Source organism: Pseudovibrio sp. Ad5 (assembly GCF_001623095.1).
In the GTDB taxonomy this organism is placed as follows: Bacteria; Pseudomonadota; Alphaproteobacteria; order Rhizobiales; family Stappiaceae; genus Pseudovibrio.
Genome location: NZ_LMCH01000025.1, coordinates 171,252 through 345,653, shown reverse-complemented (window position 1 = coordinate 345,653; position 174,402 = coordinate 171,252). Strand labels below are relative to the sequence as shown.

The 174,402-nt window shown below is 50.5% G+C and carries 140 protein-coding genes, 7 tRNA genes and 3 pseudogenes (1 of these 150 cut by a window edge); 50 read left to right on the top strand and 100 right to left on the bottom strand.

Features of this window, described 5'->3' with window-relative positions; genetic code table 11:
- Positions 1 to 620: 620 nt before the first annotated feature.
- Positions 621 to 1,391, top strand: coding sequence for a hypothetical protein (locus PsAD5_RS13800; RefSeq protein ID WP_063292515.1), 771 nt, complete (start codon positions 621 to 623; stop codon positions 1,389 to 1,391).
- Between the two features lie 395 nt (positions 1,392 to 1,786).
- Here the strand turns inward: PsAD5_RS13800 and PsAD5_RS28515 are convergent.
- Positions 1,787 to 3,211, bottom strand: a pseudogene (locus PsAD5_RS28515) (sodium:solute symporter family protein).
- A 280-nt stretch (positions 3,212 to 3,491) separates the two neighbouring features.
- On the bottom strand, positions 3,492 to 4,721 hold the full coding sequence (locus PsAD5_RS13790; RefSeq protein ID WP_063289877.1) for an aminopeptidase P family protein: 1,230 nt from the start codon (positions 4,719 to 4,721) through the stop codon (positions 3,492 to 3,494).
- Positions 4,722 to 4,850: 129 nt separating this feature from the next.
- Here PsAD5_RS13790 and PsAD5_RS13785 point away from each other — a divergent pair, with 129 nt between their 5' ends.
- From PsAD5_RS13785 to PsAD5_RS13765, 5 genes are all read left to right on the top strand, one after another.
- Positions 4,851 to 5,756 (top strand): LysR family transcriptional regulator, encoded by a 906-nt coding sequence (locus PsAD5_RS13785; RefSeq protein WP_063289878.1) that lies wholly within the window; start codon positions 4,851 to 4,853, stop codon positions 5,754 to 5,756.
- Positions 5,757 to 5,992: 236 nt separating this feature from the next.
- Positions 5,993 to 6,685, top strand: coding sequence for a DUF1989 domain-containing protein (locus PsAD5_RS13780; RefSeq protein WP_084404443.1), 693 nt, complete (start codon positions 5,993 to 5,995; stop codon positions 6,683 to 6,685).
- Complete coding sequence (locus tag PsAD5_RS13775) at positions 6,682 to 7,578, top strand: polysaccharide deacetylase family protein (protein ID WP_063289880.1); 897 nt, start codon at positions 6,682 to 6,684, stop codon at positions 7,576 to 7,578. The genes PsAD5_RS13780 and PsAD5_RS13775 overlap by 4 nt, the downstream gene beginning before the upstream one ends.
- Position 7,579: 1 nt before the next feature.
- On the top strand, positions 7,580 to 8,851 hold the full coding sequence (locus PsAD5_RS13770; RefSeq protein WP_063289881.1) for an amidase family protein: 1,272 nt from the start codon (positions 7,580 to 7,582) through the stop codon (positions 8,849 to 8,851).
- A gap of 181 nt (positions 8,852 to 9,032) precedes the next feature.
- A complete protein-coding gene (locus PsAD5_RS13765; RefSeq protein ID WP_153040768.1) occupies positions 9,033 to 9,707 on the top strand; it encodes an FMN-dependent NADH-azoreductase in 675 nt (224 codons plus the stop codon).
- A gap of 91 nt (positions 9,708 to 9,798) precedes the next feature.
- Here PsAD5_RS13765 and PsAD5_RS13760 read toward each other — a convergent pair whose 3' ends face one another.
- The 9 genes from PsAD5_RS13760 to PsAD5_RS28290 form a co-directional block, all read right to left on the bottom strand.
- Positions 9,799 to 10,695, bottom strand: coding sequence for a LysR family transcriptional regulator (locus tag PsAD5_RS13760; RefSeq protein WP_063289883.1), 897 nt, complete (start codon positions 10,693 to 10,695; stop codon positions 9,799 to 9,801).
- A gap of 136 nt (positions 10,696 to 10,831) precedes the next feature.
- Entirely contained in the window at positions 10,832 to 11,248 is a 417-nt protein-coding gene (locus tag PsAD5_RS13755; protein ID WP_153040769.1) for a hypothetical protein, read from the bottom strand.
- 73 nt (positions 11,249 to 11,321) lie between these two features.
- The gene (locus PsAD5_RS13750; protein WP_063292513.1) at positions 11,322 to 12,008 is read right to left on the bottom strand and encodes a GDSL-type esterase/lipase family protein; all 687 of its coding nucleotides are present in this window, start codon (positions 12,006 to 12,008) and stop codon (positions 11,322 to 11,324) included.
- A gap of 14 nt (positions 12,009 to 12,022) precedes the next feature.
- On the bottom strand, positions 12,023 to 13,156 hold the full coding sequence (locus tag PsAD5_RS13745; RefSeq protein ID WP_244272085.1) for an ABC transporter ATP-binding protein: 1,134 nt from the start codon (positions 13,154 to 13,156) through the stop codon (positions 12,023 to 12,025).
- Positions 13,156 to 13,953 (bottom strand): ABC transporter permease, encoded by a 798-nt coding sequence (locus tag PsAD5_RS13740; RefSeq protein ID WP_063289886.1) that lies wholly within the window; start codon positions 13,951 to 13,953, stop codon positions 13,156 to 13,158. Before PsAD5_RS13740 ends, PsAD5_RS13745 begins: the two co-directional genes overlap by 1 nt.
- On the bottom strand, positions 13,953 to 14,666 hold the full coding sequence (locus PsAD5_RS13735; RefSeq protein WP_244272084.1) for an ABC transporter permease: 714 nt from the start codon (positions 14,664 to 14,666) through the stop codon (positions 13,953 to 13,955). The genes PsAD5_RS13740 and PsAD5_RS13735 overlap by 1 nt, the downstream gene beginning before the upstream one ends.
- 170 nt (positions 14,667 to 14,836) lie before the next feature.
- Positions 14,837 to 15,952, bottom strand: coding sequence for a polyamine ABC transporter substrate-binding protein (locus PsAD5_RS13730; RefSeq protein ID WP_063292511.1), 1,116 nt, complete (start codon positions 15,950 to 15,952; stop codon positions 14,837 to 14,839).
- Positions 15,953 to 16,236: 284 nt separating this feature from the next.
- Positions 16,237 to 16,620 (bottom strand): LysR substrate-binding domain-containing protein, encoded by a 384-nt coding sequence (locus PsAD5_RS28295; RefSeq protein WP_244271781.1) that lies wholly within the window; start codon positions 16,618 to 16,620, stop codon positions 16,237 to 16,239.
- A gap of 9 nt (positions 16,621 to 16,629) precedes the next feature.
- Entirely contained in the window at positions 16,630 to 17,112 is a 483-nt protein-coding gene (locus PsAD5_RS28290) for a LysR family transcriptional regulator (protein ID WP_275078121.1), read from the bottom strand.
- Between the two features lie 896 nt (positions 17,113 to 18,008).
- Between PsAD5_RS28290 and PsAD5_RS13720 the strand changes: the two genes are divergently transcribed.
- On the top strand, positions 18,009 to 19,229 hold the full coding sequence (locus PsAD5_RS13720) for a choice-of-anchor tandem repeat GloVer-containing protein (protein ID WP_063292510.1): 1,221 nt from the start codon (positions 18,009 to 18,011) through the stop codon (positions 19,227 to 19,229).
- 109 nt (positions 19,230 to 19,338) lie between these two features.
- Here the strand turns inward: PsAD5_RS13720 and PsAD5_RS28510 are convergent.
- From PsAD5_RS28510 to PsAD5_RS13700, 5 genes and pseudogenes are all read right to left on the bottom strand, one after another.
- Positions 19,339 to 19,482: pseudogene (locus PsAD5_RS28510) on the bottom strand (IS481 family transposase); the annotation flags it as partial.
- Between the two features lie 535 nt (positions 19,483 to 20,017).
- Positions 20,018 to 20,296: a hypothetical protein gene (locus tag PsAD5_RS13715; protein ID WP_208981889.1), complete on the bottom strand. Its 279-nt coding sequence runs from the start codon at positions 20,294 to 20,296 to the stop codon at positions 20,018 to 20,020.
- Positions 20,297 to 20,606: 310 nt separating this feature from the next.
- Positions 20,607 to 20,987 carry a DUF3592 domain-containing protein gene (locus tag PsAD5_RS28825; protein ID WP_446737485.1) on the bottom strand — a complete coding sequence of 127 codons (381 nt, stop codon included), beginning with the start codon at positions 20,985 to 20,987 and terminating at the stop codon, positions 20,607 to 20,609.
- 544 nt (positions 20,988 to 21,531) lie between these two features.
- Positions 21,532 to 22,077 (bottom strand): thioredoxin family protein, encoded by a 546-nt coding sequence (locus tag PsAD5_RS13705; protein ID WP_063292507.1) that lies wholly within the window; start codon positions 22,075 to 22,077, stop codon positions 21,532 to 21,534.
- A gap of 87 nt (positions 22,078 to 22,164) precedes the next feature.
- Positions 22,165 to 23,259 carry an L-dopachrome tautomerase-related protein gene (locus PsAD5_RS13700; protein ID WP_084404441.1) on the bottom strand — a complete coding sequence of 365 codons (1,095 nt, stop codon included), beginning with the start codon at positions 23,257 to 23,259 and terminating at the stop codon, positions 22,165 to 22,167.
- A gap of 90 nt (positions 23,260 to 23,349) precedes the next feature.
- On the opposite strand from PsAD5_RS13700, the gene PsAD5_RS13695 reads away from it, so the two are divergent.
- A complete protein-coding gene (locus PsAD5_RS13695) occupies positions 23,350 to 24,228 on the top strand; it encodes a LysR family transcriptional regulator (protein ID WP_063292506.1) in 879 nt (292 codons plus the stop codon).
- 514 nt (positions 24,229 to 24,742) lie between these two features.
- On the opposite strand, the gene PsAD5_RS28285 is transcribed toward PsAD5_RS13695, so the two are convergent.
- Both PsAD5_RS28285 and PsAD5_RS28280 read right to left on the bottom strand, forming a co-directional pair.
- A complete protein-coding gene (locus PsAD5_RS28285) occupies positions 24,743 to 25,534 on the bottom strand; it encodes a site-specific integrase (RefSeq protein ID WP_208988603.1) in 792 nt (263 codons plus the stop codon).
- Positions 25,453 to 25,992 (bottom strand): Arm DNA-binding domain-containing protein, encoded by a 540-nt coding sequence (locus PsAD5_RS28280; protein ID WP_208988601.1) that lies wholly within the window; start codon positions 25,990 to 25,992, stop codon positions 25,453 to 25,455. The genes PsAD5_RS28285 and PsAD5_RS28280 overlap by 82 nt, the downstream gene beginning before the upstream one ends.
- 875 nt (positions 25,993 to 26,867) lie before the next feature.
- On the opposite strand from PsAD5_RS28280, the gene PsAD5_RS13685 reads away from it, so the two are divergent.
- The 4 genes from PsAD5_RS13685 to PsAD5_RS13670 all read left to right on the top strand — a co-directional run bounded on the left by PsAD5_RS13685 (position 26,868) and on the right by PsAD5_RS13670 (position 32,120).
- Positions 26,868 to 28,181, top strand: coding sequence for a phosphatidylserine decarboxylase family protein (locus PsAD5_RS13685; RefSeq protein WP_153041384.1), 1,314 nt, complete (start codon positions 26,868 to 26,870; stop codon positions 28,179 to 28,181).
- Positions 28,182 to 28,265: 84 nt separating this feature from the next.
- On the top strand, positions 28,266 to 30,311 hold the full coding sequence (locus tag PsAD5_RS13680) for a ferritin-like domain-containing protein (RefSeq protein ID WP_208981916.1): 2,046 nt from the start codon (positions 28,266 to 28,268) through the stop codon (positions 30,309 to 30,311).
- A gap of 64 nt (positions 30,312 to 30,375) precedes the next feature.
- Positions 30,376 to 31,269: an MNIO family bufferin maturase gene (bufB, locus tag PsAD5_RS13675; protein WP_084404483.1), complete on the top strand. Its 894-nt coding sequence runs from the start codon at positions 30,376 to 30,378 to the stop codon at positions 31,267 to 31,269.
- On the top strand, positions 31,269 to 32,120 hold the full coding sequence (locus PsAD5_RS13670) for an HvfC/BufC N-terminal domain-containing protein (RefSeq protein ID WP_063292503.1): 852 nt from the start codon (positions 31,269 to 31,271) through the stop codon (positions 32,118 to 32,120). Before bufB ends, PsAD5_RS13670 begins: the two co-directional genes overlap by 1 nt.
- Positions 32,121 to 32,131: 11 nt before the next feature.
- Here the strand turns inward: PsAD5_RS13670 and PsAD5_RS13665 are convergent, their stop codons facing one another.
- The 7 genes from PsAD5_RS13665 to PsAD5_RS13640 are packed head-to-tail and all read right to left on the bottom strand — an operon-like array spanning position 32,132 to position 40,119.
- Positions 32,132 to 33,052: a hypothetical protein gene (locus tag PsAD5_RS13665; protein ID WP_063292502.1), complete on the bottom strand. Its 921-nt coding sequence runs from the start codon at positions 33,050 to 33,052 to the stop codon at positions 32,132 to 32,134.
- 12 nt (positions 33,053 to 33,064) lie between these two features.
- Positions 33,065 to 34,573, bottom strand: a complete 1,509-nt coding sequence (locus PsAD5_RS13660) for a metallophosphoesterase (RefSeq protein WP_193776971.1) — start codon at positions 34,571 to 34,573, stop codon at positions 33,065 to 33,067.
- On the bottom strand, positions 34,573 to 35,322 hold the full coding sequence (locus PsAD5_RS13655) for a hypothetical protein (RefSeq protein ID WP_063292500.1): 750 nt from the start codon (positions 35,320 to 35,322) through the stop codon (positions 34,573 to 34,575). Before PsAD5_RS13655 ends, PsAD5_RS13660 begins: the two co-directional genes overlap by 1 nt.
- Positions 35,315 to 36,055, bottom strand: a complete 741-nt coding sequence (locus PsAD5_RS13650) for a hypothetical protein (RefSeq protein ID WP_063292499.1) — start codon at positions 36,053 to 36,055, stop codon at positions 35,315 to 35,317. Before PsAD5_RS13650 ends, PsAD5_RS13655 begins: the two co-directional genes overlap by 8 nt.
- A 3-nt stretch (positions 36,056 to 36,058) precedes the next feature.
- Entirely contained in the window at positions 36,059 to 37,780 is a 1,722-nt protein-coding gene (locus PsAD5_RS27635) for a hypothetical protein (RefSeq protein ID WP_084405967.1), read from the bottom strand.
- Positions 37,780 to 38,943, bottom strand: coding sequence for a hypothetical protein (locus PsAD5_RS27630; RefSeq protein WP_084404474.1), 1,164 nt, complete (start codon positions 38,941 to 38,943; stop codon positions 37,780 to 37,782). Before PsAD5_RS27630 ends, PsAD5_RS27635 begins: the two co-directional genes overlap by 1 nt.
- A gap of 12 nt (positions 38,944 to 38,955) precedes the next feature.
- The gene (locus PsAD5_RS13640) at positions 38,956 to 40,119 is read right to left on the bottom strand and encodes a ferritin-like domain-containing protein (protein ID WP_206599635.1); all 1,164 of its coding nucleotides are present in this window, start codon (positions 40,117 to 40,119) and stop codon (positions 38,956 to 38,958) included.
- 774 nt (positions 40,120 to 40,893) lie between these two features.
- On the opposite strand from PsAD5_RS13640, the gene PsAD5_RS13635 reads away from it, so the two are divergent.
- Complete coding sequence (locus tag PsAD5_RS13635) at positions 40,894 to 41,208, top strand: hypothetical protein (protein ID WP_063292498.1); 315 nt, start codon at positions 40,894 to 40,896, stop codon at positions 41,206 to 41,208.
- A 531-nt stretch (positions 41,209 to 41,739) separates the two neighbouring features.
- Here the strand turns inward: PsAD5_RS13635 and PsAD5_RS13630 are convergent.
- Positions 41,740 to 44,400, bottom strand: coding sequence for a molybdopterin-dependent oxidoreductase (locus PsAD5_RS13630; protein WP_063292497.1), 2,661 nt, complete (start codon positions 44,398 to 44,400; stop codon positions 41,740 to 41,742).
- A gap of 152 nt (positions 44,401 to 44,552) precedes the next feature.
- Between PsAD5_RS13630 and PsAD5_RS13625 the strand changes: the two genes are divergently transcribed.
- Positions 44,553 to 45,266 carry a response regulator gene (locus tag PsAD5_RS13625; RefSeq protein ID WP_063292496.1) on the top strand — a complete coding sequence of 238 codons (714 nt, stop codon included), beginning with the start codon at positions 44,553 to 44,555 and terminating at the stop codon, positions 45,264 to 45,266.
- Positions 45,267 to 45,278: 12 nt separating this feature from the next.
- Here PsAD5_RS13625 and PsAD5_RS13620 read toward each other — a convergent pair whose 3' ends face one another.
- Positions 45,279 to 48,125: an ATP-binding protein gene (locus tag PsAD5_RS13620; RefSeq protein WP_063292495.1), complete on the bottom strand. Its 2,847-nt coding sequence runs from the start codon at positions 48,123 to 48,125 to the stop codon at positions 45,279 to 45,281.
- 19 nt (positions 48,126 to 48,144) lie between these two features.
- On the opposite strand from PsAD5_RS13620, the gene torT reads away from it, so the two are divergent.
- The gene (gene torT / locus PsAD5_RS13615; RefSeq protein WP_084404475.1) at positions 48,145 to 49,218 is read left to right on the top strand and encodes a TMAO reductase system periplasmic protein TorT; all 1,074 of its coding nucleotides are present in this window, start codon (positions 48,145 to 48,147) and stop codon (positions 49,216 to 49,218) included.
- A gap of 425 nt (positions 49,219 to 49,643) precedes the next feature.
- Here torT and PsAD5_RS28275 read toward each other — a convergent pair.
- The 7 genes and pseudogenes from PsAD5_RS28275 to PsAD5_RS13575 form a co-directional block, all read right to left on the bottom strand.
- Positions 49,644 to 49,898: pseudogene (locus PsAD5_RS28275) on the bottom strand (transposase); the annotation flags it as partial.
- Positions 49,899 to 51,666: 1,768 nt separating this feature from the next.
- Complete coding sequence (locus PsAD5_RS13600; protein ID WP_153040785.1) at positions 51,667 to 52,995, bottom strand: hypothetical protein; 1,329 nt, start codon at positions 52,993 to 52,995, stop codon at positions 51,667 to 51,669.
- 1 nt (position 52,996) lies between these two features.
- A complete protein-coding gene (locus PsAD5_RS13595; RefSeq protein WP_063292492.1) occupies positions 52,997 to 53,554 on the bottom strand; it encodes a hypothetical protein in 558 nt (185 codons plus the stop codon).
- 10 nt (positions 53,555 to 53,564) lie between these two features.
- On the bottom strand, positions 53,565 to 54,956 hold the full coding sequence (locus tag PsAD5_RS13590) for an FAD-dependent oxidoreductase (RefSeq protein WP_063292491.1): 1,392 nt from the start codon (positions 54,954 to 54,956) through the stop codon (positions 53,565 to 53,567).
- A complete protein-coding gene (locus PsAD5_RS13585) occupies positions 54,940 to 55,758 on the bottom strand; it encodes an FTR1 family iron permease (protein ID WP_063292490.1) in 819 nt (272 codons plus the stop codon). Before PsAD5_RS13585 ends, PsAD5_RS13590 begins: the two co-directional genes overlap by 17 nt.
- Complete coding sequence (locus tag PsAD5_RS13580) at positions 55,758 to 59,168, bottom strand: multiheme c-type cytochrome (RefSeq protein ID WP_084405966.1); 3,411 nt, start codon at positions 59,166 to 59,168, stop codon at positions 55,758 to 55,760. The genes PsAD5_RS13585 and PsAD5_RS13580 overlap by 1 nt, the downstream gene beginning before the upstream one ends.
- A 142-nt stretch (positions 59,169 to 59,310) precedes the next feature.
- On the bottom strand, positions 59,311 to 61,344 hold the full coding sequence (locus PsAD5_RS13575; protein WP_063292489.1) for a hypothetical protein: 2,034 nt from the start codon (positions 61,342 to 61,344) through the stop codon (positions 59,311 to 59,313).
- A 507-nt stretch (positions 61,345 to 61,851) separates the two neighbouring features.
- Between PsAD5_RS13575 and PsAD5_RS13570 the strand changes: the two genes are divergently transcribed.
- Positions 61,852 to 63,000 carry an iron-containing alcohol dehydrogenase gene (locus PsAD5_RS13570; protein WP_063292488.1) on the top strand — a complete coding sequence of 383 codons (1,149 nt, stop codon included), beginning with the start codon at positions 61,852 to 61,854 and terminating at the stop codon, positions 62,998 to 63,000.
- A gap of 149 nt (positions 63,001 to 63,149) precedes the next feature.
- Positions 63,150 to 64,106, top strand: a complete 957-nt coding sequence (locus PsAD5_RS13565; protein WP_063292487.1) for an ornithine cyclodeaminase family protein — start codon at positions 63,150 to 63,152, stop codon at positions 64,104 to 64,106.
- A gap of 21 nt (positions 64,107 to 64,127) precedes the next feature.
- On the opposite strand, the gene PsAD5_RS13560 is transcribed toward PsAD5_RS13565, so the two are convergent.
- The gene (locus PsAD5_RS13560) at positions 64,128 to 64,853 is read right to left on the bottom strand and encodes a transglutaminase-like cysteine peptidase (protein ID WP_208988599.1); all 726 of its coding nucleotides are present in this window, start codon (positions 64,851 to 64,853) and stop codon (positions 64,128 to 64,130) included.
- A 117-nt stretch (positions 64,854 to 64,970) separates the two neighbouring features.
- A complete protein-coding gene (locus tag PsAD5_RS13555) occupies positions 64,971 to 66,314 on the bottom strand; it encodes an HlyD family type I secretion periplasmic adaptor subunit (protein WP_208981918.1) in 1,344 nt (447 codons plus the stop codon).
- A 171-nt stretch (positions 66,315 to 66,485) separates the two neighbouring features.
- Between PsAD5_RS13555 and PsAD5_RS13550 the strand changes: the two genes are divergently transcribed.
- Positions 66,486 to 68,825, top strand: coding sequence for a type I secretion system permease/ATPase (locus PsAD5_RS13550; protein ID WP_063292485.1), 2,340 nt, complete (start codon positions 66,486 to 66,488; stop codon positions 68,823 to 68,825).
- 9 nt (positions 68,826 to 68,834) lie between these two features.
- On the opposite strand, the gene PsAD5_RS13545 is transcribed toward PsAD5_RS13550, so the two are convergent.
- Positions 68,835 to 69,233: a hypothetical protein gene (locus PsAD5_RS13545; protein WP_208988597.1), complete on the bottom strand. Its 399-nt coding sequence runs from the start codon at positions 69,231 to 69,233 to the stop codon at positions 68,835 to 68,837.
- 11 nt (positions 69,234 to 69,244) lie between these two features.
- Entirely contained in the window at positions 69,245 to 70,672 is a 1,428-nt protein-coding gene (locus PsAD5_RS13540; RefSeq protein ID WP_063292484.1) for a TolC family outer membrane protein, read from the bottom strand.
- Positions 70,673 to 70,977: 305 nt separating this feature from the next.
- Between PsAD5_RS13540 and PsAD5_RS13535 the strand changes: the two genes are divergently transcribed.
- Positions 70,978 to 75,393 carry a hypothetical protein gene (locus tag PsAD5_RS13535; protein ID WP_063292483.1) on the top strand — a complete coding sequence of 1,472 codons (4,416 nt, stop codon included), beginning with the start codon at positions 70,978 to 70,980 and terminating at the stop codon, positions 75,391 to 75,393.
- A gap of 59 nt (positions 75,394 to 75,452) precedes the next feature.
- Here PsAD5_RS13535 and PsAD5_RS13530 read toward each other — a convergent pair whose 3' ends face one another.
- The 4 genes from PsAD5_RS13530 to tpiA all read right to left on the bottom strand — a co-directional run bounded on the left by PsAD5_RS13530 (position 75,453) and on the right by tpiA (position 79,376).
- On the bottom strand, positions 75,453 to 76,307 hold the full coding sequence (locus PsAD5_RS13530) for a VOC family protein (RefSeq protein ID WP_208981920.1): 855 nt from the start codon (positions 76,305 to 76,307) through the stop codon (positions 75,453 to 75,455).
- 23 nt (positions 76,308 to 76,330) lie between these two features.
- Positions 76,331 to 77,959 carry a CTP synthase gene (locus PsAD5_RS13525; RefSeq protein WP_057465503.1) on the bottom strand — a complete coding sequence of 543 codons (1,629 nt, stop codon included), beginning with the start codon at positions 77,957 to 77,959 and terminating at the stop codon, positions 76,331 to 76,333.
- Positions 77,960 to 78,138: 179 nt separating this feature from the next.
- Entirely contained in the window at positions 78,139 to 78,504 is a 366-nt protein-coding gene (gene secG, locus PsAD5_RS13520; protein WP_063288990.1) for a preprotein translocase subunit SecG, read from the bottom strand.
- Positions 78,505 to 78,626: 122 nt separating this feature from the next.
- On the bottom strand, positions 78,627 to 79,376 hold the full coding sequence (gene tpiA, locus PsAD5_RS13515) for a triose-phosphate isomerase (protein WP_063292482.1): 750 nt from the start codon (positions 79,374 to 79,376) through the stop codon (positions 78,627 to 78,629).
- 245 nt (positions 79,377 to 79,621) lie between these two features.
- Between tpiA and PsAD5_RS13510 the strand changes: the two genes are divergently transcribed.
- The 6 genes from PsAD5_RS13510 to lexA all read left to right on the top strand — a co-directional run bounded on the left by PsAD5_RS13510 (position 79,622) and on the right by lexA (position 86,240).
- Positions 79,622 to 81,508: a SurA N-terminal domain-containing protein gene (locus PsAD5_RS13510; protein WP_063292481.1), complete on the top strand. Its 1,887-nt coding sequence runs from the start codon at positions 79,622 to 79,624 to the stop codon at positions 81,506 to 81,508.
- Between the two features lie 145 nt (positions 81,509 to 81,653).
- Positions 81,654 to 82,691: an anthranilate phosphoribosyltransferase gene (trpD, locus tag PsAD5_RS13505; RefSeq protein WP_057465507.1), complete on the top strand. Its 1,038-nt coding sequence runs from the start codon at positions 81,654 to 81,656 to the stop codon at positions 82,689 to 82,691.
- 13 nt (positions 82,692 to 82,704) lie between these two features.
- A complete protein-coding gene (trpC, locus tag PsAD5_RS13500) occupies positions 82,705 to 83,496 on the top strand; it encodes an indole-3-glycerol phosphate synthase TrpC (protein ID WP_063292480.1) in 792 nt (263 codons plus the stop codon).
- 57 nt (positions 83,497 to 83,553) lie between these two features.
- Complete coding sequence (moaC, locus tag PsAD5_RS13495) at positions 83,554 to 84,057, top strand: cyclic pyranopterin monophosphate synthase MoaC (RefSeq protein ID WP_063292479.1); 504 nt, start codon at positions 83,554 to 83,556, stop codon at positions 84,055 to 84,057.
- The gene (locus PsAD5_RS13490) at positions 84,054 to 85,268 is read left to right on the top strand and encodes a molybdopterin molybdotransferase MoeA (RefSeq protein ID WP_063292478.1); all 1,215 of its coding nucleotides are present in this window, start codon (positions 84,054 to 84,056) and stop codon (positions 85,266 to 85,268) included. The genes moaC and PsAD5_RS13490 overlap by 4 nt, the downstream gene beginning before the upstream one ends.
- Before the next feature lie 249 nt (positions 85,269 to 85,517).
- Positions 85,518 to 86,240, top strand: a complete 723-nt coding sequence (gene lexA / locus PsAD5_RS27625) for a transcriptional repressor LexA (protein ID WP_057465511.1) — start codon at positions 85,518 to 85,520, stop codon at positions 86,238 to 86,240.
- Here the strand turns inward: lexA and PsAD5_RS13475 are convergent.
- Positions 86,136 to 88,688, bottom strand: coding sequence for a ComEC/Rec2 family competence protein (locus PsAD5_RS13475; protein ID WP_063292475.1), 2,553 nt, complete (start codon positions 88,686 to 88,688; stop codon positions 86,136 to 86,138). The two genes, lexA and PsAD5_RS13475, sit on opposite strands and share 105 nt — an antisense overlap.
- 125 nt (positions 88,689 to 88,813) lie before the next feature.
- Between PsAD5_RS13475 and gltX the strand changes: the two genes are divergently transcribed.
- The 5 genes from gltX (at position 88,814) to PsAD5_RS13450 (ending at position 93,878) form a co-directional block, all read left to right on the top strand.
- On the top strand, positions 88,814 to 90,238 hold the full coding sequence (gene gltX / locus PsAD5_RS13470) for a glutamate--tRNA ligase (RefSeq protein ID WP_063292474.1): 1,425 nt from the start codon (positions 88,814 to 88,816) through the stop codon (positions 90,236 to 90,238).
- Between the two features lie 231 nt (positions 90,239 to 90,469).
- Positions 90,470 to 91,762 (top strand): citrate synthase, encoded by a 1,293-nt coding sequence (gene gltA, locus PsAD5_RS13465; protein ID WP_063292473.1) that lies wholly within the window; start codon positions 90,470 to 90,472, stop codon positions 91,760 to 91,762.
- Between the two features lie 240 nt (positions 91,763 to 92,002).
- On the top strand, positions 92,003 to 92,455 hold the full coding sequence (locus tag PsAD5_RS13460) for a hypothetical protein (RefSeq protein ID WP_063305280.1): 453 nt from the start codon (positions 92,003 to 92,005) through the stop codon (positions 92,453 to 92,455).
- A gap of 189 nt (positions 92,456 to 92,644) precedes the next feature.
- A complete protein-coding gene (locus PsAD5_RS13455; protein ID WP_063292527.1) occupies positions 92,645 to 93,130 on the top strand; it encodes a hypothetical protein in 486 nt (161 codons plus the stop codon).
- Between the two features lie 262 nt (positions 93,131 to 93,392).
- Positions 93,393 to 93,878 carry a hypothetical protein gene (locus tag PsAD5_RS13450; protein WP_057465516.1) on the top strand — a complete coding sequence of 162 codons (486 nt, stop codon included), beginning with the start codon at positions 93,393 to 93,395 and terminating at the stop codon, positions 93,876 to 93,878.
- Here the strand turns inward: PsAD5_RS13450 and PsAD5_RS13445 are convergent, their stop codons facing one another.
- Positions 93,879 to 94,364, bottom strand: coding sequence for a GNAT family N-acetyltransferase (locus tag PsAD5_RS13445; protein WP_063292472.1), 486 nt, complete (start codon positions 94,362 to 94,364; stop codon positions 93,879 to 93,881). It abuts the gene before it with no gap.
- 318 nt (positions 94,365 to 94,682) lie between these two features.
- Here PsAD5_RS13445 and PsAD5_RS13440 point away from each other — a divergent pair, with 318 nt between their 5' ends.
- From PsAD5_RS13440 to PsAD5_RS13425, 4 genes are read left to right on the top strand one after another with little or no spacing between them, the layout of a single operon-like run.
- A complete protein-coding gene (locus PsAD5_RS13440) occupies positions 94,683 to 95,138 on the top strand; it encodes a hypothetical protein (RefSeq protein WP_063288999.1) in 456 nt (151 codons plus the stop codon).
- Positions 95,139 to 95,150: 12 nt separating this feature from the next.
- Positions 95,151 to 95,618, top strand: a complete 468-nt coding sequence (locus tag PsAD5_RS13435) for a hypothetical protein (protein ID WP_063292471.1) — start codon at positions 95,151 to 95,153, stop codon at positions 95,616 to 95,618.
- Positions 95,619 to 95,664: 46 nt separating this feature from the next.
- Complete coding sequence (locus tag PsAD5_RS13430) at positions 95,665 to 96,120, top strand: hypothetical protein (protein ID WP_063292470.1); 456 nt, start codon at positions 95,665 to 95,667, stop codon at positions 96,118 to 96,120.
- A 54-nt stretch (positions 96,121 to 96,174) separates the two neighbouring features.
- Positions 96,175 to 96,624: a hypothetical protein gene (locus PsAD5_RS13425; RefSeq protein WP_208981922.1), complete on the top strand. Its 450-nt coding sequence runs from the start codon at positions 96,175 to 96,177 to the stop codon at positions 96,622 to 96,624.
- Between the two features lie 176 nt (positions 96,625 to 96,800).
- On the opposite strand, the gene lpxB is transcribed toward PsAD5_RS13425, so the two are convergent.
- The 14 genes from lpxB to rpsB form a co-directional block, all read right to left on the bottom strand.
- The gene (lpxB, locus tag PsAD5_RS13420) at positions 96,801 to 97,997 is read right to left on the bottom strand and encodes a lipid-A-disaccharide synthase (protein ID WP_063292469.1); all 1,197 of its coding nucleotides are present in this window, start codon (positions 97,995 to 97,997) and stop codon (positions 96,801 to 96,803) included.
- Positions 97,998 to 98,000: 3 nt separating this feature from the next.
- Entirely contained in the window at positions 98,001 to 98,870 is an 870-nt protein-coding gene (locus PsAD5_RS13415) for an LpxI family protein (RefSeq protein WP_063292468.1), read from the bottom strand.
- Between the two features lie 17 nt (positions 98,871 to 98,887).
- Positions 98,888 to 99,688 (bottom strand): acyl-ACP--UDP-N-acetylglucosamine O-acyltransferase, encoded by an 801-nt coding sequence (gene lpxA, locus PsAD5_RS13410; protein WP_063292467.1) that lies wholly within the window; start codon positions 99,686 to 99,688, stop codon positions 98,888 to 98,890.
- An 8-nt stretch (positions 99,689 to 99,696) separates the two neighbouring features.
- On the bottom strand, positions 99,697 to 100,173 hold the full coding sequence (gene fabZ, locus PsAD5_RS13405) for a 3-hydroxyacyl-ACP dehydratase FabZ (protein WP_063289006.1): 477 nt from the start codon (positions 100,171 to 100,173) through the stop codon (positions 99,697 to 99,699).
- Positions 100,174 to 100,296: 123 nt separating this feature from the next.
- Positions 100,297 to 101,361, bottom strand: coding sequence for a UDP-3-O-(3-hydroxymyristoyl)glucosamine N-acyltransferase (gene lpxD, locus PsAD5_RS13400; RefSeq protein WP_063292466.1), 1,065 nt, complete (start codon positions 101,359 to 101,361; stop codon positions 100,297 to 100,299).
- Between the two features lie 65 nt (positions 101,362 to 101,426).
- Positions 101,427 to 103,784 (bottom strand): outer membrane protein assembly factor BamA, encoded by a 2,358-nt coding sequence (bamA, locus tag PsAD5_RS13395; RefSeq protein WP_063292465.1) that lies wholly within the window; start codon positions 103,782 to 103,784, stop codon positions 101,427 to 101,429.
- 201 nt (positions 103,785 to 103,985) lie between these two features.
- Complete coding sequence (gene rseP, locus PsAD5_RS13390) at positions 103,986 to 105,122, bottom strand: RIP metalloprotease RseP (RefSeq protein WP_063292464.1); 1,137 nt, start codon at positions 105,120 to 105,122, stop codon at positions 103,986 to 103,988.
- 37 nt (positions 105,123 to 105,159) lie between these two features.
- Positions 105,160 to 106,332, bottom strand: coding sequence for a 1-deoxy-D-xylulose-5-phosphate reductoisomerase (gene dxr, locus PsAD5_RS13385; protein ID WP_063292463.1), 1,173 nt, complete (start codon positions 106,330 to 106,332; stop codon positions 105,160 to 105,162).
- Between the two features lie 56 nt (positions 106,333 to 106,388).
- Positions 106,389 to 107,279: a phosphatidate cytidylyltransferase gene (locus PsAD5_RS13380; RefSeq protein WP_063292462.1), complete on the bottom strand. Its 891-nt coding sequence runs from the start codon at positions 107,277 to 107,279 to the stop codon at positions 106,389 to 106,391.
- Complete coding sequence (locus PsAD5_RS13375) at positions 107,279 to 108,052, bottom strand: isoprenyl transferase (protein ID WP_063289012.1); 774 nt, start codon at positions 108,050 to 108,052, stop codon at positions 107,279 to 107,281. The genes PsAD5_RS13380 and PsAD5_RS13375 overlap by 1 nt, the downstream gene beginning before the upstream one ends.
- A 23-nt stretch (positions 108,053 to 108,075) precedes the next feature.
- Positions 108,076 to 108,633: a ribosome recycling factor gene (gene frr / locus PsAD5_RS13370; protein WP_057465533.1), complete on the bottom strand. Its 558-nt coding sequence runs from the start codon at positions 108,631 to 108,633 to the stop codon at positions 108,076 to 108,078.
- Positions 108,634 to 108,731: 98 nt separating this feature from the next.
- Entirely contained in the window at positions 108,732 to 109,451 is a 720-nt protein-coding gene (gene pyrH, locus PsAD5_RS13365; protein ID WP_057465535.1) for a UMP kinase, read from the bottom strand.
- A gap of 65 nt (positions 109,452 to 109,516) precedes the next feature.
- Positions 109,517 to 110,440: a translation elongation factor Ts gene (gene tsf / locus PsAD5_RS13360; RefSeq protein WP_063289013.1), complete on the bottom strand. Its 924-nt coding sequence runs from the start codon at positions 110,438 to 110,440 to the stop codon at positions 109,517 to 109,519.
- 170 nt (positions 110,441 to 110,610) lie between these two features.
- Entirely contained in the window at positions 110,611 to 111,408 is a 798-nt protein-coding gene (gene rpsB, locus PsAD5_RS13355; RefSeq protein WP_057465538.1) for a 30S ribosomal protein S2, read from the bottom strand.
- Positions 111,409 to 111,765: 357 nt separating this feature from the next.
- Here rpsB and PsAD5_RS13350 point away from each other — a divergent pair, with 357 nt between their 5' ends.
- Positions 111,766 to 112,452 carry a hypothetical protein gene (locus tag PsAD5_RS13350; protein ID WP_063292461.1) on the top strand — a complete coding sequence of 229 codons (687 nt, stop codon included), beginning with the start codon at positions 111,766 to 111,768 and terminating at the stop codon, positions 112,450 to 112,452.
- Positions 112,453 to 112,557: 105 nt separating this feature from the next.
- Here PsAD5_RS13350 and dnaE read toward each other — a convergent pair whose 3' ends face one another.
- From dnaE to PsAD5_RS13210, 28 genes are all read right to left on the bottom strand, one after another.
- Complete coding sequence (dnaE, locus tag PsAD5_RS13345; protein ID WP_063292460.1) at positions 112,558 to 115,992, bottom strand: DNA polymerase III subunit alpha; 3,435 nt, start codon at positions 115,990 to 115,992, stop codon at positions 112,558 to 112,560.
- 588 nt (positions 115,993 to 116,580) lie between these two features.
- Positions 116,581 to 117,312, bottom strand: coding sequence for an ABC transporter ATP-binding protein (locus tag PsAD5_RS13340; RefSeq protein ID WP_063289363.1), 732 nt, complete (start codon positions 117,310 to 117,312; stop codon positions 116,581 to 116,583).
- Entirely contained in the window at positions 117,312 to 118,535 is a 1,224-nt protein-coding gene (locus PsAD5_RS13335; RefSeq protein WP_082597131.1) for a lipoprotein-releasing ABC transporter permease subunit, read from the bottom strand. Before PsAD5_RS13335 ends, PsAD5_RS13340 begins: the two co-directional genes overlap by 1 nt.
- A 224-nt stretch (positions 118,536 to 118,759) precedes the next feature.
- Positions 118,760 to 120,085: a proline--tRNA ligase gene (gene proS, locus PsAD5_RS13330; protein ID WP_063292459.1), complete on the bottom strand. Its 1,326-nt coding sequence runs from the start codon at positions 120,083 to 120,085 to the stop codon at positions 118,760 to 118,762.
- 682 nt (positions 120,086 to 120,767) lie between these two features.
- Complete coding sequence (locus PsAD5_RS13325; RefSeq protein ID WP_057465597.1) at positions 120,768 to 121,046, bottom strand: DUF1467 family protein; 279 nt, start codon at positions 121,044 to 121,046, stop codon at positions 120,768 to 120,770.
- A 155-nt stretch (positions 121,047 to 121,201) separates the two neighbouring features.
- Positions 121,202 to 121,606, bottom strand: coding sequence for a methylmalonyl-CoA epimerase (mce, locus tag PsAD5_RS13320; RefSeq protein ID WP_057465598.1), 405 nt, complete (start codon positions 121,604 to 121,606; stop codon positions 121,202 to 121,204).
- Between the two features lie 234 nt (positions 121,607 to 121,840).
- Complete coding sequence (locus PsAD5_RS13315) at positions 121,841 to 123,508, bottom strand: ribonuclease J (RefSeq protein WP_063292458.1); 1,668 nt, start codon at positions 123,506 to 123,508, stop codon at positions 121,841 to 121,843.
- 227 nt (positions 123,509 to 123,735) lie between these two features.
- Positions 123,736 to 124,476 carry a biotin--[acetyl-CoA-carboxylase] ligase gene (locus PsAD5_RS13310; protein ID WP_208988595.1) on the bottom strand — a complete coding sequence of 247 codons (741 nt, stop codon included), beginning with the start codon at positions 124,474 to 124,476 and terminating at the stop codon, positions 123,736 to 123,738.
- A gap of 42 nt (positions 124,477 to 124,518) precedes the next feature.
- Entirely contained in the window at positions 124,519 to 125,961 is a 1,443-nt protein-coding gene (nuoN, locus tag PsAD5_RS13305) for an NADH-quinone oxidoreductase subunit NuoN (protein WP_057465600.1), read from the bottom strand.
- Between the two features lie 17 nt (positions 125,962 to 125,978).
- A complete protein-coding gene (locus PsAD5_RS13300) occupies positions 125,979 to 127,505 on the bottom strand; it encodes an NADH-quinone oxidoreductase subunit M (RefSeq protein WP_057465601.1) in 1,527 nt (508 codons plus the stop codon).
- A complete protein-coding gene (gene nuoL / locus PsAD5_RS13295; RefSeq protein WP_063292456.1) occupies positions 127,505 to 129,484 on the bottom strand; it encodes an NADH-quinone oxidoreductase subunit L in 1,980 nt (659 codons plus the stop codon). The genes PsAD5_RS13300 and nuoL overlap by 1 nt, the downstream gene beginning before the upstream one ends.
- A gap of 7 nt (positions 129,485 to 129,491) precedes the next feature.
- Entirely contained in the window at positions 129,492 to 129,800 is a 309-nt protein-coding gene (nuoK, locus tag PsAD5_RS13290; protein ID WP_057465603.1) for an NADH-quinone oxidoreductase subunit NuoK, read from the bottom strand.
- Positions 129,801 to 129,912: 112 nt separating this feature from the next.
- Positions 129,913 to 130,527 (bottom strand): NADH-quinone oxidoreductase subunit J, encoded by a 615-nt coding sequence (locus PsAD5_RS13285; protein WP_057465604.1) that lies wholly within the window; start codon positions 130,525 to 130,527, stop codon positions 129,913 to 129,915.
- Between the two features lie 76 nt (positions 130,528 to 130,603).
- Entirely contained in the window at positions 130,604 to 131,092 is a 489-nt protein-coding gene (gene nuoI, locus PsAD5_RS13280; RefSeq protein ID WP_057465605.1) for an NADH-quinone oxidoreductase subunit NuoI, read from the bottom strand.
- Between the two features lie 122 nt (positions 131,093 to 131,214).
- Positions 131,215 to 131,451, bottom strand: coding sequence for a hypothetical protein (locus PsAD5_RS13275; RefSeq protein WP_057465606.1), 237 nt, complete (start codon positions 131,449 to 131,451; stop codon positions 131,215 to 131,217).
- A complete protein-coding gene (nuoH, locus tag PsAD5_RS13270) occupies positions 131,448 to 132,521 on the bottom strand; it encodes an NADH-quinone oxidoreductase subunit NuoH (RefSeq protein WP_063292455.1) in 1,074 nt (357 codons plus the stop codon). The genes PsAD5_RS13275 and nuoH overlap by 4 nt, the downstream gene beginning before the upstream one ends.
- Before the next feature lie 13 nt (positions 132,522 to 132,534).
- Positions 132,535 to 134,631, bottom strand: a complete 2,097-nt coding sequence (gene nuoG, locus PsAD5_RS13265) for an NADH-quinone oxidoreductase subunit NuoG (protein ID WP_063292454.1) — start codon at positions 134,629 to 134,631, stop codon at positions 132,535 to 132,537.
- The gene (locus PsAD5_RS13260) at positions 134,628 to 134,978 is read right to left on the bottom strand and encodes a pentapeptide repeat-containing protein (protein WP_063292453.1); all 351 of its coding nucleotides are present in this window, start codon (positions 134,976 to 134,978) and stop codon (positions 134,628 to 134,630) included. The genes nuoG and PsAD5_RS13260 overlap by 4 nt, the downstream gene beginning before the upstream one ends.
- A gap of 5 nt (positions 134,979 to 134,983) precedes the next feature.
- A complete protein-coding gene (gene nuoF / locus PsAD5_RS13255) occupies positions 134,984 to 136,285 on the bottom strand; it encodes an NADH-quinone oxidoreductase subunit NuoF (protein ID WP_063289021.1) in 1,302 nt (433 codons plus the stop codon).
- Between the two features lie 3 nt (positions 136,286 to 136,288).
- Entirely contained in the window at positions 136,289 to 137,089 is an 801-nt protein-coding gene (nuoE, locus tag PsAD5_RS13250) for an NADH-quinone oxidoreductase subunit NuoE (RefSeq protein ID WP_057465611.1), read from the bottom strand.
- Positions 137,089 to 138,273 (bottom strand): NADH-quinone oxidoreductase subunit D, encoded by a 1,185-nt coding sequence (locus PsAD5_RS13245; RefSeq protein ID WP_063292452.1) that lies wholly within the window; start codon positions 138,271 to 138,273, stop codon positions 137,089 to 137,091. Before PsAD5_RS13245 ends, nuoE begins: the two co-directional genes overlap by 1 nt.
- 14 nt (positions 138,274 to 138,287) lie before the next feature.
- On the bottom strand, positions 138,288 to 138,890 hold the full coding sequence (locus tag PsAD5_RS13240; RefSeq protein WP_057465613.1) for an NADH-quinone oxidoreductase subunit C: 603 nt from the start codon (positions 138,888 to 138,890) through the stop codon (positions 138,288 to 138,290).
- Between the two features lie 100 nt (positions 138,891 to 138,990).
- Positions 138,991 to 139,575: a NuoB/complex I 20 kDa subunit family protein gene (locus PsAD5_RS13235; protein WP_057465614.1), complete on the bottom strand. Its 585-nt coding sequence runs from the start codon at positions 139,573 to 139,575 to the stop codon at positions 138,991 to 138,993.
- On the bottom strand, positions 139,566 to 139,931 hold the full coding sequence (locus PsAD5_RS13230) for an NADH-quinone oxidoreductase subunit A (RefSeq protein ID WP_057465615.1): 366 nt from the start codon (positions 139,929 to 139,931) through the stop codon (positions 139,566 to 139,568). The genes PsAD5_RS13235 and PsAD5_RS13230 overlap by 10 nt, the downstream gene beginning before the upstream one ends.
- A 664-nt stretch (positions 139,932 to 140,595) precedes the next feature.
- Positions 140,596 to 140,672: transfer RNA gene (locus PsAD5_RS13225), tRNA-Asp, on the bottom strand.
- A gap of 47 nt (positions 140,673 to 140,719) precedes the next feature.
- Positions 140,720 to 140,796 (bottom strand) — tRNA-Asp (locus PsAD5_RS13220).
- 45 nt (positions 140,797 to 140,841) lie between these two features.
- Positions 140,842 to 140,918: transfer RNA gene (locus tag PsAD5_RS13215), tRNA-Asp, on the bottom strand.
- 60 nt (positions 140,919 to 140,978) lie between these two features.
- Positions 140,979 to 141,055, bottom strand: a tRNA-Asp gene (locus tag PsAD5_RS13210).
- Positions 141,056 to 141,435: 380 nt separating this feature from the next.
- On the opposite strand from PsAD5_RS13210, the gene PsAD5_RS13205 reads away from it, so the two are divergent.
- From PsAD5_RS13205 to PsAD5_RS13190, 4 genes are all read left to right on the top strand, one after another.
- Positions 141,436 to 142,554: a peptidoglycan-binding domain-containing protein gene (locus PsAD5_RS13205; protein WP_063292451.1), complete on the top strand. Its 1,119-nt coding sequence runs from the start codon at positions 141,436 to 141,438 to the stop codon at positions 142,552 to 142,554.
- A gap of 181 nt (positions 142,555 to 142,735) precedes the next feature.
- Positions 142,736 to 143,998 carry a hypothetical protein gene (locus PsAD5_RS13200; protein ID WP_063292450.1) on the top strand — a complete coding sequence of 421 codons (1,263 nt, stop codon included), beginning with the start codon at positions 142,736 to 142,738 and terminating at the stop codon, positions 143,996 to 143,998.
- A gap of 382 nt (positions 143,999 to 144,380) precedes the next feature.
- On the top strand, positions 144,381 to 145,580 hold the full coding sequence (locus tag PsAD5_RS13195; RefSeq protein WP_193778152.1) for a peptidoglycan-binding domain-containing protein: 1,200 nt from the start codon (positions 144,381 to 144,383) through the stop codon (positions 145,578 to 145,580).
- Positions 145,581 to 146,085: 505 nt separating this feature from the next.
- Positions 146,086 to 147,303, top strand: coding sequence for a peptidoglycan-binding domain-containing protein (locus tag PsAD5_RS13190; RefSeq protein WP_063292448.1), 1,218 nt, complete (start codon positions 146,086 to 146,088; stop codon positions 147,301 to 147,303).
- A gap of 92 nt (positions 147,304 to 147,395) precedes the next feature.
- Here PsAD5_RS13190 and PsAD5_RS13185 read toward each other — a convergent pair whose 3' ends face one another.
- From PsAD5_RS13185 to PsAD5_RS13125, 11 genes are all read right to left on the bottom strand, one after another.
- The gene (locus PsAD5_RS13185; RefSeq protein ID WP_057461782.1) at positions 147,396 to 147,878 is read right to left on the bottom strand and encodes a hypothetical protein; all 483 of its coding nucleotides are present in this window, start codon (positions 147,876 to 147,878) and stop codon (positions 147,396 to 147,398) included.
- Between the two features lie 430 nt (positions 147,879 to 148,308).
- Positions 148,309 to 148,384, bottom strand: a tRNA-Val gene (locus tag PsAD5_RS13180).
- Between the two features lie 33 nt (positions 148,385 to 148,417).
- Positions 148,418 to 148,493: transfer RNA gene (locus tag PsAD5_RS13175), tRNA-Val, on the bottom strand.
- A gap of 256 nt (positions 148,494 to 148,749) precedes the next feature.
- Positions 148,750 to 149,025 carry an HU family DNA-binding protein gene (locus tag PsAD5_RS13165; protein ID WP_008546789.1) on the bottom strand — a complete coding sequence of 92 codons (276 nt, stop codon included), beginning with the start codon at positions 149,023 to 149,025 and terminating at the stop codon, positions 148,750 to 148,752.
- A gap of 191 nt (positions 149,026 to 149,216) precedes the next feature.
- Positions 149,217 to 151,646 carry an endopeptidase La gene (lon, locus tag PsAD5_RS13160; RefSeq protein ID WP_063289030.1) on the bottom strand — a complete coding sequence of 810 codons (2,430 nt, stop codon included), beginning with the start codon at positions 151,644 to 151,646 and terminating at the stop codon, positions 149,217 to 149,219.
- Positions 151,647 to 152,106: 460 nt separating this feature from the next.
- Positions 152,107 to 153,372, bottom strand: coding sequence for an ATP-dependent Clp protease ATP-binding subunit ClpX (gene clpX / locus PsAD5_RS13150; RefSeq protein ID WP_057461785.1), 1,266 nt, complete (start codon positions 153,370 to 153,372; stop codon positions 152,107 to 152,109).
- A 257-nt stretch (positions 153,373 to 153,629) separates the two neighbouring features.
- Positions 153,630 to 154,265, bottom strand: a complete 636-nt coding sequence (gene clpP / locus PsAD5_RS13145) for an ATP-dependent Clp endopeptidase proteolytic subunit ClpP (RefSeq protein WP_063289033.1) — start codon at positions 154,263 to 154,265, stop codon at positions 153,630 to 153,632.
- A gap of 348 nt (positions 154,266 to 154,613) precedes the next feature.
- Positions 154,614 to 155,960 (bottom strand): trigger factor, encoded by a 1,347-nt coding sequence (gene tig, locus PsAD5_RS13140; protein WP_063292446.1) that lies wholly within the window; start codon positions 155,958 to 155,960, stop codon positions 154,614 to 154,616.
- Positions 155,961 to 156,193: 233 nt separating this feature from the next.
- Positions 156,194 to 156,276 (bottom strand) — tRNA-Leu (locus tag PsAD5_RS13135).
- 201 nt (positions 156,277 to 156,477) lie between these two features.
- On the bottom strand, positions 156,478 to 156,837 hold the full coding sequence (locus PsAD5_RS13130; RefSeq protein WP_063289035.1) for a hypothetical protein: 360 nt from the start codon (positions 156,835 to 156,837) through the stop codon (positions 156,478 to 156,480).
- Positions 156,838 to 157,036: 199 nt separating this feature from the next.
- Positions 157,037 to 158,557: an NAD(P)H-hydrate dehydratase gene (locus tag PsAD5_RS13125; RefSeq protein WP_244272082.1), complete on the bottom strand. Its 1,521-nt coding sequence runs from the start codon at positions 158,555 to 158,557 to the stop codon at positions 157,037 to 157,039.
- Positions 158,558 to 158,767: 210 nt separating this feature from the next.
- On the opposite strand from PsAD5_RS13125, the gene PsAD5_RS13120 reads away from it, so the two are divergent.
- From PsAD5_RS13120 to PsAD5_RS13110, 3 genes are all read left to right on the top strand, one after another.
- A complete protein-coding gene (locus PsAD5_RS13120) occupies positions 158,768 to 159,217 on the top strand; it encodes a type III secretion system chaperone (protein WP_208988593.1) in 450 nt (149 codons plus the stop codon).
- 130 nt (positions 159,218 to 159,347) lie between these two features.
- Positions 159,348 to 160,520, top strand: coding sequence for a protein kinase domain-containing protein (locus PsAD5_RS13115; protein WP_208988591.1), 1,173 nt, complete (start codon positions 159,348 to 159,350; stop codon positions 160,518 to 160,520).
- A gap of 171 nt (positions 160,521 to 160,691) precedes the next feature.
- Positions 160,692 to 162,395, top strand: coding sequence for a protein kinase domain-containing protein (locus PsAD5_RS13110; RefSeq protein WP_063292443.1), 1,704 nt, complete (start codon positions 160,692 to 160,694; stop codon positions 162,393 to 162,395).
- A gap of 41 nt (positions 162,396 to 162,436) precedes the next feature.
- On the opposite strand, the gene PsAD5_RS13105 is transcribed toward PsAD5_RS13110, so the two are convergent.
- Complete coding sequence (locus PsAD5_RS13105) at positions 162,437 to 162,886, bottom strand: VOC family protein (RefSeq protein ID WP_063292442.1); 450 nt, start codon at positions 162,884 to 162,886, stop codon at positions 162,437 to 162,439.
- A 404-nt stretch (positions 162,887 to 163,290) separates the two neighbouring features.
- Between PsAD5_RS13105 and PsAD5_RS13100 the strand changes: the two genes are divergently transcribed.
- Together PsAD5_RS13100 and glnA are read left to right on the top strand one after the other, a co-directional pair.
- Complete coding sequence (locus PsAD5_RS13100) at positions 163,291 to 163,629, top strand: P-II family nitrogen regulator (protein ID WP_057461792.1); 339 nt, start codon at positions 163,291 to 163,293, stop codon at positions 163,627 to 163,629.
- Between the two features lie 121 nt (positions 163,630 to 163,750).
- Positions 163,751 to 165,160 (top strand): type I glutamate--ammonia ligase, encoded by a 1,410-nt coding sequence (gene glnA, locus PsAD5_RS13095; RefSeq protein ID WP_057461793.1) that lies wholly within the window; start codon positions 163,751 to 163,753, stop codon positions 165,158 to 165,160.
- Between the two features lie 201 nt (positions 165,161 to 165,361).
- Here glnA and PsAD5_RS13090 read toward each other — a convergent pair whose 3' ends face one another.
- Complete coding sequence (locus PsAD5_RS13090) at positions 165,362 to 165,958, bottom strand: YceI family protein (RefSeq protein WP_063292441.1); 597 nt, start codon at positions 165,956 to 165,958, stop codon at positions 165,362 to 165,364.
- Positions 165,959 to 166,125: 167 nt separating this feature from the next.
- Between PsAD5_RS13090 and PsAD5_RS13085 the strand changes: the two genes are divergently transcribed.
- From PsAD5_RS13085 to PsAD5_RS13070, 4 genes are all read left to right on the top strand, one after another.
- Positions 166,126 to 166,551 (top strand): MarR family winged helix-turn-helix transcriptional regulator, encoded by a 426-nt coding sequence (locus PsAD5_RS13085; protein ID WP_063292440.1) that lies wholly within the window; start codon positions 166,126 to 166,128, stop codon positions 166,549 to 166,551.
- 705 nt (positions 166,552 to 167,256) lie between these two features.
- Positions 167,257 to 167,640 carry a bleomycin resistance protein gene (locus tag PsAD5_RS13080; RefSeq protein ID WP_063289042.1) on the top strand — a complete coding sequence of 128 codons (384 nt, stop codon included), beginning with the start codon at positions 167,257 to 167,259 and terminating at the stop codon, positions 167,638 to 167,640.
- Between the two features lie 193 nt (positions 167,641 to 167,833).
- The gene (gene tyrS / locus PsAD5_RS13075) at positions 167,834 to 169,087 is read left to right on the top strand and encodes a tyrosine--tRNA ligase (RefSeq protein WP_063292439.1); all 1,254 of its coding nucleotides are present in this window, start codon (positions 167,834 to 167,836) and stop codon (positions 169,085 to 169,087) included.
- A gap of 162 nt (positions 169,088 to 169,249) precedes the next feature.
- Positions 169,250 to 170,011, top strand: a complete 762-nt coding sequence (locus PsAD5_RS13070) for a class I SAM-dependent methyltransferase (protein ID WP_063292438.1) — start codon at positions 169,250 to 169,252, stop codon at positions 170,009 to 170,011.
- On the opposite strand, the gene PsAD5_RS13065 is transcribed toward PsAD5_RS13070, so the two are convergent.
- Positions 170,004 to 173,174 (bottom strand): YhdP family protein, encoded by a 3,171-nt coding sequence (locus PsAD5_RS13065; RefSeq protein WP_063292437.1) that lies wholly within the window; start codon positions 173,172 to 173,174, stop codon positions 170,004 to 170,006. The two genes, PsAD5_RS13070 and PsAD5_RS13065, sit on opposite strands and share 8 nt — an antisense overlap.
- A gap of 296 nt (positions 173,175 to 173,470) precedes the next feature.
- Here PsAD5_RS13065 and bcp point away from each other — a divergent pair, with 296 nt between their 5' ends.
- Both bcp and PsAD5_RS13055 read left to right on the top strand, forming a co-directional pair.
- A complete protein-coding gene (gene bcp, locus PsAD5_RS13060; RefSeq protein WP_063289046.1) occupies positions 173,471 to 173,968 on the top strand; it encodes a thioredoxin-dependent thiol peroxidase in 498 nt (165 codons plus the stop codon).
- A 3-nt stretch (positions 173,969 to 173,971) separates the two neighbouring features.
- Positions 173,972 to 174,402, top strand: partial view of a ferritin-like domain-containing protein gene (locus PsAD5_RS13055; RefSeq protein ID WP_063292436.1) — the 5' end (the start) only. 457 nt of this gene lie beyond the right edge of the window; 431 of the gene's 888 nt are visible here — the first part of the coding sequence; it begins with the start codon at positions 173,972 to 173,974; its stop codon lies off the right edge, out of view.

Sequence of the window (174,402 nt, the reverse complement as noted above, 5' to 3'; positions counted from 1 at the left end):
TTCTCAGCTGCAGCGCTGGCGGTCCGTGTGTTGTGCCCCATTGTTCACTCCTAATCTCATGATCATGAGCCAAAACACTCCCTTATTCAAATTAACCGATCTGTCCATAAGGCTTCGATGGGGAACAGTCTATAACGGCGCACCAATTGAGTTACTCAAAACAGATAAGCGGCAGCGAGGAACTGATCGAGTGATGGATAAACTCTGGTCCGCGATCTCAGTCTTCGGGCTTGCAGGTTGAACTTATCAAACTAATCGTACGAATCTGTACTCATAACTCATTGTTTTGAGATTGAATTATGTACTTCAAGGGCCAGAAGCCGCCATTAGAGCGTTTCCATCAAGAGTTGAGACACGCTAACCCGAAGTCCTTCCACTTTTCTCGAACCAGTCCAAGCTCACCGAAGTTGAAGGGGCAACCTCAAATTAGGCAGCCGGCATACGGCACAACTTTTCATCCCCAAACCCTTTAACCATACGATCACGTTTGGACGAGGTGTTCCATACGATACACTTCCCCGCATCCAGCCCTCTTAAATAACAGTCAACAGTAAATGGTGGGGCATGCTCAGCAATGCGGCGCAGTTCGCTCCACCTGGGTGATCTAGAGGAGAGATGAGATGCCAATAGATGGAGCTTCAGGTTTTAGCCCTTCGCACTTTATCGGAGGCGGTTTTGACGGAGATGCCTTCGAACCAACTTACGATAGCCTGCCAAGTTCAGTAAACGGGGACGGCGTAACTGCTGAAGGCCCTGAAAAGGTTGCACAAGTGTTTCGTCAAGAGCGCGCACCAGTATTCCGCCTCGCAAACTCAACGCCAAACTACAACGACATCAAATCGCAAAACTTCGGTGATCACGAAAGCTTCAGCTACTACAATCTACCGGGCGTCAACTCGTTCATTAACTTTGGTCGCGAAGAAGGGCAGTTTAAAGGCGAGAACCACGGCGATAAGGTTCATATTTCTGTAAAGAAAGAGCACCTCGAACAAGCATTTGATGCAATCTCCGGCCTGCTTTTGTCTCCAGACTCTCCAATCGACAAGTGGAAAGTGACCAATCTAGACTCTACTAAGGGTAGCGTAGATACTAGTAATCTGGCGCGACGTGTTTCTGATGGTGCCCAATTCACTCTCTACATCCGTGCTGAAGAAGAAGGCGAGCCTTACACCACTGAGCAGCTGGTAAAAACACGCCAGTTCTTTGAAGAGATAGAAGGAGCTTTGTTGACCAACTGGGTAGATGAAGGCGTAAAGCCAGATTCAGACGTCTCCGCTCACCACTGGGGCTACATTAGCTACCGCAACGAGCTAAACAGCGACCGTGCTGGCGGCGAGCAACAAGCAGCATTCCTAAAACAGGAACCCGTCTTCCGAGCTCTCACCGAATAAGACGCGAAGATCTTTTTTAAACCTAACCACAAGGCCGCCCTTGCGGCAACTGAAAAGGCGATCAAGAATATCCGACAACTTTGGCCCGCTCTAAGAGTGGGCTAGAAGACGATATTCATGAGTTTCTGGTAGAGGTTGAGGTAACATCAAGGTGACGATGTCGTAGATCTTTGTGGGGTGAACTTTTCTCAACTCAATAAATGTACAGTTACCGAACGAAGAGCACATATAAACCTTCATTACTCTTTCACATCTATTGAACAAAGGACTTGTAGAATGGCGGCATAGCAACTTTAATCAAATTGTCGGGTAACTGTGACGAACTCCACGCTCTCAAACTTCAACAGCAAGGGCAGTTCCAAAGTCCTACCCTTGCTGTTGGCGATGCGTTATGATCAAGCGGTTGCAGCCCGCCTATCCAGACTGAATGTCAGAATGCTCACGCCGACATACAAGACCGACGAAACTACGCATCCAACCAAAGGCCCTACCACCCATCCAGTAGCACCCCAGATCAACAGGTAGCCCGAAATGCAGAAGCCTCCAACCATAGCAGCCAGTGCGCCGTATGCGTTTCCGCGCCAGAACGCTGAAATGAAGACCGGACCAACCAAAGCAGCAAGCAGAGTGCCTGTACCAAGAATACCTAACCAGGACAGGAAGAACGGTGGCGCGTAGATCATCATCAACAAGCCGACCAATCCAAACACCACAACTGCCGCTCGGTTGATGAACAAAACTGTCTTGGGGTTTTCATGACCCGGGAACAGCGCTCGACGTAGATCGTGAGATGCAGCAGAGGCGACCGTGTGCAGCAACGAGTTTGCCGTGGACTGCATGGCAAACAGGATGCAGAGCGTAATGAAGCCGCCTAGAACTGGGTGCAGGAACGTCTCCAAATAGACCGGCATGGCCTGATCGGCCTCGGCGAGATCCGGCATCTTAAGCCGCATGTAGAGACCGACGATGGGGATAAGCGACAGGATTCACGCAAAAGGCGCCACATAGAGCGCAACAGTCGAGAACTTCACGTCGGCTCGAAACGCCAGAAAGCGCACTGCCATGTAGGGCAGGACAGCGGAAAACATGAACGCATAGGGCAAAACCAGATAGACTGCACCTTTGGCCTGGCCGTAAGGGTCAGAAGACACAGGGTTCACGAGATTAGGGTCGATCTTATTCAGCTGAGTGACCATCTGCATCAGGGGAATGTCGCTGAACATCTGAACACACACGATAACCGCGGCAATCAACATGCCTATCAGCATCAGCGTGTCAGTCCAAGCGACCGCCGTCAGACCACCTAGAACAGTATACAGGATGATGATTGAGATCATCACCGTAGCGCCCCAGACCTGCGGTAGATCAAGCCACCCTGACGCGAGTATGCCAACCGCTTTGATTTGACTAGTCAGGAATACGAGTAACAAGACAATTGTGACGATTGCCGCAACGCCTTGAACCAGACGAGCTAGTCCACCGGTGCTATGCAGGTTGGCTGCATATTCCGGGATCGTATTACTGCCCATGGACGCTGCGCGCTGCGACAGGAACTTAGCAAAGAAAAGTACAGCGATCACCATTGCAGGTGCAAACATAAAGTTGCCTAGAATTTCGATGGCACCGAACTCGTAAGCTACACCGGGTGAGCCCATGAAGCCCCAACCGGAGTAGCCCGTCGCCACGATCGTCGCGGCACCCACAAAAGGGCCAAGCGACCGGCCAGCGACTAGAAAACCGCTTTCGTCATCGTTATTGAAATGCACAACTTTGCTCGATTTCCAACCCAGCCAGATTAATGCGATAAAAGACGTCGCCATGATCAGCCAGTTGATCCACGGAATACTTTCCATGATCTCCTCCTCCAGATTTGGTAAGTGATGCACCGCCTTCTGTTGCGGAACGGGTCTTTGGGGTCAGTCGTTTTTGCGAACGCGATCTAACAGCCAGGCAACAAGCGCGGCGGCGATGGTGGCCATACTCAGGATGACAAACCAATCAAGTACCCATGAATTCAGAAACATATGCTCCTCCCAGATTAAAATGTCTCTAGATGCGGAAACGCCCCGACCATGCACAGGTCGGGGCGTTTCATATAGATCAAGCCGCTTTGAGAACTGATTTGACGATCAAATGCTCGGGTCCGTAAGGGAAGTTGGTGATGTTGCGATTGCCTTCGTCCTCGATCACGATGATGTCATGTTCGCGGTAGCCACCCGCGCCGGGCATGTTCTCGGGAATAGTGATCATCGGTTCCATAGACACTACCATGCCTTTTTCTAGAATCTTCTCGCAATCTTCGCGCAGCTCCAGACCTGCCTCGCGACCATAGTAGTGACTAAGCACCCCGAAGGAATGGCCGTAACCGAAGCTACGGTATTGTAGTAGATCGGCCTCGGCGTAGATCTCGTTCAGTTCTTTGGCAATGTCGGAGCACTTCGCACCTGGCACCAGCAGCTCCTTGCCGCGATCATGGACCTTGCAGTTCAGTTCCCACATCTTGATGTGCTCATCGCTCGCATGCTCGGCAAACAGCGTACGCTCAAGCGCTACGTAGTAGCCTGCGACCATCGGGAAGCAGTTGAGGGATAGGATATCACCACGCTGGATCTTGCGGCTGGTGACTGGGTTGTGCGCCCCATCGGTGTTCACGCCGGACTGGAACCAGGTCCAGGTATCTAAAAGTTCGCCATGAGGCCAGACCTTGGCAATCTCGCGAACCATAGTTGCCGTTGAGTGCAGCGCTACTTCATGCTCAGGCACACCAACTGCAATTGCTTCCACACAGGCCACACCGCCGATGTCTGCAATGCGTGTCATCTTTTCAGTATGCGCAATTTCTTCGACAGACTTGATCATGCGCAGGCGCATGGACGCTGCTGAGATATCGACAAGTTCGATGTTCTGAAACTCGGCCTTAAGCAGGTTTAGCGTGTCGATGGTGATGTGATCGAACTCAATTCCCAGACGCTTAACACCACCTATCAGGGGGCGAATGGCATGAAAATAATTGTCTTTCTGCCAGTCGGTATAAGTGATGTTTTTGCCGCCAAAGGTGCGGCGCCAGGGCTGACCGCCATCGATACCTGCACTGATGGACGTTGCGATGTTGTGGTCAACGAGAAACCCGTAACGGCGCCCAAACTGGCAATAGATGAAATCGGAGTAGTAATTCACACAATGATAACTGGTGAAGAGAGCCGCATCGATGTTTTCCTTCGCCATATGTGCACGGATGGCGTCTAGGCGACGCTGCATTTCGACGTCTGAGAAAGTGCCGGGAGCCTTGTCGCCGTTACCGACGTAGTTCTGTAGACGTTCGCGTTCCATGAGGGGACTCCTGAATTTAATGTCGCCAAAAGCGGCTAAAAACTAAACACATGAACCGGAAGTTGCACGATTTCGTCAAACGATGTTATTTCAGGATAGGTTTAGTTTTTCTAATGAAGAAGGAATATCATGACCTTGCCTCCGTTGAACGCCCTTCGTGCCTTTGAAGCAGTTGCACGACTAGGCTCTTTCAAAGCCGCAGCCGACGCCCTTTTTGTCACGCAATCTGCGATTAGCCATCAAGTGAAGAACTTTGAAACCTGGTTGGAGGCACCGCTGTTTCATCGTGAGGGTAACCGTGCAATCTTGTTGCAGCGTGGCGTTGAACTGGCAAATTCTCTGTCTCTGTCACTGACTGAGATCGATGCCGCATGTCACCGCGCCCGTTCGGACAATGGCCGCAACGAACTGGTCATTGCCGCAATCCCATCCGTTGCCATGTGCTGGCTCATACCCCGGCTTGCCAAATTCAAAGAAGCCCATCCGAGCATTGAGACGCGTATTATCTATGCAATCCATGGTTACGAGATCGACTATTCAGACGTACATATCGCTTTCTCCTTTTTGTCGAACGAACCGCAGGGTGCGGATGTTGACGCGTCATTCTTCCTGAGTGGTGACAGCCTTCCGGTGTGCTGCCCAGCCCTATTGGAACAACACGGAAAGTCTTTGGATCACATCTCGGATTTGTGCAGTCTTGGTTTATTGCATGACGGTGATACATGGGGGTGGCAACGCTGGTTTGATCTCAACGGGAACGAAGACCTCGGCCCTTTACAGGGGACAACTTACGAAGATTTCAACCTACTCAGGGCTGCCGTATTATCGGCACAAGGCGTCGCTCTTTGCCCGCTTGCGATGGTACAGCCGGATCTGGAGATAGGAGCTCTAGTTCAGCTCTCAGACCGCCGAATGACCTACGGGTCAGATTACTATCTCATCAGATCCAAACGTGTCCCGTCATCAATGCAAGCACATATCGACATTTTCTCTGACTGGGCATTATCCGAACGGAAAGTTGGTTTGAGACATTAGCGCAGGCTGAATAAGTGGCGCTGTTGCAAAAATCAGCGGGCTCTACAAAGAGATAGCTTTCAACATTGCTTTTGTGACTTCAAGCATCCAAGTAAAAACTCTCTCGCGAAACGCAGGCGGTCCATACATTGTGACCCATCTAAACGAGATTTCATCATTCCTAACTGAGAGTAATTCGTTTTGATGTGATCCTGAGATGTGATGTTAAAATTAGGGCACATCAAAGGAGGTGACGGATGCCCAATTTTTACCTAGATATGCCCACAGGTCTGAACGACAGCATAACAGGGGCTATTTCCAGTGATGGTAGCCCAGAGCTCAACAAGCATTATACATTACCTGCTAGAACAGGGGTTGCTGTAAGGCTTGAGGCTGGACAATCTCTCATCGTGGTGAATCCAACAGGCACGCAAGTTTGTGATTTTTGGGCGTTTAATCCGAGCAACTTGTATGAGTACCTTTCCATGAGCCATTGTCGGACCGCTTTGGCAAGTTTAGTGCCAACCGTCGGCGATATCCTCGTATCCAATGCAAGGCGATCCATGCTTACGTTGGTACGTGACACGTCCTCAGGTGTGCATGACACAGTCATTGCCGCGTGTGATCATGCTCGTTACCAACAGCTTGGGTGCAAAGAATATCACGATAACTGTACAGATAATCTGCGCCAGGCATTGAAGTCCATCGGCCTAGAAGCAAAGGTAATTCCAGACCCGTTTAACCTCTGGATGAACGTTCCTATCACCTCAGCCCGCAGAACAGAATGGGCAGCACCGGTTTCAAGACCGGACGATGAAATCGAGTTTCGTGCTGAGGTCGACGTACTGGTTGTAATGTCTGCTTGTCCGCAAGATGTCACTCCAGTAAACGGTGAGAACTGTGCTCCATCCGACCTTGCTTACCGCGTTACCCTTTGGGGGAACGCATGATTCAAAACCCAATTGTCTGGCCAAATGGAGCCAGATGTGCCTGCGCAATAACATTCGACGTTGACGCAGATAGCTTGATCCACATTTCTCGCCCAAAAGACGGGTTTGATCGTCTGTATCCAATTTCTATGGGACGATATGGTCCCACTGTTGCTTTACCTCGTATTTTGGACACTTATCGCAGATTAGGTCTGAAACAGTCGTTTTTTGTGCCAGGTTGGGTGGTTGAGCAATATCCAGAGGCTATGGATCTAATCCAGGAAGATGGGCACGAAATAGGCCACCATGGTTATCTCCATGAAGATCCGACTAACCTTTCGGATGCGGAACACCGTTATTGGTTTGAGCGAGCTCTTGAAGCCCATAAAAAAACTGTTGGCAACACACCCAAAGGGTATCGCGCTCCAGTCTACAACGCATCACAAGGGGTGATTGATTTCCTGGTCGATAATGACTTTCTGTACGATAGTTCACTGATGGCAGATGATATTCCTTATAGAATTCATACAGCTAAAGGATCCCTTGTTGAACTGCCGGTGCATTGGGGGACAGATGATTGGCCACCCTTCGCACACTACTCAGAGATTGATTACATGATGCCCGTCGCAGGGCCTTCGAGGGGACTGGAAGGGTTTTGGGAAGAGTTTGAAGCTCAATATGAGCATGGTGGTTTTTGGATGGCAATTTGGCATCCATTTCTGACAGGGCGCCTTGCTCGCTGGACACTGGTTGAAAGATGGCTTGAAACGATTCTGGAGCGAGGTGATATCTGGTTTGCACCACTTCATGAGATTGCAGAGCATGTGAATAATCAGTTTGTGCGTGATAATCAGTCTATTCGCGTGGAAGAATTGCCTTATTACAACCAACCTGTTCATCTGGGTGCAAAGTAAAATGGGAGCATTCATGGGTTGTGAGGAGTTTGAAGCACAGCTTGCAACAACCTCCTTTACTTCAATTTTTATTTCTGACAACAAGGCACAGCGCCATGAACTCAGTCGGGCGGCAATACCAAGAAAGATAACCAGCAGCGGTCATGGACAGCTTGACGGAGCCGTTGTCGCGATCAAGGCAAACATCGCGCTAAAAGGCCTTGCAACCTCCGCTGGGTCGAAACTGCTTTCTGAGAGACCGGCAGGTGAGAATGCAACAGTGATAGAAGCTATCATTAATGCCGGGGCCATGCCTGTTGGCCATGCCAACATGACTGAGCTTGCTTTCTCTGGTCTTGGGCTAAATCCGCATTTCGGAACAGCTGAGAACGCCTTAGATACTTCACTTGTACCGGGTGGCTCATCTTCAGGCTGCGCAAGCGCCATAGCATCAGGCTTATGCGATCTTGCGATCGGGTCTGATACATCAGGCTCCACCCGTATCCCTGCCGCATTTCAAGGTATTTGCGGGTATCGTCCTACTATGGGCCGTTATGCAATGGAAGGTGTCGTACCACTAGCTCCCTCTCTTGATGTATTAGGCCCGATGGCGCGCAACGTAGAGGGCATCATAGCCCTTGACTGTGCGATGAGGGGGACATTGCCAGAACGGGTGAATGCAACACCCTTCACTCAAAAATTCATTTTACCTGTCTTTTCTCACCCTGTTCTTGATGAAGATATTTCCAATGCATTTGAGGATACTGTGAATCTGTTAGAACAGCACGGGATAGATATCGAACGCAGACCATTCCCCGCCTTTGATAAGACACTTGCCCTTTTTGCAGAATTTGGGCCACTTGTAGGCCATGAAGCTTATGAGCAGATCACACAGCTTGTAGCACTCGAGGATAAGCTGATTGATCCGCAAATCAAAAAACGCTTGCGGGACTTTACCCCAGTTTCAGCTGATACTCTGCAACATATAATGACAACTCGTGCCAAGCTCTGCCAACTTGTGCAAGAAACTTTATCAGGTAATCTGATGTTGATGCCGACGGTAGCTTGTCGTCCCCCTAATCTTGCAGAAGTCCAAGAGAGCAGTGCGACGTTTCAGCGAAAGAATGCAGATGTACTTAAACTGACTATGCTCACAGCCTTCCTTAACGTTCCATCCCTGGCCATACCGATGAAACCTGCTGATCCTGGCTTGAGTTACTCTGTTTGCGGCGCATACGGGACAGACGATGAAGTCTTACAAGCTGGTCTGCATCTTGAGCATTTGCTGAACTAAAGGTGCTGCGTTTAGGCTTAAAACTGCACTTTTTCAAAGTATAGAATGTTGGTTGAGAGCAAATTTAATTTGCCACAAAACAAAGTTCATAATGAAGAAATGTCATGCTGAGATGATCTTCAATCATTTGTCGTCACCCCATTTTTCCGAATAGTTATAAATGCAAAAATTGGAGATGATCATGGCATCCGCACCAGAACTACTCATTGTTGACTCGAGCGCACGAGAAACACGTTCCATCACTCGTTCCCTGACCAAACTGTTTGCAGATAACTGGAAACAATCCGGGGATGAGGTCATCTGTCGTCGCGATGTCGGCTTACGACCACCGCATTTTATTTCTGAAACCTGGATCGCTGCTGCATTTACTCCCCCCACCGAACGTAGTGATGAGATGAGAAGGCAGCTCGCCCTATCAGATCAATTGATTGCGGAAATCAAAGCAGCAGATGTAATCGTACTTGGTGCACCAATGTACAATTATTCTATGCCAGCAAGCCTGAAAGCGTGGTTTGATCTGATTGCGCGGATCGGAGAAACTTTCTCATTTGATCTTTCGCGCGGAGATTATCCAATTGCACCACTTCTTTCCGGTAAAAAACTAGTAGTCCTTTCCAGTCGTGGCGAATTTGGTTTTGAGAAGGAAGGGATCAGATTCCACATAAACGCACTCGACCCAGCAATTGCAGCCTGTGCACACTACCTCGGCGCCGCTCAGGAGGACATCCACTTGATCAGTGCAGACTATGAAGAGTTTAAGGATGAACGTTGGGAGAGATCTGTGGCCGCTGCGCGTGAGAAAACTCACAATCTGGCTACCACACTCCGCGAGCAGCTTGAGCCAGTTATAGCCTAATAACACACGGGAGAAGGACTGACCTTCTTCCGTACTTTAAAATGCACTCGAACTATCGAGACTTCGTTAATGCTGTCAAATCTTATAAATTTCAGATAGTAGTGCCTACTTCATATTGAAGCCATCTAAGAAAGTTCTGTGCTGCTTTTTTACGAGTGCCACCAATAGTTAGAACTGCTCTGTAAAAGTAACCGGGTAGCCTTGCTCCATTGAGCACTACAGTTTTATCACTCAGTTCTTGAGCTTCAAAAATGGTATTACTGATCAGCGCTGCAGCATTTCCTCTGATGACAGCATCAAGTGCAAGATTATAGGCATCCACATTCGAAATTATGTAGTCCTCATAGCCTTCATTATTATTTTCAGAGAACCAGCGTTTCCATGTCGGAGAGTTGAGGCTGGATAGCTCCCAACGCACATCCAATAAGCGCTTGCTTGTCAAGTTCTCTATCTGATTGCCTTCCGATAACATACTAGGTGAACAAACAGCCAGATACTCCTCTCTGTACAGATTAATTTCAACACTATCGGGGGGGGCTTTCGGGCCATACCGAATAACCAGATCAGCCTCGCTACTATCAAGCGGGGTACATTTTTCAGAAGCAATGACATTCACGGCGTAATCGGGATAACGTTCGTAAAAATTGTTTAAGCGAGGAAATAGCCAATAACGGGCAAACTCTCGTGTTACGCTAACATAGACAGACTTATTGTCTTTTTCCCCGTATGTTTCGAAGAATGCAGCAGCAAGACAATCAAACCCACGTGTCACCTCTGGCAGGATGCGCTTTCCTTGCTCTGTCAGGCTAAGGTTCCGCCCATTCCGATCGAATAATTGAAGGTTAAGCAGCTTCTCCAAATGCCTGATCTGATGACTGATCGCTGTTGGTGTGACAGCCAACTCGTCAGCAGCATCTGTGAAACTGCCATGACGAGCAGCTGCCTCAAATGCTCTGACAGCGATCAGCGGAGGAATGCGTCTGCGCATTTCAGTTACCTTGTATCTTGCTTTCCTACCTGCAAGCATACCATGTTTAGCAGGTGAGTATCTGCATGTTGTAAATCAGTTTTTTAAAAGCATGTACGCAGGGCTCAAAAACAAGCAGCTCTGCGTACGCTTGTGTTTAATGTTTCAGATCAGAATAGGTAATTTTCACGGAATCTGCGTTCACCATATCCAGAAATGGCTTGTTTCGGTCATCCGCCAAAAATGTCTGAAGACCATCTTTTGCACTTTGCAAATCTTTCCAGAATACTACCTCAACCCATATCCCGTCATCCTGCAGTGAAACATAACGGTCGACGAACCCGGAAACATTTGTCAGGTTATTGTTAATGCTCGCAGCAACCTGAGCCAACTTCTCTGCATCAGTCCCTGCTTTTGCAGTGAAAGTTACATATTCCAAAACACTAGCCTCGTTGAGTTGTGTTGCCATTGCACTTTCTCCATGCGCCACTACCAACGGTATTGCGAATACTGCCGCAGTGACGACTTTCTTGATTAGATTCATAGGTTTGTCCTCCCTTTCAATCTGAAACATTGTTGTTTCAGGCTTCACCTCTGTATTGACTTGCATTATGTTATTGTTGTTATTAGCAAGTTCGCTTTATTGATCAGTCTACGGCAGCGTCAGCCATCACATGAATTTTCTTGGCAACGGCTCTTCCAAGGACCTTGTGCTGCTCAGCAGACATATGGAGACCATCAAGCCCGGCAGCCTTTGGGATGACTACGCTTGCATCAAAGCTCTCTATGCCAGCAGCATTAGCTGCAGCTTTCAGCGCTGCCCCAAGTTTCCGTGACTTTTCTTGTCCGCCTTCAAACATTAAGGCAAAGTCCGGGTGTGCCATCGTCGAAACAGGTGGCGGAGAGATAACCAGCACTTCGGGAGCCCTGTAGGTATAGGCCACTCCCCCTTCTGTCCCCTTTGCAACCTTGGCAACTTCAATGATCGCATCAGCGATATCTTCCGCACTGCGAGCCAGATCATTCTTAAGATCATTGGTTCCCAGCATGATGACAACAAGATCAAGTGGCATTTCGCGAGCGATGGCAGCAGGCAGGTTTTTTCCACCATTGAAGGCATCTGCCGGCACACTGTTCCATGCGGCTGGTTCGTCTAGATTAGTTGAGCGGACAGTCAACCCATCCACACTTACTTTGAACTTATCACCCAGCTCCGCAGCCAGCACACCCGCCCATCTCTCATTATCTGCGTAACGTGAACTTGGGAAGGCAACTTCAACTCCCTTCCAGCCCCACGTGTTTGAGTCACCATAAACGAGCACGTTATAGGTCATTCTTCTTCTCCTTATCAGTTGATGATGTGACAGTCTTCTGGGTGCCAATTCGCGAAAACGCCCGCCCCTACTTCGATGTCTAAGGTTTTCAAGTCACGCTGTTGAAGTTGTACGAAAATCTTGGATCCGGAGGCTGTTTCCAGTTGTAGGTTGACGAGCGCTCCCACAAACTCCTCACCTACGACCCGGCAATAAACTTCGTTGTCCGCCCATCCGCTTTCCTGTGACAATGAGATCTGATCAGCGCGCACAATCAGATTGATCTTGCTGCCAACCTGAAGTGTTCTGAACTCATCTGAGGTACATCTGAAAGTGCCATCCTTTCCATCAACAAGCACTTCGTCCGTTTCAGTAGATTTAACCGTACAGCTCAATATGCTGCTGCCACCAAGGAACCGTGCCACGAAGCTGGTTGCCGGTTTGAGGTAAATCTCCTGCGGTGCGCCTTCCTGCTCAACTCGGCCTTCGTTCATAATCACGACTTTGTCGGCCATAGAGAATGCTTCTGAGTGGCTGTGCGTTACATAAACAAAGGTAATTCCCAGCTCGCGCTGCAGGCGTTTTAGCTCTGCCTGCATTTGCAACGAGAGGTGCGCATCCAGTGCGGAAAGTGGTTCATCCAGCAAAATAATCGAAGGTTCAGTTACCAAGCATCTGGCCAGCGCTACCCGTTGTCTCTGGCCACCAGAAAGCTGGTCGATTGAACGGTTTACATATTCATCCAACCCCAGTTTTGATGCCCACTCATGAGCTCGTCGATGGCGTTCACCTTTGGAGACGCCGCTCATGCGCAGCCCGAACTCAATGTTTTCCAGCACGCTCAAAAATGGGAAAAGAGCAAGAGACTGCCATACCATAGGCATTTCACGTTCCCAGATTTCCTGATGCCTGATGGAACGGCCAGAGCGCAAAATGTCACCGGTAGTAATGCTTTCCAGACCAGCCAGACAACGCAGTAATGTGCTTTTGCCGCAACCAGAGGGCCCCATGATGGCGGTAAACTGACCGCGATCAATGTTCAGGTTCAAGTCCTGGATAGCCACGGCTTTGCCGTAGTTCTTACGAATATCCCAAAGCTTGATGTGTACATCCTGCGATGGGCTTTCATCAGCCTGCATAGAAGTGTTTGTTTGGATCTTTGCGGTCATCACAGTTTCTCCTTTGAAAACCGGCGCAGAGTAATAAACTGGGCGCACAGGATTAAGCTCATGGACACAACGAATGTGAATGAACCAATCGCATTGATGCGGGGACTGACTGCAGATTGAAGGAAGCTGAGAACGCGGACCGATGCTGTTTCATTAAGGCCGCCAACAAACCAAGTGACGGCATACTCATCAAAAGACACTGCAAAGCTCAGCAGAAATGCCGCAAAAACGGACGTTTTGGTTAAGGGAATGATGACTTCCCAAAATGCCCTCCAGTTTGATGCTCCAAGGTTTTGAGCAGCAAACTCAAGATCATCATCAATCTGAGAGAGGCGTAGTCGGATAATGGCCATGGCAAAGGGAGAGGCAAGGACAATCTGGGAGATGACGATTGCAGAGAGATTGCCCGAGAGGCCCACTCTGGAAAGATATGCCAGCATTGCCAGACCAGAGACGACAAGAGGCACCAATGGCGGCAACAGTGCAAACACCATCAGCAGCTTCTTACCAACAAAATTGAATCGGTAGTCAGTATAGGCAGCAGTGAACCCCAAAAACGTAGAGAGTGGCGCTACAATAAGAGCAACCAACGCTGTATTGAGCAATGCTCGAATAACCAAGTCATCCCCAAATGCCAGCTCATACCATTGGGTTGAGAAGCCGGAGATAGGAAGCGTTGGGAAACGATCAGTCGTGAGCGAAAACACAAAATTCGCCATAATCGGTGCATAGAGAAACGCAAGAGCACCTGCGCACAGGACCATGAGCGTTATTCTTGTTGCTTGAGAAAGGTGCATTACTTCCTCCGGTACGCGAGTTTAAGACTCGTCAAAGCGACAATAAGCAGTGTCCCAATCATCACGATTGCAATGACAGCTGCACGTGGCCATTGCTGGCCTGATTTGACGGTGTCTGTGATCAATATTGCGAGAGTTGGGAACTTACCGCCGCCCATGTAGGTCGGAGAAACAAAGTCGCCAAAGCTGAAGATGAAAGCAAAGAGTGCCCCCAGAATAAGACCTGCACGAGTACCCGGCAGAAGGACTGAGAAAAACACCCTTACTGGGCCACATCCAAGATTATAAGCCGCGTTGATCAGTGTTCTGTTAAAAGACAGCATAGAGATCGATTGGATTACTACCACCAGAGGTAACGTAAGCGTGACGTATCCGACCTGCATCGCAAACTTTGAGCTAAGAAGGCTTCCGGTTTCGAGACCAAAAGCGGCAAGGAGATTGGATATTACCCCATTATCAGTCAGGTAGATTTGCCATGAGTAAACCCGCACAAGGTAACTTGTGAAGAAGGGTACTACGAACAATCCCAATACTGTTAATTTAGCACGCGTTGACAAAATAAAACCAATAACCAGCGAACACGGCAAAGCCAACAGGCTGGCAATGGCAGCAACACAGGAGGCCCCTAGAAATGTCCGCCCGTATGCCTGCCAGAAATAGTTGGCGCTCAGGATTTTCACCCAATTATCCAGTTGGAAATCAGGCTGCAGCACGAAGTTCCGCACATCCCAGAAACTCAACCAAACCAGAAGAAGAAGTGGGCCGAGAAAGAAAAGAGTAAGCCAGAACGGTAAGGGTGAGACCCAGAAGCTGCTATAAAGCAACCTCCGAGCTGATAACGCGGGTTTTTGCATGGTGTTATTCCGGGATTATCGCTGAGTTTCTAGGTGCTTTTGTATTCGGACCAGAAGTCATTCCAGTCTGCCAGATCTTGCTGCACTGGCAGTTTGCGGATTTTGATCCGACCTGCCCGAATAAGGTCCATAGCGTTCCCTGATCCTTCAAACATACCCAGATGACGGGCATCCTCAGGTCTTTCCTCGATCATTCGTTTCCAACCACGTTTGCTTGGGATAACTGCCGGGAACACATTCAAGTTTGCTAGACGAAATTGACCTTCGGGCCCTGCCATATATTGGATAAATTTGCGAACCAGTTCTGCCTTGCGAGAACCTTTGCCGATTGAGAAGGACTCAGTAAACTGAAGGCCTCCTTCCTCTGGGATGGTAGTAGTAACATTGGCCCCATCGCGGCGTAAAACTCCGGTGATCCATTCACCAATACCTGGCATTACAGAGACTTCGCCGCTCTTTAGCGAAGAGAGCACACCGCCGTAATCATAAAATCCGCGCACCTGCGGCTTTAGTTCCAGTGTCGTCTCTTTAAGTTTACTCCACCCGGCCTCTGAAAGATTGAAAGGGGCTTCGTTACCATTGTACTGACTAAGCACGCCAAGATTGGGCAAATGCCAATCGAAATGACCGATCTTATCCTTCAGTTTTGTATCCCATAGGAGTTTGTAGCTAGAAGCTTCTTTGCGAGAAACAGCGTCTAAATTGTGAGAGATACCCAGAAAGCCAAACCGGCTGATCATGGCGTAAAGTTTGTCATCAACCCAGTGGCCTGGGAACTTATGGAACTCATGAAAGAAATCATCGAGAGGGTAGTCTGAAGGGTCCAACTGTTCTACAAAATCAGCAGCTACCAATTGATGCACGTACTCAGCATCCGCATGGACCAGATCATAAGTGCCACGCGGAGATTGGCTTAGCAGCGCCAACATCTGCTCGCCGCCAACGTAGTACTTTGGTGTAATCTTTACGCGATTTAATTCCTCAAACTCAGCGACAGCGTCAGGCTCCGCCTGCCCATACCACGCCAACATGGTCAACTCAGTTATGGTTTGAGCGCGCAATATATTGGGCATAGCTAGTGCGCCGGTTGCTGCCGCGCCTGATTTGATAAACAAACGGCGACTACATGAAAATTTCTGAACCATTGTTCCCTCCCTAATGGTTCAGAAACTATGGGAACACAGGGTAAAGACGGCAAACGAGCAGAATTCATGCCATGCTCAGAATTTTTCATTCTGATGAGCGTATTGTAGGTTTTATTTGATAGTAAACTTCTGGATACGAAGTAAGTCCTGCCTAACTTGTAAATATCACCCTATCGAGAAGAAGAAGTTACCTTTTTATAAATCCCAAAGTACAAAGGAAAGCTGCTACAATTAAACATACCAGCAAGAAAGCTAGCGGTATCTGCAGGTAGAATAACCTCCCCCTAAGTTGACTTAAACATTCTCGTCAAAACGTCCCCCACACGATGGAAGTCCGGATCCAGTTCGGTCTCCAGCGGAGCTATGGCGAAGTAGGCTCCTTTGCGTTGATGGAAGCCGAAGGGTGCGCAGAGGCGATTGTTTTCGATTGCTTCTGTGACGAGGGGCCGAGGTGCGATTGTGGGACCGAGGCTGGCTTCGGCGCCCTGAAGGGCCAAGTACATCTCATCGAAGTAGATTGTGTTTTCGGCTGGCTCCAGAGAAACGCCGCTTTCCTCCACCCAGTTCTCCCATATATGCGGCCTGTCTTTTGGAAGCAGACGATTGTAGTGAGTGAGGGTGTGGGCTGGATCGTTTGCTTCTGACGACAACAGCAGCGGTGAGATCACCAATCCAAACTATTCATCTGCAAGTTTCAGGAGCATATTGCTTACATCGGGGACCTCCTCAACTCTCAGGCTGAGGGAGTAAGAAGCATCCACTGCGCCGTAATGTGTATCATCTGCTACGAACTGCAACGGGCGATCACCAATGGCCTCTTGTATCAGACGGGCGTTTGGGATGATTACACGCAGCAGGCTGGTAGAAGGAGCAGCTAGTACGAAGGGTCTGTTTGAAAGGTCGTGAGAAAAACTCTGTTCGGCCTGCCGCAGTAAAGCAAAGGCGCTTCGAGTCTCCTGAAATAACCTTTCTCCGGCTGGTGTCGGCTGGTTGCGGCGTGAAACGCGGATGAACAACTTGGCCCTTAGTTCCGCTTCCAGTGCTTTGATGTGTTTGCTGACCGCACCTTCGGTAACACACAGCTCATCCGCCGCCGCTGCTATGTTTCCGCATCTCACAATCGCCTCAAAAGCTCTGAGAGAGGGAAGCCTACCCAGCAAATTTACTTTCCTATTACTCAAGTCATAATCCCAAATATTCGATTATCATCTGAGTTATAGCAGCCTAATAGGCCCAACTGGACCGAGCGTGCACATTTGGGCGTTACGAACAACAACAAGGGAACATTGAATCTCATTCACCCAAGTTTGGTGATTTTGAACTGGTAAGATGCGGACTTTGCTGACCTTCGCTGCGGCGCGAAAGCTCAGGCAACTGAGAAGCCTTTGCCAGCATCCAGGGCCATGAACTGCCATTCAAGTAGTTCTAGCATGGGTTGTGATATGCTCACCCTAAGGATTTTCAGTAGCTTTGATGGGCGATCTGAAACTACTCAACTGACCATGAGCGGACATTCACACAAATACATGACGGTTGCGACCATAGCTTAATCATTCGTTCACGGCAAAACATTCACTGCAGGAGCAAGACGCTATACACACTGGTACGTTTAATAAGAACCAAGTATCCTGTTCGTTACTAGTGACAGCTAGAGACTTGCAGTAACTAAGATTCGAGTTTGTAATTATCTTTGGCTATGGCCTGAATGTTTCTTCTGCATCTCTTTGTTTTTCAGATGCTATCTCTTGTTCTGTCCGTTCAATTTCATCCGCAACCCACCTTCGCACGCTTAATTTCTCGTTATTTAACAAGCTTTCTAGAGCTTCTTTTTCTTTCTCCAATATCGGAACTAACGAACCGGTATACCGTCTAGCATAGCGATTTGCCGATATTGCTGCTGGAACACTTTTAACATCAATCAATCAACGCGATACGCTGGCTTCTCAAAAGTCCCCCCATACACCAGATTTGGTTATAGTCCCAAAGTTTGGGAATCGACGTCTAAACACCGCTTACAATAGACTGCCTTATCAGCAGGTATGTGGGGGATAATTGAATGACACAGAGCCCGTCATCGAGCGTTGTATGCTCAACGCTATATAACTTTGGCGCTACTTTCCAAGACGGATATACACCAAATGGCCGCCTTACCATCGACCCTTCAGGCAGTCTATATGGGGTTTTGAATACCGGAGGGTTAGATAGAGGTGATCCCTCGGGGCACGGCGTGGTATTCATGCTTGCGTCGGACACGCATGGTGATAGCTACCAATATAAAGTATTGCACAGATTCGCAGGCGGGACAGCGGATGGCGCCCGTCCGATTGGGGGTCTGGTCATGGGCCCAGACGGTAACCTATATGGTACGGCAGCCGGTGGCGGGACCGGCTGGACTGGGACTGTGTTCAAGCTTGCTTCCAATGGGGATCTCACCAACCTATACAATTTCAACCCGGTTGTGGGGCACAAAAATTCGGACGGAGCGGCACCGAGAAGCCATCTGGTCATAAGCGCAAATGGAACGTTGTTTGGAACAACCTCCGCGGGAGGCACCAATGGCGGAGGGACTGTGTTCTCACTTACGCCAAAAGGTGGGGGGGGCTATTCCTTTAAGAACCTGCACAACTTTGCACCTATTAGGGGCAACAATTACTCCGTTGGCGGGCTGGTGATGGATGGGGCCGGAAACTTTTACGGACTCGTCTCCGCGGGAGGTGAATATTCGAGCGGCGAAATCTTCGGGCTGTTCGTCTCCGGTGATCAGACTTATACCTACAAGAGACTCTACAGTTTCCCGCTAGACCATACTGATCCTGTCCTGCCCTACGGCAGTCTGGTTATGGACAATTCCGGAAAAAAGATGTTTGGTACGACCAGCCGAGCCGGAGTTTCGGGCACAGTCTTCAGTTACCCGAGCGGAGACCCGAGCAACCGGAAAACGCCCGCTCAGCCGACCACCCTACACCAATTCGATGATATGAACGGATTATCCTCCCCCCAAGCAGGGGTCATCATCGACAGCGCGGGCAACCTGTTCGGGACCGCGCAGTATAGCCCGAAAGGACAAGGTGGAGTCTATAAACTGACAAAGAAAGACAATGGGACATATAGCTACGCTTCGTTGTACGAATTCAACGGGAACGCAGGGGAATATCCGGAAAACACTCTGGTCGCAGGTCCAATGGGTGGCATGTACGGAACGACGGGCGAAGGCGGCAAGCACCAAAATGGGACCATTTTCAGAATCGAGACAGCTGAACCTATGGTAGTGTTGTAAGGCGGTAGCGTTTTACAGATCGTCGTCACCAACCCGGGGCGCGGCTATGCTTCGCTTCGGGTTGGTGATGACCACTAAATTTGTGCATAATCCGGCTCCGAAATACTGCCTAGGTGTTTAGTCCCGTTGTGTGATGGGGTGGGTTGATTTTGAAACGATCTGGATCATTTGTCCAGATTTTGTAGATGTATTCGAATGGCGTGAGGCCCTGCAACGTCTTCAGTCGCCGGGCATAGTTGTAAGCGGCAATGAAGGTAAGCGGGGCTAAGACAACACCTTGACTGCTCACTGAGCTAACGCTCTAAGAGCTTTAGTCATACAAAAGCCATGGTGGTGGACGCCGAGCGCTCACGAAGTTCTGCCCAGCCCAAGCGAGTTCAACCTTTGCAGGAGTCGGTCGAACAGCAACTTGGGATCCTCAACGTCAAGCTGACTAAGGTCAATCCTAAGTTGACCTCGCGCTCTGGATGGGCTGTACCGTAATTAGGCGAATGGCTGCAGAGGTCCCCAAGCACCATGCTGCACTCGTGAAACTCTTTGCTCTAACCAATGTCAGCAACGGGCTCGAAATGAAACGGCTCCAAAGCGTATATGTGTCCAGGGACGTTTGTCAGAAAAAGAGTACAGTGTTTCCGCTAAGACTGGCGCAACCTTTAATGGAATTGCCCGAATGACGGTTCTTGGCCCCTGTTTGACTTGGTTATCAGCTACAAAACATCTGATTTGCTTTCCTCATTGCTTGGTCTGGTTCGCACGCACGTCAAAGTCCTGAGCTAGTTATCAGAGTCTCACATTTGATGTCGACTGCGCATTAACGTCAGGGTGATCACTGTCCAAACACCTATCCGTACGGCCAAGGCCCCTACAGTTCGCATCTCATATGCCACTCCTTGAAAAACCAGAAATCCGAACCCCAAAGCAATCAGGCCCGTTGCCACTGCGATAAACGCAGACAGACCAAGTGCCCAGTTACGCTGTAGCCAGATCCCAATTGCAGCACCGATGTAGAGAAAGCCTGCTAGAAAATTGAACCAGAGCACGACTGGCATGTAGTCGCCCGCAGCCACTTGAACCTCCACTGGCCCAAATAAGACGCTCCCACCGGAAATCAGAGTCAGCACCCCAAAAATCCCAGCGAAGAGTGCCAAGGACCTCCGCCAAAACGTTGAGCCGTATGATCGGGGTTCTGTTGAAGTCATTTTTTGGGAACCTCTGTGAGAGCGGCTTGTGCGTCAAATAAAGGATATAGGATTGGTTATAGAAATATAACTCCACAATGTGCCTCTTTCCTATTGCACAGAGCCTCTGATAGCTCTTCTTACTGCAATTAAATTGTGCGACTCAAAATGTCGTCGCCCGACTTAATGTGCGTCGACGTTAAATAGAGAACCAAATTAGAAACACCGGAATCGCGACGAGCAGAAATACCCCTGCAATTCCGGTCCATGTGGGTACTATCAGGTAGGATTTGTGGGGCAGAGCAGGGTTGTAGAATACAGTAACACAGTCGCCTTCATGCTTTTGAATACCACCCTTCTGCCACTCAGCCATTCTGGTTCCAGTGGCCCTAATAATGAACGGACTTAACCGCTTGCCGGTATAGGATATGTCGTTGACAGAATATTCATACCTCACGCGTGCCGTGTGCATTCTTTCATCAGAGCTTCCAATGCTTGAAACCCCATCTTCCGTGAGTTTTCCAATCGTCTGAGGCCAGCGGCGTATGCGAAAACATGCGGTGATGCTAACGATCCCCATGAGCAAAGCATAGGCAATACACGCAGACAGAACCGCGTAATGTTCCCCATTAAGTAAATCAGTCCATAATTCTTGCATGCATTAAATTACCGCAAATGAGATTGGGAGAAATAGCGCAGAACACGCTCACGGTTTTGGGAGTTATACTATGTCGCTTGTGGTTGCACTTGAAACCAGCCCTTGTTCCTAGCTGGATGTATCGATCTTGAGTAGCGAGCTTTGCGATTCCTAACTTAGAACATGCCGAAAAACTATGATCAGCCGCCCTCCAAGCTATGACGCGATTAGTTTCAGCGTCAAGCGCGCAACAGCCGTCATTCATACTCGTTGCAGCATCTATTACTTTGGGCTCTTTGCAACCTACTCGGGCGGATGCATCAATCTGTGCTCGAGCGATCCAATAAGGTTCTCAGAATATCTTTTATGCAAACAGCATCACCCCTTGGAGGATCTGCTCGAATTCCCACAGTTGGTCCTCTGCTAGTGGCTACTGCGTCCGGCTTCTTAGTTGCCCCCATTTTGACTAGCTTTCGCGTAAACAGATCTACTTCCACTTTATTGAACAACCCATGCTCGGGATCTGATGCTTCGGTCCGCAGCTGGTTTTGGCAACCTGACGCATGGCATTGAGAAGTTCTGGTGTGCGGTTTGTTGGGTCGTCGAAGCCAGCATCATCCAAGCGGCCACGGTATTGCAGCTCACCCTTGTTGTTGAAGCCGAAGAAATCTGGCGTACAAACTGCGTTATATGCTCTGCCAACTTCTTGTGTCTCATCCAGCAAATACGGAAACTTGAAGCCAAATTCCTTGGCAAACTTTTTCATGAAGCTCGGTCCATCAGCAGGCACTGAGCGATAATCATTGGACATGACAGCAAGAACGCCGAAGCCTTCGGCTTTGAGCTGTTTCATGTCTTCTGCCAAGCGATCTGCAATGGCCTGCACATAAGGGCAATGATTGCAAATAAAGGCGATGAGCAAACCGCTTTCACCAATCTGGTCAGACATGGTGAAGCTGGTGCCATCAGCATCTTTGAGCGTAAATTCTGGCGCTTTCCAACCAAAATCGCAGATTGGTGTGTTCAAAAGCATGGGAGCCTCTCAATTTCTTGTATTTGATCTTAAATGTGCAAATGACGAGCTGTTTGAACCCGTCAGTCACATCCGTTTCTTTGAAACTTATTTGCCTGGAACCGGAAAACGCATCACGTAGAATGGAGCCTTTGCACCATTGACGCCTTGATTGAAAGCCGGGTGCTTATGCAACTGGTTTTGCGTAACATAGACATATCCGTCTTGAGCAACATCAAAGCCATCCGGCCAGGAAAGCCGTTCGTCCTGAATGAGCACTTCGTACTCTCCAGCGGTGGTCAGGCCAATGGCTGAGTTCTCGATATCAGAAACGAAAAGACCACCATTGGGATTGAAAGTCATACCATCGCTAGGCTTTTTGGGACCGTATTCTTCAATGAAAGTATTCAGATCGGCGGAATTTACGGAGGGATCTGCAAGTTTTGCAGCCGGGATGCGGAAGATCTGCTCGCCATTCACAGTGCCGAAGTAGACCCATTTGCTGTCATCAGAGATGGCAATTGGGTTGAGGCCGAAGCGTAGATTGTTGAGGGAGCCATCTTCTCCTTTGGCTGCCATCAGGCCACCGTCAATCACCACATCGCGGTCTGGGGAGATAAACTGCTCTGCCGCTTCCAGCAGGCGGCGGGCTTCGCCGGTCTTCAGGTCCACGATAACGATGGCTGGCTTGGATGGCCCCGCCAGATTGCCGAGGGTCATATCCGCGATATAGATCTGACCACGTTTTTCATCGATCACAAAGTCCTGAAGGAAGGAGTTTGCTGTCAGAGCAGATTTGTCAATCTGCAAGTCTGCGTGAAGCGTGTTGGTCTCAGAGTTCCAGCCCAGCAGACGAGGTGCAGAAGTATCGTTTCCCATGTCCAGCATCCAGACCACGCCATTGGAGTCTGTGTCGACACCAATCACAGCAGACAAGCCGAGTTCGCCTACTTCCGGACCATCTGCCCAATCTTGAGTTGGGAACGGGGCCTTGCTGCCATCTTTCAGAACTTCAACCACCTTCAACGCCGGCCCATCCAACGGCTGCATGCTGACAATCATGCGTCCGTTTGGCGTTACGGTGATGTTACCCGGGCGGGTTTCAGAGAATTTTGCTACTTCTTCCAACTGAAGCGGCTCGCCAGCTACAGCAGATAATGAGAGGAAAGACAGAGCAGAGGCTGCCAGCACAGATTTTAGCATGAATAAAATTTCCTTATTGATTATTGACGTTCTATGAAACATATGGCTAAACACGATCAATTAGTAAAACTAGAAAAATAAATAGGTCCTATGAGTAACGCCAATAGATCTCCCTTCCGACTTGATACGGACCTGACTGTGCTTCGCTCTTTGATCGCTGTCATTGAGGAGGGTAGTTTTTCCGCTGCAGCAGAAAAAGTGGGGCGGACGCAATCGGCGATCAGTCTGCAAATTGCCAAGCTGGAAGAGCGGTTGGATGTGAAACTATTTGAGCGTACGAGCCGTTCTCTTTCCCAAACCAGCGAAGGTGAGATTTTTATCGGCTATGCCCGAAAGATTTTGGAGTTGGCCGATGAGGCTGTGTTGAGCGTTTCTGCGCCCAAGGAGCAAAGCATGCTGCGCGTCGGGTTTGCAGAGTATCTGGTACCGCAGCACCTACATATTCATCTGGCCCGCTTCAAACGAGCACACCCCACTTGTGATCTCAACTTGATCCTCGGCGGCGGGGCTGACTTGTTGTGTCTTTTAGATGCCGGGGAGCTGGATGTGGTATTCGCCGGACCAGAGGCCTCTGGCGGCAAGCAGTTATGGCAGGAGCCGCTGGTCTGGTGCGGGCAGCTGCCTGCGGCTGATAAACCACTGGAACTGATCTTGATGCAGGAACCATGCAGCTATCGCGCTATAGCAATCTCTGCCATGGAAGCCATGCCCTCTGACTGGAAGATCTCAATCACTGCGAACTCCATTCAGGCTGTACAGTCCGCCATAAAAGCAGGGCTTGGAGTTTCCATTCTACCGGCCTCTGCATTGCTGGAGGACATTCCTGTGATTGAGAGCGCCCTACCAGGGCTGCCAGTAACTATCGTCTTAAGTTATTTGTCCGCACAGGAAGAAAATCCACTGGCGCAGCGCTTCATTGATTACTTGCTGTGTTATTTACAAAAGACGAGTGCTCTGCAAACTGCTTAGTTTGATGAATGTATTGACGAGATTTCATATAAGTGCTCCCTACTATTGGTCACACGTGCAGTCTTTGGTTCGCTTCGCACGACACACTCCACACTAGTGTACTCAAGGGTTATGAAGGGTTATTTATCAAGCCGAATGAGAGGATTTGCTGCTAGCAATCTCAACCCTTGGTGGAACCAGCCGAATGGCTGCTTGTGGCCCTCGACGCTAGCAACGGTCTCTCACTGGCCGGAGTTCTCGCAGTGTTATGAATGACCACTTTCCGCCCATAGAGACAAGGTGAGTGGGAGCAATCTTAAGTTGATGTCTTGCTGCAGCTGAGGCTGCTCTAAGGTAGCGTGAGTGTCAGCTTATGGTCACTCAGCAACAAGCAGACCAAAATCTATCGGAGGTTGAGGTGGCACGCTGGCCAGAAGCTACTGGGTTGAGGCTGAATGGCAGTTATTGGTCACACTACGACATACGGTGTTCGCGAATATTCAAGCAAATACCTCCACATTCATGCCGTCAGTTCTTACCCCCCTCCTTTCAACCCCGCCTCAATCCTCTCCCCAACCGTCTCTGACAACACCCGTATAGGATGTGCATCGTGGTTCACATAGCGGTTGGTGATGGTCACGTTGCGATGGCGTAGAAGGTGGCTGATGAGGAAAGCGTTGCTTCCCGATTGCGCGGCGAAGGTGCCAACCGTATGGCGCAGATCGTGGATGCGCACATCTGGGATGTCGGCATGATGGCGCACGCGTTGCCATGCGTTCTCCACCAGCTCCTTGGTAATATGCCGAGTGGGATCATTGATGCGGGCAAGCACATAAGGCGAGCCATCCAAGCGCGGTATATCGGAGAGGATGTCGAGCACATTCCCACTGACCGGATGAGGCTTGCGGCCATCCCCTTTCTTTGAAGGCAAGGCAATAGCCCCTTCTTCAAAGTCTACATGCTTCCATTCAAGAGAAGCGATCTCCATTAGCCGTGCCCCCGTATAGAGCAGCAATTTGAGACAATAAAGCGCCATGGGGTTCACAGGTGTCCGGCGCTTTTCAATATCGTGGCGCAAGTGCTTGCGGTTCTCTGGGCTAGCCTTGATGATCCATGGAAGCCCCTCTTTCTCTGCAAGCTCCAGCATCTTACCCAAGCGCTGTAACTCATCACCAGATAAGAACCGGTCGCGCTCATTCTCCTTGTAACGCTTCACCAATCGCACCGGATTGCTGTGCTCAGGCCTCAAGCCCCATATTTCAGCCAGATTGAACGCTTTGGAGATGATTGCCAGCACATGGTTTGCTTGTCGCGGAGTTCTGCGCATGGAGCGATGTAGTTTGGAGATATCCTGCCGTGTAACTGAAGCCAGTTTCGCATGCCTAGAGGCTTACGCACACACCGTTCAAGAATGCGCCGTATCTCAACAGCCGACTTTGGGTTGTTGTGCACCTCAACATGTTCGCTCAGATACATGTCCAGCAGATCATCAACCGTTGGCGCATTGCGAATGATCTTGCGATTAACGGTCGGGTCTTCCCCAATACGCACCTTGGCCAGAACATCGACCGCTTGCCCCCTCGCCTGATCTGGTGTCAGCTCACCGTATTTCCCAAGGGTCAGACGGCGAGAACGCCCTTCTAGTGTGCGATATTGAACAATGAACGTTTTGCGCCCGGTTGGCGCCACCTGCAGCCCAAATCCCGAGAGCTTACCATCCCAGACGAAGTACTTCTTCGCCGTTGGCTTAGCTGCATCGACAGTCCGTTTCGTGACATTGGGCATCAGGCAAAACTCTCCCGCTGACGGCCCATAACAAGAACCACCATACGTGCGAAAATTGAAGTTAAAAGTAGTCCCCGATTACTGCTGTTTCTGACGGCCTGACAGCTTGTGACGACCTCTTGGGCTTCTCTTAAGGCCTTGTGTAAAACACAGCCTCATCCCCTTATAGATCGCTTGCTCAATGCCTACCGTTTCTTGTCAGCATATTGTAAGCAAATGTACGAGTTTCACGGCGAAATGCAAGGTAGGCAGAGGCAAATAATTTTCTACAACTCATTGATTCATAGTACTGAATCGTAGTAGAGTGTAAGTGGACGTGAGTTGCAAATTGCAACTTGCAATCAAGGGGTCGCGGGTTCGATCCCCACTGCCGGAATCACCATTTAACCTCGTCGTATATAAAGAGGCTTCGCAAAGCAAAGCTCCCAATTGAGAGCTTTTTGCGTTTAGACCTCGTGTCAGCGCAATGAAAGCAAATGAGAGCATTTGAAAAGCGCAATTTCACACCTCTTTTAGCTCTAGTAATTGTCCTTTCAAATTATGGAAATCAACACTGCAAAGAGAACTTCAATGGTCTGTTTGCTGATGCATTTTTAAATGCCAGTTGGCGCTTTAAAGTAACCCGGTAATTAAATTGGATTAGCTACAGAACTTAATTGAAACACCTAGAATAGCCGATAAAATATTTTACAAAGAAATATACTAAACTATTATATCGACAAAACTCTAAAACCACACATTTAAGTAAATTAAATTAATCCAACTCTGCTGTTGCAGGATTTGCTAAATAGTATTCAGAAGTTGCTCTTCAAAATCTGCTCTACCTATTGTCAGCAAGCATATCTAGTTCATGCATGCTGCGACAGGAGTTACAGATGCCCAAAGGACAGTTTCAATCTCATCATGAAAACAGGCCTGGTGTGATTGCAGGTTTTCTCCCGCGGGACTCAAAGCTTCTGGGGAAGTGGCTGGATCATATCAGTCAAAAATCCATATCAGCATATGGAAAGCAAATTGAACAAGGTTACTCTTTTTTGGAGCCTTCAGTTCAAGCCCTAGCCTTTTTGCTGAATAAAGACGATCACCTTCATGGTCTTGTAAGCGAGATGATTGAGCAAGGCTGGCAAGTTCACCAAGAAGAAGAACCAAAAGTGGCGTATGGAATTAAATCCATCAACGATATGCTATGCGCCCTCAATTACATTATCAAACATGCACCAATCTTTGACCCAGACTTGCCGCATTCAGCATTTCCAATGTCAGGATTGTTTGTCTACATGATGTGGACACCCGCAGGGAATTTTGTCTTTAAAAACAAGCTTTTCAATGATGCCCTGAGAAACATCCTTGATGCCTGGTGTGAGTTTTTAGACTCTCCGACCTCACTCAGTGTCGTTGTTACCTCAAAGGATGGTTGGCTTTCTGAAGCCTCATGGAAAGCGAACAGTCTGGATCAGTTCGTTACGAAAGAACAGATCGAGAAAGACCCTGTGCATTGGGGATACACGTCATTTAATGACTTCTTCCATCGTCAAATCATTACGATCAGCCGACCAATTGATGGGCCGGACAATGATCGAGTGATTACATCTGCTAATGATGGCACCGTTTATCGCATTGCACGTAATGTAAAACTGGACGATGATTTTGAGACGAAAGCCCAAAACTATTCTCTCAAGCAAATGCTTGACGGCAGCCCTCTCACAACGCGCTTTGTTGGCGGAGATATCGTTCAAACATTCCTAAGCGGCAACGACTATCACCGATGGAGAGCTCCTATCGCCGGTAAGGTTGTCGAAGCACGGGTCGTAAACGGATACATGTTCTCTGAGCTTTATTCAGAGGGGTTTGATCCGTCAGCAGGAACTAAGTCTCAAGGATACGAGGCGATGGTAAACACCAGAGCGCTTATCTTTATCGAGAGCGACAATCCTGCAATCGGTTGCGTATGCGTTATGCCCATTGGGATCACAGAGATCTCATCTATCTCAATTCAGGTTAAAGTAGGCGATAGAGTTGAAAAAGGACAAGAACTTGGATGGTTCAGCTACGGGGGATCCTCAATGGCTCTTGTTTTTCAGCCTAAAGCCATCAAGCAGTTTACGATTGTAAATCCTCTTTCAGATAACAACTCCGACAACGGGCCATTTGTCAGAGTTGGGGCACAAATTGCGATCTCAACTATTTAAGTCAGTCGTTGTTTTTCTCTTTAGCGCCTGGCGATAATGAAAATCAACGCCAGGTGTGCTTTCGCCAAACCGAAGGACACCTCAATGAAACACCCTCTCCTGGAACTGAATGATAGCGCCTGCGCGGCTCTGGTCGATGCATGCACAGATCGCAACCCCAAGTACATAGATGACGATCTTTCCTGTGTTAAAGCCATCGCTCAAGCAGCTATCAATGTAGAGTTGTTTACAATCCCCCTCTACATGACGTCGCTGTATTCAGTCCAAGGTACACATCAAATCAATAGTAAGGGCAGTAAGCTCTATGAAGGTCGCTGGTGGCCTGGCTCTGGTCCTGCCGCCGACCCTGACACAACAAACAAGCAAGTCTTCAACAAAGTCTACAGCGTGTTTATTGAAGAGATGCTGCACCTTCAACTCGCTTCAAACATGGCAACTTTGATTGGAGTGCAGCCATGCTTCACAAGTCCAGCCTTACAGAACAAAGAGTTTGGATGGTCCTGCTATAAGCATGGCAACACCATGATTCCACACATTTTGGATTTTAATAATTGGATAGATCACCCCGTCTTATGTTCATATGATCCCGACCTAATGAATTTAAAAGGTATGCAAGTGATCCTGCGCGCCATGAACAAAGATCAGGCAAAACTGTTCATGGCAATTGAAGAGACCGTTGAACTCGCCAAGCTCAATCTGGAAAATTCTGAAGTTCCCATACCTGATCCTCAGCCCGATGGTGATAAGACCCGACCAAAGTACTTTGAACCTGCACCATTTGATTGGTTCAAAGCCAACATGACGGAAGCAGATCTACCTCTGTTCGGCTCAATTGGGCATATGTACTTATGTTACTGGAGCTACCTTGAAATTACCTACTCAGATGGAACCAGTTTGCTTGGGCGTCTCTTAGGCTTGCAGCGAGATCGCTTCAATAAGCCAGTACAAACGGCTTCACAATATCCGTTGATTGATATGAATCTGGAAGAGCTTGATAGCCTGAAGCTCAAGCTCATTAACAACATCAATGCAATCACTGATCAGGGTGAAGGCGGGGATGTTGTCAAAGACATTGTGAGGGTTTGGGGCTTTAAGTCATGGGCCAACTCACTTGCAAAAGGCTCAGAAAATCCTCTAGGTTGCGTGAAAGAAAAGTTCCAGCCTAACAAAGAAGCGTTGATTCAAGATTATCCTCATTACGATGATCAAGGCAAACAGCTCCCAATGCTATCTGGTATAGCTCGCGCCAGATCTGACGCAGCGGATAAAGACCACTTCGAACTGTTTTCGGAAGTGCTTCAACTCGTACAAAAACCCGATTACATGACATGGGATAGGTGGCATGACAATCATATCTGGAAGCCAGACATGCTTGGTACTAATGGAGCCCCTAACGTGCCATGTGTTGAAGACATCGCGACAGCACTCAATAAACTAAAAACCAAATCTAATACCTACCAAATATTAAGCCAAGCTGCGGTTGGGACGATTAAGGGCATCACTACAGTCTTGAACAGTTACTGGAATAATAGCGATAACACCGAATTTCCCTCTCCTGCCATGGATGGGTCTGGTGATCGGGTTTCTATATGCTGGGCTGTGACCGGAAAAGTGCCCGATCTTGTGACTGGCATTGCCTCACAAAAGGAACATGTTCTTTATCATGCTTGTCAGGGTATGGCCTTAAACGGTTCAGATACCGAGACTTGTGCCAGTGTTTTAGCTTACCATAGCTGTAAAGGTTCAAACGAATGCAAGACCCAGGGTGGGTGCGGGTTTGTCCAAAGTGCCAGCGGTGGAGGTAGCTGTGGAGGTTCCGTTGCCAAAGGTCTAAAGAGCGCGCCAGCGGACAATAAATGCGGTGGTTTTGGAGGGTGTGCAGTACCAATTTCAGCCTCTCAGCTTTACCCGAAACAAGACGATGGTTGCTATGAGATGCAACTCTATAAATTTGGACCTGCTCCTGATCATAATTCAGAGGCTTTGAAGCAACATCTCCCCTACTCTGAAGGGGATGCCGTTTACGACATAGCATGGCAAGCTTACTGTCATGCGAAGGGGCTCGACCCTGATGCGCATAAAGCACCAAAAGCCAATGATTTACGGCTGGCGATGCCACCAAGCACATAAACGGGGTCAAATGAGTTCATCTGCTTCATCAAAACAAGGAGTCGCAGATTCAGCGGCTTCCGAATTGAACGAAAATACTGATTATTTAGGATTTGGGGTTGGCCTGCGTTCTCAGCACTTCCCTGAAATTATGGCTTGCGAGAGTTTACCTGTCGACTGGTTTGAGATCATAAGTGAAAACTTCATCGACAACCTCGGATATGGGCGGCATGTCCTAAAGGAACTTCGTAGCCGATGTCCAATTGTGATGCATGGTGTTTCCCTCAATGTAGGATCTTCAGATCCTCTGAACTGGGAGTATCTTCAAAAGCTCAAAGAGCTGGCTGAATTTGTCCAACCATCATGGATCTCTGACCACTTGTGCTGGACCGGTATACTTGGGCACAACACTCATGATCTTCTGCCAATGCCTTTGACGGAAGAGAGCCTCAATCATGTATCCGAGAGGGTGCTGCAAGTTCAGACCTTCCTTGGACAACCGATCCTTCTTGAGAACCCATCCACCTACCTTGAGTTTCGACAAAATGAGCTGAGTGAGTGGGAATTCCTGTCGTTGCTCGTTAAAAAAACAGACTGTCTATTGTTGCTTGATGTAAACAATGTCTTCGTTTCCTCCTTCAATCATGACTATAATCCGCTGGAGTATCTGAGGAACATTCCTCACAGCAGCATCCAACAAGTGCATTTAGCTGGTCCTACACGGGCTGGTAACTGTCTGGTGGATACTCACGATCAACCTGTCCCAGATCAAGTCTGGGAGCTTTACAAGGTGCTCCTGGAGAAAACCGGCCCGGTTTCTACGTTATTGGAATGGGATGCAAACATCCCGGGCTTTTCTGAGGTTGTCGCTGAGTTGAACAAGGCACGACTCATTTTTGAAGGAAAGCCCTACCAGCGACTAGAGAGTGTCGACATCAATCAAGCACCTGGTGCATTCTCGAGCCCGGTTGTTCGATAATGAAGGAAAGTTGTCTAAAGAAAGATACCCAACTAAGGCAACTACAAAACTGGCTACAGGAGGTATTGATAAACCGTGGTGACCTCTATCAAAAACTCTTAGGAGCTCAGCACCAAACAAACCTTACCCTCGAAGAGGCCATAAAAGAAACGGAACAGTTTCCTGCAATCGAACGCATCAACATTTATGCGTCAGGATATATTATTCGCTTGGTCGAAGCGTTAAAGGCAGAGTATCCGCTGCTGTGTAAGTTCATGGGAGATGAAGTCTTTGAGGGATTTGCGAAGGCGTACATTGTCACCCATCCTTCGCGTTATTCCAGTTTATATAAGTTAGGAGCTAAACTCCCTGAGTTTCTAGAGGAAACGCAACCGAAGGGAGCAAACTGCCCTGATCAAGTCGCTCTATTTAAAATCCCAGCTGAGTTGGCGCGATATGAGAGAATGCAGGCTGAGATACTGCTCCATTACGGTCTTGAAGAGTATATTTATTCCACTTCAAAAACGTCCATCGCCTTTCTGACATCAATCCACTCTGAGCTATTACAAGCATCGCCATGCCTAAGAGTTCTCAAGATGGAGTACCCAATCCGCTCGCTCGCCATTTCACTGCGTTTGAACGACACTGTGACAATACCAAAGCGAACTGAGAACTGGGTAGCTCTCACGCGAAAAGACTACAAGATCGTTTCTTTGCAGATCAATGATTGGCAGGCTGAGTTGTTGGAAGCTTTGAAGACTCCAACACCCCTTTATCGAGCGCTGGAAAATGTTAAATCTTCAAATATGGCTGAAGTTTTGCTTTGGCTTCCAACTGCGCTGGATTTTGGATTGGTCTATTACCCAAGATAGACCAATCTCAACTACATAAACAATGCATAGTTTTGCTCACCCAGCCGGTATGGAATAATTTGCGACACACCTGTTGCCGCGGTGACAGTTGCTTCTGTTGTCCAACCCATGCAATCGCCGTGTACGCGATTTAAAGTCACCTCACCATTACTCACCATATACGTCATAAAGTAAGGGTCACCCGGCCCAACCATAAATGGATGTACAATATCCAGCTCTTGGTCATCCTTCAGATGTAAATGTGAGCCAACCTCGTTGGTTCCTTCGCTTAGATCATCTGAAAAATGATCGATATTAACGTTGGGTTTCCATGTATTGGTTTTCAGGAAGAAGTTCTCCTTGCCCCAGGTAAAGAAGGCAAAACGTGTCCAGCCTTTTGCCCATTGGTGAGCCCAGACATTTTCTACAACAAGCGGAGGGCTTTTCCCTCCGGACTTTGCCGTGGCTGATATCGTCCAGGTATTCACGGCGCCATCTGTGTTGTTGTAACCAAATACAAAATTCTGCCCCAGATCGACAGCGCATTTTACTTCGCTCAGGTTCGTCGTATAGGGATAGCGTGTATGATAGAAATGCAATGGATATTCGGATTTTAGATCCTTAGTCAAAGGGAAGAAATACATGTGTCCGTTTTTGGCCTGATAGGCGAGCAGATGAGGCTTGTTCATCATGTAAAACGGCTGAATCGAATCCCAGTCTTTGCCAAGCTCAAATGTATTAGGCACTTGCTTGATCCAAGGTTCTGTTTCAAGAAGCTCGAATGTGTCACAATTTCCGCTGCCCTTATGGTATCCGACGAGGATCATGGTGCCGTAATTGTCGTAGGTCGTCAGCGCGTCATAGGTTTGACTAAAAACGGGCTGCCCGACCTCAGACCATTCCATTACGCCAGTTTGTTGGGTTGGTGTCATTGTATAGAGCGTTGCAGTCATTATTCCCGTCTCCTAGCGTATATCTTCGCTGTAAATTTTGAGGGGAGCCGGATCTGCGCCGGCAATCTGATAGTAAGAGCAATGAGCAGGTTGCCCTGCTCCGTTCAGCTTCAAAATCTCAAACCCTCGATTGTACCATTGCTCGACCATCTGCAGATGCGTACCAGGTATAATCGGGACCGGATACACTTCCTCATAGGGCGTTTCTTTCTGCTGCACCGGAATGGCTGAGTGACCTATGCAACGACCTTTTGCGAGCGTTTTGAGAGGATTATCCGGTTCTGAATTATTGGGAGGCCAGCCAATGGGCCTGAAGTTATCTTCAAATATGCAAAGGTTATGTTCATGCCCCCAGAACCATGCAGCGACCTTATCAAAATATGGTCCAAAGGCTTGCCAAAGAGCGGTGTTTACGCCGGGCCGATTGATGTCACCTTCATAATCTGAGGGCACACCTACAGCAAAACGACCTGAGTAAAGCTGATGGTGCCCGAATAACAATGTACGGCCAGAGAATTGGCTGAGGTGGTGTCGGTGCCAGTCCATTTCATCAGGACGCACATACACCATGGGCGGTGGGTTTTGAGGGTCATATGCATCACTCGGATTGACATGAAGTACACCCAGGGCTTCATCCAGTTTGTCTCCAGCCACCTTCAGATAGTGCCCATGGTACCCCGTATCCATGCCTAGGATCTGCCAGGCCCCGTCCTCTGTGGTTAGACGGAAATAACTGGCTTGCTGCTGCTGACTGGGATGGATTACGAGCCGACCTTCATCAAGACACCTGAAGTACGGAAATGCTCCGCAAAAGTATTCATGATTGCCAGGCAACGTGTAAACGGGAGGACGGTGCCCTGCAGCTGTAAAAGCCACATTAAGGAGCCCAAGGAAGTATGTATCAAACTCCTGTTCTGTACCGGAATAATAAACATCGCCGACGTGCAAGATCACATCTGGCTTGAACGAAAGTGCTGACGCTAGAACAGCAGCTGCCACATCCGTTCCTGTTCCGATATCACCGATCAAAGCAATGGTCGCGTCCGATGGAAGTTGCCAGCTCACGCAACCATAATCATAGCTCCCGCCTCCATACTTGGGATCTCGCCAACTCCGGTAATCCAACTTCCCGCCTGAATGCCCCGGATAGGACCAGAAGTATTTTACATACTCATCAAACATCTGCTGCCAGGCTGGGTTACCAAAGGTGAAGTTGTCCAGCTGCGTCTGCATCTGCGCTTCAATTTGCTTATTCCCGGTAAAAACCGCGTGAGCTTTATGATGTGTCAGATAAGTGAGGTATTCTGCTGCTTCCGGGTCACTGGCATTTCGCGTGGTCGGGATCTCAGGCGCTTTACCTTCCAGTGCTTTATGTGCGTATGCATCCACGCCCTCTAACATAGGATGAGCGACCGGAACCCCTTGGCGCGGGTCATGATCTGTCATTTTTGAAACAACGCTCGCAGCAGCGGATTTCAACCGAGCCAGATCCGCATTCTCATAATTGACAATGGGTTGCATCATATATCCAAAGTTCGATGAAGCTGAATGTTGAGACTGTTAGGTGCTGTCATGGGTATCCCGGTCCAGTCCTCCCACAACCCATGACCAAGTTCAAAATGCTCGGAAGCTCGGTCCAGCCACGTTGTCGTGAAATCCTTCAGCGGAGCAAAGCAGGTTGAGCTGCTTTTTCCCTTAGGCCAAAGTGTCCACGCGACTAGGTAATTCTCGCCAACGCACAACAGTCCCCCCTCTAGCCCACTCATAGGCAGCAGGTTCTTCGCCCATTTCAGGATGTGTGCTCTAAATATTTCTGGTGAGACGTTCTGGTTGCGCGCACCAATATAGTGCACCACGTCACCGGACATCCAATCTGCGGGAGCATCTACAAGGAAATATGGCGTCTCGACTAGCAGGTCTGCCTCAGGCAACAATACTGGGAACCCAGCGGAGCTTCGTGATGTGTCATATAGATCACCATGCAAATTCGTGTAGCAACGCACAGCGACACATTTGAAAGCATCGTGATAAGTTTGTTGCGAGGTCCAGAACATTAAGGCGCTTTGATCTGGCACCGTTGGTGGTTTGCCTTCATTTTGTGGCAAAGACGGTATGTAAGCATGCAAGCCCGCATTGGGTTGTAACAAGGAACATCCTGGCACAAACACAGAGCCTAGAAACTCTTCAAACTGCTGCTGTGTCTTATCTTTGCTTCGAAACCCTCGCCAGACATGTACAGCATCGGGTGGGACCTTACGAATTTCATTCATTTTCGAAAGCCCTTGTGAACTGCATATTGTATGTATCACCAGGCTTTACGTTCATGCCTGGCCAGTCATCCCAAAGGGCTGCTTGCGGTGGCAATGTTGTCGGAACAGGTTCAAAAACGTGAGACCAATCACAGTGTGATTGCAACTGTTCAAGCCCAGGATCAGTGCCGTCACCCAGTTCCCAATACACGATGTAATCTGCTCCGATGCAGACAATGCCACCTTGTATTTTTTCGCGCGCCTGCGTTTCGGCAAGGACACTTTGTATGTTCTGAAACAACTCTGCCGTGTTAGTGCTAGTTGGCAAAGCTCCCACCAGATGCCGTATCTTTCCTTTCATCCAGTCCTGCGGTTTATCGATAAGGTAGTAGCACTGGTTCAACACCAGGTCTCCAGCGAACAAGACCGGAAAGTCTGCACCACTTTCCGGCGTGTAACAACCACCGTGGGTCAAAGTGTAAGTACGACCTGCCAGAGTTTTGAAACCGTCCCAGTAGGTCTGCTGAGAGTTCCAGAACAAGATTGCAGTTTCGTCAGGTACTGTATCTGGCTTGTTGGCCATTCCGCATGGAATGGTCGGAACATATGTGTCCAAGCCATTTTCGATCTGCATCTGCACGGTTGAAGGAATGAATGTTTCTCCAAGTCTTTGAAAAAACTCTTCTTGCGGAAGTGTCGACTGGCGAAATCCTCGCCATATCCGGACTGCATCAGGAGGTATCTGGAAGGACATGGATCACGCTCCTTCCGACAGGATCTGGTCTGTCACCTGATTTAGAAAGCCGATTGGGAGTGGCTTTTCCTCTGGTTTGCCATAGGGGCAACCGAGAGGAAACTTCCAATGTTCATTGACACAGAACTGACATGGGCCTGCTGACCGAGACAGGTAGTCTCGTTTATCATCCCACGTCAACTTGCCTTCTCGGTACATAAATCCGAGCACATCGGCCATGGTGGCATGAGCATCGTAAAAGCACTTTTCTAGATCAGGCCACACTTCAGGCCATTGGGATTTTATTGCCTTCAGTACCTGTGGTGCATTTTCTGCAGAGAACTGGAAGGCATCATACCCATCACCATTACCGGGTACATATGTAATCTCCGGATTGGTCTCAAGATAATGCACAGATTCAGGAGACTTATCTTTCAGTTCAGAAAGCCAGTCAGGGCTGAGTCTGAACTGAGGTAAAAAATTCGTATCATAAGAAAAATGTGGTGTTACAACGATCCGCGTATTGATGGCATAAAGTTCCCCGTCGATCTCAGTAGAGAACTCAAACATTGTCGGATTGTCATTCTCAGTCGTGAGATAAAACAGAGTAAATGCATTATCATAAGGATCTGTCGGTAACTCTGGTGAACGTTTGATGTGTTCCTTAAAAGCATCTCGGAACATGTCCCAGGAACTTTCACCAACCAGAAATAAAACAGCTGGATTTGTCATAACCAACTGCTTTAAGGCCCATGCGTTTTTGGTTACGCAGTTGGAGATGATTGTATCTTCGCTCTTTTCTGTGCCGCCCAAGAAGGCAGGTTTCCAATGGGGGGATGCGCAAGCCACCATATCTAGTTGACAGACATCCTCACCGATCTTGAGATCAGCATTCTTATGGCCCTCCGCTCGCAGATAGTCAGAGAACTCATTCAGGCTTGGAACGAACTGTTCGTAATATGTCTGGAGTTCTTGATAAACTTCTAGATTAACACCGGCAGGCATTTGCATCTTGGAGATGACAATGTCGCCCTTTTCGAACTTGTTGTCCGGACTATCATGATTGAAGAGAAGCACATAACGCGGCGTTCCGGTAGGACGCTCTAATGTAAGCGTAATTTCCGCACCGCTTTCATATTCAATGATCACGTCGTAAGGAGAGCCTGCATGGTCTCTCTCAGCAGATTTAATTATGCCATCTTCAGCTGCGATAATCTGATCAGCTGTAACGGTTGTGTCTGCTGTCGGGGTAACGGAGCTTCCTGCAATCAGATATTTCTTGGCCTCTTCAAAGGCAAATCGTTCCTGATACACATTACGGTAGCGATAGTAGTAGGCATACTTGTCATAGCCATCGGTTCCATCTTCACTGGTAAAGTCGGGATAGGCCCAGGACGTTCCAGTAATGCCCGGACTAAACGCAGTCAGGTTCGGGTTGATCCCTAACGTCATGATGGGAGCCTTTCGGCATCCATCCATAATCTCACCATTTGGAAAGCCGGAGTTTCGCGTGACCCCTTTCACCCAGGGATACATCTCGGGTGTTCCGGATGGATCCGCTGTTTTAGGAAAGTCCGACAAAAAGTCATAGGTTGGATAAGGACCGTAAACCTGATCCTTGGGATTTGGAGGCCAAAAGAATGAACAGGTGCCGCACGGGCGAACATTAAAGACCAGCTCTATCTCCATCGGGTTCTTTGGCTGGCGCGGACTGGTTTGCCGCGGTGGCGTATAAGAACTGGTCATCACGTGCCCTTTCCAGTGGCTGTTTGCCCCTTCAAATCACTATCAGCTGCAATGGTTCCCCAAGTGAGCAGAGCACCATTCATGGAAGTGTAGAAGCCGTAATGCTCATAGATTTCGCTGGACCAATTCTCGCGCAGCTCTTGCGGAATTGCTTTACCTGCAGGCGTTTGTGTTGGAATTACGGTGTCAGACATATTGCGAACAAACACATAATCGACATGATACTCCCCGGCAGCATAGCCAACCACAGCGTCATCCATCTCCAGCGCACTGTACTGCGCGGTATCGTCTCCATCTGAGATGAAGTAATAGTCTGTTGTGAGGAGCGGAATCCCCTTCTTGTCGAGACCTTTAGGTGCCCCCAGTTCTTCAAGAGCTGCGTTCATCATATCGGCAACGGTAAACTGTCCTGCCCAGTCTGGATTGCCTTTGTCTGAATCGTAAATTGCCTGACACAGAAGGTATTCAAGATAAGGCTGTGTCACGACAGAACTCAGCTTGAAGAGCAGTTTCTTTTCAATGATTGAGTTCATTGAAAGGTCCGGATACCAGTTGGTGCAGGCAACTGTTTTGTCATTCAATCCGGAACCAGTATTTTCAGACAATTTCAGCTTGATTTTGCCTGTATTTGTAATCGCCGCATCGCCGAGCTTTTCGCTTATGGTCGCTCCGCCAGCGGTGCCAATTGAATAAAGCCGTTGAGGGGATGCTTCTTTCAGTACAAAATGCACCATTGCAATCAACCCATCTGCAAAAGGAGGATGCGACAGGTGCGCATCTGACTTCCAAAGCAGTACCTTCAAGTCTGCTCCTGCAGCATTTCGGATAGATACGACCCGATAGAACCCCCAGAGATTGTAAGCTCCCTTCACGTACTCATCATTGGATCTTAGGAACCACCCTTTTCGGAACTCATCTGATGAGACGTAGGCCTCCTTATCAGAGGACACGAATACATGATCCAGCGCGTTCCACTCAGTGTCTGTCCAGGTCATCACAACGATATCGACTTTAGGCAGTGGTGAATTCTTGTCAGGATTGCCAATATCCACGTTGGTAGGAGCGCTTTGCCCCACTTTCGACCAGTCAATAACGGGAAGTGGAGGCAAAGCTCCCGGGCTTGTGCAAGCTACACTTTTAGCATCCGTATAACGGTTTTTCATAGCAAAGCCTCTCTAAGCGTTTTGATTTATAAAACGGGGACCGTAGAAAACCGGAGCAGACAAATCTGTGTAGCGTGCCATGATTTTGGCTTCATCACCGTACAGCTCTGACAGTCGGGCAATCAGGTTTGCAGGAATCTGAGAGCGCATGATGTTGAAGCAGGAAAGCACACGTAAATCTGTCATCGCAGCAACAGCTTTGCCAAATGTTGGCCAGGACTTGTCTGCTGGACCATTCCACATCAGATCCAGATCAGTCATGATCTCAGTGTATTTGTCATCAAACGCACAGAGGTTGGATTTGACCGATGCTCCCTCTGGATCAAGTTCGAGTAGTTTCTTATAACCATCACGAGGAACCACGAGCACATTGGTCACGTTTGGCCAGGGTATTTGGTGACCCTTGAAAAACTCTGTTTCTGTCTCAGGTGTGAGTTTGGGCTTGGGTGTTGGAACGAGAAGTTGTGCACCGTAGTAGATCTCAGCAAAACGCGCATAATGGCTCCCCTCTCCGTCAAAGTTCTGCGCATAAAGGTCCTGAGCATTACTTCCCTCACCTTGTTCGATGATCTCATCAATGCCATCAAGGAACTGCTGAACAGGTGATCGCTTGTCTTCAATGGAAAAGACAGTGAAACCAATGTTGTCTCCAACCTGGTTTGGATAGGTATTGGCCGGAGCTGAGAGGACTTTTTTCGCGGTGGCATTAATCTCACCTTTATTCGCCGAGATTGCAGCTTTTATTTTTGAATAGAATGCACCAATGGAAGGGTACTTCTCGTCTCTATATTTTGTAGCTAACAGACTGATCGGCGTCTCAAGTCGTAAGAAATTCCGCAACTGGTTCTTACTTAGCTGTGCAAAAACGACTGGAAGATCGGGTTCCACCCCACCAGGCAGTCCCTCAGACGGAGAAAGAGGATCCAACTTCTTTACTGAAGGCTTTTCTCCAAGTGCTGCCAATATATTGCATCCGATGGCCATATGAACCATCTCTTCCATCACGACGGAACGGATCAGGTTGTAAGTTGTGTAGTTTTGAACCTCTAAGGAAAACATCGCCGCCAGATAAAGCGGCAATGTTGCATGCTCCAAAGCAACGGCTGACTGCAGCGAAGCTTTAATCCATTCCAAGTCTCGATCTTGCGGTGGAACTGAAAGCAGTTGTTGATCCACAAGAGGCCTCCCTCTGATAGCAAAAGTAATGCATACGAGAAAAGCCGCACCTTTCCTTCTTGAGGTTGACCAGCAATCCTCAAGTAAAGCAAATTTCCTTAAGCTGGGTGCATTCTCTTCACGTGGCCGGAAATTGTGCTTGCAAAATACGTGACTTCAAAAATATAAATCAATCATGCAATTGGAACGTGGCAGTTATCACAGTTTTATATTTTATTAACTTCAAATAATTCATCTTTAATTTCCACATTAATTATAATATTACTTTAATTAATGATGTTGTTGCATAATACCCAACTTTGATGTGTATGGTTCGGTACTATTTTCAGATCTGTTACTTTTTATGCTATTCAAACCTAACTCCGCACGGCGTGATAAGTTTACTAAAGCAGTGCATCGGGTAATCAACTGGCCAGAGTGTTACGACAAACTGCACCCACGTGGTGATATGACAGTTTAAGTTGATGGTGAAATTGCCAGTTTCTAGCTTGTTGCACCTAGCAAACGCTGTGATCACCCTATCAAGTTTTCTAGCTTTGCGGCTCAAATCTATTTGCAGATGAAGCCAGCGTTCAAGCTCACATTTAGCCTGATCCAGGAATTTTGGCACTCTCTACTTTGCTTGATGGAATTGGAACTGATCGTTCCTGAATTATCAACGCAATCGCACCAAACAGATACTCTATAGCCAACACAACAACGTCAGCCCCTCAATGCCAAACCGATCCACCTCGTGGTCGCCAACTCCGGTTTGAAGATCTTTGGCGCTGGAAAATGACAGGAAACCAAACATGGCAACAAGGTGAAGCGCAAAAATTACGAGAGTTCTATTTTAGTCTAAAGCTTAACACGAGCGAGATTGTGAGCACTGAATTAACCAAAGACAGTGTTGACGAACTGAAAATATTGCGGGATCAGATTGAAGGTCCACTCGCGAAGTTTCTAGGTGATAGAGCCTACGATGGCGCTTCTATCAGACAAGAACTGAAAGATCGCTTTGCCAGATTTCAGGTCAATATGCTAACGCCCAAAACGGTAGTACTTAACCCAGAGATTGTCACCGACGCAATACACTACCGGATATCCTGATCATCGAAAGACGTAGTAAAATAAGATGGCATAAGTCGACTGAGTATGCTCAAAGGCATAGACAGTCCCCCTGACAGGGCGCTTTAAGCAGGTGATTGGCAACAAATTCAGATCACTTAAAATAAATAGTCAGAAAGTAATGGCAGAAATCGACACTTTCATTATTAATAAGATGATTACATACAGCGACCAGCGTTCAGGCGTATTTCATTACACCTAATTATGCGGGGATTAAATCACTATGAGCAGGTTTTGAATTGCGCAACAACACCGTGCAAATCAATTAGGGCAACGCATCAATCAAATTCACAAAGGGGATCAGTCTTGCAATGACTTTCGCTGCGTTTTTGTTATTTTTCAGATCTGTTCACATATCTGCATGTACTGCTAGAAAAATTGAGGCTTTCCTCATCTACATAGACAAGCTTGCTTCCCTAAACGTAATAAACCTCCACTTTGCTGGAAATTTATTACGTTTACTAAAAAGGCCAGAGAAACCCTGCCCCTTCGTTTCTAGATGCCCTCGACAGATTAACTAGCATCCTTTGCATTTTTGAGGAGGAAGTCTAGGACTTGGGCTTTTTCTGTGTCTTCTAGTCCTGCGCGTGGGAACATGGATTGGGTGATGCCTTTCCACTGGAGCTGTGTGAATTGGGATGGGTCACGAGGGCCGTGGCACACGGTGCAGCGTTGATAGAAGAGTTTTTCACCTTCACTCATGTCTGCGTAAAGAGCTTCCACAAGACCATCGATGCGATCAGAATTCACTGCTTCTTCTGTTACCGCGGAGAAAGTCATGTCCTCTAGAATTGCAGGTGGTTCATAGGCACGATTTGGACCTTCAGGATCTTCACATTTGCGCAAGGATACCAGACAGGTGTTTGCTGTGGTTGCCTGACTGAGACCACTTGAGCGCCGGGACGAGGTTACAAAGTTGATCAATCCAGAGTTACAACGACCTTTGGAATCGACTTGCGGCCAGCCACCTTCATAGATTGAGACAACACCCGGCATAATTTCATCGGAAACCACCGCGCCAGCGATCACGGTTCCGCGATCATTGTAAAGCTCTACCAAGTCACCATCAGCAATACCGCGTTCCTCTGCATCCTTAGCGCTAATGCGGACAGGTTCGCGGCCTTGCACCATGTAAAGTTCACGCAGGCGCTCGGAGTTGCCCATCTGTGAGTGCAAGCGATACCATGGGTGCGGGCTCACTACATGCAGCTGGCCTTCCTTGGCGTTGCCAAGATACTCTGCAGGTTCCATCCACACAGGCATGCCAGGGCAGTCATCCAGCTCCATTTCAGCAATGCTCTTACAGAACATTTCTACCTTGCCAGACGTCGTGTGCAGTGGATGTCCTTCTGGATCCTCATAAAAATCGCCATGACGAACCCATTTGCGAGCTTCTACAGGGACATCCATCCGTGCATAGCCTTTTTCCCAGAACTCTTCAAAGCTCTCGGTCGCAGAACTGCGTGCGTAGGCCGCTTTGATGTGATCCATGTATTCAAGGCTCTCAGTAAACTGAGTGTCGAGCACAAAGTTCTCAGCGAGGCGGGCGAAGATCTCGTAATCGCTCAGGCTCTCCCCAAGTGGCTCAATCACCTTTTTCATGGCGTAAACGCGGTCATTTGAATAAGTGCCGCCGGATGTGATGTCATCACGCTCAAGAGACGTAGATGCAGGCAACACAATGTCTGACCAACGTGTGGATGCGCACCACCATGGATCCTGACAAACAACCGTATTCACTGTTTGAAGTGCATTGATCAGTTCGTTTGTATCCTGCTGGTGAGACATGAAGTTGTTACCAGCGTTATAGATCATCTTAACAGTTGGGAACGTGCGCACAGAACCGTTGTGCGTGAACTCCTTGCCTGGGTTCTTCAGCATTTCAGAAATACGAGATGCCGGGCAAATTGCGCTGACCAGATTGCGGCCTTGAGCCAAGCCGGATGGTGTCGATTTACCAGAGGTTGGCATACCGCCATTGCCGTAATGCCAGGAGAAACCTACGCCTTGGCCTGGCTTACCGATTTTGCCAGTCAGTGCTGCAAAGTTAATGATCGCCCAGTGTGTCATTTCACCATGGTGAGCACGCTGGAGTGACCATGCACCGGCAATTTCGACTTTCTTGGAAGCGAAGAGTTCTGCAAGCTCTCTGATTTTATCAGCAGAAATGCCTGTGATCTCGGAAGCCCATTCAGGTGACTTTTCGACACCATCATCCGTACCCATCAGGTAGTGGATGAACTTGTCTGAGCCTTCTGCATATTTTGCAAGATAGGCTTTGTCGTGCAGATCCTTTTTCACCACGTGGTAAGACATGGCGTTGAACAAGGCGACATCTGTGTTTGGAATGATCTTGAGCCATTCCGCATCGAAGAATTCATCAGATGCAGTACGCTGCGGGTTGATGGAGATGAACTTCACACCGTTGTCGCGAATTTCTTCCCAATGTGCATACATGCCATGGTCAGCAACGCGGAATTCAACACGGTTGTTTTTAATCGGATCACAGCCAACAAGCAGGAAGATCTCGGTTTCATCCCGGATGACTTCCCAGGAAGTTTGTGCGGAATACACTTCCATGTCGCCAATAACATGAGGTAGGCTGATCTGAGAGGCTCCGCCGGAGTAATCGCCTGCAGTCATGGAACAACCACCGAACAGATTAAAGAAGCGACCTTGTAATACGTTTGGACGCATCACGCCCGCATGAGACCAACCGCCGTAAGACGAAGAGAAGATACCTTCGTTGCCATAGTGCTCAATGGTGTCAAGAATGGCTTTGGATGTGAGACGGAGCGCCGTGTCCCAATCAACCCGGACAAATTCTTCCTTACCACGCAACTCTGGTTTGATTTCGCCAGTCTCCCAACCCTCCAGATAGGATTTGCGGACCATTGGATAAAGAACACGAGTCTTGTCGTAAGTCCGGTCAATCACGCCGTAAGTCAGCATTTCAGTGGGACGAGCATCCAGTTCGATCATTGGCGCCATGCCAGAGATCTTGCCATCTCTTACAATGGCCTCGAATGGACCGTAGTGCGTTGCATGGAACACGCGGCGGCTGTGAGAATTTGGGTCGATTGAAGCCAATGCGGAACTGCTGAGCAAGCTTGATGCAAACAGAGCAGAACCACCTTTGAGAACTGACCGGCGACTGACGTTGAAAGTAGTCATTTTTCTTCCCTACGATTTGAATGACTGTGTTTTCAAAAGCATCGCAAATTTGATTGAACAGGTCCCACGCAGCTCATGAATGGATGGTTCGTTTTTGTAACAGAATGTAAATCCGCCTATCGTAATCAGGATGAGTTCGGTAAAGTCCTCTCATGAGTGACACTTTTCATATCGTGATTGTTGAAGATGATTTGGTGACCCGCAAGCGCCTGGGCGCGTTGTTACGTCAGCAGCGGTACACTGTAAGCGAAGCAGAAGACGCTGATCAGATGGAAAGGATTATCGAACGAGACAATCCAGACTTGCTGCTTGTTGATATCAATCTTGATGGAAAAGATGGCTTGCAGATTACGCGGGAGCAACGCGCTCAATCTGATATCGCGATAATTTTGCTGACAAGCCGCAGCGATCAGGTCGATCGGATTATCGGACTTGAGATGGGCGCGGATGATTATGTAACCAAGCCATTTGATGCACGCGAGTTGTTGGCCAGAGTGAAAGTGCTGCTTTATCGTGTGGGGCTGCATCGCAAAACACAGGCACAGCAACTTGAGCCATGTACGATGTTTGGTAGCTGGACTTTTGATCCCAAACGCCGGCGGATTGTACAGGAAGATGGAACAGCTGTTGTTCTGACACGCGGTGAGTTTGAGCTGTTAAATGCCTTCACTCAGCATTCCGGGCAAGTCCTCTCCCGGTCACGTCTCCTCCAATCCGTGACGCATCGACAATTCGTGTCTGACACTCGTATCGTTGATGTGCTTGTTGGCCGCTTGAGGCGTAAAATAGAACAAGATCCACCTCACCCAGAGCATATTATTACCGTTCATGGAGAGGGTTACTTGTTCATCGGGGATGATCCATAAGCAATCAGAAGATCAGTCTTCAAAGGGTTTAAGTCCGAGATGTAAAGCCGTCTCCTGTAAATGGCTCAGCTCCTCATCCAGCATTGACAATACCGGAGTAAGCTTGATTTGATCGGCGGGTAGATCTCCGGCCATCACTTCAAGATCTCCAAGTAATTGCACGCTTCGAGTAAGATTGAAGTTGGAGACAGCTCCTTTCAAGCGGTGAGCGAGATGCGCTAACTTCTTCATGTCACCAGCTGCGAAAGCCTGCTTTAGCTCTTCAACATCCTGGGGTGTCTTCGCGAAGAAGTCGGCAAGAATGGCCATAACATTGTCCTCGCCTATGTATCGAATGTCCTCAATCAGACCGGTTTTCACGGCATCGATAGAAGGAGCCGCGTCACCAATATCTTCTGAGAGCAGTTTATCTGAACTGACGTTTTGAAGAGCCGCGACAAGATTGCTCGGAGATATCGGTTTTTGCACAAACTGCGTGATGTTTGCTGCTTCCAGAGCACTCATATCTCTGAGTTTGTGAGCCGTAACCGCAATCAATCGAGGGAGTTTTTGATTGGCGCTTGTAAGCTCATGCATTCTGCGGGCGGTTTCAACACCAGTGATATCAGGCAGGTCCAGATCTAGCAGCACAGCATCAAACTGCTTTTCCTCATAAGCCTTCAAAGCTGCAGCTCCATCTTGCGCTTCGGTGACTTCACATCCCATCTTTTCCAGATAGCCACGAGCAACCATGCGACTGACAGAGTGGTCTTCCACGACCAGCACGCTCAGCCCCAAATTTTGCTCAATCTCATTCTCCTGATCACTGGCAATTTCTGAAAGTGTTCCCTCTTCAACAGGCACGATCAGTTTAAAACAAGACCCGACTTCAGGTTCGCTTTCAACGGTCAGAATACCCGAAAGCGCTTCGGTTAAACGGCGGCAAACTGTGAGCCCTAACCCTGCGCTGAAGCGTTTATTGCCGTAGCTGTTTGGTTTATGCTCATAAACATCGAAGATGTGCTCCAATTGGTCTGCTGCAATGCCGATGCCAGTATCTGTAATTGAGAAGATGAGTAGGAATGTGCCTTCTTCTTCACCGGGTCGTTGATCTATCTCCCAAAAAATCCGGCCAGACTCAGTGTATTTGACTGCATTGGAAAGCAGGTTAATCAATATCTGCCTCAACTTGGATGCATCCCCAAAGACAACGCGTGGGACGAGCGGAGAGATTTTGATATCTAGGTGCAGGCCTTTCTCTATCGCATCCGTTTTTGCCAGATCAGCCACCTGCGCAATAAAGTCATCCAGTGAAAAGTGTAGTTTGTTGATATCAACGCGCTCTTCTCGGTATCGCTCGTAGTTCAGAAGATCATTAGCAATCGCCAGAAGATCTTGCGCAGATTTTCGTGCGATAGTCATGCGACCTTTGATTGGATCAGATACGTCATGTTCGATAAGGCGGAGCATGCCAATCACACCATTCAGCGGTGTTCGGATCTCATGGCTCATCACTGCAAGAAATTCAGATTTAGACCGTGTTGCCTGCTCCGCCTGCGCCCGGGCTTCATCACTTTGTCGAGCTTCCTCTAAGTACTGCTGGGTGCGTTCTTCAACTTTGTCTTCCAGCTCTCGTTTGCTCGTTTGCAGGTCTAACTTCAACTGATGGTTATGACGTACCTTGCCGTAGAGAATTTCCACCGCACGCTCCAGTCCCCCAAGATCATCTCGGGAGGTTCTGTGAATCGCCTGCGTGAAATCATCTCTCGCAAGTGCAACAATTCCAGAAGCGATGGATCGCAAACGAGCAACAATTCTTCTATTGGCAAAAATGAATATGGAAGCTGCGATGCCAAGCACAATCAGCACAAGGCCCGAAAAACCAATCAGGATCCATTCCACCTTATAGCTCAGGCTCTTTTGTTGGCTTTCTGCGTATTCCTGATTGAGAACAATCAGTGATCCCAAACTGCGGGATAGCTCCTGAGACCTGATGCTCACGCTTCTACTTGTATTGAGCGCCTTTTGCCGCAAATCGATCTCACCCATCAGAATCTCTGTAAGTTCAGAGGGAGAGAAAATTTCATTGAGTTCACTCAATCGTCGCTCAACCTGATCGGCCCAATCCGGACCGCGAATGAGCAAGGCGCGCCCTTCAAGTCGCTTCAATTGTGCAGTTGCGTCTCTCAGGAATTGTTCGCGCTCCTCCTTAACAAGGGAAAAGCGTACGGTCTGCAAAAGGCTCTGAAGCGTGATTGCGGCCTGTCTGAATTCGATCATTCGTTCCAAAAGAAAGAAATCTTCATCAACCAGCTTATCAAGTTTCTGTTCTTTTTTTTCCTGACTTTGCTGGTCGTAAAGAGACGTAATGTCGATCGAAACACCCACTCGCGCGTTGGAAACCAGATTATCACCAATGACCGTCAGTTCAGACAGCGCCTCAAGGCCTTCCCGGCTCAAGTTTTGTAACCGGACATCGAATGCTTTGATTTGGCGGGACAATCCAAGAAGGTTTTGTGTTTCTGTAACAAGAGCTAGTGCGTTATCACGAACAACCGTTGTATTGAACTTCGTCGCCTCCAGAACGGAAACCGAAGCCAAATCTTGCTGTATGGTAACAACTTCACTTTCAAGCTCACCGCCAAGGCGAATAATCTCACCTTCATGTCGAGCAAGAGAAAAATCGCGAGACAGTTGGGCCACTGTTTCTGATGAACGCCCCAAAGCGCCACTCGCCGTGGTCAGACGAATATTGCTTTGCATCAACGCCTGATAGGTTTGGCTCAGATACAGTACACTTCCAAAAGCCAGAATGGCGGTAAGAAGGGAGAGGCCTGCAAGTGTTGAGAAGATCAGCTTAATCTGTCTATCAAATCTCACCTTAGGCTCCTGATATTCAATGAAGTTTCCAGTAACTCAATTTGGCCAGTGCATCATCGCGACTGCAACACTATTGCTGTGCCTCCTCTCATTTGTAGGCCAAAGTACAGCACAGGACTTTGATTTACCTATTGAAGCCCACAAAATACCATTTGATTTTTCAAGCCCTGCTCAATCGGCTACATACACTCCCTCCAAGGCTTCTGGAAAAGGCTTCTCCGTTTGCGTTCTCGTCCCTCATATGAAAGATGAATACTGGATAAGCGTTCACTCTGGATTTCAGGAGAAGGCAAAGCAACTACAGCTGAGCTTTGATTGGCATGAAGCAGGTGGCTACCTAAATCTAGACCGTCAGGTAGAACAAATCCGCACCTGTGTTTCCAAAGGACACGATGCAATCGTAATTGGTGCTGTCAGCGCAAATGCGCCTAAACTACTTAAAGCTGTTTCAAAGGCTACGCAGCAAGTACCGGTTATCGCTCTTGTGAATGACCTTGCCTCTCCTGATTTGAGTGCAAAAATAGCTGTCTCCTGGGAGCGTATGGGGCAGATGCTGGGAGAGAAGATCGTCAGCGACTTGCCCAAAGAACCAGACCGTCAGTTTACGGTCAGAATGGTGTCAGGCCCCTCATCTTCTGGTTGGGCTCCAATTTTAGAAAGAGGCCTTAGAGAAGGCTTGAAGTCTGATCGCATCACCGTCATCAAGAACTTTGAGGCAGACAGCGACTACCACAATCAGTTCCAGCAGGTAGAAGCTGCTGTTGCTGAGTGCGGCCCCAACGACATCCTGGTTGGAAGCGCCCCTGCCGCAGAAGCTGCCATGTCCCTCATCAATCTCATCCCCTGTGCATCAAAGCCAAAGATCTACGCAACCTATTACTCTCACGCAGTAAAACGCGGCCTCCGCTCAGGCAAAATCGCCGCATCAGTCGTAGACTTCCCCGTCCTCCAAGGCTGGCTCGCCGCCGACCAAGCAACAAAATTGCTGACTGGCTCTCTAAAAAACAAGCAAGTAGGCCCAACAATTCAAATTACGACACCCAAAACGCTTCCAGCAGACAAGTGGGCCATTGTTTCGGAAGCTTTTAGGTAGGCAATTGATGCATAAACTGATTGGTGATCGCAACATTGTGATGTCGTAATAGGTGATTAATGAGACACGCACTGTTTTCAGTTTGCACAACAAAGGTACTGTCAGAGTCGCGTAATTCGTAAGCACGAACCTCTAGGAATAGCCGCTTCTCTAATCGGGCGCTGAGGTCAAGCTCTTTTTCCATTTCATTCAGATCATATCCATCTCCGGGTCACGTTTCTCTTCACAGTCTGGGTCGTCCTTAATTTTGAGCGGCTGCATGCATATGCCAGAATGGTTGTCGAGAGCTACGCTAATGGATGCGCTTTTATGGTGCAGCAGCCATTTTCGGCTTTATCTACAAACCTCGTCCAGAGAGGACGATCCCATCGTGATTTTGAAGTGCGACTAAATCATGATGCAACCTCCAAGCCATCACGACAGAACTAAGTATCATCACCCCACATACGGCGCACCACAACTGCCAGTTTCCGAGTAACGGCCACGACTGCACGACGCCGCCCCTTGGTACGCATCAAACGCATCCCGCAGCTCATGATGCTGGATCCGCCGGTACAGCAGGTTAGCATCGCATCGGCAGCAGTATAAATGGCAGAGCGGACCCCCATGTCCCCTGATTTGGAGATCTGACCACGGTTATCGATTTCTCCTGACTGAATCCGCCTTGGCGTTAAGCCGAAATGGGAAGCAACCGTTCACGAACTCCTTAACCGCGCTGGGTCATCTAACGCAGCGACAAATGCCAGCGCGGTCATTGGGCCGTCTCCCTAGATTTCCAGCAGTCCAAGCAAACTGAGTTGGTGTGTGCAGCGTGTTTAACGCGCTTATCTAACTCTTGATACGTTTGCAGTAAAGCAAACCGCGCGTCCAGCAGCGGAACCTGAGCCAGGCTCAAATCTGGATTGGCTTCGATAAACGGTCGGACTGTTGCATCAAAGCGTGGGTATTTAACCTGTTCCGGTAGGCATAGGCCATAAGCCTTTAGGTGCCCGCGTACCTCATTTGCCAGATCTACGCATTTACGCAAGCATACCTTGCGACTACTATGGGCGTGCGCATTGCATGCGAGCAACAGCTCTTCATATGCACTGGGTTATACCAGCCAGAGCGCAAGACTTGCGCTATGCCGCGCGCATCATTCTTGTAGGCCATAGAACAATGGTTGGCTTATTGTTCCCGCTTCAAAAGCCAATACAAGTGATCGGAAGCCATGCTTTTGCCAAACAGCTAGCAATGATATTAACCACACAGCCAACCTGGCATTAAAATACAATGTTACCTTCGCCGTCAATCACACAGATCGAAATAGACCGCAAAGACACATCTAAACCAGCATAGTATTCCATGGTTCTCTCCCATCCTTGTAGCAATATACTGCTATTTAACAGGAGCTAACCTCTCGTGAAGGACGCCCCCGATTATGTATAATATCGGACTAAAAGGCCTTCCGCTTTGAAACACATTTGTACAAGTTCTCACTGGTTTCTTTCCTGGCCTTTATGATCCAAGGCAAACCATCGGTCTCGGCAAATTCAATGCTTTGCATCAGATTTTACATATCTTCTGATAGGAAACTCTTCTTATTATTTTCTCTATAGCGTTTGGCCTATTAAACAGGATTATTGTGCTCAGCCATAATCTTTACACCTCAGCCAAGTTGAATGCCTTCGATAGGATCACTATAATTTATTAAACTTGTTGAAGAAATATACTCAACGAATGGTGCCTTCCTACCGCCCAATAGAGTGAGTTTTATTTGCCTCAGTCGCAAATACACCAATTGATGAAGCGTTCAACGTCTTTCTTCCTTTGGGCTTGTTATGAAGTGACCCATGTTTGCTCATATCCATATCCAAAAAGTATCTACCGCTAGAGTTGTTTGCAGTGTTTCACAACTTACTAATGGATCATCTCCATCACGAACCTTCGCCAAAACAGCCAACACGGCCTTCATATATGCGGTATTGCGCAATAAATTGTACCATTTGGTAAAACTTACAGCCCCTTTTTAAGCTTGCTATCCCGAAGTAAATGCTTTTTGCTGATCTTGCCACACTCACTGTTTGTTTTCTAACATTCAGGCGTAGGCATGCCTCTTCATCTGAAAACCTGACAGATTGCACCAACCTTGGTAGCTCTTTTTTAGGATATGAGCTAGACAACATTCAACTCCTCATAAATTGTAAACTAAATGTCTACTGTTCTGTGTCAGCACATGTAAGTGAGTGCATGATATCAAGCACGAAAAATGTTTCTTCTCAACGCAGTAATTTCTACAATCCTACAATTAGTATTCATAAAACACTTATATCGTAAATCAATGCTCCACAACAACTAAAGAGACATCAAATCAGCAACCCACTGCTCGGTACACATCTTGATACTTAACATTATCAATGTTTATCAACTTAAACCTTATTTCTTTAAGTGCACTTCAATCAACACTTCTTAGTAAATATAATTTTTATTTAACTTTAAATATTCCGCTTGGGCGATTAAAAGACAATAAACATTATCACCCAAAATACGTGTCCTATAGCAACCTTTGATGTCGGGAGGCTCTCCTTTCAAGTTTAAAGAAAACAATCGCCAGTTCGGTTGTGTCGGGGCAATCGATATTTGAGCTTCCGTGCTGGCGATGAAGTAGGCATCAAGAACTTGATGTTGTTTCAAGTGATCTTGCAAAAAAGATACTCCATGATTTGTCACCAGTAGACCGCTAGGTTGGAGAAGAAGGTCATTTGTAACACGTTGTAGTGGGGCTAGTGTTGGTGATTGAAAGAGAAATTGCGACCATAAGCCAAGCTGTAGTAATGAAATAGCTAGCAGGGAAAGAGTGATGGGGCTCAGGTTCGAATTCACCAACCAAATCACCAGCAAAATGGCAGGTAGGAGCACGTGGCGGAGGTTTTCGGGGTTTTGGGCAAGTAGTGTCCAGAGTACGGCAGCTGCTGCTGCTATCAGCAAGGCTGTGAGTTTGGGGCGGGTTATGAAAGCAAGGGCAGCTATGAGGAGAAGAGAGAGCAAGCTTGCAAGAGCAATGGGTTCTTTTTCAAAGGCATCCAACCAGCCTTCACGTTCGAAGGTTTGCTCAAACGACGTGTTACCCCAGACGGTGAAATGACCTTCGGTGAACCGCAGCGCTTCAATCAGGTAAGCCTCGCCTTCTAGCAGGAACACCCCTCCGAAGAATAAGAGCAGCGTGCTGGCACTTGCGATAAAAAGTTTTGTGCGAGCCTCTTTTTTCAAATACCACTCAGTGATTAAGGCCAGAGCAACTGGAACAATGAAAGATGGCCGGCAGGCTAGGGCAAACCCTGCAAAGCACCCTGCCCTGATGTGTTTGCCTCTACCCATAAAAGCCAAGGCTGCAAGAAAGAATGCAATACCTGTTGCATCACTCATCATACTTAATGCGACAAGCGGAAGGAAAGGCTGCGTTAAAACTGCGAAGAAGGCCAGCAGCACACCTCTATGAGATGCTCCCCAGGCTTGGGTAGTCCATGCTGCAAAAGGAGGTAAAGACAGTGCAGAAAATAGGCTCAGGTAGAAGACTGCTTGCTTCGCACTCAAGCCGATCAAAACAAGCAGTTTGCTCAGCACTATAAATCCCGGATACCCCGGAAAATGTGGCCTGAACTCAAGTACACTGAAGCGAACTGTGCCATTAACAAAGAAATAGGCGTCATCACTTGGGATGCTTGGTGTGTGGCGGAGCAACCAAATGGACAAAGTCACGTAGCAAAAGAGAGCTGCGCCCCAGCCAAGTCGCAACATACTAGTTTGCCAACGCCTTTAAGACGTCCTCAACAGCAGCATTGTAAGCGGCAGGATCTGCCTCTCGTTTACCAACTCCAAACACGCCAGGATTCCCAATGGCTTCAAGTGCTTGGCGAAGGCTTTCATCTACAGCTTGACGTCGCTTGCCTGGTAACTCCCCCGCCATGGCATCGAAGAAGCGTTTTGATTTGACAACAAGAACTTTAGCGGTCTGATAGTCTTTCAAGTTTTCGGAACCTGCTTGCAAACGACGGGTAATCTCCGCAACAAAAACGCGATTGATAGCAACTGCGATTGTCGCTGTATCTTGAGAGGCTAAGGCGTTTTCAAATGCTTCAGACAGCCCACTGTCATAATCAGTCGTCAAATAGGCAAGTTTCTCTGAGATCTCGTTGGCAGCTAACTTCGCTGCTTCAAAGTCCCCGGCGTTCACAGCTTTATAGATGGCTTCCCGCGCATCAATCAGAGGCTCCTTGCCAGCAGCAGCATAAGAGTAAGCATGCGCCTGACCAGTAATAAGCAAAGACATAAGCAATGCATAAAATATTCTCACCACGACTGGTCTCCTAAGCCACACTTTCCGTTTCAATAACGGTTCTTTCACTACGATGCTCATAGATGGTAGAGCGCTGATCCTTTTCGCTAATCAACGCATCAGCAGCCATCTGCCCCATCTCCATAGAGGTGTCTGTGAAGATGTAGCGGAAGGTACCTTGCCGCCCACACTGGATCAGATTTTGAAACTGATTGAGGTGGGCAATTGCGTTAGCACGGTTCTTCTCATATCCCACTGTCATCAGCGGATAGGCCTGCCGCTGATAAGTAGAGAAGTATTCACCTGTGGCTGCTGCGCTATTGATGCCAAGCTTATTCAAGACACCACACGCTTGAGCAAACATCTGCTGGTTGTCCATCTCCCACAGTTCGCTCCCCGGGTCGCATGGGATCTCTAACATTGCAGAGGTGTGCCCCTTGGGAGCCATGAACGGTGAGCGTCGTTTTGGCTCCTGCAATCGCGTTGCTATTATGTCGGGATCTGACAGATACTGCCATGTGCAGTCTGAGAGGTTGTCCATTTCAAGAGGCATATTAAAGAACCGCAATCCTCTGAATGCTAACGCACTCTCGCCACCTGTCATGTTAACCATGTAAGGCAAGGAGAGCGTGGAGAGCACAGCATCTGCTGGATAGGAAGAGCCCCCTGCTTTCACGGCACTAATTTTATTTGCTGCGTAGTCAAAGCCATCGACAGCTGCATCAAAGATAATCTCGCCGCCAAGCGCTTCAACCTTTTGGGCCATGCGTTCAAAAATGGCACCAAATCCATACTTAGGGTAGCGATAGCTTCTGGCATAGGTGCGAGGGGTGTCGTTCCCGATTGGCAAAAGTCGTTTGGCAACATCTTTCAAGTCCAACAGACTTATGCGTTGACCAGCCCAGTCTGCGGACAGGTCGACCGGATCCATACCCCAGAGTTTAGCTGTGTATCCTTCAAAGAAGTTTTTATAGAGCGTCTTACCGAACCGACTGGTGATCCATGTTGCGAAGTTATCGTCCATGGGCTTACCGAATGGCAAAAGTGCCAAGTCTTTTACCGCACCAACCAATAATGAGGCTGGCGCCGTTATCAGGATGTTGCCCATGGCTAATGGATAATCGTAGGTACGATCCTGAAAGCGAATGACGCTTTTGCGTTGGCTGGTCAACAGGTCATCGCCAACCAGCTCTTCAACCAGTTTTAGCAATTGCGCGTTGTGAGTGATAAAGCGGTGGCCGCCGTAGTCAAAGCGATAGGTCCCATGGCGACCTTCAAACGTTGTTGTGCCGCTTTGGCCCCCTTCTTTTGAAGCCTTTTCAAGCACGGTGACCTGAATACCAGCTTCCAGCAAGCGGATTGCTGCTGTCAGACCAGCAGGCCCCGCCCCCAACACCAAAACATGTTCAGGCTTTTTGAGCATAGCCGCGGCTCCAGAAACTCAGGAATAGTCCAAGATAAAGTACCCAGCTCGTAAACTGGATCAGCGTTGGCGACGCGTTGTACCCAAACAGCGCCCGCATGAAAGTGCCAAAGGTGCCCTGATCATCCAAAATAAACGAGATGTTGAAGATCTGCTCCATCAAAATCGGAACAACATCAATCGCCTGCAGCATATTGATGGCAGACGAGAACAATCCGGCTGCGATGATAATGATCAGCAAGCTGGTGTATTTGAAGAACGGAGCAATCGGAACTTCGCGGGTGCCACGCATCATAATCCAAACCAGCAGGATGGATGCAACAAGACCGATAGTTGCCCCAATCAGACCGTTCTCCAATGTCACGCCCTGCCCTGAATACATGAGAGCAGAGAAAAACAATACGGTCTCAAACCCTTCTCGCAGCACCGCAATGAACGCAAGAAACACCATGCCCCACAGGTTGCCCGAGGAGATGTGGAATTCCAGTTTCTTTTTTACATGGTCGACCTGTGCCTTGGCCTGTTTATGCATCCAGATCGCCATGTAGCTCAGCACCAGCGTGGCGAAAAGTAGAATGAAGATCATCAGCAGGTGCTGATAGTGTTGATTGGAAAACTGGTCAATCACCACCTGGAAAACAAAGGCCAACGCCAGTGATACGATCAATCCAAGTACAACACCAAGATAGACGTATTTATTGAAATGCCGCACGCCAAGTTTGTGCATGTAAGACAGGATGATGCCAACCAACAGAAAGGCTTCCAGCCCTTCGCGAAATGTGATCAGAAAACTGGCAAACATTATGGCCGCTCCAGTGTTTGAGTAAGTTCAGCCATAACAACAGCTTCTGGATTTGGTAGATCTGGGTAGGATTGGCGTACTGCATCGGTCACCCACTGCGGATAGATGCGGAACATCATCTTTACTTCCACGCTGAGCGGATAAGTAGCTTCTTTTGGCAATGCAAAGGCTTCATCCCGGTAACCATTCGCTGGGATCTTGGTATCTTTCAGCATTTTTTCATAACGCCAGAAGAGCAGGCCGACGGGCTTGCCATCCTTGTCGCCAAAGACCTTCTGGAACATACGAGCATCGGTTGGTACGACGCCCTTATCATCCATCTTGCCATCTTCCAGAACAACCTTGCCACTTGCGTCTTTCACGGTCACATCCAGCCAAAGCTGACGAAAGTCAGCAACGCCGGTTGGTAAGGCATGCCCTGCTCCGACATTTTTGACACGAACGATCAGTTTCCCGTTTTCGTCGATGTAGCTTTCCAACTCAGCAGCAGTTCGCAAAAGCTCAATGCTCATGTCTGAGAGCTTCTTATTGCGCAGGCCGACAAGATGGTGATTGGCACCCGTGAACTGGTGTGTCACCACATTCTCTTTCACCTTGCCCCCATCTGTAGAAATGCCCGGGACATTCTCACCGATCTTTTGCACGTCAGCCATCATGTGACAGCTGATGCAAGTGCGGTTCTTGGAGGGATCTGCTGGATTGTTGTAGGAGGATTTTTCCCACTCACCGTAGGTGTTCACGATGACACTACCTGTGCCTGGAGCCACCTCATTATGGCAGGTGCTACACAGAGCAGAATCCTTGTAAAATGGCTGAGAGTACGACTTGGCATGCACTTCGGGCTTGGCGTTGATCTGACGGTTACCCACCCAGTGCAGCAGTGCGTTGTCGTTGTCTTCAAAGATATACTTTTCTCTATCTTTCACATTGACGGTAAAGCTGGCGTTGGTGCCTGCCGTCTGCCCCATAGCTGCTTCAATACGAGTGATACGATGGCAGAATAAGCAGCCCGTGCCTTCATCTGAATCCGGTACGCCCGTCTCAAGGGCTTCAAAGAGGCTGGCACCACCCTTCTCAAACATATGTCCTTCTTGCGGAACCGCCTTTGGCTCGGTGAACTGTTCCTGCGGCTCATGACAGCCAAGACACCATTTGCCGAAGTCCTTACCTTCCGTCTGTTCTGCAACGGATTTCACGACCATGAAGTATGGGTTAGATTCTCCCATCAGACGGTGGTTTGAATCTGCCCATTGCTCAAACATGTCAGAATGGCAGGACGCACAGGCGGCTGAGTTCACCCAATCCTTCTCATGTAGAACCTTCCGATCATCATCAAGGCGTATCCAACTTGCATTCAGCGGTAGGTTTCCACGTGATGTGATGAAAGCTTGCAGAGCCTCCATATCGCGTTTGACCGGTTCTGACGGTTCATCCGGATTGATCTGCAAGGCTCCATCACGGTCGTCATGGCCCATACCACCTTGCGTCTTTTGCATGATGCGCAAGTAGTCACCAATGAAGTTACCGGAGATCATATTGTTTAAATTGTCGTGGCCAATTGTGGCGCGATCAAACTTTTTGGTTGGTGTGGATCGATAAAGATAGCCATTGGTGAAGTTGAAGCCATCCACGTGGCAACTCTGACAGCTCATCCAAAAGTCACCAGTGGTCGGCGTTAGTTTTGAATCATCTGTGTTGCCGCTGTTGAAAAGGGTCTTACCTCTGCGTAGCTTGGCCTCAACCGGATCGCTCTGCACCAGTGGAACTGGAGCTTGCTCACTCAGAGTGACGCGCGCAAACGGGCCGTCCCCACCTCTCTTCAGCGCTACAAGATCAAGCGTCATTGCGTTTTGTATGAAGATGTCCTGCCCCGAAACAACCAACCCGCGCGGATTGTTGCCCGGAATGTGGCGAAAGATCTGCATGACTTTTGCCCCACCTTGGTTCAGTTTGCCCTTGCGGCGCGCTCGGCGCTTCTTCTTGCTGGTCAGGGCTGTTCTGCGGGTCAGATCAAAGACCATCAAGTCTTCGCTTCCAGCCAATGTAACGTAAACTTTTTTACCGTCCTCGGAGAATTCAGCATCATGAGGGTTTGAAACAATGCGGGTGCGATTGTTGGTATCAATAATGTTGATTTGCTTGAAGAGGTGCTTGCGGCGCTCAGCAACTTCTGTCTCTTGCCCTTGTTCAAGGCTCAACAATGAGACACTCGGAAACACGGTGGATTGAAACTGGAAAGGATGGTCAAAGTTCCAAAGAACGTGTGGCAACCAGGCCTCGCTCTCATCCGGGCTTACTGCAATATCATCCAGAATGCGCGGAACACCCTGCGAAACAGCTTCGTCGTTGTCCTGAGTTTCAGCCAAACTGATCGTCTTCAAAAATGTAAGCTTAGCCCCTGAGGTATCCCAAATGGAGACCTTGCCAACCATGGCATGCGTTACGATCAGACGACCATCACTGAGCAAAGCAAGACCACGCGGGGTCTCTTCGCTGTCGATTTCCTGAGTGATGCCTTGTCTCGGATCAACTGCAATGATCTTGTGCGCTTCAAACAATGAAACCCAGAACAGGTTGTTGATCTTGTCATAGATAATGCCAAATGGACGATAGTCAGTCTTGAACTCAGAGAGAACTTTGCTTGTGTTCAGATCAATGAAAACCACACGGTCACCCGTGTAGTCCGTTACACCTGCAATATGCTGTTTTTCATCCAACGCGATGCGGCGTAGCTCACCACCGATCTTGATCTCTTGCAGCACTTTGTTAGAGCTGCGGTCAACAACAGCGACACTGCCTGCATCAAAGTTTGCTGAGATGAGTTTTGTGCCCTCACTACTGAGAACAAGGGAGCTACTTTCATCGGCAGCATAGGCTGGCAGCATGAGTGCGGCCAGCGCCAGAAGAAACGGGAAGATCCAAGCTGCAACCTTAACCATCGAATAGCGCTTGGCATGGTGAAACACCAATAACGAAACCGGCAGTGCTGGAACCAGATGGAGCCAATATGCGACCTGCCCCATCATGTTGCCGCGATTGCCAAAAAACGCGAGATAAATGCCGCTGAGAACCAACAGTACCAGGGCAATCTCAATCATCTGGCCTGTTCTACGAAGAAACGGGCGTCCGTTCTTCTTGATCAGGTCACGATGAGAAAACCAAAATGGAAGAACAAACAATGGAAAGAGGATAAGGGAGACAATGAAATGGATGGCAAGTGAAGGTTGGATGAGTTGCCAAGGAAGGCCAACAACATCCCACAGCATCAACCCACTGAGAGTGAGGAAGTAAAGCACAAACTCAGCATGTTTGCTCTTGTAACCGAGACGCTTCCAGAACAATTCTATTGCGCTGGGTTGTGCTGGCTTAGGTCCATTGACTGGTACGCTATTCTTGCTTGCATCATCCATGACTGCGGATCGATTCTTCGTCAGATTATTGTGATTGTTGTCTCTATAGTCAAATGCGAATGCCTCGCATTTGACATAGGTTAACAGGCAGAAGAAGCCGGGATGTTTTACACCCCGGCTGTTTCAAATCGCGGTAAACTACTTATTTTACAGCAAAAACTTTGACCTTACCGGCCATCACCATAGCTGTGCCAGCTTGCACAATCTGCGGAACACCATCTGCATCCGTGTCCAGATCTTCACTACCAGCTACAACGTTTTCGCCACTGTCTCCCAGCCATTCAGCAAGCTGCATGCCCTCGTCCACATTGCGACCGTTAATGACAGTGCGGAACCAGCCTTCATAGCGTTGCGTCAGGCTTGCCAGGTCCAATAGAGGTTCATTCTCCCCTTCACTGTTGCGCAGAATAAGCATTGCACTACGCAGTCCAGCACTGATTGCAGCAGCGGTGTATGGTGTGTGCTCAGTTGGTTGGCCTGGCACAGCAGCGTATGTGCCAATCGTCTTGTCATACATCTTCGCTTCAATGGTCAGGAACAGCTTACGTGCTGCTTCTTTGTAGCTCTCATCCTTTGTTGCAAGGAATGCCGAGGTTAACCCATGAACAACAGCGAACTGCGTACCCAGGCTTTGCTCCGTGCTCGCGCCTTTACCAATCTCAAACCCATCAACTGCGAGGCCATTTTCAGAGATCAAATTCTTCAGAATAAAATCTGCCTGCGCTTTAATCAGTTCGAGCGCCCGCTTGCCGCGTGCAGTTTCCAGGCTCTCACCCGCATCAGCGGAGTCATAACCAACGGCTAGTGCATCCTGAGAACGCTGAAAAATGTTCAAGGCCTGAAGAGCGTATGCCGCATCATAAGTGGTAACTTTGGAGCCCTGCTTGCCATCATAACGATCAACCAGAGTGCCCGCTTCTTTGTTGAAGTGCAGCGCATCAAGGTTTTTGAAAGTAGCGTTTGTGAGAACACTTGCAGCGGAGAAGACATCATCAGAAGCAATGTCATTCACTAGATCATTGTCTTTGTTCAGGTCAGCAGCTGCAGCAAATGGTGCACCGTCAAACACGGCGATAAAAGCCGGGTTCTGGTTTGTGTTTGCAGTACGTTGGTCGCTATATGCGTAAATCTCAGAAAGCGGCCACAACATCAACCATGTGTCACGCAGAGTGGATGCTCCGTCAATGACTTCTAAAGACCCGATGGCTTTCACGGCATTCTCGGTCTTTTCAGTCACAGCAACCTTACGTGGGAACCAGATTGGGCCCTGAGCAGGATCATAAGACGCGGTCAGCTTTGCGCCAAGCATCTTACCGTCATAACCAAACTGATCACGAAGTGTTATCATACGGTCATTGAGCATTTCAGTTAGAATAACGCCGTTGAAACCATCTGCCGTGGATACTCCGAGCGCGTGTATGCCATCCAGATCCATGACAGAACTTTCAGCCTCAACTTCCAGATCCTCTGCTATTATGTGCATACCGCCGAGGAAATCCTGTGCCCACATGACATCCTTCAACATGATGCCTGCCGCAGCTCCGGGATTGAAAGACTTGTCCATGCCTTCCTCTTTCCAGGAGAGCGAAGCATAATCTCGGAAGTACGCCGGAATATCGATTTTTACTGTTTTAGATTTTCCGTGAGCAGTCAGAATATCCGCCTCATCGCTGGAGACGACAGAACTGTCAATTGCCTGACCAAATTCAGGAAGCGCTGAGATGTATGGGAAGGTGATCGGGTACATGTTGAGCGGAATTTCTTCCACTGGGAAGGCAACAGATCCGGCCAGTTCAATCACGCGTTTGCCAAGGCTTTCAAGTGAACCGCCACGCGCTTTGTTTAGTGGACCGTTTACGATATGTGGGCCCATCTTGGACTGATAATTGACCGCATACATAGCCTCCTCAGAGTATTCATAACTCTCGATGCCGGCTGTGTAATCAAAAGCGGTTGGCTGATTGACGAGATTTGGGTCCAGAACATCCAAATCCAGCCCCAGACCTTCCGCTAAAGGTTCGCCAGAAAGCTCAAACTCTGTGTAAGCCAGGAAACCACCCGCTGGATCAAAAGTTTTGTCTAAAACCTCGACTTTAACTTCAGTAGAACCTGCAAGAGCTGCAGAGCTGATTGCCACTGCTGATGCGAATGATAGAAGTACCGTTTTATTCAACATGCTTAAACTCGGAATCTCTTTTGAGGGGGATAGCCCAACATGAGCAAACCTCCCCTATCCCCCTCCAATGCAATAGGATCACCAGGGCAAAACTGGCGCCTTCTCGCAATTGAGAATGATTTGCAATCCGAGAAATAGAAAACAGAACACCTTTCGCAAATGACAAAAGTCAAATATGATTTAAATATTCATGTTTTATAATTATTCAAAAAATCAAAGAGTTATATGGAATAGTGACTACGCTGCATATTCTAACTATTTGCACATTTCACCATTCTCAAAGCCGAAACAATTCGTTAAGTCCTAAAGAGCACTGCCTATAAACAATACAGGGCGAAGAGCGGCATTCCATGCATAAGGGAACACAGGAAGGAACTCTCAACAACCTGTCCAGTCTCTTTCATCATTCAACAAATTATTTAAGTGAATTAGTTTCACTTCGGCCCTTCAAACCCGAGAAAAGTGCATTAAGTTCGGTATGCACAATTCAATTGTCCGGGCAATCAAATGAAATTCAATTATCAAAACCCAACTAAACTTTTGTTTGGTCAAGGGAAAATATCGGAAATTAGGGATCAGATCCCGACTGGAAGCCGCATTTTGTTGGCCTATGGTGGTGGATCGATCAAAGCGAACGGTGTTTACGAGCAAGCGTTAAGCGCGCTTGAAGGTTTCACCGTGGTTGAATTTTCTGGCATCGAAGCCAACCCACACTTCGAAACCCTAGAAAAAGCCGTAGAGCTAGTGAAAGAACAAGATCTGGACTTCATCCTCGCAGTTGGGGGAGGATCTGTTGTCGACGGCTGTAAGTTTGTAGCAGCAGCTGCACACTATGACGGAGATCACTGGGACATTCCAAGCGGTAAACATCGCATTCAAAAGGCAACACCGCTCGCGTCTGTATTGACCCTTCCTGCAACAGGCTCTGAATCCAACGGCAACTCAGTCATCACCCGCAAGTCGACAGGTGAAAAACTCGCTTTCGGCTCTCCTCTTGTTTTCCCTGCATTCTCGGTTCTCGATCCAGACACCATGAAAACACTGCCAGAACGCCAACTCAGGAACGGGTTGATCGATGCCTTCGTGCATGTCTGCGAGCAATATTTGACCTTCCCGACCGGCGCATTGGTACAGGATGGATATGCGGAAGCATTACTGCGAACGCTCGTTCAACTGGGCAAGAGCTATCCCGAGCGCGATACTGATGAATGGCGCGCAAATCTGATGTATACAGCAAACCAGGGCTTAAATGGCCTCATCTCATGTGGTGTGCCGCAAGATTGGGCAACACACCAGATTGGACATGAACTGACAGCGTGTTTCGGCATTGACCACGCCCAAACACTGTCCATCATTCAACCAAGCCTCTTGCGCAGTCAGATTGAACTGAAGCGCGCAAAACTGGAGCAAATGGGAACAGCAGTGTTCTCACTGCCTCCATCTGAAGATCTGGCTGAGAAGACGATTGATGCGATCGAAGAGTTTTACCAACAACTGGCCATGCCAATTCGTCTGTCAGATGCCAACATTACGGATCAAAACGACATCGACACGCTCATGCACATCATCGAAAGCCGCGACTTTTTAAAAGCCATCGGTGAGCATGGAAAGATCACGCCGAATGTGATCAAAGACATCGTGTACTCAGCACGCTGAGCCAAAAGACAGCCCGCCGTACAAACGGCGGGCTTCTTTGTGCATACAACCCGTTTCTCGCGAAAACTCAAGTGACAAACACATCCGTCGCCCGCTAGTCCTGTGAGATATCAGAACATCCTTTCGCAAATTATAAGGGAGAAACGGGTATGTTACAGTTATCCGATACCCAAACTAAAAACGCCCTGCCCTTCCGGCCACTGGTCGAGGCTTTGAGAACAATGTTCAAAGAAGGCTGCGAAATGCCGGTTCGGCACCATCACACCATGGGCGTGCCGGATAAAGCAGATGCCACCTTACTGCTCATGCCTGCCTGGCAATCAGGTGCCTATTTCGGCGTAAAACTCGCAAGCGTTTTTCCAAGTAATGCAGATGCCGGTCTTCCTGCAGTCTCCGCCACTTATCTGCTCTCCGACGGCAAGACTGGTGCACCGTTAGCGTTGGTTGATGGCGGCGAGCTTACAGCGCGTCGCACAGCGGCAGCCTCTGCCCTTGCTGCTGATTACCTTGCTCGCAAAAATGCAACATCCCTGACAATGGTCGGCACGGGCCGTCTCTCGGCAAACCTCATTGAGGCGCATTGCACAACAAGGCAGATTGAAACTGTAACCCTCTGGGGCCGGAACTTCGAAAAAGCCAGGGATAATGCGCAAGAACTAAGCGCAAAACTTGGCGTCAAGGTTGTAGCTGAGCAATCCCTTCACAGAGCTGTTGAGCAGGCTGATATCGTTTCCGTTGCAACACTGTCTAATGATCCCCTCATACAAGGTGAATGGTTGTCCGATGGCTGTCATCTTGATCTTGTGGGCGGGTTCACTCCAAACATGCGCGAGGCTGATGATGCGGCGATCTCCCGCTCACGAATTTTTGTCGACACCCGCGCAGGTGCGATGAAAGAAGCCGGGGACCTGACCATCCCGCTTGCGAATGGCACGTTGAAGCCTGAGGATGTTCAAGCTGATCTTTATGATCTCACCAGAGGCAGCAACAATGGCAGAACAAGTGAAACCGAGATTACGTTCTTCAAATCAGTTGGAGCTGCATTAGAGGACTTGGCAGGAGCAATCCTTGCCTATGAGAACTCAAAAGAGTTGCTAAACGCATAGATAAGTCTTCGCTCAGCACGGTTATCCATTCCTGTGCTGAGCCCAAAACCGTTGCCGCATCTCTGCTGTCCTGAAGTGTGTAAAGTGCAGATCCCGCTGCATAGACACCAATGGCTGATAATGAAGCAGGTCGATCTCCTTGGTCGCAACTGGCCTTAAACTATCCAGCACATAACACGCACCTTGAAACTGAACCGTGGTCACTGCATGTATGACTTGTCTTATGCTATCCTTCACCACAACAACTCGCAGATCCGTTTCTTCATAGCCCAGCGCTAACAAACTGAAATACTTAGCAATCGCGTAATCCTCACAATCACCGCGCAAGCCCAGAAACTGCAATGGCGCGCGCCAGACGTCCGCCCGCCCAGCGGCAACCGCTTGAGGATCGTATCCGGCACTTTCATTGATGTAAGAGTTGAGCAGCGAAAGCTGCCGCAGTGATTTATTGTTCCCGACACCCCGGACAATGCGTGACCAATAATCAACGGAGCCTGCACACCGCAGATTTCCGGCAAAGCACTCTTTCAAGGAGGCCAGTTGTTGGTCGCATTCAGGCAGTACGGCCTGCCATTTCCTGAAAGCTTGGCTGTTGCCACCACTAATTTCAACCGAACCAAACAACCCAAAGCTTTCCCTCTTCTTTATAGCGTTTGGCCCCGTAAACCTCATTAGGGAAAACAGACGGCGGCGGCGCACTTTGCTCTGATAGCTAAACCGCAGATTATGAGCTTGCGCAGTGGACATGCTGGCCACAATGCCAGTCAGAAAAGCGGCTTTGACCACCATCCCTACAAAGCTTCGTCGTAACAAACCACGTTTTCTACGGTGCTTGCCCCGGTATTCCGGAAGAGCCATAACGCATTACCGTTCTCTTAGCGCCTCCTCACGTGCACGATTAACTGGCTTAAGAATGTAAGAAAGCACACTCTTTTCTCCAGTGAGTATATCGACGGAGGCGACCATCCCCGGAAGGATGGGAAGACTCTTGTTGCGACTTTCTAACTCAGTTTGTTTCGTTTTGATAATTACGGAGTAAAACTGCTCACGAGTATTTTCGTCGTAAACAGTGTCTGCAGAAATTCCCTCAACTTGCCCATCCAGTCCTCCATAAATGGAAAAATCATAAGCGCTGAGTTTAACAAGCGCCTGCTGTCCTTGGTGAATAAAGGCGATATCCTGAGGTTTCACCTTTGCCTCAACAAGCAAAACATCTTCAACGGGCACGATGGTCATAAGCTGCTGAGAAGGTGAAGCCACGCCGCCAATTGTGCTCACATCAATCGTGTTGACGATGCCATCCATGGGGGCGCGAATATCTGCGCGATCGACTTTATCACCAGCCCCTTTGGAAGCTTCTGCAATAATATCCAACTGAGCCTGCACCTCACTCAGCTCTGCGCGGGCTGCCTGCCGGAACTTGGTGTAAACACCTTCAATTTCCTGTTCAGCCTCCTCAACAGCCGCCTGCAAACGTCCTGCTGTGACCTGAAGCGTATTGACCTGCCCTTCCAGATCACCAATCTCACGCTGAAGTTTGAGCATATCTGTACGCGGAATGATCTGCTTTTCAGCAAGCGGCGCTTTCAACTCTTTTTCTTCATTTGCAAGACGCAATAAATCAAGAACCTTCCGTCGCTGGTTCTCAGAGGCTTCAAGTTCCGCCATACGCTGTGCAACGCGCGAACGGTTGATTGCAACTTGGCCCTTCAATCCTTCCAGATTGGCTTGAAAAAGAGACAACTCCGAAGCAACAATCTGCTGAGCATTCTCGTGATAGTGGTCACTATAAGCTAACTCCTCCCCACGTTCAGGCCAGACGGACTGAAAATCCAACCGTTCACGAGCTATCTCCAATGCTAGCTGCTTTGCCACCAGTTCACCCAGGTTGGAAGAAAAGCCCGTATCATCTAAGCGGATCAGGACATCTCCCTTACTGACGAGGTCACCCATTTTCACGAGCACTTCTTTAACAATCCCACCTTCAAGGCTTTGAATAACCTGTATCTTCGCAGATGGAATGATACGTCCGTCTCCACGGGTAACTTCTTCCAGCTGTGCCCAACCGGCCCAAAGGACGAACGAAATCAAAAGCAATCCAATCATCAGGACCAATAAGCGCGTGCGTGCAAAAACGGCATTTTCCAAACCAATTGACACCTGCGCAGCACCACGCGGAAGCCGTGTGGTTTCAGATCCAAGCCTCATCCAATTTGTGACCCGTTCCATCAGATGCAATAGGCGCAAAGATAATCCCCCTAGAAACTCCCCAACAAGTTCCAGAGGCACGCGACCAGCCGGAATCAAGTTATCCTTACCAAAGGTAACTCTCCTTGGTTTTTCTGAATACTACGGGGATCTATTGCGGAGAATTGCAGGTTGGAACTGACAAAAACGGCCAAGCCGAAAACAAGAAAAGAAAAGACGCCACCTCCCGTAAACGAGGAAGACACTACAACGACTAAAATGTCTTCCACGCATGAAGAGAGTGACCCAGTCATCGAAGCCTCAGTTTCGACTGTTACGTCAGATAAAAATCAAGATGCAAAACGGGAACCTGAAAACACAAAACCTGCAGAGGACGCGACATCAAACGCTCAACTGTCAGATTTAATCGAGATTGATCCACTGCGGGGATGTCTCGAAATTCTGCTGGTTCAACACAACATGCCAGCAAATTCAGAAAACCTCATCGCAGGTCTTCCCCTGGAGAAGGGCAAACTCACTGCTGACTTACTACAAAAAGCTCTCAAACGCGCTGGCTTTTCGACCAAGGCTCTCCATCATAAAGTCACAGATCTCTCCTCACTTTTGTTTCCTGCAATTTTACTCCTCAAGTCCGGTGGTGCATTGGTTGTTCTGGAAAAGTACGATGAGAAATCCTATGCTGTCGCCCTCCCGCATGCAGATGGCGGCGCCGTTCTGGCTAAGGTGGATGAGCTTCAAGCGCTCTGCAGCGGAGAAATCATTGTTGCAAAGCCCTTTTACAAACCAGAGGGTTCACAGGAGCAAACAGCGAAGGAAGACAATTCCCATTGGTTTTTCAGTGGCATTAGAGCCGTTGCACGAGACTACGCCTTCGTTGCACTTGCTGCTGCCTTCATCAACTTGCTAGCGCTGGCCTCACCGCTTTTCACCATGAACGTATATGACCGTGTCTTACCCAACTCGGCCTTCCCTACACTCTGGGTTCTCACTCTTGGCGTAGCGGGCGCGTTACTATTTGACCTACTATTGAAGTCACTGCGTGCGTCCTTAATCTATTTTGCAGGTAAACGAGCTGATCTGATAATTTCCTCCAGACTGTTTGATCAGGCAATGCACTTGAAAATGGCGCATCGCCCTGCGAGCACTGCAGGCTTCCTCAACGAAATGCGTGAGTTTGAAACCATTCGCGAGTTCATGACCTCAGCAACAATCGCTGCCATCACGGACCTTGCCTTCCTCGGTATGTTCCTTGGCCTGATCTGGTATATCGGCGGCCCCATGGTTTATCCGCTTCTTGCAGCAATCATGAGCGTGGTCACAATTGGACTGCTGATGCAGTTCCCTCTCAAAAGAGCCGTGGAAGCAACAGTTGCTGATGCTACGCTGCGAAATGCACTGCTGGTAGAAAGTCTCTACGGCTTGGAGACAATCAAACTCCAACGCGCAGAAGGACAGCTTCTTGGCAAATGGGAGAGTGCCACAGCCGCAGCAGCCTCAGCGCAAAACAAAGTCAGATCGCTTTCTACCTGGGCTTTAAACCTAACGGGCTTTTTGCAGCAACTCACCACAGTCGCACTTCTGGTCACAGGCGCATATCTGTTCTCAGAAAAGCTTATCTCCATGGGCGGCATTGTCGCCTGTGTGATCCTTGGGGGACGAGCTGTTGCCCCACTAGCAACACTTTCCAGCTTTCTCGCACGGTTCCAACAGGTCAAAGCCGCTTACAAAAGACTGGACGCCATCAATCAGTTACCACGAGAAACACCGTGGGCCTCCAGGCACCTGAGCAAAACCATTGATCACGCTCAGGTTTCTCTAAAGAATATGAGCTTCACCTATCCGCAGGCTGCAGAGCCAACATTGAAAAACCTGAACCTATCCATTTCCGCAGGAGAGCGCATCGCCATACTCGGCCCTGTCGGCTCTGGCAAATCCACTCTGGGCCGAATATTGAGCGGTCTTTATTCTCCAGAGTCAGGAAGTTACGCCATCGACAATTTGGATCATCAGCAATTTGCACCCACGGAACTGCGAAGATCCATATGTTACATCGGGCAGGATGCTAGCCTTTTCTCTGGATCCATCAGAGACAACATCAAATTAGGTCGCCCTGAAGCCTCAGATGCAGAGCTGGTCAAAGCAAGTGAGCTTTCCGGAGCATTGGAGTTTATCGATGCTCATCCGCACGGATTTGCCAGATTGATTGAGGAAGGCGGCCGTGATCTATCATCCGGGCAAAGACAAAAGCTCATCCTGGCCAGAGCATTCATGGGCTCCCCAAAACTACTATATCTGGATGAACCAACAGGTATGATGGACGGCCAGACCGAACAGCAGTTCATCAATGCCCTCTCATCCTCGGTCACCCCGCAGCAAACCTTAATCATTGCGACACACCGCACCGCGCCACTTTCTCTGGTTGATAGGCTGATCATTCTGGATAAGGGCCGTATTCTCGCTGATGGCCCAAAGGAAAAAGTCATCCATATCCTTTCAAAAGGAACTGGATGACCTGAGGACTTAGTACTCTCTCATGTATTCGCGAAAACAAAGACAGCGATTGACGGCTTCATCATCCCAAACCGCATCTTTCATGTAGCCAATGGCAACTCCACACCAGTCTCTTGTTTCCAACGCCCAATCAAATCGCAACTGCACGATTGAGCTGTGCTGCGCAGAGACAACAACGGTATTTGCCTCCTCAAAGTAATCACGCACCCGAACAGAAATTTCGCTGTGCAACTCCTCAGGGTGCCGCAGATTGAAATTATAGCATACACCACCGCGATAATAATCGGAGGTGGCAACGGCAAGGTCCGCGCTGACAGCATCTCCTGCCCATACCGAAAGAGACATGGCAGCCCCCCAGATGAGGAGTGCAGGACCGCTCATGCCCGTTGCAAATTTAAGTCTGCCCAAAATCCCCTCCCTCATTGTTTCGGTTTAGGCATGGCAACAGGTGTCCCACGCGCCCACTGAGCTGAAACGCCTGGCAACACTTTGCCCGGCAGCCAGCCCTCTGTTTCCTCATCATCCCGTACTTTGCGATAGCCCGCTTCGGCTTGGGCAGGAGGTTGAACATCAAACGATTCCAGCAAACCGCCCATTGCTGCCAGCAATCGGTAGTTGGCAAAGGTTTGCGCATAGCGGGCAGAAATCTCGGAGACTTCAGTAAAAAAGACTGTGTTTTGTGTATCCAAAACATCCAGCAGAGTTCGTTGTCCAACGGTGAACTGGCCTTCATATGAAATGAGAAGCTGTTGTGATGCTGAAAGCTGTTTTTTGATGATTGCAAGCTGCTTGGTAAGCTCAACACGCCGGATCCAGGAAGCACGCGTTTCCCGCTCAACTTCACGGAAAGCCCGCGCCGTTCTCATCCGTGCCTCACCTGCCCGCTCAACCTGCTCAGCACGCCTGTTCTTCGTGATATTGCCATTAAAGAGGTTCCAGCGCATAACAACCAGCGCTGTTGCTTGATTATTGACGCCGGGAAATCCGTTCAGGTTTTCACCAACACGCGAGGAAAGCTCCAGATCCAATCTTGGATAATAGTCTGCCTCTGCAATCTTAATCTGCGCATTCGCAGCATCTACATCGGCTTTACGCAACGCAATCAGTGGATTGTTCCGCCGTGCTACATTCAAAACATCAGGAAGCGTGCCAGGAATGCGTCGTGAAACACTGGGGACGCCCCCCAAGCGTCCTACTGGCTTGCCCACCACCTCAATAAACGTGGCTTCAGCAAGTTCAAGCTCTTCAACAACCTCCTGTAATGCAAGCCGTGCAGCAAACACCCGTTCACTTGCCTGTTGAACGTCTGCAACGGAGACAACCCCGCGAGACAAACCTGCCCGCATATCCGAGGCCACTTTGGAGTGATAAGCAATATTGCGTTGAGCAGACTGTTTCACTTCAAAAAGACGGGAAACTTCCACATAGGCACGCACCGCACTCAGACCGATGAACTCAGACCGCTCCCAAACTCTGAAAGACGTGGCATCCAGACGAGCTCTCTGACGTTCAATCTCATAGGTCGTCGCAAATCCATCAAAAAGCTTTTGCCGACCTGTCGCTCTCACTTCATAAGGGCCATAGAAGAACTGATCCCGCTGACGGGTAAAACTGCGATCAGCCCATTCGGCACCCCCGCGAAACTCAAGATCAAGACGCGGCAACCATTCGCCTTTAGCTTGTTTCAGCTCAAAGCCAATCGCATTGCGGTCAAAAACCGCTTCTCCAATTTCAGGATTGCTATAGACAGTAAGGTTAACTGCATCTCTGAGAGACATCGCGTGGCCTGCTCCGCTCAACAAGCCAACGGCAGCAACGCCAAGAATAAGTGGCGCAAACAACTTCATACACACGCCCTCTACGCAATACTTGAGACAACCGGGCAACTGAAGCTTTAATTTACTTTATTTTAATATAATGTCATTCCTCACGCAATTAAGTGTAATAAATATCAATAACTCAAAAAGTAATAGCAACATCAACTCAACAGACGCGGCCTCTAATATTGTCAGTTATGCGTATTGTATAATGTATATATAAATTTGAACTCCATTTGATTTAGAATTCGGCAGCACAATTTCAGCGAGACGTTGTCTTCTCATTCAGAAAAGGCGCGCTAACGTCCTAGTCCAGTTTGCAAAGGGAGCCTTGCATGCCGAATACCAGAACCGGTGAACCTCAAGTGCTTCCAACCAATCAAACATCACCTGAACCGGAGAGTAGGCCTCAACAAAAGGCCAGCTCAGCAGCGCCAAACATCAGCCAGCTTATCATCGAACTTCCTGATAACATTGAAACAACGTCAGAAACGCCGTTAGATGGTCAACCACGTGGCATGAACCTGCTTCTGAATGAGATAGAATGGGATCCTGTCAGAGAAATTCTGCTGCTGCCATCAGGCCTGGAGCTTGCAGACATCCAGACCGCCAATGGCACCACCGAAATCACCTTGTCAGATGGCACACGTCTGATCATTGAAGGTCACAGCAACAATCCACCTTCTATAGAGATTGAAAATCAACTCCTCACCGCGCAGGAAATTCAAACAGCATTTGCAGCTGCGCGAAACGCAGAACCAAGTGCAGGTCCAGAGACGTCATCAGGTACATTAAGCGCCTCTGAGCCCTCAAGCGGTAAAAATGAGCCTCAGTCTCCATTACCTGCCAACGATGAGCTCATTGGCAGCGGAAATGATTTCGAACCAATCTCAATCATCGTCCAGCCGGCTTTCCCAATCACACCGCTCCTGTTGCCCTCAGAGCGCGATAAAGAGGTTTTAGAACGTGATTTAGGAGATGGCGCATTCGAACCTGACCAGCAAACCACATCCACGCCAGACCTATCCAATCCACGAGTTACACCTGCCTTTTTTGCAGGCAACACTGATGATGTATACGAATCCGGCCTCGCGTCAGGCACTGAAGCAGGACAGACCATCACTCAAACTGCCGGACCGATGAATATCCAGAGTGGCTCTTCCCCACTCCAGACACTCGAGGTTTGCGATCCCTCACAAAATATCTGGATAGATGTCACCAGCGGCGGTCAGATCACCACGCCCCACGGCACCTACACAATCACAATTAATCTAGATGGAACCTACAGCTGGGCCTACACGCTCAACGCATCAGGAGATCATAGCAACAGCACACCGCAGGATTTCCTGAAAGTCCGCGTGACCAATGAAGAAGGCAATCAGGCAACTGGTGACATCACCATCAACATCATCGATGACGCACCTTTGATCGACATCACAGACACACCAGCCTCAGTCGCAGAGGGCAACACTTTAAAGGGCACGTGGTCACTCAACCCGGGCGCTGATGGCGTCACACAGATCACTGTCTCAGTCCCTGGAGAAGTCGACCAAACTATTTCTCTTTCCGGCAACACATCTGCCATATTCACGCTGCCTAAAGGTACGCTCACCGTCAATCCGGATGGTACTTACTCCTTTGAAGCTGCGACCAATCTGGACAACGATGATCCACAAGAGCAAACCTTCACCATCACCGCAACAGATGCTGATGGAGACACCACGTCAGACACACAGACCATCACGATCACCGACGGAGCCTCACCGACACCGCCAGACAACTTGCCCGGTGAAGCGGTAGATCTGATCCTCACGGTCAATGAAGCAGCCCTTGATACAACACAGGATCAAAATGATCTGGCTGTTGGCAGCACCACAGGCTCTGATCCAACCAGCACAACTGAGACAGACATCTCCAGTACCCTCACCTTCACAGCAGGCTCTGATGAGCTCACCACATTCGCTTTTGGTGATCCTTCAGGCATTACAATCACCAATGGAGATGCGGCTCTCGATATCAGTTGGGCAGTCTCAAATGGTCAACTTATCGGCTCAATCAACGGCACGCCTGCAATCATTCTGGCACTGGATGCTTCAGCCATCCCAGCAGGTCAACAAGGCTCGGTTCAGGTCACAGCCACACTGACGGATGCCTTTCCCCATGATGCAAGCGGAAATCCCATCAAGATCAACGGCATCACCATAAACGCTTCAGATCATGACGGAGACACAGTCAACGCTGACATTCAGGTCAACATCATTGACGACGCACCACAACTGGACATCACAGACACACCAGCCTCAGTCGCAGAAGGCAACACACTCAACGGCACGTGGTCGCTTAGCCCTGGTGCCGATGGCGTCACACACATCACTGTCTCAGTGTCTGGAGAAGCCGACCAGACCATCTCTCTTTCGGGCAGCACAACTGCCACCTTCACGCTGCCCAAAGGTACGCTCACCGTCAATCCGGATGGTACCTACTCCTTTGAGGCTGCTACCAATCTGGACAACGATGATCCACAAGAGCAAACCTTCACCATCACCGCAACAGATGCTGATGGAGACACCACGTCAGACACACAGACCATCACGATCACCGACGGAGCCTCACCGACACCGCCAGACAACTTGCCCGGTGAAGCGGTAGATCTGATCCTCACGGTCAATGAAGCAGCCCTTGATACAACACAGGATCAAAATGATCTGGCTGTTGGCAGCACCACAGGCTCTGATCCAACCAGCACAACTGAGACAGACATCTCCAGTACCCTCACCTTCACAGCAGGCTCTGATGAGCTCACCACATTCGCTTTTGGTGATCCTTCAGGCATTACAATCACCAATGGAGATGCGGCTCTCGATATCAGTTGGGCAGTCTCAAATGGTCAACTTATCGGCTCAATCAACGGCACGCCTGCAATCATTCTGGCACTGGATGCTTCAGCCATCCCAGCAGGTCAACAAGGCTCGGTTCAGGTCACAGCCACACTGACGGATGCCTTTCCCCATGATGCAAGCGGAAATCCCATCAAGATCAACGGCATCACCATAAACGCTTCAGATCATGACGGAGACACAGTCAACGCTGACATTCAGGTCAACATCATTGACGACGCACCACAACTGGACATCACAGACACACCAGCCTCAGTCGCAGAAGACAACACACTCAACGGCACGTGGTCGCTTAGCCCCGGAGCTGATGGCGTCACACAGATCACTGTCTCAGTACCCGGAGAAGCCGACCAGTCCATCTCCCTTTCCACCAACACATCTGCCACGTTCACGCTGCCTAAAGGGACGCTCACCGTCAATCCGGATGGTACCTACTCCTTTGAAGCTGCGACCAATCTCGACAACGATGATCCGCAGCAGCAAACCTTCACCATCACCGCAACAGATGCTGATGGCGACACCACCTCAGACACACAGACCATCACCATCACCGATGGCACAAATCCCTTTGGTGGCGACATTATCGCTTTAAGTCTTGATGAGAGCGCTTTGGGAGATCAGATCAGCAACAATGAGCCGACGGGTGATGTGATTGGCTCAAACCCAGCAAGCACGGCAGAAACACAAAGCGATACCCTGAGTTTCACAGCTGGCTCTGACAATATTGTCAGCTTCACGATTGGAGACACATCCAATATTGAGGTCCGTGATGACAGTGGCGCAGTCGTCAATTCCATCAACTGGGCCCTTTCAGCTGATAAACAGACACTCACAGGCTCAATTAATGGCCAAAACATTATTCAGTTGGCCCTGACAGGCTCATCCATTGCAGCTGGATCCACGGGTTCAGTTCAAGTAACTGCCACACTGCTTGCAGATTTTCCGCATGTGACCAACGGAACCAGCGATTTCACAATATTAGGTGTCTCTATTGTCGCAACGGATACAGATGGCAGCACTGCTCTAGGCATCACCAACATCTCAATCAAAGATGACAATCCAGACATCGACATCTCAGACACACAGAACGTCGTAACTGAGGGAGAGACAATCAGCGATACATTCTCCCTCAGCTCTGGCGCGGATGGGTACGCGCAAGTGACCGTCTACACAGACGTAAACGATCAACACATCGTCAATCTGGCTCCAAACACACAAACCACGCTCTATACGCAGCAAGGTGAACTCACCATCCATTCAGATGGCACATGGGAGTTTACCGCCAACACAGGGCTGGACTTTCCCCAAAACCAAACATTGCAGTTTTTCATTTCAGTTGAAGATGGTGATGGCGATACAGATACGGATAGCCATCTCATTTCCATCAAGCAGGCAGCACCACCTATCCTCGGCACATCTGGGAATGATGTGCTTACGGGAACTCAAACCAGCGAGCTCATCAAAGGGCTCGATGGTGACGATCATATATTCGGCATGGAAGGGCGAGACAAGATTGCAGGAATGGCTGGCAGGGACACACTTGAAGGTGGAGCAGACAGCGATACATTTGTGCTCGATCTCTCCAATCTCACAATTGCAGATCTCATCACGGACTATGATTCATCTGGAGATGACGCTGATCGGTTGGATGTGACAGAATTGATTGGATCAGAACAAGTCACGCAGCAAAATGTGGGAGACTACTTCCAGCTATCAGGAGGCGTTCTAAGTTTTGATCAGGATGGAGCTGGAACAAACCACAACATGGTGCAGGTCATGGAGTTTTCATCTCCACCAGCTCAACTGGAGCTGATCGTGGATGAAAATCAGGCACCACTCGTTGTCACTGCATAACTCATCAGGCTCAACGCAAAGAAAAACCCCGAAAGCGATAGCCCCGGGGTTTAAAAGGATCAGCTGCAGATCACGGCAACACCGGCCATTCGTTCTGGCTCAATCACCCAGAAATCACCGTATTTGCGTCCGCCAAGCGCTTCAGCATATTCCCCAAAGCTCTCAAGATTTGCAGCAGAAAAGCCAAAGGCAGCCAGTTTAAGGCCTGCCCGGTTAGCTGGAGCTTTAACCCCATAAAGGCTCTCATAGGCGCTTGGGGAAAGAACTTTGACCACCCCGCGAGACGTTTCAATCTCAACACCAAGACTGGAAAGCCGTGCAGTACGCTCACCAATAAACGCCTTCAGGAATTCATGATGATCTGCAGGGTCATCTGCAACAAAAATAACTTCACTCAGATCGCGTACAGTGTTCGGATGGGATTGATACTCTGACTTCCAGAAGTTTTCCGGAAATTTGTTATGGCAGGTAAAAAAGCCAAGTTCCGCACTGAGTGGATCTGTCGTGAACGTCAAATCAAAGGCAACCTGACGCTCATCGCCTTCTGGAGAAACAGCAATCCGCTCAAAGGAAAATGGCGCATACTCAGGAAGACCGGCAGCAGTGTATGCTTTACGGTCGTCCGCCGCGCTCGTGCTGTCCATGACGAACATGGAAGCACCTTCTCCCTTCAGCAGGAAGTCGCGATTGAACGCGCCAAAGGAGAAAACACCTTCACTTGGTTCTGACAGCTCAGCACCTTCGCCAATCGCCAAAACCTCAAGAAAACTGCCGTTCAGCTGAACGAGGCGATTTTCCGTGCCCCAAGGATGACGCGCAATTGGCGTCACCTTAAATCCGAGCTGTTCCCAAAGCCCTGCTGCATCCTGCAAAGAGTTTACAGCAAGTACAATGTGGTCGATTCCCTTGGTCAAAGTGTTTCCCCCAAAACAGCAGATTAAACCAGACGGCTATTATCGCGCGCAGCACCTACAAAGGAGGAGAACAGCGGATGCGGTTCAAACGGGCGTGATTTAAGTTCTGGATGGTACTGAACACCGATGAACCAAGGATGGTTATCAATTTCTACCGTTTCAGGCAGAACACCATCAGGAGAGGTGCCAGCAAAGATCAGACCAGCTTCTTCAAGCTTATCACGGTACCCGATGTTCACTTCATATCGGTGACGGTGACGCTCGGAGATCTCAGTGGAATCGTAGATCGCAGCAATCTTACTGTCAGCTTTCAAAACTGCATCATACGCACCAAGACGCATGGTACCGCCCAGATCACCTTCTGCCTGACGCTGTTCTTTTTCGTTACCGCGTGTCCACTCAGTCATCAAGCCAACAACTGGCTCTTTGGCTGGGCCAAACTCGGTGGAGCTCGCATCAGCAATACCCGCAAGGTTACGCGCAGCTTCAACAACAGCCATCTGCATACCAAAACAGATACCGAAGTAAGGAATGTTGTTCACACGCGCATAATGTGCAGCAGCAATCTTGCCTTCAGAGCCGCGCTCACCAAAACCACCAGGAACGAGAATACCATTCACATTGGCAAGGAACTCGCTTGGGTCTTCTTTTTCAAATGTTTCAGATTCAATCCACTCAAGATTGACCTTCACACCATTCGAAATTCCGCCATGCACAAGCGCTTCAATCAAGGACTTATATGCGTCTTTGAGAACGGTGTACTTGCCAACAATCGCAATGGTGACTTCACCCTCTGGATTGAACAGAGAGTTTACAATGCTTTCCCAACGGGAAAGATCTGGAGCCGGAGCACCCGTGATGCCAAATGCATCCAGAACCTGCTCATCAAGACCTTCCTTGTGGTAGGCCAGCGGCACTTCATAAATGCTCTTCGCATCATATGCCGGAATAACAGCTTCTTCGCGTACATTACAGAACTGGGAAAGCTTACGGCGCTCATTCTCAGGGATCTGACGATCACAGCGCACCATAAGAATGTCTGGCTGAATACCGATAGAACGCAGCTCTTTAACAGAGTGCTGTGTCGGCTTGGTTTTCATTTCACCAGCACTTGCAATGTAAGGCAGCAGTGTCAGGTGGATGTAAACAGCCTGTCCGCGTGGCAAATCATTGCCCAGCTGACGAATAGCTTCAAAGAACGGCAGACCTTCAATGTCACCAACGGTGCCACCAATCTCACACAGCACGAAGTCATACCCTTCGTTGCCATCCAGCACGAAGTTCTTGATCGCGTCAGTCACGTGAGGAATCACCTGCACGGTACCGCCAAGGTAATCACCGCGACGTTCCTTCGCAATAATATCCTGATAGATGCGACCAGTGGTAATGTTGTCCTGCTTATTTGCCGGACGCCCCGTGAAACGCTCGTAGTGGCCAAGATCCAGATCGGTCTCTGCGCCATCATCGGTCACATAACACTCACCATGCTGGTAAGGGCTCATGGTACCCGGATCAACGTTCAAATAAGGATCGAGTTTACGGAGCCGAACCTTATATCCGCGCGCCTGTAAAGCCGCACCAAGAGCTGCGGAGGCAAGTCCCTTCCCAAGAGAAGAAACAACACCACCGGTGATGAATATGTACCGTGCCATGGATCGCTACCACGTTTGAAAGGGTGGAATTTATCAAATAGGGAAGCACGCCGTGGTGGGTGCCTGATAATCCAATACCCTGGATAATTGAGTTATGTCTGAACGCACGAATGACGGACACTGCACAAGTGTGCGGTGCCGTCAGACGTATATTTCAACTGTTTCTGCTTTACAGCAGATTACTGAGCAGGTGGAACCTGCGGGCCGGTTGGCTGACTTTGCTGCTGAAGCTGGTCAAGAAGACCATTGCCAGCGCCCCCTTCTGTACCCTGCGTTGCTGAACCGGCAGGAACCTGATCAAGCAGAGAGCCTGGACGCTCGTCATAACGAGCCAACAGAGAAAGAGCGAGTGAAGTAGCAAAGAAGCAGACAGCAAGAATCGCAGTACCGCGAGTCAGCACATTAGCTGTGCCGCGGCTGCTCATCACACCACCGCCGCCACCGCCGCCAATACCCAATGCGCCGCCTTCAGAGCGCTGTAGTAGAACCAGTGCTACCAGCGCCACGACGACCATCAGGTGGATAACAATCAGAACGGTTTCCATAGGTATCCGTAGGTTTAATGAATTCGTTAGTCGGCCTTCTAACCGAATTTGCTGCGCCTTTCTACCCTAAAGGCGCAGCAAATTGGTGGACTGCTAAGAATATTATAAAAAACCGGCTATTATTAGCCGCGATAAGCTTCGGCAATTCCAAGGAAATCCGTAGCTTTCAGGCTTGCGCCGCCAACCAGAGCACCGTCAACGTTTTCAACCGCAAGCAGCTCTTTTGCATTGGTAGGCTTAACAGAGCCACCATAAAGGATGCGCATTTTACCGCCAACATCACCACCAAACTGCTTGATGAGAGTCGCGCGAATAGAAGCATGAACCTCAGCAACGTCTGCTGGAGTTGGCGTCAATCCAGTGCCAATCGCCCAAACAGGCTCATAAGCAATTACAGTGTTTTCGGCAGTTGCGCCTGCTGGTACGGAACCCAGAACCTGTTTGGTAACCACGTCAAGTGTTGTGCCTGCGCGGCGCTCGCTCTCAACTTCACCAACACAAACAATAGCAACAAGGTCAGCGCGGTAAGCAGCTTCAGCCTTCTCACAAACATCCGCATCAGATTCGCCATGATCTTCGCGGCGCTCGGAGTGACCAACAATCACAAACTTGCCGCCAGCATCACGGATCATTTCCGCAGAAATATCGCCAGTATGCGCACCGCTCTCATTTGCGTGGCAGTTCTGTGCGCCAATTGCGATTTTGTCTTGGGAAGCCAGCTGCGCAACCAGCAATGCAGGTGGACAAATCAGAAGCTCTACATTTTCGGCAAGTGCTGAGTCGTATCCCGCGCCCATAGCTTCCAGCTCTGCAGCTGAAGCCTTGGTACCATTCATTTTCCAGTTACCAGCAACAAGTGGCCGATTAGTCATATGATCCGTTCCCCAAATATGAATTCCAAATTCCCAAATGGAATGTGTGCTCACTAGCAGAAAAAACACTTAAGTCCCATAGCGGATTACCGCTAGTACGATGAACTTCGTATCTCCTGTCGAATCTCACAGCCTTTATGGCGTGTAAACTTGCCCCAGGGCGAAAGGAACACTATTATCCGGCGGCCTTGCATGTGTGCGCGGGGAGACTGTCCCTCGCCTTCAACAAGAGAACGGATAAAATTATGCTCGACGCGCTGCGTAATAGCGTAGGTTCCTGGTTTGCAAAACTGCTGATCGGCCTTCTGGTCCTCAGCTTTGCAGTTTGGGGGATCGCTGACGTCTTTACTGGAATCGGCTCCACATCTGTTGCCTCAGTTGGCGACAAAGAAATTTCGGCTCAGGATTTCCAACGAGCTTATTCACGCGAGCTCGACCAGCTGTCACGCCGCGTCGGCCAGCCTGTCACTCAGGAACAGGCCGCTGCATTTGGCGTACCCGCTCAGGTTCTGGGCCGCCTCATCGCCGAAGCTGCGCTTGATTATGAAGCATCTCAGCTGCGCATCGGTGTATCTGATGAAGCTATCGTCAAAACCATTCAGGAAACACCTGCATTTCAGGGTGTAAACGGCTACGATCGTAACCGCCTGAGCCAGGTACTTTATAATCTGGGCATAAGCGAAGATGAATTCGTGATGCAGCAGCAGTTCGTCGCAGAGCGTCAACAGCTTGCAGAAGCAATCATTGGCGGCATTGTTGTCCCAAAGACAATGCTCGAAGCCTTCGACAAATACGCAATGGAAGAGCGCACTGTTGAGTACCTCGTCCTGCCGCAAAGCTCCCTGACAAACGTTCCTGCCCCAACCGACGAAGAGCTCGCTAAGTTCTTTGAAGAAAACAAAGGCAATTACAAAGCGCCTGAATACCGCAGTGCTACCTTGATCGAGCTGACAGCAGACAAGATCGCGAAACCGGAAAATGTGACAGAAGCGGAACTCGCTCAGGAATATGAGCGCACCAAGAACCGTTATCAGTCTCAGGAACAGCGCCGCATCTTCCAGATCTCCTTCCCAACCAAGCAAGAAGCAGAAGCTGCTGTTGTTGAGATGGAGTCCGGCAAAACCTTTGAAGACCTGATGAATGAACGTGATCTGACAGAAAAAGACGTCGATCTCGGTCTCATGAACAAATCCGGCTTCCTTGACCAGAAAATTGCAGATGCAGCCTTTGCCCTCAAAGAAGGTCAGGCAAGCAACGTCGTTGAAGGCCAATTCACCAACGCGGTTCTCTTTGCCAAAGAAGTCAAGGCAGCTGCGGTACAGCCACTGGAAGACGTTAAAGACGAACTACGCGGTATCGTTGCTCAGGCAAACGCAGCCGATGAAGTAGAAGACCTCTTCAACGAAGTCGAAGACGCACGCGCAGGCGGCAGCACCTTTGAAGAAATCGCTGAGCGTTTCGATCTGGCTTTGATCAACACACCTTCATTTGACGCTTCTGGCAAAAACGAAGCGGGTGAAACTGTTGATCTTCCACAAGCAAGCGCACTGACCACGGCAGTCTTTTCAACCGATGTTGGCGTTGAAAATGATCCGCTGGAGATCGGCCGCACGGGTCACCTTTGGTACGAAGTGAAAAATGTCACCCCTTCCCGCGACAGAGAACTCTCTGAAGTGAAAGAAGCCGTGACTGCTGACTGGACTGCTAACCGCACAGCGGAACTGCTGGAAGAAAAAGCTCAAGCTTTGATCGCAGAAGTCGAAGCAGGAAAGCCTCTTTCCGAAGTCGCAACTGCCGAAGGCCTGACAACAGCCACATCTGCACCGTTCACCCGCAACGGCGGCATTGCGGAGCTTTCCGGCTCTGCTGTGACAGCAGCATTTTCCGGACCAAAAGGCACCGCCTCTCAGGTTCCTGGCAACAACGAAGACCGCATTCTTCTTGTCCTCACCGACACGACGTCTCCAGCCTTCATGACAGAATCTGAAAACGTGCAGCGCATTGACACTCAGCTAACAGGCGCACTGGAAAGTTCCTTGCTCAACCAGTTCATCTCTCAGCTGGAGCAAACAGAAGGTGTCCGAGTAAATCAGGCAGTCTTCAACCAGCTGACCGGACTGGATCGCCAGTAGACAAATCCTTGTCGAAAACAAGCCCGCCACACTTATAAGTGTGGCGGGCTTTTGTTTATCTCCTAGACAGCCCTCCGAAAGCTATCTAATAGTTAGCCCTTGTGTATGCTAAGGAATTACCTGAGAGATTGAGGGGGTTTTCGCCGTGAGCAATTTGAAAAATCTCATTGGAATTGTCGCTGACGGAAACACGTTGGACCGATCTCAGGCCCGTGAGGCCTTCGAGATCATCATGTCAGGCGCTGCAACTCCCGCACAGATCGGCGGCTTCCTCATGGCCTTGCGCTTGCGCGGCGAAACCATCGACGAAATTTCCGCAGCTGTAGAAACCATGCGCGCCAAAATGATCCCGGTGAAAGCACCAGATCACGCCATCGACATTGTCGGCACAGGTGGCGACGCATCCGGCTCCTATAACATCTCAACATGTACAGCCATTGTTGTGGCAGGCTGTGGCGTGACCGTTGCAAAACATGGCAATCGGTCCCTGTCCTCCAAATCCGGCTCAGCAGAAGCACTTGCCGAGCTTGGCATCAATCTGGATCTGGATGCGAACGGCATCAGCCATTGCATTCATGAGGCCGGTATCGGCTTCATGTTTGCGCCAAACCACCATAAGGCCATGCGCCATGTCGGCCCGGCCCGCATTGAGCTGGGCACCAGAACAATCTTCAACCTGCTAGGCCCGCTCGCCAATCCGGCAGGAGCAAAGCGCCAGATGACAGGCGTATTCGCACAGCAATGGGTTGAACCACTCGCTAACACCCTTCAGGAAATGGGCACCGAAAAAGCCTGGATCGTCAACGGCTCCGATGGAATGGACGAAATCACCACCACCGGAACCACCTTTGTCGCCGAACTGAAGAACGGAAACATCAACACCTTCACAGTGTCTCCTGAAGATGCGGGCCTACCGCTTGCAAAAACAGAAGATCTGAAAGGCGGCGATCCAAAAGAAAATGCTCAGGCACTGCGCGAAGTGCTGCAAGGAGCAAAAAACGCTTACAGGGATATCGTCCTGCTCAATTCAGCGGCCTCCCTTATCGTCGCAGATAAGGTCTCCACCCTCGCTGAGGGTGTCCAGATGGCTGCGCATGCGATTGACCAAGGTGCAGCCCTTTCCCGACTGGACAAACTTGTTGAAGCCTCCGACGCTGCAACAGCTGCCAATATGAAACTCTAAGACCACGGATCCCATGTCAGATATCCTTAAGAAAATCGAAGCTTACAAACGTGAAGAAATTGCTGCTGCCAAAGCGCAAACTTCATTGGCTGATCTGAATGAGGCGATTAAAGCAGCAACACCAACACGCGGCTTTGCAGATGCCTTGAAAGCCAAGCATGCGAACGGTGAATACGCCCTGATCGCGGAGGTTAAAAAAGCAAGTCCATCCAAAGGATTGATCCGCGCTGACTTCAACCCGCCCGCACTCGCCAAAGCCTATGAAAACGGTGGCGCAGCATGTTTGTCCGTATTGACAGACACACCATCCTTTCAGGGCAAACCAGAATATCTCGTCGCAGCTCGCGCTGAAGTCTCTCTGCCTGTTCTGCGCAAGGACTTCCTTTATGACACCTATCAGGTTCATGAAGCACGCGCATGGGGCGCTGACTGTATTCTGATCATTATGGCCGCTGTTGACGACCAACTGGCCAAAGAGTTGGAAGACGCCGCATTTGAACTGGGCATGGATGCGCTTATCGAAGTGCATGACGAAGCTGAGTTGGAACGCGCACTGAAGCTCTCCTCTCCGCTTGTTGGCATCAACAACCGCAATCTAAAAACCTTCGAGACATCTCTGGAAACCAGCGAACGGCTCGCACCACTGATCCCGCAAGATCGGATCATCGTTGGCGAGAGCGGCCTGTTCACTCCGGAAGACCTTTCCCGAATGGAAAACTCCGGTATCTCCACCTTCCTCATCGGCGAAAGCCTGATGCGTCAGGAAGATGTGGAAACCGCAACCAAAGCTTTGCTTAAACGCTAAAAATCAACTGCTTGGCAAAAGCAGACACCTGAACAAACTGTGTCCAGAGGCAAGACAATGTCAGCACTTTCTCCAAAACTCACTCACTTAGATGACAGCGGTGCGGCTCATATGGTCGACATTTCAGAGAAAGAGGTTACCTCACGCATTGCCCGTGCAGGCGGTCAGGTAAAAATGCAGCCTGAAACTCTGGACATGATCCTTTCAGGCAACGCCAAGAAAGGCGACGTGCTCGCAACGGCACGCATTGCTGGCATCATGGCGGCCAAGAGAACTCACGAGCTGATCCCTCTGTGCCACCCTCTGGCGCTTTCCAAGGTTCAGGTGGACTTCACACCCAACCCTGAACTGCCGGGAATTGAGATCGAAGTCTTCGCAAAAGTATCCGGCCAGACTGGCATCGAAATGGAAGCACTTACAGCCGCCTCCGTTGCCTGCCTGACAATTTACGACATGGCAAAAGCCGTTGACCGTTCTATGGAGATCGGTGAAATCCGGTTGCTGGAGAAGAAAGGTGGGAAGTCCGGACACTATCTGGCTGAGGAGGATAACTCCCAATGAGCTTGATCAGTATTGAAGACGCGCTGGACCGCCTCCTGAGAGATGTGAAGCCGACCGGCACTGAGCACCTTCCATTACTTGAAAGCGGAGAACGCATTCTCGCAGAAGACGTTGCCGCAACACGAACGCAGCCTCCATTTTCCGCCTCAGCAATGGATGGATATGCTGTCAAAGCCGCTGATACGGTCGATCCAGAGACAGCTCTGAGGGTCATAGGCGAAGTCGCTGCCGGGCATAACTTTGATGGCACACTGCAAGCCGGAGAAGCCCTGCGTATTTTTACAGGAGCACCTGTCCCTGCTGGCGCTGACGCGATCTTGATGCAGGAAAACGCCCGCCGTGACGGGGATAACCTGTTTTGCGAAGAAGCTGTTTCTGTTGGTAAGTTCATCCGTCCGGCAGGCCTCGACTTCAAAGAAGGTCAAGTCCTCCTGAAGGCAGGCGCCCCACTCGGTTTCCGCGAACTGTCTCTTGCAGGCGCTATGAACCACGCAGCCTTGCCAGTGCGCAAAAAGCCAGTCGTTGCGATCCTCGCAAATGGTGATGAACTCGTCGAGCCAGGTCAGATACCAGGTCCGAATCAAATCATCGCGTCCAATCAGGTCGGCATTGCAGAATTCGTCAGAAACTGCGGCGGAACGCCAATGATGCTGGGCATTGCACCAGACCAGCCTGAGGAAATCGCGGCACGCGTGAAGCAGGCCATTGAAGCAAAAGCCGATGTACTGGTGACACTCGGCGGTGCCTCTGTTGGCGACCACGATCTCATTCAGGACGTACTGGGCGCTGAAGGCATGGAGCTAGGCTTCTGGCGCATCGCCATGCGCCCGGGCAAGCCCCTCATGGCCGGTGCCCTTGGCCCGATGAAAGTCCTCGGCCTTCCTGGCAATCCAGTCTCCAGTCTTGTATGTGCACTCCTCTTCCTCGGCCCGCTTCTGGATAAGACGCTAGGCCGCACGGTCTCTGTGACAAATCAAGGCGTTACCAAAGCCACATTGGCAGCTGATCTGCCTGCAAATGATATGCGTCAGGACTACCTGCGCGCCAGCCTGAGTACAGACGAACACGGAGATCTGATAGCAACGCCGTTTGGCAAACAGGACTCTTCCATGCTTGCCTTGCTGACAAAAGCAGATGCCCTGATCATTCGCTCACCACACGCACCAGCTGCAAAGGCAGGTGAAAAAGTGGACCTGCTCAAGCTACGCTAAATCCAGTCATCAGAAGTGGGCAACCCCTGCCCACTCACCCACCAGAAACCAAATCCCCCAGTTCTAGCAGGGCTTAACCTCAACAAACCCATTGCAGAACACAATGAGAACAGGTAGAGTACGTTCGTGTTTTGTCCTTCCAATCGCAGAAGTTGAAGTCTTTAAGCTTCTTGGAATTACAAAACCGCGATTGGTCAGGAATGGCCGCTCACTTTCAATCAGCGCCTTAGGAGCGAACGGGGATAAAAGATGCTTACACAGAAGCAACACGAGCTTTTGATGTTCATCCATCAACGCTTGAAGGAAGCCGGTGTTCCGCCCTCCTTCGATGAGATGAAGGACGCGCTGGACCTCCGTTCCAAATCCGGCATTCACCGGCTGATCACAGCTCTGGAAGAGCGCGGCTTCATTCGCCGCTTGCCGAACAGAGCCCGTGCGCTGGAGATCCTCAAACTGCCGGACTCAATTTCTCCGGGCCTGAAGCCTGCCGCCAAGGAAAAAGGCTTTGCACCTGAGGTGATTGAGGGCTCCCTGAGCAAGAAAGTCGCAACGCCGCCACCTCCACGCACCACATCACCAGACGAAGTGCCAACGCTGGAAATCCCGGTCATGGGCCGCATTGCTGCAGGCGTCCCAATCGAAGCAATCCAGACACAAAGCCATACCATCGCAATGCCTGCTGATCTGATGGGGCGTGGCGAGCATTATGCGCTGGAAGTCAAAGGCGATTCCATGATCGATGCCGGTATCTTTGATGGGGATACCGTGTTGATCAAACGTGGTGACACGGCTGATAACGGCGAGATCGTTGTGGCGCTGATTGATGAAGAAGAAGCAACCTTGAAGCGCCTGCGCAAAAAAGGCGCCTCAGTCGCGTTGGAAGCGGCCAACCCCGCCTACGAAACTCGCATCTTCGGCCCGGGCCGCGTCCACGTTCAAGGCAAGATGATTGCGCTCTTCCGCCGCTATTAAATCATTGGTTGCCTGAGGCAATTTTGGATTCCAAGGTCTGCGCTGAGCATCATATGCCCAGCGCACTTTTTTTATTCTTTCCCCGCCCTCAGCACCAGCAGAGAGCCAGATGTAAGCTGAACCTCGCTCTCCGAAAACCTTCTGGTCAATAACCAGCTCAGCCCGGCAAGCAGGAGGCGCCTGAGCCTGTGTGATGACGATGGTGGCAAGACGGCAGTCAGCCTCCAAAACTTCAACTACTTTAGACTGTGCCAACAGGATCGGCGCAGAGCTTATCCTCCCTCCCTCTGCAGGCTGCTGAGGGAATATCACAATCACACAGCCGCGATCATCACAGGACCGATCTGAAGCCCTCACCTTGTGCTGTTTGAATGAACCCGCCGAAACCCCACCGGCGCGCAACAGGCTGTCAGCAGCAAACGACATACGTGAGGACGTCAGTCGAAACGCACCATCCTGCCCATAATAAGCAATGTGCTTGCCCGCATCCGCAATCATCAGGTCAGGCGCCTTGCCACCGGCAAACATCAGAACACTCACCGTAAATGCCGGAAGTGAAAGCCATTTCAGGCGCAGCGGCATCACACACAGTACGACAATCGCTAGGATCACGAGCAGATACCCTGGAGCACTGGCAACCCCGAGACTGGTCAGCCCCTCACTGAGTGAGCTCACCCAGTAAGCAGCTTTCAGCACCAGTGCCAACCCAGCCTCCATCCCTTGCAGAAAGAACGCATCCGCACCAAACGGGATCGCCAGCAGGCTCAACAACCCAAGGGGCATAACCACAAAAGTCACCAATGGCATAGCAAGGATATTCCCCAGAACCCCATAAGGCGCAACCTGCTCAAAATGCATCGCCGCAACTGGCCCCGTAGCAGCACCTGCAATCAACGAGGTCAACGCACAAGCTAGAATCCACTTTAAACTTACACGACTAACCTTTTGAAACCATGAGGCATTACTCCTTCGCAAATTATCGCGATCACCGAGCAACCAATCCTTCCCAAGCATATAGGCTGAGAGCAAGGCGAGCACTGCAATGAAGGACATCTGAAACCCGGGAGCCAGAACCTCCTCCGGCCTCAGGCTTAAAAGCACAAGGCAAGCCAGCGCCAGACCACGCAGACTGAAGGCCCGCCGACCAAGCAGTCCCGCGCATAAAATCATCGCTGCCATCAAAAAAGCCCGCTGCGTTGCGACAGAAGCTCCTGACAAACCAAGATAAACAATCGCCGCAATCAGTGCTGCCACGCTGGCATAAACGTGAATATGTCCTTTCAGCGCAAGCGACTGGCTGAGGGATAGGATCAGGCGGGCACCAAGGAAGACCAGAGAGGTCACAAGACCCATATGCATACCGGAGATGGCGAGGACATGAGCAAGTCCGGCATTGCGTAACGCATCCTTGTCAGCGGTGGCAAGGTAGTCTCGCTTGCCCACCAGAAGCGCAACAGCAAACGCACTTTCCGCGCTGTTATCCAACACCCGCCGGATCCGCTGCGCTATCCCACTGCGCACACGCTCCACCCCTTGCAGAAAACTTGTGCCCTCTAGGTGTGCCACAACAACCGGCTTGGAAAGCGCGTAGCCAACCGCACCAATCCCACTGAAAAACGCAGTGCGGGCAAAGTCGTACCCACCGGGGCGCACCGCACCTCCCGGCGGCAACAACCGAGCCTTCAGCTGCATCCTGTCCCCCATCACGGGTGCTTCTTTCATCCCCTTGATGCTGATCCGGATGCGATAAGAAAGAGGAGTTACGCCCTTCTGCGAAAGTGTTGTCACATCTGCAAAAATGACGGAGTAAGCCCCTTTGCCAGAATGCTTCACTCCAGCAACCACACCTTCCACTTTTCGCGTAATCGGACGCTCCAGCGGGTCACCGCGCGCATACTCCACGCGCAAATCAGCAAGGAAGAACCCGGCAGCAAAGAACGAAAGCGCGGTCAGTCCAACCGTTAACCGCCCGACCCTCCAACGACGAAAAGCGAATACTCCCAATAAGATAAAAGGAGTTCCGCTTAAAACGCTGTAAGGCTCGGCGGGGAGTGAGAAATAAACCAGCACACCAGCCAAATGGCAAAGCGCATACCAGAGGATGCCATGCCCCTTGTTCCAATCCTGTACCAGAGCAGAACGGGCATAACTCATGACAGCTGGCCAATCCGGCCTCAACACGAAACCCAGCAGCTCACGTGCCCTTTGAAGCACGTCTCGAAACCTAAGACGCTGTTTCTCTTCAATAAAACGCGTACTTGCGTTGCTATGCGCGTTTTTTGCGTTGACTTGCGTTTTTGTGCGTTGCTGTGTTGCCCGCCCAGCAAGCGCCGTATCTGCTTCAAACGGCACAGAAGAAAACTTATCCTCCTCAAGGCAAAGCTCACCTATTCTGGGAGCACAGCCACCAGATTGCGTCTTGTCTGAGGATGATTGCCCCTCGCGCACCCTTAAGTCCCTTTCTGCCACTTGGGAACTTTTCAATGCTATGGTACACAGCCCGCAGAGGTACGGCGCCCCGCCGTAATTACCCCAAACTATTCGAAGTAACTTGAAACTTTTCCGGAACACCTATGACTAAACCTGTTGTGACGCGCTTTGCGCCTTCTCCTACTGGCTACCTGCATATTGGCGGCGCCCGTACAGCCCTGTTCAACTGGCTTCTGGCAAAACACAGCGGCGGTAAAATGCTGCTGCGCATTGAAGACACCGATCGCTCCCGCTCCACCGAGGAAGCCGTAGACGCGCTGCTGGACGGTCTGTCCTGGCTGGGCATGGACTGGGACGGCGAGCCGATCTCCCAGTATGGCCGCGTTGACCGCCACCGCGAAGTTGCTGAGCAGATGGTCAAGGTCGGCACTGCGTACTACTGCTACTGCTCCCCGGAAGAAGTGAACGAGATGCGCGAGAAGGCCCGCGCAGAAGGTCGCCCGCCGCGTTATGACGGCACCTGGCGTGATCGTGACCCATCTGAGGCACCGGAAGGCATCGCCCCTGCCATTCGCCTGAAAGCACCGCTCGAAGGTGACACCATCGTGGAAGATCAGGTTCAGGGCACCGTCAAGTTCGCAAACAAGGATCTGGACGACCTGATCCTCGTGCGTTCTGATGGCAACCCAACCTACATGCTGGCCGTTGTGGTAGACGATCATGACATGGGCGTCACCCACATCGTTCGTGGTGATGACCACCTGACCAACGCAGCACGCCAGTCCCTGATCTATAAGGCTCTGAACTGGGATGTCCCGGTCATGGCGCACATTCCGCTGATCTACGGACCAGACGGTGCAAAGCTCTCCAAGCGCCACGGCGCAGTAGGTGCAGAAGCGTACCGGGCTATGGGCTACCTGCCATCCGCCATGCGCAACTATCTGGCACGCCTCGGCTGGTCCCACGGCGATGACGAGATCTTCTCTACCGATCAGATGATCGAGTGGTTCGGTCTGGACGCTGTAGGCAAATCCCCGTCCCGTTTCGACTTCAAGAAGCTGGAAAACCTGAACGCTCACTACATGCGCTCAGAAAGCGATGAGGAGCTGCTCGGTCACTTCCTCACCTATCTGATGGACGTGGAAGGCGGCGCAGACGTCATGGCGTGGATTGCAGGCGATGGAAACCAGGACAAACTGGTTGAAGCTCTGCCTGGCCTGAAAGAGCGTGCAAAGACCCTTGTCGAACTGCAGGAATCTGCTCGTTACCTCTGGGTTCAGCGTCCGCTGGATCTGGATGCAAAGGCTGAAAAGATCCTCTCTGACGAGGCACGTGCTGTTCTTGGCAAGGTTCTGGTTGCTCTGGAAGCACTGGACGAGTGGACCGTGGAAAGCACCGAGACTGCCGTTAAGGCAGTGGCTGAAGCAGAAGAGCTGAAACTCGGCAAAGTTGCTCAGCCATTGCGCGCTGCACTCACTGGTCGTGGCACATCCCCAGGCATCTTTGACGTGCTCAAAGTGCTCGGAAAAGACGAATCTTGCGCACGCATTCGTGATCTTTCAGCTTAATTCGCTGAATTCTAAAAGAAACTACCGCTGCAAATACTAGTCATTCGTAGCGGTAGTTACACTTATAGCTAAAAGCATTGGTTGCGGGCGCTTGCCCCATCGCGGCAAATGATATAGGCAGTTCCACGACAACACTCTCCTCCGGGCGGAAACGTCAGATCATGCAGTGTATTCATTTGTACACAAATGAAGCAAGTCGCATGAGGAGATACAAAATGGGGGTTGCCTGATATGAGCGACAAAACAGCGAAACTGACTATTGGAGACAACAGCTGGGACTTTAACGTCCACTCTGGCTCCATGGGCCCTGATGTTCTGGACATCGGTTCGCTTTATAAGCAAACTGATCACTTCACACTGGACCCTGGTTTCACATCAACTGCCTCATGCGAATCCAAGATCACTTACATCGACGGTGACGCAGGCGTTCTGCTTTACCGCGGTTACCCGATTGAACAGCTCGCCGAACACGGCGACTTTTTGGAAAGCTGCTATCTGCTGCTGTACGGCGAACTGCCAACACGCGCAGAGAAGGACGATTTTGTTCATCGTGTAACCTACCACACCATGATCCATGATCAGATGAGCTCTTTCTTCAAGGGTTATCGTCGTGACGCCCACCCAATGGCAGTCATGACCGGTACCGTTGGAGCTCTCTCTTCCTTCTATCATGACAGCACCGACATCTCTGATCCACACCTGCGCATGGTTGCATCCCTGCGCATGATCGCAAAGATGCCGACCATTGCTGCAATGGCCTACAAATACCACGTTGGCCAGCCATTCGTTTACCCAAGAAACGATCTGGACTACGCATCCAACTTCCTGCACATGTGCTTTGCAGTTCCATGTGAGGAATATAAAGTAAATCCGGTTCTGGCACGCGCCATGGACCGTATCTTCATCCTGCACGCTGATCACGAGCAGAATGCTTCCACGTCCACCGTACGTCTTGCTGGTTCTTCAGGCGCAAACCCATTTGCATGTATTGCAGCTGGTATTGCATGTCTGTGGGGTCCATCTCATGGCGGTGCGAATGAGGCAGCTCTGAACATGCTCGCCGAAATCGGTTCTGTTGACCGCATTCCTGAGTATGTAGCACGTGCAAAAGACAAGAATGATCCGTTCCGCCTCATGGGCTTCGGTCACCGCGTCTACAAAAACTACGACCCACGCGCGCGCATCATGCAGAAAACCTGTCATGAAGTGCTTGCAGAGCTGGGCCACCAGGACGATCCGCTTCTTGAAGTGGCAATGGAACTGGAAAAAGTTGCTCTCACCGATCCTTACTTCGTTGAGAAGAAGCTTTATCCAAACATTGACTTCTACTCCGGCATCACCCTGCGTGCCCTGGGCTTCCCAACCACCATGTTCACCGTGCTCTTCGCACTGGCTCGTACAGTAGGTTGGATCGCACAGTGGAAGGAAATGATTGAAGATCCTTCCCAGCGTATCGGTCGTCCACGCCAGCTGTACACCGGCTATTCCGAGCGTGATTATCAGCCAATCGACCAGCGCCGCTAAAAACATTCTCCGAAAAACGAATACCGGTTTTCGGGAAGTGTAGCGAAGCTGATTGAGCTGATAGACAGACTTCAGAAAAAGGAGGCATTTTGCCTCCTTTTTTATTTGAATAGCGCACATTGCGTTCAACACACGCAAACCATGAGGCGGCTTAATCCTGTTCATGCCTCACCACATCCCTATCCTTGATGTTTGACCAAGTGCCCAGCACTGCCACCGGCATCAGAAAAGGATGTATTGATGCGTCTTGCCCCCCTCCCTGTTTTTGCAGCTTTCACGCTCCTCTCTGCTGGTCTGGCAAGCTATTCCTTAGCAAACACCGACACCACCCAAGCCTCCAGGGACGTTGTCTTTTCAAACCTGAGCATGCAGGACGGCACATCAGACAATTCCATCTGCGTTGAGCGTTATGGTGACGGGTACACAGTCTCCCCCTCCAAGGAAGCCCCCAAGCGCACCTATATCAGCGATAAGGGGCACACGGTAACGCTGGTCGATACAAACGAGATCCTGGGACACGGCATTTTTGCAGAGCACGACCGGTTCATGATGACGTTTCCCGGCAATAAAGAGGAAGAGATCGAGGTCACTCAGTTCGTAACCGGCCTGATTGGCGGAGACCATTACAGCGGCGTGTTCACAGACGGTACATGCACCGGCAAGGTCTTTGTTGGCCCGCTGAAACTGCAGTAAAGCCCGCTCACCACCGTTCCATTGAACTGACACAGACAGAGACAGATATTCTGAGAGGTTCCCCAAACCGAAATGGTCCGGTGCAAAAGGCACGTCCGGTTCATCGTCCAACAGCATTTCGCAGCCGCACCAATCCTGACCGATCAGGCACAAGAGATGGGACGCAACAGGTTTAAAACGAGAGAAAGCATGCGAGTTAAAAAGCTGAAGCAGTCCGGTGTTGTTCTCCTCATCACCTTTGGAATGCTGGGGCCAGCCAGCAGTCAGATCGTCAATCGCGTCAATAAGGCCAACCCGTTTTCCGACATGAAGCGCGCGCTTCCAACACGGCAAGTCTTAATTGACAACCTGACAGTCCTGACTGATGCGGTGGGAATTGAGTTTTGCGAGGGACGTTATGGCAAAGGCGGCACCATTTTTCCTGACCAAAACGGGAAACAAGGGCAGTTCATCAGCAAGATGAACGACAAAGTCTCCCTCTACGATCGCAGTGAGTGGCGTCAGGACGGCATTTATGCAGAACACTCAAAACTGCTGATCACCTTCCACAATGACCCGGACGTAGAGGTCGAGGTGACTGCCTTCATCACCGGCTTCGTCAATTCTAAGATGTTCAGCGGCGTCTTCTCTGATGGCGTCTGTACCGGGCACTTCTCCGTCGTAGCCGCCAATTGATCCCGCAAAACGCTGCTTCGAGAAATTGACTAAATCCGGACAGTCACGCGAAAGACATTCTTCATCCTAAAGAAAATCAAATTGAACCCAGAGCATTTACATTAACGCAGCAGGACTATTCTTTGCGGGTCGTGAGGCCTGAACAGCAACGAGTGGAAGCTCCCCATGAATAAGATTTTCTGTGCAGCAACAAGCCTCAGTCCTGTCGTCGACAGATCCGGGACGAGAGGTCAGGCACAGCAGGTTTGAAATGGGAGTAGACATGCGCCTTACAAAACTGAAACAGTCCGGTGTAGCTCTCATCCTCACCATTGGGATGCTGGGGCAAGCTAACGCTCAGATCACCCACCGCGACAACCGGGGCAATCCCTTCACAGACCTGAAACGCCTGTCTGTATCACGGCAGATCGCCATCCAGAACCTGACAGTCCTGACCGATGCAGTTGGGGTCGAGTTCTGTAAAGAGCGCTACGGCAACGGATACACTGTCTACCCCGATCCAAACGGACGGCGCGGGCAGTTTGTCAGCGACAAAGGACACAAATTCTCCCTTTATGCCCGCAGCGAGTTGCGCGGTGACGGCATTTATGCCGAACACTCGCAAGTCCTCATCACCTTCCCCAATGATCCGGATGAAGAAGTCGAGAACACCCAGTTCATAACCGGCTTCGTGAACTCAAAAATCTTCACCGGCGTCTTCTCAGATGGCATCTGCTCCGGAAGGTTCTCTGTCGTCGGCGTCAAATGATCATTTCTGGACAGGCGCAGTTGCCTCAGTCAGCTCAAAACATTTACTGACAGAACTCTCGTTGGCCTTATACGTGCGAAAGCCAACCGCCTCATAATAACCCAGCCCCTCCGGGTTGGAGGCACCAATCGTGGCATCAATCTTCTCAAGCCCGGCTTGTCTGGCAGCATCAAGCGTTGCAGCAAACAAGGCCCGCCCGACACCGCGGCGCCCAGCACGCGGGCGCACATGGGTGCCGATCATGCCCCAACCCGGCGTCACACCATAAGTGTTGCCCTCTGATGCCCGTTTCAGGACCTGCAGCCCAAGCAGGGTCCCGTCCACATCTTCAACCACAGAACAGCGGATATTATCTGCATGAGCAATGTAGTGAGAGATCACATAGGTCTCATCACTCGGCAAACTGCGCTTTCCTAACGCAGCAAGTTCCTGCAAAAAAACGCTGATTTCTTCAGCATCGACCAGAACCGCGTCTCTGACTTTCATAAAAACCTCAAAATCTGTAGCTGACCTTCACACTCATTCTCAAAACAAACACGACAGGCGAAAACCCACGATGCATCAATGCAATGAAGAGCATAGCCTATCATAAGCCCTGGATTTTCCAGCCCCTGCACTGCGTAAATCTTCAGTTTTCACGGATGTTTATGCGTAGTGCATTAGAAACTGGCTAAATCCAGCAGTATCCCCAAAACCCATTCTTCATCCTAAAGAAAATCGAAGCTCAGCAAAAACATCTACGTTAACGCAGCAGGACTACTCTTTGCGCGGTTTTAAGCCTGAAAATAACAAGTGGTGGCACCCATGAAGAAATTTCTCTGTGCAGCAGCAAGCCTTGGCGCAATTGCCTATGTCAGCAGCACGGCCCTGGCAGACGATCACAGTCTGGGCAGTGACAATGAATCCGTCACATTCTCCGAGCTGACATTGGCAGACGGCACGCCTGACGACGGCACCTGCGCAAAACGCTACGGAACAGGTTACAAAACCGCAGACCATCCCGACACGTCTTCACCAAACGCTCAAAAGACGACGACAGAAGGCCACGACATCATCATCTCCTCCACCGGTGGCACCATTGGGGATGGTATCCTGTCCATCGAAAATGAATACGAGATCATCTTCCCCAATGACGAACACAAAGAAACAATTGATGTGAAGATGTTCGCAACCGGCCTGATTGGCAGCGGAACAGCCTCAGGCGTGTTCTCAGATGGCACGTGCCGCGGCAAGGTCACCATTCAATCTGCCCAGCAGTAGGACCCGAGCCCGATGAAAGCCGCCCTTTGCACAGCCATATCCCTGACAGCCCTGACGCTCACAAGCATCAGCGCAGACGCGATGAGCCTGCGAATGGGGCGCGGCGACAAGTTTTCCGCATTCACCGACCCGTCACTGGTGGACGGAAGTCCGGACAACGGGATCTGCGCGAAAAGATATGCCAATGGCTTCACGGTTAAGAAACATCCAGGCTCCCTCGCAGAGCATCGCAACTTCATCACCTATGAGGGGCATGAGATCAAAATGATCCATATAGGCGGCAGCTTGGAAAGTGGCCTGTACTCAGTGGAGAATGAATACATCATCACCTTCCCGCAGGACATACAAAGCAAACCTGTCAACTTTCAGCTGATGGCAACAGGGATCACAGGCGAAACGCAAGCGACTGGGGTCTTCTCTGACGGGACGTGTCGCGGCTCTACAGTGATGACACTGCTGAAGAAAACACAACTTCAATGATACAACACCGCGTCATACCACCCAACGATACGGGACGGATAGAACAATGAAAACACTGCTCCTGACCACAATCGCCTTCACGGCACTGGCCATCACCAGCACCGCTGCTTTGGCCGTCGCACAAAGGCTGGGGCCCGGCGATAAAACAATCACCTTCTCCAATCTCTCCATGACAGACGGCAGTCCAGATGATGGAACCTGCGAAAAGCGCTACGGTGAAGGCTTCACAACCAAGGACCATCCGGATTCCACCAACGACACACTCAAACGCGGCACGGACAAAGGCCATGACATTCTGGTCATCGCCATCGGTGGCAGCGTCAGCGGGGGCATTTTCTCAATCGAGAATGAGTACGAGATCATTTTCCCGGGAGATGAAACCAAAACACCTGTTGACGTGGAACTGGCCGCAACAGGTCTGGTCGGCACTCAGGAAGCGTCCGGCGTTTTCTCCGACGGCACCTGCCGCGGAACACTGCACATCAAGGTATTGGAACCATAAGTGTAATGATACGGGCCATCTCAACTCACCAATAATGACGTAATGGAGCGAACGTTGAAAATACTCTTCCTGGCCACTTTCAACGCACTGGCGCTGATCATCGCAAGCACCTCTGCACAAGCGATAATCGAGAAGCTGCATTTCAATGACAACATAATCACCTTCTCCAATGTCTCTATGATCAATGGAAGCGCGCCAGACGACATCTGTTTGAAACGATACGGTGAGGAGTTAGCAACAAGAGATCACCCCGACTCTACAAAGTTTTCCATCAAACGTATGACCGACAAAGGCCATGACATCACAGTAGCTTCACGAAGCATCAATGTGACCGAAGGCATCTTTTCCATCGAAAGCCGATATGAAGTTCTCTTTCCAGATGACGACAGCCAAACACCCGTTCACCTAACCATAACGACGACCGGACTGATCGGAGACAAAGAAGCGACTGGACTGTTCTCAGATGGCACCTGCAGAGGGGCCATCAAGGTCAAAAATAAATAAATTGATTAATACACTCGAGAAAAACTAGATAAGCCGTTCGAGGTGTACTCTTTCACTGCATTAAACAAGCACTGAGGAGAACACCCTGCGCTTAAAGCATCACTTTAAGCGCAACTCCAAATGACTCTTGGTTTTCAAAGAGCTACACCCATTTAATGAATCACTTTCAAAAGCACCTAAGCTGAAACTCCAGCCGTTTCCAAAATGATCCGGGCAGCCTTGCCTGCCTGACTTTCGCCTTCAGGCAAACGCATCTTTTCATCAATACGAGAGAACGCGTCCAGCTGCGCCCGCCGCTCTGCACTGTCAGACAGCAGCGTAAGTACAGCCTGACTGAGCACTTCAGGGTCCGCTTCGTCTTCAATATATTCCTTGATGCTGTGATCTCCAAGCACAAGGTTGGGCAGCACAATGGTGTCCACCGCAACAATCTTGACGAACCGGTTGATCTGCTTCAAACGGCGGAAGAACCAGTCCAGCTTGTAAGCTATAACCATAGGCACCCCAGCAATCGCCAGCTCCAAAGACACAGTACCGCTGGCCGCAAGCGCTGCATTTGCCTGTCGCAAAGCCGCAAACTTTTCCGCTTCACCCGTCACAATACGCGGCTGCACCTTCCAGGACGCCACACCATCGCGAATGCGCTGTTCCTGATGAGGCACTGCTGGAATGATCACATCCACATCCGGGTCTTGCGCACAAATCAAAGCGACTGCTTCACCAAACGGCTCCAGCAACCGCGAAACCTCGCTGGTTCGGGAGCCCGGAAGCACCACCAACTGCTTTCTGTCTGTCCCGAGCTCTGCGCGCTCCCCCGGAGCAGGCCGCAAATCCGCAAGCCGTTCAATCAACGGATGCCCTACATAGTCACAAGGCGGCCCACCAAGGCGCTTGTGGGCATCAGGCTCAAACGGCAACAGAGCAAGCAGCTGATCCACATATGCCGCCATCTTCTTCGCACGTCCCGGACGCCACGCCCACACAGACGGGCTCACATAGTCCACCACTCGGATATGAGGCGCTTTTTTGCGCACGCGCTTTGCCACATTGTGAGTGAAATCCGGAGAGTCGATGATCAGCAGCAAATCAGGTTGCTCGGCAATAACCGCATCAACGGTTTGATGTACACGGCGAATAATTGTCGGCAAACGCTCCAACACCGCCGTAATGCCCATCACAGCAATATCATGCAGCGGAAAGATCGACTGCACACCTTGAGCCGCCATGCGCTCACCGCCCAGACCACAGGCTTGTAGACGATCACCAATCGAAGCCCGCAGAGCTTTTATGACTTCCGCGCCGAGCTGATCACCTGATTCCTCGCCAACAACAAAGAAAACCTTGAAGGGTTTGACAGCTTCCAAATCGCTCATACCTTAGCGCTCACCAGATTCAAAATCTTCATCACGTGCGCAGCCATAAAGGAAAACACCAAGTTCATCGCAAAGGCGCTCAACCTCATCACGATGAGCAACCAGCACACGCCCAGCCTCAACACACACGCCTTTTAACTGTGCGACAGAAGCTTTCTGTATGGTTTCTGGCCCAACGGTCGGCATATCAAGGCGCAGATCCTGTTGCGGCTTAGAGCACTTTACAAGCACACCCGCAGCCCCCTTGGACCGGACACGGCCATTTGCACGCAAGCCAGCAACTCGCTCAAGCATGGCATCCGTGCCTTCAGCCCCCTCAACAGCCACAACACGCGCGCCAACAGCAACAGCACCCTGCCCGATATCCAATCGGCCCACAGCATCGACAGCCTCAATGGCAAGCTTCATATCACTCAGAGCCTTAGCATCCGGCTTCGGCCCTGCCACGTGGCCTGGGCTGGCGACCAGCCCCGGAGCAACTTCATGAGCACCAACCACGTGTAAACCCTCTCGTTCAAATATCCCGGCTACTTTCACCAGCAAATGATCATCACCGCCAACAACAGCCTTGATGATACGCGGCAAACGCCAAATCGTTCCAAAATCACCAAGGATCGATGTGAAGTCAGGCCGCTTCCGCACAGCGCCGATCAACACCACATCCTGAACACCATTAGATTTAAGCGTTGAGAACAGTTTGCCGATCTGCCCCCAGCCAAGTTCAACGGGATTAAACGCAGAAAGGGAGGCATCTGCCTCCCCCTTGATTGCGATGGTCACCACATCGCGACCTTGTTCCATAGCAGACCGAATGACCAGACCGGGCAGATCGCCGCCGCCAGCAATCACAGCAATAGGTGCCTGTTTCACCATGAATTCAAAACAGACCCTTATTCACTGGTGTTGCGCGGCGTACAGAACCGGCGCTTTTCATCTTCCAGCATGAACGACGTCATCGTCTGCACACCTTCAAATTCAGCGTACTTTGTCCGCGCAATGTCCGCACGAGCACGCAACGTACCCTCTTCACTGTTGAAGACCTCCTTATACGCACCGCGCAGGGCGTGGATTTCTTCGCGAGAAAAGTTGCGGCGCTTCAAACCAATCAGATTCAGCCCTGCAAGACGCGCACGATCACCAATCACAGATCCATAAGGGATCACGTCAAACTCAACACCAGTCAGACCACCAATGATGGAATGAGCACCCACACGGCACCACTGACGCACAGCAGACAGTCCGCCAAAGATCACGTGATCTTCAACCTCAACATGCCCGGCAAGCGTTGCGTTGTTGGCCAGAATAACGTTGTTGCCCACAATGCAATCATGCCCGACATGAGTACCCATCATGAACAGGCCACCATTCCCAACGCGCGTCACACCACCACCGCCGGCAGTGCCAGGGTTCATGGTGGAGTGCTCGCGGATCTGATTGTCTTCGCCGATTTCCAGTAGCGTGTCTTCGCCGGAAAACTTCAGATCCTGCGGCTGATGCCCCAAGCTGGCAAACGGGTAGACCTTCGACCGGGCGCCGATCGTTGTCCGTCCAGCGATCACCACATGGGAAACAAGCTCTACATCATCGCCAAGAGTTACCTTGGGACCCACCATGCAGTAAGGACCGATCTTGACATTCTCTCCAAGTACGGCCCCATCCTCGATAATCGCGGTGGGATGAATCTGTTGCATCAATGACCTCAATTCGCCTCGTCAGAATCGACAAGCATTGCGCTGATTTCCGCTTCAGCAACCTTCTGCCCGTCTACCATTGCAACACCTTCAAACTTCCAGATGGTCGCGCGGTTGCGGACTTTTTTCACATGAAAGTGCACCTGATCACCAGGAACCACAGGCTTGCGGAACTTACACTTATCAATGGTCATGAAGTAAACCAGAGAAGGCACATCTTTCTTTTCACGACCATGGACGCAAAGCGCACCAGCAGTCTGAGCCATCGCTTCGATAAGCAACACACCTGGCATTACAGGCTGGCTTGGAAAATGTCCCTGAAAATGTGGCTCATTGATGGTTACATTCTTAATACCAACACCTGAGTTGTCGCCGTCCATATCAACGATACGGTCAATCATCAAAAACGGATAACGATGGGGCAAAAGCTCCATAACCCGCATGATATCAGCGCTTTCAAGTGTTCTGGTCTCTACATCACTCATAATAATGCCTCAGCAATATCGGTTTGACTGGCATATGTCTCACTTGGAGCATCTGAGGACACGCCCTCCTCATTCACCAGCCAATCTAGTTAACTATCGGGATCAGATCCCGGGTCTAATCTGTTATTTCTTGCCGCCTTGAGCGGTCAGGCGGCGAAGCGCCGTCATTTCCTTGAACCACTCACGGATCGGCCGTGCCGGTACACCACCATAACGCCCACCTGGCGCCAGATCGTCGTGTACAGCACTTACGCCAGCAACTTGCGCGCCCATTCCAATGCAAACGTGCCCGGAAACACCGGTCTGTCCGCCAAGAACCACATAATCCTCAAGGCTGGAACTTCCAGAAATCCCTACCTGAGAAACAATGACGCAATGCTTTCCGATATTAACGTTGTGACCAACCTGAACCTGATTATCAATCTTGGTTCCATCACCCACAGTCGTATCACGGTTTGCACCGCGGTCTATACAGGAGCCAGCGCCAATTTCAACATCATTTCCTAGCACAACTCGGCCCAGCTGGGGAACCTTGATATGTCCACCTGGCCCCATCGCAAACCCAAAGCCATCCTGCCCTATGCTAACGTTTGGGTGAATAATGACACGATCGCCAAGCACTGCGTGCTGCAAACTGGAATTTGCTCCAATGGAGCAGTTCTCGCCCAGCTGACAATTGGCAGCGATCACTGCATTGGGACCAACACGAGATCCAGCCCCAATCACCACATGCGCGCCAATGACAGCACCAACTTCAACAACAACACCTTCACCCAGCTGCGCGCTCTCATCAACAAAAGCACGCGCACTGACAGACGTCTCGCTGGTTACCGGAAGTGGCCGCATTGCGGTTGGGTAAAGCTCTGCCAGAACTTTCGCCAGTGAGCGGTACGGTTCCTTGGCGAGCAAAGGCACAACGCCGTCAGGCACCTTGTCGACATGCTTTTTGCTCACGAGACAAGCTGTTGCCTTCGTGCTCTCAAGCTGATCCAGATATTTTGGATTATCGATAAACACAAGCGTTCCGGGAACGCCTTCATCCAGAGGAGCAACACCAGTAATGGCAAGCTCACTATCACCACGAACAATCTCCGCCCCAGCCCATTCAGCTACTTGTTTCACTGTTATTGATCGAGCTTCAGGGAAGAAAACCGGGCTAACTTCAGATTGATTTGATGGTTCTGTCATAGGATCCTACAAAAAAACGGCCGCCGAGGGTATCGACGACCGATTATAATCAAATTTTCACTAGATCAGAAGCGTGTACCACCACTGAGCTTGAATACCTGCGTTTCATCAACATCGTTTTTGAGCACAGGCCAAGCAAAGTCAGCACGCAGCGGCCCAAACGGCGACTGCCACAACACACCAACACCAACAGAGGCACGAAGATCGAAGTCTTCAGACTGGATACCGCTTCCGATTACAGAAGACAGTTCACTATCCACACCCCAGAGAGAACCCGCATCAGCGAAGACTGCGCCCGACAATCCAAGTTCTTCAGGGAAGACTGGGAATGGGAACTGGCCTTCAACAGTACCTGCAACGTAGTATTTACCACCCAAAGCATCGCCACCGTTTTCATCACGAGGGCCATAACCATTGGTCGCAAAACCACGAATTCTGTCAGGTGAACCCTGGAACTGATCAGTTACACGCAAACGGTTACCGATAGATTCGATGTAACCGGCAGAACCCTTCACAAAGCCAACAAGACCCCATTCAGCGTAGAGCTCTTCAAACGCACTACCCTTAAACTGACCACGCAGATACTGCGACTGACCACCCAAACCAGCAATTTCCTGCTCGTAGGATGCAACATAACCATCACGTGGGTTCAGATTGTTGTCCAGAGTATTGTAGACCAGTGAGAAGCCGGCAAGAGATGTTGTGTACTCACCAAGAGAGTCACAAACACCCAGCGAAACACCATCTGCACAATTACTAATGCCAGTAGAATCGCTACGGGTCAGATCACGCTGGTAGAGCTTGTAGAACAGGTTAAGCGTCAGCTCATCTTCGCGAAGTGGAAGACCGAAGTTAACAGCACCACCAGTTGTCTGCTCTTCATAAGCACGGGAGCTGTTCTGATCGTATACGCGGCGGTACACATCCAGACCTGCAGAGATACGGCGCCCCATGAAGAACGGCTCAACGAATTTGAACTCATACTTCTGGTTGTCGGTACCACCACCAACAGCAGCTTTAACGTACTGACCACGACCAAGGAAGTTGCGCTCGGTGATGGAGATATCACCAATCACACCGTCAGAGGTGGAGTAACCCACACCGAATGAAACTTCACCGGTTGGCTGCTCTTCAACATCCACGTTGATGATCACACGGTCAGGCGCACTGCCCTGCTGACGCGTAATACGCACATTTTGGAAGTAACGCGTGTTGCGCAGACGACGCTCAGCCTTATCCAGAAGGATACGGTTGTAAGCATCACCTTCAGCGAGATCGAATTCGCGGCGGATCACGTACTCACGTGTACGGTCATTACCACGAACGTTGATACGCTCGACATAAACGCGTGGACCTTCTTCGATCAAATAAGTGATCGAGACTGTCTTGTTCTCATAATCACGCTCACCACGAGGGCGAACCTGAGCAAACGCATAGCCTGCCTTGGAAACTTCCAGCGTCAGAGCTTCAAGCGTCTTTTCAACTTCTAAAGAGTTGTAGGTATCACCAGACTGAGTGCGCAGATACTGGCGCATCGCCTCTGGGTCAACAGCAGACAACGATGTATCGATTTCGATATCGCCGAACTCGTACTGCTCACCTTCATCAACAGTGAACGTCACGTAGAAGATGTTTTGCTCACGGTCCAGATCTGCAACAGCAGAAACAACGCGGAAGTCAGCGTAACCCTTCTGGTAGTAGAACTGACGCAAAGATTCTTCATCTACATCGAGACGGTCAGGATCATAAACATCAGTTGTACGCAACCAGCCGAGGAAGCCACTTTCGCGGGTCTGGATCTGCTCACGCAGGTAGCCGTCGGAGAAGGCTTGGTTACCGATGAAGGAAATACGGGCAACACCCGTCTTATCCCCTTCTTCGATTTCAAAAACCAGATCCACACGGTTATTAGCGCGCTCAATAATCTTCGGCTCAACAGACGCACGATAGCGACCGGAGCGACGATAAGCTTCCAGAAGGTTCTGAGCATCAGACTGAACACGCGCACGTGTCAGCATGGACCGTTCAGAAGAACGAACGACTGATTGCAGAGCTTCGTCTTTCAGTCGCTTGTTACCCTCAAAGGAGATTTTGCCGATAACTGGATTTTCTTTAACATCAACAACAAGAGTGCCGCCGCGTTGCTCGATGGAAACATCAGCAAACAGACCGGTCGCATAAAGCGTGGTCAGGCTCTCGTCGATATCAATTGCAGAAAACGATTTCCCTGGACGGATAGTCAGGTAGTTGCGAACTGTTTCGCTTTCGATGCGCGTTGCACCGTTAACGACAATCTTGTTAACCACCGCGGCCTCGGCAACCCCTGCTCCGATAAACGGAACACCAACCGGAGCAACTGTACTAGTAGCTGCAACGGCCATTGCCAAAAGCGACACACGTGACAGGTTCTTAAATGACTGCATAGAACTGCTATGCCTTTTATTTTCAGCCTAAAGTTGCATTAGTCCCCTGATCCTCAGATCACTAATGCGCCTCAGGGTAATGGATAGAATCTGAAACACCTAGGAACTTTGTACAAGGTTTTCAGAGTAAAGCAAGGCGACACAACTGGATTTAATGCAATTTGCCCAATCCTTTGCCCAACCTTTGGTTACGCAACTTACCTAAGAGCCGATAATCGACCGCAGATCATTCCAGGTCGCAAAAACCATTAGAAGCAGAACCAGAGTGATTCCTATCCGGAACCCGAAATCCTGCAGTTTTTCACTCAACGGCTTACCCCTTACGATCTCGATGATGTAGTATAGCAGATGCCCGCCATCCAGCATGGGAACAGGCATAAGGTTGAGTAAACCAATAGAAATTGACAAAACTGCGGTAAGGTTAATTAGCGGTAAAATACCATGGGTCGCAACTTGCCCAGAAATTTGCGCTACGCGAATCGGACCACCTAGTTGGTCCGGATCTTCTTTACCGAGGAAAAGACCGCCAATATAACCTAATGTCCTATCAAGAATGTACCATGTCTCTTTTACCCCTTCACCCACAGCTTCCACCGGGCCAAAACGCTTGACTATGATATCTTCCTGAGAAGTATTTCGCTGAATTCCAAGAATTCCAACCTTCTGCGTATTCCCAAAACCATCACTGATTTCCTGTAGTTCTGGCGTTGCAGTAAGGCGCTCGACAGCATCCCCGCGCTCCACATCGATCTGCATCGGAACGCCCGCACTCGCCGTCACGACCCGCTGCACATCATTGAAACTTTCTACTGGATTGCCATCAATCGAGAGGATCAAATCCCCTGGCAAAATGCCGGCCATTTCAGCCGCACTACCAGGTCGCACCTGATCCACACGCGGCAATGTTTCGAATTTTCCTAAAAATCCAAACATTCCTGCAAAGATAAGAATAGCGAGGATAAAATTGGCAATAGGCCCTGCGGCCACAATTGCGGAGCGCTGCCATGGGTTCTTCGCAAAGAACGCAGTCCGGCGCATCTCCTCATCCATTTTGGCTTGCTCGTCACGGTCAGGCACGCTTGCAGCATTCTCATCACCTGAGAACTTCACATAGCCACCCAGCGGAATGGCACAGACCTTCCAGCGCGTCCCATGCTTGTCATTGCGACCCAACAGTTCCGGTCCAAACCCGACTGAGAATGCAAGAACCTTCACCCCGCACCAACGCGCGACGAGGAAATGCCCTAGCTCATGGAAGAAAACAACCACAGTAAGCACAGCCAAGAAGGGAATGATGACTCCGAGCGAACCACCAAGAACTGAACTCAGAACGTCCATGCGAACAGCCTTACCTTATTTTTTAGGAAGCGCCGGATTAGGCGGCCATCTTCCCAATAACTTCGTTTGCAACTCGACGCGCTACCTGATCCAACTGAAGAATCTCCTCCAGCTGATCTGAACAATCTAGCATATTTTGCGTATGAAGCCGATTCAGAACATCCTCAAGAAGCTCTGGGATCTGGAGGAAGCCGATCTTCCGTCCAAGGAAGGCTTCCACCGCCACTTCGTCAGCTGCGTTAAAAATCGTCCCTGCCCCATCGCCAAGTTCCATCACTTTACGTGCAAGTGACAGCGCAGGAAAACGCTCAAAATCAGGCTTTTCAAAGTCCAGACGCCCAATCATCCCCAGATCAAGATCCGCAACCGGAGCCGTCTTTCGGGTTGGGTATGCCAGACAATGAGCAATTGGCCCGCACATGTCCGGAACCGCCATATGGGCCAATAATGACCCATCACAATATCTAACCATGCCATGGACAATTGATTGTGGATGGACAACCACATCCAGCTGATCAGCGGTAATAGGGAACAGATGATAGGCCTCAATCAGCTCAAGACCTTTGTTCACCATCGAAGCACTATCAATGGTAATCCGCCGCCCCATGGACCAGTTCGGATGCTTCAGCGCCACCTCAGGCGTCGCAACACGCATCTCATCCAGTGTCGATGTCCGAAACGGTCCACCTGAAGCTGTGACAATCACTTTGTCGACAGCTTTGGGGTCATCTTGCTCAAACACCTGAAAAATCGCATTATGCTCTGAATCCATCGGCAGCAGTTTGGAGCCATGCTTTTCAGCCAGCTCACACACAATCGTGCCTGCACACACCATAGTTTCTTTATTGGCAAGAGCGATATTGCTACCTGCCTTGATCCCCTCAATGGTCGGCTCCAGCCCTGCGGCTCCCACCATAGCAGAAACCAGCACATCCACCTTCTGGCTAGCCGCCTCCAGCACAGCCTCACGACCTGCAGAAACCTCAACGCCAGTACCGGCGAGTGCCGCTTTAAGATCTTCGTATTTGGAGGCATCACCAATGACCGCACGCTTTGCGCCAGTCTCCCGGCACGCCTTAGCAAGCGCATCAACATTGCGGCCTGCAACAAGTGCATTGACGTCATAACGCTCAGGGCTGTGCGCAATAACTTTGAGCGTACTGGCTCCAACCGATCCGGTTGCTCCCAACACAGTGAGAGATTTTGTCATATCAACAACCCTTGCAAATCAACAGAACCGTGGGCGAAGCACAAAAATCAGCAGTATCAGGATGCAAACAGCATCAACCCTGCATTTGGATCGAACAGCTGACCGCCAAACACTACACCAACCACATAGGCAAACACAGCGGCAGCGACAAGGCCATCAACGCGATCAAGCAACCCACCATGCCCGGGAATAAGGCGACTGGAGTCTTTCACCTTAAAGCGACGCTTCATGGAGCTTTCAAACAAATCTCCAAGCTGAGAGATTGCAGAAAGAACAACAGCAAGCCCAAAAGCCCAGACCAGCTGAGAACCACCAGCAACAGCAACAAAGCCCATTCCTAAAAGCGAAGAAAAGACCACGCCACCAATAGCACCGCTCCAGGTTTTGTTTGGAGAAACAGCAGGCCAAAGCTTAGGTCCGCCAAAGCTGCGACCACACACATAGGCCGCAATATCGGTTCCCCAGACCACAAGGAAGAGATAGATGATGAAGAATAGCCCTTCATCCCCTTCCCGCAGCGCAAGCAATGAGACAAATGTCAGGCCAGCGTAAACGTAGCCCTCACTCACCCAGCGCGCCGTCCGATCAAAGCCACCAGCACCGTAAAGCACCGCGGCGCCAACAATCAGCGCACCGGCAATCCAGAGCGGTTGCGCCTGAAAGTAACTAAAGCCAATAAAGAGAAGAAACAAATAGCCCAGCAGCACAACAGGTCGCTGAGTGTTTTGCAAAATGATCTTGTACCATTCCCAGTAAACAATCAGCATGCCAACAAGCACGAGGCCAGCAAACCAGAAACCGCCCGCCCATGTCAGCGCCAGCGCGACAGGAGCAAGGATAACTGCAGAAAGAGCGCGTACCAGCAAATCAGGATTTGCATTTAGCACGCGCCGGATAATTCCTCCAGAAGCGCCTTCAGAATTGTTCTGATTGTTTTTGTCAGGCATTACGTCCCAGTCGCGTCAGAGCTCAAACCCCCATACCGCCGGTCACGGTTAGAGAACGCCAGCAAAGCATCATCAAAAGCATCTGAGTTAAACTCAGGCCAGGGCGTCGGAGCAAAATAAAATTCGGCATAAGCAGCCTGCCACAACAGGAAGTTGGAAAGTCTCTGCTCTCCCCCTGTGCGGACTATGAGGTCTGGATCCGGAATATCACGGGTATCCAGACAAGTGCTGACATCATCCTCCCCAATGTCAGCAGCTCTCAACTCACCAGCTTCCACGCGCTGCGCCAGTTGCCGTGCAGCTCGGACGAACTCGTCCCGCGCTCCGTAGTTAAAAGCAATAACCAGCACCAGCCCGGTACAATGAGCGGTCTCTCGTTCCGCATCATTAAGCAGGGTCAGCATGGATTTATCGAGATTTTCTTTGGACCCGATGACACGAACTCTCACATTAGTCTTGGTGAGTTCTTTAATGTCATCGCGTACAAACCGGCGCAGCAAGGCCAGCAGGAAAGAAACTTCCTGTTGCGGGCGCGCCCAGTTCTCAGAAGAAAAGCTAAAAAGCGTCAGGTAGGAGATCCCGCGCTTTTGTGCGTGTTTAACGGCTTCGCGCAGTGTTTTCACACCGCGCCGATGCCCTTCAGTACGCGGAAGGCCCCGGCGAGTTGCCCAACGGCCATTACCATCCATAATGATGGCGACGTGACGAGGCACACTCAAAAGTCCGATTTCGGAATTTGCATCAACTGCCTCAAATTCAACGCTCGCCGCCATATAGCCCCCGCTTGCAAACAGGATTAAACCTGCTTGATTTCCTGTTCTTTTTTGGCAAGTACAGAATCAACTTCACCAATAATGTCGTCAGTCATCTTCTGAACCCTGTCAGAAGCTGACCGCGCATCGTCTTCCCCCATCTCACCAGCTTTTTCGAGCTTTTTGATGGTTTCCATGCCATCGCGGCGAACATGACGTGCAGCGATCTTCGCTTGCTCGGCAAATTTATGCGCAACTTTGACAAGCTCTTGACGACGCTCTTCATTAAGCTCAGGAATTGGCAAACGCAGCACCATGCCATCCACAACCGGGTTCAGACCAAGGCTGGATTCACGGATAGCTTTTTCAGTGGCCTGCATCATGGAACGATCCCAGACCTGAACAGAAATCATGCGCGGCTCTGGAACACTGACTGTCGCGACCTGGTTGATCGGCATTGGAGCGCCATAAGCCTCCACAGTGATTGTGTCCAGCATACTTGCAGAAGCACGACCAGTACGAAGACCAGCAAATTCATGCTTCAAAGCTGTGATCGCACCATTCATGCGGCGGTCAAGATCGTCATAGTCCAGCTCTGACATAATTTCCTCTTTCACCTATCATTTTAACGGACCGGCATTCCAAAACTAAAAACCGGCCCGGGTCAAAATCCGACAGTTAAGACACCAGCTGATGCCTGTTAGTCTTCAATGACCGTAAACAGCCCCTGCCCGCGCAGCACATTAACAAGCGCGCTGGAGGTCTTGATGGAAAAGACAACTACAGGAATAGAGTTGTCCCGGGCAAGTGCAATCGCGGTCGCATCCATGACTTTAAGGTTCTTTTCAAGAACTTCCCCTGGTGTAAGCGTGTCAAAACGCTTTGCATCAGGCTTAAGCTTAGGATCAGCGTCATAAACGCCATCAACACTGGTACCCTTGAGGAACACATCACACTGCATCTCTGCCGCACGTAGTGCCGCACCAGAATCAGTGGTAAAGAACGGATTGCCCGTACCACCGGCAAACAGAATAACGTCCCCGTCTTCCATGTAACGCTCTGCGCCGCGCTGAGTAAAGCTCTCACAAATCGACGGCACCGGAACAGCGGAAAGCACACGCGCCTGAATACCGCGCTGACGAAGCGCATCGGCAAGCGTGAGCGAATTCATAATGGTTGCCAGCATACCCATATGGTCACCGGTCACACGGTTAGCGCCTTTGGCTGCCAGAGCCACACCGCGGAAGATGTTACCGCCACCAACAACGATGCCGAACTGGGCACCCAGATTTACAGCCTCTGAAATTTCCGCTGCTACCCGTTCAACCACCTTTGGATCGATACCAAAGTCCTGGTCGCCCATCAGCGCTTCCCCTGAAAGTTTCAGAAGAACTCGTTTCCAGCGAACACCCTCAGACATAGTAAACCTCTTTTTATGCATCCAGATACAAAGAGGGCGTCGACTGAGTCGACGCCCTCAATAAATTAGTTACCAGCAGCAGCAGCAACTTCAGCTGCGAAGTCTGATTCTTCTTTTTCAATACCTTCACCAAGGGCGATGCGAACAAAGCCGGTGAGTTTGATTGGAGAACCGATTTCTTTAGCTGTTTCTTCAACGGCCTTCTCTACAGTCAGATCAGGGTTGATAACGAAAGACTGCTTAACCAGTGTAACTTCTTCATAGAACTTACGCAGGCGACCTTCAACCATCTTCTCGATGATGCTTTCAGGCTTACCAGACTCACGAGCCTGTTCCATGTAAACAGTGCGCTCACGCTCAACAGCGTCTGCGTCCAGCTCATCAGTGTTCAGTGCCATTGGGTTGGTCGCTGCAACGTGCATTGCAATCTGTTTACCCAAAGCTGCCAGCTTGTCTGCATCACCTGCAGATTCAAGAGCAACCAGAACACCGATTTTGCCAAGGCCGTCGCCAGCGGCGTTGTGCATGTAAGAAGCAACAACACCTTCGGAAACAGACAGACCAGCAGAACGACGAAGGGTCATGTTTTCACCGATGGTGCCAACAGCTTCCTTCAGTTCGCCTTCAACGCTCTTGTCAGAACCTGGATAAGGTGCTGCAGCAAGCTTCTCAACGTCACCATCAACAGTAAGCGCGGTTGCAGCGATATCGCGAACCAGCTTCTGGAAATTTTCGTTACGAGCAACGAAGTCTGTTTCGGAGTTAACCTCAACAACAACAGCTTTGTTGCCATCTGCAGCAACTGCAACAAGACCTTCAGCCGCAACACGGCCAGCCTTCTTAGCAGCCTTTGCAAGGCCTTTGGTACGCAGCCAGTCAACAGCTGCTTCCATATCACCGCCTGTTTCTTTCAGGGCAGCTTTACAATCCATCATGCCAGCACCGCTTGTTTCGCGGAGCTCTTTTACCATAGCAGCGGTAATGCTCATCGTACGCCTCATGGACGGGAGTGTGTCATAAAAAAATCAGAGGAAGCCGACTTCCCTGCGGATTCATCCGATTTATCGCATAGCGACCGTGACCCTTCGCAGTAAAACAGACGAAAAATCACATAAAAACTGGAGGGGAAGCGCATAAATGCGCTTCCCGAGAGAAAACCTTAGCCTTCGCTCTTGTCAGCTTCAGCTGCAGGAGCAGCTTCTTCAGCAAGAACAGGCTCTTCAAGGAGTTCTTCAGATTCGCCGAGATCGATACCCATAGAACCGGATGCGCGTGCGATGCCGTCAATAGCAGCGCGTGCGATCAGGTCTGTGTAAAGAGTAATTGCACGACCAGCATCATCGTTACCCGGTACAGGGTAAGTAATGCCATCCGGATCACAGTTGGAATCCAGGATCGCAGCAACCGGAATGCCCAGACGACGAGCTTCCTGAATTGCGTTAGCTTCGCGGTTGGTGTCGATAACAAAGATCAGGTCGGGAATACCGCCCATGTCTTTAATACCGCCAAGGTTACGCTCAAGCTTCTGACGCTCACGGTCAAGGAACAAACGCTCCTTCTTGGTCATGCGGTTTGCATCACCACCGTCAAGCAGTTCTTCAACTTTACGCAGACGCTGAATGGACTGAGAGATCGTCTTCCAGTTGGTCAGCATGCCGCCGAGCCAACGTGCGTTTACGTAGTACTGAGCAGAGTTGCGAGCAGCTTCTGCAACAGCTTCTTGAGCCTGGCGCTTGGTGCCAACCAAAAGAACGCGACCACCAGCAGCAACAGTATCAGACACAGCTTTGAGAGCCTGGTGCAGAAGCGGAACTGTCTGACCAAGATCAAGGATGTGAATGTTATTGCGAACGCCAAAGATGTAGTTGTTCATCTTTGGATTCCAGCGGTGCTTCTGGTGACCAAAATGGACGCCAGCTTCAAGCAGCTGACGCATAGTAAAATCAGGCAAAGCCATGCCTTTATTCTCCTTAGTTTTCCGGTTTAATCCTCCGCAGGGCAGCACAACCGTGCAACTCTCTAACCGGATGGAGCTCGCCACAAGGACAAACCCCGCCCTGCGTGCGGGATGGGGCGCTTATAGAACCCCTTTTCAAGAAGATCAAGCACTCAAGGATTAAGATCAACACATAGGCCCGAATTAGTAAAACAGATGCTCTCCAGCCCTGTTTGCACAACTCCAAATTTTATCATCTCTACCACAGCAACCAGACACCAAACCAAACTGTGGGTATGCGCATTACATATTAGTAATTCCGAAAAGTTATAGTTAACAAAACATCAACAAAATGACTCAATTCGGACACATTTTAAAATGGCACCAAACAAACTGATAGTAGCAGCACTTGTGGCTTTGACATTGGGTGGCTGCGCCAAAACCGTCAAGCTCTCGGACATTGATGCAAAGACGATCTCCAAATCCTCAGTAAAGCCCATCAAAAACCGACATGTGAGAGAAGGCCACATCAACACCCATGGCATCCAGCATGGTCTGCTGGGTATTGTTGTGACCACAGCCATGAATGCAGCCTCTGGCGCCTATGGCGAGATGGCCTCCATTCCCGCAGCGAAACACGATCCACAAACCGCCATGCGCGACCGGTTGACCAAATATCTGCAGAGCACCCACAAGTTCCGCTTTAAGGGCACGATCAAGGGCCCATATAGCAAACCGACCATCAGCGAGGAGAAACGCGCAAAAGCTCTCACAAAGCTCGCCAGAGAAACCGGTTACTCTGGTTATTACTTGGATGTATCAACAGTCACCTATCAGTCAGAAATGCAGGGCGCAGGCTGGTTCGCAAATCTCGCTTACCGCTACCGCGGACGCGCACTCCTGGTTTCTGCCAAGGATGGCAAAATCCTCGCTGCCTCAACCTGCAACGTTACTGATCATGCCGATTTAACTGATCTGGCTGAGAAAGGACAAAAGAGCGTAGACCGCTTCGCCAGAAACCTTGGTTACTCCTGCGCTGAACAGGTCATACAGAAAATCTTTTAGTATCGGAGCAGCTGGCATGAACACCAATAAACGCAACATGCTCTAAAATAGAAAACCCCGCCGAACATCTTCCGCGGGGTTCTTTTTTGCATATACCGAAGCATCCTAGGACATCTGGACGTCCATCACGCCCGGTAGGGTTTTCAACGCACCAGACAGTTGCGGTGAAAGCTGATAATTGCCGGGGAGTTTGACCTCCACTTCGCGCTGACCGTTATCCAGCAGCACAACGCAGCTCACTTCACCATCCCCGCCGCGGCGGAGTTGGCGCTGCAGGCTCTGGATCGGTTCACTGGACCCGAGGAAAATCCGCAGGGTTCGATGCACCCTGCCCGCCACTTTCTCCAGCGGCTCTACCTGTGAAATGCGAACACTGACTTCCTCATCGCGCATATCTGCCTGCACCAGCAGCACAACAGATTGCCCTGGCTCCAGCAAATCGCGGCATTGGTTCAGCGTCTCAGAGAACATCACCGCTTCATACTGCCCGGTCGGATCAGAAATACGAACGATGCCCATCTGGTTGCCGGTACGGGTTTTGCGCTCCTGCTTTGCCGTGACAGTTCCCGCAAGCCTCCCCGCGGAAGACCCAGCTTTCACAGAGCGCTCAAAATCCTTCCAAAGCTGCACACGCAACTTGGTGAACAGCTCGCGATACTCATCGAGCGGATGGGCTGAAATGTAAAAGCCGACCGCCGCATATTCTTTTTGCAGCCGCTCGGATGGCAGCCACGGATCCGTCGGATTAAGGATCAAAGGCTCAGGCGCATTATCTCCGCCAAAGAAATCATTTTGACCAGATGTCTTATTCTCTTCCGTCCGCTGTGCCATGCCGATGATGCGATCCAGACCGTCAAGCAACTGCGCACGGTTTGGATTAAGTTCATCAAAGGCTCCAGCGGCAATGAGATTCTCGATTGTGCGCTTATTAAGAACCTTCGGACTGATGCGCGTTGCAAAGTCACCCAGATCCTTAAACGGTTCATCTCCACGCACGTCAACAATGTGTTCAACCGCCTGCTCGCCCACACCTTTGATCGCACCCATGGCGTAAACGATCTTGCCGTCAAGCACGCCAAAATGCACACCGGATTTATTGACGGAGGGTGGCACGACCTCGATGCCCATACGCACCGCTTCCTGACGGAAGTCACTCAACTTGTCCGTATTACCCAGATCAAGCGTCATGATGCCGGCAAGGAACTCAACCGGATAGTTCGCTTTCAGCCACGCAGTTTGATAGGCCACAAGCGCATACGCAGCCGCATGGGATTTGTTAAAACCGTAGTTCGCGAACTTGGCCACCAGATCGTAGATCATCCCGGCCTGATTTTTATCGACCTTCTGCTCAACCGCCCCCTCAACAAAGCGGGCGCGCTGGATCTCCATTTCAGCCGCAATCTTCTTACCCATCGCACGGCGCAGCAAATCCGCTTCACCAAGAGAGTAACCAGACAGCACCTGAGCAATCTGCATCACCTGTTCCTGATAAACGATAATGCCGTTTGTCTCGGTCAGAATTGGCTCCAGCAACGGGTGGAGATAATCAGGCTCCTGCTCGCCATGTTTTACCGCGTTGTAGATCGGGATATTGTCCATCGGGCCCGGGCGATAGAGCGCCACCAGAGCAATGATATCCTCAAACCGGTCAGGCCGCATACCAGCAATGGCGCGGCGCATGCCCTGACTTTCCAGCTGGAACACGCCAACCGTCTCACCAGCAGCCAGAAGCTTATAGGTCGCGGGGTCATCAATCGGTATTTCATCGATCTTAACTTCAATGCCACGCTTCTTGATGTGCGAAACCGCAGTATCAATCACTGTCAGCGTTTTCAGACCCAAAAAGTCAAACTTGACCAGACCGGCTGCTTCAACCCACTTCATGTTGAACTGAGCAACAGGCATGTCAGAACGAGGATCTCGGTAAAGCGGCACCAGCTGCTCCAGCGGACGGTCCCCAATCACCACACCCGCTGCGTGGGTAGACGCGTGACGATAAAGTCCTTCCAGCTTCTGCGCCATCTTCAGCAGGCGGTCGACAACTTCTTCCTGCTTGGCTGCTTCACGCAGCCGCGGCTCCTGCTCCAATGCCTCTGGCAGTGTGCACGGATTGGCCGGGTTGCCGGGAACCAGTTTACTTAGGCGGTCCACCTGACCGTATGGCATCTGCAGAACACGGCCCACATCACGCAACACCGCCTTGGCCTGCAACGTTCCATAGGTGATGATTTGTGCCACCTGCTCGCGGCCATACTTGCGCTGTACATACCGGATCACTTCTTCACGACGGTTCTGGCAAAAGTCGATGTCGAAATCCGGCATGGACACGCGGTCCGGATTCAGGAAGCGCTCGAACAGCAATGAGAACCGCATTGGGTCAAGATCGGTGATGGTCAGTGACCAGGCAACAAGCGACCCCGCACCAGAACCACGCCCCGGCCCCACAGGAATGTCCTCGTTCTTCGCCCACTTGATAAAGTCCGCAACGATCAGGAAGTATCCAGGAAACTTCATACGGATAATGATGCCAAGCTCATAATCCAGACGGTCCCAGTAATCTTTCTCTTCAAGGTCGGGTGCCAGACCATGCAGATCGAGACGCGCCTGCAAGCCTTCCTTCGCCTGCCGCGTCAGCTCTTCCGCCTCAGCACGCTCCGCTTCGCCAGCATCAGCATCCGCACCAGCAAAGCGCGGCAGAATAGGATCTCGCTTCAATGGCCGGTAATGACAGCGCCGTGCAATCACCACGGAGTTCTCAAGCGCCTCCGGAAGATCGGAGAACAGCTCCATCATCTGCTCACGGGTTTTGAAGCAATGATCTGGCGTCAGCTGACGGCGATCCGTCTCGACAAGAACACGACCTTCGGAAATCGCGATCAAGGCATCATGCGCTTCATAATCATCCGGATTAGGGAAATAAGCCTCGTTGGTCGCAACAATTGGAATATTCAGATCATAGGCAAGGTTCAGGAGCGCAGGCTCAACATCTTCCTCGCCTTTCATATTGTGGCGCTGCAACTCCACATATAGACGATCGCCAAATGTGGATTGCAAAACCTCTAGGCGAGACTTGGCAAGATCAACATGCCCCTCTCGCAGTTGCGAGTTAATAGGACCATCACTTGCACCGCTCAGAACAATCAGGCCATCGGATTTATCCAACACACGAGAAAGGGGAACATTGGCTTTGAGTCCCGGCTCTGTATCAAGAAAGGCTCTTGATACAAGATCCATGAGGTTCTCATAGCCCCCTTTATTCACGGCGAGAAAAACCAGATCGCTGACGGCTTCATCTCCCACCGCGTCAGGTTGATCGTCAAAGGTCACTGATATCTGACAACCAATGACAGGCTGTATACCCGCGCCAAAAGCTTTTTCAGAAAACTCAAGCGCACCAAACAAGTTCCCGCTGTCAGTAATGGCCAGCGCCGGTTGCTCATCCTTGGAAGCCAGATCAAGCAGCTTTCCAATTGGGAGAGCCCCTTCCAGCAAAGAGTAAGCCGAGTGAACACGGAGATGGACGAAACCTGGAGATGACATCTGGAGCCTTTTGGTTCGCAAGGTATGTGCGACAGTAGCACCTCATTTGGAGGACCCAAAAGCAAAATGCAATTGCCTGGCAAATCGCACCACCGGTTATCCCGAGTTTCCCAACCTCTCTTCCTCAGTATTTTCTAAGGAAGCATCCGGGTCAGCGCATCACCCCACATCAGGCAGCTGCTTGCAAAAAGAACGATAGAACCGAATGCTGCTGCTTCACGAAGTACAAATGACATAACAAACACCCTTAATTTGAACCCTATTTGTATCTGTTATGTTCTATCAATGTTCTCATTGTTTCAACCCTTAATTTGGCTGGATCAAACTCATAGTTAATGAGTGGTATACGCATTCCTCCTCCAACATCACCGCTCAAACACAGCAAGGTATTTCCCTCAGTAACTCAACAAGTTGCTGAATCTATCAGCGTTAACGCCGCAGGTAAGTATCGCGGAACACCAGCCTTGCTTGAGCACTCAGACAGAGAGAAGAACAGACATCAAAACAAGAACATCCCCTCAAAACAAAAATGCCAGCGAACAGGTCGCTGGCATTTGATTCTCAATGGAACGCACTCTCATTTCCAACTTAAGGAAGCTCGACCACCTTGCCTTCGCGCAGTGTAATCCGTCGGTCCATCTGTTTTGCAATTTCCAGATTGTGGGTTGCCAGCAAGGCCGCCACACCGGAGGCACGAACCAGCGCGGTCAGCGCCTCAAACACATACTGCGAGGTGTTCGGATCAAGGTTCCCCGTTGGCTCGTCTGCCAACAGAACTCGCGGTGCATTTGCAACCGCACGCGCAATCGCAACACGCTGCTGCTCACCACCGGAAAGCTCCGCCGGACGATGAGTTTCTCGCTCAGATAGACGCATGTAAGAAAGCAGCTGGCGTGCGCGTTCTTCCGCATCCTGACGTTTCAGTCCGCAAATCATCTGCGGCAACGCAATGTTTTCCAGCGCAGTAAACTCTGGCAGCAACTGATGGAACTGGTAGACAAAGCCCACCTCAGTCCGCCGAATGGCTGTGCGCGCATCATCATTGAGCTTGGAACATTCCCGCCCGCCAATCAGCACCTCACCGCTCTGCGGCATTTCCAAAAGGCCAGCCAGATGCATCAGCGTAGACTTACCTGCGCCAGAGGGTGCCACGAGCGCAACCATTTCCCCCTCATAGAGGTTAAGGTCAGCGCCCTTCAGAATTTCCAGTTTGCTGTTGCCCTCGACATAACCGCGGACAACATTCTTCAAACTCAGAACAGGAACGCGTTCCTCACCCTTAAGCGAAACACCAGCAACCGGTTTTGTTGGTTTATTCATCATTCGTAGCGCAAAGCCTCAACAGGATCGAGCCGGGCTGCGCGCCAGGCAGGATAAATCGTAGCAAGCAGGCTCAATACCAAAGCCATAATAACAACACTGGTCGTCTCACTTGGATTCATTTCAGCCGGCAGCTTTGAAAGGAAGTAAAGCTCAGGCGAGAACAGCTCGGTCGAGGTCAACCAGGAAATCCCCTGACGAATGCTCTCAATGTTCCAGCACACCACAGTACCCAGAATAAACCCGGCAAACGTACCAATGGTTCCAATGCTGGCTCCCGTGATGATGAAGATCCGCATCACCGCGCCGCGAGTTGCACCCATCGTGCGCAACACGGCGATATCACGGCCCTTATCTTTCACAAGCATGGTCATGCCGGAAATGATATTCAAAGCGGCCACAAGAACAATCAGCGTGAGGATCAGGAACATCACGTTACGCTCAACCTCAAGCGCTGAGAAGAACGTCATATTGCGCTGGCGCCAGTCAGAAACGAACACAGGCCGTCCGGCCTCTTCTTCAATGACAGGTCGCAGCGGACCAACAGCATCCGGGTCATCAGCATAGACCTCAATGCCCGTCGCTAGGCCTTCCTTATTGAAGTACAGCTGTGCTTCATTAAACGGCATGAAGGCAATCGTGCCATCATATTCGCTCATGCCAATCTGGAAGATCGCGGAAACCGGATAACCCTTCACGCGCGGGGTCATCCCCATCGGCGTGATGCTGCCACGCGGGGTAATCACGCGAACCGTATCACCAACAGTAACACCCAGCTGACGCGCAAGACGGGAGCCAATGGCAACACCTTCGCCATCATCAAACCCATCCAGCGTTCCAAGCAGAACATTCCCGGACACCAGATCCAGCTTATCAAGATCAGCCTTATGAACACCGCGGAACAAAGCGCCCAGATCAGCGCTTGGTCCGGAGATCATCGCCTGCCCTTCAACAAACGGCATAGCAAAATCAACACCGTCAATGCCAGCCAGTTTGACCGAGGTCGCCTCATAGTCATTGAGCGGGCTATCTATGGGCTGCACAAGTACATGTCCGTTGATGCCAAGAATTTTGGTCAGCAGCTCCGTGCGGAACCCGTTCATCACCGCCATAACGATAATCAGAGTTGCAACGCCCAAAGTGATGCCCAAAAAGGACAGACCGGCAATAATTGAAATGAAAGTTTCTTTGCGTCTGGAGCGCAGATAACGCCCTGCCAGCATCCACTCAAAGGGTGCAAACCACCGGTTCTTTCCGGGATGAGCCGCCTGAATCTCTGCCGTCATACTAGACTATTCTCCGTTTCCGCCTGTTCAACTACCCCGTGGAATATAGGGAGCATGAAGAGCAAGTGCCATAAGCTCTGGCAAAAAGGCCCGGCAGCAGAAAGGCCGCCGGCACCTAGCATACCATTGAAGCTACTGAGTTACCCCAAGCTTCGCTGATATCAGCCTTTTAAGGCAGAAATCAGTTTGTTGACAGCCGCTTCCGGGGTCAACATTTCGCGATCACCAGTTGCACGGTCTTTGACTTCCACTTCACCAGTCTTCAGACCACGTGGGCCAACAACCAGCTGATACGGCAGACCAATTAGATCCATGCTTGCAAATTTCTGGCCTGCACTGGTCTTGCGGTCATCATAAAGAACCTCAACGCCCGCCTTTTCCAGCTCCGCGTAAACGCTCTCACAAACGTCATCGCACTCAGAACCAACCTTCATGTTGATCAAACCAACATGGAACGGCGCAACTTCTTTTGGCCAGACAATGCCATCATCATCATGGCACGCTTCAATGATCGCACCCAGCAGGCGGGACACACCAATGCCGTAGGAACCCATGTGAACAGGCTGTTCCTTGCCTTCAGCAGTCATCACTTTCGCGCTCATAGGCTCGGAGTATTTGGTGCCGAAGTAGAAGATGTGGCCAACTTCAATACCGCGTGCAGAAACTTTCTTGTCTTCTGCAACAGCCTCAAAGGCAGCTTCGTCATGCATCTCATCAGTTGCAGCATAAGGCGTGGTCCACTGCTCAATAATGCCGGAAAGGTCACCATTGAAATCAATGTCTTCCGCCGGAGTTGGCAGGCCAAGAATATCCTTATCAAGGAACACTTCGCTCTCACCGGTAGACGCCAGCACGATGAACTCGTGAGACAGGTCGCCGCCGATTGGGCCAGTGTCCGCCTTCATAGGAATTGCAGTCAGACCCATGCGGGCGAAGGTGCGCAAATAAGCGACAAACATGCGGCGGTAGGCTTCTGTTGCCCGCTCTTTGTCCAGGTCGAAGGAATAAGCATCCTTCATCAGGAACTCACGACCGCGCATCACGCCGAAACGAGGACGCACTTCATCGCGGAACTTCCACTGTATGTGATAAAGGTTCAGCGGCAGGTCCTTGTAGGAGCGCACATAGCTGCGGAAGATGTCAGTGATCATCTCTTCATTGGTTGGACCAAAGAGCATTTCCCGTTCATGACGGTCTTCAATGCGCAGCATTTCTTTGCCGTATGCATCATAGCGGCCACTTTCGCGCCACAGGTCAGCTGGCTGAATGGTTGGCATAAGCAGCTGGACAGCACCGGAGCGGTTCTGCTCTTCTTCAACAATACGCTGAATCTTGTTGAGCACACGGTGGCCAAGCGGCAGCCATGCATAAATCCCGGCTGACTGCTGACAGACCATACCCGCACGCAACATCAGGCGGTGCGATACGATCTCGGCTTCTTTCGGAGTTTCCTTCAAAATAGGCAGGAAATATCGGGACAAACGCATTAGTTTAACTCTTCAGGTTTAAAGGCACGCAAGCTTTGGCTCACCACCAAACATCATTTCTACGTCTTCTTAGCAAGCAGAACGCCTGTTGTAACTGCCAACATGGCTATATGCCAATTTTCTAAGACATATTTCCCCATACACGCAGCTTTTTGCCTACACCTTTGGGTTCAACTCACGGAATCTCCGAAAAATTATAGCTAAAATTTTAGGCAAGCAAAAAATTGCGGCGAATTGATACAAAATGATGACAAACTAATGTGATTACGTTAGTGTCTGTTCAACAACAAAAACAACACCCTTAAGCGGTGTTGCAAGGTATCGCGATCTTTAGTCTTGGGAGGAAGGTTCTCGGGCGCCCGTTTGGTTGCAGCCGGCACTCTACGCAAGTGCAAAGAGAACATTTAGACGCGGAACTCGTTCTAACAGCAAGGCTTCGGCCTTGCTTTTTTTTCGCCATTTTCTGCCGTTTCACTCCATGAAATTCTATGAATGCCGCATTCAGTTTTCTCATATCGGCATACTCACCAGAACCTGAACACAGCGGAGACAAGTGCCTCCCAAACAACCCCCCTCTAAACGCAAAAAAAAGCGATTCCAGAGAATCGCTTTTTTGACACTTGATGGATTTGCTCTGTAACTCGCTGATTTTACGCCACACAATTGATGTGCAAAACCAAAATCAGGAAGGAGCATTGCCCATTAATTGATCAACAAGTGGAAACAGATGCGCGCCAAGGCCGGACTCAAGGAACCAATAGAAGGCAACGAACACAATTGTCGTTACAATCGTGTTGATGATCACCTTCTTCAGCATCTGAGGATTTTTGGGCGCGCTTTCAGTCGTTCCCGGAACCACTTCGCCCTCTTCCGCCTGAGTGCGAACACCAAACGGTAAAATGGCCAGGAACAAAATCCACCACATCATAAAGTAGAGTGCAACGAGTAGCGGCGTAGCCATAAATGTGCTCCTGGAACGTTCTTGTTTTTCTGCGGCTGGTCACCTTACTGTTGTATCACAAAGCAACCAGCACACTACAGGTTTTTACCTACAAGAATTAGGCCCGGACCGAAAGCCTTCCAGTTTCCTCAAACCACAAGTCTTTCAAGTCAAACTTAAGCCTGTTCCAACTCGGTCAATGTTCCAAGGAAGTCTTTTGGGTGCAAGAACAGTACCGGCTTGCCATGTGCACCAATCTTCGGCTCACCATCACCCAGAATCCGGGCTCCGTTAGCAACCAGCTGATCGCGCGCTGCAAGAATGTCATCAACTTCATAACAGATGTGATGGATACCACCTTGCGTGTTACGCTCCAGAAACTTGGAGATCGGAGAATTCTCGCCAAGCGGCTCCAGCAGTTCGATCTTCGTGTTTGGAAGCTCGATAAACACGGTCGAAACACCATGATCCGGCTGTGCCACTTTTTCTGAGGCAATGCCGCCGAGTGCATCACGATACACCTTCAGGCCTTCTTCCATATCCAAAACGGCAATCGCGACGTGGTTCAATCGTCCAATCATGACGGTCCTCCCAATAACTCTTTGTTCTAGAGCGCGTTCCATTCGATTGCACACAATCAAATGACAAGAAGCTGCCCAAACAAAATGTCAGAGCACAGCACCTATCTGCAGATGAACGCCTATGAGTTCTAAGGAACAGATTTCATTCACAAAGTCCATTGGATCAAAAGTCAAAGGCCGCAGATGATATGCTCATTTGCGGCCTTTGATTATCTCGAAAAATGTGTCTGAGGATCAGACGCGTTGCACCAATGCCTTACAAAGAGGTTTCTTGCCCCAGTGCTCTACAACAGCATAGCGCCCTGCCCGCCTGGCGGCTTCACGCACCAGTTCCACATCACGGCGGCGGCTCTTTGGAATGGAAATCACAGCACCATAAACGGCATCACGAACGGCATCCTCAAACGGTGTCCCGTTTTCAGTTTCATCCGGCATCCCGAACAGAACCACATCGATGTCGCCAAGCAACTCTCCGCGACCATCCACGATCAGAGAGACCGTCACGCAGCCGCCATAAGAAAGCTTCCGGCGTTCCTGAACACCAGTTTCCTCAGGCGCTGCAATCAAATGGCCATCGCGAACCAGAATACCGGCAGGTGCTTCATCAATAACCTCAAGCCCACCCGGATGTAGGCGCACCATGTCGCCATCACGGATGATCTTAACGTCCTTCACGCCTTTACTGATCGCAAAGTCCTTATGACACTGCAGGTGCAGCGGCTCACCGTGAACAGGCAAAACCTTCTTCGGGCGCACAAGATTGTAAACCTGATCCAGCTCACCACGACGCGGGTGGCCGGATACATGCACCAGCGCATCACGGTCTGTTACCACTTTCAACCCTTCGTGGGTCAGCTGGTTGATGATGTTGGAAACAGCCTTTTCATTACCGGGAATAGTACGACTGGAGAAGATAACCATATCACCAGCAGACAGCGCGACCTGACGGTGCTGATCACCTGCAATACGGGCCATCGCAGCGCGCGCTTCGCCTTGCGAACCAGTGCAAAGAGCAACAACCTTATCACGCGGCAAAGATCCATAGGTCTCTTCATCACGAAATGGCGCCAATCCATCAAGATAGCCCAGATCACGCGCAATCTCGACGGTGCGCTGCATGCTCCGGCCAATCACAACAATCTCACGCTCTGCCGCCATTGCCGCTTCTGCAACCGCGCGCATACGCGCAACGTTGGAGGCAAACGTGGTCACAGCAACGCGGTTCGGTGCCTCTTTGATAATCCGTGTCAGCTCTTCCTTAACATCCGCTTCACTCGGGCTGACCCCGTCACGGACTGCATTGGTGCTGTCACAGACAAAGACATCCACGCCTTCATCTCCCAGTTCACGCAAACGCTGAAGGTCGATCGCCTTACCAATACCCGGTGTCAGATCGATCTTCCAGTCACCGGAATGCAACACCAGCTGACCGCCAACACGAATAGCCAGAGCACACGGCTCCGGGATCGAGTGGGTCATAGTCACCATCTCAATATCAAAGACACCGGCTTTGAAACGATCTCCCTGATTAACAACGGTCACCGGGATTTCATAATCCGCACCATCGCCAATCAGCTTGGCTTCCAGAAGGCGAGCAGTAAACTCGGTCGCGTAAACCGGTAGTTCCAGCCGCTTCCACAGATAGGACAATGCGCCGTAATGATCTTCGTGAGCATGCGTGATGACGATGCCATCAATGCGAGAACGCTCTTCTTCCAGAAAACGAATATCTGGCAGAACAAGGTCCACACCCGGTAATTCCGGTCCGGCAAATGAGACACCAAAATCAACAATCAGCCAGCGACGGTCGTCCTCAGGTCCATATCCATAAAGACCAAGATTCATTCCAATTTCGCCAACACCGCCCAAAGGCAGGAATACGAGCTCTTGAGTGCTCGACATCTAAGACTCCTTCAAAGCATATCCCCAATAAATGGTTCCGGTTCCCGGAATGAGAATATGCGTATAAACTCTAGAGCGCGTTCCGTTTGATTGGGAACAATCAAGCGACAAGAACTAGCTCAAACAAAAGAACTAAAAGCGAGATGCGTGAATGCAACTTGCTCTATGCCCTGACAGACGTGTGGCCTTAGTATTCAAAAGGCCAGCAGAACACGCTTTGCACGTCTTCAGGAAAAGAAAACATCTCCGGCTGTCACCAGCCGCTCGCCACCATGATCCATCTTGACGATCAGGCGGCCCATTTGGTCGATGTCCATAAAGACACCGGAAAACTCTTCATTGCTCAGGCGGACACGGATCGGTTTCCCGCGCCCCACGGCGCGTCGCAGCCATGCAGATCTGATCTCTTCAAACCCACTGGCAGCTTTCCACGTTTCCAGCCATCGTGCAAAACTTTGCGCAAGAGCTTCAAAGACCTGTTGCGGCTCACACATGTATCCCATGCTGCGTAAATCTGTAACAGCATAATCACCCAGATCCGGGTGATGAGACACGTTGACGCCAAAACCGCACACAAGGCACAGCTCACCATTAGGCCCACTTTCGCTCTCAAGCAATATGCCAGAGACTTTTTGTCCGTCGATGAGCACATCATTCGGCCACTTCAGTTGCACCAGATTGTGCGCACCAGTTGCCCGTTCAATAGCCTCTCCAAGAGCAAGGGCTGCTACAAAGGGCAGCTGAACGATCTTCTCGTTCTGTACATCCACCCGCAGCAACACCGAGGCAAACAGATTGCCGGTCTCCGAAGTCCACGCCCGTCCACGACGTCCGCGCCCGCTCAGCTGAATATCGGAGCGGACCCACAGATTACCCGGATGCCCTTCCCGTGCCTTGTGCAGGCCGTGAGTATTGGTGGACCCGATCTGGTCGTAGTACTCAAAACAAAAGCCCGGTGCAGATCGCACCGGGCCTTCGTCTTTTAATTGTCCAAGGTTCATCATAGGAAACTAGAACAGAACGCCAGCCGCATTGGCAGCCGCATTCATAATTGGTTCCGGCATGATGAAGAACAGTCCGACAACTGCGCTGGAAAGACCAAGCACAATTTTCATTTCACCAGACATTGGCAGGAACTCGCCAGTCGCATCATCAAAGAACATGACCTTGATCACACGCAGGTAATAGTAAGCAGCCACAACGCTGGTCACCAGACCAATCACGACCAATGGAGCAAGACCTGCATCCATCGCAGCGATGAACACGTAGAACTTACCAAAGAAGCCGATAAGTGGTGGCAGACCGGTCAGAGAGAACATGATCACTGCAAGCAACACTGCCATTGGCAGGTTGGTCTTGGAAAGACCAGCAAGATCGGAGATCTCTTCAACCATACCTTCCTTGCGACGCATGGACAGGATGCAAGCAAACGCACCCAGTGTCATCGCAAGGTAAGCAGTCATGAACACGATCAGCCCGTGGACACCAGCTTCAGTACCAGCTGCCAGACCAACCAGAGCGTAACCCATGTTACCAATGGAAGAATATGCCATCAGACGTTTGATGTTCTTCTGACCAATCGCAGCAAAGGCACCAAGACCCATGGATGCAATAGCGATGAACACAACGATCTGCTGCCAGTCCGTGGTCACATTGCCCAAAGGCTCAACCAGCACACGGATCAACATACCGAACGCAGCAATCTTAGGCGCTGCTGCAAAGAACGCAGTAACCGGTGTTGGTGCACCCTCATAAACGTCTGGGGTCCACATATGGAATGGAACCGCAGAGATCTTGAAGGCAATACCTGCCAGCATGAACACGATACCGAACACCAGACCAAGGGATGCACGATCGTCTGTCAGAGCCGCCGCGATGCCAGTAAAGTCAGTGTGGCCGGTAAAGCCGTAGATGAAGGACATACCGTAAAGCAGCATACCAGAAGACAACGCGCCAAGGACGAAGTACTTCAGGCCAGCCTCAGTAGAGCGAACAGAGTCACGGTTAATCGCAGCAACCACGTAAAGCGCCAGAGACTGCAGCTCAACACCCAGATACATGGAGATCAGATCGTTGGCTGAAAGCATCAGCATCATACCAACGGTCGCAATCACGATGAGGATCGGGTATTCAAAGCGGTCAAAGTTCTGAGAACGTGCGTAAGCAACGGACATCGCAATCGCAAATCCGGACCCGATCAGCACCAGTATTTTCATATACTGGGAGAACGCGTCCTGTACGAATGCGCCGTCAAATGTTGTGCCGTAATGCGGGCTCACCAGCAGGATCAGACCCGCAACAGTAAGCAACGCAACGCAGATACCCGTTACCAGCGGAGTGGATTTCTCTCCACCAAAAGCTCCAACCATCAGCAGGACCATTGCGCCGAGAACCAGAAGGATCTCGGGCAACACCGGCATTAGATCAGGAATAGCTAGAAGCTCAGCATTCATGAGTGCACGGTCCCCTGTTAATGGCTAGACACTGCAGCGGCTGCATGGGCAAGACCCCCTGCATCAAGCGCGGCATTGTAGTTTTCGATAAGGGCACCAACGGACGCGGACGTCACATCCAGCACTGCTGCTGGGTAGAACCCGAAGAAGATAGTCAAAATGATCAGCGGAGCCAGGATCAGCTTCTCACGGCCTGTCAGGTCCAGCATGGACTTGAGGCTTTCCTTCTCCAGCGCCCCAAACACAACGCGGCGGTAAAGGAACAGAGCGTAAGCAGCAGACAGGATCACACCAGTCGCGGCAAAGAACGCCACCCAGGTGTTCACCTGGAACACACCAATCATAGTCAGGAATTCACCCACAAAGCCGGCTGTACCTGGCAAACCAACGTTTGCCATGGTGAAGATCATGAACGCCACCGCATAACGAGGCATGTTGTTCACGAGGCCACCATAAGCGGTAATCTGACGGGTATGCATCCGGTCATAAATCACACCAACACACAGGAACAGTGCGCCGGAGATCAGACCGTGAGCCAGCATCATGAAGATCGCACCTTCAATACCCTGCGCGTTGGCAGAGAAAATACCCATGGTCACGAAGCCCATATGAGCAACGGATGAGTAGGCAATCAGCTTCTTGATGTCTTCCTGCGCCAGAGCCACCAGTGAGGTGTAGATGATCGCCACGACAGACAGGGTAAAGATGAACGGTGCGAACATATCACTGGCGATTGGGAACATTGGTAGTGAGAACCGAAGGAACCCATAACCACCCATCTTCAGCAGGATCGCAGCCAGAACAACAGAACCAGCCGTCGGCGCTTCCACGTGAGCATCTGGCAACCAGGTGTGAACAGGCCACATTGGCATCTTCACTGCAAAGCTTGCGAAGAAGGCCAGCCACAACCACGTCTGCATCGCTGCCGGGAATTCACTCTCATTAAGTAGAGTTGGAATATCCAGCGTACCAGCCTGCCAGTACATGGCCATGATAGCCGCTAGCATCAGCACAGAGCCGAGCAAGGTGTACAGGAAGAACTTGTAGCTTGCATAAACGCGGCGCGGACCACCCCAAACACCGATGATCAGGAACATCGGAATAAGGCCAGCTTCAAAGAACACGTAGAACAGAACCAGATCCAGCGAACAGAACACACCGATCATCAGTGTTTCCAGTACGAGGAAAGCGATCATGTATTCCTTGACGCGGGTCTGAATGCTTTCCCAGCTCGCCAGAATACACAGCGGCATAAGGAAAGTAGTCAGGATCACGAACAGCATGGAAATGCCGTCAACGCCCATGTGGTAGGTGAAGGTATCACCAAACCAGTTGTGCTTCTCCACCATCTGGAAGCCAGGGTTCTCGTTGGTGAACCCGCCCCAGATGAACAAAGAGACGATAAATGTGAAACTCGTCGTAATCAGCGCAACACGCCGAATATTCGTTTTCGCATCTGGGTCATCCCCCCGCACCAGCAGGATGAAGAACACACCGACCAGTGGGAGAAATGTTGTGATGGAAAGGATGGACCAGTCGTTCATTAATGAACTCCCCCACCGGAGAACATGGCCAGGGTCACGAAGAAGGCAACCCCGATCAACATGGCGAATGCGTAGTGATAGATGTAGCCAGACTGCAGGCGAACAACCCAACCGGTAACCTGCTGAACGCGTGAGGCAACACCGTCAGGACCAAGTCCGTCAATCACAGTGCCGTCACCGCGCTTCCACAGGAAGCGGCCAAGAGCCAGGGAAGGTTTCACGAACAGGAAGTCATAAAGCTCATCAAAGTACCATTTGTTCAGGAGGAACAGGTACAGAGGCTTATGACGCTCTGCCAGAGCCTTCGGCATGTCTGGTTTAGCGATGTAGAAGAGGTAAGCGATGATGAAACCGCCAGCCATTGCAAGCCATGGGGAAAGCTTCACGAGCCAATGGACGTGATGCATTTCTTCAATGACTGCGAGCTCACTGTTCGTACCGCCAAAGACATTCTTCCAGAAGCTGATATAGTCAGCACCAATAAAGGCATCCTTGAACACCATACCGGCAAAAGCTGCACCAAGTGCAAGCAACAACAGCGGTACAAGCATAACCCATGGGCTCTCATGGATGTGTTTCATCACATCAACAGAAGCACGGGTCTTGCCGTGGAAGGTCATGAACACCAGACGCCAGCTGTAGAAACTTGTCAGCGCAGCTGCAAGCACCGTTGCCCAGAAGGCATAGGACGCAAACATGTTGTGACCAACATAAGCAGCTTCAATGATCGCATCTTTGGAGATGAAGCCAGCTGTACCGATGTAGGTAAACGGAATACCGAAACCAGTCAGTGCCAGCGTACCAATCATCATGGTCCAGTAGGTCCATGGAATGTGCTTACGCAGCCCACCCATCTTACGCATGTCCTGCTCGTCAGACACAGAGTGAATAACGGAGCCAGCGCATAAGAACAGCAGCGCTTTAAAGAACGCGTGTGTGAACAGGTGGAAGATACCAACACCGAATGCACCAACACCCAGCGCCACGAACATGTAACCCAACTGAGAACAGGTGGAATAGGCAATCACGCGCTTGATATCGTTCTGCACACAGCCAATGGTCGCTGCAAAGAAAGCAGTCGTCGCACCAAAGAAGGTCACAACAGTCAGGGCCGTTGGCGCAAGTTCAAAGATTGGCGCTAGACGCGCAACCATGAACACACCAGCCGTCACCATGGTCGCTGCGTGGATCAGCGCGGAAACAGGCGTTGGGCCTTCCATCGCATCCGGCAACCAGGTGTGAAGCAGAAACTGAGCTGATTTACCCATGGCACCCATGAAGAGCAGCAGACAGACAACTGTCAGCGCCGCTTCAGGCATCAACTCATAACCAAGGAAGTTCAGAACAGGCTCTTTGTTCTCCAGAAGAGAAGGACCGCTGCTGAAAATCGTTGCGAAGTCGATGGAACCGTACAGGTAGAAAACACCGAAGATACCCAGAGCGAAACCAAAGTCACCCACACGGTTGACGATGAATGCTTTCATCGCAGCCGCATTGGCAGAAGGTTTCTTGTACCAGAATCCGATCAACAGATAGGATGCCAGACCAACGCCTTCCCAACCAAAGAACATTTGCAGCAAGTCATCAGAGGTGACCAGTGCCAACATTGAGAAGGTAAAGAAGGACAGGTATGCAAAGAACCGCGGACGATGCGGATCGTGGTGCATGTACCCGATAGAGTAAATGTGAACCAGACAGGAAACGGAGTTCACAACCACCAGCATCACTGCGGTGAGTGTATCAACACGAATTGTCCAGTTAACCGACAGATCCCCAGAGGTGATCCAGCGGAAAATTGTCACAATCTGTGTGCTCTCCGACCCAAGGCCGTATTGAAAAAACACCACCCATGACAAAAGGGCTGCGACAATCATGAAGCCGCTGGTGATGTACTCGCTGGCTTTGACCCCAAGCCGATTGCCGAACATTCCGACAATCAGGAAGCCAAGCAACGGCAGAAAAACGATTGCTGAAAACATCCGCCCCTCAGCCTTTCATCATATTGATGTCTTCCACGGCAATAGAGCCGCGGTTACGGAAGTAAACAACCAGAATAGCAAGACCAATGGCCGCCTCTGCTGCTGCAACGGTAAGAACCAGGAGCGCAAAGATCTGACCAACCATGTCCTGCATGAAGTAGGAAAATGCCACCAGGTTGATATTAACTGCGAGCAATAAGAGCTCGATAGACATCAGGATCACGATGACGTTCTTTCGGTTGAGAAAGATGCCAAAGATCCCGATGGTGAATAGGATCGCTGCGACCCCGAGATAGTGCGCTATGCCAATTTCCATGGGCGCCTCTCAGTGCTCCCCGTGTTCTATTCAAATTCCGGAGAAGGAACCTTCAAGAGGAAGGCCTTTTCTCCGGCACGAATTAATGATGAAGACCCGTTACAAACGCGTCTTACAACCCCTTGCCTCTTTCAACTTTGACCACTTCGATCGAAGTTTCAGGACGACGGGCAACCTGCTCAGAGATGTTCTGACGGCGTACGCCCGGCTTATGGCGGAGGGTCAATACAATCGCACCGATCATTGCAACCAGCAGCACCAGACCAGAAACCTGGAACCAGTAAATGTAGCGGGTGTAAAGCAATTCACCGATAGCGGCGATATTTTGTGTCTGCTCAACAGGAGGTGTCGGGGCGGACCCTTCACCTAACATGCCAGGAGCGATGTACCAGCCACTGGCAACCATCAAAAGTTCAGCCAGCAGAATTGCACCAATCAGCGCGCCGATTGGCAAATACTGCAAGAACCCCTGACGCATTTCGGCAAAGTCAACATCCAGCATCATGACCACGAACAGGAACAGCACCATGACCGCACCCACGTAGACAACAACCAGAAGCATCGCCAGATACTCGGCACCAATCAGTACAAACAACCCGGCTGCATTAAAGAAGCACAGGATGAGGAACAGCACTGAGTGAACCGGATTGCGAGAAGCAATCACCATGAAGGCAGAGGCCACCGCAAGTGCGGCAAACAGATAGAAAAACAGGGCCTGCAAAACCATTTTTAGGTTGCCTTTGTCCTATTGTCTCGCCCGGTCAGTGCAAAGCCCCAACCGGACACAATCCACTCCCGTTACCTTAACGGTACGGAGCATCCAATTCGATATTGCGAGCGATTTCACGCTCCCAACGCTCCCCATTCGCAAGCAGCTTGTCCTTGTCGTAGAACAGCTCTTCCCGCGTCTCGGTCGCAAATTCAAAGTTCGGGCCTTCCACGATCGCATCCACCGGACACGCTTCCTGACAGAACCCGCAGTAAATGCACTTGGTCATGTCAATGTCGTAGCGAGTGGTACGGCGTGTCCCGTCATTACGACGAGGTCCAGCTTCAATCGTAATGGCCTGCGCAGGGCAGATCGCTTCACACAGCTTACAAGCAATGCAGCGCTCTTCTCCATTCGGATACCGGCGCAAGGCGTGTTCACCGCGAAAACGCGGGCTTACAGCACCCTTCTCAAAGGGATAGTTAATCGTCGGCTTTGGCTTGAAGAAATAACGCATGGCAAGAAAAAACGCCGATACGAACTCCTTCAAAAGCAACGACTTTGCGGCCTGTCCCAGTCCCATAGCCTTTACAGCCCTTTCTTGATCGAACATGCCACCGGCATGAAAGATCGATTACAATCCAAGAGAACCTAGGGGCACTTCCAAGAAGTCATACTAGGTTCTCGTTACCCTTTCCTCTCGAATTAAGGAGCAATGCTAGCTCCGGCGAGATATCCGATAATCGGAATCCCGATTATCGTCAGGGTAAAAATGACTTTGCGGATCGTCGGTTCCGCCAGCTCAACCCAACCTTTTTCAGCTGGGTTGCGCTCTTTTCCTTTGTTGATGGCTGCCTCCATAAATCCAAGAAGGAGACGGTAGTTCAGCCATCCAAGGTAAATTCCCATGACACCGCCGATTAACCCGGCGATGGAAATCATGCTCCGAACCCACCCACTGGTGGGGTCCAGCCCATGAACATCAGCACTAAGGCCACGATGAACACCATTGCCAGTGACAGCGGCAGGAAGACTTTCCAACCCAGACGCATCAGCTGATCATAGCGATACCGCGGGACCATTGCTTTGGCCATGGAGATGAAGAAGAACACCAACAGACACTTGAGCAGGAACCAGACGATACCAGGCACCCATGTGAATGGTGCGATATCCAGTGGAGGCAACCAGCCACCCATGAACAGGATGGTCATCAGACCACACATCAAGGAGATCGCCACATACTCACCCAACATGAACATCATGTAAGGGGTAGAGCCGTACTCAACCATGAAGCCTGCAACCAGTTCAGATTCCGCTTCTGCCAGATCGAATGGCGGACGGTTTGTTTCAGCAAGTGCGGAAACAAAGAACACCACGAACATCGGGAACAGCGGCAACCAATACCAGTTCAAGATAGACAACCAGGGAACGCCCAGCACGTGAGCAAGCCCGCGAGCCTGCTGCGCATAAACGATCTCTGTCAGGTTCAACGAACCCACGCAAAGCAGAACAGTCACGATCACGAAGCCAATAGACACTTCGTAAGAAACCATCTGAGCTGCAGAACGCAGAGCTGACAGGAACGGGTATTTGGAGTTGGAAGCCCAACCACCGATGATCACGCCGTAAACTCCAAGGGAGCTGATCGCGAACACATACAAAATACCCACGTTGATGTTTGCAATCACCCAGCCATCTGCAACAGGCATAACCACCCATGCAGCGAGTGACAGAACCACTGTAATCAGCGGCGCAAACAAAAACAGGAACTTATCAGATCCCGATGGGATCACTGGCTCTTTCAAAACGAATTTCAAAAGATCCGCAAAACTCTGCAGCAAGCCCCAGGGGCCAACAACGTTAGGACCACGACGGATCTGGACAGCAGCCCAGATCTTACGGTCAGCGTATAGAATGTAAGCAACGATCAGCAGCAGCACGACCATCAACAACACGCTCTGGAAGAGCATGATGATCAGCGGCCAGCCATAATCCCAGAAAAAAGCTTCCATGCTCACCGTCCCCTTATTCCGCCGCCTCAGCTCGGCGCTGCATGGCAAGTGCGGAACACTCGGCCATCACCGCTGAAGCTCGGGCAATCGGGTTGGTTAGATAAAAATCATTGAATGCCTGTGCGAAACCGGCACCATTCATGTCACCACCGCGTGCGGTAAGCTTGGAAACATCCGAAGCAACACCGGTCGCGATGCAATTTACATTCGCCATATGAGGAACGGCCTCAACAACAGCACCGCGCAACTGCGCAAAGCTGTTGAAGGAAAGCGGCTTACCAAGTGCACCGGAAAGCGCACGAATGATCGCCCAGTCCTCACGAGCATCACCAGGAGGGAATGCAGCGCGGTTTGCCAGCTGTACACGGCCTTCCAGGTTCACAAATGTCCCTGGTTTTTCGGTGTAAGCAGCACCTGGCAGAATAACGTCAGCGCGGTGTGCACCGCGGTCACCGTGGGTACCGATGTAAACAACAAACGCATCACCGAAGGAAGACATGTCCAGTTCATCTGCGCCAAGCAGGAACACAACATCAAGGTCTCCTTTGGCAGCTGCGTCTTGAATACCACCAGTATCCAGACCGCCCTCACCCGGAACAAGTCCGATATCCAGACCACCAACGCGGCTGGCAGCAGTGTGCAGAACGTTAAAGCCGTTCCACTCATCGCTCACAGCACCAACGCTTTCAGCAAGCTTGGCAGCAGCAGCCAGCACAGCAGCACCGTCTTCACGGGCAATCGCGCCTTCACCAACGATAATCATTGGATTCTTCGCGTTCTTCAGGACGTCTGCAAATGCATTCTTGCCAGAAGCAAGATCCGCCAGAGTGTCCGGACCAGCACCGAGGTAATCCACATCATAAGTCAGGTCTGCAGGCTGGCCAATCAGACCAACTTTTGCACCGCTATGACGCCACACCTTGCGGATGCGAGCATTGAGAACAGGCGCTTCAACACGTGGGTTAGCACCCACGAGAAGAATTACGTCAGCGTCTTCAATACCTTCCACGGAAGAGTTAAACAGATAGGTTGTCCGACCAAGCGATGGATCAAGCTGTGCACCATCCTGACGGCAATCCATGTTGGCGGAACCAACACTCTCCATCAAAGCCTTCAGAGCAAACATCTCTTCAACAGTTGCAAGGTCACCAGCGATCGCAGCAGTTTTAGAACCACCAGCCGCTTTCACCTTGGCCGCAACCGCGTTCAGAGCGTCAGTCCAGCTCGCAGGAGCCAGCTTACCCCCCTGCTTCACATACGGGCGATCCAGACGCTGTGTCTTCAGACCGTCCCAGATGAAGCGGGTTTTATCGGAGATCCATTCCTCGTTCACCTCTTCGTTGAGGCGAGGCATGATGCGCATGACTTCTTTACCGCGTGTATCCACACGGATAGCAGAGCCAAGAGCGTCCATCACGTCGACGCTTTCTGTCTTCACCAATTCCCATGGACGAGCATTGAACTCGTATGGGCGGGAAGTCAGAGCACCAACAGGGCAAAGGTCAATCACGTTGCCCTGCAGCTCGGAGGAAAGCGCTTCTTCAAGATAAGTGGTAATCTCGGCATCTTCACCGCGGCCAATCAGGCCCAGCTCAGAAACACCGGCAACCTCGGTCGTAAAGCGAACACAGCGCGTGCAATGAATGCAGCGTGTCATGATCGTCTTCACAAGCGGACCGACATATTTATTTTCAACTGCGCGCTTGTTTTCCGCATAACGGGAACTATCTACACCGTAAGCCATGGCCTGATCCTGAAGATCACACTCACCGCCTTGGTCACAGATAGGGCAGTCCAGCGGGTGGTTGATCAGGAGAAACTCCATCACACCTTCACGCGCTTTTTTCACCATAGGAGATTTTGTAAAAATCTCTGGTGGCTGGCCTTCTGGTCCCGGACGCAGATCGCGCACGCCCATTGCACAAGAGGCAACCGGCTTTGGCGGTCCGCCCTTTACTTCTACAAGGCACATGCGGCAGTTGCCGGCTACTGAAAGCCGGTCATGAAAACAGAACCGAGGAATTTCCGCACCGGCCTCTTCACAGGCCTGCATAACGGTATATTCCGCAGGAACTTCAATTTCTTTGCCGTCGACGACAAGCTTGGTCATGCGTTGGCATCCTCACCCTTAGCTTCTTTAGCCCGATAAGCTTCAAGAAGCTCAGTCACTTCAATTCCATCGATGGTCATGCCCTCAAGCCGGCAGCTTTTGAGTTTAGCGCCAGCCAGATTGGCATTTTCAAGGATCAGCCCAGAAAGATTGACTTTCTCGACTGACCAACCAGAAAGGTTTGCATCAAGGATAGACCAGCCTGAAAGATTAACGTCGTTGATGCGGCCACCAGACATGTTCACGTTATTAAAGGAGCATCCGGAAAGGACACAGTCATCAAACACGGAACCTGAAAGGTCGCTCTCATTCACATCCAGACGTTTTTTCTCATTTCTGATCTTCATATCCCCTACTCCGCTGCAATCTTGTCGGTCGGTGTGCGCTGCGTAGCAACGTACTGATCGATCCGATCTTCAATCACAGGGCGGAAGTTTTTGATCAAACCCTGAATAGGCCACGCCGCCGCATCACCAAGCGCGCAGATCGTATGACCTTCCACCTGCTTGGTTACTTTGAACAGCATGTCGATTTCCTCATAAGAGCTCTCGCCCTTGACCATCCGCTCCATCACGCGCCACATCCAGCCCGTACCTTCACGGCACGGCGTACACTGACCGCAGCTCTCATGTTTGTAGAAGTAGGACAGACGGGCAATCGCTTTGATGATGTCCGTGGAGTTGTCCATCACGATCACAGCAGCAGTACCCAAGGAAGAGCCAACTTCGCGCAGACCGTCAAAGTCCATCTTGGCGTCGCGGATCTCTTCGCCCTTCACACAAGGAACAGAGGAACCACCCGGAATAACCGCCAGCAGATTGTCCCAGCCGCCGCGGATGCCACCGCAGTGCTTTTCAATCAGCTCTTTGAACGGAATACCCATGGATTCTTCAACGGTACAAGGCTTATTCACGTGTCCGGAAACACAAAACAGCTTTGTGCCAGCGTTGTTTTCGCGGCCAATACCGGAGAACCATGCACCACCACGACGCAAGATTGTCGGAGCAACAGCAATGGATTCCACGTTGTTCACTGTGGTTGGGCAGCCATAGATACCCATGTTCGCAGGGAACGGAGGCTTCAGACGCGGCTGACCTTTTTTACCTTCAAGACTTTCCAGTAGTGCAGTTTCTTCACCGCAAATGTAAGCCCCTGCACCGTGGTGCACGTAGATATCAAAGTCGTAGCCGTTCTTGTTGTTCTTGCCGATCAGGCCAGCATCATATGCCTGATCAATCGCAGCCTGCAGACGCTCACGTTCACGAATGAACTCGCCGCGCACGTAAATGTACGCCGCAATAGCACCCATCGCGAAACCAGCAAGCAAGCAGCCCTCAACCAGATGGTGAGGATCATGACGCATGATTTCACGGTCTTTACAGGTGCCCGGCTCGGACTCATCTGCATTGACCACGAGATAGGCTGGACGACCATCGCTTTCCTTCGGCATGAAGGACCACTTCAGGCCAGTCGGAAAGCCTGCACCACCACGACCACGAAGACCGGAAGTCTTCATTTCGTCGATGATCCAGCTGCGACCTTTGTCAATAATGTCTTTGGTACCAGACCATGACCCGCGCTGACGAGCTCCTTCGAGCCCCCAGTCATGCAGACCATAGATATTGGTGAAGATACGATCGGAATCGTTCAGCATCGCTTACCCCTCACCTTTCGCTTTGGCTTCCTGAGCTTTGCGGTGGCTCTCCAAGAACTCCGCAACACCAGCCTCAGCTGGACGAGGAACACCAGTATAACCAGCACCGCCAGTATTCAGAGCAGCACCTGCATGGTGCCGTGACGCTGCATCGGAACCGTCAACAACGATAGCTTCCTGAGGTGCACCCTTTGTGGTGTCCTCAATGTTCAGCAATGTGGTTGGACCACCCTCTGGCGCCGCGAAGATACGGTCAACACCCTGAGGGCCCGGCAGAACCGGCTTTCCGCCTGCAATGTCATCAAGAAGCTTTTCAAACTTCTCAACATCCAGATCCTCATAGAAGTCTTTGAAGATCTGCACCATCGGCGCGTTAACACAAGCACCAAGGCACTCAACCTCTTCCCAGGAGAAGTTTCCATCTTCGGAAAGAGTATGAGGGGTCTCAGAGATCTTGCTTTTACAAACTTTGATAAGCTCTTCAGAACCACGCAGCTGACAAGGGGTCGTACCACACACCTGAATGTGTGCTTTTTTGCCGACCGGCTGCAGCTGGAACATGGTGTAGAAGGTTGCCACTTCCAGAACACGGATGCGAGGCATATCGAGCATTTCAGAGATCGCACGGATCGCTGGCTCGGTCACCCAACCAACCTGCTCCTGCGCACGCCACAGAATTGGTACGACAGCAGATGCCTGACGCCCTTCCGGGTAACGCGCGATAACTTTATTCGCCCATTCCAGATTTTCTGGAGAGAACTCAAAAGACTCTGGCTGTTCGTGATGAAGACGACGCACTGACATTACCGGTCAATCTCCCCAAATACGATATCGATGGAACCGATGACAGCGGCAACGTCAGCCAACATATGGCCGCGGCACAGGTAATCCAACGCCTGCAGGTGAGCAAAGCCAGGAGCCTTGATCTTGCAGCGGTAAGGCTTATTGGTTCCATCAGAAACGAGATACACGCCGAATTCGCCTTTTGGCGCCTCAACGGCTGCATAAATCTCGCCTTCAGGGACTTTATAACCCTCGGTGTAAAGCTTGAAGTGATGGATCAGAGCTTCCATGGAGCGCTTCATTTCACCGCGCTTTGGTGGAACCACTTTACCATCGGCTGAAGAAACAGGGCCAGTTTCCTTACCCAGCATCTCCAGACACTGCTTAATGATGCGAACAGACTGATGCATCTCAAACATGCGGATCAGGTAACGGTCGTAACAGTCACCGTTCTTACCGATTGCAATGTCGAATTCCATCTCATCGTAGCACTCGTAAGGCTGCGACTTGCGCAAATCCCACTTCGCACCGGACCCACGAACCATCACACCGGAGAAGCCCATAGCCCAGGCTTCATCAAGATCAACAACGCCGATATCAACGTTACGCTGTTTGAAGATACGGTTGTCAGTCAGAAGGCCTTCAATGTCGTCAAGGGTTTTGAGGAACGGATCACACCAGTTCCACATGTCCTCAAGCAACTGTGCAGGAAGATCCTGATGCACGCCGCCCGGACGCACATAAGCCGCGTGCATACGAGCACCACAACCGCGCTCATAAAACGCCATAAGCTCTTCGCGAGGCTCAAAGCCCCACAGCGGCGGTGTCAACGCACCAACATCCATCGCCTGCGTGGTCACGTTCAAAAGGTGTGACAGCAAACGCCCAATTTCAGAGTAAAGCACACGGATCAGCTGACCGCGCTTTGGCACTTCAATGCCCAGCAAACGTTCAACTGCAAGAGCAAAAGCATGCTCCTGATTCATTGGTGCTACATAGTCCAACCGGTCGAAGTAAGGCACAGCCTGAAGATAGGTCTTGTGCTCGATCAGTTTTTCAGTACCCCGGTGCAGCAGACCGATATGCGGGTCAACGCGCGTGACCACCTCACCGTCCAGTTCAAGAACCAGACGAAGCACACCGTGCGCCGCAGGGTGCTGCGGACCAAAGTTAATATTAAAGTTTCGTACCTGAGCCTCAGCCATTCTCTACCCGTGCCTCAGTTCGATGCTTTTTCATCACCAGGAAGCACATAGTCAGTACCTTCCCACGGTGAGAGGAAATCAAAACTACGGAATTCCTGAGTAAGCTGCACAGGCTCATAAACAACACGCTTTTTGGTGTCGTCGTAACGAACCTCTACATAACCTGTCAGAGGAAAATCCTTACGAAGCGGGAAACCGTCAAAACCGTAGTCAGTCAGCAAGCGCCGCAGATCCGGGTTACCGGTGAACAGAATGCCGTACATATCGTAGGCTTCACGTTCAAACCATTCAGCACCCTTGAAAATGGAGATAACAGAAGGAACCGGAGTGGCCTCATCTGTCTGAACCTTCACGCGAACGCGCAAGTTCTGAACGGGGGAAAGCAGGTGGTACACAACGTCGAAACGTTTTTCCCGAGCTGGCCAGTCCACACCGCAAATATCAACCAATGCTACAAAGCCGCACCGCGCGTCATCGCGCAGGAAACGCAAAACATTGATAATCTGATCATGGGACACATTAAGAGCCAGATCGCCATAAGCAACCGACCAGCCCTTAACTTTGTCTCCAAGCGTTAGCTCGATAAATTCACCGAGTTCGCTAAGCGTCTCGTCCATTACCTTGTTTCCTATAGGTTGGACATCTCACAAATGGCAAGGAACCCCATGCCAGCAATGTCGATAAGGCCGCGCACCACGAAAGTGCACGACCTGTAATTTATCTTTCAATCGTACCCGTACGGCGGATCTTCTTCTGCAGCAGCAGCACACCATAAAGCAGCGCTTCAGCAGTTGGAGGACAACCCGGCACATAGATGTCAACCGGAACAACCCGGTCACATCCGCGTACAACAGAATAGGAATAGTGGTAGTAACCGCCGCCATTTGCACATGATCCCATGGAAATCACATAGCGAGGCTCTGGCATCTGGTCGTAAACCTTACGCAGCGCAGGTGCCATTTTGTTGGTCAGTGTTCCTGCAACAATCATCACGTCAGACTGACGTGGGGAGCCACGAGGAGCAAAGCCGAAACGCTCTGCGTCATAACGCGGCATCGACATCTGCATCATTTCCACTGCACAACAGGCAAGACCAAACGTCATCCACATGAGCGAACCGGTACGTGCCCACTGAATCAGACTTTCACTGGAAGTAACCAGAAAACCTTTATCAGAAAGCTCGTTGTTCACATTCATGAAGAACGGATCATTTTCGCCCACCGGGCGACCTGTGTTGGGATCAATGATCCCTTTTGGAGCTTCAGAGACAAGAGGCTTGGAGCCGTCAGAGATCAATCCCATTCCAGCGCTCCCTTCTTCCATTCATAGATGAACCCAATCGTGAGCACGCCCAGGAAGATCATCATGGAAACGAAGCCAAACCAGCCCAGTCCTCCATAAGCAACAGCCCATGGGAAGAGGAAAGCAACTTCGAGATCAAAGATGATGAAGAGGATCGATACCAGATAAAACCGGATGTCGAATTTCATACGCGCGTCATCAAAGGCATTAAAGCCGCACTCGTAAGCGGAGAGCTTCTCAGAATCTGGATTCTTGAAAGCTACGATAAACGGGGCAATGAGAAGCGCGAGGCCAATAACGAGGGCAACACCGATAAAGACGACAATCGGGATGTACTCCCTGAGGAGGTCTTCCATTTGTATATCCGTCCCTGGACGTAACAGGTCATGCGACCAATAAAACTCTTGGTGCACTGCACACACGGCAGAAAGTAGGGCGTAAGATTTGGAAGGACACCCTAGGATCCGGTGTATCTAGTCGCACCGCAACGCACGATTAGCTTAGCCCCACCATCTGCGCAAGACCTTACAACGGAGTAAATCGGGTCGGAAAGAGTGCCTTACGCCGCGAGAAGATCACATTCTCGAGAGGCGGGCACTAAAAAGCCGCTAAAAACCTAGAGATATATATTATGAGTAAAATACTCATATTAAAATAGAAAAATGCCGTTTTCTAACAATTGCTTGGGAAAACTACTCAAGACTTAAAATCGGACAATAAAATTGGTGCATTTTCCTGCGTAGTTCTGCGTAAATAGTCAAAATGTCTCAATTGAAGAGTCGCGGGGCAATACCCATGACCCGGCACTACTTGCTACACTTTAAGTCCCTGCCCGCAAAAACTTGTCCGCTAAATCCGCGATTTAAGACAGCTCCCCTACCCTAATTATAAGACAGCAAAGCTTTGGCAAAAGACATGGGCAGATAATGCAATAAAGCTCAGAGAAGATGAGCCAGAATACACGAAAGCACGATGCGCTATTCAAAGCGAACATCGTGCTTTTCGTACGTAAAATGAAAGTGGCGCGAGTGACGGGACTCGAACCCGCGACCTCCGGCGTGACAGGCCGGCACTCTAACCAACTGAGCTACACCCGCAACTCTCATTTATATGTTTGTTACAGCAGCTACTTCTCAAAGAGAAGTGGCGCGAGTGACGGGACTCGAACCCGCGACCTCCGGCGTGACAGGCCGGCACTCTAACCAACTGAGCTACACCCGCAGCTATAACAGTTTGCTTGGACTGAACACCTCTTCCCAAAGGAAGTGGCGCGAGTGACGGGACTCGAACCCGCGACCTCCGGCGTGACAGGCCGGCACTCTAACCAACTGAGCTACACCCGCTCAATCCAAACTACCTTCAACAACACTTTGCTTTCCTGCGCCGCTTCTCCTAAGGAAAAGTGGCGCGAGTGACGGGACTCGAACCCGCGACCTCCGGCGTGACAGGCCGGCACTCTAACCAACTGAGCTACACCCGCTTAGGTCAGCAACGTTGTGTCGTTGTTGGTGGCGCTGATTTACGGCGGGGGCGGGTCCAAGTCAAGCGAAGTTGGATCGACTTTGCGAGTTTTTCCTGAATAACTTGTTTTCACTGTGAAAATTGGCCTCGAAATGCGTTCAGATGTGGAAAACAGGACTGCATATCACCCATTTTATCCCCTTCTGGGCTCAAGGACTTTTTGGCTAGCCCTGAAAAAAATCTTATTCGCCATCAATGAAAATTCGAAAACCGCCTCAAAAAAGTCAAATCTCGTAATTCTACTTAGCGCGGGGCGGCTCCTGCGATAAAGTCAGGAACAATCATCTCAATCAAAATACAAAAAAGTCGACAGTCCAATTCATTTCAAGGACCGGTTTTATGGGCACATTTTTCAAAGCGCTTGCTCTCGTAGCAACAACAGCTGTCGCAATCCCCTCACCCACTCGGGCTGATACAGGGGACTTCATCATCGGGCTCGGTGTAAGAGCGATCGGAAACACGATCATAGATCACACCGCAGCTCAACAACCGACCCCACATGTCGTCACCGCACAATCGCAGCAGGCGCGCAGCATTCCCCGCATCGCAACTCAGCATACAGTGGCTCTCAGTCGCATTCAGCTGAAGGACGTCCAGTATCGCCTCAACCTGCTCGGCTACAACGCCGGGTTTCCAGATGGTGTAGCTGGTAAACGCACCTTGCGCGCAATAGGCAGGTTTCAAAGCACCCTTGGTTATGTGGCAACCGGGCGGCTTACACAGTCTCAACTGGAAGAGCTTTACACCCGCACGCAAAAGAAACGCTATCAGAAAACCCAGATTGATCAGGCGCAACCAACACCAGCTCAACCGCCCCTCCCCCAATCCAATCCCGGCGGGTACTCGGAGGCGGAAAAAGCAACAGTCAGGATCCCAAAAGAAAACAAGCTTGCGCTAGACCCCAAAAATCCACCTAACATTTATGGTCTGATCACTGGCATGCGCAGTGACGAAACTGCGGGCTTTCTAAAAACAGAAGGCTATGAGGAATGCGTAGAGACAACCGGACTGACCATCTGCAAGAAAGCAACCAAGAACCTTGAGGAAACCGTCAGCGTCAATAAGGTTGGAAACATCATCTACGGACTGAGCCGCACTGTGAGCTTCAAGACTGCCGCTCCAAGATCTGCAGTCCTAACCAAACTGGCAGAGGCCTACCCCAACCTCACCCGCTTCAAAAAGATGACAACGTCCAGCTCCAAGACCTGCCTGGAGCACCACACTGGCGATGGGGCTAGTTTATTAGCACCTGCAGAGGCCAATCCATCCGACCCTGAAACGCTTCTGACACTCACCGAAAACTGTCGTAACTTCTACGCCATTGAGCTCGAAGGCACCCGCAACCTCAAGTCCATGCGCATCACCCTCTACGACGGCCACCCCATCCAACTTGCAGAAGAAGAGCAAACCGGCATTTTCCAAACCAAATCCGAAGCCGCTGACGAGCTAAAGTTCTGATCAGCCTATGCCTTTGTATTGGCCTCAGATAATTTGGGGCCAATACAGCAGATGCCTCCAACCTCCCTCGTCAGGATTCACTCCCCACAAGTAAGGATTATTCCTGCTACATACACAGTTAAAGTAGCCTCAAAAATTCATTTCTGCTCACCCGCAAATTTGTCCTTTTGGGAGCTCCAGAATGTTCAAAGCAAAAGCGCTCGCCCTGCTGGCTGCACTGTGTCTGTGCGCAACATCAGCCACTTCAGCCTCGCTGCATAAACTCGAAGAATTCAAACCTCACGTCTCGTATGAAAAGACATCCTATACCTTTCCGTTTCTCGCCAAAGAAATTGAGGCGGCAAGCTATGATGCTAACGGTTCTCTTGGATACATCCTCGTCGCATCAGACTCAGCAGATAATCTCGTTATCTCTACATGGCAGTCCAATGTCACAACACCAGTAGATCTGGTCAATCGAGGCAAAGCGCGCAGTGTTTCCGTCGCAAAGATCGACGACACCCATTTCATCACGCCCGTCATTGATGGAGGCAACAAGCTCAGGGTCATTCTCTGGAAGATCACAGGAAACGGCACGATAACTTATCGTAGTTTTCTTCCAGGGCCAGAGGTGACAGAAGTCACTTCTGCAAGTTCCGGTTCGGCTGCCATGGTTGTTGCTCAACGCAAAAATGGCACTTTGTTTGCCAGAGCCTACAAGTTGAAAAACGCCAATAATTCGCCGGAAAAAGTACTAGACGAAAAAGGAACATACAACTTCTTAGGTTCCGCCGACCAACTCACCTTAAGTGACGGAACTGCAAATCTCCTCGCCTTCCGCGATGGTGATGGAAAACTGAGAGTTACCCGCCTTCGCAAACGCCAGAACGCATCCGTAATTGAACGCGGACCAACACTTGTAAGCATGGGCCAAATTCAGAAAGCCGCAATTACTGCTGCCGATGGCACTCCGAATGGCCGATGGATCACCCTATCAATAAGCAAAGGCCCCAGCGAGTTCAAAACAGGGCATAAATGTTTGGGCCAGACCATACACAAAGAACCCCATGGGCGTGGCAAGCTAATCGAATGGGATATCGGAACCGACGGCACCCAGTACCTCCGCCGAAGGGCTGAGCGTGAGTTTCAGGGCAGCGGAGGCGTCGCGAAGGAAGTCGCCGTAGAAGTGATCGGCAATGGCAACTATCTGGTCAGCAGCCACCTGGGCTTTGACACCTTCTGCAAACGAAACCCAAAAAACCGTGGCAAGCAGCGAATGGAGGTCCACTTATGGGATCACGCTGGCACCACCTATGACAAAGACGTCTCAGGCCGCATCAACGGCAAATACTACGACGTCGCCATCGCTGAGTTTCGCCCCATTCAGAACTACAACGCAAACTTCGTCGTAGCCCTCATCGGCGAAAACGAACAAGTCAAACTGACCATCTGGGGTGTGAAGTAGCTCAATCCTGAACCATCAAGGCAATTCAAGAGCTACCAGACAAAGAAGGCAGCCTCTTCAGGGAAGCTGCTTTTTTGTGCATCAACAAGTCTCCAGGGGTTTGCTTCAGTGCCTTTTCAGAGTGCCAACACCTTAAATCATTGCCTGAAACAAACCTTCTCGCATGAAGTACATTCACGGAAAGCTTACAAGAAACATCAGATAGGCATCGAACTTACCCGCATACCCAAAAATATCAGCATTTAAAAATCTCAACCTAGGAGTGAAATAATTAATTTATTTCAACTTACATTTTTTAGAGTTTGAGATAAATTTGCTGCAAGCGGATCTTTCCCGTCTTTCTTTTGATTTTATAAGTGTGCAAGGCAACAAAATGCGCAAAATGACTAAGCTTACTTCTGCTCTCTGCCTCTCTTTAGCAATCAGCACCACCGCCGCCCGTGCAGGCTCTGAGGATTTCATCTTCGGCCTCGGTGCAGGCATTATTGGTAGCGCTATTGTAAACGGTGCTAAAAAGAGCGCCCCAGCTCAGACGCAGAAACGAACAACACGGAAAAGAAGTAGTTTTTCAGCTGAGACACAGGACATCCAGCTACGCCTGAGCATGCTGGGCTTTGATGTGGGCACACCAGACGGCGTTTCAGGCCGCCGCACACGCAACGCCATACGCCAATTCCAAATTTCCATCGGCGCTTATGCAAATGGTAAGCTCGATAACAGACAAATTGCCAAGCTCTATGAACTGACAACACCACAACAGCCAGCAGCGCCAACACCTGTCGCAACCTCTCCCCCAGCGCCGGTTGCAGCCACGGCCCCAATACCTGTGGCGATCGTTGCACCAACGCCAGTAGTAGCACCAGTTGCAACAGCCGCACCATCGCAGCAAATCAACATTACAATACCTGTCACCCCCGGTTCAAACGCAACCAACAACGCTCAGGTGGTAAATGTCACTCCAAACGTGTCTCCCAAAAACGAGACACAAGTCGCGGTGACCACCTCGAAGCATCCCGCTCTTGATCCGGCCAATCTCCCGTCAATTCACGGCTTAACCGTTGAGCGCTTTGAGCATGACGTGCAAGGCCTGCTGGAAAAAGTCGGATACCAGGGGTGCGTAGTGGATGAAACGAAGACTGTGTGTTCACTGGAGAAAGACACACTCTCTGAAACCGTAAGTGTGCTTACTCAGGATGAAAACATCTACGGCTTGCAACGTGAAGTCAGCTTCAAAAACCCGGCTCCCCGCGCTGCAATCATGGGCAAGCTGCTGGACGCCTACCCGGTGCTCACGCATTTTGAGAATATGACTGCCACACAGGATAAAACCTGTCGCATTACTTACGTCAACAACAGCGGCGAGCTCCTGAAGCAGGCTCTGGAGAAACCATCCAACGCAGAAGCGCTGCGCCAGCTGTCAGACAACTGTAATGACTACCACAGCCTGGAAGTCTTTGGAGAAGACACTGTGAGTGGCATACGCCTCGTGTTTTACAGCAGCAAGCCAATCAAGGATGCGATTGAAAACCGCAAGGGTGCGTTCCAGATTTCCTCAAAGCCAGCACAAGACCTGACCTTCTAATGCTCCATCTAAGCTGAGCACCAATACGACACAAGCCAAACAAAAAAGGCAGCTTCCTCAGGGAAGCTGCCTTTTATTTTGCATCAAAGCTTTAAGAAGCTCACCAGTCATGGCGAATGCGTACGATCAGGGCGGTCATGAAGCCAAAGAACGCTGGAAGACCAGCATGTTCCAAACCAAACCAGGAGCAGCCAACAAGCATCTCCTTTTGTAGGCCTTTCAAAAGTTCCAAAAACAGGAAAAATCGACCCTCTGCACAACAGCATTAGAAGCTCCTCAAGATCTGATTTCACAATTGCGTGTCAAATCGGCCCTTCGGGGAGCTTCTTGCGTTTGGATTGGCCCTCCTCCTGCAGCACTCACTACGCATTCACTGCTCTGCCAATATTCGAGTCACTTGCGGCACACCCAACGCGGCCACGAACGCTTAAGACAAAAACTGAAAACCAAATCATGCAGCTGCAAAGCAAGGCATGCTTTACCAAGAACAATGAGGGATTCTGCGATGAAAACTGCCACAAAATTTCTACTGGCTACGACAACAAGCTTGTGCCTGCTGACCACACAGTCAAACGCCAGTGAGGAAGATTTTCTGCTCGGTCTTGGCCTCGGCGTTGCGGGCGCAATTGTGGCAGATGAAGCGATCAGCGATGACGTCTACGTGGAGGAAGTCTATATAGAAGAGGTCTATATAGACGAACCAGACCTCTATGTTGATGACAACGGAGATATCTATGTCGACGACTACGATGACTTCTATGAGGAGGATATCTACGTAGACGAAATCTATGTAGAGGACGTTTATATAGAAGTGCCGCACGTTGTAATCCCTCAGGCCACTCCCCGTCACCAACCCGCACAGACCCAAACACGCAAGCCATCCCAAAACCAACGCAAGGTCGGTTCACCTCAAACTCGTGGTATTCAGGTTCGTTTGAATAGTCTTGGATACAACGCAGGGAAACCCGATGGCATTCCTGGCAAAAAAACACGCAATGCGATCTCCCGCTTCCAAACCTCCCTCAATCATCCCGCCACAGGAAAACTAACTAACGTAGAGATTGCTGCTCTGGTTGAAAAAACTTCGAACCTCAATTCGAAAAAACAGCCTCAGAAAACTGACCAGCCAGCAAAGGAAGCAAGAAAAAAAGATCCTGTGAAGACCGCTGGAAAAATGCCAAGCATTCACGGGATGACCACAGGCGCTCCATTTGCAGGAACTGCGGAAAATCTGACAAAGAAAGGCTACTCCAACTGCCAGATTAAAACTGGCACTGTGAGCTGTACCCGCACAACAAAAAGTTTGAAAGATCAGATCACCGTCGGTTCAATTGACGGATCTGTCTATGCAATCCAGCGTTCCGTTCATTTTATTGAACCTGTTCCGCGGAAAGAAATTGAACATAGAATAGCCTCTGCTTATCCAAATCTCATCAATCAAAACAACATGATCCAGGCAAGCTCAGCCCACTGTCTCACAAACTATCAGCAAAGTCCTTCATCTCTGGCTCTGTCAACACTGAAGACACCACGGGAAGTGCAGCAACTTTTAGCCGCAGCAAAGTCATGCTCTTACCTCTATGCAATCGAGATTGACGATAAAGACCCGGCGAGTAGATTGGATATTGTGCTTTATTCAGCCAAACCAATCCAGTCCGCCCTCCATAAGAAGACAGATATCTTCGGTGCAACGACCGAAAAAACCAAAGACTTGACCTTCTGACAACATCCTTGAAGCCAAAACTGGCTTAGACACAAAAAAGGCTCTGATATTTTCATATCAGAGCCTTTTCTTAGTTCAGCTTAAAACTGCCGTTACCAGCCGTGGCGAATGCGCACGATCAGGGCGGTCATGAAGCCAAAGATCATGTGACCAACCAGAGACGCCCATGTCAGCTGAATGAAGCCGAGGAACGGTGGAAGACCAGCAAAGATGTGCGCCATGATGTAAAGCGCGAACACCCAAAGACCAACGCCATAGCAAAGACCAACAACCCACCATGGCAGCGGCGGAATGATCACACGTGCCAGCGGACGAGCAATATAGAGGTATCCGATAGGATAAAAGACGACGCCAACGACGGCGTGGATGACTTCAGCCCAGAAAAGGCTTCTGAAACCAAAGACCGACTGCACAAGTGCAGCTGGCTGTAGTGGACCACCAACCCAGAACGGCGTGATATAGCGCGCCCAGATCTCCCAGCTTACATCTGCAACGATGCCTGCCAGAAGGATGGTGACCAGAGTGTGCCACACAAGTGGCGGACAGATAGGGTGCTTATGACTTGAACCACTCATACGGCGCATGCCTCCACGTAGTTATACTTGATTGCCACGCGGAGTTAAAAACGATCTCAGTCATACAAGCTGTTATCTACGGCACACTTAGCAGCGCAATAACGGCTCTTGAGCAGGTCCTACACGATTGTTTCCAACCGAACACCAGGACTTCACTCATTTAAGGGCAAAGCGGCTCTCAAAAAGTTGACAAAACGAGAGCACGCTAAGCGAATAAGCTCCACAGGCTATTGCAGCAAGCTTAGCTATAAGATCCTGAGATCACCCTTTGGTTTTCGCTCAGATTAGCACCCTGCCCTACAGCCTTGAGAAACCAATTGCCGAAACGCCGCCTTAAGCTTAACAGCGCCGTCCTCGGTAATTTTCAGGAGAGTAAACAACAAAAAAGCCTCCGCGGATCTCCGGGAGACTTGAAATCCTCTAAGAGGAATGGTGGGCGATGAGAGACTCGAACTCCCGACATCTTCGGTGTAAACGAAGCGCTCTACCAACTGAGCTAATCGCCCATCCTGGAGCGTTGAACATCCTCAAAAAGAGAATGGTGGGCGATGAGAGACTCGAACTCCCGACATCTTCGGTGTAAACGAAGCGCTCTACCAACTGAGCTAATCGCCCCCGCAGGGTGGTACGCCGTGTGGCGTGGGGAGCTATTTAGCCGCCCTCCCTACCCTTGGCAAGGCCTGAGATTGAAAAAAACGACATTACCAGCAAAAAACTTGGAGCTGCCATCCATCCTGTGAATTACCTGATTAAACAAAGGCTTGTCGTCACAGTAAAAAACCGACAACCCATCAGAAATGAGCGCATAAAAAAAGTCCCTGCCGCTCCAATGAACAACAGGGACTTTTAAACCCAAAACGAACAAGCCCAATTAGGCGTTGACCGCGTCCTTCAGGCCTTTACCAGCTTTAAATTTCGGCGTCTTGGAAGCCGGAATCTGAATGGTTTCGCCTGTGCGTGGATTACGGCCTTCAGTTGCCGCACGAGCGGAAACGGAAAAGTTGCCAAATCCGATGATCCGAACTTCATCGCCGCTCTTCAGGGTTTCAGTGATTGCTTCGAAAGATGCTTCTACTGCTTCGCCTGCCTGTGCTTTGGTCAAGCCAGTTTTTTCCGCAACGGCCCCGATCAGATCATTCTTGTTCATGACAGTCCCTTTCTAAAATAACGTGGGGAATGCTTTAGATTCGCGCTGCACTCCTGAATCGGACATTCGTGCGAAATTGCGTTCAAATCAAGCCGCAAACCGCAGAAAACGGCCATTTTCTGTGTAGTATCAACCAAAAAAAGCCCCGGAACTTGTCCGAGGCTTTTGTATCCACAAGCAGACGCTCTGGTTCAGTGTGCGACGACCCCTGAACCCTTGTCATCTTTGACCAGTGCTTCAGAGCTGGACTTTTCTTCCTCTTCGCTCCATTCGATGGCTTCAGGCATACGAACAAGAGCATGTTCAAGCACTTCGTCCATGCGAGCGACTGGAATAATTTCCAATTCATTCTTCACATTGTCAGGAATATCAGCCAGATCCTTCGCGTTATCCGCTGGGATCAGAACCTTCTTGATGCCACCACGAAGAGCAGCCAGAAGCTTCTCTTTCAGACCACCGATTGGCAGCACGCGGCCACGCAGTGTGATCTCACCTGTCATCGCCACATCACGACGAACCGGAATACCGGTCATCACGGAGATAACAGTTGTCGCCATGGCGATACCAGCAGATGGACCATCCTTTGGAGTAGCCCCTTCTGGAACGTGAACATGCAGTTCGCGCTTTTCGAAGAGCGGAGGTTCAATGCCGAAGTCCTCAGAACGGGAACGAACGTAAGAGGCTGCAGCAGAGATGGACTCTTTCATCACATCACGCAGGTTGCCGGTTACGGTCATCTTGCCCTTACCTGGCATCATGACACCTTCAATGGTCAGCAACTCGCCGCCCACTTCAGTCCACGCCAGACCGGTGACAACACCAACCTGATCTTCATCTTCAACCTGGCCGAAGCGGAAGCGAGGCACACCGAGGTATTCCTCAATCAGCTCTTCATCCACTTTGATGGTCTTCTTGTCGTTGACCAGAATGTCCTTCACAGCCTTACGGGCCAGAGTGCTCATCTCACGCTCAAGGTTACGCACACCAGCTTCACGGGTGTAAAGACGGATGGTCTTCTGCAAAGCGCCGTCAGACACTTCGAACTCACCATCCTTCAGACCGTGGTTCTTCACAGCCTTTGGCAACAGGTGACGACGGCAGATCTCGATCTTCTCATCTTCAGTGTAACCAGCAATACGGATGACCTCCATACGGTCCATCAGTGGACCCGGAATGTTCAGCGTATTGGCTGTGGTCACAAACATGACGTCGGATAGGTCGTATTCCACTTCGAGGTAGTGATCCATGAAGCTACCGTTCTGCTCTGGGTCAAGAACCTCAAGCAGAGCGGAAGACGGATCGCCACGGAAATCCATGCCCATCTTGTCGATCTCATCGAGCAGGAACAGCGGGTTGGACTTCTTCGCTTTCTTCATGGACTGAATGACTTTACCCGGCATGGAGCCGATGTAAGTGCGGCGGTGACCGCGAATTTCAGCCTCATCACGCACGCCACCGAGAGACATGCGCACAAACTCACGTCCGGTTGCTTTCGCGATAGATTTACCAAGAGACGTTTTACCAACGCCTGGAGGGCCAACAAGACACAGGATAGGGCCGCGCAGCTTGTTCGCGCGCTTCTGCACTGCAAGGTACTCCACAATGCGTTCCTTGACCTTCTCAAGGCCAAAGTGGTCGGTATCCAGAACCTTCTCAGCAAGCGTGAGGTCATGCTTAACCTTGGACTTCCTGCTCCACGGAATGCCGATCAGCCAGTCAAGGTAGTTGCGAACCACTGTCGCTTCCGCAGACATCGGGCTCATCTGCTTGAGCTTCTTCAGCTCAGCATTCGCCTTCTCGCGAGCTTCCTTGGACAGCTTCGTCTTCGCAACGCGCTCTTCCAGCTCAGCAAGTTCATCACGGCCATCTTCACCATCGCCGAGTTCTTTCTGAATGGCCTTCATCTGCTCATTCAAATAGTACTCGCGCTGGGTTTTCTCCATCTGGCGCTTCACGCGGGAGCGGATGCGCTTTTCCACCTGCAGAACGGAGATCTCGCTCTCCATCATGCCCAGCACCTTCTCAAGGCGGTCGGTGACAGCCACAGTGCCAAGCAGTTCCTGCTTGTCCTGGATCTTCACAGCAAGGTGGGATGCAATGGTATCAGCAAGCTTCGAGAAGTCATCAATCTGATTAACGGCGCCGAGAACCTCAGGAGACACCTTTTTGTTCAGCTTCACATAGTTCTCGAACTCGGAAATCACTGAACGGCCAAGAGCCTCGACCTCAACCTCGTCACCGCCAGCTTCATCAAGAATAACGGCTTCTGCTTCATAAAGGTCTTCGCGATCAGTGAACTTGCCGATTTCGGCACGTGCACCGCCTTCAACCAAAACCTTTACGGTGTTATCTGGCAGCTTCAGCAGCTGCAAAACTGTTGCAAGAGTACCGACTTTGTAAATCTGATCGGTATCCGGATCGTCATCCGCCTCGTTCATCTGGGTCGCAAGCAAAATCTGCTTATCAGACTCCATCACCTCTTCCAGAGCACGGATCGATTTCTCGCGCCCTACAAACAGCGGCACGATCATATGAGGGAATACGACGATGTTGCGCAGTGGGAGAACAGGAAAAACAGAGTTTTCTGTCTCTTCTTCCGGGCGCATTTCATTGTCAGCCATCTCTATTCCTTTCAAATTGCAGCTTTCCAACGAAAGCTACGAAAAAGCGCAACATAAAAATCGACTAAGGCCCTTAGGGCACTCGTAGAATTTCGAGGGCCGAATTCACTCGCCCCAAAACGGGCACAAACAAATTCGCCAAGCTGCGAACTAGACCTATTAGGTGGAGACACCGCCTCCAAGTGTCAAGCACTCCGCTTCCAAGTCTTTCAGCGATCTGTTGATATTATAAGCTTTTTTCCTGTTATCAGGAGCGTATAACACCGTTTGATCGTCCTCACACTTAAGCTGGAACACCATCCTTCCCGGTCTTGGTTCGCGTTTACGCAGAACACTCATACGCATCATCATGCTAGACACATGAGACAAAAAATGGGCGGCACTTTTTTCAAGAAGTTACCGCCCAAATTAAACTCAATACCCGTGAGCGAAGCCTACTGGCTCATCAGTCCCCATCGCCTTACGCGCTGGTTGCTGAATTCTCCGCACGATCCTCGTAAATGTACAAAGGACGCGCATCGCCGTCGACCACCTCACCGGAAATCACAACTTCCTTCACACCCTTAAGGCCAGGAAGCTCGTACATGGTTTCCAGCAGAATTGCTTCCAGAATAGAACGCAGTCCGCGAGCACCGGTCTTACGTTCAATCGCACGTCGGGCAACTGCCTTCAGAGCGTCCTCATGGAAGGTCAGCTCTACGTTTTCCATTTCGAACAAACGCTGGTACTGCGCAACAAGCGCATTCTTAGGTTCACTCAAGATGGACACCAAAGCGTCTTCATCCAGATCTTCAAGAGTTGCAATAACCGGCAAACGGCCAACAAACTCAGGAATAAGACCAAACTTCAGCAGATCTTCAGGCTCAAGCTCTGAGAACAACTCGCCGGTCTTGCGATCTTCAGGTGCAAGCACAGAAGCAGCAAAGCCGATAGAGGTTTTGCGACCACGGTCAGAAATGATCTTGTCCAGACCAGCAAATGCACCACCGCAGATAAACAGAATATTTGTTGTATCGACCTGCAGGAATTCCTGCTGCGGATGCTTACGACCACCTTGCGGCGGAACAGAGGCAACAGTCCCTTCCATGATCTTCAGCAGTGCCTGCTGAACACCTTCACCAGAAACGTCACGGGTGATGGATGGGTTTTCTGCCTTGCGGGTAATTTTGTCCACCTCATCGATGTAGACAATACCGCGCTGCGCACGCTCAACATTGTAGTCTGCGGACTGAAGTAGCTTCAGAATAATATTTTCAACGTCTTCACCAACGTAACCCGCTTCAGTCAGCGTGGTTGCGTCAGCCATCGTAAACGGAACATCCAGAATTCGGGCGAGCGTTTGTGCCAGATGGGTTTTACCACATCCGGTAGGACCAACCAGAAGGATGTTGGACTTAGCAAGTTCAACATCGTTGTTCTTGGAAGCATGATTCAGGCGCTTGTAGTGGTTATGAACCGCTACAGACAGAACCTTTTTGGCTCGGCCCTGACCAATCACGTAATCATCAAGAACACCACGAATTTCCTGAGGTGTCGGAATCCCATCACGAGACTTCACAAGCGAAGATTTGTTTTCTTCGCGAATAATGTCCATGCAGAGCTCGACGCACTCATCGCAGATGAATACGGTCGGACCCGCAATCAGCTTACGGACCTCATGCTGGCTTTTTCCGCAAAACGAGCAGTAAAGCGTATTCTTGCTGTCGCTGCCGCTGGCTTTGCTCATGAGATATAACCCCGCATCGTTTCAAGGGACACAGCCCCTGTTAGAATTCTTAGTTCGACAGCGATACTTTCGCCGCGACGTTCTACTGACTTATCGCGTTTTGTGTTCCGCTTCCAGAGGGAAGCTTTGGAAATCACTAATAGCCATTCTCTTATGCGATATTTGGCTCGCAATAATCAACATTCCTTTAAGCCTCGCACGCAAAGTTCATTCCCTGTTAAAAAAACTTGCGCGCGAGTTACTTTATAAAACCGGCTTTAAGCTGGTTCGATAACGTTCAAGCTCTCGCGATTTTCGATAACGTTATCAATCAGACCGAACTCTTTCGCCGCATCTGCACTCATAAAGTTATCACGTTCAAGCGCTTCTTCAACAGCGTCAAGAGTCTGACCTGTATGAGAAACATAGATCTCATTGAGGCGACGCTTCAGCTTCAGAATTTCCTGTGCATGCAGCATAATGTCTGCCGCCTGCCCGCGGAAACCACCGGAAGGCTGGTGAACCATGACGCGGCTGTTTGGCAAAGAAAAGCGCATACCCTTTTCACCAGCAGCCAAAAGCAGGGAACCCATGCTTGCAGCCTGACCAATACAAAGAGTTGAAATCTTCGGACGGATAAACTGCATAGTGTCATAAATAGCAAGACCACTGGTCACTACACCACCCGGGGAATTGATATAAAGCGCAATTTCTTTGTTCGGGTTTTCCGCTTCCAGATAAAGCAACTGGGAACACACCAGTGTAGCCACAGTATCTTCCACAGGACCGGTCAGGAAGATAATACGTTCCTTCAACAACCTTGAGAAGATATCATAGGCCCGCTCACCCCGGTTGGTTTGCTCTACAACCATTGGCACCAGGCTGTTCGTGAAATACTCAACAGGATCGGTCATGCGTCATCCATTTTAAATATGCAGAAAGCTTCGTAAAGCTCGGTATCTTATCCGGCATTCCGGTAAGCCTGCAAGAAACTTATGTCGAAAAAAGCGCCACGCCCACCCACGGGATGTCGCCCTTGTCTTAAAGGCACTTGCCAAAAGGTAAAGCCACAAGGTTTATGGAGTGTTTCCATAAGACCCGATAGTCTTATCCCAATTATAAGGGAGCTTAAAGACCACATTGGGCCTATGCACTTAAGACGGCTTCAGATATTTCGGCTTTCCACCTCAAAATTCAAGATGTCAAAAAAGAAAAAGGGGGCACAAGGCCCCCTTTCCGAAATTCTTGGGTAATCCCAACAATTATGCTTCGTCTTCGTCCTGAGCCATCAGCTCTTCTTTAGACACAACTTTGTCGGAAACTTTCGCGAGTTCCAGAATGTAGTCCACAACCTTCTCTTCGTAGATTGGGGCACGCAAGGAAGCGAGAGCCTGTTCGTTGTTCTTGTAGAATTCGAACACCTGCTGTTCCTGACCTGGGAACTGACGAACGCGGTCGAACAGAGCCTTCTGAACTTCTTCGTCGGTAACCTGAACTTTGTTCTGCTCACCAACTTCAGAAAGAACCAGACCGAGACGTACACGGCGCTCAGAGATCTTGCGGTATTCAGCTTTAGCTTCGTCTTCGGTTGTTTCTTCATCTTCGAAGGTTTTACCGGACTGCTGCATGTCAGCTTCAACCTGCTTCCAAACACCGTCAAATTCTGTTTCCAGAAGTTTTTCAGGCAGCTCGAAGGAGTACTCTTCGTCCAGCTTGTCCAGCAGAGCGCGCTTTACTTTCTGACGGGTAGCTGCACCGAACTGGCTTTCAATCTGGCCACGAACGATTTCTTTCAGCTTCTCAAGGGATTCAAGACCCAGCTTGGTTGCCATTTCATCATCAATGGAAACTTCGCCAGCAGCTTCAATGCCTTTAACGTCGATGTCGAAGGTAACTGCGCGACCAGCAAGGTTTGCTGCGCCGTATTCTTCAGGGAAGGTCACGTCGATGACTTTTTTGTCACCGATTTTCAGGCCAACGATCTGCTCTTCAAAACCAGGAATGAACTGACCAGAACCCAGAACCAGCTGACCGTTCTCATCTTCACCACCTTCAAATGGCTCGCCGTCAAGCTTGCCGAGGTAATGCATGGTAACGCGGTCACCGTCTTCAGCAGCAGCACCTTCTTCGCGCGCTTCAAATGGACGGTTGCTTTCTGCGATCTGCTTAACCTGTTCGTCAACTTCGTCTTCGGAAATTTCAACGATTGGGCGTTCAAGTTCAATCGCAGAGAAATCTACGATGTCGAACTGTGGCAGAACTTCATAGGAGATGGTGTAAGCGAGATCTGCTTCACCAGCCAAAACTTTCTCAGCATCATCGTCAGAAAGATCGATTTCTGGCTGAAGAGCTGGCTTTTCTTTGCGCTCTTCAATGGTCTTAGCAGTGGTTTCGTTGATCAGGTTACCGATCAGCTCACCCATTGCCTGACGGCCATGAACTTTCTTGAGATGAGAAACTGGAACTTTACCCGGACGGAAGCCGTTAATGTTTACCTTTGACTTCATGTCATTAAGATATTCATCGAGGCGGGTCGCCAGATCCGTCGCCGGGATAACGACTTTGAGTTCGCGCTTTAGGCCCTCGGCCAGGGTTTCTGATACCTGCATGGTCTTTGCTTCGTCCTTGATTTAGGACGCGTACCGACAAACCAATATGGTTTGTCCCAGCACGGTAAACATAACACCAATTTCGAAGGGGGGAAAACGCTTCGGGAGAAAATCCCTCAGCTCTTATCCGCCTGACGAAAAGGTGAGCATAAACCGAACCTCGACAACGCCCTCAACTTTTCCGTTTCCGATAAGCTACGGTCGTTTATTTATGCACCGTATCACCGGGGATATGGTGCGGCTGGAGGGACTCGAACCCCCACGGTCTCCCGCTAGAACCTAAATCTAGTGCGTCTACCAATTTCGCCACAGCCGCGTTGGAGGGGTAGCTAAATGGGAACCTAAGAGAAGTCAACCACCTAATACGCTGTTTATGCCCAGTTCTCGGTTTTCCACGCCATTTCTACCTATGAAACTGTGCATTACGACAATCCGGGGCTTATTTCTCACGGAGGAGATCGCATCACATCCTTTTTCTTTTCTGGCTCGTGCATTGCCAGCCAGCAAGCCACTCCGCTCACTCACAAAGTGGCGTCAGAACCCGCTGCATAAAAGCCGCGCCTTTTTCGGTCAGATACAACTCCCGGCGGCGACCATCCGTTTTATCCGCCTCAACACGGGCATAGTTATGTCCGCCACGCACATCCTTGTGCCCTTCGCACCAGTAATAGATGTTGCGGGTCGCAGTTCCTGATTGGTAACCAATCTTCTTTTGAAGGCCATGAGGATGGATCGTCACCCCCTCCTCCTGATGAACGGCAATTTCAAGCAATGTCAAAACCGTCGAGACCTGCATTTTAGCATCATGGTCTTTAAACGGTGCCAGCGCCTCGATGATCTGGCGGAGTGCTGCAGAGTGCTGTGTCGTCTTGCTCATAAGAATATCCGTAATATCGTCCCGAAGGCGAAGACGATCACACGTTTTACGCGCAACCCTCCCCCTTCTCTCGTCTGCCTATCGCATTGCTTGTCTCACTAAATGATACGCATGACGTTTCGTAGATCAATTATCACAAATATTGATGATTCCCACCAGATATCTCAGCAGCTAAACCCATCCCTTGGGCGGGGAAGCTTTAAAAATCACCCAAAAATTGAACCAGCTCGGTGAGCACATCCGGAATATGCGAAACCAGATCTTCCGCAATAAGCCCGGCTCCGGCAATTTCAGCGGCCCGGCCATGCACCCATACACCTTTCGCAGCGGCCTCATAGCCACCAAGTCCTTGCGCCAGATATCCGGCAATCACACCCGCCAGCACATCACCAGACCCAGCTGTTGCAAGCCAGGGTGTGCCACTGGCATTGATGGACACATGCCCCTCAGGGTCTGCAATCACCGTATCCGCCCCCTTCAGCACAACCACAGCACCAGCCTGTTTCGCGGCCTTCTTGGTGCGCTCCACTTTGCAATCTGTGGACGTGGGATCATACAAATCAGGAAACAAACGCCGGAACTCACCCTCATGAGGTGTGAGCACAACACGCCCAGCGCAGTCAGAATCCGCAATGTAGGCAAACAAGTGCTCCGGCTTTTCCTCAAAGGACGAAAGCGCATCCGCATCCAAAACCACACCGCGCGCTCCGGAAAGACACTCAGCAACCCGCTCCTGCGTCTCGCGGCCAATACCGGCTGTCGGTCCGATCACCACGGAGTTGAGCCGCTCATCTTCCAAAATACGTTCAAAGTCGGCAATACGCTCAGCCGGGCGGATCATGATACTCGTCAGATGCGCTGCATGGACCAGAGCCGCCTGCTCCCGCGCCACCACAGTCACAAGCCCGCTGCCCGCCCGCTGTGCGCCCAGCGCAGCAAGACGGCTCGCACCAGTGGCAAACTTGGGACCACTCACAACAACAGTGTGCCCCCTGTTATATTTATGCCCTGCCACAGCTGGCTGATCGGGAAGATCTCCCCAAATCTTGTCGCAGTTGTAAAAAGCGGTTGGCCCAATCTTCTCTAAGACAGCATCCTCCAGCCCGATCTGCTCAATAACGATCTCACCGCAATGTCCCCGGCCCGGATAAAGGTAGTGCCCCGGCTTGGCACGAAAGAACGTCACTGTCATATCTGCATGCACAGCCTCACCCAGCACAGCGCCGCTGCGGCCACTCACACCGGAGGGCAGATCAACTGCGACACATTGCGCCGGACTGTCATTGATGTGCTGCACCAGCGCCAGAACTTCATCATCTAAAGGTCGAGAGAGGCCCGCACCAAACAAGGCATCAACAACAACGTCGTCCTCACCCAGCTCTTCCAGCGCGGCCCGCATGTTATCCATTGAGGTTAAATCAAGATCCATCTCATCATAGGCAAGCTCCGCATCGCCTTCGAGAGTTTCCGGGTCACACACCAGCCCGACAGAAACATTAAAGCCCTCATTGTCCGCAAGCTGCGCAACAACAAAGCCGTCTCCGCCGTTGTTTCCCGGGCCGCAGAACACAAGAACCCGCGAATAGGGATGCAGAATCTGGCGCATCACCTCAAACACAGCCTTGCCCGCATTATGCATCAACTCAATACCGGGAAAGCCACCCTCGATGGTCAGGCGATCTGCCTTCTTCATCTGCAATGGTGTCAATAACTCATGCATAAAGCTCTCCATTTCCCTATTCGTCAGGCTCTGAGAAATTTATTACCCATTATCCCTAAGAAATTGGTTCATCATTACCCAGCTGCCGCGACGTTTTTTCGATCACGAAAAATCACAAAACATAAGCTAGTGCTAAAAGGCACAGATTTAAGAGGCACTTCCTGAGTAAATGTTGATACCAGCGCACCACTTTGGGAAAACTACGAAAACATGCACGAGAGACGAGCCCACTACGACCAGCTAATGACTGCTTTCGCACGACGTCTGGGTATGACCACCCAGCCTGATACTGGACTATTTCTTATTGAAGAAGCAAACGGAAGTCGTTGGTCGGTCGAACTCAATGAAAGCTCGGATCTCATTTATATAAGCACCAGCCTCCTTCTTGCAGAAGATAAAAAAACACTGAAGGCGGCTTTGGAGCTCAATCAGGATGTGGACCTCCTTCGCGGAGCGTTCCTCGGACTGTCTCAATCTGGTGACTTGCAACTGAATGCTCAGGCCACACTCCGGTTCACAGATGACCTTGCACTGGAGAACACACTGGTCAACCTGATGCAAATTCGCGAGCAGGTATGCGCACGGCTTTCTGAAACGAAATCCACCCAAACCTCCAAAGCCGTAGAACCGGACTGGAGCACGACGTCTATTCGCCTGTAAAGGTCTCTCACCCATGCATTCCGTCAACTCTCCCAAGCATACTCCAGTTGATCAGAGCCAACTCCAGAACGACGTAAGTGCACAACAAAACTCTGCGCCAAAAAAATCAGAGAAGTTGGAAGCGCGCGGCGTGTCTGTTGAGACCCAAAAGGGCTCAACACCGCCAACAACAAGCAATACGAAGCCCCTCGACACCGCTTCAACTGAAACGCTCGCAAACCGGATAAAGCCACCGAGCCAAACCAGTTCAGAAAGTGTAACGCAGGAGGCGACCGCCCCTTTTGAAGCAGACCGCACCGCGCTTGAGCAAAATGCCAAGCGCCTTGGTGCTGGGGCCAATGGTGAAGTCTATCTTGTCAATCAGGACGGCAAGTCCTTCGCGTTTAAAGTCGCAAGCACCGAAGCCGGTTGGCACGCCCTGCAGCAAGAAGCACAGGTCTATGGCAAACTTGCCCAGATCGGCCCTCACGATAATATCGTCAAAAGCATGGGCATCGTGGAAGTTCAGGGCGTACAGGGCCTCGCCCTTGAGCATGTGGAAGGCTACGAAGCAGGCAAGCTCTTTACCACTGCCGAAAAGCTTTACACAGACAACAAGCTCAGCCACTCCCAGTACTGGGGCACCGTGCAGTTCATTATGCGCGATGTTTTGAGCGGCGTGCACCATCTGGCACAGGCAGGCATCAGCCACAGCGACATAAAGGGTGGCAACCTCCTTTATGACAAGGAAAGTCAGGCGATTAAAATCGTCGACTTTGGCAGCGCTGCAAAAATCGGTATTGATCCTGTCACTATTGGCACTCCGGACCATTCAGCTCCGGAAGCTCTTTTGTCTCTTCCACACAAAGATGGAGACAAACCACGCGCCAATGAGAAGCAGGACACCTTCGCCGTTGGTCAGATGACCTACCGCGCAGGCGAACATGCCGAGAATTTATTTGGTGCACAAAATACTGGTGAGCCAGCCGCACTTGGCTTTGCAATGCATTCCAAACTTCGAGATATCGAGCGCCGCGGTGAGACCATTGAGTATCAGGCGCTCAATCAGGCCGATGACCCAGCCGTTGCAGGCACACCGGGCCATTTCGGCAAGGGCGGCGAAACTGCTTATGTTGAGTTCGTCAATATCTCAACCCTGCTGGACATCGATGTGCGTGGCACCGCAGAAGAGCTCCTGAAGACCAACTTCATCTCTGACCCTTTGTGTCAGCCAGACGAAGCCCGTCAGGTGATCTCAGGCCTCATGACCAAGATGGAAGAAGACCACAAGGCAGAACTCGCAGCTCTCATGCAACAAACCTGATCTGCTCCTTGCAATGATAACCATCAGAAAGCCGGCCTCGTGGTCGGCTTTTTTGCTGCACCCCTTCAGGGACATTTTAATCACATCTCTCCATTTCGATACACCTTAACAACATCGCCTCTGTTTACAGTGGAGTGAGCAAACGATCGCAAACAGCTCAAGACCTGTAACATGACAAAGTCGCCTCGCCCTCTTCAGAACCCGTCGAATGATCCATCAACTCAGGATGCCCAGATCAGCGCGTGGGCAGACAATGTCATCACCCTGCTGGGCCTGAGTGAAAGTTCGGCAGAGGACGGCCAGACAGAACCAGATTTCGACCATCCCCACATGGCCACCAGCAGCCGGTTCACCGTCAGCGACGTCGAAGAAATCAGCTTCTCAGAAGACGAGGAGAGCGATAACGAGCTGGAGCAACCACCACTCACCGCAGTCCCACCCGTCAACAGGTTCACAGTCAGTAGCGTCAGCGAACCAAGCTTCTCCGAGGATGAAGAGAGCGACATAGAGCCGGAACAACCACAGCCCGCCGCAAGCAGGTTTGAAGTCAGCAATGTGGACGAGGACAGCCCCTCAGAAGATGAGCTGGAGCAACCACCAACACCCACAGCCCCGCCTACCAACAGATTCACAGTCAGCAGCGTCAGCGAACCAAGCTTCTCCGAGGATGAAGAGAGCGACACAGAGCCGGAACAACCTCAGCCTGCCGCAAGCCGGTTTGAAGTCAGCAATGTGGACGAGGACAGCCCCTCAGAAGATGAGTTGGAGCAATCACCAGCGCCCACAGCTTCCCCCACCAACAGGTTCACAGTCAGCAGCGTCGACGAGCCAAGCCTCTCCGAGGATGACGAAAGCACGGAAGCACCTGCAACACTGCCTCTCCCCTCCGACAATCTCAAACGTGCCAAACGACTGGGCGCAGGATCTTTCGGGGAAGTGAGCTTGTACACGGACGAGACAAGCGGAAAGTCCATCGCATTCAAGACCGCACGGTCGCAAAAAGGCAAAGACGCCCTGCAAAAAGAAGCTCAGATCTACGGAAAGCTGATGGCCGCTGGCCCGCACAAGAACGTTGTACAGTGCTACGGAATACACGAGATCGACGGCGAAACCGGCCTTGCTATGGAATATGTGGAAGGCTGTGAAGCAGGTGACCTTTTCGAAGGGGCCGAAGAACTCCTCCAAGAGAACAAGCTCAGTCACTCACAATATTGGGGCGCCTTACAGTTCATGGCGAATGAAGCGATTGACGGTCTGAAGCATGTCAACGCGGCAGGCATCAGTCACAATGACATCAAAGGAGGCAACATCCTGTTCGACAAGAACAGCCAATCCCTCAAGATCGCTGATTTTGGCTTTGCAGGCACCATTGGAGAAGATCCACTGGACTTCGGCACCCCGGAATATTCCAGCCCGGAAGCCATCGCAGCCGCCTTCAAAGACGCGGAGGATCGTGACCGCCTGGACGATAAACAGGACGGCTATGCCGTTGGCCAGATGGTATATGGCGGAGGTGAAGGTGAAGCCAATCTTCTGGGCGCGCCGGATTGCGACAGCCCTTATGCATTCGCTCTCCATGTTGTGCGCAAACTGAGCAACTCAAAATCCCAAACCGGCGAAGAAAACAGCCCGGAGAAAGCCCTCACGCCAACAGATGATCCTGATCTGGCTGGAGAGCCTGGTTTTTACAACGAGAGTTACGAGTCCGAGTACGCCCGCTTCGTCAACAATTCCATGCAGATCGATCCGAAGAAGAGAAGCAGTCTGGACGACATGCAGCAAAGCCAGTTTTTACAGGATCCGCTCCTGCAACCGGACGAAGCGAAAAAAGTCCTCGACTACATCATGCAGCAAACCAGCTCCAAATCTGCATAGGATAAAAGCTAGCTTCATACGATCAGAGCTGGGCAACACGCCTAGCGATTGGACTTTGGCGGCTTCTTCTTCACATTCCTAGCAGCCTCCCGCTCATCACTGGCAATCACCACATCCTGAGGCTGGGAAAGCTCAATCAGGTTGCCGTCAGGGTCGCGAATGTAGACAGACAGGATCGGCGAACTGGCACCTGTGCGGAACACAGGCCCCTCCACAATCGTCACGGCGGCAGCACTCAGCCGCGCAATGGCCGAATCCAAACTCTCAACCAAAAAGCAGAGATCTGCGGTCCCCGGCACCTGTTCCTGCGCGATCGGAGTATGATCCACATCGATGGGCTGAAGGTTGATCTTCTGCTGCCCAAAATGCAGGGCCCGCCGCCCGCCTCCGAATATGATCTCCTCCATACCTAGTACATCCTGATAAAAACGACTGGTACGTTCAACATCATGAACGGTAAGCACGACATGGTCGAGAGAAACCAACCTCATCACTCGCTCCTTCAAGCGCATGCCAAAAACTGACTGTCAGCTTCCATAGGAACGCGCAAAATCTGCAACAGCTTTTTCACGACCAACCATAACCCTGCCTTGCACAAGGAACCAACTCCTAGTTTCAGGCGAGATGAACAAAAGGTACACTGCCTACTTTTTAACCATTATGCGCAGTGTTTGTGCACCAGATATATTTCAGATGCAGTTTCCCATTATTATTAAGGGAGCAAACTGCCCGCTTTCGCGGCTTTTTAAGAAAATTTCAAAACTGGCACGGTTTCTGCATTCATATTTCCGTAAGTTTTGAATCGCGAACTTTCTGCACACGCGCTGATCATTTTTAAGAGCATGCCAGATCAGCAGCGCACGCAGATACAAGACGAACTGAGAGTGTGAAGACCATGAAGAAAATTGAGGCGATCATTAAGCCGTTCAAACTGGATGAAGTGAAAGAAGCACTTCAGGAGGTTGGTCTTCAGGGGATCACCGTTACCGAAGCAAAAGGATTTGGCCGCCAGAAGGGTCATACAGAACTCTATCGTGGCGCCGAGTACGTGGTGGATTTTCTGCCAAAGGTTAAGGTGGAAATCGTACTCAACGATGATCTTGTAGAAAAAGCTGTAGAAGCCATTCGCGACGCCGCACAGACTGGCCGCATTGGTGATGGCAAGATTTTTGTCTCCAGCATCGAAGAAGCAATCCGTATTCGTACGGGAGAGACGGGCGAAGACGCTGTTTAACCCAGAGTTTCACTAGGAAATCACGAGGACTGAATGAGTTAGGGGCAACGATCCCACACGCTTGGTCTTCCAGTTTACAACACTGCGCCACTGGCGATTTTAATAAGAGGAATAGGAAGTTATGACAACCTCCGCTGATGTCTTGAAAGAAATCCAGGAAAAAGACGTAAAGTTCGTAGATCTTCGTTTTTCTGATCCGCGCGGCAAGCTGCAGCACGTCACCATGGATATCTCCCAGGTGAACGAAGACATGTTTGCAGAGGGCGTCGCATTTGACGGTTCTTCTATCGGTGGTTGGAAAGCAATCAACGAATCCGACATGATGCTGATGCCAGATCCGGAAACAGCTCATATCGACCCATTCTTCGCGCAGTCCACCATGTCCATCTTCTGTGACGTTCTCGACCCACGCACAGGCGAAGGTTACAACCGTGACCCACGCATGACAGCCAAGCGCGCTGAAGCCTATGTGAAAGCATGTGGCGCTGGCGACACCGTATTCGTTGGCCCGGAAGCTGAATTCTTCATCTTCGACGACGTTCGCTTTGCAGCTGACCCATACAACACCGGCTTCAAGCTGGATTGTTCCGAACTGCCATCCAACATGGACAGCGAGTACGAGTCCGGTAACCTCGGTCACCGTCCACGCACAAAAGGCGGCTACTTCCCAGTACCACCAATTGACAGCGCGCAGGACATCCGTTCCGAAATGCTGACAGTCATGTCCGACATGGGTGTTAAAGTTGAAAAGCACCACCACGAAGTGGCAGCAGCTCAGCACGAACTCGGCATGCAGTTCCAGACCCTGACAACCTGTGCTGACCACATGCAGATCTACAAGTACGTGGTTCACCAAGTTGCACACGCTTATGGCAAGTCCGCAACCTTCATGCCTAAGCCAGTCTTCGGCGACAACGGCACCGGCATGCACTGCCACTTCTCCCTATGGGAAGACGGCAAGCCAACTTTCGCTGGCAGCCAGTATGCTGACCTTTCCGAGAATGCTCTGTACTTCATCGGCGGTATCCTGAAGCACGCGAAATCTCTGAACGCATTCACCAATGCGTCCACCAACTCCTACAAGCGTCTGGTACCGGGCTATGAGGCTCCAGTTCTTCTGGCATACTCTTCCCAGAACCGTTCCGCATCCTGCCGTATTCCATTCACATCTTCTCCAAAAGGCAAGCGTGTAGAAGTTCGCTTCCCGGATCCTTCTGCAAACCCATATCTGGCGTTCGCTGCACAGCTGATGGCTGGCCTTGATGGCATCAAGAACAAGATCCATCCTGGCGATGCTATGGATAAGAACCTGTATGATCTGCCAGCAGAAGAACTCTCCGAGATCCCAACTGTTGCAGCATCTCTGCGTGAAGCTCTGGAATGCCTCGATGCAGACCGTGAATACCTCAAAGCAGGCGGCGTATTCGATGACGACCAGATCGACGCCTACATCGAACTGAAGATGGAAGAAGTCATGCGCACAGACATGACCCCTCACCCAGTTGAGTTCGACATGTACTACTCCGTCTAAGTTATGAAGGGACTGCTTTAACTCCAATGCACCTATGGCGTATCCATAAGACGAGCTTCGGCTCAAATCAGGAGACGCCTTTCAAAAGCAGTCCTCTCATCTAGGCACAATAAAACCCCGGCTGGCCTCAGTCGGGGTTTTGTTTTTCTATCACACGGATCTCATCTTGCGATACAAACCTGCATCAGCAAAGCAGAGAGCTTACCAGCCGCCCTCTCTCATCTCCGCAGAAATCTCAAGACGCACCCGATCGCTGGTCAATGGCGCAAACTTACCAACACCAAAGTCACTGCGCAAAATCGCTCCCTTACCCTCTACACCTATCCACTGCCCCTGATAGTAATCAAAGTAGCTTCCCAGCGGATGCGGGCCATTGTGTTTGAGCTGAAAGTCCAGTTCCACCGGATGCTTCTGGTCCCTGATGGTCAGATCCCCCACCAATGTCACAGCTGTTGCCCCGGCTTGTTTGACGGATGTGGAAACGAAAGTGATCTCAGGAAATTTCTCCGCGTCAAAGAAGTCAGAGCCTTTCAGATGCTCATCCAGCGGCTCAACACCCGTATCCACGCTTGCCGGATCAATGGTCACACTGACTTTCGTTTCTTCAATCTTTGCCGGATCAAACTCCACTTCCCCGCCAACAACCTTCCACTCACCAGATTGTTCTGTCAGTCCCGCATGATTGTAGTAAAACCGAACCTCGGTATGGGTCGGATCAAACTTGTAGCTCGCAGCCTGCGCTGACGCTGTGAATGCAAGTGACGCCGCAACAACGGCGAATTTCGTGAAATGCTTCATGCTTTTCCTGCCTCATATCCCTGTTTGTCACATAAAAACTGCAGCTTTCTGCAAATACATATCCATTAACCTGTTGATTTTTATTATATTAATGTATATGCATGTATATACATCTAAATGATTGAAAACCATTTTCAAGAGCGGAATGCACAAATAACGAGGATGTGATGTCTGTCAGCAAAGAGTCAGTTTCTCTCTGGATCGCTCTCAACCGAGTGCAAAAGACCATCTACACCGATATCGAAGGCGCCTTCAAAGCAGAGCGTTTCCCCCCTCTCTCCTGGTATGACATCCTCTGGGAACTGGAGAATGCACCCGATGGCCTGAGGCAATTCGAGCTGGAGCAACGTGTCCTCTTCCAGCAGGCCAACCTCTCACGTGTGATCCAGTCGCTCGCCAAGGCTCAGCTGGTCGAGAGCAAACCCGCCCTCAAGGACAAGCGCGGCAAGACCCTCTTCATCACCTCAAAGGGAAAAGACCTCCGCGCCCAGATGTGGCAAACCTATGAGCGCATGCTGGAAGAAAAACTCGATACAAAAATCAACAAGGAAGGCGCGACCCAACTCGCAGCAGCCTTGAAGGCGCTAGTTTAGATTATTTCATCGATCAGTGGATCATGACACCAAACATTGGCTTTGTGCGCAACACAGCGCCTCTACACAGCAACGCAAGAAAACACAAAAGAACGCAAACCAACGCACATTAGAGCGCAAAGGGGATATGTCATCACCACGTCACGAAACTGCGTTTAAGTGCAATGAGGTTATCAGTATCTGACCGTGCTGATTAGACCCGCATACTCTTCAAAGGCGATCCTCCCGGATCGCCTTCTTTTTTTGCGCTTTTTTGGAAAAACAGAGCGTCTTCACTAAGGCAACACTAACTATTTTCTCCCCCATCCCTTGAAAGAAAACCCAAGCGTTCCTAAGTTAAGTACAGGTCAACAAAAGGAGAGCCAATGACTCCACCGGACCTGCATGTTGTACGGTTTTTATAAAGGCAATTCGGTACTTATGAAGACCCTCTGCAAGATGCTACAATATAGCAAGACTACAAAACGGCCTGAGCGACCGAGCGTCATCAGACGGTAAGCACGGATCGAACCCGGACGTACACGGGCGGAAATCATATCAAACGCCCCAGCATATAGCCTTGAAACGGTAAATCGCGGCGATCCGACTATAAAAGCAAAACCCCGTTTAGACCTTCGAGAAGGACGCGGGGTTTTCTTTTGGCCATTGCAATGTAGTCCGCAGCCTCTAAAATATACCAATTACATTCATATTTTAGAGAAAACAATGACTGCAGCAGCCGACACAATTGAGCTTCTCCCCACACTTCCTTCCCTCAACATTCAGGAAACAAAAGCGTTTTACGCAGACAAGCTCGGCTTTTCCAACGTCGTTTACGAACAAGATGACTTTCTGATTCTGCGCAGAGACACTTTAGAAATCCACTTTTGGCTCACCACAGAAAAGCACCTGTGCAACAACAGCAGCGTTTATTTCCGTGGAGGGCCCATCGTCGACCTTCACGAAGAATATCGCAAACTCGGCCTTCCAGAGGACGGCAAGAGCGAACCCCGCTTCACGCAACTCACCAGACGCCCCTGGGATATGGAAGAGTTTTACATCCACGACCCTCACGGCAACCTATTGAAATTTGGCCGCATTCCGCTCTGAGCAGAACAGAGAGGAAACACAACTGCGTTGCGGAGAACTCACTCAACACACCTCAGCACCAAATTCTCCGCACAATCTCAAATCCCCAACACAGCTTTTGGGCCTTGCCAGAAAAAACGAGTGAATCACGCTGAAAACTCAGGTATAGACCTTTCAACTTGGAAATACTCAGTAAATTGAACAGGCTTGACCAATGAGCTCATATAAATCCGAATTTATGCGGACAATGGAAGAACGCGGCTTCCTCCACCAACTCTCTAACGCCGAAGGTCTGGACGAACTTTGCGCAAAAGAGACCGTAACCGCATATATTGGCTTTGACTGTACAGCCTCCAGCCTGCACGTTGGCTCCCTTGTACAAATCATGATGCTGCATTGGTTCCAGAAGACCGGCCACCGTCCGATTACCCTCATGGGCAGCGGTACAACACGCGTTGGCGACCCGACTGGCAAAGACGAAAGCCGCAAAGTGCTGACCGATGAGGACATCGAAGGCAACAAAAACGGCATCAAGCAAGTCTTTGAAAAGTTTTTGCAATTCGGTGATGGCCCATCTGATGCAATGATGATGGACAACGCCGACTGGCTGCTCAAACTCAACTACATGGACTTCCTGCGTGATGTTGGCCGCTACTTCTCCGTCAACCAGATGATCCAGCGCGACAGCGTGCGCCTGCGTCTGGAACGCGAACAGCACCTGTCGTTCCTCGAGTTCAACTACATGCTCCTGCAGGGCTACGATTACCTCGAAATCCATCGCCGCACAGACTGCCGCCTGCAGATGGGTGGCTCTGATCAATGGAGCAACATCCTTTCTGGCGTAGACCTTGGTCGCCGTCTTGCAGACAAAGAACTCTTCGCCCTCACCACCCCGCTGCTCACTACAGCTTCCGGTGCAAAAATGGGCAAAACCGCAGCAGGCGCAGTATGGCTCAACGCAGACATGCTCAGCCCCTACGATTACTGGCAGTTCTGGCGCAACACCGAAGATGCTGACGTTGAGAAGTTCCTGAAACTCTTCACCATTCTGCCAATGGACGAGATCAAACGTCTGGCGGGAATGGAAGGCGCTGAGATCAACGAAGCTAAGAAGGTTCTGGCGACAGAAGCCACCGCCCTGCTCCATGGCCGTATTGAGGCTGACAAAGCTGCTGAGACAGCTCGTAAGGCGTTTGAAGAAGGTGCCAATGCCGTTGGCCTGCCAACCATCGAGATTGCTGCTACAGAGCTGAAAGAAGGCCTCGGCGTCCTCAACGCTTTCGTAACCGCTGGTCTATGTTCTTCCAACGGAGAAGTCCGCCGTAACATTAAAGGCGGCGCTGTACGCATCAACGATAAGGCAGAGCAGGATCACAACCGCTCTATCACTGACGCTGACCTGACCGATGATGGCGTGATCAAGCTTTCTCTTGGCAAGAAAAAACACGTTCTTGTAAAGCCAGTCTAACAGTCTGACTAAACACAATATCTTTGACAAAGCCGGGCCTTGCTCCCGGCTTTTTCTTTGCCTGCAAAACACTGCAAGTTTATGCAATTGCAGCCAGTCAACTGCACCTTGAGCTAGCCCTGATAGCCTAAACTGCTGCCCTTGTATTCAGGAGCAGCCCCCATGGCGATGCAGGATTGGAACGCACAACAATACTTGAAGCACGCAGCCTATGTCGCAGACTTTGGGCAAGACGCACTTGAGTTGCTCGCTGTGCAGCCCGGAGAAAGCATTTTGGACCTGGGATGCGGTGAAGGCACGCTGGCCCAGGAAATTCAAAACCGAGGTGCAATCGTAACCGGCGTCGACACAGCAGAAGACATGCTCCTGCAAGCGAATGAGAAAGGCATCAAGACCTGCCTCATACCTGCTGAAAACCTCAATTTTGACAAGGAGTTCAACGCAGTTTTCTCCAACGCAGCCCTTCATTGGATGCAGGATTACAAGGGCGTCATCCACGGTGTTGTGAAAGCTCTGAAGCCGGGAGGTCGGTTTGTTGGTGAAATGGGATGCGACCGGAACTGCCGCATCATCCGATCTGCAATGGAGAACGTGTTCGCCGAAAACCCTGCTTTCGGCCCCTACAAGAGCCCCTGGATTTTCCCACCACCCGAAACGTACATGCGCGCGCTGAAAGAAGCAGGTTTCTCAGTCACCTATCATACAGAAATTGAACGCAGGACACCGCTGGAAACAGGAATGAAGGGATGGCTGCAACTCTTTACCAGCAGCCTCACAGAGCAGCTGAGCGAAACCCATAAGAAGCGATTTTACAAAGAGACAATCAAGCATCTCAAACCGCTACTGTATTCGAGAAGCAAAGGCTGGGAAGCAGACTACGTTTGCATGCGCTTTGCAGCCTACCTCCCTGTGGCCTCTACTTGAATTCAAAGATACGGCGGAACACACCTGGTGCGATTGCAGAGACCGGATTAACCTGGAACTTAGGCTTCTCAAAGGTGCCATCCAGCTTATAGGTCACTCCAAACAGCCCTTCATCAGAAGAACCTCCACCCAGGATGAGACCGATCACTGGCAGTTTCGCAAACAGGTTGTTCAAGGCATAGGCAGGAACAAACGTGCCTGCCATATCCAGCTGACGGTTCTTCAGATTGGCATTCCCGCTAAAGGTCCCGCCAATAATAGCACCGCTCAACGTTCCCTTGGAAACATTCAGAATGTCTCCTCTGCGCGAAAACTGCATGCGCATCTTTTGGAAAGACGCCTCACCAGAATTCACTGCAGCAGAATACACTTCGCTGTTCCGCGTTCCGCGAATTTCCTTCGGCTCGATCCCTTTCAGCGCTTTAATCGCAGGATCTTCGGTGATGGAAAAATCATTTACAGTCAGCTGACCAGCCCAGTTGGTATCAGTTGGCATCTGGATATCCAAGCGCCCGTTACCACCGCGCATACGAGGGAACAGATCCATAAACCGTAAGAACTCACCGGCATTGTTCAGCTTGCCTTTTGCAAAGCGATGCTTCCCCTCGCCGCCAACAGTGAAATTGAACTGACCACGGCTTGAGGTCGCGCCCGAAACCGCAAGATTAACAGCGCTTACCCCGCGGAAGAGCCCATCAATCCGCACGTTTTGAGCCTGTACACCTCTGAAACCGATCAGGCGCCTGAATGTCAGGTCAACCGCAATCACATCTCTTTTGCGCTTTGCCGAAGCAGCTGCATTATCAGCCCCAAACGAATCCAACAGGGCACGGCCATCAAACCGATCCGCATTCATGACAACCTGATACCCACCACCACGGCGTGGACGAATGGTCATCTTGGCTTTGTCATTGGGGCGCAGATTGAACGCGGAGAAGTCAGCAAGCGCCAGCTTTCCATTGCCATCAATTTTTAGATTGCCACGAACTTCAACACCTTCAGAAAGGAATGAGAAGTTATGGAGCGTCCTGGCATTGCCATTTTTTGTCACACGGAACCTTGCGGTTGCACGTACACCAGACGCCTTGCTCCAGCCAACCTCACGAACGTTGATGGCAGCTTTTGAAAGGTCCAGTTCAAACACCTGCGCGCCGCCACTGTCTTCATAGCTGACTTTCACAGAGCCTTTGACATAGCCCTGAAGATCAACACCGTAGTCTGTCAGATCCTTGGCATTGGCAACAAACGTCACGCCCTGACGGTCTTCAGCTCCACTGCCATCGCGGCTGGTGCTCAAATCAATCTCAGACTGGAAGCCATTCAGCTTCCCCTTGCCGGAAATCTGGGTTTGCTTTGTATCCGCCTGAACGATCAGGTTTGCATTTTCGATGGTCTGGCCTGAGATTTTCGCTTTACTGCTGAAGTCCTTCAGATCCAGATTGGCGCGCCACTCAACATCCTTAACCTTGAGATTCTTGAGGAGCGGGAACGAGGCTTCAACACGGACTTCACCCATGCCAGAAAGGTCTGCTGGCACGACACTGAAACCCTCTAACGCATTTATAGGTTCAGCGTCAGCTAGCACACCCAAATCATCGGCACGCCCCGTCAGTAGCACAGACAGTTCAGCAGGCAGAGCCCCTGGTGTTGCGATGTTTTTGATCGCAAACTGAACCTCTGGCACCTTAACGATGTTCCCGTCTTGCATACGGAAATGACCATTGCTGCCGGAGATCGAAAAATCTTCATTCTCGATCTTGCCAGTCCCGGTGAGATCGCGCACCACAGGAAGAGTTTTGAGCGCTTTGACTGAGCCGTCAATCACATCAAAGGATGCTGTTAGGCCGTCTCCCTGCCACGCAGGCGTACTCCGGTCGCCATCAAAGGCTTCTGGCCCAAGCGCCAGATCCAAGGCAATGTTATCAACCCGGCCAGGGCCGAGGTGATCAATCAACCAGTTTCGGGTTTTTGGTGCTGTAACTGTCGGCCAAACCTGCAACACTTCGCCAAAGCTCAGGCTTGGGCTGTAAACGGATAGCGCAAGGGATGGTCCCGGTTTCCCGTAGTAGAACGATCCCGCAACATTGATGTCAGCATCAAGCCCGACAGCACGGGCTCGCTCAATAGAAATCAGGGAGTTCGTCGGATCAAACGTGCCTGATGCATAAGCATCCGGAAACAGCAGAGGCGGAGATTTAACATCAGCAGGCGCCAAAACGATCTCTCGGGAACCAAGCGAATAGTTCCACTCAGCGCCTTCAGTTACAGGTGGCTGCACAACCCCGCCAAACACAACGCGTGTGTTTTTACGGCGCAGATAAGATCGCCCGATAATAATATCGGGATTATCGCGCTGCAAATTAAGATCCAGGAATGCTTCGTCGACGGTAATAGAATTATCTGGAGCAGTGCGGATGAAGATTGGAGAGGTACGAATATTCATATCCGCACCAACAAACTCACCGGTCGCCCAAAGTTCAGCATTCGCTTCAACAAACAGACGCGTATTCGCCAGCTTGTCATCACGAGCAAAACTGTGCGTTGGCAATAAATCTCGCAGCGAAGCATCACGCAGATTGACGGAAATGTTTCTCGCACCAGTTTCAGGTGTAACAGTGCGCTTCAGATCCCATGACCAGTCGCCTTCACGGCCCACGATCTTTGCATTTACTGCAAAGGAGAGATCATCCAGCAGCACGGCATTTGCATCAATACCATCAGCGACAAACTCTTCACCCTGCGCGTTGATCACCAGTCGCCCGTACTCAATAGCAACTTTTTCAAGATGCCAGCGCTTGAGCTCCTCAACAGCAATCACACTAAACTTATCGATCGCTACCACGCGGTTTTGCACCCGCGGCAAAGGCTCCGATCCACTCGCCAGCTTGATCGTTGCAGAAGGTCGTTCCAGCGCGACACTGGTGATTTCCAGATCACCGGTCAGCAGCCCAGACAGATTGATGCCGATTTCGGCTCGTGGGAGCAACACAGTCGCTGCTGTGCGACCTTTGACGCGAATAAGGGAGTCTTCCAGAAGAATACGGCTGCCGTTTTCACCAAACAGATCAAACTGCGCACTACCAACGGTGACATTCAGCGCTTTGCTCTCAAACTGTTTGATTGCCCAATCCACGAGATAGGGAACAGAAAACGGGCCACTCATCACCCGGTAACCGCCAAAACCAAACGCTATAAATAGAAAAACACAAACAACACCCCATATTACGCGTCGCTTAAAACGACGTGTAACAGGAGAGCTCTCAAGCTCTGCTGTATTCCCAACATCAACAGCCAGAATCTCATTCCCTGTTTTAGTGGTACGTTCGATTTTGACCGAATCGTAACCTGCGATAGCATCGCGTGATCACAGGTGCTCTGCAAGATTAATTGCTTATCTACACCATACTCAAAAAAACGGCGTCCCAAGAGACCAAATGGCACCCCAGGAGCAAATAAAGAATGCCTGATACGAAAGATGCGACACCTTCCTTACCGCAGGAAGGCATGCTGGCACCGGATTTTACCTTAGCCACAGATTCGCAAGGACAATTCACTCTATCAGAACAAACTGGCCAGTCGGTCGTCGTTTATTTTTATCCAAAAGATGACACACCAGGCTGCACAAAAGAAGCAATTGCCTTTACCGAAAATGCGGCTGAGTTTGAAAAACACAATGCTGTTATCATCGGCATTTCGCCCGATACACCACTAAAGCATGACAAGTTTAAGGCGAAACACGGACTTAACGTCACACTTGGGGCAGATATCGAGAAAGAAGTTTGTGAGGCCTACGGGGTCTGGGTGGAAAAAAACATGTACGGAAAGAAGTACATGGGCGTTGAACGCTCCACATTTCTCGTTGATAAAGAAGGCAAGATTGCCAAGATTTGGCGTAAGGTCCGCGTTCCCGGCCACGTCGAAAAGGTCTTGGAAGAATTACAAGGTCTGAGCCAGTAAAGAATGCCAAAACTTCCGGGCAACAATGATGCGGATGCGTTTGCAGGGCAAGCGCATCTCACCCTCCCTGAAAACACCAGCGTAAAGTCTCTTAGAGACGGCGCCCGCCAAATCCTCGAAACATCTGATTTGGATCTGAAAGTCGCGCTTGCGTATTACGTTGCAAATCAATGGTTCAAAGGAGCCTTGTCCATTTCCCGTGGCACAGGTGAAAGGCCCATGCCGGACCGCCCTGGTCGCCCAGCAAAACCCGAGCTCCTTCCACCTCGAGACATGCCCAAACGCGCAGTTGGAGGGAAAAACGGCAAGATCGCCCTGCTCCATTCTCTGGCACACATCGAGCTCAATGCCATCGATCTCACCTGGGACCTGATCGGCCGCTTTACCCATGTGCCCATGCCACGCTCCTACTATGACGACTTTGTCCGCGTTGG

Bases quoted from the DNA above. Each gene is read 5' to 3' on its own strand.
- PsAD5_RS13800 (WP_063292515.1), top strand. From the start codon at position 621: ATGCCAATAGATGGAGCTTCAGGTTTTAGCCCTTCGCACTTTATCGGA.
- PsAD5_RS13790 (WP_063289877.1), bottom strand. From the start codon at position 4,721: ATGGAACGCGAACGTCTACAGAACTACGTCGGTAACGGCGACAAGGCT.
- PsAD5_RS13785 (WP_063289878.1), top strand. From the start codon at position 4,851: ATGACCTTGCCTCCGTTGAACGCCCTTCGTGCCTTTGAAGCAGTTGCA.
- PsAD5_RS13780 (WP_084404443.1), top strand. From the start codon at position 5,993: ATGCCCAATTTTTACCTAGATATGCCCACAGGTCTGAACGACAGCATA.
- PsAD5_RS13775 (WP_063289880.1), top strand. From the start codon at position 6,682: ATGATTCAAAACCCAATTGTCTGGCCAAATGGAGCCAGATGTGCCTGC.
- PsAD5_RS13770 (WP_063289881.1), top strand. From the start codon at position 7,580: ATGGGAGCATTCATGGGTTGTGAGGAGTTTGAAGCACAGCTTGCAACA.
- PsAD5_RS13765 (WP_153040768.1), top strand. From the start codon at position 9,033: ATGGCATCCGCACCAGAACTACTCATTGTTGACTCGAGCGCACGAGAA.
- PsAD5_RS13760 (WP_063289883.1), bottom strand. From the start codon at position 10,695: ATGCGCAGACGCATTCCTCCGCTGATCGCTGTCAGAGCATTTGAGGCA.
- PsAD5_RS13755 (WP_153040769.1), bottom strand. From the start codon at position 11,248: ATGTTTCAGATTGAAAGGGAGGACAAACCTATGAATCTAATCAAGAAA.
- PsAD5_RS13750 (WP_063292513.1), bottom strand. From the start codon at position 12,008: ATGACCTATAACGTGCTCGTTTATGGTGACTCAAACACGTGGGGCTGG.
- PsAD5_RS13745 (WP_244272085.1), bottom strand. From the start codon at position 13,156: ATGACCGCAAAGATCCAAACAAACACTTCTATGCAGGCTGATGAAAGC.
- PsAD5_RS13740 (WP_063289886.1), bottom strand. From the start codon at position 13,953: ATGCACCTTTCTCAAGCAACAAGAATAACGCTCATGGTCCTGTGCGCA.
- PsAD5_RS13730 (WP_063292511.1), bottom strand. From the start codon at position 15,952: ATGGTTCAGAAATTTTCATGTAGTCGCCGTTTGTTTATCAAATCAGGC.
- PsAD5_RS13720 (WP_063292510.1), top strand. From the start codon at position 18,009: ATGACACAGAGCCCGTCATCGAGCGTTGTATGCTCAACGCTATATAAC.
- PsAD5_RS28825 (WP_446737485.1), bottom strand. From the start codon at position 20,987: ATGGGGATCGTTAGCATCACCGCATGTTTTCGCATACGCCGCTGGCCT.
- PsAD5_RS13705 (WP_063292507.1), bottom strand. From the start codon at position 22,077: ATGCTTTTGAACACACCAATCTGCGATTTTGGTTGGAAAGCGCCAGAA.
- PsAD5_RS13700 (WP_084404441.1), bottom strand. From the start codon at position 23,259: ATGCTAAAATCTGTGCTGGCAGCCTCTGCTCTGTCTTTCCTCTCATTA.
- PsAD5_RS13695 (WP_063292506.1), top strand. From the start codon at position 23,350: ATGAGTAACGCCAATAGATCTCCCTTCCGACTTGATACGGACCTGACT.
- PsAD5_RS28285 (WP_208988603.1), bottom strand. From the start codon at position 25,534: ATGCGCAGAACTCCGCGACAAGCAAACCATGTGCTGGCAATCATCTCC.
- PsAD5_RS28280 (WP_208988601.1), bottom strand. From the start codon at position 25,992: ATGCCCAATGTCACGAAACGGACTGTCGATGCAGCTAAGCCAACGGCG.
- PsAD5_RS13685 (WP_153041384.1), top strand. From the start codon at position 26,868: ATGCCCAAAGGACAGTTTCAATCTCATCATGAAAACAGGCCTGGTGTG.
- PsAD5_RS13680 (WP_208981916.1), top strand. From the start codon at position 28,266: ATGAAACACCCTCTCCTGGAACTGAATGATAGCGCCTGCGCGGCTCTG.
- PsAD5_RS13670 (WP_063292503.1), top strand. From the start codon at position 31,269: ATGAAGGAAAGTTGTCTAAAGAAAGATACCCAACTAAGGCAACTACAA.
- PsAD5_RS13665 (WP_063292502.1), bottom strand. From the start codon at position 33,052: ATGACTGCAACGCTCTATACAATGACACCAACCCAACAAACTGGCGTA.
- PsAD5_RS13660 (WP_193776971.1), bottom strand. From the start codon at position 34,573: ATGCAACCCATTGTCAATTATGAGAATGCGGATCTGGCTCGGTTGAAA.
- PsAD5_RS13655 (WP_063292500.1), bottom strand. From the start codon at position 35,322: ATGAATGAAATTCGTAAGGTCCCACCCGATGCTGTACATGTCTGGCGA.
- PsAD5_RS13650 (WP_063292499.1), bottom strand. From the start codon at position 36,055: ATGTCCTTCCAGATACCTCCTGATGCAGTCCGGATATGGCGAGGATTT.
- PsAD5_RS27635 (WP_084405967.1), bottom strand. From the start codon at position 37,780: ATGACCAGTTCTTATACGCCACCGCGGCAAACCAGTCCGCGCCAGCCA.
- PsAD5_RS27630 (WP_084404474.1), bottom strand. From the start codon at position 38,943: ATGAAAAACCGTTATACGGATGCTAAAAGTGTAGCTTGCACAAGCCCG.
- PsAD5_RS13635 (WP_063292498.1), top strand. From the start codon at position 40,894: ATGACAGGAAACCAAACATGGCAACAAGGTGAAGCGCAAAAATTACGA.
- PsAD5_RS13630 (WP_063292497.1), bottom strand. From the start codon at position 44,400: ATGACTACTTTCAACGTCAGTCGCCGGTCAGTTCTCAAAGGTGGTTCT.
- PsAD5_RS13625 (WP_063292496.1), top strand. From the start codon at position 44,553: ATGAGTGACACTTTTCATATCGTGATTGTTGAAGATGATTTGGTGACC.
- torT (WP_084404475.1), top strand. From the start codon at position 48,145: ATGAAGTTTCCAGTAACTCAATTTGGCCAGTGCATCATCGCGACTGCA.
- PsAD5_RS13600 (WP_153040785.1), bottom strand. From the start codon at position 52,995: ATGTTGCGACTTGGCTGGGGCGCAGCTCTCTTTTGCTACGTGACTTTG.
- PsAD5_RS13590 (WP_063292491.1), bottom strand. From the start codon at position 54,956: ATGCTCAAAAAGCCTGAACATGTTTTGGTGTTGGGGGCGGGGCCTGCT.
- PsAD5_RS13585 (WP_063292490.1), bottom strand. From the start codon at position 55,758: ATGTTTGCCAGTTTTCTGATCACATTTCGCGAAGGGCTGGAAGCCTTT.
- PsAD5_RS13580 (WP_084405966.1), bottom strand. From the start codon at position 59,168: ATGGATGATGCAAGCAAGAATAGCGTACCAGTCAATGGACCTAAGCCA.
- PsAD5_RS13575 (WP_063292489.1), bottom strand. From the start codon at position 61,344: ATGTTGAATAAAACGGTACTTCTATCATTCGCATCAGCAGTGGCAATC.
- PsAD5_RS13570 (WP_063292488.1), top strand. From the start codon at position 61,852: ATGAAATTCAATTATCAAAACCCAACTAAACTTTTGTTTGGTCAAGGG.
- PsAD5_RS13565 (WP_063292487.1), top strand. From the start codon at position 63,150: ATGTTACAGTTATCCGATACCCAAACTAAAAACGCCCTGCCCTTCCGG.
- PsAD5_RS13560 (WP_208988599.1), bottom strand. From the start codon at position 64,853: ATGTCCACTGCGCAAGCTCATAATCTGCGGTTTAGCTATCAGAGCAAA.
- PsAD5_RS13555 (WP_208981918.1), bottom strand. From the start codon at position 66,314: ATGAGGCTTGGATCTGAAACCACACGGCTTCCGCGTGGTGCTGCGCAG.
- PsAD5_RS13540 (WP_063292484.1), bottom strand. From the start codon at position 70,672: ATGAAGTTGTTTGCGCCACTTATTCTTGGCGTTGCTGCCGTTGGCTTG.
- PsAD5_RS13535 (WP_063292483.1), top strand. From the start codon at position 70,978: ATGCCGAATACCAGAACCGGTGAACCTCAAGTGCTTCCAACCAATCAA.
- PsAD5_RS13525 (WP_057465503.1), bottom strand. From the start codon at position 77,959: ATGGCACGGTACATATTCATCACCGGTGGTGTTGTTTCTTCTCTTGGG.
- secG (WP_063288990.1), bottom strand. From the start codon at position 78,504: ATGGAAACCGTTCTGATTGTTATCCACCTGATGGTCGTCGTGGCGCTG.
- tpiA (WP_063292482.1), bottom strand. From the start codon at position 79,376: ATGACTAATCGGCCACTTGTTGCTGGTAACTGGAAAATGAATGGTACC.
- PsAD5_RS13510 (WP_063292481.1), top strand. From the start codon at position 79,622: ATGCTCGACGCGCTGCGTAATAGCGTAGGTTCCTGGTTTGCAAAACTG.
- trpC (WP_063292480.1), top strand. From the start codon at position 82,705: ATGTCAGATATCCTTAAGAAAATCGAAGCTTACAAACGTGAAGAAATT.
- moaC (WP_063292479.1), top strand. From the start codon at position 83,554: ATGTCAGCACTTTCTCCAAAACTCACTCACTTAGATGACAGCGGTGCG.
- PsAD5_RS13490 (WP_063292478.1), top strand. From the start codon at position 84,054: ATGAGCTTGATCAGTATTGAAGACGCGCTGGACCGCCTCCTGAGAGAT.
- lexA (WP_057465511.1), top strand. From the start codon at position 85,518: ATGCTTACACAGAAGCAACACGAGCTTTTGATGTTCATCCATCAACGC.
- gltX (WP_063292474.1), top strand. From the start codon at position 88,814: ATGACTAAACCTGTTGTGACGCGCTTTGCGCCTTCTCCTACTGGCTAC.
- gltA (WP_063292473.1), top strand. From the start codon at position 90,470: ATGAGCGACAAAACAGCGAAACTGACTATTGGAGACAACAGCTGGGAC.
- PsAD5_RS13460 (WP_063305280.1), top strand. From the start codon at position 92,003: ATGCGTCTTGCCCCCCTCCCTGTTTTTGCAGCTTTCACGCTCCTCTCT.
- PsAD5_RS13455 (WP_063292527.1), top strand. From the start codon at position 92,645: ATGCGAGTTAAAAAGCTGAAGCAGTCCGGTGTTGTTCTCCTCATCACC.
- PsAD5_RS13450 (WP_057465516.1), top strand. From the start codon at position 93,393: ATGCGCCTTACAAAACTGAAACAGTCCGGTGTAGCTCTCATCCTCACC.
- PsAD5_RS13445 (WP_063292472.1), bottom strand. From the start codon at position 94,364: ATGAAAGTCAGAGACGCGGTTCTGGTCGATGCTGAAGAAATCAGCGTT.
- PsAD5_RS13440 (WP_063288999.1), top strand. From the start codon at position 94,683: ATGAAGAAATTTCTCTGTGCAGCAGCAAGCCTTGGCGCAATTGCCTAT.
- PsAD5_RS13435 (WP_063292471.1), top strand. From the start codon at position 95,151: ATGAAAGCCGCCCTTTGCACAGCCATATCCCTGACAGCCCTGACGCTC.
- PsAD5_RS13430 (WP_063292470.1), top strand. From the start codon at position 95,665: ATGAAAACACTGCTCCTGACCACAATCGCCTTCACGGCACTGGCCATC.
- lpxB (WP_063292469.1), bottom strand. From the start codon at position 97,997: ATGAGCGATTTGGAAGCTGTCAAACCCTTCAAGGTTTTCTTTGTTGTT.
- PsAD5_RS13415 (WP_063292468.1), bottom strand. From the start codon at position 98,870: ATGGTGAAACAGGCACCTATTGCTGTGATTGCTGGCGGCGGCGATCTG.
- lpxA (WP_063292467.1), bottom strand. From the start codon at position 99,688: ATGCAACAGATTCATCCCACCGCGATTATCGAGGATGGGGCCGTACTT.
- fabZ (WP_063289006.1), bottom strand. From the start codon at position 100,173: ATGAGTGATGTAGAGACCAGAACACTTGAAAGCGCTGATATCATGCGG.
- lpxD (WP_063292466.1), bottom strand. From the start codon at position 101,361: ATGACAGAACCATCAAATCAATCTGAAGTTAGCCCGGTTTTCTTCCCT.
- bamA (WP_063292465.1), bottom strand. From the start codon at position 103,784: ATGCAGTCATTTAAGAACCTGTCACGTGTGTCGCTTTTGGCAATGGCC.
- rseP (WP_063292464.1), bottom strand. From the start codon at position 105,122: ATGGACGTTCTGAGTTCAGTTCTTGGTGGTTCGCTCGGAGTCATCATT.
- dxr (WP_063292463.1), bottom strand. From the start codon at position 106,332: ATGACAAAATCTCTCACTGTGTTGGGAGCAACCGGATCGGTTGGAGCC.
- PsAD5_RS13380 (WP_063292462.1), bottom strand. From the start codon at position 107,279: ATGCCTGACAAAAACAATCAGAACAATTCTGAAGGCGCTTCTGGAGGA.
- PsAD5_RS13375 (WP_063289012.1), bottom strand. From the start codon at position 108,052: ATGGCGGCGAGCGTTGAATTTGAGGCAGTTGATGCAAATTCCGAAATC.
- frr (WP_057465533.1), bottom strand. From the start codon at position 108,633: ATGTCAGAGCTGGACTATGACGATCTTGACCGCCGCATGAATGGTGCG.
- pyrH (WP_057465535.1), bottom strand. From the start codon at position 109,451: ATGTCTGAGGGTGTTCGCTGGAAACGAGTTCTTCTGAAACTTTCAGGG.
- tsf (WP_063289013.1), bottom strand. From the start codon at position 110,440: ATGAGCATTACCGCTGCTATGGTAAAAGAGCTCCGCGAAACAAGCGGT.
- rpsB (WP_057465538.1), bottom strand. From the start codon at position 111,408: ATGGCTTTGCCTGATTTTACTATGCGTCAGCTGCTTGAAGCTGGCGTC.
- PsAD5_RS13350 (WP_063292461.1), top strand. From the start codon at position 111,766: ATGGCACCAAACAAACTGATAGTAGCAGCACTTGTGGCTTTGACATTG.
- dnaE (WP_063292460.1), bottom strand. From the start codon at position 115,992: ATGTCATCTCCAGGTTTCGTCCATCTCCGTGTTCACTCGGCTTACTCT.
- PsAD5_RS13340 (WP_063289363.1), bottom strand. From the start codon at position 117,312: ATGAATAAACCAACAAAACCGGTTGCTGGTGTTTCGCTTAAGGGTGAG.
- PsAD5_RS13335 (WP_082597131.1), bottom strand. From the start codon at position 118,535: ATGCTGGCAGGGCGTTATCTGCGCTCCAGACGCAAAGAAACTTTCATT.
- proS (WP_063292459.1), bottom strand. From the start codon at position 120,085: ATGCGTTTGTCCCGATATTTCCTGCCTATTTTGAAGGAAACTCCGAAA.
- PsAD5_RS13325 (WP_057465597.1), bottom strand. From the start codon at position 121,046: ATGGCTACGCCGCTACTCGTTGCACTCTACTTTATGATGTGGTGGATT.
- mce (WP_057465598.1), bottom strand. From the start codon at position 121,606: ATGATTGGACGATTGAACCACGTCGCGATTGCCGTTTTGGATATGGAA.
- PsAD5_RS13315 (WP_063292458.1), bottom strand. From the start codon at position 123,508: ATGTCGAGCACTCAAGAGCTCGTATTCCTGCCTTTGGGCGGTGTTGGC.
- nuoN (WP_057465600.1), bottom strand. From the start codon at position 125,961: ATGAATGCTGAGCTTCTAGCTATTCCTGATCTAATGCCGGTGTTGCCC.
- PsAD5_RS13300 (WP_057465601.1), bottom strand. From the start codon at position 127,505: ATGAACGACTGGTCCATCCTTTCCATCACAACATTTCTCCCACTGGTC.
- nuoL (WP_063292456.1), bottom strand. From the start codon at position 129,484: ATGTTTTCAGCAATCGTTTTTCTGCCGTTGCTTGGCTTCCTGATTGTC.
- nuoK (WP_057465603.1), bottom strand. From the start codon at position 129,800: ATGGAAATTGGCATAGCGCACTATCTCGGGGTCGCAGCGATCCTATTC.
- PsAD5_RS13285 (WP_057465604.1), bottom strand. From the start codon at position 130,527: ATGGTTTTGCAGGCCCTGTTTTTCTATCTGTTTGCCGCACTTGCGGTG.
- nuoI (WP_057465605.1), bottom strand. From the start codon at position 131,092: ATGGGACTGGGACAGGCCGCAAAGTCGTTGCTTTTGAAGGAGTTCGTA.
- PsAD5_RS13275 (WP_057465606.1), bottom strand. From the start codon at position 131,451: ATGATTTCCATCGCCGGGTTAATCGGCGGTGTCATGGGAATTTACCTT.
- nuoH (WP_063292455.1), bottom strand. From the start codon at position 132,521: ATGGAAGCTTTTTTCTGGGATTATGGCTGGCCGCTGATCATCATGCTC.
- nuoG (WP_063292454.1), bottom strand. From the start codon at position 134,631: ATGACCAAGCTTGTCGTCGACGGCAAAGAAATTGAAGTTCCTGCGGAA.
- PsAD5_RS13260 (WP_063292453.1), bottom strand. From the start codon at position 134,978: ATGAAGATCAGAAATGAGAAAAAACGTCTGGATGTGAATGAGAGCGAC.
- nuoF (WP_063289021.1), bottom strand. From the start codon at position 136,285: ATGCTGAACGATTCCGATCGTATCTTCACCAATATCTATGGTCTGCAT.
- nuoE (WP_057465611.1), bottom strand. From the start codon at position 137,089: ATGTCAGTGCGTCGTCTTCATCACGAACAGCCAGAGTCTTTTGAGTTC.
- PsAD5_RS13245 (WP_063292452.1), bottom strand. From the start codon at position 138,273: ATGGCTGAGGCTCAGGTACGAAACTTTAATATTAACTTTGGTCCGCAG.
- PsAD5_RS13240 (WP_057465613.1), bottom strand. From the start codon at position 138,890: ATGGACGAGACGCTTAGCGAACTCGGTGAATTTATCGAGCTAACGCTT.
- PsAD5_RS13235 (WP_057465614.1), bottom strand. From the start codon at position 139,575: ATGGGATTGATCTCTGACGGCTCCAAGCCTCTTGTCTCTGAAGCTCCA.
- PsAD5_RS13230 (WP_057465615.1), bottom strand. From the start codon at position 139,931: ATGGAAGACCTCCTCAGGGAGTACATCCCGATTGTCGTCTTTATCGGT.
- PsAD5_RS13205 (WP_063292451.1), top strand. From the start codon at position 141,436: ATGGGCACATTTTTCAAAGCGCTTGCTCTCGTAGCAACAACAGCTGTC.
- PsAD5_RS13200 (WP_063292450.1), top strand. From the start codon at position 142,736: ATGTTCAAAGCAAAAGCGCTCGCCCTGCTGGCTGCACTGTGTCTGTGC.
- PsAD5_RS13195 (WP_193778152.1), top strand. From the start codon at position 144,381: ATGACTAAGCTTACTTCTGCTCTCTGCCTCTCTTTAGCAATCAGCACC.
- PsAD5_RS13190 (WP_063292448.1), top strand. From the start codon at position 146,086: ATGAAAACTGCCACAAAATTTCTACTGGCTACGACAACAAGCTTGTGC.
- PsAD5_RS13185 (WP_057461782.1), bottom strand. From the start codon at position 147,878: ATGAGTGGTTCAAGTCATAAGCACCCTATCTGTCCGCCACTTGTGTGG.
- PsAD5_RS13165 (WP_008546789.1), bottom strand. From the start codon at position 149,025: ATGAACAAGAATGATCTGATCGGGGCCGTTGCGGAAAAAACTGGCTTG.
- lon (WP_063289030.1), bottom strand. From the start codon at position 151,646: ATGGCTGACAATGAAATGCGCCCGGAAGAAGAGACAGAAAACTCTGTT.
- clpX (WP_057461785.1), bottom strand. From the start codon at position 153,372: ATGAGCAAAGCCAGCGGCAGCGACAGCAAGAATACGCTTTACTGCTCG.
- clpP (WP_063289033.1), bottom strand. From the start codon at position 154,265: ATGACCGATCCTGTTGAGTATTTCACGAACAGCCTGGTGCCAATGGTT.
- tig (WP_063292446.1), bottom strand. From the start codon at position 155,960: ATGCAGGTATCAGAAACCCTGGCCGAGGGCCTAAAGCGCGAACTCAAA.
- PsAD5_RS13130 (WP_063289035.1), bottom strand. From the start codon at position 156,837: ATGAGCAAGACGACACAGCACTCTGCAGCACTCCGCCAGATCATCGAG.
- PsAD5_RS13125 (WP_244272082.1), bottom strand. From the start codon at position 158,557: ATGCATGAGTTATTGACACCATTGCAGATGAAGAAGGCAGATCGCCTG.
- PsAD5_RS13120 (WP_208988593.1), top strand. From the start codon at position 158,768: ATGCACGAGAGACGAGCCCACTACGACCAGCTAATGACTGCTTTCGCA.
- PsAD5_RS13110 (WP_063292443.1), top strand. From the start codon at position 160,692: ATGACAAAGTCGCCTCGCCCTCTTCAGAACCCGTCGAATGATCCATCA.
- PsAD5_RS13105 (WP_063292442.1), bottom strand. From the start codon at position 162,886: ATGAGGTTGGTTTCTCTCGACCATGTCGTGCTTACCGTTCATGATGTT.
- PsAD5_RS13100 (WP_057461792.1), top strand. From the start codon at position 163,291: ATGAAGAAAATTGAGGCGATCATTAAGCCGTTCAAACTGGATGAAGTG.
- glnA (WP_057461793.1), top strand. From the start codon at position 163,751: ATGACAACCTCCGCTGATGTCTTGAAAGAAATCCAGGAAAAAGACGTA.
- PsAD5_RS13090 (WP_063292441.1), bottom strand. From the start codon at position 165,958: ATGAAGCATTTCACGAAATTCGCCGTTGTTGCGGCGTCACTTGCATTC.
- PsAD5_RS13085 (WP_063292440.1), top strand. From the start codon at position 166,126: ATGTCTGTCAGCAAAGAGTCAGTTTCTCTCTGGATCGCTCTCAACCGA.
- PsAD5_RS13080 (WP_063289042.1), top strand. From the start codon at position 167,257: ATGACTGCAGCAGCCGACACAATTGAGCTTCTCCCCACACTTCCTTCC.
- tyrS (WP_063292439.1), top strand. From the start codon at position 167,834: ATGAGCTCATATAAATCCGAATTTATGCGGACAATGGAAGAACGCGGC.
- PsAD5_RS13070 (WP_063292438.1), top strand. From the start codon at position 169,250: ATGGCGATGCAGGATTGGAACGCACAACAATACTTGAAGCACGCAGCC.
- PsAD5_RS13065 (WP_063292437.1), bottom strand. From the start codon at position 173,174: ATGAGTGGCCCGTTTTCTGTTCCCTATCTCGTGGATTGGGCAATCAAA.
- bcp (WP_063289046.1), top strand. From the start codon at position 173,471: ATGCCTGATACGAAAGATGCGACACCTTCCTTACCGCAGGAAGGCATG.